The 228,496-nt window shown below is 61.3% G+C and carries 219 protein-coding genes and 8 pseudogenes (1 of these 227 cut by a window edge); 88 read left to right on the forward strand and 139 right to left on the reverse strand.

Translation table 11 applies throughout. The features are described 5' to 3' along the window. A partial coding sequence (locus tag XW59_RS17495; protein WP_137327053.1) for an autotransporter outer membrane beta-barrel domain-containing protein occupies positions 1 to 1,255 on the forward strand: 1,255 nt, incomplete at its 5' end. Between the two features lie 396 nt (positions 1,256 to 1,651). Here XW59_RS17495 and XW59_RS17500 read toward each other — a convergent pair. The 6 genes from XW59_RS17500 to XW59_RS17525 form a co-directional block, all read right to left on the reverse strand. After that, positions 1,652 to 2,413 (reverse strand): HipA domain-containing protein, encoded by a 762-nt coding sequence (locus XW59_RS17500; protein WP_281406238.1) that lies wholly within the window; start codon positions 2,411 to 2,413, stop codon positions 1,652 to 1,654. After that, positions 2,410 to 3,147 carry a response regulator transcription factor gene (locus XW59_RS17505; protein WP_170990172.1) on the reverse strand — a complete coding sequence of 246 codons (738 nt, stop codon included), beginning with the start codon at positions 3,145 to 3,147 and terminating at the stop codon, positions 2,410 to 2,412. The genes XW59_RS17500 and XW59_RS17505 overlap by 4 nt, the downstream gene beginning before the upstream one ends. Before the next feature lie 68 nt (positions 3,148 to 3,215). Next, the gene (locus XW59_RS17510; protein WP_047146691.1) at positions 3,216 to 3,992 is read right to left on the reverse strand and encodes an SDR family oxidoreductase; all 777 of its coding nucleotides are present in this window, start codon (positions 3,990 to 3,992) and stop codon (positions 3,216 to 3,218) included. After that, a complete protein-coding gene (locus tag XW59_RS17515; RefSeq protein ID WP_047146692.1) occupies positions 3,989 to 5,701 on the reverse strand; it encodes an acetolactate synthase catalytic subunit in 1,713 nt (570 codons plus the stop codon). Before XW59_RS17515 ends, XW59_RS17510 begins: the two co-directional genes overlap by 4 nt. A gap of 10 nt (positions 5,702 to 5,711) precedes the next feature. After that, a complete protein-coding gene (locus XW59_RS17520; RefSeq protein ID WP_047146898.1) occupies positions 5,712 to 7,055 on the reverse strand; it encodes an aspartate aminotransferase family protein in 1,344 nt (447 codons plus the stop codon). A 76-nt stretch (positions 7,056 to 7,131) separates the two neighbouring features. Continuing rightward, positions 7,132 to 7,836, reverse strand: a complete 705-nt coding sequence (locus XW59_RS17525) for a GntR family transcriptional regulator (RefSeq protein WP_047146693.1) — start codon at positions 7,834 to 7,836, stop codon at positions 7,132 to 7,134. 269 nt (positions 7,837 to 8,105) lie between these two features. On the opposite strand from XW59_RS17525, the gene XW59_RS17530 reads away from it, so the two are divergent. The 5 genes from XW59_RS17530 to XW59_RS17550 all read left to right on the forward strand — a co-directional run bounded on the left by XW59_RS17530 (position 8,106) and on the right by XW59_RS17550 (position 13,707). Beyond that, positions 8,106 to 9,215, forward strand: coding sequence for an ABC transporter ATP-binding protein (locus XW59_RS17530; RefSeq protein ID WP_047146694.1), 1,110 nt, complete (start codon positions 8,106 to 8,108; stop codon positions 9,213 to 9,215). Continuing rightward, a complete protein-coding gene (locus XW59_RS17535) occupies positions 9,212 to 10,123 on the forward strand; it encodes an ABC transporter permease (protein ID WP_047146695.1) in 912 nt (303 codons plus the stop codon). The genes XW59_RS17530 and XW59_RS17535 overlap by 4 nt, the downstream gene beginning before the upstream one ends. Then, positions 10,110 to 10,967: an ABC transporter permease gene (locus XW59_RS17540; protein WP_082137658.1), complete on the forward strand. Its 858-nt coding sequence runs from the start codon at positions 10,110 to 10,112 to the stop codon at positions 10,965 to 10,967. Before XW59_RS17535 ends, XW59_RS17540 begins: the two co-directional genes overlap by 14 nt. 143 nt (positions 10,968 to 11,110) lie before the next feature. Further along, entirely contained in the window at positions 11,111 to 12,106 is a 996-nt protein-coding gene (locus XW59_RS17545; protein WP_246666141.1) for an extracellular solute-binding protein, read from the forward strand. Positions 12,107 to 12,141: 35 nt separating this feature from the next. After that, positions 12,142 to 13,707 carry a M81 family metallopeptidase gene (locus tag XW59_RS17550; protein ID WP_170990173.1) on the forward strand — a complete coding sequence of 522 codons (1,566 nt, stop codon included), beginning with the start codon at positions 12,142 to 12,144 and terminating at the stop codon, positions 13,705 to 13,707. On the opposite strand, the gene XW59_RS17555 is transcribed toward XW59_RS17550, so the two are convergent. From XW59_RS17555 to XW59_RS17565, 3 genes are all read right to left on the reverse strand, one after another. Next, entirely contained in the window at positions 13,702 to 14,211 is a 510-nt protein-coding gene (locus XW59_RS17555) for a GNAT family N-acetyltransferase (protein WP_082137660.1), read from the reverse strand. The genes XW59_RS17550 and XW59_RS17555 overlap by 6 nt on opposite strands. Positions 14,212 to 14,246: 35 nt before the next feature. Continuing rightward, entirely contained in the window at positions 14,247 to 15,518 is a 1,272-nt protein-coding gene (locus tag XW59_RS17560; protein ID WP_047146900.1) for an aminotransferase class I/II-fold pyridoxal phosphate-dependent enzyme, read from the reverse strand. Positions 15,519 to 15,763: 245 nt separating this feature from the next. Next, complete coding sequence (locus tag XW59_RS17565) at positions 15,764 to 16,474, reverse strand: response regulator transcription factor (protein ID WP_047146699.1); 711 nt, start codon at positions 16,472 to 16,474, stop codon at positions 15,764 to 15,766. 322 nt (positions 16,475 to 16,796) lie between these two features. Between XW59_RS17565 and XW59_RS17570 the strand changes: the two genes are divergently transcribed. The 5 genes from XW59_RS17570 to XW59_RS17590 all read left to right on the forward strand — a co-directional run bounded on the left by XW59_RS17570 (position 16,797) and on the right by XW59_RS17590 (position 20,973). Beyond that, positions 16,797 to 17,717 carry a nucleotidyltransferase and HEPN domain-containing protein gene (locus XW59_RS17570; RefSeq protein ID WP_047146901.1) on the forward strand — a complete coding sequence of 307 codons (921 nt, stop codon included), beginning with the start codon at positions 16,797 to 16,799 and terminating at the stop codon, positions 17,715 to 17,717. A 628-nt stretch (positions 17,718 to 18,345) separates the two neighbouring features. Beyond that, positions 18,346 to 19,785 carry an FAD-binding oxidoreductase gene (locus XW59_RS17575; protein ID WP_047146902.1) on the forward strand — a complete coding sequence of 480 codons (1,440 nt, stop codon included), beginning with the start codon at positions 18,346 to 18,348 and terminating at the stop codon, positions 19,783 to 19,785. Positions 19,786 to 19,999: 214 nt separating this feature from the next. Beyond that, positions 20,000 to 20,233 (forward strand): hypothetical protein, encoded by a 234-nt coding sequence (locus XW59_RS17580; RefSeq protein WP_136068296.1) that lies wholly within the window; start codon positions 20,000 to 20,002, stop codon positions 20,231 to 20,233. A gap of 158 nt (positions 20,234 to 20,391) precedes the next feature. After that, positions 20,392 to 20,553, forward strand: coding sequence for a Thivi_2564 family membrane protein (locus tag XW59_RS17585; RefSeq protein WP_136068298.1), 162 nt, complete (start codon positions 20,392 to 20,394; stop codon positions 20,551 to 20,553). A 57-nt stretch (positions 20,554 to 20,610) separates the two neighbouring features. After that, on the forward strand, positions 20,611 to 20,973 hold the full coding sequence (locus tag XW59_RS17590) for a hypothetical protein (RefSeq protein ID WP_136068300.1): 363 nt from the start codon (positions 20,611 to 20,613) through the stop codon (positions 20,971 to 20,973). 175 nt (positions 20,974 to 21,148) lie between these two features. On the opposite strand, the gene XW59_RS17595 is transcribed toward XW59_RS17590, so the two are convergent. From XW59_RS17595 to XW59_RS29375, 22 genes and pseudogenes are all read right to left on the reverse strand, one after another. Beyond that, positions 21,149 to 21,907 (reverse strand): SDR family oxidoreductase, encoded by a 759-nt coding sequence (locus XW59_RS17595; RefSeq protein WP_047146701.1) that lies wholly within the window; start codon positions 21,905 to 21,907, stop codon positions 21,149 to 21,151. 9 nt (positions 21,908 to 21,916) lie between these two features. Next, complete coding sequence (locus XW59_RS17600) at positions 21,917 to 22,645, reverse strand: sulfite exporter TauE/SafE family protein (RefSeq protein ID WP_047146702.1); 729 nt, start codon at positions 22,643 to 22,645, stop codon at positions 21,917 to 21,919. Then, positions 22,642 to 23,625, reverse strand: a complete 984-nt coding sequence (locus tag XW59_RS17605) for an ABC transporter ATP-binding protein (protein WP_047146703.1) — start codon at positions 23,623 to 23,625, stop codon at positions 22,642 to 22,644. Before XW59_RS17605 ends, XW59_RS17600 begins: the two co-directional genes overlap by 4 nt. Next, positions 23,622 to 24,608, reverse strand: coding sequence for an ABC transporter ATP-binding protein (locus tag XW59_RS17610; protein WP_047146704.1), 987 nt, complete (start codon positions 24,606 to 24,608; stop codon positions 23,622 to 23,624). The genes XW59_RS17605 and XW59_RS17610 overlap by 4 nt, the downstream gene beginning before the upstream one ends. After that, complete coding sequence (locus XW59_RS17615; protein ID WP_047146705.1) at positions 24,605 to 25,561, reverse strand: ABC transporter permease; 957 nt, start codon at positions 25,559 to 25,561, stop codon at positions 24,605 to 24,607. Before XW59_RS17615 ends, XW59_RS17610 begins: the two co-directional genes overlap by 4 nt. Then, positions 25,561 to 26,481, reverse strand: coding sequence for an ABC transporter permease (locus XW59_RS17620; RefSeq protein WP_047146706.1), 921 nt, complete (start codon positions 26,479 to 26,481; stop codon positions 25,561 to 25,563). The genes XW59_RS17615 and XW59_RS17620 overlap by 1 nt, the downstream gene beginning before the upstream one ends. Before the next feature lie 76 nt (positions 26,482 to 26,557). Next, positions 26,558 to 28,045 (reverse strand): ABC transporter substrate-binding protein, encoded by a 1,488-nt coding sequence (locus tag XW59_RS17625; protein WP_047146707.1) that lies wholly within the window; start codon positions 28,043 to 28,045, stop codon positions 26,558 to 26,560. Between the two features lie 200 nt (positions 28,046 to 28,245). Then, on the reverse strand, positions 28,246 to 28,938 hold the full coding sequence (locus XW59_RS17630; protein WP_136068302.1) for an RES family NAD+ phosphorylase: 693 nt from the start codon (positions 28,936 to 28,938) through the stop codon (positions 28,246 to 28,248). Next, positions 28,935 to 29,345, reverse strand: coding sequence for an antitoxin Xre/MbcA/ParS toxin-binding domain-containing protein (locus XW59_RS17635; protein WP_047146903.1), 411 nt, complete (start codon positions 29,343 to 29,345; stop codon positions 28,935 to 28,937). Before XW59_RS17635 ends, XW59_RS17630 begins: the two co-directional genes overlap by 4 nt. A 177-nt stretch (positions 29,346 to 29,522) precedes the next feature. Next, on the reverse strand, positions 29,523 to 30,518 hold the full coding sequence (gene virB11 / locus XW59_RS17640) for a P-type DNA transfer ATPase VirB11 (RefSeq protein ID WP_047146709.1): 996 nt from the start codon (positions 30,516 to 30,518) through the stop codon (positions 29,523 to 29,525). A gap of 6 nt (positions 30,519 to 30,524) precedes the next feature. Then, entirely contained in the window at positions 30,525 to 31,688 is a 1,164-nt protein-coding gene (gene virB10, locus XW59_RS17645; protein ID WP_047146710.1) for a type IV secretion system protein VirB10, read from the reverse strand. A gap of 8 nt (positions 31,689 to 31,696) precedes the next feature. Next, positions 31,697 to 32,548, reverse strand: a complete 852-nt coding sequence (virB9, locus tag XW59_RS17650; protein WP_047146711.1) for a P-type conjugative transfer protein VirB9 — start codon at positions 32,546 to 32,548, stop codon at positions 31,697 to 31,699. Continuing rightward, positions 32,548 to 33,219: a virB8 family protein gene (locus XW59_RS17655; RefSeq protein WP_047146904.1), complete on the reverse strand. Its 672-nt coding sequence runs from the start codon at positions 33,217 to 33,219 to the stop codon at positions 32,548 to 32,550. The genes virB9 and XW59_RS17655 overlap by 1 nt, the downstream gene beginning before the upstream one ends. A gap of 154 nt (positions 33,220 to 33,373) precedes the next feature. Then, positions 33,374 to 33,481: pseudogene (locus XW59_RS29655) on the reverse strand (type IV secretion system protein VirB7); the annotation flags it as partial. 70 nt (positions 33,482 to 33,551) lie between these two features. Further along, positions 33,552 to 34,442: a type IV secretion system protein gene (locus XW59_RS17665; protein ID WP_047146905.1), complete on the reverse strand. Its 891-nt coding sequence runs from the start codon at positions 34,440 to 34,442 to the stop codon at positions 33,552 to 33,554. Between the two features lie 8 nt (positions 34,443 to 34,450). Next, entirely contained in the window at positions 34,451 to 34,687 is a 237-nt protein-coding gene (locus XW59_RS17670; RefSeq protein WP_047146712.1) for an EexN family lipoprotein, read from the reverse strand. Continuing rightward, positions 34,684 to 35,385, reverse strand: a complete 702-nt coding sequence (gene virB5 / locus XW59_RS17675) for a P-type DNA transfer protein VirB5 (RefSeq protein ID WP_047146713.1) — start codon at positions 35,383 to 35,385, stop codon at positions 34,684 to 34,686. The genes XW59_RS17670 and virB5 overlap by 4 nt, the downstream gene beginning before the upstream one ends. Next, positions 35,382 to 37,766, reverse strand: coding sequence for a VirB4 family type IV secretion system protein (locus tag XW59_RS17680; protein ID WP_047146714.1), 2,385 nt, complete (start codon positions 37,764 to 37,766; stop codon positions 35,382 to 35,384). Before XW59_RS17680 ends, virB5 begins: the two co-directional genes overlap by 4 nt. Continuing rightward, positions 37,741 to 38,079, reverse strand: a complete 339-nt coding sequence (locus XW59_RS17685) for a type IV secretion system protein VirB3 (protein ID WP_047146715.1) — start codon at positions 38,077 to 38,079, stop codon at positions 37,741 to 37,743. The genes XW59_RS17680 and XW59_RS17685 overlap by 26 nt, the downstream gene beginning before the upstream one ends. Continuing rightward, the gene (locus XW59_RS17690; protein ID WP_047146716.1) at positions 38,076 to 38,375 is read right to left on the reverse strand and encodes a TrbC/VirB2 family protein; all 300 of its coding nucleotides are present in this window, start codon (positions 38,373 to 38,375) and stop codon (positions 38,076 to 38,078) included. The genes XW59_RS17685 and XW59_RS17690 overlap by 4 nt, the downstream gene beginning before the upstream one ends. 16 nt (positions 38,376 to 38,391) lie before the next feature. Continuing rightward, on the reverse strand, positions 38,392 to 39,045 hold the full coding sequence (locus XW59_RS17695; protein WP_246666125.1) for a transglycosylase SLT domain-containing protein: 654 nt from the start codon (positions 39,043 to 39,045) through the stop codon (positions 38,392 to 38,394). Position 39,046: 1 nt separating this feature from the next. Continuing rightward, complete coding sequence (locus XW59_RS29375; RefSeq protein WP_170990171.1) at positions 39,047 to 39,457, reverse strand: hypothetical protein; 411 nt, start codon at positions 39,455 to 39,457, stop codon at positions 39,047 to 39,049. A 247-nt stretch (positions 39,458 to 39,704) separates the two neighbouring features. Between XW59_RS29375 and XW59_RS17700 the strand changes: the two genes are divergently transcribed. Continuing rightward, entirely contained in the window at positions 39,705 to 40,007 is a 303-nt protein-coding gene (locus XW59_RS17700; protein ID WP_246666126.1) for a MarR family transcriptional regulator, read from the forward strand. Positions 40,008 to 40,458: 451 nt separating this feature from the next. On the opposite strand, the gene XW59_RS17710 is transcribed toward XW59_RS17700, so the two are convergent. The 4 genes from XW59_RS17710 to XW59_RS17725 are packed head-to-tail and all read right to left on the reverse strand — an operon-like array spanning position 40,459 to position 45,621. Next, complete coding sequence (locus tag XW59_RS17710; protein ID WP_047146720.1) at positions 40,459 to 42,078, reverse strand: ABC transporter ATP-binding protein; 1,620 nt, start codon at positions 42,076 to 42,078, stop codon at positions 40,459 to 40,461. A gap of 2 nt (positions 42,079 to 42,080) precedes the next feature. Further along, positions 42,081 to 43,685: a gamma-glutamyltransferase gene (gene ggt / locus XW59_RS17715; RefSeq protein ID WP_047146721.1), complete on the reverse strand. Its 1,605-nt coding sequence runs from the start codon at positions 43,683 to 43,685 to the stop codon at positions 42,081 to 42,083. Next, positions 43,682 to 44,443 (reverse strand): glucosamine-6-phosphate deaminase, encoded by a 762-nt coding sequence (locus XW59_RS17720; RefSeq protein ID WP_052958228.1) that lies wholly within the window; start codon positions 44,441 to 44,443, stop codon positions 43,682 to 43,684. Before XW59_RS17720 ends, ggt begins: the two co-directional genes overlap by 4 nt. Beyond that, positions 44,440 to 45,621: an ROK family transcriptional regulator gene (locus tag XW59_RS17725; RefSeq protein WP_047146723.1), complete on the reverse strand. Its 1,182-nt coding sequence runs from the start codon at positions 45,619 to 45,621 to the stop codon at positions 44,440 to 44,442. Before XW59_RS17725 ends, XW59_RS17720 begins: the two co-directional genes overlap by 4 nt. Before the next feature lie 181 nt (positions 45,622 to 45,802). On the opposite strand from XW59_RS17725, the gene XW59_RS17730 reads away from it, so the two are divergent. From XW59_RS17730 to XW59_RS17740, 3 genes are all read left to right on the forward strand, one after another. Beyond that, positions 45,803 to 47,308, forward strand: coding sequence for an ABC transporter substrate-binding protein (locus XW59_RS17730; RefSeq protein ID WP_047146724.1), 1,506 nt, complete (start codon positions 45,803 to 45,805; stop codon positions 47,306 to 47,308). A 65-nt stretch (positions 47,309 to 47,373) separates the two neighbouring features. Further along, a complete protein-coding gene (locus XW59_RS17735) occupies positions 47,374 to 48,315 on the forward strand; it encodes an ABC transporter permease (RefSeq protein WP_047146906.1) in 942 nt (313 codons plus the stop codon). Next, on the forward strand, positions 48,312 to 49,181 hold the full coding sequence (locus XW59_RS17740; protein WP_047146725.1) for an ABC transporter permease: 870 nt from the start codon (positions 48,312 to 48,314) through the stop codon (positions 49,179 to 49,181). Before XW59_RS17735 ends, XW59_RS17740 begins: the two co-directional genes overlap by 4 nt. 61 nt (positions 49,182 to 49,242) lie before the next feature. Here the strand turns inward: XW59_RS17740 and XW59_RS17745 are convergent. Further along, a pseudogene (locus XW59_RS17745) lies at positions 49,243 to 49,368 on the reverse strand (IS5/IS1182 family transposase); the annotation flags it as partial. Positions 49,369 to 49,453: 85 nt separating this feature from the next. Further along, entirely contained in the window at positions 49,454 to 54,103 is a 4,650-nt protein-coding gene (traA, locus tag XW59_RS17750; RefSeq protein ID WP_047146907.1) for a Ti-type conjugative transfer relaxase TraA, read from the reverse strand. Positions 54,104 to 54,307: 204 nt separating this feature from the next. On the opposite strand from traA, the gene XW59_RS17755 reads away from it, so the two are divergent. The 3 genes from XW59_RS17755 to traG all read left to right on the forward strand — a co-directional run bounded on the left by XW59_RS17755 (position 54,308) and on the right by traG (position 56,725). Next, positions 54,308 to 54,532 carry a TraC family protein gene (locus tag XW59_RS17755; RefSeq protein ID WP_082137662.1) on the forward strand — a complete coding sequence of 75 codons (225 nt, stop codon included), beginning with the start codon at positions 54,308 to 54,310 and terminating at the stop codon, positions 54,530 to 54,532. A gap of 145 nt (positions 54,533 to 54,677) precedes the next feature. Next, a complete protein-coding gene (locus XW59_RS29660; RefSeq protein WP_246666143.1) occupies positions 54,678 to 54,815 on the forward strand; it encodes a hypothetical protein in 138 nt (45 codons plus the stop codon). After that, on the forward strand, positions 54,812 to 56,725 hold the full coding sequence (traG, locus tag XW59_RS17765; protein WP_137327054.1) for a Ti-type conjugative transfer system protein TraG: 1,914 nt from the start codon (positions 54,812 to 54,814) through the stop codon (positions 56,723 to 56,725). Before XW59_RS29660 ends, traG begins: the two co-directional genes overlap by 4 nt. Positions 56,726 to 56,806: 81 nt before the next feature. Here traG and XW59_RS17770 read toward each other — a convergent pair. Further along, a pseudogene (locus XW59_RS17770) lies at positions 56,807 to 57,156 on the reverse strand (DUF2493 domain-containing protein); the annotation flags it as partial. Continuing rightward, positions 57,150 to 57,476, reverse strand: a complete 327-nt coding sequence (locus XW59_RS29865) for a type II toxin-antitoxin system Phd/YefM family antitoxin (RefSeq protein WP_052958229.1) — start codon at positions 57,474 to 57,476, stop codon at positions 57,150 to 57,152. The gene XW59_RS29865 and the pseudogene XW59_RS17770, both read right to left, overlap by 7 nt. 191 nt (positions 57,477 to 57,667) lie before the next feature. On the opposite strand from XW59_RS29865, the gene XW59_RS17780 reads away from it, so the two are divergent. Together XW59_RS17780 and XW59_RS17785 are read left to right on the forward strand one after the other, a co-directional pair. Continuing rightward, positions 57,668 to 57,922 (forward strand): helix-turn-helix domain-containing protein, encoded by a 255-nt coding sequence (locus tag XW59_RS17780; RefSeq protein WP_047146728.1) that lies wholly within the window; start codon positions 57,668 to 57,670, stop codon positions 57,920 to 57,922. Continuing rightward, on the forward strand, positions 57,922 to 59,247 hold the full coding sequence (locus XW59_RS17785; RefSeq protein WP_047146729.1) for a type II toxin-antitoxin system HipA family toxin: 1,326 nt from the start codon (positions 57,922 to 57,924) through the stop codon (positions 59,245 to 59,247). The genes XW59_RS17780 and XW59_RS17785 overlap by 1 nt, the downstream gene beginning before the upstream one ends. 20 nt (positions 59,248 to 59,267) lie before the next feature. On the opposite strand, the gene XW59_RS17790 is transcribed toward XW59_RS17785, so the two are convergent. Continuing rightward, complete coding sequence (locus XW59_RS17790; RefSeq protein ID WP_206077721.1) at positions 59,268 to 59,393, reverse strand: SEC-C metal-binding domain-containing protein; 126 nt, start codon at positions 59,391 to 59,393, stop codon at positions 59,268 to 59,270. Between XW59_RS17790 and XW59_RS17795 the strand changes: the two genes are divergently transcribed. After that, on the forward strand, positions 59,393 to 59,857 hold the full coding sequence (locus XW59_RS17795; protein ID WP_136068306.1) for a hypothetical protein: 465 nt from the start codon (positions 59,393 to 59,395) through the stop codon (positions 59,855 to 59,857). The two genes, XW59_RS17790 and XW59_RS17795, sit on opposite strands and share 1 nt — an antisense overlap. Positions 59,858 to 59,930: 73 nt before the next feature. On the opposite strand, the gene XW59_RS17800 is transcribed toward XW59_RS17795, so the two are convergent. The 11 genes from XW59_RS17800 to XW59_RS17850 all read right to left on the reverse strand — a co-directional run bounded on the left by XW59_RS17800 (position 59,931) and on the right by XW59_RS17850 (position 72,314). After that, a complete protein-coding gene (locus XW59_RS17800; protein WP_136068308.1) occupies positions 59,931 to 60,350 on the reverse strand; it encodes a BRCT domain-containing protein in 420 nt (139 codons plus the stop codon). Between the two features lie 30 nt (positions 60,351 to 60,380). Beyond that, positions 60,381 to 61,826 (reverse strand): aldehyde dehydrogenase family protein, encoded by a 1,446-nt coding sequence (locus XW59_RS17805; protein WP_170990174.1) that lies wholly within the window; start codon positions 61,824 to 61,826, stop codon positions 60,381 to 60,383. Continuing rightward, positions 61,823 to 64,012: an FAD-dependent oxidoreductase gene (locus XW59_RS17810; RefSeq protein ID WP_082137665.1), complete on the reverse strand. Its 2,190-nt coding sequence runs from the start codon at positions 64,010 to 64,012 to the stop codon at positions 61,823 to 61,825. Before XW59_RS17810 ends, XW59_RS17805 begins: the two co-directional genes overlap by 4 nt. Further along, entirely contained in the window at positions 63,999 to 65,402 is a 1,404-nt protein-coding gene (locus XW59_RS17815; RefSeq protein WP_047146732.1) for an FAD-dependent oxidoreductase, read from the reverse strand. The genes XW59_RS17810 and XW59_RS17815 overlap by 14 nt, the downstream gene beginning before the upstream one ends. 30 nt (positions 65,403 to 65,432) lie before the next feature. Beyond that, positions 65,433 to 66,515 (reverse strand): ABC transporter ATP-binding protein, encoded by a 1,083-nt coding sequence (locus tag XW59_RS17820; RefSeq protein ID WP_047146733.1) that lies wholly within the window; start codon positions 66,513 to 66,515, stop codon positions 65,433 to 65,435. 3 nt (positions 66,516 to 66,518) lie between these two features. After that, on the reverse strand, positions 66,519 to 67,364 hold the full coding sequence (locus XW59_RS17825) for a carbohydrate ABC transporter permease (protein ID WP_052958231.1): 846 nt from the start codon (positions 67,362 to 67,364) through the stop codon (positions 66,519 to 66,521). Then, a complete protein-coding gene (locus XW59_RS17830; protein ID WP_082137666.1) occupies positions 67,361 to 68,230 on the reverse strand; it encodes a sugar ABC transporter permease in 870 nt (289 codons plus the stop codon). Before XW59_RS17830 ends, XW59_RS17825 begins: the two co-directional genes overlap by 4 nt. 60 nt (positions 68,231 to 68,290) lie before the next feature. After that, complete coding sequence (locus XW59_RS17835) at positions 68,291 to 69,589, reverse strand: sugar ABC transporter substrate-binding protein (RefSeq protein WP_047146735.1); 1,299 nt, start codon at positions 69,587 to 69,589, stop codon at positions 68,291 to 68,293. A 1-nt stretch (position 69,590) separates the two neighbouring features. Next, positions 69,591 to 70,337 carry a FadR/GntR family transcriptional regulator gene (locus tag XW59_RS17840; RefSeq protein WP_052958232.1) on the reverse strand — a complete coding sequence of 249 codons (747 nt, stop codon included), beginning with the start codon at positions 70,335 to 70,337 and terminating at the stop codon, positions 69,591 to 69,593. 481 nt (positions 70,338 to 70,818) lie between these two features. Then, positions 70,819 to 72,090, reverse strand: coding sequence for a type II toxin-antitoxin system HipA family toxin (locus tag XW59_RS17845; protein ID WP_047146736.1), 1,272 nt, complete (start codon positions 72,088 to 72,090; stop codon positions 70,819 to 70,821). Further along, positions 72,087 to 72,314 (reverse strand): helix-turn-helix domain-containing protein, encoded by a 228-nt coding sequence (locus XW59_RS17850; RefSeq protein WP_047146737.1) that lies wholly within the window; start codon positions 72,312 to 72,314, stop codon positions 72,087 to 72,089. The genes XW59_RS17845 and XW59_RS17850 overlap by 4 nt, the downstream gene beginning before the upstream one ends. A gap of 215 nt (positions 72,315 to 72,529) precedes the next feature. Here XW59_RS17850 and XW59_RS17855 point away from each other — a divergent pair, with 215 nt between their 5' ends. The 4 genes from XW59_RS17855 to XW59_RS17870 all read left to right on the forward strand — a co-directional run bounded on the left by XW59_RS17855 (position 72,530) and on the right by XW59_RS17870 (position 77,433). Continuing rightward, entirely contained in the window at positions 72,530 to 73,906 is a 1,377-nt protein-coding gene (locus XW59_RS17855) for an FAD-dependent oxidoreductase (protein WP_281406239.1), read from the forward strand. Positions 73,907 to 74,337: 431 nt separating this feature from the next. Continuing rightward, on the forward strand, positions 74,338 to 75,093 hold the full coding sequence (locus tag XW59_RS17860) for an SDR family oxidoreductase (RefSeq protein WP_047146739.1): 756 nt from the start codon (positions 74,338 to 74,340) through the stop codon (positions 75,091 to 75,093). 26 nt (positions 75,094 to 75,119) lie between these two features. Further along, positions 75,120 to 75,878 (forward strand): SDR family oxidoreductase, encoded by a 759-nt coding sequence (locus XW59_RS17865; RefSeq protein ID WP_047146912.1) that lies wholly within the window; start codon positions 75,120 to 75,122, stop codon positions 75,876 to 75,878. A gap of 10 nt (positions 75,879 to 75,888) precedes the next feature. Next, a complete protein-coding gene (locus tag XW59_RS17870) occupies positions 75,889 to 77,433 on the forward strand; it encodes an AMP-binding protein (protein WP_047146740.1) in 1,545 nt (514 codons plus the stop codon). A 37-nt stretch (positions 77,434 to 77,470) separates the two neighbouring features. Here the strand turns inward: XW59_RS17870 and XW59_RS17875 are convergent, their stop codons facing one another. The 8 genes from XW59_RS17875 to XW59_RS17910 form a co-directional block, all read right to left on the reverse strand. Continuing rightward, the gene (locus tag XW59_RS17875; protein ID WP_047146741.1) at positions 77,471 to 78,268 is read right to left on the reverse strand and encodes an SDR family oxidoreductase; all 798 of its coding nucleotides are present in this window, start codon (positions 78,266 to 78,268) and stop codon (positions 77,471 to 77,473) included. Then, a complete protein-coding gene (locus XW59_RS17880) occupies positions 78,265 to 79,020 on the reverse strand; it encodes an SDR family NAD(P)-dependent oxidoreductase (RefSeq protein WP_047146742.1) in 756 nt (251 codons plus the stop codon). Before XW59_RS17880 ends, XW59_RS17875 begins: the two co-directional genes overlap by 4 nt. Continuing rightward, on the reverse strand, positions 79,020 to 80,957 hold the full coding sequence (locus XW59_RS17885) for a branched-chain amino acid ABC transporter permease (protein WP_047146743.1): 1,938 nt from the start codon (positions 80,955 to 80,957) through the stop codon (positions 79,020 to 79,022). The genes XW59_RS17880 and XW59_RS17885 overlap by 1 nt, the downstream gene beginning before the upstream one ends. A 7-nt stretch (positions 80,958 to 80,964) precedes the next feature. Next, positions 80,965 to 81,672 carry an ABC transporter ATP-binding protein gene (locus XW59_RS17890; RefSeq protein ID WP_047146744.1) on the reverse strand — a complete coding sequence of 236 codons (708 nt, stop codon included), beginning with the start codon at positions 81,670 to 81,672 and terminating at the stop codon, positions 80,965 to 80,967. Continuing rightward, complete coding sequence (locus tag XW59_RS17895) at positions 81,669 to 82,430, reverse strand: ABC transporter ATP-binding protein (protein WP_047146745.1); 762 nt, start codon at positions 82,428 to 82,430, stop codon at positions 81,669 to 81,671. Before XW59_RS17895 ends, XW59_RS17890 begins: the two co-directional genes overlap by 4 nt. Beyond that, positions 82,427 to 82,705, reverse strand: coding sequence for a DUF1330 domain-containing protein (locus XW59_RS17900; protein ID WP_047146746.1), 279 nt, complete (start codon positions 82,703 to 82,705; stop codon positions 82,427 to 82,429). The genes XW59_RS17895 and XW59_RS17900 overlap by 4 nt, the downstream gene beginning before the upstream one ends. Positions 82,706 to 82,803: 98 nt before the next feature. Beyond that, positions 82,804 to 83,991, reverse strand: a complete 1,188-nt coding sequence (locus tag XW59_RS17905; protein WP_136068310.1) for an ABC transporter substrate-binding protein — start codon at positions 83,989 to 83,991, stop codon at positions 82,804 to 82,806. 134 nt (positions 83,992 to 84,125) lie between these two features. After that, on the reverse strand, positions 84,126 to 84,878 hold the full coding sequence (locus XW59_RS17910) for an SDR family oxidoreductase (RefSeq protein WP_170990176.1): 753 nt from the start codon (positions 84,876 to 84,878) through the stop codon (positions 84,126 to 84,128). Between the two features lie 115 nt (positions 84,879 to 84,993). On the opposite strand from XW59_RS17910, the gene XW59_RS17915 reads away from it, so the two are divergent. From XW59_RS17915 to XW59_RS17950, 8 genes are all read left to right on the forward strand, one after another. Continuing rightward, positions 84,994 to 85,899 carry an NAD-dependent epimerase/dehydratase family protein gene (locus XW59_RS17915; RefSeq protein WP_047146915.1) on the forward strand — a complete coding sequence of 302 codons (906 nt, stop codon included), beginning with the start codon at positions 84,994 to 84,996 and terminating at the stop codon, positions 85,897 to 85,899. A gap of 48 nt (positions 85,900 to 85,947) precedes the next feature. Continuing rightward, positions 85,948 to 86,655 carry a glutathione binding-like protein gene (locus XW59_RS17920; RefSeq protein ID WP_047146747.1) on the forward strand — a complete coding sequence of 236 codons (708 nt, stop codon included), beginning with the start codon at positions 85,948 to 85,950 and terminating at the stop codon, positions 86,653 to 86,655. A gap of 47 nt (positions 86,656 to 86,702) precedes the next feature. Next, on the forward strand, positions 86,703 to 87,770 hold the full coding sequence (locus XW59_RS17925) for an alkene reductase (RefSeq protein ID WP_047146748.1): 1,068 nt from the start codon (positions 86,703 to 86,705) through the stop codon (positions 87,768 to 87,770). 96 nt (positions 87,771 to 87,866) lie between these two features. Next, complete coding sequence (locus XW59_RS17930; protein WP_047146749.1) at positions 87,867 to 88,793, forward strand: LysR family transcriptional regulator; 927 nt, start codon at positions 87,867 to 87,869, stop codon at positions 88,791 to 88,793. A 109-nt stretch (positions 88,794 to 88,902) separates the two neighbouring features. Then, the gene (locus XW59_RS17935; RefSeq protein ID WP_052958236.1) at positions 88,903 to 90,174 is read left to right on the forward strand and encodes a Coenzyme F420 hydrogenase/dehydrogenase, beta subunit C-terminal domain; all 1,272 of its coding nucleotides are present in this window, start codon (positions 88,903 to 88,905) and stop codon (positions 90,172 to 90,174) included. Positions 90,175 to 90,202: 28 nt separating this feature from the next. After that, positions 90,203 to 91,423, forward strand: a complete 1,221-nt coding sequence (locus XW59_RS17940) for a PLP-dependent aminotransferase family protein (protein WP_136068312.1) — start codon at positions 90,203 to 90,205, stop codon at positions 91,421 to 91,423. Continuing rightward, a complete protein-coding gene (locus XW59_RS17945; protein WP_047146751.1) occupies positions 91,420 to 92,271 on the forward strand; it encodes an SMP-30/gluconolactonase/LRE family protein in 852 nt (283 codons plus the stop codon). The genes XW59_RS17940 and XW59_RS17945 overlap by 4 nt, the downstream gene beginning before the upstream one ends. A gap of 61 nt (positions 92,272 to 92,332) precedes the next feature. Further along, positions 92,333 to 92,668, forward strand: a complete 336-nt coding sequence (locus tag XW59_RS17950) for a RidA family protein (protein ID WP_052958237.1) — start codon at positions 92,333 to 92,335, stop codon at positions 92,666 to 92,668. A 14-nt stretch (positions 92,669 to 92,682) separates the two neighbouring features. Here the strand turns inward: XW59_RS17950 and XW59_RS17955 are convergent, their stop codons facing one another. After that, positions 92,683 to 93,612 carry a LysR family transcriptional regulator gene (locus tag XW59_RS17955; protein ID WP_136068314.1) on the reverse strand — a complete coding sequence of 310 codons (930 nt, stop codon included), beginning with the start codon at positions 93,610 to 93,612 and terminating at the stop codon, positions 92,683 to 92,685. A gap of 70 nt (positions 93,613 to 93,682) precedes the next feature. On the opposite strand from XW59_RS17955, the gene XW59_RS17960 reads away from it, so the two are divergent. From XW59_RS17960 to XW59_RS17970, 3 genes are read left to right on the forward strand one after another with little or no spacing between them, the layout of a single operon-like run. After that, positions 93,683 to 94,213 (forward strand): VOC family protein, encoded by a 531-nt coding sequence (locus tag XW59_RS17960; RefSeq protein WP_047146753.1) that lies wholly within the window; start codon positions 93,683 to 93,685, stop codon positions 94,211 to 94,213. A 19-nt stretch (positions 94,214 to 94,232) separates the two neighbouring features. Next, the gene (locus XW59_RS17965) at positions 94,233 to 95,594 is read left to right on the forward strand and encodes an LLM class flavin-dependent oxidoreductase (protein ID WP_047146754.1); all 1,362 of its coding nucleotides are present in this window, start codon (positions 94,233 to 94,235) and stop codon (positions 95,592 to 95,594) included. Beyond that, positions 95,591 to 96,091 carry a flavin reductase family protein gene (locus XW59_RS17970; RefSeq protein ID WP_052958239.1) on the forward strand — a complete coding sequence of 167 codons (501 nt, stop codon included), beginning with the start codon at positions 95,591 to 95,593 and terminating at the stop codon, positions 96,089 to 96,091. Before XW59_RS17965 ends, XW59_RS17970 begins: the two co-directional genes overlap by 4 nt. Before the next feature lie 4 nt (positions 96,092 to 96,095). Here the strand turns inward: XW59_RS17970 and XW59_RS17975 are convergent, their stop codons facing one another. The 8 genes from XW59_RS17975 to XW59_RS18010 are packed head-to-tail and all read right to left on the reverse strand — an operon-like array spanning position 96,096 to position 105,661. Further along, positions 96,096 to 97,682 carry a GMC family oxidoreductase N-terminal domain-containing protein gene (locus tag XW59_RS17975; protein ID WP_047146755.1) on the reverse strand — a complete coding sequence of 529 codons (1,587 nt, stop codon included), beginning with the start codon at positions 97,680 to 97,682 and terminating at the stop codon, positions 96,096 to 96,098. A 32-nt stretch (positions 97,683 to 97,714) separates the two neighbouring features. Then, entirely contained in the window at positions 97,715 to 98,497 is a 783-nt protein-coding gene (locus tag XW59_RS17980; RefSeq protein ID WP_047146756.1) for an SDR family oxidoreductase, read from the reverse strand. Position 98,498: 1 nt separating this feature from the next. Beyond that, on the reverse strand, positions 98,499 to 99,575 hold the full coding sequence (locus XW59_RS17985) for a phosphotransferase family protein (RefSeq protein ID WP_082137670.1): 1,077 nt from the start codon (positions 99,573 to 99,575) through the stop codon (positions 98,499 to 98,501). Between the two features lie 2 nt (positions 99,576 to 99,577). Beyond that, positions 99,578 to 100,786, reverse strand: a complete 1,209-nt coding sequence (locus XW59_RS17990; RefSeq protein WP_047146919.1) for an acyl-CoA dehydrogenase family protein — start codon at positions 100,784 to 100,786, stop codon at positions 99,578 to 99,580. Between the two features lie 39 nt (positions 100,787 to 100,825). Beyond that, positions 100,826 to 101,629, reverse strand: coding sequence for a ketoacid CoA transferase (locus XW59_RS17995; RefSeq protein WP_047146758.1), 804 nt, complete (start codon positions 101,627 to 101,629; stop codon positions 100,826 to 100,828). Between the two features lie 11 nt (positions 101,630 to 101,640). Beyond that, positions 101,641 to 102,519, reverse strand: a complete 879-nt coding sequence (locus tag XW59_RS18000) for a CoA-transferase (RefSeq protein WP_047146759.1) — start codon at positions 102,517 to 102,519, stop codon at positions 101,641 to 101,643. Positions 102,520 to 102,562: 43 nt separating this feature from the next. Continuing rightward, positions 102,563 to 104,653 carry a 3-hydroxyacyl-CoA dehydrogenase NAD-binding domain-containing protein gene (locus tag XW59_RS18005; RefSeq protein WP_047146760.1) on the reverse strand — a complete coding sequence of 697 codons (2,091 nt, stop codon included), beginning with the start codon at positions 104,651 to 104,653 and terminating at the stop codon, positions 102,563 to 102,565. An 18-nt stretch (positions 104,654 to 104,671) separates the two neighbouring features. After that, entirely contained in the window at positions 104,672 to 105,661 is a 990-nt protein-coding gene (locus XW59_RS18010) for an NADPH:quinone oxidoreductase family protein (RefSeq protein ID WP_047146761.1), read from the reverse strand. Positions 105,662 to 105,871: 210 nt separating this feature from the next. On the opposite strand from XW59_RS18010, the gene XW59_RS18015 reads away from it, so the two are divergent. The 4 genes from XW59_RS18015 (at position 105,872) to XW59_RS18030 (ending at position 109,149) form a co-directional block, all read left to right on the forward strand. Beyond that, the gene (locus XW59_RS18015) at positions 105,872 to 106,330 is read left to right on the forward strand and encodes a nuclear transport factor 2 family protein (protein WP_052958240.1); all 459 of its coding nucleotides are present in this window, start codon (positions 105,872 to 105,874) and stop codon (positions 106,328 to 106,330) included. Further along, positions 106,327 to 107,205 (forward strand): SDR family oxidoreductase, encoded by an 879-nt coding sequence (locus XW59_RS18020; RefSeq protein ID WP_170990177.1) that lies wholly within the window; start codon positions 106,327 to 106,329, stop codon positions 107,203 to 107,205. The genes XW59_RS18015 and XW59_RS18020 overlap by 4 nt, the downstream gene beginning before the upstream one ends. 136 nt (positions 107,206 to 107,341) lie before the next feature. Beyond that, entirely contained in the window at positions 107,342 to 108,544 is a 1,203-nt protein-coding gene (locus XW59_RS18025; RefSeq protein WP_047146762.1) for an acetyl-CoA C-acyltransferase, read from the forward strand. Beyond that, on the forward strand, positions 108,544 to 109,149 hold the full coding sequence (locus XW59_RS18030; protein ID WP_052958241.1) for a VOC family protein: 606 nt from the start codon (positions 108,544 to 108,546) through the stop codon (positions 109,147 to 109,149). Before XW59_RS18025 ends, XW59_RS18030 begins: the two co-directional genes overlap by 1 nt. Before the next feature lie 3 nt (positions 109,150 to 109,152). Here XW59_RS18030 and XW59_RS18035 read toward each other — a convergent pair whose 3' ends face one another. The 3 genes from XW59_RS18035 to XW59_RS18045 all read right to left on the reverse strand — a co-directional run bounded on the left by XW59_RS18035 (position 109,153) and on the right by XW59_RS18045 (position 111,398). Beyond that, positions 109,153 to 109,905, reverse strand: a complete 753-nt coding sequence (locus XW59_RS18035; protein WP_082137671.1) for a TetR/AcrR family transcriptional regulator — start codon at positions 109,903 to 109,905, stop codon at positions 109,153 to 109,155. A 111-nt stretch (positions 109,906 to 110,016) separates the two neighbouring features. After that, positions 110,017 to 110,892 carry an SDR family oxidoreductase gene (locus XW59_RS18040; protein ID WP_047146763.1) on the reverse strand — a complete coding sequence of 292 codons (876 nt, stop codon included), beginning with the start codon at positions 110,890 to 110,892 and terminating at the stop codon, positions 110,017 to 110,019. Next, a complete protein-coding gene (locus tag XW59_RS18045) occupies positions 110,889 to 111,398 on the reverse strand; it encodes a nuclear transport factor 2 family protein (RefSeq protein ID WP_047146764.1) in 510 nt (169 codons plus the stop codon). The genes XW59_RS18040 and XW59_RS18045 overlap by 4 nt, the downstream gene beginning before the upstream one ends. 116 nt (positions 111,399 to 111,514) lie before the next feature. Between XW59_RS18045 and XW59_RS18050 the strand changes: the two genes are divergently transcribed. The 10 genes from XW59_RS18050 (at position 111,515) to XW59_RS18095 (ending at position 119,561) form a co-directional block, all read left to right on the forward strand. After that, positions 111,515 to 111,928 carry a nuclear transport factor 2 family protein gene (locus XW59_RS18050; protein WP_047146765.1) on the forward strand — a complete coding sequence of 138 codons (414 nt, stop codon included), beginning with the start codon at positions 111,515 to 111,517 and terminating at the stop codon, positions 111,926 to 111,928. 113 nt (positions 111,929 to 112,041) lie between these two features. After that, on the forward strand, positions 112,042 to 113,172 hold the full coding sequence (locus XW59_RS18055; protein WP_047146924.1) for an acyl-CoA dehydrogenase family protein: 1,131 nt from the start codon (positions 112,042 to 112,044) through the stop codon (positions 113,170 to 113,172). Further along, complete coding sequence (locus XW59_RS18060; RefSeq protein WP_047146766.1) at positions 113,169 to 114,353, forward strand: acyl-CoA dehydrogenase family protein; 1,185 nt, start codon at positions 113,169 to 113,171, stop codon at positions 114,351 to 114,353. Before XW59_RS18055 ends, XW59_RS18060 begins: the two co-directional genes overlap by 4 nt. Before the next feature lie 10 nt (positions 114,354 to 114,363). Next, entirely contained in the window at positions 114,364 to 114,900 is a 537-nt protein-coding gene (locus tag XW59_RS18065; RefSeq protein WP_047146767.1) for a nuclear transport factor 2 family protein, read from the forward strand. 32 nt (positions 114,901 to 114,932) lie between these two features. Further along, positions 114,933 to 115,697, forward strand: a complete 765-nt coding sequence (locus XW59_RS18070) for an SDR family oxidoreductase (protein ID WP_047146768.1) — start codon at positions 114,933 to 114,935, stop codon at positions 115,695 to 115,697. Between the two features lie 94 nt (positions 115,698 to 115,791). Continuing rightward, the gene (locus tag XW59_RS18075) at positions 115,792 to 116,880 is read left to right on the forward strand and encodes a nitronate monooxygenase (RefSeq protein ID WP_047146769.1); all 1,089 of its coding nucleotides are present in this window, start codon (positions 115,792 to 115,794) and stop codon (positions 116,878 to 116,880) included. Continuing rightward, positions 116,877 to 117,656, forward strand: coding sequence for an enoyl-CoA hydratase family protein (locus XW59_RS18080; RefSeq protein WP_047146770.1), 780 nt, complete (start codon positions 116,877 to 116,879; stop codon positions 117,654 to 117,656). Before XW59_RS18075 ends, XW59_RS18080 begins: the two co-directional genes overlap by 4 nt. Before the next feature lie 2 nt (positions 117,657 to 117,658). Further along, positions 117,659 to 118,459 carry an SDR family oxidoreductase gene (locus XW59_RS18085; protein ID WP_047146771.1) on the forward strand — a complete coding sequence of 267 codons (801 nt, stop codon included), beginning with the start codon at positions 117,659 to 117,661 and terminating at the stop codon, positions 118,457 to 118,459. Between the two features lie 2 nt (positions 118,460 to 118,461). After that, entirely contained in the window at positions 118,462 to 118,920 is a 459-nt protein-coding gene (locus XW59_RS18090) for a MaoC family dehydratase (protein ID WP_082137673.1), read from the forward strand. 11 nt (positions 118,921 to 118,931) lie between these two features. Continuing rightward, on the forward strand, positions 118,932 to 119,561 hold the full coding sequence (locus XW59_RS18095; RefSeq protein ID WP_047146773.1) for a nuclear transport factor 2 family protein: 630 nt from the start codon (positions 118,932 to 118,934) through the stop codon (positions 119,559 to 119,561). Between the two features lie 40 nt (positions 119,562 to 119,601). Here XW59_RS18095 and XW59_RS18100 read toward each other — a convergent pair whose 3' ends face one another. The 3 genes from XW59_RS18100 to XW59_RS18110 form a co-directional block, all read right to left on the reverse strand. Further along, on the reverse strand, positions 119,602 to 120,618 hold the full coding sequence (locus tag XW59_RS18100; protein ID WP_246666127.1) for a helix-turn-helix transcriptional regulator: 1,017 nt from the start codon (positions 120,616 to 120,618) through the stop codon (positions 119,602 to 119,604). 293 nt (positions 120,619 to 120,911) lie between these two features. After that, positions 120,912 to 122,126 carry an ABC transporter substrate-binding protein gene (locus XW59_RS18105; RefSeq protein WP_047146774.1) on the reverse strand — a complete coding sequence of 405 codons (1,215 nt, stop codon included), beginning with the start codon at positions 122,124 to 122,126 and terminating at the stop codon, positions 120,912 to 120,914. Between the two features lie 113 nt (positions 122,127 to 122,239). Continuing rightward, entirely contained in the window at positions 122,240 to 123,040 is an 801-nt protein-coding gene (locus tag XW59_RS18110; RefSeq protein ID WP_246666128.1) for an SDR family oxidoreductase, read from the reverse strand. A gap of 186 nt (positions 123,041 to 123,226) precedes the next feature. Between XW59_RS18110 and XW59_RS18115 the strand changes: the two genes are divergently transcribed. After that, positions 123,227 to 124,813 carry a FadD3 family acyl-CoA ligase gene (locus XW59_RS18115; protein ID WP_137327056.1) on the forward strand — a complete coding sequence of 529 codons (1,587 nt, stop codon included), beginning with the start codon at positions 123,227 to 123,229 and terminating at the stop codon, positions 124,811 to 124,813. A 153-nt stretch (positions 124,814 to 124,966) separates the two neighbouring features. Here the strand turns inward: XW59_RS18115 and XW59_RS18120 are convergent, their stop codons facing one another. The 16 genes from XW59_RS18120 to XW59_RS18195 all read right to left on the reverse strand — a co-directional run bounded on the left by XW59_RS18120 (position 124,967) and on the right by XW59_RS18195 (position 141,915). After that, positions 124,967 to 125,875 carry an SDR family oxidoreductase gene (locus XW59_RS18120; RefSeq protein ID WP_047146777.1) on the reverse strand — a complete coding sequence of 303 codons (909 nt, stop codon included), beginning with the start codon at positions 125,873 to 125,875 and terminating at the stop codon, positions 124,967 to 124,969. 17 nt (positions 125,876 to 125,892) lie between these two features. Continuing rightward, the gene (locus XW59_RS18125; protein WP_047146778.1) at positions 125,893 to 126,495 is read right to left on the reverse strand and encodes a phenylacetic acid degradation protein PaaY; all 603 of its coding nucleotides are present in this window, start codon (positions 126,493 to 126,495) and stop codon (positions 125,893 to 125,895) included. A 4-nt stretch (positions 126,496 to 126,499) separates the two neighbouring features. Beyond that, complete coding sequence (locus XW59_RS18130; protein ID WP_047146779.1) at positions 126,500 to 127,651, reverse strand: acetyl-CoA C-acetyltransferase; 1,152 nt, start codon at positions 127,649 to 127,651, stop codon at positions 126,500 to 126,502. Then, a complete protein-coding gene (locus XW59_RS18135; protein ID WP_047146780.1) occupies positions 127,644 to 128,699 on the reverse strand; it encodes an acyl-CoA dehydrogenase family protein in 1,056 nt (351 codons plus the stop codon). Before XW59_RS18135 ends, XW59_RS18130 begins: the two co-directional genes overlap by 8 nt. A gap of 3 nt (positions 128,700 to 128,702) precedes the next feature. After that, complete coding sequence (locus XW59_RS18140; RefSeq protein ID WP_047146781.1) at positions 128,703 to 129,866, reverse strand: acyl-CoA dehydrogenase family protein; 1,164 nt, start codon at positions 129,864 to 129,866, stop codon at positions 128,703 to 128,705. A gap of 37 nt (positions 129,867 to 129,903) precedes the next feature. After that, complete coding sequence (locus XW59_RS18145; protein WP_047146782.1) at positions 129,904 to 130,800, reverse strand: enoyl-CoA hydratase; 897 nt, start codon at positions 130,798 to 130,800, stop codon at positions 129,904 to 129,906. 107 nt (positions 130,801 to 130,907) lie between these two features. After that, entirely contained in the window at positions 130,908 to 131,855 is a 948-nt protein-coding gene (locus XW59_RS18150; protein WP_047146783.1) for an aldo/keto reductase, read from the reverse strand. A 22-nt stretch (positions 131,856 to 131,877) separates the two neighbouring features. Continuing rightward, the gene (locus XW59_RS18155) at positions 131,878 to 133,482 is read right to left on the reverse strand and encodes a GMC family oxidoreductase N-terminal domain-containing protein (RefSeq protein ID WP_047146784.1); all 1,605 of its coding nucleotides are present in this window, start codon (positions 133,480 to 133,482) and stop codon (positions 131,878 to 131,880) included. After that, the gene (locus XW59_RS18160; RefSeq protein ID WP_047146785.1) at positions 133,479 to 133,973 is read right to left on the reverse strand and encodes a thioesterase family protein; all 495 of its coding nucleotides are present in this window, start codon (positions 133,971 to 133,973) and stop codon (positions 133,479 to 133,481) included. The genes XW59_RS18155 and XW59_RS18160 overlap by 4 nt, the downstream gene beginning before the upstream one ends. Positions 133,974 to 133,977: 4 nt before the next feature. Beyond that, positions 133,978 to 134,694 carry an ABC transporter ATP-binding protein gene (locus tag XW59_RS18165; protein ID WP_047146786.1) on the reverse strand — a complete coding sequence of 239 codons (717 nt, stop codon included), beginning with the start codon at positions 134,692 to 134,694 and terminating at the stop codon, positions 133,978 to 133,980. Next, positions 134,687 to 136,486, reverse strand: coding sequence for an ATP-binding cassette domain-containing protein (locus tag XW59_RS18170; protein ID WP_246666129.1), 1,800 nt, complete (start codon positions 136,484 to 136,486; stop codon positions 134,687 to 134,689). Before XW59_RS18170 ends, XW59_RS18165 begins: the two co-directional genes overlap by 8 nt. 1 nt (position 136,487) lies before the next feature. Beyond that, positions 136,488 to 137,366, reverse strand: coding sequence for a branched-chain amino acid ABC transporter permease (locus XW59_RS18175; protein ID WP_047146787.1), 879 nt, complete (start codon positions 137,364 to 137,366; stop codon positions 136,488 to 136,490). Between the two features lie 106 nt (positions 137,367 to 137,472). Continuing rightward, complete coding sequence (locus XW59_RS18180) at positions 137,473 to 138,327, reverse strand: sugar phosphate isomerase/epimerase (RefSeq protein WP_206077722.1); 855 nt, start codon at positions 138,325 to 138,327, stop codon at positions 137,473 to 137,475. Positions 138,328 to 138,356: 29 nt separating this feature from the next. Next, a complete protein-coding gene (locus XW59_RS18185; RefSeq protein WP_170990178.1) occupies positions 138,357 to 139,544 on the reverse strand; it encodes a multidrug effflux MFS transporter in 1,188 nt (395 codons plus the stop codon). 294 nt (positions 139,545 to 139,838) lie between these two features. Beyond that, positions 139,839 to 140,846 carry an SMP-30/gluconolactonase/LRE family protein gene (locus XW59_RS18190; RefSeq protein WP_082137675.1) on the reverse strand — a complete coding sequence of 336 codons (1,008 nt, stop codon included), beginning with the start codon at positions 140,844 to 140,846 and terminating at the stop codon, positions 139,839 to 139,841. A 157-nt stretch (positions 140,847 to 141,003) separates the two neighbouring features. Next, positions 141,004 to 141,915: a LysR family transcriptional regulator gene (locus tag XW59_RS18195; RefSeq protein WP_047146790.1), complete on the reverse strand. Its 912-nt coding sequence runs from the start codon at positions 141,913 to 141,915 to the stop codon at positions 141,004 to 141,006. 111 nt (positions 141,916 to 142,026) lie between these two features. On the opposite strand from XW59_RS18195, the gene XW59_RS18200 reads away from it, so the two are divergent. The 4 genes from XW59_RS18200 (at position 142,027) to XW59_RS18215 (ending at position 147,205) form a co-directional block, all read left to right on the forward strand. Continuing rightward, positions 142,027 to 143,181, forward strand: a complete 1,155-nt coding sequence (locus tag XW59_RS18200) for an acetyl-CoA C-acetyltransferase (protein WP_047146791.1) — start codon at positions 142,027 to 142,029, stop codon at positions 143,179 to 143,181. A 233-nt stretch (positions 143,182 to 143,414) separates the two neighbouring features. Next, positions 143,415 to 144,851: an NAD(P)/FAD-dependent oxidoreductase gene (locus XW59_RS18205; RefSeq protein ID WP_047146792.1), complete on the forward strand. Its 1,437-nt coding sequence runs from the start codon at positions 143,415 to 143,417 to the stop codon at positions 144,849 to 144,851. A gap of 82 nt (positions 144,852 to 144,933) precedes the next feature. Beyond that, positions 144,934 to 145,533, forward strand: coding sequence for a LysE family transporter (locus XW59_RS18210; protein WP_052958244.1), 600 nt, complete (start codon positions 144,934 to 144,936; stop codon positions 145,531 to 145,533). An 88-nt stretch (positions 145,534 to 145,621) separates the two neighbouring features. Further along, complete coding sequence (locus tag XW59_RS18215) at positions 145,622 to 147,205, forward strand: FadD3 family acyl-CoA ligase (RefSeq protein WP_047146793.1); 1,584 nt, start codon at positions 145,622 to 145,624, stop codon at positions 147,203 to 147,205. Here XW59_RS18215 and XW59_RS29665 read toward each other — a convergent pair. Next, on the reverse strand, positions 147,202 to 147,510 hold the full coding sequence (locus tag XW59_RS29665) for a hypothetical protein (protein ID WP_246666130.1): 309 nt from the start codon (positions 147,508 to 147,510) through the stop codon (positions 147,202 to 147,204). The two genes, XW59_RS18215 and XW59_RS29665, sit on opposite strands and share 4 nt — an antisense overlap. Positions 147,511 to 147,547: 37 nt before the next feature. On the opposite strand from XW59_RS29665, the gene XW59_RS29670 reads away from it, so the two are divergent. Next, entirely contained in the window at positions 147,548 to 147,670 is a 123-nt protein-coding gene (locus XW59_RS29670; RefSeq protein ID WP_246666131.1) for a transposase, read from the forward strand. A gap of 195 nt (positions 147,671 to 147,865) precedes the next feature. On the opposite strand, the gene XW59_RS18230 is transcribed toward XW59_RS29670, so the two are convergent. The 8 genes and pseudogenes from XW59_RS18230 to XW59_RS18260 form a co-directional block, all read right to left on the reverse strand. Continuing rightward, the gene (locus XW59_RS18230; protein WP_170990179.1) at positions 147,866 to 148,723 is read right to left on the reverse strand and encodes an amidohydrolase family protein; all 858 of its coding nucleotides are present in this window, start codon (positions 148,721 to 148,723) and stop codon (positions 147,866 to 147,868) included. Between the two features lie 10 nt (positions 148,724 to 148,733). Then, complete coding sequence (locus XW59_RS29870) at positions 148,734 to 149,729, reverse strand: branched-chain amino acid ABC transporter permease (RefSeq protein WP_348639324.1); 996 nt, start codon at positions 149,727 to 149,729, stop codon at positions 148,734 to 148,736. Positions 149,730 to 149,795: 66 nt separating this feature from the next. Continuing rightward, positions 149,796 to 150,701: pseudogene (locus XW59_RS29875) on the reverse strand (branched-chain amino acid ABC transporter permease); the annotation flags it as partial. Between the two features lie 3 nt (positions 150,702 to 150,704). Then, positions 150,705 to 151,418, reverse strand: coding sequence for an ABC transporter ATP-binding protein (locus XW59_RS18240; RefSeq protein WP_246666132.1), 714 nt, complete (start codon positions 151,416 to 151,418; stop codon positions 150,705 to 150,707). Further along, positions 151,411 to 152,217, reverse strand: coding sequence for an ABC transporter ATP-binding protein (locus XW59_RS18245; protein WP_047146798.1), 807 nt, complete (start codon positions 152,215 to 152,217; stop codon positions 151,411 to 151,413). Before XW59_RS18245 ends, XW59_RS18240 begins: the two co-directional genes overlap by 8 nt. Beyond that, positions 152,214 to 152,975, reverse strand: a complete 762-nt coding sequence (locus XW59_RS18250) for an SDR family oxidoreductase (RefSeq protein ID WP_047146799.1) — start codon at positions 152,973 to 152,975, stop codon at positions 152,214 to 152,216. The genes XW59_RS18245 and XW59_RS18250 overlap by 4 nt, the downstream gene beginning before the upstream one ends. 60 nt (positions 152,976 to 153,035) lie before the next feature. Continuing rightward, positions 153,036 to 154,235 (reverse strand): ABC transporter substrate-binding protein, encoded by a 1,200-nt coding sequence (locus XW59_RS18255; RefSeq protein WP_047146800.1) that lies wholly within the window; start codon positions 154,233 to 154,235, stop codon positions 153,036 to 153,038. A 62-nt stretch (positions 154,236 to 154,297) separates the two neighbouring features. Continuing rightward, positions 154,298 to 154,696 (reverse strand): cupin domain-containing protein, encoded by a 399-nt coding sequence (locus XW59_RS18260; RefSeq protein ID WP_052958245.1) that lies wholly within the window; start codon positions 154,694 to 154,696, stop codon positions 154,298 to 154,300. A 193-nt stretch (positions 154,697 to 154,889) separates the two neighbouring features. Here XW59_RS18260 and XW59_RS18265 point away from each other — a divergent pair, with 193 nt between their 5' ends. After that, positions 154,890 to 155,831, forward strand: a complete 942-nt coding sequence (locus XW59_RS18265; RefSeq protein ID WP_047146801.1) for a LysR family transcriptional regulator — start codon at positions 154,890 to 154,892, stop codon at positions 155,829 to 155,831. On the opposite strand, the gene XW59_RS18270 is transcribed toward XW59_RS18265, so the two are convergent. The 6 genes from XW59_RS18270 to XW59_RS18295 form a co-directional block, all read right to left on the reverse strand. Then, positions 155,810 to 156,877 (reverse strand): amidohydrolase family protein, encoded by a 1,068-nt coding sequence (locus XW59_RS18270; protein ID WP_047146802.1) that lies wholly within the window; start codon positions 156,875 to 156,877, stop codon positions 155,810 to 155,812. The genes XW59_RS18265 and XW59_RS18270 overlap by 22 nt on opposite strands. Then, the gene (locus XW59_RS18275; RefSeq protein ID WP_082137678.1) at positions 156,874 to 157,662 is read right to left on the reverse strand and encodes a hypothetical protein; all 789 of its coding nucleotides are present in this window, start codon (positions 157,660 to 157,662) and stop codon (positions 156,874 to 156,876) included. The genes XW59_RS18270 and XW59_RS18275 overlap by 4 nt, the downstream gene beginning before the upstream one ends. Positions 157,663 to 157,955: 293 nt before the next feature. Then, positions 157,956 to 159,368 carry an AMP-binding protein gene (locus XW59_RS18280; protein ID WP_047146803.1) on the reverse strand — a complete coding sequence of 471 codons (1,413 nt, stop codon included), beginning with the start codon at positions 159,366 to 159,368 and terminating at the stop codon, positions 157,956 to 157,958. A gap of 106 nt (positions 159,369 to 159,474) precedes the next feature. Continuing rightward, positions 159,475 to 161,202: an iron ABC transporter permease gene (locus XW59_RS18285; protein WP_052958247.1), complete on the reverse strand. Its 1,728-nt coding sequence runs from the start codon at positions 161,200 to 161,202 to the stop codon at positions 159,475 to 159,477. Then, positions 161,199 to 162,308, reverse strand: coding sequence for an ABC transporter ATP-binding protein (locus XW59_RS18290; RefSeq protein WP_047146804.1), 1,110 nt, complete (start codon positions 162,306 to 162,308; stop codon positions 161,199 to 161,201). Before XW59_RS18290 ends, XW59_RS18285 begins: the two co-directional genes overlap by 4 nt. A 53-nt stretch (positions 162,309 to 162,361) precedes the next feature. Then, complete coding sequence (locus XW59_RS18295) at positions 162,362 to 163,426, reverse strand: ABC transporter substrate-binding protein (RefSeq protein WP_170990180.1); 1,065 nt, start codon at positions 163,424 to 163,426, stop codon at positions 162,362 to 162,364. Between the two features lie 291 nt (positions 163,427 to 163,717). On the opposite strand from XW59_RS18295, the gene XW59_RS29515 reads away from it, so the two are divergent. Further along, positions 163,718 to 163,945, forward strand: a complete 228-nt coding sequence (locus XW59_RS29515) for a CopG family transcriptional regulator (protein ID WP_136068319.1) — start codon at positions 163,718 to 163,720, stop codon at positions 163,943 to 163,945. Then, entirely contained in the window at positions 163,942 to 164,379 is a 438-nt protein-coding gene (locus XW59_RS18305) for a TA system VapC family ribonuclease toxin (protein ID WP_136068321.1), read from the forward strand. Before XW59_RS29515 ends, XW59_RS18305 begins: the two co-directional genes overlap by 4 nt. 218 nt (positions 164,380 to 164,597) lie before the next feature. On the opposite strand, the gene XW59_RS29880 is transcribed toward XW59_RS18305, so the two are convergent. From XW59_RS29880 to XW59_RS18335, 5 genes are all read right to left on the reverse strand, one after another. Beyond that, complete coding sequence (locus XW59_RS29880; protein ID WP_047146806.1) at positions 164,598 to 164,864, reverse strand: hypothetical protein; 267 nt, start codon at positions 164,862 to 164,864, stop codon at positions 164,598 to 164,600. 447 nt (positions 164,865 to 165,311) lie between these two features. Next, positions 165,312 to 165,758, reverse strand: coding sequence for an SRPBCC domain-containing protein (locus XW59_RS18315; protein ID WP_047146807.1), 447 nt, complete (start codon positions 165,756 to 165,758; stop codon positions 165,312 to 165,314). Positions 165,759 to 165,924: 166 nt separating this feature from the next. Continuing rightward, positions 165,925 to 166,338, reverse strand: coding sequence for a GFA family protein (locus XW59_RS18320; RefSeq protein WP_047146808.1), 414 nt, complete (start codon positions 166,336 to 166,338; stop codon positions 165,925 to 165,927). Between the two features lie 38 nt (positions 166,339 to 166,376). Next, the gene (locus XW59_RS18325; protein ID WP_047146809.1) at positions 166,377 to 166,841 is read right to left on the reverse strand and encodes an SRPBCC family protein; all 465 of its coding nucleotides are present in this window, start codon (positions 166,839 to 166,841) and stop codon (positions 166,377 to 166,379) included. A gap of 226 nt (positions 166,842 to 167,067) precedes the next feature. Beyond that, entirely contained in the window at positions 167,068 to 167,562 is a 495-nt protein-coding gene (locus XW59_RS18335) for an anthrone oxygenase family protein (protein ID WP_047146810.1), read from the reverse strand. Positions 167,563 to 167,685: 123 nt separating this feature from the next. Here XW59_RS18335 and XW59_RS18340 point away from each other — a divergent pair, with 123 nt between their 5' ends. Together XW59_RS18340 and XW59_RS18345 are read left to right on the forward strand one after the other, a co-directional pair. Continuing rightward, the gene (locus XW59_RS18340; RefSeq protein WP_246666133.1) at positions 167,686 to 168,342 is read left to right on the forward strand and encodes a TetR family transcriptional regulator; all 657 of its coding nucleotides are present in this window, start codon (positions 167,686 to 167,688) and stop codon (positions 168,340 to 168,342) included. 263 nt (positions 168,343 to 168,605) lie between these two features. After that, positions 168,606 to 169,721, forward strand: coding sequence for an IS110 family transposase (locus XW59_RS18345; protein ID WP_047146812.1), 1,116 nt, complete (start codon positions 168,606 to 168,608; stop codon positions 169,719 to 169,721). A 531-nt stretch (positions 169,722 to 170,252) separates the two neighbouring features. Here XW59_RS18345 and XW59_RS18350 read toward each other — a convergent pair. Further along, the gene (locus XW59_RS18350; protein WP_136068323.1) at positions 170,253 to 171,065 is read right to left on the reverse strand and encodes a hypothetical protein; all 813 of its coding nucleotides are present in this window, start codon (positions 171,063 to 171,065) and stop codon (positions 170,253 to 170,255) included. A gap of 246 nt (positions 171,066 to 171,311) precedes the next feature. Between XW59_RS18350 and XW59_RS18355 the strand changes: the two genes are divergently transcribed. Beyond that, a complete protein-coding gene (locus tag XW59_RS18355; protein ID WP_052958248.1) occupies positions 171,312 to 172,028 on the forward strand; it encodes a hypothetical protein in 717 nt (238 codons plus the stop codon). 206 nt (positions 172,029 to 172,234) lie between these two features. On the opposite strand, the pseudogene XW59_RS18360 reads toward XW59_RS18355, so the two are convergent. After that, positions 172,235 to 172,420, reverse strand: a pseudogene (locus XW59_RS18360) (tyrosine-type recombinase/integrase); the annotation flags it as partial. 210 nt (positions 172,421 to 172,630) lie between these two features. Here XW59_RS18360 and XW59_RS18365 point away from each other — a divergent pair. After that, positions 172,631 to 173,104 carry a hypothetical protein gene (locus XW59_RS18365; RefSeq protein WP_047146815.1) on the forward strand — a complete coding sequence of 158 codons (474 nt, stop codon included), beginning with the start codon at positions 172,631 to 172,633 and terminating at the stop codon, positions 173,102 to 173,104. 284 nt (positions 173,105 to 173,388) lie between these two features. On the opposite strand, the gene XW59_RS18370 is transcribed toward XW59_RS18365, so the two are convergent. Together XW59_RS18370 and XW59_RS29680 are read right to left on the reverse strand one after the other, a co-directional pair. Continuing rightward, positions 173,389 to 174,330, reverse strand: a complete 942-nt coding sequence (locus XW59_RS18370) for a transposase (RefSeq protein ID WP_246666134.1) — start codon at positions 174,328 to 174,330, stop codon at positions 173,389 to 173,391. After that, the gene (locus XW59_RS29680) at positions 174,278 to 174,835 is read right to left on the reverse strand and encodes a transposase (protein ID WP_246666135.1); all 558 of its coding nucleotides are present in this window, start codon (positions 174,833 to 174,835) and stop codon (positions 174,278 to 174,280) included. The genes XW59_RS18370 and XW59_RS29680 overlap by 53 nt, the downstream gene beginning before the upstream one ends. Before the next feature lie 84 nt (positions 174,836 to 174,919). On the opposite strand from XW59_RS29680, the gene XW59_RS18375 reads away from it, so the two are divergent. The 3 genes from XW59_RS18375 (at position 174,920) to XW59_RS18385 (ending at position 177,294) form a co-directional block, all read left to right on the forward strand. Continuing rightward, the gene (locus tag XW59_RS18375; protein ID WP_206077723.1) at positions 174,920 to 175,336 is read left to right on the forward strand and encodes a Rap1a/Tai family immunity protein; all 417 of its coding nucleotides are present in this window, start codon (positions 174,920 to 174,922) and stop codon (positions 175,334 to 175,336) included. After that, positions 175,326 to 175,724 (forward strand): hypothetical protein, encoded by a 399-nt coding sequence (locus XW59_RS18380; RefSeq protein ID WP_047146816.1) that lies wholly within the window; start codon positions 175,326 to 175,328, stop codon positions 175,722 to 175,724. Before XW59_RS18375 ends, XW59_RS18380 begins: the two co-directional genes overlap by 11 nt. Positions 175,725 to 175,869: 145 nt before the next feature. Then, positions 175,870 to 177,294, forward strand: a complete 1,425-nt coding sequence (locus XW59_RS18385; protein ID WP_047146817.1) for a GAD-like domain-containing protein — start codon at positions 175,870 to 175,872, stop codon at positions 177,292 to 177,294. 308 nt (positions 177,295 to 177,602) lie between these two features. On the opposite strand, the pseudogene XW59_RS18390 reads toward XW59_RS18385, so the two are convergent. The 3 genes and pseudogenes from XW59_RS18390 to XW59_RS18400 form a co-directional block, all read right to left on the reverse strand. Further along, positions 177,603 to 178,457: pseudogene (locus XW59_RS18390) on the reverse strand (fumarylacetoacetate hydrolase family protein). 12 nt (positions 178,458 to 178,469) lie between these two features. Then, complete coding sequence (locus XW59_RS18395; protein WP_047146818.1) at positions 178,470 to 180,167, reverse strand: GMC family oxidoreductase N-terminal domain-containing protein; 1,698 nt, start codon at positions 180,165 to 180,167, stop codon at positions 178,470 to 178,472. Continuing rightward, a complete protein-coding gene (locus XW59_RS18400) occupies positions 180,164 to 181,381 on the reverse strand; it encodes an enolase C-terminal domain-like protein (protein WP_047146819.1) in 1,218 nt (405 codons plus the stop codon). Before XW59_RS18400 ends, XW59_RS18395 begins: the two co-directional genes overlap by 4 nt. A 97-nt stretch (positions 181,382 to 181,478) precedes the next feature. Here XW59_RS18400 and XW59_RS18405 point away from each other — a divergent pair, with 97 nt between their 5' ends. Genes XW59_RS18405 through XW59_RS18435 form a run of 7 tightly spaced genes read left to right on the forward strand, consistent with a single transcriptional unit; the run spans position 181,479 to position 187,527 of the window. Next, entirely contained in the window at positions 181,479 to 182,165 is a 687-nt protein-coding gene (locus XW59_RS18405) for an FCD domain-containing protein (RefSeq protein ID WP_047146820.1), read from the forward strand. A 32-nt stretch (positions 182,166 to 182,197) separates the two neighbouring features. Beyond that, positions 182,198 to 183,493 (forward strand): sugar ABC transporter substrate-binding protein, encoded by a 1,296-nt coding sequence (locus XW59_RS18410; RefSeq protein WP_082137682.1) that lies wholly within the window; start codon positions 182,198 to 182,200, stop codon positions 183,491 to 183,493. A 6-nt stretch (positions 183,494 to 183,499) separates the two neighbouring features. After that, entirely contained in the window at positions 183,500 to 184,417 is a 918-nt protein-coding gene (locus XW59_RS18415; protein WP_047146822.1) for a sugar ABC transporter permease, read from the forward strand. Next, the gene (locus tag XW59_RS18420; RefSeq protein WP_047146823.1) at positions 184,414 to 185,235 is read left to right on the forward strand and encodes a carbohydrate ABC transporter permease; all 822 of its coding nucleotides are present in this window, start codon (positions 184,414 to 184,416) and stop codon (positions 185,233 to 185,235) included. The genes XW59_RS18415 and XW59_RS18420 overlap by 4 nt, the downstream gene beginning before the upstream one ends. Before the next feature lie 4 nt (positions 185,236 to 185,239). Beyond that, a complete protein-coding gene (locus XW59_RS18425; RefSeq protein WP_047146824.1) occupies positions 185,240 to 186,352 on the forward strand; it encodes an ABC transporter ATP-binding protein in 1,113 nt (370 codons plus the stop codon). A 4-nt stretch (positions 186,353 to 186,356) separates the two neighbouring features. Next, positions 186,357 to 187,103 (forward strand): SDR family NAD(P)-dependent oxidoreductase, encoded by a 747-nt coding sequence (locus XW59_RS18430; RefSeq protein ID WP_047146825.1) that lies wholly within the window; start codon positions 186,357 to 186,359, stop codon positions 187,101 to 187,103. Between the two features lie 10 nt (positions 187,104 to 187,113). After that, positions 187,114 to 187,527 (forward strand): heme-binding protein, encoded by a 414-nt coding sequence (locus tag XW59_RS18435; protein ID WP_047146826.1) that lies wholly within the window; start codon positions 187,114 to 187,116, stop codon positions 187,525 to 187,527. Between the two features lie 311 nt (positions 187,528 to 187,838). On the opposite strand, the gene XW59_RS18440 is transcribed toward XW59_RS18435, so the two are convergent. From XW59_RS18440 to XW59_RS18465, 6 genes are all read right to left on the reverse strand, one after another. Next, positions 187,839 to 188,756, reverse strand: a complete 918-nt coding sequence (locus tag XW59_RS18440; RefSeq protein ID WP_047146827.1) for a nucleotidyl transferase AbiEii/AbiGii toxin family protein — start codon at positions 188,754 to 188,756, stop codon at positions 187,839 to 187,841. A 2-nt stretch (positions 188,757 to 188,758) separates the two neighbouring features. Then, positions 188,759 to 189,469, reverse strand: coding sequence for a type IV toxin-antitoxin system AbiEi family antitoxin domain-containing protein (locus XW59_RS18445; protein WP_047146828.1), 711 nt, complete (start codon positions 189,467 to 189,469; stop codon positions 188,759 to 188,761). A 439-nt stretch (positions 189,470 to 189,908) separates the two neighbouring features. Further along, on the reverse strand, positions 189,909 to 190,136 hold the full coding sequence (locus XW59_RS18450) for a hypothetical protein (RefSeq protein ID WP_136068325.1): 228 nt from the start codon (positions 190,134 to 190,136) through the stop codon (positions 189,909 to 189,911). A gap of 11 nt (positions 190,137 to 190,147) precedes the next feature. Next, positions 190,148 to 191,158, reverse strand: coding sequence for a GSU2403 family nucleotidyltransferase fold protein (locus tag XW59_RS18455; RefSeq protein ID WP_170990181.1), 1,011 nt, complete (start codon positions 191,156 to 191,158; stop codon positions 190,148 to 190,150). Positions 191,159 to 191,433: 275 nt separating this feature from the next. Further along, positions 191,434 to 191,712, reverse strand: coding sequence for an usg protein (locus XW59_RS18460; RefSeq protein WP_047146934.1), 279 nt, complete (start codon positions 191,710 to 191,712; stop codon positions 191,434 to 191,436). A 22-nt stretch (positions 191,713 to 191,734) separates the two neighbouring features. Further along, positions 191,735 to 192,079 carry a hypothetical protein gene (locus XW59_RS18465; protein ID WP_047146831.1) on the reverse strand — a complete coding sequence of 115 codons (345 nt, stop codon included), beginning with the start codon at positions 192,077 to 192,079 and terminating at the stop codon, positions 191,735 to 191,737. Between the two features lie 338 nt (positions 192,080 to 192,417). On the opposite strand from XW59_RS18465, the gene groES reads away from it, so the two are divergent. From groES to XW59_RS29380, 7 genes and pseudogenes are all read left to right on the forward strand, one after another. Continuing rightward, positions 192,418 to 192,732: a co-chaperone GroES gene (gene groES, locus XW59_RS18470; protein ID WP_047146935.1), complete on the forward strand. Its 315-nt coding sequence runs from the start codon at positions 192,418 to 192,420 to the stop codon at positions 192,730 to 192,732. Positions 192,733 to 192,791: 59 nt separating this feature from the next. Next, complete coding sequence (groL, locus tag XW59_RS18475; RefSeq protein ID WP_047146832.1) at positions 192,792 to 194,423, forward strand: chaperonin GroEL; 1,632 nt, start codon at positions 192,792 to 192,794, stop codon at positions 194,421 to 194,423. Between the two features lie 168 nt (positions 194,424 to 194,591). Beyond that, positions 194,592 to 194,717, forward strand: coding sequence for a hypothetical protein (locus XW59_RS29815; protein WP_281406236.1), 126 nt, complete (start codon positions 194,592 to 194,594; stop codon positions 194,715 to 194,717). A gap of 92 nt (positions 194,718 to 194,809) precedes the next feature. Continuing rightward, positions 194,810 to 195,208 (forward strand): helix-turn-helix transcriptional regulator, encoded by a 399-nt coding sequence (locus XW59_RS18485; RefSeq protein WP_136068327.1) that lies wholly within the window; start codon positions 194,810 to 194,812, stop codon positions 195,206 to 195,208. A gap of 73 nt (positions 195,209 to 195,281) precedes the next feature. After that, entirely contained in the window at positions 195,282 to 195,494 is a 213-nt protein-coding gene (locus XW59_RS29685) for a DUF982 domain-containing protein (protein WP_281406240.1), read from the forward strand. Positions 195,495 to 195,542: 48 nt separating this feature from the next. Continuing rightward, positions 195,543 to 197,436 (forward strand): annotated as a pseudogene (gene htpG / locus XW59_RS18495) (molecular chaperone HtpG). Between the two features lie 80 nt (positions 197,437 to 197,516). Beyond that, positions 197,517 to 197,663 (forward strand): hypothetical protein, encoded by a 147-nt coding sequence (locus XW59_RS29380; RefSeq protein ID WP_170990182.1) that lies wholly within the window; start codon positions 197,517 to 197,519, stop codon positions 197,661 to 197,663. Between the two features lie 6 nt (positions 197,664 to 197,669). On the opposite strand, the gene XW59_RS18500 is transcribed toward XW59_RS29380, so the two are convergent. Next, positions 197,670 to 197,927, reverse strand: coding sequence for a hypothetical protein (locus tag XW59_RS18500; protein ID WP_047146833.1), 258 nt, complete (start codon positions 197,925 to 197,927; stop codon positions 197,670 to 197,672). Between the two features lie 16 nt (positions 197,928 to 197,943). Next, positions 197,944 to 201,663 carry an SIR2 family protein gene (locus XW59_RS18505; protein ID WP_047146834.1) on the reverse strand — a complete coding sequence of 1,240 codons (3,720 nt, stop codon included), beginning with the start codon at positions 201,661 to 201,663 and terminating at the stop codon, positions 197,944 to 197,946. Between the two features lie 313 nt (positions 201,664 to 201,976). Here XW59_RS18505 and XW59_RS18510 point away from each other — a divergent pair, with 313 nt between their 5' ends. From XW59_RS18510 to XW59_RS18520, 3 genes and pseudogenes are all read left to right on the forward strand, one after another. Beyond that, positions 201,977 to 206,044: a hypothetical protein gene (locus XW59_RS18510; protein ID WP_047146835.1), complete on the forward strand. Its 4,068-nt coding sequence runs from the start codon at positions 201,977 to 201,979 to the stop codon at positions 206,042 to 206,044. Between the two features lie 202 nt (positions 206,045 to 206,246). After that, positions 206,247 to 206,900 (forward strand): annotated as a pseudogene (locus XW59_RS18515) (RtcB family protein); the annotation flags it as partial. 481 nt (positions 206,901 to 207,381) lie between these two features. Next, entirely contained in the window at positions 207,382 to 208,302 is a 921-nt protein-coding gene (locus tag XW59_RS18520; RefSeq protein ID WP_047146837.1) for a nucleotidyltransferase and HEPN domain-containing protein, read from the forward strand. 260 nt (positions 208,303 to 208,562) lie between these two features. Here the strand turns inward: XW59_RS18520 and XW59_RS18525 are convergent, their stop codons facing one another. Genes XW59_RS18525 through XW59_RS18565 form a run of 9 tightly spaced genes read right to left on the reverse strand, consistent with a single transcriptional unit; the run spans position 208,563 to position 217,239 of the window. Next, positions 208,563 to 209,693, reverse strand: a complete 1,131-nt coding sequence (locus XW59_RS18525) for a P1 family peptidase (RefSeq protein WP_052958250.1) — start codon at positions 209,691 to 209,693, stop codon at positions 208,563 to 208,565. Positions 209,694 to 209,744: 51 nt separating this feature from the next. After that, positions 209,745 to 211,121, reverse strand: coding sequence for an amidase (locus XW59_RS18530; RefSeq protein ID WP_082137684.1), 1,377 nt, complete (start codon positions 211,119 to 211,121; stop codon positions 209,745 to 209,747). A 10-nt stretch (positions 211,122 to 211,131) separates the two neighbouring features. Then, the gene (locus tag XW59_RS18535; protein ID WP_047146839.1) at positions 211,132 to 211,887 is read right to left on the reverse strand and encodes an SDR family oxidoreductase; all 756 of its coding nucleotides are present in this window, start codon (positions 211,885 to 211,887) and stop codon (positions 211,132 to 211,134) included. Positions 211,888 to 211,898: 11 nt separating this feature from the next. After that, entirely contained in the window at positions 211,899 to 212,645 is a 747-nt protein-coding gene (locus XW59_RS18540; protein ID WP_047146840.1) for an SDR family oxidoreductase, read from the reverse strand. Then, on the reverse strand, positions 212,642 to 213,463 hold the full coding sequence (locus XW59_RS18545) for a polysaccharide deacetylase (protein ID WP_047146938.1): 822 nt from the start codon (positions 213,461 to 213,463) through the stop codon (positions 212,642 to 212,644). The genes XW59_RS18540 and XW59_RS18545 overlap by 4 nt, the downstream gene beginning before the upstream one ends. A gap of 11 nt (positions 213,464 to 213,474) precedes the next feature. After that, the gene (locus tag XW59_RS18550; protein WP_047146841.1) at positions 213,475 to 214,263 is read right to left on the reverse strand and encodes an ABC transporter permease; all 789 of its coding nucleotides are present in this window, start codon (positions 214,261 to 214,263) and stop codon (positions 213,475 to 213,477) included. Beyond that, entirely contained in the window at positions 214,260 to 215,111 is an 852-nt protein-coding gene (locus tag XW59_RS18555; RefSeq protein ID WP_047146842.1) for an ABC transporter permease, read from the reverse strand. The genes XW59_RS18550 and XW59_RS18555 overlap by 4 nt, the downstream gene beginning before the upstream one ends. Continuing rightward, a complete protein-coding gene (locus XW59_RS18560; protein WP_047146843.1) occupies positions 215,108 to 216,178 on the reverse strand; it encodes an ABC transporter ATP-binding protein in 1,071 nt (356 codons plus the stop codon). The genes XW59_RS18555 and XW59_RS18560 overlap by 4 nt, the downstream gene beginning before the upstream one ends. A 47-nt stretch (positions 216,179 to 216,225) precedes the next feature. Next, on the reverse strand, positions 216,226 to 217,239 hold the full coding sequence (locus XW59_RS18565; RefSeq protein WP_246666136.1) for an ABC transporter substrate-binding protein: 1,014 nt from the start codon (positions 217,237 to 217,239) through the stop codon (positions 216,226 to 216,228). Positions 217,240 to 217,459: 220 nt separating this feature from the next. On the opposite strand from XW59_RS18565, the gene XW59_RS18570 reads away from it, so the two are divergent. Genes XW59_RS18570 through XW59_RS18580 form a run of 3 tightly spaced genes read left to right on the forward strand, consistent with a single transcriptional unit; the run spans position 217,460 to position 220,128 of the window. Further along, a complete protein-coding gene (locus XW59_RS18570; RefSeq protein WP_246666137.1) occupies positions 217,460 to 217,975 on the forward strand; it encodes a MarR family transcriptional regulator in 516 nt (171 codons plus the stop codon). A 27-nt stretch (positions 217,976 to 218,002) separates the two neighbouring features. Further along, entirely contained in the window at positions 218,003 to 219,187 is a 1,185-nt protein-coding gene (locus XW59_RS18575) for an alpha-hydroxy acid oxidase (RefSeq protein WP_047146845.1), read from the forward strand. Continuing rightward, positions 219,184 to 220,128: an aldo/keto reductase gene (locus XW59_RS18580; RefSeq protein ID WP_047146846.1), complete on the forward strand. Its 945-nt coding sequence runs from the start codon at positions 219,184 to 219,186 to the stop codon at positions 220,126 to 220,128. The genes XW59_RS18575 and XW59_RS18580 overlap by 4 nt, the downstream gene beginning before the upstream one ends. 228 nt (positions 220,129 to 220,356) lie before the next feature. Here the strand turns inward: XW59_RS18580 and XW59_RS18585 are convergent, their stop codons facing one another. From XW59_RS18585 to XW59_RS18600, 4 genes are read right to left on the reverse strand one after another with little or no spacing between them, the layout of a single operon-like run. Then, positions 220,357 to 221,055 carry an ABC transporter ATP-binding protein gene (locus XW59_RS18585; RefSeq protein ID WP_047146847.1) on the reverse strand — a complete coding sequence of 233 codons (699 nt, stop codon included), beginning with the start codon at positions 221,053 to 221,055 and terminating at the stop codon, positions 220,357 to 220,359. Then, positions 221,048 to 222,838, reverse strand: coding sequence for an ATP-binding cassette domain-containing protein (locus XW59_RS18590; RefSeq protein ID WP_052958251.1), 1,791 nt, complete (start codon positions 222,836 to 222,838; stop codon positions 221,048 to 221,050). The genes XW59_RS18585 and XW59_RS18590 overlap by 8 nt, the downstream gene beginning before the upstream one ends. Before the next feature lie 2 nt (positions 222,839 to 222,840). Beyond that, complete coding sequence (locus XW59_RS18595) at positions 222,841 to 223,725, reverse strand: branched-chain amino acid ABC transporter permease (RefSeq protein ID WP_047146849.1); 885 nt, start codon at positions 223,723 to 223,725, stop codon at positions 222,841 to 222,843. Between the two features lie 59 nt (positions 223,726 to 223,784). Then, on the reverse strand, positions 223,785 to 224,972 hold the full coding sequence (locus XW59_RS18600) for an ABC transporter substrate-binding protein (RefSeq protein WP_052958252.1): 1,188 nt from the start codon (positions 224,970 to 224,972) through the stop codon (positions 223,785 to 223,787). Positions 224,973 to 225,297: 325 nt separating this feature from the next. Here XW59_RS18600 and XW59_RS18605 point away from each other — a divergent pair, with 325 nt between their 5' ends. After that, complete coding sequence (locus XW59_RS18605; RefSeq protein WP_047146850.1) at positions 225,298 to 226,083, forward strand: IclR family transcriptional regulator; 786 nt, start codon at positions 225,298 to 225,300, stop codon at positions 226,081 to 226,083. 17 nt (positions 226,084 to 226,100) lie between these two features. Here XW59_RS18605 and XW59_RS18610 read toward each other — a convergent pair whose 3' ends face one another. Further along, a complete protein-coding gene (locus tag XW59_RS18610) occupies positions 226,101 to 227,405 on the reverse strand; it encodes an FAD-binding oxidoreductase (RefSeq protein WP_047146851.1) in 1,305 nt (434 codons plus the stop codon). Between the two features lie 151 nt (positions 227,406 to 227,556). Between XW59_RS18610 and XW59_RS18615 the strand changes: the two genes are divergently transcribed. Further along, positions 227,557 to 228,496: the 5' portion of an aspartate aminotransferase family protein gene (locus XW59_RS18615; protein WP_047146852.1), read on the forward strand. Its footprint extends 398 nt past the window's final position; only the first 940 of its 1,338 coding nucleotides appear in the window; its start codon is at positions 227,557 to 227,559; its stop codon lies off the right edge, out of view.

Consider the following 228,496-nt stretch of genomic DNA (forward strand, 5'->3'; position numbering starts at 1 on the left):
CGCGGTGCTACGTTTCACCCTTTCCAACGCGACCGGAACATCGGAGCCCGGCACGATCACCTTGACCATTATCGGGCGGCCGGACCCCTCGCAAGACCCGGAGGTGATCGGATTGCTGAGCGCACAGGCTGACGCAGCCAGACGCTTCGCTCGGGTACAGACGCGCAACTTCAATGATCGGCTCGAGCAGCTTCACGACGAAGGTGATCGCCGCAGGAACAGCATGAATGTACGCCTTGGCATCGTGCAGTCCGACCGAACCAGCCGTGCCGAGCGCGAGATCCAGCGCATGATAGAAGACGGGCACGGCGCCAATGCCGAAAACGTCGTTCAGGGGCTGCTCGCCTATGGACCCGAGGGCGCAACCGGCGCCAGAAGCTCTTCCGGGGACGAGAACGGCGCCCCTGCCACAACCTTCGCGTCACCCGATCTCGGCTCATTCGCGGTCTGGACCGGCGGCTTTGTCAATTTCGGCGAGCGCGAAAATGGTGGCCTCGACATCGACCATACGATGGTCGGATTGAGCGGTGGTGTGGACTACCGCTTCTCGGATAAGTTCGTGGCGGGCTTCGGAGCAGGCTACGGGCGCGATCGAAGTGATATCGGCGGGAACGGTACGGAAAGCCGTGCCAGCGCATATAGTGCCGCCATCTACGGCAGCTACAAGCCGTTCAGGAACGTCTTCATCGACGGTCTGATCGGCGGCAGCTGGCTCGACTTCGATTCCAACCGCTACATCACCTCCACGGGCGACTTCGCGAGCGGGACCCGCTCCGGACATCAGTTCTTTGGATCAGTGACGGCCGCGTACGACTACCGGGACGACACTTGGCTCATATCGCCGTACGGCCGCATCGAGTTTTCCCGCTCCTGGCTCGACGGCTTCACCGAAAAGGGCAGCGACAGCATGGCCCTGCGCTATGGCGACCAGACCGTCGACTCCGTGTCGGGCGTGCTCGGTCTGAGGGCCGAGTACACCTTCATGCTGGACTGGGGAACGCTCACTCCCGGCGCGAGATTCGAGTATACGCATGACTTCATCGGCTCAAGCCGCGCCCATCTTGGCTATGCCGATCTTGGCGGCCTGCCTTATGTCGTCGAGATCGAATCCGCGGAGCAGAACTACGCCACGCTTGGCCTGTCGCTCGACGCCACACTGCCGCAGGACTGGTCGCTGGGATTCGACTATCGCACGTCCCTGGGCCGCGATCAGCAGGATCACGCTATCGGATTGCGGGTCGGGAAAAAATTCTAGGATGAAACGGAATGCCGGCTGCGGCTTCGCCGCAGGTAACCCACCCTTAATTCACTGCCAGTCCTCAAGGTCTGCTTTGGGGGTGGTTTCCAGACCGTCTGCTTTAGATTAGCGAAATCGGACAGCAGACGAACCGGAAATCTATCTCGTTAGAAAGCTGCTCTGATCGCGTCAGCATTCTATGCCTCAAGGATGGCGAACTGCTCGGCGAGTGAAAGACGTGGATTATGCTCGGCAATGAACCGGTTACCCCGCCCTATGCTGAAAAGTCGCACTTCGGCGAGAACCTACACCGCAATCTCTGTCGGTATCGCATTTGGGAAAAGAAGAGCGACCTGGGTCCGTTCAAAGTCACGCCACATGTCGGAGTCGGACGGAATTTTCGGGTATCTAGCCTCATACACGCGCTTCTGCGACCAGTGCAAGCGTGTCGAGCCTTTGGATCAGTCGATGCGCTCGCGCGTCACCGAGAAGGTCTTTCACCGCCGGCGGCCATCGATCGCACGCGTGATTGACTACCGTCCGAACTTCCCGCTCGATCCAATCGGGATCGAGCCGCAGGAACTCGGCGACACGCCGGAAGCGTCGGAACGTAACGTTTGCGAAACTGTGGGTTCCGGCAAACCTCAGAGCGAGCGTGTCGCTCGGCGCGTAAAGGACAGTTGGCACGATGTCGTAGGCTGGCGAAAGCCGAATCTCGCCGGGCGCGGGGAAGATGAAGGACCAGTTCTTCAGGTGGTTGTCGCCATTGCCGATCAGCACATCGGCGATGATGCGTCGCATGCCTTCCAGAACGTCGGCCCTCCAGTCCGTGCTAAACCGGCGGATCATGTTCAGGATCGTCTCGTAGGTCGCCATCGTGTATTTACGCTCTCCCACGGCGCCGATGATCTGCCCCCCATCCTCGATGTGGATGCGCCTGCCGCCGCCCGGTCGGTCGAACCGGTCGACCACGAGCGCCATCGGTCCATCGCTGAGGAAAGCGTCGGGAATACCATCAATGGCGCTCGTTGAAATCAAGCGACACGGAGCCGTTTCGACACCGATCATGCGGCACAGCATCATCGCCGCGTGTTCCGCTTCCGGCAATCCCGGGTAAAGGGTGGGCGGAACCTTCATGATGCAACGGCCTTCCCCTGCAGGGGCAGGCGCCGTCAGCCTCTCTGAAAAACGTCTGAACCTGGATTCCTCGTGTTTTTATGCGGTTGTAATACGTAACCCACGAAACGCACTGTACGAATCATCTCGGATCCGGTGATGGCGTGGAGGCGTCTACGTAGTCTTGCGATATGAATATCGACCGTCCTTTGCTTGACGCATGCGGTGTCGCGCCACGCCGCGGCTATCAAGTGCTCACGACTGAGAATTCGATTGGGCGATTTCAGAAAACACGCCAGGAGCCGGAAACCAATTGGCGGCAGCCCAAAGTGACGGCCGTTGTAGCGAACACGTTGAGCCTCCAGATCCATCTCGAGGACGTGCTGACGTAGTGATTTGCCTTCAGCCAGAACGCCCAGTTCACCATCGGCCGAAGCACCATTTGGCTGATGGCGGAGAAACTGGAGCAATCTTGAGGGCGCCAGAGGTCTTAGCATTCCCTCATCAACACCGGCCTTGATCAGCTTCATGTATTGGGCATTACCATCGGAAGGAATGAGCGCGGCGACCGGTGTCGATTGTCCTCCAAGCTTGAGGCGTGCGCATATCAGGGAGGATTCGTTGTCAGGCGTGCAATCCAAGATCACGGCGTGAAGCCTGCCGACCTTTAAAAGGTGATCCAGGTCCTCGACGTCAACCAACAGGCGCAGATCGTATCCTTCAGCCTCAAGAATATGCCGTAGCAGAAGGTACAGTTCGGGATCGTTCGAGTTCAGCGCCACGAGAGATTTCATAACCATCCCCTGGTTTGGACATGGCTGCCGCGGTACGCAACTTGCCGATGTGCCATAGCTGATTCCTTCTAAGTCGGAGCGACCTCGCCGCCATTGACGTCGATCACCGCCCCATTGATGAAGCCTGCATTCTCAGACGCCAGAAATTCGATTACGGCCGCGACATCGTCTGGCTCGCCGAGACGGCCGATCGGAATTCTGCTCAACGCTTCCTGGTTGGCGGGAGCCTCATGCGAGCCTGTCATGCCGGTCAATATCCGCCCCGGCGCTACGAGATTGATCGTGATGCCACTCGGTGAATAGGGTTCGATCAAAGCCTTCGTCAGGCCAGCTAATGCCGCCTTGGATGCGACGTAACTCGCGCCCGCTATTTTTGGCCTGGTTCGCGCAGCCACGGAGCCGAGCAATATGATGCGGCCGAAACCGTTCTTCATCATCCCAGGACCGACCGCTTGGCAGCAGAGCATTGTGCCGGTTAAATTCACTGTCAGCACAGCGTTCCATTCATCCAGCGTGATCCCGGAGAATTCCACGGCGCCATTTGGCCCTTTCGGGGAAATCCCAGCGTTACAAACGAGGATGTCGGGTGTGCCCCATTCGCGCTCGACCTCCTCAAAGAAGGATCTTATAGCCGACACATCCGCAAGGTCGACGGTGCGAGCGAGCACGCATTGCGTTGGGTATTCGCTTTCGAGAACCTTGCAGGCGGTTGTCACGCTCTCCCGCCGCTGGCTGAAGATTGCGACCCGGTGTCCTGCATTTAAAAGGCGCTTGGCTGTCGCCAAGCCTATGCCGGTCGTTCCACCTGTTACGACGGCAACCCGTGTTTTATGTGTCTGCATCATGCCGCCTCGTCCAATTCGGCAAAGAGGGAAAGTGGGGGTCTCGCTTGGGGATCCGTCATGACCTCGATGAGAAAGGGCTTCTTGCTGCCTAACCCGTAACGCAATTGCGGCTTGAGCTGAGCAGGATCGGAAATGCGCACGGCCTCGCAGCCACACGCTCGCGCAATCATTGCGTGATCCACATCCCCCAGAGTGCATGCCGACGTGAATGCGCCGAATTTCACGGTCTCCGCATCCCGTTGAAAGCCGAGGATGCCGTTGTTCAGGACGATGATCGTGACGGGAAGGTTCGCGCGAACCATCGTCTCCAATTCGCTCCAGGAATGGGCGAAGCCGCCATCGCCGACGACAACCACGACAGGGTGCTCCGGCCGAGCGGCTTTTGCGCCCATCGCCAAGGGCACGCCCCAGCCCAGACCGGCAAGTCCGCGTGGTGTCAAGAATCGCATTCCTGGCGCAAAGGCGCGCAACTGGCCTACCACCCACATGGATGAGTAGCTCGCATCCGCCACGACAGTGGTTTGCGCCGTCATGCACGTCTGTAGATCAGCCATCACCTTTTCGGGACGAATTGGGATGGCCTCGGTCAAGGAGAATGCCTCTCTTTCATTTTCGAAGGCATCCCAGAAGGTTTTGATGCGCGATGCAACAGCCGTGCGTGACGCCCTTCGCGCAGAAAGGTCGAGTTGCCCAAGATGGTCGCACAGTGCGGCCAATGTTTCGGAAGCGTCCCCCACCAGCCGCAGGGCCTCATATGTGCGTCCGATTTCGACTGGATCGACGTCGATGTGTATTACCGTTGCACCCTTGGGTATCTGTTTCCAGCTGTCGGTACCGTTCTGGTTGGTTCTAGTTCCGATCAAAACCACCAAATCGGCCTCGCTCACCATGGCAACCGAATGGCATCCCAGCGAGCGCGGTCCAACCAGTGAGCCCAGCACGCCAGCCGATAGAGGATGATGTTCGTCTACGCTGCCCTTGCCCATATTGGTCGTGAAAACTGGAAGAGCGCATTCTTCCTGCAGTCGACGAAGTTGACCGGCCGCGCCACTGCCGTGAACGCCGCCGCCGGCGATAACGACGGGTGATTTCGCTGCGGCGATAATTTTTGCCGCACGAGCAATCTCTCTTTCAGCAGGTCGCACGCGATCCAGTGGCCATCGGCCAAGCGAAGCGGAACGGACGAAACCCGGCTCGGGGGCAGGCTCGCGCAGCAGATCGGCGGGCAAGATCAGAGCTGTTGGGCCTGGGCGCCCCGAACCGGCGATTGCGAAAGCAGCATCTATGTAATCATCGATGCGTTCTGCCACGACGACCTTGCGCGCCCACTTGGTGCAAGGCTGAAACAGGGCTAGATGATCGAATTCCTGGAAGGCGTTTCTGTCGGTCTGATCACGCTCGACGTCCTGGACAAGCGCGACTATTGGAACACTTGCCTTGAGAGCTTCCGCGAGCGGTGGCACCAGCAGCGTTGCCGCGGGTCCATTCTGGGCGGCAACGACGCCAATCTTTCCCGAGCGACGTGCATAGCCGTCCGCCATGGCGCCACCCATATTTTCCTGGCGATAGGCAATTTGCCGAATGCCGAGATCTTCTGCGGCCAGGATGATTGCCGATGGGAGGCTTTGAGCAAATATGTGGGTGACATCGTGACGCTGCAGCGCGCGGGCGATCCGTGCGGCTACTGTTTGTGTCGGCTCTATGGACATTTGTTCGCTCTCAATTCTTGGTGGCGTTTTCGGCGATGAAGTCTTCGAAACAGCCGACGATTTTGTCGACGTCCTCATCATCCATCGCCGTTGAGAGGCAGGCCGCCGCCCCGACGGGCAACAGAATTCCGTGATTAAGGAAATGCCTTGAGAGGCGGTTCATCACAGCCGTTTCCGAGGGGCTCATGAAAGCCTCCCTGAACTGCGAGGGAGGCGCGGATTTGGGATGGATCCTAAACAGAGACGCCGCTCCGGTGACGGAGAACGCGCACTCACTTTCATGGATGATGGCGGCAAGACCGCGCCTTACACGCTCGCCCATTGCCTCGAGCCGGGCGAATTCAGCTACGGTCATCGCGTTCATTGCTGCGTAGCCGGCAACCATGGAAACCGGGTTGGCGGAAAATGTGCCACCTTGCGGTAGTCTCGGCTTGATATCCGGTGCTCCGAAAACCCGCATGACCTCCTCGCGGCCTGCAATGGCGCCGATGGGAAATCCTCCCCCGATTATCTTGCCCAGCGCGATTAGATCCGGCACCAGGCCATAACGATCCACCGATCCGTGATAGCTCTGCCGGAAGTTGAGGACCTCATCGGCAAGAATCAAGATTCCGTATTTGCGCGCGCTCGACTGGAGCATCTCGATGAATTCTGGTGCGGGCGCCATCAGTCCCGCCCTGCTGGGCATTGGATCTATGACGATGCAGGAAAGTCTGTCGGCGGCCGTCGCGATGCGTCTTTCGGCGCCTTCAACGTCGTTGAAGCGCAAGACCGTCACGTCTCCGGCGACCGTTTCCGGCACCCCGTGGCAAAGCGGAACCGCCTCGGGGCACTCGTCGGGGCCCCAATTCGAAGGCGTGCCGCCCTGCCCTGTCTCGGCCCAGTCGTAAGCGCCGTGATAGGCACCTTCGATCCGCGCGATGCCCGGCTTTCCTGTGAATGCGCGCGCCGCCTTGATGGCGAACATCACTGCCTCTGTTCCGCTATTGACGAACCGTATTCTGTCCGCGCTCGGTATGCGGCCGAGCAGCAGGTCCGCTAGCGCTATTTCGTGCTCTGTCGGATTGGCGAAGCACGTGCCTCGTTCCAACTGGGAAGCGACGGCTTGCATGACAGGTGCGTAACGATGGCCATGAATTAGGGTGGTGTAGTTGTTATTCAGATCGAGTAGTCGCCGCCCGTCCGCGTCGATCAGGTACGCGCCTTCGCCACCGGATACGTAGAGGGGTGTTGGATCCCGCTCCACCGTTACGCGGGTTGTTCCATCGGGAAATACACGAAGCCCTGCCCTGAAGAGTTCTTCTGATCTCGATGAGCGCGCGCTTGAGGCCGGCGCGGGATCGCAATAACGCATTTGCTGCATCTCCTGTGATGAATGACAGAATGTTGCAACAAAAAATCATACATGCGACACTGGCGCAACAATTTTGTTAGAAGATGGCCTCATTCTCGGCGGAGCGTTCGCGGTTCGCCTTCTTCATCCGCCTGTAGCCATCGCGGATATCGCTTTCAATCGCCGCGCGAACCGCGGCGCCGTCTCGTTCCAAAAGCCCTTCGATCGCCGCCATGTGGTTGTGCACGCCGTATTTGGCCTCGGCGAACTCCGGATAAAGATCATTGAACGACGCCCCGATCCTGAGCCACAGGGTTTCGATCGTTGTGATGAGATGAGGCATTTGCGACAACCGATAGATCAGGAAATGGAACTCTTTGTTGCTCCACAGCGCATCGGCATAGCGCTTGGCATCGAGCGCGACATCGATCTGGCCCTGCATTTTCGTGAGCTTATCAATGTCGTCTTGCGTCACGTGCAAGACCGATCTTTCCGCGGCCAACCCCTCCAGCGCGAGGCGCATTAATGTAATCTCTTCAAGGGTTTGCTGGCTGATGAAGGGAACGATTACGGTTTTGGGCCCCGCATAGACCAACGCACCCTCGAAGGTGAGCCTGTTAATGGCATCCCGCGCGGGCGTGGAACTGACGCCAAGAGCATCCGCCAGAGCGCGAACGGTGAGCTTGCGGCCGGGCTCGAAGGCGCCACGTATCAGCCTTTCCTTGGTTTGCTGATAGACGACCTCGCCCAGCCTGACGGGCTGCCTGTCGTCAGTTTGCGCATCGTCGGCGTTATCGGCCATTTCTTTTCTCCTGTGCGTTGACATTATAACAATTTTGTTGCATCAAAAAATGGCAAATGAAGCCTTTGCGCGATTGTGTAACAACAACATAACACGACTGACATGAATCGTCGCGTAATCGATTTGAATGAATCGGGCTAGCCGAGCGTGTGTTTGGTGTTGGCTCGAGACCTTCCGCGTTCCCGCCGATCGGCGCGAATGAGTGGAACAACGCCGCCCGCGCGCCACGACCGCGAGACATCACAACGAGAATACAGAGGAGGAATGGTTTGATTGGACAGGTCCTTGCCCTGCAGAAACTCAGAAAACGCTACAATGATGCTGTCGCGGTCGACAATGTTTCACTTGAAATTCAGGCGGGGGAATTTGTTTCGATCCTGGGACCGTCCGGATCAGGGAAAACGACGCTATTGGCGATGATCGCCGGCTTCGAGCGTCCATGCGAAGGCAGCATATCGATCGGTGCTCGCGATGTGACAGCGCTCGCGCCAAATCACCGCAACATCGGCATGGTATTCCAGAAGTACGCGCTGTTTCCACATTTGACCGTGGGCCAGAACATTGCATTTCCCCTACAGATGCGCGGTCTGAAGCGGACATTGATCGCAGACCGCATCAAGCGCTCGCTGGAACTCGTTCAGCTCGGCGAATACGAGCGTCGATACCCTCACGAACTTTCCGGTGGACAGCAACAACGGGTTGCCGTTGCGCGCGCGACGGTTTTCGAGCCTCCAGTCCTTCTCATGGACGAGCCGCTTGGCGCGCTCGACAAGAAACTTCGCGAAACCATGCAGCTCGAGATTTCGAGGCTACAAAAGCGGCTTGGCGCCACAGTGGTTTATGTGACGCATGACCAGGACGAGGCCCTGACCATGTCCGATCGCGTTGCAGTCATGTCCAAGGGCAACCTGGTGCAGATCGGCGAGCCCGTGGAGCTTTACCAAAGGCCACAGTCGGCGTTTGTTGCCGATTTCATAGGCAAGATGAACTTTATCGACGTGGAGTATCTGGCCGACCGGCACGACGCGTGCACGGTGCGTTTAAACGAGACGGTCACGCTTTCCGTACCCCGCCTGGGAGCCAATGAGCGTGCCCGCGTCACGAAAGGTGATCTGGTGCGCCTCGCCGTCAGGCCTGAGCGATTGAGCATCGTAGAGACAGAGGCAACGGACACAATCCAAGGCATCGTTGAATCCAGCGTCTTCGTCGGTTCGTTTCAGCTTGTCTTGGTGAGGATTAACGCCAGGGGCAATCCCGTGATGCAAGTACAGGTTCCGATCTCCAGTAGCACACCCTTCGTCCGTGTCGGCGAAAACGTCGGAGTGGCTGCAAAAAAGGACGCCTTCCATGTCTTCGCGCCAGCGGCGACCCAGCCATGAGGAAATTGTCACCGATCGCCCGTGATGGTGTGCGCCGTCGCTTTCGACAGGCGTTTACCCAAACCTCGTTCCGGCATTATTCAACGGCACTATCGCTCTACCTGCTCGCCCCGTTGTTTGCGGTTCTTATCGCGGGATTCCTTTATCCGATCGGACATCTCGTCAAGTTGAGCCTGTTCAGCCCGGGTTTGGATTTCTCTGCCTACATACGTGTTTTTGAAACACCTCTCTACATGGCGGTGATGGCGCGTACTTTTCGGGTCGCCCTCGCGGTGACGGTGCTGAGCTTGCTTCTCGGATTTCCGGTCGCCTTTGCGATGGCCCGCCTAAAGGGACGTCTGGCGCTGGTCGCAGGCGCGGCGGTATTCGTCGCACTATGGTCGCCGGTTCTTGTCCGGTCGTACGCCTGGATCGTCCTGTTGCAGCGCAATGGAATGGTCAATCAGTTCCTGACCGAGACCGGCATCACCTCCGAACCATTGAGACTGATCTACAACGAGAGCGCCGTGATCCTCGCAATGACGCATGTCTTGATGCCTTTCATGATCCTGCCGATATTCGCAGCGCTGCGATCAGTTCCTGGAGAATACGCGCTCGCAGCAAGGAACCTCGGCGCAACCGCCACTCGGGCGTTTTTCCGTGTCACGCTACCATTGTCCCTACCCGGCGTGTTTGCGGGGTGCGTCATGTGCTTCATTCTCGCCCTCGGCTTTTACATCACTCCGGCCCTCATTGGCGGCCCGGGTACGTTGATGATGGCGACATTGATCGGCCAGCAGGCGACCGCGCTTCTCGACTGGCCGTTCGCGGCCGCCCTTTCGACGGTACTCCTCTGCCTGACGCTCTTTTTCGTCCTGGTCTTTCGCAAAGTGCTCTCGTTCAACAGGGGATTTCATGGTGTCGGCTGAATCAAACACGCTCGGTCGAGCGCAAGGCGGAGCTCCTATCGGATTTGCTCGATTGCCTGATCCCTACTGGCGCGCGCTTGTCACATTGCTCATCGGATCCGTGCTGGGAGCCATCTTCTTTTTTCTCGTCCTGCCGACACTGATCATAATTCCGATATCCCTCAACACCTCCAACTATATCGAGTTTCCGCCAAAAGCTTTGACGCTTCACTGGTACCGCGCGTATTTCAACGATCCCGACTGGATGGCCGCAACATTTTTCAGTCTCAAAATTGCGATGGCCACCACTGTTGCCGCCACCATCATCGGAACGATGACGGCTATCGCACTGGTTCGTGGCAATCTCCCCGGCAAATCGATCCTGCAGGCGCTGACGTTCAGCCCGATGATCGTCCCGCATATCGTGTTGGGCGTGGCACTTTACCTGGTCTTCGCGCCGCTGCGGCTTACGGGCAATTTTCTCGGCTTTCTGATCGCGCACACCGTGCTTGCGGTTCCTTATGTCGTCCTCACCGTCATGGCCGCATTGCAACGCTTCGATTTCACCATCGAACTGGCCGCGCTTAGTTGCGGCGCCAGTCGCCTGCGCAGCTTTTTCAGCGTGGTACTGCCCAACATCGCACCCTCGATTGCGATCGGTGCGGTGTTTGCCTTTCTGTCGTCGTTCGACGAAGCAACCGTTGCGTTCTTCATCTCCGATACCGGCGGCAAAACAATCAGCCGCAAGATGTTCGAGGACATCGACTTCAATCTCACTCCGGTGATTGCCGCGGTGTCCACCATCATGGTCGGCCTATCCGTGTTTCTCATGGCCATCATTCATCATGTGAAAGCGCGAACCTGACTGAAACGCCGCAGGTTTCCAATTCCACCAATCAGCAGCGAGGAGGATCATCAATGAACCTATGCGTCGAAAATCAAACGCGAAAGAAAGCCATTCTACTGGCCGTCTCATATGTCGCATTTTCCGGAGTGTTTGGAACCGTGATGGCGACAGCTGCCGAAAAGGTTGTGATCGCCACGACGGGTGGCGCGTACGAACGCGCACTTCGCGAAGCCTGGTTCGATCCCTTCTCCGAGCAGACTGGAATAGAAGTGGTGACGGTCGCCGGCACGAATGCCGAAATGCGCGCAAAGGCGGCCGCAATGGTCAGATCCGACAATGTGAGCTGGGATCTTTACCTGCAGGGAGACATTCAGGCGAGTTCTGACGAGCACGCGCAGTATGCACAGGATCTATCGGGATTTTGCGATGAGCAGTTTTCCAATAATGCTGATCTGACGGAGGATGCCTGCACAGCGGCCGGCGTGCGGCTTTTGTCCAATGCAACCCTGCTTGCTTACAGACAGGATGCGTTTGACGGGGCGGCTCCCGAGAGCTGGGCGGATATGTGGGATCTGGATCGTCTTCCGGGCGGACGCTCTTTTCCGAACTTCGACGATCCCTGGCGCGTCATGGCCGCCGCGCTCCTTGCGGATGGCGTCAGCCGCGAAGAGCTATTTCCCCTCGACATAGATCGCGCTTTGGCAAAGCTCGACAAAATCCGACCAGCCGTCTCTCTATGGTGGAAAAGCGGAGATCAAAGCATGCAAGGTTTCCGCCATGGCGAGTACACGATCGGACAAATCTGGCTCACCAGGGCCAAGGCCCTGAAAAGCGAAGGCCATCCGATCGCATGGACGCACAAGGCATCCTTTCTAGTCGGTGATCGCATCGCACTGATCAAGAATGCGTCGAACCAGGACAACGCACTACGCCTGTTGGAATACTGGCTGAATTCACCGCAGGCGCAGGCGCAAGTCTGTGACGTCCTTTCCTGTACTCCACCCAGCGAGGCGGCAATGTCGATGATGTCAGACGAGGCTCGAGACGACATGCCAAGCACCGAAGAGATCGAGAACCATGTCGTCGTCCCCGACGCCAAATGGATCAACGACAACGCCGCATTGATGCTGGAACGCTGGAACAGCTGGATTCAGTAGGCCGCAAAGTGACGTCATTGGCAGGGGATCAATCGATGAAGAACAAACGTGTACGCGTCATGGTCGCGCGTTTCTGGCATGAATCGAACGGGTTCAATCCCAAATCGACTTCGGCGGGTGATTTTCAGATCTGCGCGGGAAACAGCCTGGTGGAAATTGCTACGGCTTCGGGTTCGACGCTTGGCGGTATGATCACCGAATTTCAACGGTACGACGTGGATATAATTCCAAGCATTTCCGTGACCGCGCCTCCGAGCGGGCTTGTGGACCACGAATTTTTTGAATGGGTTAAGTCAAGGCTCATTTCAGACGCGCTGGAAAATAAGCCCGATGCCATCGCGCTGGAGCTTCATGGGGCGATGGGGACCACAAGACTTGCCGATGCCGAGGGTGATCTGCTGAAGGGCTTGCGCGAGGCGGTCGGCGAAGTCGTGCCGATCGGAATCGGCCTCGATCTGCATGCCCATCTCACCGATGCGATGATCGCCCCCGTCGATATATGCATCGCATGCAAGGAAAACCCGCACTCAGACGTCGTCGAGTGCGGGGAAAAGGTGGCGAGGTGTCTGCTGGCGGTACTTGGTGGCGAATTGCGGCCTGTCAACACGCTTGCGAAACTACCCATGATCCTGCCTGGCGCGGCCGAAACCGCCAACGGTCCGCTGCTTGAAATTCATGAGCATGCCCGCAATGCCGCACGCGCCGACAACTCGATTTGGGATATCTCGGTCTTTAACGTCTTTCGCTATGTCGATGATTTCGACATCGGTCAGGCGGTCATCGTCCTAACCAACGGCGATCAAGAGAGCGGGTTGGTCGCGGAAACCATCGTCAAGGACTTCTGGCTGAAGCGGGCACGCTTTCAGGATGAACTGGTGGAGATCGACGAAGCCTTGGCGCTGATGGCCGCCCGTCAATCGCGACGGCCATATGTATTGGCGGACATGGGAGATCGCGTGCTCGCTGGTGCACCCGGTGACAGCACTGCGATACTTGCCGCAGTTCTTAAACGCAGGGATGGTCTACGGGGTGCGCTTCCGGTGACCGACCCGGCCGGCGTCAAGAAGGCGTATGAGTGTGGACGAAACAGCGAAATCACTCTTGCGATCGGCGGTTCGATCACGCCCGGCTTTACGCCATTGTCCGTCACGGGACGGGTTGTACATTTGAGCGACGGCCAATTCGTCCTTGATGGTCCTTTTCAAGGCGGTGAGCCATGCTCCATGGGGCCAACGGCGGTGATTGAAGTCGACGGGCGGCTCTCGGTGATCCTGACAACGGGATCTGCTTTCAGCCATGATCCCGCGGTTTTCACTAGCCAAGGCATCGACATTGCTTCATTGGACTTCCTGGTCGTCAAGTCAGGCTATCATTTCAAACTGAACTTCGCTGAGCAGGCGACACCGCTTTTGGTTCGCAGTCCCGGAATCGGCTATTACACCAAGAGAACGCTCAGATACGAAAAGGCCCGATTCTGGCCCGAGCACGACATTGGCGAGCCGTCCGTCAAAGTAACGACCTATCGCGATCGACACACTCTTTCTCCGAGAGCTGACGCCAGCGGTGCTGTAGTGACGCTCGACTTAAGGGTGCCATCATGAGTTGTGATCCACCTCATAATATCGATAGTTCACGCCTCTGTGTTCCATCATTTTGTGATAAGTGAAGCCAAGCTTCTCGAGAACGCGCTGCGACTGATTGTTGGACGGACGAACCACGGCCACGAGCTTTTGAAGCTTGAGCCGCGAAAAGGCGTCCTCGATCACGGCGTCGGCGGCCTCCGAGGCCAAACCTCGTCCCGAAGACGTTTCTGAAAAGCAGTACCCCAGTTCCACATCCATCTTTCCAAAATCGCGCAGGCCACAACGACCTGCAAAGTGAAGATCTCCACTGGGTTGCTTTTCGTAGACGATGAAGAATCCAAAGCCGAACCGTTTCCATTCATCGAGGTAAAGAGCAAGGCGATCGTCGCTTTGCGAACGTGTCATGGTTTGCCCGCTGGCCGTGAGACGCACGACCAGCGGGTCACAATGAAGTCTGTATAGCGCGTTCGCATCAGAGGTGCGTACCTGCCGCAAGAACAGCCGTTCGGTCTCTATAAGCACCGGTGGTTTCCTTCAGCGCCCTTTCAGGCCGAGCATCACGAGTCTTGGGGTGACGGAACCAAACCGCCGCCCAGTATCATCCGTATCGACGCGCAGAGAGATTTGATTTCATCGACGGTGTGGCTCGCAGTCGGGCATATGCGCAGTCCCGATCGGCCTTTGGAGACCGTGGGAAAGAAGACCGCGGATACATAATGTCCATTGTCTAGAATTGCCTTGGCAGCGCCGATCGTCGTCAGTTCATCTCCAATCGTCACCATTCGAATAGGTAAGGATTTCTCGTGTTTTGTAGCGAGTAGTGAATCGAAAAGTTCAAGCCTGTCTTGCAAGAGCTTCTGGAGATCAGCGAGCTTCGAACTTCCATGCAATCGCGCCGAGGCCAGCGCCGCGCCGACCGCGGCCAGATTGGGGGAGGCTGAAAACGCATGAGCAACGGCGAAATTGCGAAACAGCTCTTCCTGATCGCGCGTGCCGAGCATGAGCATCCCTCCGGACGCCCCGAACCCTTTGCCGAGCGAGGCGGCAACGATGGTTCGTTCGCCTAAACGATCCGGCATTTTGGATCTCGCGAGGCCCTCTCCATGTTTGCCAAAGAGCGAAATGCCGTGCGCATCATCGATGTAAAGGAACAGGCCGTAACGCTCCTGCAGCGCCAGCAGATGTTCAATGGGGGCCGAGCCGCCCATGGAGTAAACGCCATCGCATATGTAGGCGACGTTCTCGCGGGTACGGCAAAGCTCTTCAAGCGCCGACATGTCGTTGTGTGGAATCGTCGCCACCTCCGTCTCGTCGGCGATGGTGGCCTTGTGAAAGGCGAGTGTCGCATGAGCGTGTCGATCGAAGACGATCAGCGGCTTTTTCTGGTTGGTTAGATGACCCGACGCCAGCAAGGGCAACGCTCCCATATTGGCTGCCAACACGCTGGAGTATGTGATCACGCGGGCCGAAAATAGCGAGGAAAGTGTTTCTTCCAGTTCGCCGATAAGATTGAAATTCAAACGCGTGCGCGCGCATGACCAATGTAGGGCGCGGTACTTTCTGACGGCTTCGATCGCGCCGTCGATGATTTCGGGGTGGTTGTCGAGACCAAGATAGGAGCAACGTACGAAATCGACGATACGGCGGCTGTGCTTTTGGCCCAATTCCAACTCTACGCTGCGGCCGGCGAGAGGTCGCGCGTAGATTGCCATCAAGCCCTCGAGCCGTGCGGTCGTGAAGTGTGGAGTCGCGTGGTTTATCAAACTGCGCGTGTTGCGTTTGTGATGTTTCAACTCAACATTCGCTTCGGCAAGGCGACGGTCAACCACGCATTCCTCCCACAGCTTTCCGACGGGCTGCACGACGGCCTGCCATCAAAGACAGGTTGGTGTGCCCGCCTGGGTCACTTTTGAATTGGAGGCATATAGTCTACGGGTTCTCGTAGAACTCCATAAACTGAGCGCAAATCTTTTGAGAATTTTATCGTGTTCGGAACCAATTATTATCGCCACTGTTGCTTACGGTTTGCACGGCGTCGCTCAAGACGTGTAATTTGAAGCTGAAACTAAATTTATTACGCTTCTGCGTTTGCGTCGAGAGCGTATCCTGCCGAGCGCACGGTACGAATCATATTCTTGCCAGTAGCCTTCACTAGCGCGTGGCGCAGCCGGCCTATATGGACATCAACCGTTCGAAGCTCCACGTGGATGTTGTCGGGCCAGGCCGTTTCGATGAGTTCGTCACGACCAAACACCTTGCCCGGGTCCAGCATCATCACGCATAGGAGCCGGAACTCCAATTGGCGCAAGGCGACCTCCTTGCCGTCGTATCGAACGCGATGCTTGCGTGGAAACAGTTCCAGCTTGTCGAACCTGAAAACGTCGTCGAGCATTTTCGAAACGGGAGAAGTGCCCTCACCAGGATACACAGCCATTCGAAGGTAGCTTAGAAGTTGCCCGGGATCGAAAGGCCGGACAAAACTCTGCGCAACCCCCGCCTTGAGGAGCTCCATGTGCTTGTCCGCCAGATCGCCCGGCAGGCTGGCGATGATGGGGATGTCTTCCGTGACAGCTTCGCCTTTCAAGCGTTTGCAGATGTCGGGAGCTTCTGGGAGGTCTGTGCCGCAATCGAGTATGATTGCGGCTGCGGCCTTCTCGGCCGCGAGCGCGATCACTTCGTCAGCGTCTTGCGCGAGTTCGACCTCGAAACCATCGGCCTTCAGGATATGACTGAAGACAAGGTAGGACCAAGCGTCCTGGGAGCATACGAAAATGAGCGGCTTCATCAAAATCCCTTGGTTCACTGGAAGAATTCATGAATCAAGACTATGATTTGATGCAACAAAATGATCAAATGGAAGGGAAGTAAGCCTTCATTGTCCTCACAATCGCGTTAGAATGCTATTTTTGAAGCGGTTTCCGGTTTAATGATCCCTTTGACGCAACATAATATGCAGCCGGAGGAGAATATTTGCGAATTGGAGAACCTCTTTTCGCTGCCTTCGATATTCCGTGCGAGCCGGATCGGTTTCTGCCGGGGTAGATTCAGGCGCAACCATAACTTATTGATTCGACAAAGCCCAAAGTCGCCGAGATGCTCGATCGATGATGAAATCCAGCCTTGATCATCTGCCGGAAAAGAAGCGGCGCGAGCTTGCCCGCATCGTCGAGATCTTCCTGGAGGAATTCGAAGACGCGCTCTCGGGCGGGTCGTCCGAGTTCAAGAAGAAGGGCAGGATCCTCAAAATCATTCTGTTCGGCTCCTATGCCCGCGGCGACTGGGTCGACGAACCGCACACGATGAAGGGTTATCGCTCCGACTATGACATCCTGATCATCGTCAACAACCGCAAGCTGACGGACTATGCCAGCTACTGGTACAAGGCCGCCGACCGGCTCTTGCACGACAAGGGCGTTTCGACCCAGGTCGGCTTTATCGTGCATTCGCGCCGTGAGGTGAACACCGCCCTCAGGCAGGGCCAGTATTTCTTCTCCGATATCCGCCGTCAGGGCATCGTGCTCTACGAACTCGACGACGAGCCCCTCGCCGAGCCAAAGCCGATGTCGGCAGTTGAGGAATACCAAAGCGCCAGACATCATTTTGATAATCGTTTTCACCATGCTACGGTTTTCGCTGACGTTGCACAGTTCTGCCTATCTAAACACGAGCTCAACCACGCGGCATTCGAGCTCCATCAGGCGATCGAGAGTGCGTATTCCACCGTGCTGCTCACCCTCACCAACTACAGTCCGGCCTCGCACAATCTGAATTTCCTGCGCACGCTTGCGGAAGGGCGCGATCGCCGGCTCGCGGAAGCTTGGCCGCGTGATCAGCAGCGCTATCGCGCCTGGTTCAACACGCTCAACGAGGCCTATGTGAAGGCACGCTATTCCGAGCACTATCAGATCAGCGAGGAAGCCCTGCAATGGCTCGGCGAGCGCACCGCCATCCTGCTCGGCCTCGTCGAGGAGGTCTGCAAGGAACGCCTCGATACGCTCTCAGCGGAAGCCGGGCAGCATAACGACTGACCCATCCGAAGAAGGACCGAGACAAGAGACGACCACTCTTTTAGACAGGCAAGCACCAGCGGCCAGGGACGACACGAAGATCACATGAGGCGCCCCGCCCTCATGTCGTGGCTCATTTTCGATGGGTTGAAACGTCCGGCCAAACAGTATCCGCCCCGCGTCGGACACTTGCGGGAGTATCTTGCATGCTTGCCATTCCCACCCGTCAGACCAACTCTGAAAACGCCGGCCCGATCGAAGCTGGTGAGACCGCGGCGCGTGCTCTTCACAGTGACAAGGCTGCCCTCGCCGCCGCATGGTGTGCCTTTTCCGCTCGCTGTGACGGCCGAAACGAGGATTATCGGTTCTGGCTAGCCGTCTTCATAAGGCTCGCACCACCTTCAAGAAGTGCCGAGTACCGGCAAAAGAATCATCCATTTTGACGTCTGTAGCGGTGGCTTTGCGGCGCGGCCGCCGGCAGCGGATGCAGTTCCGTATCGGCGGGACAGCTTCACCTAAAGGCTGCGTCTGCGGATCATGCGAATTGCTTATTCTGCAATCCTTCATTGGTTGCCAACGTGGCAGCACAAGCGCACGATTATTGCAGCAGGTAGCGGTGGGCAGACCCAGGCACCGGGAGGAACGGGTCATGCTAGACATAGATATTGCCAATCTCGACACTGGAACAACGACAATCAACGCTGACGAGATAGAGGCGCTCGCAGCGCGACTGCGGGGAAGCATCCTTGGCCCCGATGACGCTTTCTATGATGAGGCACGATCGGTCTGGAACGCCATGATCGATCGACGACCAGGCCTCATAATACGATGCGGCGGCACGTCTGATGTCGTTCATGCGATCCGCTTTGCACGGGAGCATAACCTGCTCATTTCCGCGCGCGGAGGCGGCCACAACATTGCTGGCAACGCGATCTGCGACGGTGGACTGGAAATTGACCTCTCTCAAATGAGATCGGTACGAGTTGACTCGTCGGTTCAGCGGGCATGGGTGGAACCAGGAGCGCTTCTGGTCGACGTCGACAAGGAAACACAGGCATTTACGCTGGCCGTGCCAACTGGAATCAACTCCACCACTGGTATCGCCGGTCTAACCCTTGGTGGAGGGTTCGGATGGTTGACGCGCAAGTACGGTTTGACACTCGACAATCTGATGTCCGCCGATGTGGTTACCGCAGATGGAGAACTACTGCGAACCAGCCTAACCGAAAACTCGGATCTCTTTTGGGCGATCCGCGGCGGTGGCGGCAATTTCGGCATTGTGACCGCCTTTGAGTTCCAGTTACATCAGGTCGGACCGCAGGTACTGTCAGGGCTCGTCGTTCATCCATTCGCCGACGCAGCAACTGTTCTGCAAGAGTATCGAAAAGTGCTTGAAACCGCACCGGACGAACTCACCTGTTGGGTGGTGATGCGGCAGGCTCCCCCTCTGCCCTTCCTTCCGGCCGAATGGCACGGCAAGGAAATCCTGGTTCTCGCAATCTGCTACTGCGGTGACCTCGACGAGGGGGAAAAGGCGATGGCGCATCTGCGCTCGATCGGCAATCCGATTGCCGACGTCGTCGCTCCAAACCCGTTCGTAGCTTGGCAGCAGGCTTTCGACCCGCTCCTGGCTCCTGGCGCTCGGAATTATTGGAAGAGCCATGATCTCACGGAGCTCTCCGACGGAGCGATCGGTATCCTGATCGATGCCATCGGCCGTCTACCGGGTCCGGAATGCGAGGTTTTCATCGGACATGTTGGTGGCGCCGCTGGCCGCATTGCAAACGACGCGACGGCGTTTCCGCAGCGTAGCTCACACTATGTCATGAACGTTCATGCCCGCTGGCGCGAAATACGGATGGATCCGAATTGCATAGGCTGGGCGCGCGGGCTGTTCGAGGCAATGGCCCCTCACGCTGCGGGAACGGCGTACATAAATTTCATGCCCGAGGATGAGATCGAGCGGGTAGAGGCAGCCTACGGTTCAAATTATCAGCGCCTTGTCGAGGTGAAGCGAAAATACGACCCGTTGAACCTGTTCAGAATGAACCAGAACATCAGGCCTGTTGCCGAGATCCGGGCGGCATAGCCATCCAGCAAATTGCCTCGATGGGCTCTTAACGAGTGGGAAGGCGCCCAGGTCTGGCTTCGTAGATTCATACGATAGAAAACCCTGCCGCTTTTTTGGGCGGCAGGGTGGACAATGGCAATTCGTTGAGCCTTACATTATAGGCGTTTGAGCATCTCGTTACCTAAGGTTTACAGCTCCAAGTTATTCGATCTCCAGAACTGGAGAGATGGTGATGATTTGGGCCGATGTATTTCCGAAGGACGAGTGGGCAGAAACGATGCGCTTGCTTAAGCGCATTCATATCAAGGCCCTGCGCTATGCGGTGTGGCTCTGGGTTGCCATTGAAGGTCAAAGAATTTTCGCAACTAACGAGTCGAAGAGGTCGCGCATTTGTCGCGGTTACGATCCTAGCTGGAGCCGGTATGCTGCTCGTAATGGCGCTGGATATGCCGATTTCCTAAAATAGTCTCATCATTGCAGTCGAATGGTTTGCTGCTTTAAAACACAGGTAAAAGCGACGGTTACACTTCCACCACCGCAAGCATCCTCCTCACCGGGGAACCGCACGTCGTTTACGGCCGTTATCCGGATTGTACTTCGACGATTTGCCTAGTGAGGAAAAGCATGAGCGTTCTAGTCAGTATCCTGATTACATTTCTCGTCGTTATCCTGGTGCTCTGGCTGGTCAACCGCCTTCCGCTCGACGGCCGCACCAAGCAGATTGCTCAGGTGGTCGTGATAATCATCGGCATCATTTCATTGCTCAGATACTTGGCGGTGTTTTAGCACCGGAACCAAAGCGGATTACCAGCAGTTCAACGTCCACATGGAAAGGATTGAATGATGGCCGACACGCCCGAAAACACACCTTCCAAGTCGACAGCAAACGACAGACCAAAGACCAGCCGGCAACGGCCCAAGGCAGCTCTGGAGAAGCAAGTCGCGCAGATGAAACGCGAAATCGCCAGCCTCAACAAGCAGTTGACGAAGCGGGCTGACGAGACGAATGGCTGGTATGACAGTGCCGTCAGCGGCTCGGCGAGAGCGACCAAGGAACTCCGCGCCCAGGCACAGACTATATCTGAAGCAGTCCGGGATAATCCAGGTACGGTTTCGTCGGCCATGTTTCTGGGTGGCGTCGTTGGCTTCATTCTCGGCTGTGTCTTCAGCCAGGCGACGTCGGACACGCATCGACGATGGCACTAGCCGAAAGCGCCATTCTCGGTAACCTGCCGAGACAACAAACTTGTTCGAAGATCGTCTTCAGGCTCGTGCAAGCTGCGGTGAAATTGACGCGATACTTATCGCGAACCCGGCACGCGGGTCCTGTCGATCTACTTTCGCGCGCTGCCGGAACCGAAACTGAAAGCCACATTGACGACTACGGCAGCAACAATCCGCCGTCCACATGCATGACCTGCCCGGTAATGTGACGCGCTCCAGGCGACAGCAGGAAGGCCACCAGATCCGCCACATCAATCGCCTCTCCGAGCCTGCCGTTGGGCGTCACCGCACGTGCACTTTCCATTGCCGCAGATGATGTGGCTGCATGGCCATCGGAATCCTTGCGGGTGAAGCCGGGAGCTACGCAGTTCACGGTCACACCATCGGGCGCGAGTTGGACGGCGAGCGATTTCGCCAACGCTTCCAACGCGGCCTTCGCGGCACCAGAGGCAGGAAAATGCATCCCGTTCGTTCCAAAGCCGTGGGCAACAAACGAACTGATTGCGATCACACGACCCTGTGCGGATGCCCGCAGGTTCGTCAACGCTGCGTCGACCAGCCGAAAGAAGGCCATAGGCATCATGGTGAACGCGGACTGCAGATCGTCATCCGTCATCTCGCCGAACACCGAGCGCTGCGCACGACCCGCATTCGAGACAATCTGGTCAAGTCCGCCGAAGGTGGTGCGAGCGGTATCGACGAGATGAAGAGCGACAGCGGGGTCGGACAGATCTCCGAGTTGCGTCGCTACCTCGGCCCCCTTGGTGCGCGCCTCAGCAGCAACCGCCTGAAGCCCTTCGGCATTGGTGCCGGTATGCAGCAAGAGCCGTGTATTCGGCGCTGCAATCCGCCGCGCAATGGCCGCACCGATTCCGCTGCCAGCTCCGGTGACGAGTATCGTAGGTCCTTGTGTCATTGTGTGGCCCTAAGCGAGGGAACGAAGAAGCAGGGCGAATGCCGAAGCCGTCGAGACGACCAGGACGACGACCTTCACCCGTCCCTTGTCGACGATCCGCCGGCCCCAGCCTGACAGCAAGAAGCCGAGAAAGGCGAAGGGGAGCATTGTTCCTGCAAGCAGGAGATCGGAAAATCGGAAACTGCCGGCGGCGGCGAGCGCAGCGATGGAAATGATGCCGCCAACGACGAAGAAGGCATTGAGTGTGGCCCGCATGCGCGCGCCTCCTGCGTTCTGATAAACCATGGCCATGGGCGGAGCTCCGATCGAGGTCAGCGTGCCCATGAAGCCCGACAAAGCCCCTGCAAGGAAGAGCGACCTTCGCGTCGTTTCAATTCTCAGCCCGAGAAGGCTCAGCACCACGGCGAAGAGCACGCCGAAACCGAAGGTCGCTGCAAAGGCCCCCGGGCTCAACAGGCTGACGCAGAATGCAGCGGCTCCTGCCGCCAACAGACGCCCGGTAAGGGAGAAAGCCAGATCCTGTCTATTGACATCACTCCACTCCCGCACCGCGCCGCCAGCGCTCACGGCTACCGCCATGGCCAGCATCGGGCCCGGCACGAAGGCTGGATCGATGACAGCCAGCATAGGCGCGGCAAGCATGCTGAATCCAAATCCAGTGGAACCCTGGATCGCACCGGCAACGACGAGCGCAACGGCTGCGGCTATCCCGTGAGGGCTCGGCAACAAATCAATCATGCGTCACGGTTCCAGCAAGCTGCAAAATGCTCCGCCGCCTTGCGCAAAAGGTGTGGAGCCTCGTTGCGACAGCGTTCTGTCGCAAGCGGGCAACGAGGATGGAAACGACAGCCACTTGGCGGATTGGCGATGTCGACCGCTTCCCCGGGATGGACGATGCGCCGGCGCACGCGCTGGAGTTTGGGGTTGGCGATCGGCACCGCGGAAAGCAGCGCTTCAGTATAGGGGTGGATCGGACGATTGTAGATCGCAGCCCGCGGCGCGATTTCGACGATCCGTCCTGCATACATGATTGCGACCCTATGTGAGATGTGTCGCACGATTGCCAGATCATGGGCGATGAAGAGATAGGAAATATCCAGATCGCGCTGCAAATCCTGCATCAGGTTGACGACTTGCGCGCGCACGGAAACATCGAGCGCGGAGACGGGTTCGTCGGCCACGATGAGGGAAGGCTTCAGCGCCAGCGCCCTGGCTATGCCGATCCGCTGGCGCTGACCACCGGAAAAGCTGTGCGGATAGCGATCGGCGGCATCGCGCGGCAATCCCACACGTTCCAGCAACTCGGCAACGACGACGCGGGTCTCTTCGGCCGAAGACGCAAGGCCGTGGACGATAAGCGGCTCCGCTATGATGTCGGCAACGGTCATGCGCGGATTGAGCGACGTATAGGGATCCTGAAGAACGATCTGCATTCGCGACCGCAGGCGCCGGAGACGCTCACCCTTGAGCCGCGTTATGTCTTCTCCGTCGAACACGATCGTGCCCTTCGCGGCGGAAATGCGTCGCAGCACCGCGCGACCGACGGTTGTCTTGCCCGAGCCGGATTCGCCGACGAGACCCAGGGTTTCTCCTGGTGCTATGTCAAAGCTGACATCGGCAACCGCATTGAGGCTGCGATGTTTTCGAAAAAGGGCTCCAGAAGAGAGCTGATAGTCGACGGCGAGGCCCGAGACCGAAAGCATTGGGGCCACAGTCATAGAGCCTCGCTCCATGCCGGCACGCCGGCTTTGCGGCATGCGACCATGCCCGTCTCGAAAATCCGCATCGCCTGAGGCGCCTCGCAACCCTTGTCGCCTATCGGGCAGCGCGGCAGGAAGGAGCAACCGGCAGGCGGCTGCAAAAGTCCCGGTGGCGCGCCTTCAATGGCCGTCAGCCGCTCCTCCTCGGCATCGAGACCAGGTGTCGAACGAATGAGCCCTTGCGTATAGGGATGCAACGGATTCTCGAATATGGCATCTACGAGCCCGGTTTCGACGATCTGCCCCGCATACATCACGGCAACACGATGACAGAGACCGGCGACGATGCCGAGGTCATGCGTTATCAGGACGATGGCAAGCCCCATTTTTTCCTGAAGTTCGGCCATCAGTTCCAGGATCTGGGCTTGGATCGTGACGTCCAGCGCTGTCGTCGGCTCGTCTGCTATCAGCAGCTTGGGCTCGCAAGCGATTCCCATCGCGATCATGACGCGCTGCCGCATTCCCCCGGAAAATTCATGCGGATACTGGTCCAGCCGCCGCTCTGCCCCGGAGATTCCGACAGATGAAAGCAGTTCCGCCGCACGTCGTCGTGCCGCGGGTCGGCTGAGCCCCAGATGAAGTTCGATCACTTCGGAAATCTGGCTACCCACCGTCATCAAAGGATTGAGCGAAGTCATCGGGTTCTGGAAAACCATGGTGATTTCCTTGCCCCAGACAGGGCGCGCATCGCGATCCGCATTTCGTCCCGCGAGTGGCCGCCCCTGCCAGCGAACCTCGCCTTCGGAGATTCGGCCAGGAACATCGATCAACCCCATCACCGCCTGAGCGGTGACGCTCTTGCCGGAACCGGATTCGCCCACGATGCCGAGCGTCTCACCCGGCGCGAGCGAAAGAGACACGCCGCGCAAGGCCTGAACAGTGCCCGCACGTGTGTCGAAACACACGTGCAGATTATCAATTTCGAGTAATGGAGAGGTCATGCGCTGGTTCTCCCCTGGGCACGACGACGCCTAACTGCCTCGGCACGGGCAAAGCGCTTCTCCCGCTCCTCCGGATCGGTCGTCACCCGCAGCCAGTTAGCGAACAGGTTTATCGACAACACGGTCGTGACAATGGCCAGGCCAGGAAAGGTGACCAGCCACCATGCGATAAAGAGATAGTCCCGACCCGAGGCAACATCGAGCCCCCATGACGTTGCTGGAGGCTGGACACCGAAGCCGAGAAACGACACCGCCGCTTCCGCCAGGACGATGTTGGTGAATTCCAGGATCGCGAGCGTCAACAAGGGAGAGACGAGGTTCGGCAGTATGTGTCGGAAGATCACTCGAGCCGGACGGCAACCAATTACTTCGGCAGCCTCGACATATGGCGCCTGCCGGGTCGATGAGACGATGCCGCGCACCAGCCGGGCATACACCATCCAGTTCGTAACCGAGAGGACGGCAACGAGCGTCCACACACCCGGTCCAAGGACTCCGACGACCAGAAGGATCAGCAGGATTCCCGGAAAGCTCACCTGGATGTCGACGAGGCGCATGAGTATCGAGTCGGTACGGCCACCCATGAAGCCGGCCCACAGACCGATGACCGTTCCAAGCGTGGCTGCGAGAAGGCAGGTGACGGCGCCGATCGTCAGCGTCGCCCTTGAGCCCCAGATGATGCGGGAAAGGACGTCGCGGCCGAGATTGTCGGTTCCGAGCAAATGGTCCCATGTACCTCGCGCCATCCAGACAGGAGGCCTCAACCGCGCTGCAATCGACTGGGCCGCTGGATCGTAGGGTGCGACCAGCGGTGCAAAAAGCGCGAGAAATATGACGAGCAGCATGAAGGCCAAGCCTATGGCAGCCGCCTTGTCATGCCAGAGCTCCGAAAACGGCACTCGCGATATGCGTGGGACGTTCGGTGCGGGAGAAGTGGGAACGGGAACCGTCATCAGTTCAGTTCAATCCTCGGATCCACCGCCTTGGAAAGAATGTCGAGCACGATACCGATCAGCACGATCAGGAACGCGATCACGAAGACGATGGCCTGCATGAGGAACAAGTCACCGCGCTGAATCGCCTGCACCGCGGTCAGGCCGAGTCCCGGCCAGGCGAAGACGGACTCCACGACAACGGTATAGCCGGAGAGCGTCGAGATGAGTTCCCATCCAGAGATGGACAGGAAGGGAACCAGTATGTTGCGCAAGGTGTGGACCCGCAGAATCCGGATGAGCCCTAGCCCCTTGGCGCGAGCGGTCTTGACGTATGGTTTGTTGAGCTCGTCGATCATCGCCGCCCGAACCATCATCGTGAAGCGCGCAAGGGGCGTCAAAGCAAGTGTCGCAGCGGGAAGAACAAGATGCGCTGCCGTTCCCATGCCGGAGGTCGGCAGCCATTTTAGCGTGACTGCGAAGATCATGATGGCGACGAGGCCGAGCCAGAACTGCGGCATGGCCAGCCCGAGCAGACCCACGGACATCGTCAGCCGGTCGACGAATCCGCCTGGCCGCAACGCGGCGATCGCGCCCAGCGGAATGGAAAGCACGACGGCCGTGCCAAGCCCCGCGCTGATCAGCAAGAGCGTGTTCGGAAGGCGCTCGAACACCACATCGATCGCTGGTCGCCGCTGCCACAGGCTGTCGCCGAAATCCATCGCGACGATGTCGCCGAGGAAACGCACGAACTGGGTAGCGATCGGTTGATCCAGTCCGATCTGTTGCGCAAAGGCGGCGCGCTGTGCCGCGCTCGCGCTGAGCGGCAACATCAGCGCGACCGGATCTCCGATCATCCGGGTCACGACGAAAACCGTCGTCGTCACGCCGATGACGACGAGAAAGCCTTGGACCAGGCGGCGAAGGACGAAATGGAGCATCTAGTGGCGCTTTTTTCTGGGCATTTCCCGTCGCAGAACCGTCCGCGGCGGGGTTGAAACCACCTCGCGACGCGGTCTATTCGATGACTTTCATCTCGCTGACCATCAGCTTTGCGTCGACGCGCGGCTGCCATTCCATGCGTTCGGACATGCCATAGATGTCCTGGAGATTGAACAACGGCACGGTGTAACTCAGATCGTGCCCCTTCTTTTGAATCTCATCATAGAGCGCCTTGCGCTTATCGACATCGGTCTCGATCCTGGCCGCGTCGATCATGCCGGCCATCTCCGCGTCGGAGTTGGAAGCCGCCGCTCCGTCCTTGTGATAGATGAAGGACATTTCACGGTCAGCATCGAGCAGCTCGTTGGAATTGGCGATGAAAATCGAATCGGGGCGCGGACCGTCACCCATCAGACTATCGAGATATTGCGAGAACTCCTGAATGTCGGTGGTCACGCTCAACCCAGTCTCCGCCCAATAGCCGGCAACCGCCTCGATCTGCTCGCGGTCTTTCAACCAGCGACCGGATTCTCCAACCACGACGAGCGGCTTGCCCTCGGCACCCGCCTCCTTGATCAGCGCGCGGGCCTTCTCGATATCGTAGGGATAGTGCTCTAGCTTCTCGTTGAAGCCGAAGGCGGCCGGATTAATGTGCGATCCCTTCGCTATGGTCGCATAGCCCATGAAAAGCCCTTCCATCATGGCCTGCCGGTCGATGGCGAGGTTAAGGGCCTCGCGCACCCTGGGATCTTTCGTGACCTCGTTGTCGGTGCCCAGGACGAAGACCGATGTTTCAAGCCCCGGGACGGCAGCGAATTTCGGCACGTTCGCCGTAAATTCCGGCAGGAGATTGGTGATGACATCGAACTCGCCTGACAGAAGGCCGGAAAGACGGGTGCCCGGCTCGGTCACGAAACGATAGGTGACATCGTCAACAGCCGGCTCGCCACCCCAATATTCCATATTGGCGACGAGTTTCAGATCCGTGCCTCTATTCCAACTGTCGAACTTATAGGGACCCGTTCCTACCGGCGCGCTAGCGAGATCGCCCTCCTTGGCATAGCCGGGCGCGATCATCTTCATCCAGTACATGCGAGAAGGCAGGATCGGATCCGGACCGGTCGTCAGCAAATTGACGGTGAGATCGTCGACCTTCTCAGCACCCTTGATCGTGTTGAAATAGGCCATCTGCTCCGAATTGTTCGCAGGATCGATGACCCGGGCAACGGAAGCCACCACGGCATCCGCATTGAACGGCTCCCCGTTGTGAAACTTGATGCCCTCGCGCAGCTTGAACTGCCAGGTCGTTGCATCGATCTGCTTCGGGGCTTCGGCCGCGAGACCCGGCACGAGCTCGCCTTCAGGCGTGCGCGCCATCAATGTCTCATAGATGTTGTCATTGACCTGCCGTTCGCCGCCATCGTCGCGAAGCTGCGGATCGAGCGTCGACGGCTCCGAGCCGATCGCAATCACGATGGACTGCGTCCATGCAGCCGAAGAGGCCAGGCTGGAGGCAATAAATACGGCAAGGCCGATGGTCAGCCTCTGCATAGTCCTTTTCATTCGGTTCCCCATTCTTGTTTTCAAATGTATCAGGCATCACGCAGATGCAGCCGCAAACTACCCATTGAAAAGGTAGATTGCCACTATCCGGTGATGAACTCGCATTGCATTTTCTATCAAAGCGCGTTCGTTCATACTTGATCACATCGATGCAGATTCAATCGAGGCATTCGACAAAGATAGAGTCGTGTCTATGCGGGTCACAGGGCGAAGATCACGCTGGTGCGGCAATTGCGTATCTTGTCGACACGCTCTCCATCCCAATGAAAGTCGAAATGATCCGCCTGAACCGGAACATCCATGAGATCAGGCCAGAAGATCGCTACACATTCGCCGTCCGGACTACGCACGCTGCGATAGACAATGCCGTTGGAGCCGCCGGATCGAAGGCTTTGACCCAAGGTCTGTGAAGCCCCATAATTGCCCGGGTCATGATAACGCTCATGTGGCCTCGCGTCATGCAGATCGAGATCGATCCGGTTGATCAGCATGCGGAACTGCGAGGTCCAGCCCGGCTCCTCATCGCTGTTCATCATCGCCGTTGCGTGGTGATGGGCGACTTCCCGAATGGCCACCTCCTCCCGGTCACCGGCACTGTAAACGCCGTAGGTGCCGTTGGTGAAACGTCCTGGTCGGTCGGTGCTGATATGGACAAACGGCGCCATGAGATAGCTGGCGCCAGGTCCGCTCACACGCCGTTCCGGCGGCACCAGATCGAGCCTGCCGATATGATCCCAAATACGCGGATTGGTCTTCGATTCCGCCGAGGCCAGCGCATCCCAGTCCCGGGGATCGGCGATGTCCTCGAAAAGGTCGATGGGCGGATGGATGGAACGGATAGTCCGGAAGGCTTTCGGCCAGTGTACGCGGACAACCGAGAGGCTACCGCTCACCAGCCGCCGCGCTCGGCATCGAGATAGGATCGCACTCGCGCCAATGAAAAGATATCCCCTTGCGCCATAGTCTCGACCGGGCTGCGGCCGCCAAAGCCTCGGTTCGGCTTCTTCACCCAGTCGTATCCTCGCTCAGGATCGGAAAAAAGATAGCGCAGCCCCTTATGGATGCCCATGAGCAGCGAAAGACGCGTAGTGAGATCACGATCGATGCGACCGGGTTCGCCGGCCTTCCATCGCGCATAGGTGCGCGCAGCGAGTCCCCCTAGGATTTCGCGAGCTTGTGCGTCGGACACATTCCATTTCTCAAAGAGTCTGATCACGGCCCGCGCCATCGCTTCCGCCTCCTCGGCAGTGATTTCCGGAACCTCTGGCGCAGCTTGAGTACGCGGAATTTCCTGCAGCATGACAATTTCCTTCGGCATAAAATAGGTTAATTTATGCCATATGGCAATAACGCTGCACCGAGATGGCAAGGCACCAGCATTCGGAGCGGATCGGTGCGGTACTGCGTGAACGGCGCAACATCGCTCGGCGTTCGCCGCCTAATCTGCGACGCATGACCTTGACCGAAGCGTATCTTGTCAGCCACGCACTTCTCGGTACCAAATTTCCGCGATCCTGAATGCCCCGCGCACCCGCCTGCATTGAACGACCACATCTATCGCGCTTTCGAGCAATCTTCGGATGTCGTCTCGAGCAAGTGCGCTGCCTCCCTCGGATTCCTTGACCAACAGCGTCAGTTGCTCAAATGCGAGGTTTGCTGAATCGGCGTGAACCGTCGTAATTGATCCTGGATGCCCGGAATTGACATTGCGGATATAGTAGAAAGCCGCGCCGTCGCGGAGCTCCTGCAGAAGAATACGATCAGGTCTCATACGCAGGCACGCTTCCAGGAGGTCTTTGACCCCTACTCTCGCAAGGCCCTGGTCTCCTTTTGAGTAGAAAAGACGCACGTGGTTCACATGCGGGATCACGAGCTCCGGGGTATCCTCGATCGTGATAATCCGCTCCTGCGGCGGAATATGCTGGATAAGGGCTTTCGAGAGCGTCGTCTTGCCCGAGCCGGTGGCGCCGGAGATGATGATGTTCTTGCGCGCCATCACCGCGGCTTCGAGAAAGAAGCGGTATCGACCGCTTTCATAAGTGTCCAGCAATGGGTCGTCTTGTTGGGTGACCTGCGCCGAGGAAATGACCTGATCGAACAATCCCTTCCTTTCCATTTCGTCCATCGTGAAGAAGGCCGACGATGGTTTTCGTATCGTGATGCTGATCGTTTGCGCACTCGTGGCGGGCGGCACGACGATCTGAATACGCTCTCCTGCCGGAAGCGTGGCGGAGAGCAAGGGTCGTGACTCGTTGATCCTCTGATTGGAAAAACTGGCGACCGTCCGGGCAAGCCGCATGAGTTTTTCGAAGGTGAGCTCCGGCTTTTGGTGTCGTGACCAGCCGTCAGCGCCTTCCGTCAGAACTTCTCCAGGTTTGTTGATGACGATCTCATAAAGGCTTGCGTCCTCCAGCAGATCGGCGAGAGGAAGCAGAAGCTGCCGAACGACACCGGCATCGGGATTTTCCGTCACGCCGTCCTACTTCCTGATCGGATCAGATCGCGGATGAAAATCTCCCTTCACGGCGCGATCGTAGATCATGTTCCGCGGTTCTCTCACCCGCAGTCCATAAACACCCGAAAAGTCCAGATCTCTGGCCACGAAGATCGATACGAGCGATCCCTGATGCTTTGTAAGTGTGGGAGGGATATTGATCGACTGCTCGACCGCGATCGCCGCGGCATCGTTACCTGCGTTCATTGATCGTTGTGCGGCCATGTCACTGCGCTGCAGTTCCTGGCTTGCCCATGCAGTGGTATCTGCAACCACCGACAGCAGTAACGCGCTGCCGAAGCGCTCCCACCAGTGCGTGTCGACATGGCCATCGAAACCTGCGCGCCCCAAGGCGTCAGTGGCGGGAGATGCCAAGGTGACGATTACTCCGGCTGGGGTCTTGGCACGATTCCACAGAACGAAAAGACGACTTTGCCCACGACGCAAACTCCCTCGATACTCTCCGACAAGTTGAGTGCCTTTCTCCATCAAGACGACGCGGCCATTGTCCGAGAGAACGTCGCGCGTGACGATGCAGCTGACGAAGCCTGGTTGATCCGACGAGAGTGCCGTTTCGAGCGCGCAGGGAATAGACGTTCCCATGGCAACGACGAAATTGCGATTGCCGAGGTGCGCCGCTTTCGAACCTGCCAGTGCCGTTGGTGTCAGCATTCCGTTGAACCGTTCATCCTCGCCTTCGACGCTGTCACCTGTCATTGTGTCGTCAAACGCGCTGAACTCCGGATTCGTCGACTGCTCCGCGGCAGCCGGCAGGCGATTTGGGGTTCCGGTTTCTCCCGCCTGAAACGCCATTACCGGTGCGCGCCGCGCAGCGTCGAGAAGCTCGTCGGCAAGTGACGCGTCCGCGGCGACCGGTGTAGGAAGTTCTATCTCCGGCAACGGTTCTTCAACCGGCATCGGTTCCTCCCTTGCTGGTTCGAATTGCGTGGTCTGTCTGATCGCGGTCGGCCTTTCCCGAGCACTTTCTTCATCCGGCTCGGATCGCATCGAACACATCGCAACGCCCATGAAGGCAATCATCGCGGCGACCACGACACCACGCTTCAGCAACTGATTGCCGCCACCCTTGCCAGATGCTGACGTTTCCGCACGCTCGCCGGGGATGATGATTTCAGACGTATCAGACATTAGGCCTCCTAGAGAGCGGGTCGGGGAGTCTTCAAAACACGTTCGACCGACGGAGAGGTGGTGGAGGTTCCAGGGTCGATGCCGATCGGTGAATAGGCCTCGTTGAAGATGCACAGTGTGTCGGCACCTCGCCTGAGTATGAATTTACGAGCAATGGCGTGAACGAGAACCAGGTCACCCTTGACCGTCTTCGGCACCAGGCTCTCGGTCCCGTCCGAATTCTCGATATAGATGGTCGGCATCTCGTGGTTGCCGCTGAACGCGAAGGTCGTCACCTTTCCGTTGTCGTAGACCGCCCTGGGCTCAATCGCCGCCGAGCCTTGTGCCGAATACCTCCAGTTTCGCGGTCCGTATTGCTCGTGATACCCCAGCACTTCATCGGCATAACCGGATTCAGCAGCGCGATCACGGGCTTCTCGCTCGCGCCGCAGCTGTTCGGCCTCGTCGGCGGGATAGCGATACTTGACATAGAAATAGGTGTCCTCGCCGACGGTGATGGCTCCCTCGCGCGCCACCAGCTCCATCTGATAGCTGCGTTTGGATCCGTCGCGCCGTGTCGTCACGACCGAAATGTTGGTGGTCGGCTGATTTTCACGCGGCTTGAGGAAAAGGATATGACCGGCCGGTGCCACTTCCCAGGCAACCGAATTGCCGAGCGCGACATGTGCAATCTCTTCATCGGGTGCAAACTCGATTTGAATCGAAGAGCGAAGCGTTCCGACGATACGAGTGACGTTGTAGGGCTGATAATTGATGAAGCGCACGCGATTGTCGCCTTGAGCGCCCGTCGGCACCTCCAGCGCCAGTGCAGGGCCTGACACCAGTGATGCCGCTATGGCCGCGAAAACTGTTCTACGCATCAATCGAAAGCCTCCGGATCGGCCCGATACTCGCTGACGATGAAGCCCAGCGGATTCACCAGCCGATCGCTCGCGGACATCGGGGCATTTGCATAGGAGTAGGTGATCGAAGCCACCCAATGGGTGGTAAGAACGTCGTCGCCGCGTGTGATGGTGCGTATATAGCGAACGGAAATGACGTTCGCGCTGATCAAGGATATGGATTTGATCGTGATTTTAGCCGATGCATTGCGTCCGTAGACGTTCTGCGGTGATTGCGGGTTGCTTCCGCGATATTGAGCGGCGAAACGTTGCTGCTCCGCAGGGTTTGACAGGAGCGACGCAATCTTGAAGTTTTCTTCCGCTTCCGACCAGACATAGCCTTCACGCGCACGCACGTAGCGGGCGGCGAAATACTTGGTTACGGCCTCTTCATATGTCCCTGCCGTCGACGTAAGTGCCGACACCACGTCAACGATCCCGGTGGAATTGTCGACACGTATGACGAAGGGTTCGACGGTTTTCAGCGGTGTCAATTGTGCCACGGCAAACACGGAAACAATTGCAAGGCCGCTCGCCACAGCGGCCGCGCACCATGCAAGACGCCGCGAACGCTCCGCTTCCACCAAGCGGTCCTGGTCGAAACGCCGCGCCTTGTCGAAATATTCCTTGAGATCGTCGGCCGTCACCACCATGCGCCTATCCTGTCTCGCAGTCGCGATATGAATCGGCATCGTCGGGTCGCAGGAGCGCGATCTGCTTTGTCTCGACACCTGCAGCTTTCGCGAAAGCGAGGGCAGGCATCATCGTGTCTGTTACAGCGGGCCGCGGGTACTCGAACGACAGGCTGGGTTCGTTCCATTCCCACATGGAGCGATTGAGCGGGCGTTTTGCATAGCCATCGCATTTGGGTGGGGGAGAGTTCAGCGATGCACAGCCTGCTGTCACACACATTAATCCAGCCAACAGAAAGGGACGTATGAAGTTCACGTTCTGGTACTCCCGATAGCGAAGACGGCTATGCTCAGCGACCGGCCAGTTTTCGCCAGCCGTGACCGATGCTCCTCACAATGGTGTTCTGGTGACCATCGCGCGAGGCGGTGTAGCCGTAATTGAGTGATGCCCCACCGGCGGCAAGCGCGGACGCGATACCCGGCAACTGATAGAAGACATAAAGCGACGCCAATCCCACCGCACCCACGGCGATCGGACGCATCAGCACGTCGCTGTATGTTTCAACCGTCGTGAACATCGTGGCGAAGCTCGAGACCAGCAGCGAACCGATCGCGACCACGAGCACCTGCAAGATCACGAAGTTGGCGAGTTGGGCAATCCACGCCTCGGTGAAGCGGCGGGTGCTTTGGAACATCGCCAGGGCGATGAAGATGGGTCCTATCGCAAGGACGATCGCGAGTGCCACCCGGGCGTAGAGCGAAACCACGTAACCGATGGAGGCGACGATGAAGGTCACGACCACGACGACGAGGCCGGCAATGCTCGTCAATGGATCGACCGGCCACGCCGCTTGCGCCCAAATATCGTTGGCCGCGCTCTGGCCCTTGTCCAGAAGGCTGTCGAAGGTCGTGGCGCTCGGCGCTCCTGCCGTGTTCAGCGCTTCTGACACTTCCCTCGGGAGAGCGTCGAAGAACACGCTTGTCACATAGGCCTGATACACGGCCGCATCCCTGACCAGCATCAGGATGATGGCCAGCTTTATCGCTCGAAACGCGAAATCCATGACCGGCTCCTGGACGGAGCCGCGCAGGACCAGAAAGCCGTACAAAATGACATAGAGCGTCAATGCCGCGCCCAGCGGACCTGTCACCCAGCTGCTGATGCCGCTCGTTCCTGAATCGATGAAGTCCTGGAGCGGAGCAGTAAACTGGCTGTCGAGGAATTCGAAGACGGTGTACATGAGCGGCATCAACCTCCCAACGCCTTCTTCATGCGCTGGAAGCGTGCCTTTCCTTCCGCCTCCTGTGCGTTGCGGCAGTTCGGCGTATGGCCAAGTTCTCCGGGGTTTTCGCGGCAACGCGCGATGTGATGCGCGCGCAAGACGTCATCGGCGACCAATTCGCTGACGGTCAATGTGCGTTCCCCCGGCTGCTCGGAACAGGCTGCCATTGCCGACAGGAGAATAAGAGCGATCAGGCACCTCATGGCGACAAGGCCGAGTTCATCTTGTCTATCCGCCTGCGCCAATCCTCCGCCTGGCGCTGTTGCTCGACCTGCAGCTGAGCCTGCTGGATCATGTGCAGGCCTTGCATGCGCAAGAAGTCTGTCTGCAAGAACGCACTTTCGGCCTGGATGCGCGCCTGAAGATCAGCGATATCCTTGGCCTCATGTGCGTTCGATATTTGCCGTCGCAACTGATCGATACCGTCGATGCGCTTCGTTGCGGCGTCATAGATCTGCTGCCCGAGGGCCAACTGCCCGGCATTGCGATTTTGCGCGCGCGCCAGCTCTTGCGTGTAAAAGTCGTTCGCCGAAATCCGATAGCTTGAGTTTCTCTCCAGAAACCTTGCAGCCGCGTCGCCGAAAATGTCCGCCCCGTCGCCGCCAATCAGGCTCTCGATTTCAGCAAAATCATCTGGAAGTGCATTGCGGATTGCAGGTTGATTTAAGACAGAAGCCACATCGGCCATATTCGTCACCTTGTTGAGCGAACCCAACAGTTGGTCAGCTTGTGCTATTTGCTGATTCAGGGCATCGAGCTGGGACTTCAGCTGAGTGATGCTTTCGATATGTTTTAGGATGGCGGCTTTATCAATGACGGGCATTCCCTGGGCGTCAGCGTCGCCGGTCGACAATAGGAAGGCCACAAAAGCAGCCGATAGAGCGGTTCGAGTTTGGGTCATTCAGCGCTCCTTTGCTTGTGATAGATCGGCAACCAGATTTCGGGATCATCACCGACCTGCGCCCTGATCGCGTCGGCGAGTTCGGTATTGAGTGTGCGCCCGGAAAGAATTGCGAGTTCGTCATCGAGCCCGTCGAGATTGAGTTCGGCGACGACGCTGTTGTGCCCCTGCTTTACGAGGAAGCGTCGGCTCTCGATGGAAAGCTCCCGCGAAATCAGCTCGAATTCGCGGCCCGTCAACTTGAAGCCGCCGACATAGTCCTCCTGGGCACCACGTGGATTTGGCATGAATATCTGGGTCGCGCACTGTTCGATGATCGTGTGCGCGATAGGAGATTTGATAGCGTCGCGAAGACTTTGGGTGGCAAACAGCATCAACCCGTTCTGCTTGCGGATCGTCTTGAGTTTGTTGTGCGCCAAATCCCGGAAATCATCATCATCAAGCGCCTTCCAGAACTCGTCGATGACGATGATGATCCGCCGGCCGTCGATCAGCTGCTCTATCCTATGAAAGAGATAGGCCATCATCGGTGCACGGATTTCCTCATTGTCGAGGAAGTCCGTCATGTCATAGCCGAGGATTTTTTCACCGATGCCAATGTCGTCGGTGTCGTTGTCGAAAACCCAACCAAGCGGACCTCCTTTTTCCCAGCGGTGCAGTCGCGCGGCGAGGCCTTCTGGATCGGTATTGTCGAGGAATGCGCGTAAAGCGCCGATGGTTCGGCGCTCGACGGGAAGATCAGCCAGGCCATCGATGCCTTGAGCAAGGTCGCGCGTTTCAGCAACTGTCAGTTCCCTGGATTGGGTGTCGATCAGCTTGGAGATCCAACGCGCCAGAAAGACCCTGTTATCCGGCGTAAATTCTAGCCCTTTCAAAGGTGCGCATCCGGTAGGCCGGCCGGTTGGCAAAGGCAGGTAGGTCCCCCCAACGGCGCGCACGAACAAATCTGCGCCCCTGTCTTTGTCGAAGAGAACCACATGCGCGCCGAACTTTTCGCATTGTGCCAAGATGAAGTTCAGCAGCGCGGTTTTACCCGATCCCGACGGGCCGCCGACGAATGTGTTTCCCAAATCGCCATGATGGAGATTGAGATAGAAAGGCGAACCGGAAGCCGTTTTGAGAAGTGCGACTGCCGGACCCCATTCATTTCCTTCTTGTTGGCCTGCCGGGTAAGAATGAAAGGCGGAAAGTCCCGCAAAATTTCTCGACGTGATGGCACCTGATCGAAGTCGATAACGGAAGTTTCCCGGCAGCTGCGCCCACCAGGCCGCCTCCAAACCGAGGTCCTCTCGGGCAACCAGCGCGCCACCGTTGGTAAGGTGCATGCGACACTTGGCCAGATTTTCCGTGAGTTCGCTCACTGTGTCGGCAAACACCGCCAACGTCAGATGATGATCGCCGATGGCAAAACGGTTCGATTCAAGCTCGTCCAATGCGCGATCGAGTTCCTCGATTTGCGAGCTTGCCTTGTCGCCGGCACTCACCATCTGGTTTTGCTTGCGCGCCATCACCTTTCTGGCGTCCGCTTTGGACAGAAACGAGAAACTCTGTGTCAGGATCAATTCGCAAGGGACGGTGAGCAGCCCATCGACCATGTCCGGACGTGTCCGCGCGGGATATTCCTTGAAGCCGAACATGCCGGCAAAGCGGCTTGCGCCTTCGTGCCGGACCTCAATGGTCTCTCGACCAACAATGATGCGATCCGAGTAGATCGCGGACGATATTCTGCCATGTGTCAGCGGTACCATCTCTCGACGTCCGCCGACCAGTTGATGCAGCACCTCGCTCGGCTCCGAAAAGATAAGGCCGTCCCGTTCCGCTAGCGACAGAACGCGAGGTCCGAAGCGTTTGAGCCCTGCTGAAACGTCAGCGACGGCATCTTGCAACCGCTTGAGGTCGTCGAGATCGAATTGGAAACGGGCCTTCCAAGGCTTGCGCAATCTCGATATGAAAGCGGCGAACCTCCCGGTAAGTTCGCTGTCGGGACTCCAGAGCAGACTAAGATAAAGATCATTGCGGAACAGGTCCGCACCGACCATTCGCGTGCGGTATGCCTCGTTCAATCCGCGCGAAAAGCCGCTTTGAAATTCGCCGCCCGGATATTCGTTCTCCCGCCGGCGAATGACATGCGCCCAAAGGGCCAGCCGCTCATCGGCGACATTGCGGTAAAGGGTGTTCAGGTCCCGGGTCAAGGCATTGAGGTCCAGCGGGTCCGCTGTCTCGAACGACACACCATCGAGCGCGATCATCGCCAGAAGGGCGCCCGAATCGAGCGCTATCGCCTTGTCGTCGACATGACGGACATAGGGGATAAAGGTTTCTGGTTCGAGCTCGCGTTTGCGAGCGCCCGCAATATCAAGCAAGTTCAAGATCCCTTTCATCGTAGCGCCGCACCAATTTGAGTGGGGTCAAGCTCGACCCGCCCCAAAAAAAGCCGTTTCGCGCCCGCCCTCGGGTTTCGACCCAACCAAGCAGAATTCGAAACATGTTGTGGTCGTGTTTAACGAGCGCCTTGAAGATGAAGTGGAACATTATGCCGACCAGCGCGTAAGCCACGGACCCCGCAGCGAGATAGAAGATCGTCGTACAGATCATGTTGATCCCCATGGCCTCCATGGTAACGCCGGCAACCATCGCTGGACGCGTGCAGGCGAGGAACAATATATCTTCGTCAAGTTCTGGGACCTTACTCACGTGCCACCGCCCGCAAGCCCGTTGACGACTTCGTGGGCACCGAAGGCAATACCGATACCCAGCACGCAGTATGCGGCCTTGCGCAGGTCCATGAACCCGAACATCCAGGTAATGCCAACGATGATGACGGCAATAATGGCAAGGAGGCGCGTGACGTTGCCTTGCAGCATGTCGACGATGTTCTGCAAAACATTTTCGACGCCAGACTGCGCGAAAGTCGGCTCGATCATTGCAAGCCAGAACACCGCTGCCATTGCCGTGGTGGCGGGCTGCCTGAAACGAGCTTCGCTGGTCATCCTTGGAACCCCCTTGCTAGTCCGAAAACACCAGAACGGAGGAGCCGCGGCCTGAACTGAAAACATCCCACGGACGACTTGACGCGGCTGGCGCCTGTCCAATCGCCTTTTCATCCGCGACATCAGCCGGGGCGGCTTTTTCCCGATCGTCGCTGCCCGATTTGTTCATGTGGGTTGGAGCGTCGATCGCGATATTGCCCAGCATGAAGCGCAAACGCGCGCGTTCGGCAGCTAGCTGCCTTTCGTAGCCGACAAGCTTTCCGATCAGAGCGTCCCCGCGCCCGTAATAGGCTCGAAGCATCAGGGTCTCGGCGTTCTTACCCGTGGCTCCTTGCCGGATAGCCTTCCGGTAATGCTCCACAAGCAGCGCCGCGGTCGCCTCAAGATTGGAGCAGGGATCGAAGGAATCCGCGATCGACATGCCAAGACGGACGAGATCTTTGGAACTGACACCACCAAGCCCCAGATCGATATCAAATCCGGTAGCGGCCAGCATCGAGGCCGTCTCGATCGCCTCAAACCTGGATTTGGGTTCTTCTTCCGGTAGTCGATGATCGGAATTAATCCTTATCGCCAACGACTGAAAATCGCTTTCCAGGCTCACGACAGCTGCCAGCGTCTCGACGGTGATTTGTGGCGCGCAGTGTTGTGCCAGATCGACGAAGTCCACCCTAGACTCCGCGGCTATGGCCGGCCTTTTCGACGCCGGCATCGATGCATCCTTGCTGAACCGGGATGTTTCGCCGTGCCACCACGATTTTTTCTTGGCTCAGCCACTCATCCAACCATGCTCCGCCCGCGACGTGTTTGTCGGTATGGCGTTTTCGTTCCTCACGGCACACGCGGCGACAAGTGCAATCGTTATTTGGGTCGGGTGATCCGCGAACGAAATCGGTATGACTGCCGAGTTCGACGAGCGGCAAAAAGTTCAGGCCGCTGTGATGATGGGATTTGTTTCGTATTGAGATGGAGCCGGCGCCGCCGGGTCTCGCGATCGAGCGGCTTGTCGAGCGGCAAAACTCCGGTAAGCGGCCGAAAAGCGCGCACTTTTGCGCTGCCTGGGGACGAAGCCCATGGTCCATAGCGCGGTTCTGATCATAATGATGCGCGCCCACTGAAGAAATTATATGTGCTGGAAAGCACAGTAAGGTCGCGGATGAAGATTGAACGAACCGGCATCTCGTCATACTCTTTCTCCCTCTTTCCGCCATTTAGAAATTTGCTCTCGTGGCGATATCAAAGATACGATATACTGAACGATAACGCATAGTAAAGAACATGCCAACCCCCCTGGATTCCCGCTGGCAAAACACCGTTTTTGCGACCCTCATGACGCGTGAGATCATGTCGAAGCCCCTACCCGGCGAGACACCGAATTCACGCTTGCGGCAACTCGGAATGATGAACCTGCTTTATAGTCTGCAAAAAGCGGATACCGCCCTGACGATCACAACGGTAACCGAATTGACCGGTATGACGCGGAAGGCAGCGCAGGAAACGCTAGATCCGCTTGTCGCTCGCGGCCTGCTTTTGGAATCGTGGGGACGTACTTCGCTAGGTCGAGGCAAGGCGCGCCAATATCAAATCGCGCCTGAGATCTTCGACAAGCTTCAAGGAGTGTACGGGGCTTGAACAAAGATGGGCAGCATCTCCATACTGCTCACACTCATTGAGTATCATTTCTCCGCAGCAGGCCTTCATCCTCGCTAGACTAGATCACGAAAGCTTGTTTGGGAAACACTCCGATGAGACCAGTTGCTGCGGTAGGAGCGCAATGACACGTTCACATGAGCGTTTTTCTCGCCACAGGTAAGCTATCCCGCTCGCGCTCGGACAAACAGAGGATTGATATTCTTCGGGCGCATGGGGTTGCCACGCTTCATTTTTCTGCGTCGTAGCCGAAGGCCGTCTGGATCGGCATGCTTAGAGTGCCACCACCGATACCCATCATGGCCGAGATGGCGGTAGCACGATGCCGAGACGACACCGAGCAAACTTGCGATGAAGCCACCCAGCGCACAAGCAAAGATCATGGCTGCTGCAAAGGGCGCGTAGTCGGTCATCAGTTCGGTAGGTATGCTAATTAGATATCCCGATAGAGACGGATGGCGCCGGGTATGGCGGAAAGCAGCGCGCGCGTATACTCGTGTTTCGGATTAGCGAACAACTCGACTGTTGATGCGATCTCCACGATCTCGCCACGACGCATCACGGCGAGGCGGTCACACACCTGTGTCGCTACATGCAGGTCGTGAGTGATGAACAGCATGGCAAGGTTCAGCCTGGTCTTCAGGTTCGCGAGCTGCTTTAGAACCTGCGCCTGAACGGTCACATCAAGAGCGGAAACCGCTTCGTCCGCGATCAGGACATCGGGGTCGAGTGCAAGAGCGCGTGCAATTCCGATACGCTGACGCTGGCCACCGGAAAATTCATGCGGCAGGCGGTCGACGGCATCGGACGATAGTCCGACCATGTCCATCAGTTCCCGCGCCCGCTTCAGCGCGTCACGTCGCGAAAGGCCGCGCGCCATGGGGCCATCGGCAATGGAAAGACCGACAGGCCGGCGCGGGTTCAGCGAAGCGAACGGATCCTGGAACACCATCTGGATGCGACTGCGGCCCTTGCGCAGTTCTTCGCCTGTCATGTCCGAGAAGGACACGCCGTCCAGTACGATGCTGCCGCTGTCCGGTTCGGTGATGCGGGTCACCAGCTTGGCGATGCTGGACTTGCCCGATCCCGACTCGCCGACAAGGCCCAGTGTCTCGCCGCGCGCGATCGAGAAGCTGACCCCATTGACGGCGACGACTTCGCGCACCGGCCCCATCATGCCTGCACGCGAACGGTAGGTCTTGCGCAGATCTGTCACCTGCAGGGCAGGTTTTCCGCCATCTTGGCTGCCGCCGCTCAGCGGTGTTCCCGTTGGCACGGCTGCGAGTAGCGCCTTGGTATATTCGTGTTTGGGGGAGCGCAGCACTTCGTCGACACTCCCCTGTTCCACCACCACGCCACACTTGAGCACGAGCACGCGATCGGCGATATCGGCGACCACGCTGAAATCGTGTGTGATGAACATCACGGCGGTTCCGCGTCGCCGCTGGATTTCGCGGATCAGCTTCAGTACCTGCGCCTGGGTGGTCACGTCCAGCGCCGTTGTCGGTTCGTCGGCTATGATGAGATCCGGTTCCAGCGCAAGCGCCATGGCGATCATCGCGCGCTGCCGCTGACCGCCGGACAGTTGATGCGGATAGGCCTCGAGAAGCTTTTCTGGGTCCGGCAGGCGTACTTCCTTTGCCAGTTCAAGCGCGCGGGCTCGCCGCTCCGCCGGTGTCAGCAGGTTGTGGGCTTCGAAGACTTCGGCAATCTGTTCGCCAACCCGCATCGACGGGTTGAGCGCGGTCATCGGCTCCTGAAAGATCATCGAGATGCGCGCGCCGCGTATCCCGCGCAATTGCGCCTGGCTGGCGGTCAACAAGTCGATGTCGCCATAGCTGACTCGCCCACTCTCGATGTGGATCACCTTCGACAGAAGGCCCATCAAAGCCTGTGCGCACAGCGATTTGCCGGAGCCGGACTCACCGACGATGCAGACGATTTCGTTCGCGTTGAGATCGAGGTTCATCTCCTTCAGCGCAAATTCTCGGTCTGCTCCTGCGGGCAGCCGCAAGCTCAGATTCTGGATAGATACGACTGTACGCTTGTCCATGGTCAATAACCCAGTGCAACCCCGTCTTTGCGATGGTCGGATGCGCCCCACAGAATGCCACGCTCACGGTCGATCCAGATCGCCTGGCAGCCGCCCAGCGGTTCATCCGCCCAGCGTGTCTTGTGCCCGCGCTTTTCCAGTTCGGCCTGCACGTCGGGGGAAATGGTCGGTTCCAGCGAAATGGCACCGTCGGTAAAGAACGAACGCGGCTGATCGCTTGCCATCTGCACGTCGAGGCCATGGTCGACGATCTGCGACAGAATATGGATGTGGCCAAGCGCCTGATACTGTCCGCCCATCACGCCGTAGGACATCACCGGTTTGCCATCGCGCAGCACCATTGCTGGAATGATCGTGTGAAACGGCAGCTTGCCGGGACCAATGGCGTTCGGATGTCCCGGCTTCAACGAGAAGCCAGAGCCACGGTTCTGCAGCAGCACACCCGCCTTCGGCGCATAGACGCCGCTTCCAAAGGCGAAGAAGATCGAGTTGATCAGGGAGATTGCGCTGCCATCGGCATCGACCACGGTCACGTAGACGGTGTCGCGGTGGACCGGCACGTCGAAATCCTCGGCCGCACTCGCTTTCGTCATGTCGATCTTGTTGCGCAGAGACTTGATGAAGGCGTCGGACAGCAACTCCTCGACGGAATGCTGCATATGCTGGGGGTCTGCAATGTAGAGGTCGCGCTGGCGATAGGCCGCCTTCGTTGCTTCTGCAAACAGGTGAATACGGTCGGCGTCGGAAAGTTCGTTCGAGGAGAGATCGAAGCCATCGAGAATGCGTGCCATGACAAGCGCAGCCAAGCCCTGGCCATTCGGCGGGCACTCGAGGATGTCGTAGCCGCGATACGAGGCCGAGATCGGCTTGGTCTCAAACGCCTTGTAGGACGCGAAATCCTCCAACGTGTGCAGGCCGCCAAAGCTCTGCAGCATCGAGACCATGTCTTGGGCCACCTCCCCCTCATAGAATGCCGTGCGGCCCTCCTTGGCGATGCGTTTCAGGGTTTCGCCAAGGGCTGGGTTGTCGAGCCGGTCGCCGATGGCTGGTGCCTTGTCGCCAGGCAGATACTGCTTCACCGAAGCAGGGTAGGGGCGCAGGCGGTCGGCGTATCGTGCCCAATCGAGCGCGACGCGTGGCGTGATGACGAAACTATTTCTCGTCGCGTCGATCGCCGGCTGAAGGATCGCTTCGAGGCCGATCTTGCCGTAGCGTTCGCTGAGCTGACACCAGGCATCCACCGCACCGGGGATCGTCACGGCGTGGACGGAACCGTCCGGGATCTTGTCGAGGCCCAGGCTTGCAAAATGGTTGAGTGTGGCTGCGGCAGGCGCCCGGCCCGAGCCGTTGATAGCGACCGGTGCGGCCCCGGCTTTCGCATAGAGCGCGAAACAGTCACCGCCGATGCCGGTCATGTGCGGGTCGATCACACCTTGCAACGCGACAGCGGCGATTGCTGCGTCGACTGCGTTCCCGCCTGCTTCAAGCACCTTCAGGCCCGCCATGGTCGCCTGTGGGTGCGAGGTGGCAATCATCGCGTTGCCAGCCAGCGCAACCGACTTGCCCGGCTTCATGAAATCCCGCTCGATGATAGTGTCGCTGATCATGATGGCTCCCCGAGGTGGGCGGCGGCTGCGCCGTCGCAGATCACGGTCACATGGTTGTGGAGTTGCAGATAGGACGCCGGGCAGTCGGAACTGACGGGACCGTGGAAGGCTCGCTTGAGAATGTCAGCCTTTCCATTGCCCGTTGCAAGCAGAACGATCCGTTGTGCTTCCAGAATGGTTGCGATTCCCATCGTTACCGCCTGCTCGGGTACTGGTGTTCCTGCCGGGAAGTCTCCTGCGTTTGCATTACGCGTAGACTCGGTTAGCGTCACGACATGGGTGCGACTGTTCCTGTCGGCGCCCGGCTCGTTAAACCCGATGTGTCCGTTGCGGCCAATGCCGAGCAATTGCAGACCGATCCCGCCGCTGTCGCCTATGCGCGCGTCGAACGCTTCCGGGTCTGTCTGCTCAGGAAAATGGAAACGCCCTTCCTCCATGTCGACGTGGTTGAAAAGATTGCGACGCATATAGCTGACGAAGTTGGACGGGTCATCCGATGCAAGACCGCAATACTCATCGAGATTGAAGCTGGTGCTGTTGGCAAACGATAGCTCGCCATCGCGATACCATTCCCGGAACCAGGCATAGACCGGTAGCATGGTGCGCCCGGTGGCCAGCCCCAGAGCCGGCTTGGCGGTTCGCGTGATATAGCGACGCAGTGTTGCCGCGGTTTCGCGCTCCGCCTGTGCCGAGGAATCGCAGCGGATGATTTCCATGACGCCGGTGTTTTCGGGCTTCCTTGCAAGTTGCGCTGTCATGGCCGTCCCATCTTCGAGGGCTCGGTGGTTAGCAGCATCTCACGCAGCAGATCGCGGCTCTGGCTGATTGTGCCCAGCAGGCCGGCACGACGACCCAGCGTGCTGACCACACATTCCGGCGGTGTTGGTGTGCAGAGCGGAATGAAATGTCGAACGCGTCCGACCAGTTCCTCGCGCTCACCGATGCTGCCGCCCATCACGATCCGTTGCGGATCGAGAATGGCGCAGATCGCCACGATGCCGACCGCAATCTGGCGCGCTACTTCGGTTAGCGTTGCACTGGCAATCTGGTCGCCGCGGTCGATAGCATCGAAAATGTCGCGAACGGTCAGCCCCCTCGAGCCGCCGGCACCCTCATAGCGGTCGCGAATGGCGATGCTGCCGACGCTGTGCTCCAGCGCTCCTGCGTGGAAATTGCGTGCATCGAACGGATCGCCACCAATCGGCAGCGTCGAGATTTCGCCCGCAGCCCCGCGTGAGCCTGAAAGCACGCGACCTTCATTGATAATGCCCATGCCGATGCCAGTGCCGATCGCGATGAAGACGAAGCAGGCGATGTTCTGCCCTTCGCCGCGCCACATTTCGCCTTTCGCGGCCATATTGACATCATTGTCGACACGCGCAGGAAATCCGAGCCGCCGCTGAAGATCGTCCTCGATAGCGTAGCCGTTCATCCCGGCAATATTGGGAACCATGAATAGTTGGCGGCGGGCCGGGTCAAACGCACCCGGAATTCCTACGGCACCGGCCGCTATGCGGTTCACAGGCTGGCCCACTTGTGCCGCCAGCGACCGGCAGCATTCGACGATCTGCTCGCCGAACGCTTCTGACCCTGCCTGGGTCGTTGGCTCCTCCATTTCGGCAAGCACAGTGCCCTTGGCGTCCGCAAGCGCAGCATGAACCTTGGTACCGCCGACATCGGCGCCGAACAGCAGCGCCCGGTTTGGCGACAGTTCATAGACGGCGGCGCTGCGGCCAACATTGCCGGAGGTCCGCCCAACCACCTCGATCCAACCATCATCTTCAAGATCGCGAAACACGTCCGACATCGTCTGCTTGGACAAGCCAGACAGGCGAGCGAGTTCCGCGCGTGACACCTGTTCATTGTCCATCGCAGCGAGAATGACCGCGCGCTGGATCTGTTGCCGGGAGGAGAAGGTCTGCGAGGCGAGGATCATATCAACCTGAAATTAGTTCGCGAAATGGACAAACTACCTGCTGAATGCGATCCGTCAACCGGAATTTTATACCAAAAGTAGACCGGAGCGGGTACTATAACGAATATTCGTCCATCAACTTTACAAATGCAGTTGGCTATGGTTCGCTAAGGAGATGGTCCAAAATGCAAGGGGAATGATAATGAAAACTGGGCGCAAGCTCTCAATCGTCGCGGCGGTGATGATGGTCGCCATGTCCTCGGCAAGCGCGGCAAGCTTGAAGATCGGCCTCCAGGATGATCCCGACGCGCTCGACCCGGCGCTGGGCGGCACCTATGCTGGGCGTATCGTGTTCGAGGCTCTGTGCGACAAGCTGGTCGACATCGACGGCGATTTGGAGATTGTACCCAAGCTCGCGACCGAATGGAGATGGAACGACGCTAGTACCGAACTGACGCTTAAGCTTCGTGAAGGCGTGGTTTATCATGACGGCACGGCGTTTGACGCAGAGTCGGTCAAGGCAAATATCGAGCGCATGCAGACGCTTGCCGAATCCAAGCGCAAGGGCGAGCTTTCCCCGATCAAAGAAGTGGAAGTCGTTGACGCGCATACCGTGATCTTCAAGCTCGACACGCCTTTTGCGCCACTTCTCTCAGTCCTAACGGACCGCGCTGGTATGATGGTGTCGACTGCTGCAGCGGCCGCCGCTGGCGACAACTTTGCCACCGCTCCTGTCTGCTCGGGACCGTTCAAGTTCGCTGATCGCAAGGCGCGTGACTCAATTTCGCTGGAGAAATTTGCCGATTACTGGAATGCCGACGCAATCGGCTATGACAGCATCGAGTATCTGATCTTGCCGGACTCGACCGTGCGCCTGTCGCGCCTGCAGGCGGGTGATCTCGACGTGGCCGAGCGCGTGGCACCGACCGACATCCAGACAGTCAAGGGCGACAACCGCCTTGCACTTCACGAGTCGCCGGGCCTCGGCATCTCGCATCTGTTCATCAACGTTCGTGCAGATTCCGGCAGCGCGCTCGCCGAGCATCCTGAACTGCGTCAGGCGCTCGAACTGTCGCTGGACCGTGCTGCAATCAACCAGGTTGCGTTCAACGGCGCCTTCACCGCTGACAACCAGATGCTGACGCCGCTGAGCGCATTCCACAGCAAGGACCGCCCGATGCCTGCCCGTGATGTCGCGAAGGCGAAGGAACTCATCGCCAGCACCGGCGTCGAGGCTCCCGCTATCGAGATCACCTACGAGAACTCGCTGACAGACGGACGTGTCGCCCAGATCATTCAGGCAATGGCTGGCGAAGCTGGCTTCAAGGTCGAGCTTCTGCCGCTCGAAACATCATCGGCAATCGAGCGTTATCTGGCCGGCAATTTCCAGCTTTATATCGGCAACTGGAGCGGCCGCGCCGATCCGGATCCGACACTGAACACCTTCTTCGGTTCCGCTGGTAGCCAGAACCTCAATGGCTATAGCAACCCGGAACTTGATGAGTTGCTGGACCAGGCGCGCCGCGAAGTTCGTCAGGAAGAGCGCGTCACGCTCTACAACAAGGTCACAGATATCCTGCTCAATGACCTGCCAACGGTCCCACTTTATCACCCGTCCTGGTTCTATGGCGCACAGGCGAGCATTGAAGGCATCAACATCTATCCAGATGGTCTTCTGCGTGTGACCGGCGTCAAGCCCGCGAACTGATATCCCACCCATGATAGGGCGGGCGCGTTGTCCGCCCGGTCATTCGGAAGGCTTTCGGCATGGCAATGCTCAACTTCATTTTCCGGCGCGTTCTTGCAGCAATCCCGACCCTGCTGATCCTGTCGGTCTTCGTTTTCCTGTTGTTGAAGCTGCTGCCAGGCGACCCAGCCCTGGCGCTCGCCGGTGAGGATCGCGACCCTGCGGTCATCGAAAACATCCGCGTCAAATACGGTCTCGATCAGCCGCTGCCGGTGCAATATCTCAAATGGCTCGGCGGCATCGTTCATGGTGATTTCGGCGTCTCGATCCGCACTAAGATGCCGATCGGAGAAATGCTTGCAGAACGTCTCCCTGTCACGCTCCAGCTTTCGTTACAGTCGATGCTGATCGCGATCATCATTGGCGTTCCGGCAGGTGTTTATGCCGCGATCCGGCGCGGCAGCTATGTCGACGTCGCAGTCACGACCGTCGGTCTTGCCGGTCTGTCCGTGCCAAGCTTCTGGCTTGGTATCATGTTGATCATGGTCTTTGCGGTCTCGCTCGGCTGGCTGCCCAGCGGCGGTTTCGTCAACTTCGCAGATGCGCCGCTCGAGAACCTTCGTTACACGCTGCTGCCCAGCCTCGTACTCGGCACGGCGGCAGCGGCCATCATCATGCGCCACACACGCAATTCGATGCTGTCTGTGCTTAAACAAGATTATGTTCGCACTGCCCGTGCGAAGGGCCTGAAGGAGCGCATCGTCATCGTTCGCCACGCGTTGCGCAACGGCCTCATTCCTGTCGTCACCACCGGAACGCTTCACCTCGGCGAGCTTCTGTCCGGAGCAGTGCTCACCGAGCAGGTCTTCGGCATCCCCGGTTTTGGCAAGATGATCGTCGATGGCGTCTTCAGTCGCGACTACGCGGTCGTGCAGGCGGTGATCCTGTGTTCTGCCGTGATCTTCCTGATCCTGAGCCTGCTTGCCGATATCATTTATGTGAAACTCAGCCCAAGGTTGCAGGCATGAGCACTATCCTCACCGCCCCGGCCAATACCGGCTCCCGCAACCGCAGTTTCCTGTTGCGTGTCCTGTCGCAGCGCAGTGCAGTCATCGGCCTTGCCATCGTTCTGTTCTTTGTCGCTCTGGCGGTATTCGCGCCATGGATCGCGCCTTACGATCCCATCGCCTCCGACTGGCTGAGCGTCAGGCAGGAGCCATCGGCGGTGCACTGGATGGGAACCGACGATCTCGGGCGTGATGTCCTCTCGCGCGTCATCTATGGCGCGCAGGCATCCCTGCTGGCTGGTGTTATTGCGGTCGGTATCGCCATTCTTGCCGGTCTGCCGCTCGGTCTCATCGCTGGCTATTTCGGCGGATGGATCGATACGATCATCTCGCGATGCACCGACGCGCTGCTGGCGTGCCCATTCCTGGTTCTGGCCATCGCGCTTGCCGCGTTTCTGGGTGCCAGCCTGCAGAACGCGATGATTGCCATCGGCATCTCGGCGATGCCGATCTTCATCCGCCTTGTCCGTGGTCAGGTGCTGTCGATCAAGAATGAGGATTTCGTCACCGCCGCACGCGGACAGGGCATGCGCGATCGTTCGATCATAGTCTCGCACATCCTTCCCAATGTGATTACGCCGGTCGTCGTTCAGGCAACCATCACCATGGCTGTTGCGATCCTTGCTGAAGCGAGCCTTGCATTTCTCGGCCTCGGTCAGCGTCCGCCCGCAGCCTCATGGGGCAGCATGCTCGATATCGCCCGCCAGTTCATGCTGGATGCGCCGTGGATGTCGATCTGGCCCGGCCTTGCGATCGTCACCATTGTTCTCGGCTTCAATTTGCTTGGTGACGGCCTCAATGACGCGCTGAACCAGAAAGACGACTGAAGGTTAGTATCGTCGGTTTGCCTTGGCCCGCGGGCCCGCTAAGAATCCGTACCGAAACTGCTCATGAGTTACGCGCGATACGTCTAATGAGAACCATCACGGTCGCAGCGTAGAGGAACGCGGTGGCGGACTCGATGGTCGCCTCGGCGTCCTTCTATAGCCGCCGGTTGCGGTTGATCCAGGCGAAGAGCGGATCGCGCGTAACGACAGAACATGCATGCACACAAAACGGCTGTTTTTGTTGGGCCATGCGTCTGCCGCGTTCTCCTTGTTTACCTGGTTACACTGTGCAACCGCGCACGCACTTTTATCTCACGCTCGACGATCATCTCCTGCGCGCTGTTGGCCCGAACGACCTGTTGCAACAGCTTGAAGCGTGGCAGTATAGTTTCGAACAGACCACGTTGCGCGGCCGGAATACGCCGGATGGCAGTCAGCTCGCCGGATGCGATCGCATCACGCCCGAAACGAGCGTCTAAAGCTTTGCTGACCGATTTGAACTCTGCCAGGACGTTCGGGTCGACATAGGTCATAGATTGCGTCAGCTTCCAGGAAGACTTTTCAACGGCGTCTGCTAGGCTTTTCAACACGGCTTCGGCTCGTGGCGAAAGCCCTGGGATTGGGATCAACATACACTTCCGATCCACCTCAACGATGTGCTTTTCAGCGTCAAGCAAACTGGTCCATGCATGACCGAGCGATCTGATACGGTCCACCGTGGTCTCGACTGTCACAATGGCCGCACGACGTTCGCGACCGGACGCATTTAGCCGATCAAGGATACGGCCGGACCCTCGCAAGGCCCCATAAGCTGACGGATCGTTGGCGACGGCGCGCGCGAGCCGCTCAGGCATCGCTCCTTTTCGAAGCAGATCTTCGATCATGGCAAGTGCTGCTGCGGGATCGCGCCACACCTTGGCCGCCGAGTCTGCCAACACCGAGCGTTCCTGCCTGTAGCGGGGAATGTCCGTTATCCGGGATCGCGCCTCTTCTTCAACCGAAACAGCAAAATGCTTTGCGGCGGCGATCATCGGAAGGACGAACCGACCGTCTTGTTTCGACATCTGTTGTGGATCACAGGTAGTTGGGGCAACCGACCGCGACGGATCACGCTTCTCGGCGAGGTATTGCTGGTAGCAAAAGCGGCGAACCGCCGCAAAGAGGTTCAACAGTTCTTCCCGGCGCTCGTCAGGCAAGCCCTCAGGCATTCGGTCATTCATGTGCTTCGCAGCGTACTCATCGGCCTTCGCCGTGAACGCACTCCAGCCAAATCGGGCCGTTAGCGCTTCGTCGACAGCCTTGAGTTCCTGCACCACCGAACGATCCGACGCGACAATAGCGAACGCGGCTTTGTAAGCGCCTTCGCCACCATTTTTTCGTACCCCCTCGATTTCTTTAAGTCGTGCGGAGACGTGTGCGGAGAAGGCCGGCACCGGCACCGCCATATGTAAGCGCCGATTACGTTCCCGCTTGATGTAGATGCCGGCATCGGCCTTGAAGCATTCGGCATGTGCTCGAAACAGCGGCACCAGTTCCGCAACCGCGGCAAGCGCGTTTGCCCTTTCGCGACGCGCGATCCAACCTTGCGTGATATGACCGCTGCCCTTGAGCGCTCCGAGTATTCCCGGGTCACGAATAATCTCCTTTTCGATCTCGCGCGGTTTGACGTTGAACCGCGAGGCACGTTCGGATACCCGCATCAATGCACAATCCGGGTCACGATAGATGCGTTCAAGCACTGGCCGGATGGCTTCCTCGCGCCGCTTCCATTTGCGCGAGCCCAGGTGCTCGACCCGCGCATCTTCTTCCAGCAGCCGCACGAAGACGGATTGTCCAGGAAGGAGATAATGAGCAGCGTCGAAAGCAGCCTCCACCTTGTTCGTGACCGTGGCCTTCTCGTCTTCGCCCCTGAAGGCGAGATCATTGTATTCGGCGCTCCGCTCCCGTTCGATCGCGAAGCCGAGAGCGATGTTGGCACGCTCCCAAAGTTCTGCAACACGGCGATGTTGCCGGCCGACCCATGAAAGTCGTTGTTCAATGGCAGCCTGGAGCTGGGCGGCCATTTCGGCAGCATGATCCATGCCCCTCAGGCGAGCAAAATCAATGACATGGGACCGATAAGCGTCCTCATTTTCGAAATCCAGCGTTGTGCTCTTTGCCCCCGATCTGGAGAGACTGCCGACCAACTGCCTGAACATATCCGGCCGGTGACCCTCACGCTCGAGCCTCGCAATACGTTCATTCGCGGTTTCGATCCGCTTGGCCGTCCAGATGTTGCGATTAACAGTGCGTTCTTCGAATTTCTTCTTTTTGGATTTCGGGTCAGACAGAGGGACGCGAACCGTTACCTTCTCGATGCCGTCCTTGCGCAAAACCACTGTGTCACCCTTCTCCGCACCGCCCTTTGAAATGGCCTCAGGCAAGCTGACACCCCAGACACGATGGATGGAACCGTCATCCATGCGAATGTCGGCATAGGGGCTTTCCTTCGCCTCTGTATCGTCACAGTAGGTGGCATTTCCCATTTCGATCAGTTCACCAGTGACGCCCGCCATGTGATCGACGCGCTGCGCTTTGCTCCATTTTGGCCACTGCGCGAAGTCCTCCCTCGCCATATATAGATCCGCCCGGTCGCGATGCCGTGACATGGCTACATAAGCAAGATGCCGATCCATCAATCCTGTCGCGAGGACAAACGTCCGGTCGACCGTTGTGCCCTGTGACTTGTGAACGGTCACGGCATAGCCGTGATCGACGTTGCGATAACTGTCTTCACTAAAGACGACATCGCAACCCGAATCCAAGCGTACAGACAGGAGCGGTTTGCCTTTGGCCGGACCTGTCGACATGACGGTTCCAAGCATGCCGTTTTTCACATATTGGAAAGCAAGATGTCGCACGCGCGGCTCTACGAAGCGCGCATTTTCCAGAAAGATCAGTCGGTCTCCCACCGCGAACGCACGTTGTCCGCGTTCCGTCTGAATCATGCGCTCCTTATCAAGCCTACCGCCTACAATCGCTTGGGACCGAATGCCTCGATTGAGCGCCCGGACATCGTCATTGGTTTGGGCCAGGATCAAAAGCTCGGACCCGGATAACATACGATTTTCAGATCGTGCTCGAGCGAACAGTTCCTCACAGGCTTTACCCCAATCGGTAACAATCCGCTCGATCGCGTCTTGCCGTTTATCGGTTTCAACGATCCGGCCCCGATGCGCATAGGCGTCAAGCGCTAGCTCGACCTCTCCGCGAGCAAACAAACGGGTTGCTTCGCGTGCCCAAAGATCCCTTTGCCGGCGCACGCCGGAAAGTTCGGCAAACCCGATCCGCTCGACGATCGCGCGAAAGGCCGCGCCCGCCTGGATTGGCTGGAGTTGCATGGCATCGCCCACGAGTACGACTTTCGCGCCGGCCGTCTCGACGAGTTTCAGGATGCGCGCTAGTTGCTCAGACGAAACCATGCCCGCTTCGTCCACTATGAACACGTCGCCACTTCGCAACCGGTCACGGCCATTCGACCATGCAAGTTCCCACGCCGCGAGCGTCCGCGATTGAATACCGGCGCTTTCTCGCAGACCCTCCGCGGCCTTACCCGACAAGGCGCCACCCAAGACACGACGTCCCCGCCTCTCAAATGCAAGCCGTGCCACGGCGAGCAATGTCGATTTTCCCGTTCCCGCGAGACCGACGATCGCGGCAATGGCGTTGTCGGCGGTAACGTAGTGGACCGCATCTACTTGCTCAGGTTCAAACCGGGACGGTCTTTCTGGATGGCGTGTTTCAACAGCGAGAATGGCGGTATCGACAACGTCCTGTGGCACGCCGTAGCCGGCACGCATGGCGAGCACCTGCGCCGATTTTGCCATTGCATGCTCGACCCGCAGCATGGCGCGGGTCGTAAATATAGCTGCCTCCGATACCTTACCCGTCTCCCGATCAACTTGCTGCGGTTTCAACGTCACCAAGTCGGGCGAGGCCAGGAGCCCGGCACGGATATTGGAAAAGATATCGGGATCATCGACATAGCGATGCAGTGCTTTGGCGATCTCGCGCTCGTCGAAAGTAGAATGCTCTCGGCTCAGCAGCTTCAGAAGAAGGCCAGGGTCGTCCGCCAGCCGATCCGCCGCTGCCTGTCTGCGGGCAAGCTTGGCAGGTGCGAAATATATATCGCGACCGCTTCGCCCCACTGCCATCCTGGCCCACCCACGATGCATCTGCGCAAATCCCTTAAGCCCTTGTTCTTCATAGGAACGCCCATCAAGGCGGATGTCGAAGCCAGCAAGCGCCAGATGCCGATTGGCAGTTTCGGCCCAAGCGATCTTCCAAGCCTTCATGGTTTCCTTGTTGCCTGCCCAGACCCGATAAAGGATCTTGCCCGTTGGCCGGTCGAGCGCGACGACCCGCAATGGCTCGCCGTCATCGCCAAGAACCGGCACCCTCTTCGGTCCAAAGCCATCGTCGGTCAGCGGCCGCAAGGTGGACATCAGATGGATATGCGGATTGCCGTCCTTGTCATGATAGACCCAGTCGGCGACCATTCCTTTTGCGGTAACGTGGTCATGAACGAATTCGCGGACGAGGGCGATGTTCTCCGCTTTCGATAGTTCTTCCGGCAATGCTAAGATCAACTCCCGGGCAAGCTGCGCGTCTGCCCTCTTTTCGAATGTATCGACGGCGTTCCAGAGCGCCTCACTAGCGCCCGCGACCGTTTCACCGTCGATCATGATGCGCAACCAAGCAGGGATCTCTGCAGGCACCGCCAGTTCCTCATGCACGAGCTCGGCCCTGCCACCCTCGTAGCGGAAACGGATGCCGGTCTGCTCCTCTTCCATCCTGGTCCGATGGCGATAGGCGGCGGCCGAGACGACGCTGCGCCCCGCTCCACGGCTGATCACCTTTGCCCGTACGAACATGATTGCCATACGATCTGATGCCTTTCTCAAGCACATCGCGCTCTCAAACCAATCGCCTGCCAAAGCCGACGCCATCATCCCCAGAAGTGTTCCTTAGGGCGCTAGCCGATAGGCGGGCGGGTGAACAACGCGAACCTAGCATCCTTTACTATTATTTTATAGCATGTATAATCGACGCGCTACCATCGAATGCATAGCTAGGGAGGAGGTGAGATGCGTTTTAAATCATCTATTTCTGAAATAGATGCACAGATTGATAAGCTGCGAGAGAAGCGTCGTAATCTCATAGTTAAAGCCAATGAGCGCTTCGCTCGCGCTGCGGCAAAGGCCGGCCTCGTCGAACTGGAAATTCCCGATAAAGAGTTGGACACGATCTTCGAGGAAGTCGCGGCGCGATTTCAAGAGGCGGGCACTAACTCTACTGGCACATCGTCTTAGGCGGCTTGATCAACAAATCGTTAGACTGGAACGTAGACGCCGGAAAGCTATGACAAATCACACTAGGAAAGATGCCGGCGACCGGTCTGCACTCGGAGGGCTGATCGTTAAGGCAGGCCTGGGAAATGCCGACCGCGCCTTTTTAATGGGTGTCCTTGTCGAGGCAGCGTCAATCACTCCGGGATCTGCGGAACATGATCGGCTTAAGGCAAAGGGCGTTTCGGCATTTTTAGCGGGCGCCAGAAAGGAGTTCGCGGCCCAATATAATAGAGACAGGCAATGACGGGACGAAAATCCAACCTGACACTGTTGTGGGCGTCGGTTCCGTTTTTCGTGACCCTCTCCACAATGCTGATTACATCATATCCATGGCAGACTATGGCAGTGATGCTGCCTTTGGAAAGCACCTATTGGTTCCTGCGTTCGGCACCGTTTCTCGATCTCGTGATTGGGCCGGGCGCCACTTTGATCATCGTCTACGTTCTTCCCTTGCATCGCCGCAGACCGGTAGCGCTGGTCGGGCTGATGTGTCTCCTTGGCGTAGCAGGGTATTACATCTCGCGTGAGTTTAACCGGTTGTCGCCATTCGTTGAGACCGGCGTCGTGGGCTGGGATGAGGCACTTTCTTATCTCGATCCGTTTGTCGTCGCGGGTGCAGTTGCGGGGTTTGGTCTCGTGGCGGTTTGCGTTCGGATCTCGGTCGTCGTCTCCGATCCGGTTAGAAGAGCGAAACGCGGTATTTTTGGAGACGCCGATTGGCTCAGTATGAACGCGGCCGGAAAGCTCTTTCCGCCGGATGGCGAGATCGTGGTGGGCGAACGGTACCGGGTCGATAGGGAGACCATTCGCGATATGCCGTTCGATCCGGGCAATCGCGAGACCTGGGGGCGCGGAGGAACCGCATCATTGCTCACCTACAATCAGGACTTCGATTCCACCCACATGCTGTTTTTCGCCGGCTCGGGAGGGTTCAAGACAACCAGCAATGTCGTGCCGACTGCTCTTCGCTACACCGGCCCCCTGATTTGTCTCGACCCTTCCGCGGAAGTGGCCCCGATGGTTGTCGAGCATCGGGTCCGCGAACTCGGTCGAGATTGCATGGTGCTGGATCCTTCAAACCCTGTCGCCGGGTTTAACGTGTTGGACTGGATCGAGACCTCTCGGCACATGGAAGAAGATATTGTCGCCGTCGCGCATATGCTGCTGTCGGAAAGTAGCCGGGTCGAATCGTCGACGGATGGTTATTTTCAGAATCAGGCTCACAATCTTCTAACGGGCTTGCTCGCGCATGTGGTGCTATCTCCAGAATATGAGGGGCGCCGTACTCTGCGTAGCTTGCGCCAAATCGTTTCCGAACCCGAGCCATCCGTATTGGCCATGATCCGGAATATTCAGGAGACGTCGGAATCCGGCTTCATTCGCGAAACGCTGGGCGTGTTCACGAATATGACCGAGCAAACGTTTTCTGGTGTCTATTCCACCGCATCGAAGGACACGCAATGGCTCTCGCTCGACAATTACGCAGCGCTTGTTTGCGGTCAGGCATTCAATTCCAGCGATATCGCGTTCGGCAGAAAGGACGTCTTTCTCAACATTCCAGCGACTATCCTTCGGTCCTATCCAGGCATAGGAAGGATGATTGTCGGATCGCTGATCAATGCGATGATTCAGCTTGACGGCATGTTCGAGCGCCGTGCGCTTTTTGTGCTCGATGAGGCGGACCTGCTTGGCCACATGCGCGTTCTGGAGGAAGCGCGTGATCGCGGGCGCAAATATGGCATCACGCTTATGCTGATGTATCAATCCGTTGGGCAACTTCAACGACATTTCGGCAAGGACGGCGCGACATCATGGATCGAAGGATGCGCGTTCGCCTCTTACGCCGCCATTAAGGCACTCGATACGGCACGGGCTGTATCGGCGCAATGCGGCGAGATGACAGTCGAGGTGGAAGGTCGCTCCCGCAATTTTGGCTGGAGCAATTCCGGAGGCGGAACCCGAAAGTCCACAAGCCTCAATCTGCAACGGCGTCCGTTGATCTTGGCTCACGAGATCACACAGTCAATGCGCAAGGACGAGCAGATCATCATTGTGCACGGACATGCCGCAATCCGCTGCGGTCGAGCGGTCTATTTCAGGAGAAAGGAGATGGAAGCGGCAGCCAACCCCAATCGCTTCGTAAAAGGTAAATAACCGGTCGTCGAAATCGACATGGGATCTGCTCCGGCTCGAGGCCAAGCTGCCACGACAAGCGAGGTGCGGCACCAGATGACTCGGCGAGCCGCCGTGCAAGAGACCATGTCGGGATACTTGGCATGAACCAGATCGAGCTTCGCCCAGATCAGCCGGTGATCGTTGAAGTCGGCGGCGCCCGTCAAGGCAACCTTCGGACCAACGGGCAACATCACTTCGGTCTCGGCTCGGCGTTTCGCGGCCAAAAGGTCGCAGCTGTCGATCATTGCAGCGGTCAGGTTGCAATGGTTGACCATCGAACCGGTGCGGGGTCGCCAGGCACTGCCGGTGTGATGCTCGAAAGCCTCGGCGGCGAGATCGCGGAAGAGTTCCATGCTGCCGCGCCGGACGAGATGAAACTGGGCACTCGTATGTTGTTGTAAAATTACATTATAAAAATTAAAGCCGGCAAACCCGCCGGCGCGGGATCACGAACCGAACACAGGAAGATCGGGGCCCGTGATCCCATGTCCCAGGCGGCTGCCGGTGGCGCACCCGCATTCCGAACAATTGGCATCGGCCCGCGGTGCTGAGAAGGACTGGGATCGGGCCCGGCTGTCGTATCGGGCAAAGTCAGTCGAGGCGCTGCCGTCAGGCCCATCATGACCACGACCGGGCGGTCGTGCTTTTCGATCTTCACCGGTTCCTGGCGGGCGGTGTCTATGAGAAGACCGAAGCCGTTTTTGGCCTCAGCCGCGGACATAGATTTCATCCCCAGGCTCCAGAATCCCCCATTCCGGACATAATGGCCAAATTGGACAGAGCGGGCAACCTAAGACCTCTGTATACGCGATCGCGTATAATAATCTTTTATACGGATTCGCGTATAATCATGTTTTAAACGCGAATGCGTATATTGCAATTTTATACGGAGTCACGTATATTCTTGAGTGGAGGTTCCCGATGAACGAACAGATCGCCCGCACGGAAAAACAGCTCGGCGCTATCCTGCGCCGCGCCCGCAAACAATACGGCTTAACGCAAGGCGCACTGGGTGAGCAAATCCATCTCCGCCAGGGGACGGTTTCGCGCCTTGAGGCCGGCGAGCCGGCCGTGCAGCTCCGCACCCTGATGGAAGCTCTGTCGGCTCTGCACCTTGAGCTTGTTGTACGGCCGCGTACCGAAGCGCGCGCTGCCGATATCGAGGACATTTTCTAGTGGCGAGAAGGAAAGCAAACGCGCCTCTGAATGTCTTCCTGAACGGCCGCCTTGTCGGGCTGCTGCGCCGGGAATCTACGGGCGCTATCGATTTCAGGTACGACAGCAGATGGCTGGACTGGGAGCACGGCTTTCCGGTCTCGCTGTCGCTGCCTTTGCGCGAGGACCGCTATATCGGTACGCCCGTCATTAACGTGTTTGACAACCTGCTGCCGGACAATGATCCCATCAGGAAGCGCGTAGCCGAACGTGTCGGTGCAGGCGGTACCGATGCCTACAGCCTGCTGACAGCCCTCGGCCATGACTGCGTCGGCGCGTTGCAATTTCTTCCCGAAGACGTTGATCCGGGACCGGCCGGGCGAGTCGATGGGAAACTCGTCTCCGACAGCGAAATCAGCGAGATCATCAATAACCTGGCCAGCGCCCCTCTCGGTGTCGGAGAAGACGAGGATTTTCGCATCTCGATCGCCGGCGCACAGGAGAAGACCGCATTGCTCCGCGTGGACGGCCAATGGTTCAAGCCCATCGGCACAACAGCGACCACTCACATCCTCAAACCACAGATCGGACAGCTGCCGAACGGGATCGATCTCTCGAACAGTGTCGAGAACGAGTATCTCTGCCTCAAGCTGCTGGAGGGTTTCGGGATCCCGGCAGCGAATGTGGAGATCGCTGATTTCGGAGAGCGCCGTACCCTGATCGTGGAGCGCTTCGACAGGCGGTGGGCAAGAGACGGCCGCCTTCTTCGGCTGCCGCAGGAAGACATCTGTCAGGCCCTTTCGGTACCGCCTACACGTAAATACCAGTCCGACGGCGGTCCAGGCATGCGCGAGATTATCCAACTCCTCAAGGGCAGTGACAGACCCGATGAAGATATAGGCACTTTCATGCGGGCATGTATCGTGTTCTGGATGCTCGGCGCAACGGACGGCCATGCCAAGAATTTCAGTGTCTTTCTCGATCCGGGCGGACGCTTTCGCATGACGCCTATGTATGACGTACTGACGGCGCAGCCGAGCCTTGATGCCGGCCAGATTCAACGCAAGAAATTCAAGCTGGCCATGTCCGTGGGCAAGAGCCGGCACTATCCGGTACTCGACATTATGCCTCGCCATTTCGTGCAAACGGCTGACATTGCCGGTGTCGGCAAACCCCTCATGCGCGCGATATTCGATGATCTGTCTGCGCATGCGCATAGCCAGGCCGACAATGTCATCAGCGCGCTGCCAGACAACTTCCCTGAGCCGCTGATAGACTCGGTCCGATCAGCGATCGAGGCGCGCGCTTCGATCCTTGCTGGCACGATGGATGCCACTCTGAATTAGCGCCGTTCGAGCGTGCGATGTCACAACATCCCGCAGCACTTTTTGTACTTGCTACCCGACCCGCAGAGGCACGGCTCATTCCGACCGACCTTTCGCCGGGGCTGGCGCGAGGGATTACCGGCCTTACAGGAATGGGCGGTACCCATTGCGGCGGCGCACCCACAGTGCGAATGCGCGCTATCAACCTGCTCTGATTACGCAGCTCTGCCTGACCTTCCTCACTCAGACCATCAGCGTAGGGAAGGAGCCGTGCCATTTCTTGCTCTGCGGCATCGAAGGCGCCGCAGTAAGCGAGAATGACAGCATACTGGCTGCGAACAGGAATGATGCGGTCGAGAATTTTGAGACGGAGAACGATGGGGATGATTGTTTCCATCACCTGCCGGGCACCTATGAAATCATTACGCTGGACGAAATCGTCGGCAAGGTCCTGACCGACGCGCACAAGGGAGTCGAACGCGTGCGCAATCTCGTAAAACTTCATGGCATGGATTCTGCCGAGAGGCGAAACCCTCCCCACCCGCTGCAAAGCCTGGGCATTCAGGTCAAGCGTGTCTGCCAGATGTTTGGCGTGATCAACAAAATCGGGAACTTCCCTGATCAGAGGTAGCAGGTCTGGGGCGTTGCGTCCCATAACATCGGCGGGCTCTATGCCAAGCAGATCATAATACTCCTTGATAAGCTCAGAGGTCTCGTCGATGGCGGGCTCGTAGATACCAAGCTTGAACAAAGCGAGAGCTGCATTGTACCGGAAAATACGCAAGTGTTGCGGCGTATCGGGCAGAAGCTCGATAACCTCCGCGATCAGCAAGGAATCGTATCGGCTGCCCTTTAGCTGCCAAACTCTCTGCCTTCAGGTGCTTCGAGCTCTTGGGCTTGCCGCCCGTCCTGAGAAGATCGTGATCGCCGACAACTAGGACAGTGGCGGCTTTGGTAACGCCTGGTTCGACGGCACCGCCCGCCATGTGAGCGAGATCAGCAGCGTCGCGGCGGGGTATCGACAAGCTCCCAATGAACACGACCGTCTCGCCGAGCAACGGACCGTCGAATCGCGGATCGACCGCAGGCGAGAAGCGCGAGAAGGTGTCGACAACGGTCTTCACTCAGACATGCAAAGCAACGTCCACATGCATTCACGCAGGCACAGACGAAATGTATATTGTTCGCGTCCGTGTGAAGAAAGAGGCGGCATGGCCGGATAGCTCCCGTGGTCCGTGGCTCGATTGCTTGATCCCGCCAAACGGCACGTGCGGCTCCGAGCCTGCCGTTGGAAGGTTCACCGTCACGATACCGGCTTCAATCTCTCGCTTGAACTTTTGCACGGCGTCAAGCGACTGCGTACAGATGCCGCCCGACAGGCCGTAGGGCGACCTGTTGGCGATCATAAGCGCGGCATCTAGGTTCGGCACGTCAATGGTTGCGAGAACAGGACCAAAAATCTCGTCGGTTGCAAGAGGGTCTTCCTGTTCGACACTCTCGAACAGATGCGGCACCACGAAATATCCGGCGCGAGAGGATCGGGGCGCCGGCCCTGTCGTCATGCGGTAGCCTACGGCCCTTGCCTGCTGCAGATAGGTCTCGACCTTGTCTCTTTGGGCAGCGCTGACCAACGGGCCGATGCGAACCTCGGGATCCAGTGGATCGCCGGTGGTGAAGCGTGCCACCTCCTCGCGCAGATGGTCGAGGAACGCGCCCCGAATACCTGGTGTCACCAGCACCATACTGGAAGCGGTGCAGCGTTGCCCTGTCCCGAGGAACGCGCTCTCGGCCGCTATCCGGGCCGCGAGCGCAGGATCCGCATCATCCAGAACGATCCAGGCATTCTTGCCTCCCAACTCGAGTTGCAGTTCGGCATCGGTCTCGGCGGCGGCACGGCGAATGCTGCGTCCCGTTTCCATGGAGCCGGTGAACGAGATGGCGTCTACACCTGGATGGCGTGCAAGCTCGCCGCCAAGTTGTCCGCCGCCGATAAGCAGTGTGAGGACGGATTCCGGCACGCCGGCATCGACGATGGCCTCGACGAGCAGGCTGGTCGAGATCGGCGTCACCTCGCTCGGCTTGAGAATGACGGAATTTCCATAAGCCAGCGCCGCAGCCATCTTTGTCGCTGGAATGGCCACGGGGAAATTCCATGGCGTGATGGCAAGAACGACGCCAACCGGCTCACGCACCACCTCGATCTCCGTGTTGACGCGGGTCGAGGGATAATGCTCGCCATGCATGCGCAGCACCTCACCGGCGAAATAGGCGAAGATGTCGGACGCGCGCTGGACCTCCCCCATCGCTTCAGGTAGCACCTTGCCCTGCTCGCGAGAAATGGAGCGGGCGATGGATTGAGAACGCTCCCCTATGCGACGTGACGCCGAGAACAGGATGTGGGAGCGTTGCATCAACGGCATTCGTCGCCAAAGATCGAACGCGGATCTGGCGTTCCAGACGGCTCGATCGGCCTCGGATGGTTCTGCGAACACGGCAGTCGCAACCGTCTCGGCAGTGTCGGCGGGATTGCGGATTTCGTGAACATGACCGTGTTCGAGCCATTCCCCAGCGATGCGGCTGCGAATGCGCGGTGCCGTCATAAAGCAGCTCCAAGGGATTGAGCGAGTTTGTCGGCATTTCGCAACGCCCATGCCCATATGGTGAGCGTGGGGTTGATCCCCGGACAGGTCGGGAAGGTCGCGCCAGAATAAACGTAGAGCCCCGGCGTATCGTGAACCTGCCAGTCTGGGTCTACAACGCTGCGTGCGGGATCCTCGCCGGCACGGGCCCCTCCAAGATCATGGCAGCATCCGACGCCTGTCTCGATGGGACCACGGCCAATGCGTTCCGCTCCCATTTCCAGCAGCAGCGTCTCCGCGCAGTCCTGCATGTGTTCGTAGAGCCTGCGGTCTGCCGCGCATAGATCCCAGACGACCCGGACAACAGGATCGCCCACGCCGGTGCGATCACGCCACCGGGGATCGAGCAGGAGGCGATTGGTGGAGAGCGGAAGCGCGTCGGCCTGAATCTTGATGGAGGCGCGCCGGTTCCAGCCGCGCAGATGTTGCTTGTAGCCCTCGCCCCAGCGTGGCGCATCGATCGGTGCTGGGTCGCCGGCGATCTGAAGCGGTAGAAGCTGGTTCTCGGTGCTCAGCGTTCCGCCGCCGAATATGCCGGACGCCTCGATGGCGCCCTCAGCCATCAGGTCTTCGACAATGACAGCCTGCCCCCCGGGACCGGTGTGCCGGTCGAAGACCCTATCGCTGAACTGCCCCACGACCTGCGGGAACATCTTGGACATGTAGCTCAGGCCAAGCTGGCCATGACTGTTTCCCAGGCCGCTGGGCCGGGCCGTGTCGCCCGAGAGCGCCAGAAGCCGCACGGTCTCGAACGTATAGGCCGCGATCAATGTTACCCGTGCATCCTGCTGTCGTTCGCGCCCATCCGAATCGAGATAGGTGACGCCACGCGCGCGTCCTGAAAGGTCTGTCACGATACGCAGGGCCCGACACATTGTTCTCAGGTCGAGATTACCCGTCTCCAGAGCCGTGGGGAGCAAGGTATCCATCGGGGTCCAGCGTTCCCTGATCTCGGCCCCGATGCCTTCATCCCATGGATCATAGGCCGGCGTGATGCCGTCGCGCGCCTCGCCTACCCGCCCGACAGGAATGGTGTATGGCCGATAACCGAGCCGTGTCGCTGCCACGCGGAGCGCCTCACCAACCCTGAACGGGCGCAATGGCTTGAATGGCAGAGGTCGAGAGTGAGGCGTGAACGGGCTGTGCTCGCCCGCGACGCCAATCGTCCATTCCAGCTCGCTGTAATATGGCTCCAGGTCCTCATATCGGATCGGCCAATCGACCAGGCTCGAGGCGTTGGGAAGTGCACCCGCAAGGCCGCGCCAGACGAGCGCCGAATGGTGCTGGAAATGATGCGGATGAAAGCGCCGGAATCTTGCGCCATAAAGCACCGACGAGCCGCCGACGCCATTGGCCATCCTGCCCAGCGAGAAGCTCAGGGCGCGATCTTCCGCATCGGAGACGTTCCGCACCCAACGCGGGACTTCTCCATTAAACTTCGGTCCGAGAGCAGCCCGGCCGTAGAATGCCTGGCCCAGTTCATCGGGACGGTATGTTTCGCCGGCGCGCCACGGCCCCGCTTCGAGCACGACCACCTTGAGCCCGCGATGGGCCAGCCGTGCAGCAACAACACTGCCCACGGCGCCGCCGCCGACAATAACGGCATCGACGTCCTTTGCCGGCGGACGCCTGCCAGCATCCGGATCGAACGCCGCAGGCAACGGGCTGGTGCTCCTACCCGGCCACTCTTTCAAGCCCTTCGGAGAGGCGTCATCGTGACCGAGGCCCCGGTGACCAAGGAATTTCCATCCCGACAGATCGCGGTTTCCGCCATAAGCGGGATCAGAAAACAGACCGCGCAGCAGGTCCCGGCGGAGCAATTCGAAGCAGCCGGCCGGGGCAGGATCGCCCCGCTCTAGCTCGCCGATCAGTTCGTCGAGCTGGCCATCTGCCAGCTCCGTAACGTCCTTCCCCCATTGCGACCGGGCTGAAGCTGCGAACCAGCCCAGCATCCGCCTGTAGGTAGGCAGGTTTTCCGATTCCGCGCCGGCAAGTGCTCCGTCGACATAGTCGCCCGCCCCCATCCCGGCAGCCGCATAGCCGTCGCCATCGTCGGGAAACATGCGGTCGAATATCGCTTCGAGCCGGGCAGCCTCCGCCTCGCTCAATGCAAGCCGGGCGCGGGCCGGCGTATCAGTGAGTACCATCCACGATGGCCCCTTGCTTCTTCAGTTCAGAGCGAAGCTGCCCGACATCGACAGAGCGGAGATCGCCGGGCTGGTTGCCGCGAAGGGTGAGCGCGGCGCCAAGGCCTGCGGCCTCGCCTTGCGCCATGCAGGGGCCCATGACGCGGGCTGACCCGTGCCCCTCGCGATCTGCCGACATGCAGCGACCCGCGACGTAAAGATTGCGGATGCCATTGGCCACGAGCATGTTGTAGGGCATGTCGTAGGATCCGCCATCCGCCACGGGGATGCGAACCTGCTTGGTGCCGTCCTGATGGATATCGATGTGATGGGAGCCCTTGCCGATGCCGTCGTCACGCTTGCGTGCATTCAGCACATCGTCCCCGGTCAACACGTAGTCGCCGACAACGCGGCGCGTTTCGCGAATACCGATACGATGGGAGAGGCCGGCAAAGTATGAGTTCTCGAAGCCCGGAATGTTCTTCTTCATGAAGGCGATGCTCCGCCATGCCTGGTCGGTGAGGTCGCTAAAGACCCGCGAAAGCGCGACGGCATCTGTAGCGTCGATATTGGCGACGCGGGTCGTGTTGACCGAAACCTCCTTCCGCTCCGACGACACGGGAATGATGCCGATCAGAGCGGTCTGCTGCAGTTCGCCACGCTCGATTCCGCCGGTGATCAAAGGACCGTTCGCCTTGAAGAACACCGCCGGCTGCCTCTGGTCATAGAGGTTCTGTGCACACTCCTTCGGCGTGAGCTCTGCGCCCATCCATTCGGACTCGCCAACCGCCAGATTTTCAGGGTGGTCGACGCAGAACTTCAGGAGGTCCATCGTCTCCACGCCGCCTATCCGGAACAGCATTGTGACCGGCTGGAATTCCCCCTTGTCGTTGGAGATCATCATCTGCGCGCCAGCCCGCAGCGCGATGTCTCCGTCGCCGGACGCATCGATATAGACCGGTGCCTCGACCAGCACGCGGCCGCGCTTGTTGATCACCACGACGCCCGTGATCTCGTCGCCACGGCGCACCACGTCCTCCGCGAACGAATACATCCAGACGTGGACACCGGCGCGGCGCACAACATTGGCAACGGCAAGCTTCATGATCTCGGGGTCGACGCAGACATACCAGATCAAACGCCAGTCCTTGACCGGGCCGATATACCCGCCGAGCCGTTTATGCTCGTCGAGAATTTCCTTTAGGACGCCGCCAACTATCCATTCCCCGCGCGCGTTGAGGGCGCCGTCGATGCACAGGCCGGTGATGAGTTCCCCGCCCAGCATCGAACCCGCTTCAACGAGCAAGGTCTTCATACCGGCTTTGGCGGCGCTGATCGCCGCAGCTATTCCGGCACATCCGCCACCGGTGACGACGACGTCATAGTTTTCTTGAATCAAGGTCTGAGCCATTCGTAACTCCTGAGGAATGGTGGGAGGAGATCAGGCGAGGGTTTGACCGCTCTCCTGATCGAAAAGGTGAATCTGGCGGGGATCGAAGCGGACGTTGACGGTCTCGCCGGTCACTACGGAGACTTCTCGCGGATCACAGCGCATACCGATCTCGTTGCCGCTGGCCAGCCGCAGGTAGACGAACAGCTCCGCCCCGGCGAGTTCAGTCAGTATGACCTCGGCACGCATGCCGTCGGTCGCCGATGACGCAATGGCGACTGCCTCCGGGCGAACCCCCAGCGTCACCTTCTGCCTGGCATTTTTGAGCTGCCTTTTGCCGAGCCTGAGCACCACCGGTCCGCTGCGGAAGGTCAGATCGCCATTTCCCTCCAGCATGCCGTCGAGAAAGTTTGTTTCGCGGTCGCCGACGAAATTCGCAACGAAGGTGTTAACCGGGTTGTCGTAGATCTCGCGCGGAGGCGCCACCTGCTGCAACCGCCCCTGTGCGAACACCGCGACGCGATCCGACAGCGTCATCGCCTCCGACTGGTCATGCGTGACATAGACGATGGTCGAGCCGAGCTGGCGGTGAAGTTCCTTGAGATCACGGCGCATCCGCACGCGCAGTCGCGCATCCAGATTCGACAGCGGCTCGTCGAGCAGGAAGACTCGGGGGTCGCGGACCATGGCGCGGCCGAGGGCAACGCGCTGCTGCTGGCCGCCCGATATCTCCTTCGGATAGCGCGCAAGCAGATTGCCGATGCCCAATGTCTCGGCCACGCGCTCGACGCTTCGTGAAATGACGTCCTTGTCCGGACGCGGCTTTCGCGCCTCAAGCGGGAACGCGATGTTCTCGGCAACGGTCATATGTGGGTAGAGGGCATAGTTCTGGAAGACCATCGCCAGATCACGCTGTTCCGGCGGCAGATGGGTGATCTCACGCTCGCCGATGTGAATGGTCCCCGAATTTGCGGAAATCAGCCCTGCCAGCAGGTTAAGCGTGGTCGACTTGCCCGAACCCGATGGCCCGAGCAGCGAGACGAATTCCCCGTCGCCAATCTCCAGGTCTAGATTGTCGAGTGCGGTGATCGCGCCATAGCGCTTTGAGACGTTCCTGAAAGTGACAGTGGACATGAATTAACCCTTCACCCCACCGCCGGTGAGACCGGAGATGAAGTAGCGCTGCAGGACGATGAAGATGACGATGATTGGGATGATGGAGATGACAGCTGCGGCCAGCAGCGGACCCCATTCGCGCCCATAGAAGCCAAGATAGAAATAGACCGCGACGGGGAAGGTGCGGACGCTCTCCGAGGACGTCATGGTGACGGCCACGACGAAGTCGTTCCACGCGAAGACCAGCACGAACAAGGCGGCGGCAACGAGCGCGGGCTTGGAGAGCGGCAGCACCACGCGTCGTAATGTGCCAAGCGCCGTGTAGCCATCTATGCGGGCAGCATGCTCGACCTCCACAGGCAGCGAGAGAAAATAGCCGTAGAGCATCCAGATGACGATCGGCAGCTGGTAGGCGGTGTAGAGGAGGATCAGGCCGACATGCGTGTTGATCAGGCCCACGACGCTGAGCAGCGTGAAGGTCGGAATCAGCAGCGAGGCGATGGGAATGCTCATCACACCGATGGTGAACACCATCAGCACCTTGCGACCCGGGAATTCGTAGCGTGCAATGGCGTAGGCGGCGATTGAGCCTATAGCCAGGGCGAAGACGATCGTGATGGCGGAGATGAGGGCGCTGTTTCCCAGGAAGAGCAGCCCTTTATCGCCGATCACGCGTTCATAGTGTTCAAGCGTGACATCCTGGGGAATAAAGCGCGGCGGCACCTCGAGAATCTGGTTAGTCGGCTTAAGAGAGGACAGAACGCCCCAGGCGATCGGCGCCAGTGCGAAGACGACGATGACGGCATTGACTACGGTTCGCAGGGCTGCGCGCCTGAGCGCATGACGCAGGTAGGGATTGTCGTTCATTGGATGTTGCCCGCCTTCTTGAAGAGACGCAGGAGAACGGCCACCAGCGCGATATTGACGATGAAGACCATGATCGCCAGCGCATTGGCTTGTCCGAGCACATTGTCGTTGAAGCCAAGGCGATACATCTTGAGGACGACGGTTTCCGTCGACGTTCCGGGACCGCCGCCGGTCAGGATCAGCGGATAGGTCAGTGTGTTCACGAGGTGGATGAAGAGCCGGATCACGGTGATGAAAATCGGCACCTGCAGCAGCGGCAGGGTGATCCGCCTAAATCGATACCAGGCGGAAGCGCCGTCCACGCGGGCCGCCAGCTGAAGATGGGCCGGAATGCTCTTCAGTCCGGCGAGCAGCATGATCATGGCGAAAGCGCTGTCCCGCCAGACCGCATTGTAGACGAGCGCGGCCATTGCCGTGTCGGGGTCAGCGAGAATGCTCACGTCGCCCATTCCCATGGGAGCGAGAACCAGATCCGAAAGGCCCGACTCTTTCGAGAACACCCATTTGAGGAGCATCGAGCCGACTAGCATTGCGATCATGTAGGGGATCAGCACCACGGCCTGCATGACGCCGTTCAGCCTGTTCGAGCGCTCCAGCCACATTGCCAGCCCGAAGCCGATGACGAAGGTCAGCACGAGCGAGATTACGGAGAATGTGACGGTGACGGCGAGGGCGTTGGCCACGCTTGGCGAGGTAAGCACGCGCCAGTAATTGTCGAAGCCCGTGAAGCCGCGGATCTGGAAGAACTGCACCCGGTTGACGCTGTACCAGAATCCGATGACCAAGGGGACGATGACAAAGCCAAGCTCGACGAGCACCGCCAGCCCGACCAACCGGTAAGGCGTGAATTTCTCTGAACTGAACATGATGGACCGTGATTTGTGCGGGGCGGAGACGACGCGAGCCGGCTCCGCCGAAAGCCTGTTCTACTGGCGCTCGTCGGTGGCCTGCTCGGCCTGACGCAAAGCGTCTTCAAGCGTTGCCTGGCCGAGGACGACCTGCTGTGTGGCAAGATTGAAGTCCGCCTGAGTGCGACCCCAGTTGCATTTGCCAGGCATCAGCACACCACTGCTGGCGAGAATCTCCGATGTGGCCCGGAGCCCCTGCCGGGCGGGTTCCGACATTTCGGGACGTTCGGCGACCGAGCGGTAGGTGGGTATCTGCTCGCCCGGCACATTCCAGAGCTTCGCGCCGTCCGGACCCGACATGTAGCTGATGAACTTCGCGGCGGCTTCCTGGTTGGGCGATTTTGACCACTGAACAGCCCACCATCCCACCAGCAAGGCTGGTCCCGGCTTGCCGGCAGTCATGCCCGGCACACGGGCGATAGCCAATTGGCTACCATCCCATCCGGCTGCCGTGCGTTGAATCTGCTCGTAGCGTGAATTCGCGATGATCATCATCGCATAACGGCCTGCCGCGAACTGATCGATGGCGTCGTCGGACGACATGGCCAGCGCCTCTCGCGGCGTCACCTTGTCCTTGTCGATCCAGTCAACCTGCATGGCGACGGCGGCGCGACCCGCATCATTGTCGAACGTCGCGTTGCAGCTGTCGTCGAAGATGCCGCCATTCCCGTCGACCGTCGCCAGAAATGCCGGCGTCACCGAAAAGCGTTCCTGGCTCAGACCAAGGCCGATGCCCCAGATGTCGTTCTGGCCGTCATTGTTTGTGTCCTTCGTCAACAGCTTTGCCGCTTTGGTGACGCCATCCCAGGTCGCGACGTCGGCCGCCGTCAGCCCGGCTGCGTCGAAAAGGTCCTTGCGGTACATCAGAACCCATGTCGACGGGAGCAGCGGCACCGCTCGGACCGCGTCTCCGTCCGTCACAGCACTGAAGCTGCTGTTCAGCAGAGAGTCCTGCTTCTGCTGATCCGACCAGCCATCGAGGACCAGCGGCTTCAGGTCCGCAGCGGCATCTGAATTCATGATGAAGCCGAGGTTCTCCGAATTCACCCAACCGATGTCGGGTGCGTTGCCGGCGTTCGATCCGAGTACGAATTTTTCGGCCAGCGTCGACCATACCTGTGGCTCGACCTTGATCCTAATATCGGGGTTTGCTGTCTCGAAGTCAGAGATAATCTGCTTCAACGCGGCATTGCGACCGCCCTTCGCATTGATGTCGAGGAACGTCCACATCGTCAGTGTCGTCTGCGCATATGCAGCGCTGCCTACCATCAGCGACGCGGCCAGCAGGCCGCCGCCCATCCTCAAGAACTTCTTCATCCTATTCCTCCCTTGATGTTTTGCCGGACTCCGGCGCAAGCCCAAAGTAGAGTGCACCCATCCGATCGAAATGCTCCGCCATGATCGCGGCGGCAGCCGCCGAATCGCGATCGCGGATCGCATCGATAAGCCGCTCGCGAAACTCTATGCCGAGCTGCCAGCTCTCGTTGTTGTCCACCTTCTGACGCAACGTGTCCCAAAGCTTTCCATCGCGGACGCGCCAGAGCTCCGCTACAGTGGATGCGAAGATCTGGTTCTGTGAAATGTTGGCCAGCGCCGTATGGAAATACTTGTGTTCTGGGGCAGGCGAGACATTTCGCGAGACGAGGCCCCTCATACGGACGAGGCATTGCTCAAGCTTGAGAATATCCTCATCGGAGGCGCGCTCTGCCGCCAGTTTTGCGCAGGCCAGTTCAATCGTCCGCCGTGCTTCGAACTGCTCAATCGGCCCCGGCCCAAGATCCCGTCCTTTGGAGAGCGGAATCATCCGCAGGCTGCTGGCATCGCCGCGCACGAAATTGCCGCCACCCTGCCGGCTTTCCACCAGCCCCATCACTTCCAGGGCGATCAGGGCTTCCCGGATCGATGGACGGCTGACCCCGATGATCTCGGCCAGTTCGCGTTCCGGAGGCAATGCGGAACCTGGAGGGAAGGTGCCGTCGAGAACAAGCTCGCGCACATGATCGGCAACCTGCTCGTATAGCCGCCTCGGGCGCACGACCTGCAGCTCAAGTTTTCCCTTGTGCATATGACCCTCCTGACGGGAGACTTATCATAATTGGACTTAGAGTCAATTGGCCTTACCAATTTACCAAAACCAATAAGACGAAAAGCTCGCTTTCGACGGGCGACGAGGACGTTTCAGCCGAAGTTTCTGCTGTTCTTGCCGATTGCCGAGGCACCCTTCACGGGCGACGGAAAGGAAGGAAGAGCTTAGAGCATCGGGCGAGAAGCATGAATCGAGGGTTCAGAGTTGGAGAAAGTCTGATTCTATGGCTGCAGGAGATACGAGCCATGGGAAAGCCGATTTTATCAGACTTGCGGGACCGGATTGTGCAAGGTGTTGAAACTGGTCAATCGCGGCGGGCGATGGCGGCTCGGTTCAAGGTCGCGCCCTCAACGACCGTTCGGCTTCATGCGCGCTATGCGGCCCGGCTTGTCTTCATTGACGAAACCGGCGTGAAGCCTTCTGACACCAGATTAGCGACCCCCAACCAACACATACGATTTCATTCATTCGTTCCCACAGCACTATCAGTTATCCGCAGCAAATGCGTAGCGCGCGTCTCAATGACGGCGCGTATCTCTTTAAGGATGACATGCGCGATGCCCTCGGCTTCCAGATCGCCGAGCAATCCATCCGCCTGCTTCCGTATCTGTCCCGCCAGATCAGCCATATCTTTCACAAGAAGCCGCTGCGCGCCCTTGGTGTCAGGGACGAGCGTCAGCCATTGCTTGAGGTGGATGGTGTCAGGAACGTTGCGCCCCCCGATCGCCATAGCGAGCTTCTTCGCAAGCCGCGGATAGGCGGCTGTACACACCACGTCATAGAGCGGCGCCAGGTCAGGCACGCGGTCCCGGTACAGCAGCGCATAGTTCTTGGCATGAGCGTCCGCGTTGCCAACGAGATAGTGGAAAATCAGCATCCGGATGAAGCCGAGGCGATCCGCTGCAGGGCGCGCGGTCGCGCTGTCGATGAGCCCGAGCGAAGCCGATACTCCCGGCCCGCCTTCGTCTTCATACTTGAGCTCCGGCGGCACGCTGAGCGCCTGACAGAAATCCTCCTGGTGTAGCCGCGTGATGGTGCCGTCCTTATGCAGGCTGCGGTCATAGCGCTCCACCAGGAGGAACGAAACCTCGCCCGCACGGCGCATCTCAACCTTCGGCACAGGCAGGCCAAGCCGCGCCGCCAGGCGCAGGCAGAACAGCTCGTTCTCGACGGTGCCCTCCAGCGCCTGGATGAACGGCTTGAGGATATGGGTGGTAGGTCGCCCGCCCTTGGCGAGGCCGATGTTTTGACCGTCAACACAGACCGCGAGTTTGTCCTGCGCGCCGGCAAGAGACAGGCGCACGCCCTCTTCCCCGCCAAGCAGCGGGCGGTCACGCAGCTTGGCGATGATCTCGGCAAGCCGCCCGGAACCCAATATTTCGACACCGTCTTCATCGGAAGGCGGGGCCTGTCCGGCGGGATAAAGCGACAAGGCGCCGGCACATTCGCCGCCGATCACTTCAAGCAGGCCAAAGGCGTTGCCGGATGAAATCCCGAGTGCCCCAGCAAGGCGCTGCCGCGCCCCTTCATCCGGCAATAGTCCCGAGAAGAAAGGCCGGACAGTTCGGTCGGCGAATGGCGCCTCCTGCAAAGACATGGAGAACGAGATTGCCCGCGCCTCCCGGCTTGCGAGATATCCGGCGTCATAGGTAAAGCTAAGAGCGCCGCCGTCATCCTGGCTGAGCGCGCCGGCCTTTGCTTCATTGAACCAGACGTCAAGAATATGCGTCACGGCTCACTCTCCCGCCGGCTGCGGACCGAGACGCTAAGCCCGAGGGATGCGGCCACCTGGAGGGCGCGTCCGATCTGGCAGCTCTCCTTCCCGGCTTCGAGCTCGCGCACGAAGCGTATGCCCACGCCGGTCAGCCCGGCGAGCTGCTCCTGGGTTAGTTTCTGTGCCTTCCGCTCCTCACGGATCAGAAGGCCAAGGCTTTTGGTATCTGTGATTGTTTGCATAAATCATCCCTATCGGGACGATTATAACAGCCTACCGGCAAAAATCCAGAAAAAGAACCGATCGGGATTATTTCAAGGAAAATGGCATGTGACAAACTATAAACATCCCGATCGGGATGATTGTTACGTTCGGGGACTGCGGGCTTGCACAAGCGATGAAAGTGGCTGATAGCTCATCCGGACGAGGCAGCCCGCCGCCGCCCTGCTAGCTTCCGCTGGGGAGTAGTACGACATGCGGAGGAATGATGGAAGCCAACGTCGTCGTCGTGGGTTCCGGCGCGGCTGGCCTGATGGCCGCTGTCGAGGCGGCAGATCAGGGTGCCACGGTCATCGTCCTTGAATCGGAACCGATGACGGGTGGCAGCACGCGCCTGTCCGGCGCCTATGTTGCCCTGTGCGAGACGCCGCTGCAGCCCGGCACGCGCGAAGAGCTCTACGAAGACCTCGTCCATTCGCACCACAACGACTGCCAGGAAGACCTCTCCCGCCTCTATGTCGACGAAGCCGCAGCCACCCACCGCAAGCTTGAGGATGTCGGCGTACGCTTCGTCCGGGCCTTCCGCTTCGCGCATATGAGCAGGCCGTGGGCGCACGAGCTTTCCGGCGACGAGATGTCCGGTGGCGCTGAAATCGTCACGCGGCTCGAAGCTGCCGCCCGCGCGCGTGGCGTGCGCATCGAAACCGACGCGCGTGTCCGGCGGCTGCTCATCGAGGCTGGTCGTGTCACCGGCGTCAACTTCGAACGCGACGACGAGACGCATCGGTGCATGGCAACGCGCGGGGTGGTACTGGCCACCGGTGGCTTCACCCGCAGCCGCGAGCTGATCCGAAATTTCGGTCGACCAGGCTCGGAAAGCATCCTTCCACTGACCGGGCAGGGATCGCGTGGTGACGGCCTGCTGATGGGCATGAGCGCCGGCGCCGGCATCTCCTACATGACCGTCGGCGTCGCACCCACCGCGCCCTCCGATCCCGAGACCGGAAAAGGCGCAATGGTTCTGTATGCTGGTGCCATCGCGCTCAACCGGGAAGGCAGACGCTTCTGCCGCGAAAGCGATCTCTACATTGACACCTGCTGGGCGCTGCTTTCTCAGCCCGACGCGGTATGCGTTCAGGTCTACGATAGCCGCATGAAGGCCAGTTACGCGCAGACGATGATGGGCAAGGTTCTGACGGGCTTTCGCGAGTTTGAGGCACCCACGCTGGAAGTGTTGGCGCGACAACTCGCAGCCGAGGGTTTCGATGCCTGCGGCATCGTCGCCGGCGTCGAGCGATACAACGTGCAGCTTGCAGGCAGCGGCGACACCGATTTCGGCCGAGCCCACGCGGTCGGCGATTCAGGTGTGCTGCTGCCGATTGCCGAAGCACCCTTCCATGCCGTTATCTGCCGCGCGGGCACCACTCACTTCAACGGCGGGCTGACGGTCGACACGAGCATGAATGTGCAGAACGTCTATGGCGACCCCATCGCCGGACTTTACGCGGCGGGCGAAGTCACGGGCGGCTTCCACGGCGCCGGCTACATGTCCGGCACCTTCGTCGGAATGGCGCTGATCTTTGGGCGCGTCGCGGGCCGTAGCGCAGCAGCCTGATCCGCTCGCCCCAGGTCAGGCCCATAGTGCTAATGGACGATACCGTCCGGCAGGCAGACCGCATGGAGGCAAGGATGAAATTCGCCCATATCGCCGGCGGCGCGGCAGCCGCCGTTCTCGTTTCAACGCTTACGCTGCAGGCTGCGACGCGCCACGAGGTGTGGAAGATCAGCGCCGATGTAACCAGCGCCAGCAGCTCATGGACGACGGCCTGGGCGTCACCAACCTCAATTTCTTCGGCAGCCTCACGAAGGAGAGGGCCAACACCATCGTGTGCACCGGCGAGATCGAGAAGAAGTGGTGACCACCGGCACCGTCGATTGCGGCGCCGGGCGCAATAGTCCCACGTCAATAATCCATCTGGACGAGGCGCATCGGCGCCGATCGGCAGATGCCCTTGCCGATTGGGCGCCAAAACGGGAGGAACCGACTTGGGAAGACTTACGGGCAAGACCGCTTACATCACCGGCGGCGCATCGGGCATCGGCCGGTCCGCAGCGCAGCTTTTTGCGCGCGAGGGCGCACGGCTCTGCGTGCTCGACCTTTCCGAGGATGCAGGCAACGTGTTGGTGGCCGACATCCGGCGGAATGGCGGTGACGCCGTCTTCGCGGTCGCCGACATCACCTCGGAAGATTCCGTCACCGCTGCGTTCGAGAAGGGACACGGAGCAGTAGGTTCCACCGACATCCTGCTCAACTGTGCAGGCGGCTCGTCGGTCCGCGACGGCAGCATCGTCGATGCCCCGATCGAAGAACTCTGGCGCGTCATGCAGCTCGACGTGCTCGGCACCATTCTGGCCTGTCGTGCCGTCATTCCGGCGATGGTCGAAAAGGGCGGCGGCTCGATCGTCAACATGTCATCCAGCGTCACCATGGCGAGCGTTCCGGGGATCGACTTCTACACCGCCGCCAAGGGCGCGGTCTCATCGCTCACCCGCACGCTTGCCGCGCAGCATGCCGCCTCGCGCATTCGCGTCAATGCGCTCGCTCCGGGCGTAACGATGACCGAGCGCGTGCTTCAGATCTCCGGCGGAGACGTCTCGCGCTTTCCGCTGTCACAGAAGCAGCGGTTGGGGCCGGCGCTGCCGGAACAGGTCGCAGCGGCCGCCCTGTTCCTCGCAAGTGACGATGCGGCAATGGTGACGGGTGTGATACTGCCTGTCGACGGCGGCGCGTCATCGTGGTGAACAGTGAACAGCAAGGGGAGAACATGATGGCAGGTCGGCTCGACGGCAAGGTAGCTTTCATCACGGGTGCCAGCCAAGGCATCGGAGAGACGACGGCGCGGCTCTTCGCGCGCGAAGGCGCCAGGGTGGTGCTGGCCGCGCGGCGGCGTGCCGAAAGCGAGAAGGTCGTTGCCGAGATCGAAAGCGCCGGCGGCACTGCCATATTCGTGCCGTGCGACGTCAGCGAGCCGGACAGCGTGGAGCAGGCTTTCGCGCAGGCCGACAGGGCTTGGGGACGCCTCGACGTGCTGTTCAACAATGCCGGCGGCTCCAGCCCTGACGACGGCCCGCTCACGAAGACGTCGCTAGACACCTTCTGGAAGACCTTGCGTCTCGATCTCTTCGGCACTTGGCTGTGCAGCCGCGCCGCCATCCCGCTGATGCAGAAATCCGGCGGCGGCTCGATCGTCAACAGCGCCTCGATCATGGGCGAGATGGGTGTGCCCAACCGCGATGCCTACACCGCGGCCAAGGGTGGCATCATTGCCCTGACGCGCTCGATGGCCGTGGAATTCGCGTCTGACGGCATCCGCGTCAACGTCGTCATCCCCGGCGCGGTGACCACGGAGCGCGTGCTCGAGTTCTTCGACCGCGAGCCGCATCTCAAGAAGCAGTTCGACGCCTACCTGCTTGGCATGGCCGAGCCCATCGATGTCGCGCAGGCGGTGCTCTTCCTAGCCTCCGACGAATCCCGTCGCACGACCGGGCAAAAGCTGCCCGTCGACAGCGGCATCCTCATCTCCTGAGTGGAACCGGATGGAAATCCTCAACCAGATCCTCGCACGCAACGTCCGCCTTCTGCCGGAGCGCCCCTTCATCATCACAGACAGCAAGACGCTCACCTATGCCGAGTTCGGTGAGCGCACGGCGCGGCTCGCCAACGTCCTCGCAGCGCGGGGCATCGGCAAGGGCGACAAGGTCGGTCTCTATCTGCCCTCGACGCCCCTGATGGCGGTGGCGTTCTGGGCCTGCCAGCGTCTGGGCGCGGTGCCCGCACCACTGAGTGCGATGTTCCGCCATGCGGAACTGCGCAAGATCGTGGCTCGCACCGGAATGAAGGCAGTGGTCGCGGACGGCACCACCTGGCCCTATTTTTCGGAGATCCACGACGAATTCCCCGCGCTCGAGACATGCCTTGTCGCCGGCGGCGGCGGCGGCGCCGGGGCTGACGACCTCGACACTCTGATCGCTGCCGCCGACGCACAGTTCGACAATGTCGCCTGCGAAGCCGACGAGATCGCATCGCTCTTCTTCACGTCGGGCACGACGGGAACGCCAAAAGGCACCGCGCAGTCGCATTATGGCCTGTCGTCCACCTTGCGCGACATGATGGTCTCGCACCGGACCCGGTTCGGCCATGAAATCTACCTGTGCGCCGTTCCGCTGTTCACCAATTTCGGCCTCACCGTGACCCTGAACCTGTGTCTCTACACCGGCGGCACGATCGTGCTGCACGAACGGTGGGACACGGAGCGCGTGATGGCCGACATCAGCCGCTACCGCGCGACATATTTCGGCGGCACGCCGACAATGTACGTCTACATGGTCAACGAGCATGACCCGAGCCGCCATGACCTGTCGTCGCTGCGCATCTGCACGACCGGCGGCTCCCCGGTCCCCCAGCCGGTCATCAAGCGATTCGAGGAACTGTCGGGCGTCAAGGTTGCGCAGGTCTACGGCGCAACCGAGACCTGCGGCCAGAACGTGATCGAGCCGACGCTTGGCCTGCGCAAGCCGGGCTCGGCCGGCCTACCGGTCGGCTCGTCCCGCATCTATATCGTCAACGACGACGACGTGGAACTTCCCGTCGGAGAGATCGGGGAGGTCATCATCGGTGGCGACTGTGTCGCACTCGGTTATTTGGGCGACGAAGAAGCCACCGCTCAGGCCTTCGGGCCACTGGGGTGGCGCTCCGGCGATCTCGGTTTCGTCGACAGCGATGGCTTCCTCTTCATCGTGGACCGCAAGAAGGACGTCATCATCACCGGCGGCCACAACATCTATCCGCTTGAGGTCGAGAGCGTCCTTTATCGCCATCCGGCAGTGGCCATGTGCGCGGTCGTCGGCGCGTCCGACGAGGAGAAGGGCGAGGTTCCGGTTGCCGTCGTCGTACTCGCTGACGGCGCCACTGCCACTGCGGAAGACCTACGTGGATGGTGCCGCGCAGAACTCGCCGCCTACAAGGCACCGCGCCGCGTCGAGCTTATCGACAACATGCCGGTTGAGGCCGCCAAGATCCGCAAGCGCGATCTGGTCGAGGCGCTGAAGGGCGAAGGTCTGGACAAGTACCGAAGGGCGTAGGCCACCTTCCCCGGGCACTAGGGCGAAGGCACGCGTCCTAATCCGTCGCGTGCCTGATCTTCACAACGTCGCCGGACGCGCCATAGGCACTCCAGCCGCCATCGACCGGCAGGACCACCCCGGTGACGTAGCTCGCCCAGTCGGAAAACAGGAAGACTGCGGCCTTGGCCATCTCTTCGGTTTCCGCCATCCGTGCCAAAGGCGTCCGGCGCTCGATAACACCGGGGTCGAACACCTTGCGTTCGAGCAGGTCCTTCACCATCGGCGTCTTGGTATAGGCAGGAGCTATCGCGTTGACGCGAATGCCATATTCGCCCCACTCGCAGGCAAGTGTCTTCGTCAGATGGCCTACGCCCGCCTTGGCGACGCCATAAGCCGAGCGGCCGGGAAAGGCGTCCAGTCCCACGATCGACGAGACGTTGACCATCGCACCGCTCCGCTGCTCTACCATCAGCCGGCCCGCCGCGCGAGAAATGAGGAGTGTGCCCCACAGGCTGACGTCGAAGACACGCCGCCAGTGTTTCGTCGATTGCTCGTGCAAGGGCACAAGATCGTCTCCGATACCGGCAGCGTTGAACACGAGGTCGATCCCGCCCAGGGCGTCAGAGGCTTCGGCGACCATGCGGTCGGCATCCGCCTCCACGGCAACGTCGCCTTGCACCGCGCCATGCGCACCCAGTTTGTCGCATGCCTGCTGAACCCTGTCCCCCGCCAGATCGCAGAGCACAACCCTTGCGTTGAGCTCAAGCAGCAGCCTTGCGGTCTCGGCCCCGATGCCGCTTGCGCCGCCTGTCACCAGCGCGCGTTGCCCCTTGAAATCGATCGGCGGTGTCATACGTCCGGATCCGCTCCATCATCTTCGTGGGGCTTGAAGTGGAAGTCCGGGCCCCACTGGTCGCGCGGACGCGCGTGTACCTGCCAGTAGGCATCCGCGACGCGGTCATGGTCGTAGGGCGTGTCCTTCGCCATCGTGCCGTGGATGGCGACGGTGGAAACCTGCACGCCATGAGGCGACAGTTCCTTGTAGAGCGAATGGCCAAGGCTGCGCAGCGCCGCCTTGCCAAGCGACGTGACACCCCATTCGATCCACGGGCCAAATGCCAGCACGCCACCGGTGAGCAGGATCGTCCCGCGGCCGCGTTCGATCATGCCGGGCGCGACTTCCCGCGCCAGATGATGCGCGCCCGCGACATTGGTGCGGAAGCTGTCCATCAGGTAATCGAAGTCGACAGGCTCGCCATGTGCCTTCCAGCCCGGCGCCGTCGCATATCGCGCCTCGCCGATGCCCGACGGCGTGACCAAGCGCGACGGCTCGATGATGGCGGCGTTGTAGATCGCTGCTTCTGCCTCGCCGTGCGTTTCTCGCAACTTTGCCACGACCCGCGAGATCGTGGCGGGGTCGCCCGCGTCGGCGACGACCCCCCTGGTATCCAGCCCTTCCGCATCGAGCTGCTTCTGGTACGCCGCGACGGCATCGGGGCGACGCGCCACGAAGGCGACGCTCATGCCGCCCTGTGCGAAGCGGCGGACCAGCGCTATGCCGAGGCCGGGACCGGCCCCCACGACCATCGCAAGCGGCTTGCCCATCAGTGCGAGCTCCTCTCGACAACGGGCGCGCCCCCACCGGCGGCGATGCGCTTGCGCTCCACGCGAGCGCTCAGCCAGTCCTCCAGCGTGCCGACGACACCCTTGCGCAGGAACAGCACGCACACCACGAAGGCTGCGCCCTGCACCACGATGACCCATGAGCCAAGCGTTGCGAGCTCCGTCTGGATCGTCACCACGATGATCGCGCCGACGATCGGGCCAAGCAGCGTGCCGACACCGCCGATAAGCGTCATCAGCAGGGCATCAGCCGACGTCTGGAAGTAGAGATCGGCCAGCGAGGCGATCTGAAAAACGATCGCCTTGGTGCCGCCCGCAAGCCCCGCCAGCATTGCCGAAAGCGTGAAGGCGATCAGCTTGAAACGGTCGGTCGAGTAACCCAGCGAAATCGCGCGTGGCTCGTTCTCCCGGATCGACTTCAGCACCTGCCCGAAGGGAGAATGCACGATCCGGTAGATCACCCCGAACCCGATCAGGAAGACTGCCAGCACGAAGAAGTACATGGCCATCGGGTCGTTCAGGTTGATGACACCGAAGACGTAGCCGCGCGGCACCGACTGGATGCCGTCCTCGCCGTGGGTCCAGGAGGCCTGGATGGCGTAGAAATAGACGAGCTGGGCCAGTGCCAGGGTGATCATCGCGAAGTAGAGACCCTGCCTGCGGATGGCCAGCCATCCGAAGATCGCTCCCAGCAGCGTCGCCATCGCCACGCCGGACAGGATCGCGAGCTCGGTCGGGAAGCCCCATGAAGCGGCCGTGAAGGCGGCCACATAGGCGGACGATCCGTAGAACGCCGCATGGCCGAAGGCGAGCAGCCCGACATAGCCGAAGATCAAGTTGTAGGCGCAGGCAAACAGAGCTAGGCAGAGGATCTTCATGCCGAAGACGGGATAGATGAAGAAGGGCACGATGGTGCCGCCGATAGCGAGGATCGCCATCCACAGCCGGCCGTTCTCCAGAATGCTGTCGGGCCGTGCCGTGGACATGTCGGCGGCGTGCGCGGCAACCGTTTCCCTGCCGAACAGGCCGGCAGGCCGGAAGATGAGCACCAGCACCATGATGACGAAGATCACGGTGGTCGAGGCCTGCGGCCAGAACACCTTCGTCAGTCCCTCGATCACGCCGAGCATCAGGCCCGTATAGATCGCGCCCGAGATCGACCCCATGCCGCCGATGACCACGACGGCAAAGATCGTGATGATGATGGAATGGCCCATCTGCGGGCTGACCTGATAGATCGGAGCGGCCATCACGCCCGCGAGACCCGCCAGTCCCACGCCGAAGGCGTAGGTCAGCATCAGCATGCGCGGCACGTTGATGCCGAAGGCGCGGACGAGATCGGGATTTTCGGTTGCGGCGCGCAGGTAAGCGCCAAGCCGGGTGCGTTCGATCGCATACCATGTGGCGACGCAGACGAGGATGCCTGCCACGATCACCCACAGCCGGTAGTACGGCATGAACATGAAGCCGAGATTCACGCCGCCTTTCAGGGCTTCGGGAATGTTGTACTGCTGTCCAGCCGCGCCATAGCGCACGTTGAACAGGCCTTCGATGAGCATTGCCAGCCCGACCGTCAGCAGCAGGCCGTAGGCGTGTTCGAGTTCATAGACCTTGCGGATGAACAGCCGCTCCATCAGCGCGCCGATCAGGGCCACGCCGAACGGCACCAGCACAAGCGCCCACCAATAGTTGAGCGAAGGCAGCCCGAGGCTGGGGAACAGGTCGGGCAGGTTGAGAAGATACCAAGCGCCGAAAGCGCCGAGCATGTACTGCGCGCCGTGCACGAAGTTGCCGATGCGCAGCATGCCGAAGATGATGGCCACGCCCAGGCTCATCATCGCGTAGAACACGCCGTTGATGAGCCCGATCAGCAATTGGCCGAACAGGAGCTGCGGGGAAATCCCGAGAAGTGTCATCATGGCGGGCTCACACTTTCAGATAGTTCTGGATGCGATCGAGGCTGCCTGCGACGTCTGCCGCCTCCAGCCTGTCGATCACCTGCCCATGCTCGACCACGTAGTGACGGTTGGCGAGCCTCGCGGCGAAGCGCACATTCTGCTCGACCAGCAGCACGGTGAAGCCGCGTTCCTTAAGCTTGCGGATCACCACGCCGATCTGCTGCACGATCACCGGGGCAAGGCCCTCGGTCGGCTCGTCCAGAAGCAGCAACGTTGCGCCAGTGCGCAGGATGCGCCCGATCGCCAGCATCTGCTGCTCGCCGCCGGAAAGTTTCGTACCCGGGCTCCTGCGACGCTCGGCAATGTTGGGGAACAGTTCGTAGATGTCGTCCAGCGCCATCCCGCCCTCCGCCACCACGGGCGGCAGCATCAGGTTCTCCTCCACCGTCAGGCTGGCGAAGATGCCGCGCTCCTCGGGGCAATAGGCGATGCCGCGCCGGGCGATATGCTCCGGCATGCGGTCGATGAGGTTCTCGCCGGCGAAGCTGATCTCGCCGCTGCGCTTGCGCAGCAGGCCCATGATCGCGCGCAGCGTCGTCGTCTTGCCCGCGCCGTTGCGGCCGAGCAGCGTGACAACCTCGCCCTTTCCTACCTCGAAAGCCATGTCGTGCAAGGCCTGGCTTTCGCCATACCATCCGCGCAGGTCGCGAACTTTAAGCAGGGTCCCGGCGCTCATTCTTCGCCTCCGATATAGGCTTCCACGACGCGGGAATCCGTCGACACTTCCGAATAGGGTCCTTCGGCCAGGATCTTGCCGCGCGCCAGCACGGTGATACGGTCGGCAAGCCGTGAGACCACCGAAAGGTTATGCTCGACCATCAGGATGGTTCGCCCTTTGGAGACGCTGCGGATCAGGTCGGCGATGCGCTCGACGTCCTCGCTTCCGAGGCCCGATGTCGGCTCGTCCAGAAGCAGCAATTCGGGTTCGAGCGCCAGCGTGGTTGCAAATTCGAGGACGCGCTTGCGCCCGTAGGGCAGGTCAGCCGCAGAACGGTCGCGCAGGGACAGCAAGCCAACCGTTTCCAGAAGCTCGTCCACCCGCTCGTCGAGAACCTTAAGGCTGCGTTCCGGACGCCAGAAATGAAATGACGTTCCCACGGGCCGCTGCAGCGCGATCCGCACGTTTTCGGCCACCGTCATGCGGGGGAAGATTGCCGATATCTGGAACGAGCGGACGATGCCGCGTCGGGCCACCCTAGCCGGGCTCTCGGCGGTGATGTCCACGCCGTTGAAGCGGATGGCGCCGTCACTGGGCTGAAGAACCTTGGTGATGAGATTGAAGCAGGTTGTCTTGCCCGCACCATTGGGTCCGATCAGCGCATGGATGGAGTGCCGCTTCACGTCGAGATCGACGCCATCCACGGCCGTAAAGCCGTAGAAGCGCTTGGTGAGGCCCCTGGCCTCGATGATGTTGTCGGAAACGTGCGTTGTCATAGGCTACTGCCCACCAGGACGCCGCGGCCGCGCGATGCCTTCTCGCGCAGCGGCAGCGTCGCCTTGTAGGCCTCCGAGTGATAGAAGTCGTGCGCGGCCTCGAAGCTGGGAAACTCGACGACCGAAAGGCCTTTCGGGTTCCATCCGCCTTCCAGCGGCTCGATCCGATCGCTTCGAACGATGAACCGTCCTCCGGCGGCCGCCATCAGGGGTCCCGCGACCTCCCGATACGCCGCCCAGGCTTCCTGGTCGGTGATCTCGAGTTCAAAAATCATGTAGCCACGCAAGTTTCTTCTCCGCAGCGAATGGAAAATGCGCGGAAGGTCCCCCGACTGTGGCATCAGGTGGCGACCTCCCGTGCAGGCAAGGCCTGTCAGAGTTTGCAGGCGCTGTCCGAGTAGGGCCGGAACGCCTTGTCGGCGGGCACCGTCGCAGCGAGCTTGAAGAAGTCGTCTTTCTCCTTGACGTCGTCCGGGCCGTTGACCTCGAGCAGGTACATGTCGTGGGCAAGGCGGCCGTTCGGGTACAGCGTGCCGTTGGAGACGAAGAAGTCGTCGAGCTCGATCTCGCGCATCGCCTTCAGGACTGCCGTGGACTCGTCCGTGCCGGCCTTCTCTACAGCCTTCAGATAGGCGGTGACTGCCGAGTAGGTGCCCGCTGCGATCCAGCCTGGCGCGTTGCCGGTGATCTCCATCATGCGGCGACCGAATTCTTCGGAGGTGGCGTCCTTCTTCCAGAACCACGGGGTCGAGGCGCGAACGCCCTTCAGTGCTTCCACGCCGATGGCGCGGGCATCAGACTGGTGAAGGAAGGTCACGGCGATGCTCTGGCCGGCAGCGATGATGCCGAATTCCTGCGCCTGTTTCATCGCGTTGACGAGCTCGGGGCCATTCAGGTTCATCACGATCGCCTGGGCGCCGGAGGCCTGTGCCTGCAGCAGATAGGACGAGAAGTCGGTCGTGCCGAGCGGCGCGCGCACCTTGCCCTTGATTTCGCCGCCGGCGTTGTTGACGGCGGTCTCGACCCACGATTCCTGGACCTTGCCGGCTTCGTAGTCGGGCGACAGGATGTAGAACGACTTGCCGCCTTCAGCGAGCAGCGCTTGGACCGTTGTGCCGACGGTTGAATAGGCGTCATATGCCCACGCCACGATGTGGCCGTTGCAGTCGGCTTCGGTCGGACGATCGGTCAGCGGCGAAACAAAGAGGCCGACCTTCTTCTGGTCGCCGATCAGCGTGTTGACGCCGAGCGAGACGGCCGAGTTGGCGACGTCGGCGATAGCATCGACGCCATCCCGCTCGAGCCATTGGCGAGCGAGCGCGAGGCCCACGTCCGGCTTGTTTTGATGGTCTGCCGAGAGAATTTCGATCGGATTGCCGAGAACCGAGCCTCCGAAATCCTTGACGGCGAGTTCGGCTGCGCGAACGACTTCAGTGCCACCGAGCGCCGAGAACGAGGTGCTTTGGTCGTTGAGCACGCCGATCTTGACGACGTTGTCCTGAGCATGCGAGGCCATGGTCGCGGCGACCAGCATGGTCGTCGCCAGCAGTAACTTCTTCATAATTCCTCCCTTCGGCGCACCTTGGCTCAGACGAGTTGTTGCGTCTTGTTGCGAGACCGTCCGCTGCGCGCCCTCCCCAAAATCTGCGAGCCCGTGCATGCAGAGACATCGTCCTAACAGACTACGCGCCCACATCAACCGACGTTCTGCGCACCGTCAGCGCTCACCAGACTGCCGGAAACGTATCGCGCATCCGGCGACAGTAGAAAAGCGATGACACCGGCTATGTCGTCCGGCTCCCCGCCTTCGGTCAGCCCGGCAAGCCGCGGCGAACGAACCAGCAGCGATGGATCCTGCCGTTCGAGCGGCGCAAGGCCGGCGCTGATTCCGGTCTTTACGCGCCCAGGCGCAACCGCATTGAAGCGCACGCCCGCAGGGGCAAATTCAACCGCCAGCGATTTGGCAAGCGCGACGATGCCCGCCTTGGCGGCGGCATAGTGGGCGGCATAGGCGATGCCGTGCGTCGCGGCCGTGCTGGCCAGAAGGACGGCGCTGCCCTGTGCTTCACGCAGTGCCGGCAGGGCCGCCTGCACGATACGGGCGACGCTTGTCAGGTTCACACCAATGACAGCGTCCCACTCTTCCCTTGCAATGTCTTCGAAATGGCCGCGGCGGTAGATGCCTGCGTTGCAGACCAGCATGTCGAGGCGTCCTTCGGCCGCCACCGCCTCGCGAGCCATGGCAGCAGACGCATCGCCGTTAGCAGCGTCGTAGACAAGAGCTGTCAGCGGTCCGATGTCGTCGGCGAGCCTCGCCAACCCATCCCGGTCGCGATCGGCCGCGACCACGCGAGCACCCTCGCCAGCCAGCCTGATGGCGGTTGCGCGGCCGATGCCGCCCGCCGTTCCGGTGACAAGAGCAACCTTGCCTGCGAACCGTCTGCCCATACGCTCCTCCATCGGCTCAGCACACTCATATTCACCGCTGCCTGCATCATTCGTTCGGACGATGCTGCTTTGGCGAGCCCGGGACAATGTGGCCTTTTACGCAGGAGCATTGCAGGTGAAGGTACTCATCATCGGCGGAACCGGCATGATCGGCGGCCATGCCGCCGTGCATCTCAAAAAGACCGGACATCAGGTGACGCTCGGCGCGCGCAAGCCGGCGCGCGAGGGCACGCCCATGGCCTCAATGCCGACGATCATCGGCGACTACTCGCAGCAGACCTTTACCGAGAAGGATCTCGAGCCGTTCGAGGCCATCGTGTTTGCCGCCGGTCAGGACATCCGCCACATGCCGTCGGGTACCAACGAGCATGAATTCTGGCGCGTGATGCAGATTGAGGGCGTGCCGGCCTTCGCCAGCCTCGCCAAGCGGGCCGGTGTGCGCAGGTTCGTGCAGCTCGGCAGCTACTATCATCAGGTGATGCCGCACCTCATCGACAAGGTGCCCTATGTCCGCGGTCGTGCGCTCGCCGACGAGGGTGCCCGCGCGCTCGCCGACGATAGCTTCAACGTCACCACGCTGAACCCGCCGTCGATCGTCGGCGCAATCCCCGGCATTCCGGCAAAGCGCTACGAGACCATCGCGGCATGGGGCAGGGGAAAGCGACCGGAAATCCCGGACTATGCCCCGGCCGGCGGAACCAACTACCTGTCGGTGCGCTCGCTCTCGCAGGCGATCGCCGGTGCGCTCGAGCGCGGCGAAACCGGCAAGGCCTATCTCATCGGCGATGCCAACCTCACCTTCCGTGACTTCTTCCAGAAGATCTTCGACGCGGTCGGCACCGATCGCCGGCTGGTGGAGGAGGACCGCGAGCACCCGTTGCTACCCGACGCCTTCATCGTCCCGGGCCGGGGTGTCGTCCTGTCCTATGAGCCCGATCCGGCCGAGACCGAGCTGCTCGGCTACCAGCGGGGCGACATCGACCGCGCGGTGGGCGAAGTCGTCGCAGCCGTCAGCAAGTGATGGCTGCCACGCGTCCCGGCCCGTCCTGAGCAGGAAGCAGAACCCCACATGATCGACCTTTACGCCTCCACGACACCTAACGTCCTCAAGGTGACGCTGATGCTCGAGGAGTGTGGGCTCGAATACCGGATGTTGCCCATGAATGTGTGGCGGGGCGAGCAGTTCGCGCCGGATTTCGTGGCGCTGAACCCGAATTCGAAGGTGCCGGTCATCGTCGACCATGACGGGCCGGTTACAGTCTTCGAATCCGTCGCCATCCTGTTCTATTTAGCGGAGAAGTGTGGGCACCTGCTGCCGGCATCCGGTCCAACGCGCTACGACATCATGCAATGGATGGTCTTTCAGGCTGCCAATCTCGGCCCGGCCAACGGCCAGTTCAACCACCTCATGCTGTTTGCGCCGCAGGATCAGGATTATGGGCGCGACCGCTACACCACCGAACTGCACCGGGTGTACGGGGTGATGGAAACCCGCCTGACCGAAAAGCCTTATCTCGGTGGCGACGAGTTCTCGATTGCCGATCTGGCCGCCTTTCCGTGGGTATGGTCGAACGCCAATCGCTGGGCGGAAAACTTTCCGTTCCTTGCGCGTGATGCGAGCCCCGGCATCGCCGACTGGTACGAACGCTGTGCCGCGCGGCCTGCGGTCCAGCGCGGGCTCACCGCGCATGGCACTCTCAAGCCCCTCGTCTCCACCTCTACGCCTGAGGACCTCGACCGCATGTTCGGCCGAGGTGCCTATGCCTGGCGGCCCTGACAGCGGACATGACAGCGGCCCACAACCCCCAGCCAGCGGAGTATTCCATGCAGGGCCTGTTCGACCCGGTGACCCTCGGCGCCTTTGAACTGCGCAACAGGATCGTGATGTCACCGATGACACGCAGCCGAGCGGGCGACGGCGACGCTCCCACCGACCTGCACGTCGAATACTACCGCCAGCGAGCGTCGGCCGGTCTCATCGTCACCGAGGGCATCCAGCCGAGCCCTGCTGGCAAGGGCTATTGCCGCACGCCGGGCTTCTATTCCGCCCACCAGACGGAAGGGTGGCGGCGCGTAGCGGAGGCCGTGCACGCTGAAGGCGGCCTCATCGTCGCCCAGTTGATGCATTGCGGCCGCGTCGCCTCGCGCATCAACAAGGACGATGATTCCGATGTCGTCGCCCCCTCGGCGATCCGCGCCGAAGCCAAGATATTCACCGATGTCAGCGGCCTCGTCCCGATGGAGATGCCCCGCGCGCTGGGCACCGGAGAAATTCCCCTCGTGGTGGAGGAGTACAGGCAGGCTGCCCTTAATGCGCGGGCGGCCGGCATGGACGGTGTGGAGCTGCACTCGTCCAGCGGCTACCTGCCCATGCAGTTCCTGTCGTCAAATTCGAACAGGCGCACCGATCGCTACGGCGGCAGCGCCGAAAACCGCATCCGCTTCGTCATGGAAACGCTGCAGGCGATGGGCGAGGCCATCGGCTTCGGCCGGGTCGGCCTGCGCCTGTGCCCGGGCCTCGACTACAACGACATGCACGACGAAAACCCCGTCGAGACGTATGGCCTGCTGATGCGCGAGGCCTCGCAGCTTGGTCTGGCCTATCTACATCTGGTGCGCCGCAGCGTCCAGCTGGTCGACAACTACGCGCTGACCAAGGCGAACTGGCACGGCAACCTCATCCTCAACAACGAACTCTCGCCTGAAACCGCAGCCGCCGCGATCAGCGACGGCTCGGCGGAAGCGGTGTCCTTCGGCCGGCCCTTCATCGGCAATCCCGATCTCGTCCACCGCATCCGCGATGGCATCGCACTCTCCGACTACGACCGCGCGCGCGTCTACACGCCCGGCTCACAGGGCTACACCGACTACCCGACGGCTTCCTCCGCCTAATTGGTTTGGACTACGCGGGACAACGACATCCGCCGATAGCCTGCTGGCGGACGTGCTGCGGCCGCACGCGGCGGCCGTGCCCCGACGGAGGATAAGATGCTGTTGCCCAATCTGTCCCGCATTGACCTGAACCTGCTTCATGTGTTCGTCGTCATTTATCAGGAGTCCAGCATCACGCGCGCCGCCGAGGCACTCAATCTGAGCCAGCCAGCGGTGAGCAACAGCGTTGCCCGGCTGCGCGATCTGTTGGGCGATCCGCTCTTCGTGCGCGCGGGCAACGGCGTCGCCCCCACGCCTCTGGCCCAGCGCCTGATCGTGCCGGTGCGTCAGGCACTGTCTACGCTGGAGCACGCCTTCGGTGAACACGAGACATTCGACCCCGCTACCTCGCAGCGCATCCTCCGCTTCAGCATGAGCGACTTCGCCGAGGCGGTCCTGCTGGCGCCGCTGATCGGCGAGATCAGCAGCGCAGGCTCGCCGATGGAGGTCGAGAACTTCTATGTTCCCGAGAGGGAACTGCATTCGCGGCTCGCTTCCGGCGAACTGGATTTCGCCATCGAGTTTCGCCCGCCATCCGAACCGAACCTGCGCCGTCTCCTTCTCATGGAGGACGAGTTCGTTTGCGTCATGCGACTCGGGCACCCGGCCCTTCAGGGCGACCTCACGCTCGACGCCTATCTGCGGCTGGAGCACCTGCACATCTTCAATCGGCCGCGCTTTTCCAACCTCGTCGACAGTGCGCTGGCCGCCACCAGGCAGCGCCGCAGGGTGTCCGCCCGCATCGAACACTGCCTTGGGGTGCGGTCGATTCTCGAGGTCAGCGACCTGTGCGTGACCATTCCGCGCGTCTTCGTCGAGCGCTTCCTCCCGCCAGACGCGTTCACAGTCCGGCCCATCCCTTTCGAGATGGGGCCCCTTGCGACATGGCTGTTCTGGCATCCGGCGACAGAACGCAGCCCCGCCCATTGCTGGGTCAAGGACGCCATCCAGCGTTTGACTGCCTCGCGTGATGAGCCCGCCTGACATCATTGATGAGCGTGATAACGCTTATTGAAAACGAGAATTTGCAAGCTAGCCGCCTCCCCTTCGATACTGAGTGAAGGCTTTCGGGTGATCCCGTATTGGGGGAGCGATGCGCGCCGGCAGTGTGAACGATATCGTTGCAAACGGGCTCTGCACCGGCTGCGGCGCATGCGAAAGCATCGCCGGGCGCGGTTCCATGCGGATGGGCCTGTCGCCCGAAGGCTTCATGCGTCCGCGGCTGGTCGGCCGTCTCGAGCGCGCCACCGAGGAAAGGGCGCTCGCCGTCTGCACCGGCCGCTCCATGCCGAGACCGCCGGCCGCCGAAGGCCCGGTTCATCGCATCTTCGGGCGCATCCTACACATGGGTCGCGGCCATGCCACAGATCCGACAATACGCTTCCGTGGCGCGACAGGCGGCGTGCTGACCGCGCTCGCCACCTTCCTGATCGAAAGTGGCCGCGTCGAAGGTGTCCTGCATGTCGGCACGACGCGCGAGGACCCGATGGCAACCGAACCGCGCCTCAGCTCGACGCGGGCAGAGGTGCTCGCCGCCAGCGGTTCGCGTTACGGGCCGGCCGCACCGCTCCGCATGGTGGGTGAACTGCTCGACGCGGGGCGGCTGTTCGCCTTCATCGGCAAGCCTTGCGATGTGGCGACCCTGCGCCGCATGGCCCTCACCGACCCCCGCATCGACAGGCAGGTCCCCTACATGCTGGCCATGTTCTGCGGCGGGTCGCCGAGCATCGATGCCACCCACAACGTGGTCCGCCGCTTCGGCGCGGAGCCATCGCAGGTAACCGCGTTCCGCTATCGCGGCCATGGCTGGCCCGGCCCCACCTTCGTGCGTACCGCCAACGGTCAGGAATTTCGGCAGACCTATGACGAAACCTGGTTCTCCGGCCTGCGCTACGAATTGATGTTCCGCTGCAAGGTCTGCACGGACGGCATCAGCGAACATGCCGACGTCGTCGCCGGCGATTGCTGGGTGATGGAAAACGGCAAGCCCACCCACCGCGAGGTCGGAGATGGATGGAACATCGAGATCGCCCGCACCCAGCGCGGCGCGGAGCTTCTGAAGGCCGCGATCACCGCCGGCTTTCTCCACGAAGAGCCGTTCTCGATCCCTGAACTGGAAGCGATGCATGACGACCATGGCCTGAAGAAACGGTCCGTGTTCTGGCGCCTTGCCGGCCTCGCGCTTACCGCGCGTCCGCGCCCGCGCCACTCCGGCCACAGGGTCGTGCGTGCGGGGCTCCTTGAGGCCAGCCCCCGTGAAGCATGGTCGGCATTCAGCGGGGTCGTTACCCGGCTGCTGAAAGGCCGAAATCACGAAAGCCCAATCACCGCGCCCGCACGCGCGGCAATCGAGAGCGGTGACTAAGAACCGCCACCAGAAGGAGGAAACCCCAGTGTCCATCGAAACGCTTCGCGCCAAGGCATCAAACACCGGTCCTGCACTGTTCTTCCCCGATCCGGAAGTTCCCGCGATCTACAATTTCGACCAGGGTCTGGCCGCGCCGGAAACCTATCCGGTCGCAGACCTCACCCGTCTTGCGCGCCAGGTGCTCAACGCTGCCGGCCCATCCGTGCTCGACTATTTCGACCCCGACGTCGGCTATGAGGAACTGATCTTCGGCTATCGCGGCCTGCGCGCCCGCATCGCCGAGCGCACCCGGCAGATGCAGGGCCGGGATTTCGGGCATGCCGGCGTCATCCTGACCTCGGGCTCGGTCCAGGGCCTCGCGCTCGCCATGGCCGGCTATGTCGATCCGGGCGACGTGGTTATCGCCGAAGCCTCGTCCTTCCCCTACGCGCTGCGCTACGCCACGATGCAGGGCGGCGAGGTCCGCACGCTCACGGTCGACGACAACGGCATGGTGGTCGAGGATCTGGAGGGGCTGATCGCCCAGGTGAAGGCTGAAGGCAAGCGGGTGAAGATGGTCTACACCATCCCCACCTTCCAGACGCCGACGGGTACCGAAATGTCGGTGCCGCGCCGCAAGATGCTGGTCGAGGCGGCAAAGAAGCACGATTTCATCATCATCGAGGATGCGGTCTATTCCGACCTCCGCTTCTCTGGCGAACCCTTGCCCTCGCTTCTCAGCCTCGATGACAGCGGACGCGTCATCCAGTGCGGGTCCTTCTCGAAGATGGTTGCGCCGGCCCTGCGCATGGGCTGGTTCATCGGCGATCTGAAGGCCATCGAGCCGCTGGCCGTCATGCGGCAGGACCTTGGCGTCGCGCAATGGATCGCGCGAGTCATGGCAGACTTCATGGACGAGGGCCTGCTCGAGCCGCACCTTGCCCGGGTTTGCCAGGTCTATGGCCACAAGGCCAACATTGCCGCAAAGGCGCTGCGCGAGCATTGCGGCGATTTCGTTCGTTTCCGCATGCCGCAGGGCTCGTTCTACATTTGGGTAGAGATCGACGATCGCGTCGACTGGGACACCGCAGCAGCCCGCGCGGCAAAGGAAGGCATCTTCTTCCGTCCGGGCGAGCGCTTCGCCGGCGTGCAGGACGACCGCAAGTTCCTGCGCCTTTCCTATGGCCATGTCAGCGAGAAGATCATCGCCGAAGGCATCGCGCGGCTCGGCGCCATCCTTCACGAATGTGTACGGAAGGCGGCATGATCGCGGTCCGCACCATCGCCTCGGGGTTTGCCTACCCCGAGGGACCGCGCTGGCATGAGGACCACCTCTGGTTCGCAGACCAGCACGACGAGACCGTTCACATCCTGTCGCCGGACGGCGCGCGCGTGGACAGTTTACATGTGGAGGGAGGCCCGTCCGGCATGGGCTGGCTTCCCGACGGCGACCTGCTTGTCGTGTCGATGGAAAACCATGCCGTGCTGCGCCGCAGCGGCTCAGGATTCACGGCCTATTGCGATCTCGGTTACATCCATCGCCACCTCACCAACGAGATGGTGGTGGACGCCACCGGCAGGGCCTATGTCGGTAATATCGGCTTCGACTTCGAGGCAGGCGATCCGGTCACGCCCACCATGCTGGTCATGGTGAACACGGACGGCAGGCCGCGGGTCGTGGCCGAAGATCTCGTCTGCCCGAACGGCACCGTCATCACGCCCGACGGCAAGACGCTCATCATCGCGGAATCGCTCGCCAACAGGCTCACCGCCTTCGACATCCTGAGCGATGGCGGCCTGTCGAACAGGCGCGTGTTCGCCGAAGTTCCGAGCCACATCCCCGACGGCATCTGCCTCGATGCGGAAGGAGGCGTCTGGGCAGCCTCCCCATTCACTAACTCGGTCATCCGGGTGCGCGAGGGCGGCGAGATCACCGATACGGTGACGATCGATGGCGCCGGCGCGTTTGCCTGCATGCTCGGCGGCTCCGATGGCCGCGACCTCTATGTCTGCGTTGCCAATCCCAGCATGCGGCCCGAGACGGTGCAGAAGCGTGGCGGCAGAATCGACGTGGCGCGGGTGTCCGTGCCGGCGGCGACCGGCGCGCGGCCGTGACGAAGGCCTGCACGTGATGGAACGTCATAACCTCAATCCCCCCGGAATGACTTTTGCGGGCATGAGCCAGGGTGTCGCCAGGGGTGGCCTGATCCACATCTCGGGTCAGGTCTCGCTGGACCAGGGCAAGGTCGTCGGCATCGGCGATGCCGTCGCGCAGGCGCGCCAGTGCTTTGTAAACATCGAGGAGGTGCTCAGGCTTGCTGGCGCAACGCTCGACGACGTCGTCGCTCTGCGCTGCTACCTCGTCGATGCCAGGCACTATGCCGACTATGCGTTGGTGAAGAATGCGCTCTTCGCCGACAATCCGCCCTGCGGCACCGCCGTTGTCGTCAAGGAGCTGCTGTCGCCCGATTTCCTTCTGGAAGTCGAGGCGGTCGCACAGCGCAGCCTCTAGCGTCCGCCCTGCAACTACAGGCTTTCCCGAGCCGTCATTTCGCGCATCGTCGTTGCAAAGTTCTGCAGCGACGGCGCGGCTGCGGCACGAGGCCAGACGAAGTCGAGTTCCAGTTCCGTATCGAGGCCCGCCACCGGTCGCAGCTCCACCCCATCGGTCAGCTGCGCGCCGATGGAAGCGTTGACGAACGCTACCCCCATTCCAGCCGCAACGAAGCTCATCTGCATGTGGTCGTTGCTCGCCTCCTGCACCACGCGCGGCACTAGCCCGAGCAGGCGGCACCGTGCCATCAGCCGCGTCTGCGGCAACCAGTAGGTGCTCATCGCCACCGAGACGAAAGGCTCAGCCACAAGCGCATCAACCGGCACGACATCCAGTTCGCACAGCGGATGCCCGCTCGGCAGCGCAATCCAGAACGGGTCACGCCCCACCGGCACATGGTCGAGCCAGTCATCCTGAGGCCGCTCGATCAGCACGCCCGCGTCGATTTTTCCATAGCGCAGGGCGGCAAGCTGCTCGATCGAGACCATCGACACGAAATCCAGCTGCACCTCCGGAAATCGTCGCGCGAACAGGGCAACGCACGCGGCTACGCGCCGGCTTCGCGTGCCTAGATCGTTCATCGCGATCGTCAGTCGGTCGATCTCGCCGCGCGCAGCCTTCCGCGCCCGTGTCGCTGCGCGCTCCATCAGGTCCAGCGAGCGGCGTGCTTCCTCGGCATAGACGCGACCGGCCTGCGTAAGCCGCACCCCGCTCGGCAATCGGTCGAACAGTTGCACCCCAAGCTGCGCCTCCAGTTCGCCGATCTGCTTCGACAGCGCCGACTGTGCGACATGGACCGCTTCAGCAGCCCTGCGAAAGTTCGCGTGCTCCGCCACCGCAAGGAAATACCGAACCTGCCTGAAATCCATCGCCGTAACCCGATCTCGTTTCGCGATCAGCAAGTGAAGACTCTCTATTGGATTTCCGCAAGCACTTCACGCACGTTCCACAAAAGTAAGACGAGGAACCCTGATGACCCAATCTCCGGGAGCGATCAATCAAATCGCATTCATGAGCCGCGACATCGCTGCATCGATTGACCATTTCGTCGACCGGCTCGGGATCGGCCCGTGGCTCATGATCGAAGGCGGTCGTTTTGCCGCAACCCGCTATCGCGGTGTCGCCTGCAATCCCACGCTCACCACGGCCTTCGCCAGTGCGCGAGGCATGGAGTTCGAGCTGATGCAGCTCGACAACGACGAGCCCTGTATGTGGCGTGATGCGCTCCAGAAGCCGTTCGCCCGCGAAGCGTTTCATCACTGGTGCCGCTGGCCCGACGACTACGATGCCGCACTTGCCGATGCGTTCTCTCAGGGCTACCGTGTCTATCAAGACGGCGCCACGACGCGCGGCCGCTTCGTCTATCTCGAAAATCCCCAGTCTCCCGACGACATCCTCGAACTGACCGAGCGCACGCCGCCGCGCCGCGACTTCCAGGAGCTTGTCGCCGCTGCCGGCCTTGCATGGGACGGATCGCAGCGGGTCGTCACGGACTGGGCCTGAGCACTCAAGGGAGAATTTCATGAAACAGATGGTGCTGAGCGCGCTGGATATGTCCTGCGTCGGCTTTCTGGCCCAGGGCGTGTGGTCGCACCCCAACGATCGCTCCACGCAACTCAACTCGCTGGCCTACTGGACAGACTATGCAAAGCTGTTGGAGCGCGGCCTGTTCGACATGCTGTTCATCGCCGACGCGATCGGCGTCTACGATGTCTATGGCGGCTCGAAGGATGCGGCCGTTCGCGGCGGCGTCCAGATGCCGATGAACGATCCGTGGGTCGCGATCTCGGGAATGGCGGCGGTAACGAGCCATCTCGGCTTCGGCATCACCGGCAACCTCATCTACGAACCGCCCTTCCTGTTCGCCCGACGCATGGCGACGCTCGACCACCTGACCGGCGGCCGCGTCGGCTGGAACATCGTCACCGGTATCCTGTCCAGCGGCGCGCGCGCCATGGGCCGCGCCTCGATCGTGCCGCATGACGAGCGCTACGACATGGCCGACGAATATCTCGAGCTGATGTACCGTCTGTGGGAAGGATCGTGGGACGAAGACGCCGTGCGGCTCGACGCCGATGCGCACATCTTCGCCGACCCCGCCAAGGTGCACGTCATCAGCCATGCGGGCAAATATTTCCGGATGGAGGGGATGCTGCCCTGCATGCCCTCGCCGCAGCGCACACCGCTCATCATGCAGGCGGGCGCATCGGGGCGGGGCAAACAGTTTGCCGCTGCCAACGCCGAATGCGTGTTTGTCAACGGCGTGTCGAAGGCCCAGGTCGCGGCCAGCGTGTCCGACATTCGCCGCCGCGCCGTCGAACAGGGCCGTGGCGCCGACAACGTCAAGATCCTTGCGGGCACCACCATCGTCGTTGCCCGCACCGAAGCAGAAGCAAAGGAAAAGGAGGCCGAGTACCGCAGATTCGCCGACCCTGAGGCAGTCCTTGCCCATGCCGCCGGCGGCATCGGCGTCGACCTGTCGAAATATCCGCTCGACGAGGTGCTGCGATACGAAGCAACCGACGCCAACCGCACGTCGATGGAGATGTACACGCGCAATCCCGCGCGCACCTATACCCCCCGCCAGATCGCCGAGGAGATGGCAATCTCGGCCCGCAACCTGCTCATCGTCGGAAGCGCCGAACAGGTAGCGGACGAACTCGCGAGCTGGATGGAAGAGACCGGCGTGGACGGCTTCAACATCGCGCGCCTCATCATGCCCGGCAGCCTGGAGGCCTTCATCGACCTAGTCGTTCCGCTGCTGCAGGAACGCGGTTTGCACAAGAGCGCCTATCGCGACGGCACGCTGCGCGAAAAACTCTTCGGCGCAGGCCCGCTGCTTCGGTCGCCCCACCCGGCTGCTGCGGCGAGGACGGTCGCATGAACGCGCACACGCCCATGCTTCGTCCCGACCCGACCAGTCTCAAGCAGAGCTTCGCGTTGTTCCCCAGCGGCGTGGTCATCGCCACCACGATCGATGCGCAGGGCGTCTCTCATGGTTTCACCGCCAGCACGTTCGTGCCCCTGTCGGTCGAGCCGCCGATGGTGCTTGTCTGCCTCAACCGGTCGGCACAATGCTACGACGCGTTCCTGACGTCCGAACGCTTCGCCGTCAGCGTGCTGCGTCCGGAGCATCAGGACATAGCCATGCGCTTCGCAACGCGTGGCGCTGACAAGTTCGCTGACCGTGCGTTTGACACCGGGGCGGGCACGCCACCCGTGCTTGACTGCGCGCTGGCGGCCTTCGAATGCAGCGTCGCAGACCGTCATCCCGGCGGCGACCACATCATCCTCACCGGGCTGGTCGAGCGCATGCGCCACACCACGCAGGGCGGCGCCATGGTGCATTTCGCCAGGTCGTTTCACGCCGTCGAAATCTGATCCGTCAGGTCTGGCGGCCAGCGAGCATCCGCCCGGCCGCCAGCCAGGCAAGGGCCACCACCGGCCCATTGGTGTTGCCTGAAACCGGCGACGGCATTACCGAGGCATCGATCACGCGCAGCCCCTCGATCCCGTGAACCTTCAGGTCGGCATCCACCACGGCCATTCCGTCGGTCCCCATCCGGCAGGTACCGACGGCGTGCAGGCCCGACACGAACCCTTTGGTGAAGGCGGCAAGCACCTCATCGTCCGAAGCGACATCCCTGCCCGGCCACGTCTCGTCGCCGATATGGGACGACAGCGGCGGCTGGGCGACAAAGCCGCGCAGCGCGCGTACCATGGCAACCGCCAGCTTCCGGTCGCCGTCCGTCGAAAGCCAGCGGGGCTGGATGCGCGGCATATCGGCGATGTCGCCGCTGCGGATGGCGACCGTACCGCGACTTTCCGGCCGCAGCGCATACCCGATGACGGTCAGCCCTGGCTCCGCCTCCAGCCGCAGCTTTCCCGCCGGCAGCCCCCGTTCGAAGCTGTAGGGCGACAGGGCAATCTGGATGTCGGGATAGGCCACCTTCGGCTCCGAGCGCACGAAGGCGCCCATCTCCGATGCGCCATAGCTCATCAGCCCTGTCCCGCCCAGCCAATAGCGCATCACTTCGAAAAGAAGGCGCGGCCCGCGCAGCCGCGCATTGTGACTGGCCGCCCCCTTCAGGCGATGCGGGAGCGCGATGACGAGATGTTCCGCCATGTTCTCCCCGACACCGGGGAGCTCCGAGATCACGGGCACGCCCGCCGCCTCGAGCACGGCCGAAGGTCCTACGCCCGAGATCTGCAAAAGCTGCGGGCTCTGCAGCGCGCCGCAGGAGAGGATCACTTCACCCGCACATGAAACGCGTGTCCGCCCGTCCTTGCGCCACTCCACGCCGACCGCGCGTCGTCGGTCGAAAAGGATGCGCGTCGCCATCGCCCCTGTTTCGATGACGAGGTTGGCGCGATCTCGCACCGGCGCGAGAAAGGCCCGCGCCGCGCTCATGCGCCGGCCATTTCTGCCAACGGTGTGCGAATAGGTTCCGACGGCCGCCTCGCCTCCGCCGTCGATCACGTCGCGGCGCGCGAGGCCGAGCGCGGCGCCGGCCTCCATCACCGCCGAATGAAGCGGGTCCGGCAGAGGTCGAACGCAGCGTTCGAGATGGCCGCTGCCGTCCGCATTCCGTTCGATAGCATTGAAAGCGCCGGCAAACTCGGCCGATCCCCAGCCATCGACGCCGAACTGCGACCAGGAATCATAGTCCTGGGCGGCTCCTTGGCAGTAGACCATACCGTTGATCGCACTGGAGCCGCCAAGGCCGCGACCACGTGCCCAGGTCTCCGGCTTTGGCCGGTTCTGCTCGGGCTCGACTGGAAAGGTCCATGCACGCTCGCGGTGCCGTGTCAGCATCAGCCAGCCGCGCGGCATGTCCGAGAACGGGTGGCTGCCTCCCGGTCCCGCTTCCAGCAGCAAGACCCGTATGCGCGGATCATCGCTTAGCCTTCGCGCCAGCACGCAGCCGGCCGAGCCTGCGCCAACGATCACATAGTCGAAAGTCTGTCCCATGCGGTGGGCCCCGACCCTTGGCGGCGACGGCCTCAGACGTGATAGCCGCCGTCGACATTGATAACCTGCCCGCTGACGAAGCGCCCGCGCCTGGAGGCGAGGTATGTGACCGCCTCGGCAACGTCCACCGGTTTGCCCCACATCTTCAGCGGCACGTTCGTCGCGGCCGCGTCGATGTATTTCTGGTCGATGTAGCCCGCCTCCATCAGCGCCGGATGCGATCCGGCATCGATGATGCCCAGCGCCACACCGTTGGCGCGCACGCCGTATCGGCCCTCTTCCTTGGCCACGGCCTTCATGATGCCGTTCACGCCCGACTTGGGAACGACGGACAAGCCATCGGCGGAGGCATAGCGGAACTGCGCGGAGCTCTGCACCGCCACCACCGACCCGCGCGCCTTGCGCAGATGCGGGATCGCGTAGTGAACCACGTTGAAGAAGCCCAGCGTATCCTGCAGCAGGTGCTTGCGCATCAGGGCTGGTTCCACCTTGCTCAGGTGGATCAGCGGAACCAGCGGCCCGGCTGCATAGACCAGCGTGTGGATGCCTCCCGCATGCTCCGCCACGTCGGCCACCAGCTTGGCGACCGCCTCCGGTACCTCGATGTTGATGCCGTAAATGGTCGCCTTGCGACCTTCGGCGCGAACGCCCTCGGCGGCCGCCTGCGCCTTCGCCTCTTTGCTGAAGTAGGTCAGGGCCACATCACAGCCGTCGCGTGCCAGCACGCGGCAGATTTCGGCGCCGACGCCGCCGCTGCCGCCGATCACAAGCACGCAGCCCTCTTCCGGATAAAGCCGTGTCGTTGCGTCCGTCATCTCACCCTCCCATCCTCATGGCATGTTCGGCATAGCGCCAGCCGAGTTCAGCCACGGGCCGTGCCAGTGCGCCGGCTTCGCGCGCATGCAGACTGGACGCCGTGCCGTCCACCACGCGCTTCATGATGCCTTGGCGGATGGCCGCGACGCGGAACAGGCAATAGGCGAGATAGGCATACCACTCGCGTTCCCCGACGCCTTCCTGCCCGGTCGCCCGCAGATACGCGTCGCGATAGCGCCGCTCGTCCGGAATGCCGGTGCCTACCAGATCGATGTCTGCCAGCCCGCGATAGGGACGTCCGGGAAAATGCCAGGTGAGCATGTGGTAGGCAAAATCGGCCATCGGGTCGCCGATGGTAGAAAGCTCCCAGTCCACCAAGGCCAGCACGCGCGGCTCGCTCGGGTGGAAGATCATGTTGTCTATTCGGTAGTCGCCGTGGATGAGCGACGTGCGCCGCTGCTCGGGAATGTTGTCCGGCAGCCAGGCAGTCAGCCCGTCCATCGCCTCGATCGTCTCCGTCTCGGAGGCACGGTACTGCTTGGTCCACCGCGCGACCTGGCGCGCCACATAGTCGGCGGGCCGGCCGAAATCCTCCAGCCCCACCGCGACATGATCCACGGAGTGAAGCGCTGCGATGACGCGGTTCATTTCGTCATAGATCGCGGCGCGTTCGGACGCCTGCATGTCCGGCAACCCCGGCTCCCAGAACGAGCGTCCGGCCACGTAGTCCATGATGTAAAACATGGACCCACCAACCGTGTCGTCGTCACACAGAAGCCTTGCGTGCGCCACCGGCACATCGCTTTCGCGCAGCGCCGAGATCACCCTGAATTCGCGGTCGACCGCATGCGCCGACGGCAGCAGCTTCCCGTCCGGCTTCTTGCGCAGCACCAGCCTGCGCTCGCCGTCGAAGGAAAGCACCATCGTCGGGTTGGACTGCCCGCCCCGGAATCGTTCGATTGTCATGTGCCCGCCGCAGTCCGGCAGGCGTTCCGCCAGCCACGCCTGCAGCCGCTCCGGAACGATCGGGCTGTTGGCCGCAAGCGGCTCGGTGCCGACGAAACGCGCAGCGTCCATGCTCACCGCGCCTCTGCGTATTTGGCAAGTTCGATCTTGCCGATCTGGTTACGATGCACTTCGTCGGGACCATCGGCAAAGCGGATCTTGCGGGCGTGGGCATAGTAGTTTGCCAGAACGAAGTCCTGCGACACGCCTGCGGCGCCATGTGCCTGGATCGCCCAGTCAATGACCCGGCAGGCCATGTTCGGCGCGGCAACCTTGATCATCGCGATCTCAGCCTTCGCTTCCTTGTTGCCCACCGTGTCCATCATATAGGCGGCCTTCAGCGTCAGCAGCCGCGCCTGGTCGATAAGGATGCGCGATTCCGCGATGCGCTCCAGCGTCACGCCCTGCTCGGCGATCGGCTTGCCGAAGGCGACACGCTTGGACACGCGCCGGCACATCAGCTCGAGGCAGCGTTCCGCCAACCCGATGAGGCGCATGCAGTGATGGATGCGGCCCGGTCCGAGACGCCCCTGCGCGATCTCGAAACCGCGTCCTTCGCCAAGCAGCATGTTCGTTGCCGGCACGCGGACGTTTTCGAACGTCATCTCCATGTGGCCGTGCGGCGCATCGTCATAACCGAACACCGTCATCGGCCGCAGAACCGTAATGCCCGGCGTATTCAGCGGCACGAGGATCATCGACTGCTGCTTGTGCCGGGGGGCCGAGGGATCGGTCTTCCCCATGAAGATAAGGAGTTCGCAGCGCGGATCGCCCACGCCCGAAATCCACCATTTCCGGCCGTTGATGACATAGTCGTCACCATCGCGAACAATGGAGCTCTGGATGTTCGTCGCGTCGCTCGACGCCACTTCCGGCTCCGTCATCGCAAAGGCCGAGCGAACCGAGCCGTCGAGCATGCCCGGCAGCCAGCGTTCCTTCTGCTGCGGCGTGCCGTAGCGCTCGATCGTCTCGATGTTGCCGGTGTCGGGCGCAGCGCAGTTGAAGATCTGTGCGGAGAAATGGACGCGCCCCATCACCTCGCACAGTGGCGCATACTGCGTGTTCGTCAGCCCGGCGCCGTGTTCGGATTCGGGAAGGAAGAGGTTCCACAGCCCCTCCTCCTTCGCCTTCTTTTTCAGTTCATCGAGGATCGCCGGGTTGCCCCAGCGATCGGCGGCGACCTGCCCGTAATAGAGCTTTTCATTCGGATAAACGTAGCGATCCATGAACGCGTTCAGCCGCGCCAGAAGATCCTTCGTCTTATCGTCATACTCGAAATTCATCGCCGCCTCTCTGCTGCCATTCATTCCATCCAGCGGCCGTCAGGCGGCGGCGCGAATCCCGGGCGGATTGCCCTTCAGGACGGTCGCGCGCACGTCGTGCGGGTCGAGCCGCCGGATGATGGCCAGCTGTTCCTCCGTCGGTGCCGCCGTCTCCTTGAGACCGGCCGCTTTCAGCAGCGGGAACCCGGTGTTGTCCTGCACTTGCTCGAACGTTACGCCCGGATGCAGCGAGAGCACCTGCGCCGCATGGTCCGGACCGTTGAAGTCGAAGACGCACAGATTGGTCACGACCAGGCCGATCTTGACCAGGTCGTCCGGTGAACCGGCCGGCCAGGTTTCCTTGCGGAAGCCGACGCTCGACACGACGTCCACTTCGCCTTCCACAAACGTGCGCTTGCTGTGGTTAGGCAGGAACATCGAGTTCTTGTGCGAGATGCTGTTGCCGGGGAACCCGCGCACGCCGAGCATCTGCACCTTAGGTTTCTGGAAGTCGGGTCCGAGCGCCGAGATGTTGCCCTGGGCCCAGCGGTCCACTTGGACCGGGGTAACCATGGCATGGCGCCGACCGGCCCAGACGCTGTCGAAGACGCGGTTATAGGGCATCCAGCCGGTGTATTTCGGCTTGAAGTCTCCGCGCGGCCCGAGAGGCGTTGGCTGTTCGACGATCATCGCCTCGCCGTCGGTCAGCAGCATGCCTTCGGCGAAGGTCAGCTTGGCAAGGCCCGCCGCCAGGCGTGGAAGCGGACCGATACCCGTGGCCAGAAGCTCGCCGTCATCCCGCCAGGTTTCCGCAGCCGCGGCAATGATCAGCTCCGCGAGGGTGAAGTCTGTCGCAATGGTCATGATACGTCCATTCAGAATGTTGGGATGGGCAGCGCGCGAATGGTTGCTTCGCCGCCAACGCTTTCAATGTAGGCGGCCTCGCCACCCGCAATGTGCTTGTCGTGATAGGCCTGCCAGCCACCTTCCTCGCCTGCCGTCGCAGCATAAGCCTTGAGGTGTGCGGCGTCCCAGCCATAACCATAGTGGGACGTGGTCGGGTGGGCGCCCAGCGGCGCTTCCACAACGCCCTTCACCAGATACGCCTCAAACAGGTTGGACTTCATGTCCTCCGGGTTTTCCGAGGCGATAATGTTCACCAGTTCTTCCGTGGTCACATAGACCCGGCCGGAGGCCTGTGCGAAAAGCTGATCGAAGAACGGATCGGGGCCGAAGCTCAGCGTGTTGCCGGCGCGATCCGCCTTGCCGACATGGATCAGCGCGGCGTCCAGCTTGATCGCCGGCATGGCGAGCAGTTCCTGGCCGTCCTCATAGGGCGACAACACAGTCTTGAACTCGGGGTTAGCTTGCATCACGGCAGAGCCGAGACCTACCCGCGTGACGGCGAAGGGCACGTTGTGTGCGGCGGCGCGGAGGCCGAGGAGCAGAAGGCCCTCGTCCAGTTCCGTGACCGTGATGGAACCTGCTTCGCGCGCCTTGCGGAAGTAGGGTTCGATTGGAATGAAGTCGAGTGACACGAAGCCGTAGATCAGCTTCTTCACCTTCCCGGAAGCGCACAGCATGCCGATTTCCGGCCCGCCATAGGCCACAATCGTAAGGTCCTTGAGGTCGGAGCGAATGATCTCGCGGATCAGTGCCATCGGCTTGCGCCGCGGCCCCCAGCCGCCTACCCCGATCGTCATGCCGTCGCGAAGCTCCGCGACAACCGCCTTGAGTGACATCTGCTTGTTCATGGCATCCCGTTTCGTTCTGCAGTCGGAATTGATCGTTGCGGCTTCAGTTGTGGAAGCCGCGGCCTTCGCTCGCCAGCCTCTCGATGAGAGCGGCGGGTTTGAAATATTCTTCGCCGACGATGCGGCTGTACTTGTCGAGCGCTTCCTTGACCCGGGCGATGCCCATCTGGTCGGCCCAGAACATCGGTCCGCCCATATGGGTCGGCCAGCCGAAGCCGCTCGTCCAGATGACGTCGATGTCGCTGGCGCGTGCCGCAGCGCCCTCGTCCAGGAGCTTGGCCGCCTCGTTGACCATCGCCAGCAGGCAGCGTTCGAGGATCTCCTCGTCGGTGATCTCGCGCGAACCGAACCCACGCTCGGTGCGATGCGCCGCCAGCAGCTCGCCCACCGCTGGGTCATGCTGCGGCTTGCGATCCTCGCCGTAGAGATAGTAGCCCGCACCCGTCTTCTGGCCCAGCCGTCCGGCAGCCGCCAGCTTGTCGACGATGTTGCAGGCCTGTTCGCGCGGGGTCATGCCGGCGATGCGCGCCTGGCGCGCGGCAGCCATTACGTCCATGCCGGCAAGGTCGGCGAGCGCAAAGGGGCCGATCGGAAAGCCGAACCCTGAAAGCACCTTGTCCACCTGCTGCGGCGTCGCGCCGTCCTCCAGCAGGAACTGCGCCTCGCGAGAGCGCTTCGATAGCATCCGGTTGGCGACAAAGCCCTCGGAGCGACCAACCATGACCGGCACCTTGCCGATCTTCTTGCCGAGCGCCGTGATGGTGGCCAGCACATTGGCGTCGGTGCGCGAGGCGCGCACGTTCTCCAGAAGCTTCATCATGTTGGCGGGGTTGAAGAAGTGCATGCCCGCCACGTTCTGCGGCTGTGCCGCCGAGGACGCCAGCGCCTCGATATCGAGGAAGGAAGTGTTGGTGGCAATGATCGCGTCGGGTTTCAACACGCCCGAGAGCCTGGCGAACACGTCCTTCTTAACGCTGAGGTTTTCCGTGACGGCTTCCACCACGAGGTCGACATCGGCCAGCCGCTCGTAGTCGGTCACGGTCTCGAGAAGCTTCATGCGCTCCTCAAGCTGCGCCTCCGTCATCGAGCCGCGCTTGATGCTGCCGCCATAGAGCTTGCGGATCGCCGCTTCGGCCTTGCCGAGGCTTTCCTCGCTGCGACCGAGCAGCACCACCGGCAGGGCGGCATCCATGAAGCACATGGCAATGCCGCGCCCCATGACGCCGGGTCCGATCACCGCAACCTTGCTGACTTTCCGCGGTTGCGTATCGGCCGGCACGCCGTCTATCTTGAGCGCTGCGCGCTCGGCTGCAAACAGGTGACGCAGCGCTTTCGACTGCGGCGAGGCGATCAACTCCCTGCAGGTGGCATATTCCTTTTCCACCGCCTCGGCGAACGGCGTGATCGTCATCATTTCGATCAGGTCGACGGCAATCTGCGGCGCCTTCAGGCCGCGATAGCGCTTTGCCAGCTCGGCGCGCCGGGTGGCGAGAAGCCCTTCGTCGAAGGCCGGCACTGGCAAATCGCTCGTGCGGCGCACTTCGCCCTTTTCCGCAATGCCTTGCGTGAAGGCGACTGCCCCGCTCCGCAGGTCGCCGGAAACGACTTCATCCACCAGCCCCTTGTCGCGCGCTGCCGCGGCTCCGATCTGGCCGCCTTCGGCGATCATCGTCAGCGCATCCGGCACGCCGATCAGACGCGGCAGGCGCACGATGCCGCCCGAGCCAGGAAGCAGGCCCAGCTTCACTTCCGGCAGGCCCATGCGGGCATCCTGCGAGGCGAGACGATAGGAGCAGGCGAGCGCAATCTCGAGCCCGCCGCCGAGCGCGGTTCCGTGCATGGCGGCAACCACCGGCTTCTCGCAGCGGTCGAGCCGATCGATCAGCGCTCCGAGGCGCGGCTCCTTCAGCGGTTGGCCGAATTCGCGGATGTCCGCACCGGCGATGAAGGTGCGTCCGGCGCACAGGATCACCAGCGCCTTTGCCTCTGCGTCGGCCTCGAACTGGTCGAGCGCCGAGACGAGCCCTGCCCTCACCGCATGCGACAGCGCATTGACCGGCGGGTTGTCGACAGTCGCGATCAGGACGGCTCCGTCTCTGTCCAGCGAGACGGCTTCATTCGTTATCATGTTCATCTTACTGCTCCGCATCACTCATCGCGCCGCGTCATCCATGACGAGCAGGACTTTTCCCTTGGCGGCGCGCTCCATCACCACGTCGAGCGCTTCGGCGAAGCGGTCGAGCGTGTAGCTGGTCGAAATGTGAGGCTGCAGGCTGCCTTGGGCGAACCAGCCGAAAAGCTCCGCCATGTTCGCGGCATGGCTCTCGGGATTGGCGCGGGCGAAAGCACCCCAGAACACGCCGATCAGCGCCGTCTGCTTGAGCAGCAGCAGGTTGAGCGGCAGTTTAGGGATGTCGCCGGCCGCAAAGCCGATCACCAGATGACGGCCGTTGACGGCAAGACTGCGCACGGCTGCCTCCGAGTGCGCACCGCCGACCGGGTCATAGACGACGTCCACACCCCTGCCACCGGTGAGATCCTTGCTCTGCTGGCGCAGGTCCCCGTCAGTATAGTTGATCGTCTCGTCCGCGCCGTAGGCCCGGCACAGATCCATCTTCTCCTGCGTGGAGACGGCCGCGATCACGCGCGCCCCCATGCGCTTGGCGATCTCGACCGCGGTGAGGCCGACGCCGCCAGCAGCGCCCAGCACCAATACGGTTTCGCCCGGCTGCAGCGCCGCGCGGTCCTTCAGCGCGTGGTGCGACGTGGCGTAGGTGATAAGGAAGCCCGCAGCCTGCTCAAAGCTCATGGCGTCTGGAATCGGGTAGACGCGGTCGGCTTCGGCGATGGCCTCCTCGGCATAGCCGCCGATACCGTTGAACGCGAGGACGCGCTGTCCGGGCTGCAGGGCTGTGACGCCTTCGCCGACTTGCATCACCACGCCGGCAACCTCGCTGCCGGGCGTGAAGGGAAGCTCTGGGCGCGTCTGGTACTTGCCCTCGACCATGAGCCCGTCGAAGAAGTTCAGGCCGCAAGCCTTCACCTTCACCAGCACCTGGCCTTTGCCAGGCGTTGGCGTCGGCACCTCTTCGAGGCGCAGGTTCGCCCGTGGCGAAAACTCCCTGCAGATAACGGCCTTCATTGTCTCGGTAACCACCCTGTCTGTTTCTCGTGGCGCGCCAGCCACGCCATGGCAGACACATGGGCGAGGGGCCGCTTCCTGCCATCGTCCAATGGGACTAACGAGCGGACATCTTCCCCAGCCCGCATTTCTAGTCTGTTCGGACCATAGAAAGGGCTCGCCGGGCCAATAGCATCGTGCGCATACGGGATCGGCGCATCGAGGCTTCACATGACATCGCGGGAACATCTTCTGGACGCCTTCGCGATGCGGCTGACGGCCGAGCGCTATGCCCAGGCGGTCGACGCGCATGATGCGAAGGCGTTTGCCGCGCAGTTCACTCGGGACGGAGTGCTCGAAGCACCGCGCGGCCGCTTCGAAGGGCGCGAGCAGCTGGCCGGCGTGCCTCCCATGATGAAGAAGCTCTACCTGCGGACCCATCACAGCGTGGTCGCCCTGGTGCCAATCATCGACGGCGATCGGGCCAGCGCCCGGACCTACACGCTTGCGCGCCACTACTACCGCGACGCCGAAGACGTCGAGCAATGCTACGAAATGACGGTGCGCTACGAGGACGAATTCGCCCGGATTTCCGGCGAATGGCTCATCGCAAGCCGCCGGCTGATCCTCGTCGGCGATGCCACCTACCCCACAGGCCGCCGTCACCAGGTGAGAAAGGACGCGTCATGAGCATTGAAACCGAACGATCCATCCTCGGGCTTGCCGGCAAGCTCGCCCTTGTCACCGGCGGCGGCGCAGGCATCGGGCGGGCAAGCGCCGAGCTTCTCGCCCAGGCCGGCATGAAGGTCGCTGTTGCCGAGATAGATCCAGCGCGCGCCGCCGAAGCGCGTGCCGCACTCGACGCGGCCGGTTGCGACAGCCTTGTCGTGGAGGCAGACGTACGCGAGGCAGACGACGTCGCGCGCTTGCTCGATGCCGTGTCCGTCCGTTTCGGCCGGCTCGACGTGCTCGTCAACAATGTCGGCGACTATCTCGGCTTCAAGGGCGGGTTCGTCGATTCGACCGAGGAGGAGTGGCAGGCGCTCTATGCGGTCAACCTCCTGCACATTTTTCGCGTCACCCGCGCGGCAATTCCCCTGATACGCAGCAGCGGCGACGGCGGCAGCATCATCAATCTCTCCACCATAGAGGCCTTCCGCGGCATCCCGCTGACCGTCGTCTACGCGGCGTTCAAGGCGGCAATCACCGGCTTCACCCAGAGCCTCGCGGTCGAGCTCGGCCAGTATGGTATCCGCGTCAACGCGGTCGCACCGGAGACCACCAACACGGCACAGATCGTGGCAACGTCCCGCGTGCCTGCCGAAAACCGCGAGAACCTGAAGCGCTGGTTCCCCATCGGCCGCTTCGGCGAGAGTTCGGATTCCGCCGGCGCAGTCCTGTACCTGGCGTCGGATCGGCTTTCCGGCTGGGTCAGCGGCTCCACAATCGTCGTGGATGGCGGTGCGCTGGCAGCCGGCGCATGGATGCGCATGCCCAACGACAACTGGACGCATCTGCCGATCATCGAAGCCGACGGCTACACGCCGCGGCCCCACGCCCGATAGGCGTCGCCTGTCCACAACGCGGGTTCCAGCCCAGCTGGAGTTCGGTAGTCTTTTCAGACGATGCCGGAGCACCGCCTCCGGCCCTACAGGCTGAAGTTCACGCGCTCTCCGCGCCGAGACAGAACTGGAGTAGCCCTTGCGCGAAGCCGTCATCGTTTCCGTCGCCCGCACCCCCATCGGAAAAGCCTTCCGGGGCGCTTTCAACGACACCGAAGCCCCATCAATGTCGGGCCACGTAGCGGCCGAGGCCGTTCGTCGTGCCGGCATCGACCCCGCATCCGTCGAAGACGTTGTCATGGGCTGCTCTGCTCAGCAGGGCACGCAGGGCTACAATATCGGCAGGCTCACCGCGGCTGCGGCAGGGTTACCGTCGTCGGTTGCCGGCATGTCGGTCGACCGCATGTGCTCGTCAGGCCTGATGGCGATTGCCATTGGTGCCCGCCAGATCGTGCTCGACGGCATGGAGACGGTGATTGCCGGCGGCGTGGAGTCGATCAGCCTCACCCAGAATAAGCACAAGAACACCTATCGCAACCGCTCGCCGGCGGTGCTCGACTCGTCGCCTCACATGTACATGACCATGATCGAGACGGCCGAAATCGTGGCGCGCAAATACGGCGTGACCCGCGAGGCGCAGGACGAGTTCTCGCTCACCAGCCAGCTGCGCACCGCAGCCGCGCAGGAAGCGGGCCGCTTCGCCGCCGAGCTCGCGCCAATGGCGACCCGCAAGGTCGTCGTCAACAAGGAGACGAACGAGACCAGCTACCAGGACGTGACGCTGACGCAGGATGAAGGCTTCCGCGCCGACACGACCTTGGAAGGTCTCGCCAAGCTCAAACCGGTCTTCGCGGATGGCGAAGTCATCAAGGTTGGCGAGCATGTCACCGCCGGCAACGCATCTCAGCTCTCCGATGGTGCGGCTGCATTGGTCCTCATGGAAGCGGCCGAGGCGAAGCGGCGCGGCCTCACCCCGCTCGGCGCCTTCCGGGGTATGGCGGTTGCCGGTTGCCCGCCGGAGGAAATGGGCATCGGCCCCGTTTTCGCGGTGCCGAAGCTGCTCGCCCAGCACGGCCTGAAGGTCGATGACATTGACCTTTGGGAACTGAACGAAGCCTTTGCCAGCCAGGCGCTCTACTGCCGCGACCTGCTCGGTATCGATCCCGACAAGATGAACGTCGACGGCGGGGCCATTGCGGTCGGCCATCCGTTCGGCATGACGGGTGCACGCACGGCTGCCCATATCCTGGCCGAAGGCAACCGCCGCAAGGCTCGCTACGGCGTCGTCACCATGTGCGTGGGCGGCGGCATGGGCGCTGCCGGCCTGTTCGAGATGTACTGATGGCCGCGCCGGACCTGCCCCGCATTGAAGGGCTCCGGCAAGCGGTCGGCCCCTACACTCAGCTCGGCTTCGTGGTGCGCGATCTCGATGCGGCCGTGCGCCACTGGGTCGAGGTCATGGGCGTCGGCCCCTTCCTGTTCCTGAACAAGGGCACCGGCAGGCCGCCGGCGCCGTCGCTGTTTCGCGGCGAACGCGTCGTAGTCGAAAACCGCATCGCGTTCGGCTTCATCGGTGACGTCCAGCTCGAACTCATCGAGCAGGTCAACGACGCCCCGTCTCCCTATCTGGAATTTTTGGCCGAAGGTCGTGAGGGTCTCCAGCATCTCGGCTACTGGGTCGACGACCACGCCTACGCCTGCGCCCAGGTCGAGGCGGCAGGCTATGTCATGGAATTCGAGATCCCGATTGCCGGACAGCCGGAATCGATCCTCTACTATCGCTCGCCGAACCATGTTGGCCCGATGATCGAGATCATTCCGACGCGTTGGCGCAAATCGCGGGCAGCCGTTCTCGAGCACGTGCGTGCTTGGAAAGGCGGCGATCCGCTCCTGCGCTACGAATCCTACGGAGACTTCCTGGCGGCGGCCAAGGTCGATTTCAGCTGATTTCTACTTGAGGGTACGTTCCAGGAGGTCGACCTTGTCGCGCAGGCCCTTCAGGGCGTCGCGCACTTCTGCATCCCGTGCGACCACGCCATCGCGCGCCGTCAGTCCGTGCAGCGCCATGTCGGCAATGATCTCGCCGATCTCAGCGGGGCTGCGCGGGCCGCTCGGCGAGTACCAGCGCGTCGTCCAGTTCGCCATGCCGATCACGGCGAACGCGGCCACTTTCGGGTCCACTTCCCGGAACTCGCCCGAAGCGATGCCGTCCGAAATGCAGCGGACATAGAAATCGTAGATGTCGCGACGACCCTGATTATAGAGCGGACCAAGCTCTTCGGGGATCTGTGCCTCCAGCCGCGCCAGCAGGATGAAGCGCGAGCCGGATGACAGGCGGCGCATGATCCCGTCCACCACGGCGCGGCGAAGGCGTTCGCCGGGCGTCAGCTCGGACTGCGTCATCAGGTCCTTGAGCTGGTGCGAGGGCGTTAGCGCCTCGGCTTCCACCAGCGCCGCAAGAATTTCTTCCTTGTTGCGGAAGTAATGGTAGACCGCCGAGCGCCCCAGCCCGATCGCGCGTGCAATGTCGTTGATGCTGGTCTGGGCATAGCCCTTGCTGTCGAAAAGCTGCGCCGCGATGTCGATGAGCTGCTCGCGCACCAGTTCCTTGCGCGGATTGGAGCCGCGCAGGTCCGTAACGTTCTGCATGCCAGCGCCCGCATCGTCCACCGAGGGCGTCGTTCCTTCTGCGGTTCGGGTCATTCGATTCACAAGCTGCCCTTCCGAGGCTATTTCGCGTGCTGATGACTGTAATGGCGCTGGGCCCTACTACGAACTGCCACACTCTTCCAGCCTTCACGCAACAAATTGACTCTATTGTTCAGAAGACATTGCGAGTCCCAACTTCTGCTGGGCTGTCTCCAGAGCATTCGCAAAGGCGTCTGCCACCTTTTCCATTGTCCAGTCATCCTCGATAACTGGAAAGGCTATCAGAGGATGCGTAACATACGAGAGCTGCCGGCCCGCAATGCGGACAACTTGTCCATTGATTGCTGCCGCCGCATCCGAGAGCAGGTAGCTCACCACCGGCGCGTTCACGTCTGCCGGCGGCAGCGACGCATAATGCACTTCGCGTCCCGCTGCCTGAAGCGACATCAGGTGCGCGTTCTGCCCTGCCATTGCCGTCTCGGCAAGCGGCGACAGCGCATTCATGCGGATGCCACTGCCGCGCAGCTCCATGGCCCAGCTGTAGGTCAGCGACGCAACCCCGCCCTTGCTGGCCGCGTACCCGCCGAGCGCGATGTCGCCGGCCTGCGAGCCCGACGCCACGTTGATGACGGAGCCGCCCTTGCCGATTTCGCGCAACCGCCGCACGGCTGCCTGCGCGCATGCCGCGGTACCCATGACGTTGATCTCCAGCATGCGCCGCAGATCGCTTTCTGTCACCTGGGCGAGCAGCGCCGGTCGCAGGATGCCCGCATTGTTGACCAGCCCGGTGATCGTGCCGAAGGCGTCGATGCATGCATCCACCAGCGTCTGTGCGAAGGACCAGGTCGAAACGTCACCGGCCAGGTCCGCAGCCTTCCCGCCGGACGCCACGATCGCGTCCACCGTGCCTGCCGCCGCAGCCGGATCGACATCGTTGACGAGGACAGCCGCTCCACGTGATGCGGCGTGCCGCGCATAGGCGGCGCCCAGACCGCCGCCCGCGCCGGTGATGACCACGGCCTTGCCTGCCAGTTCGTTCATGCCGGTATCTCCTGATCCGTGTGAAGCCCGCGCGCCAGAAGCTCCCGGCCGGCCGGCGAGCCATCCATCAGCCTGTTCGTGCGGGATGCGACCTTCCAGCCATCTCCTGCGCGTACCAGCTCCCAGCGATTGGCACTCACGCGTTCGACCTTCCAGCCATCGTCCGCATACAGGTAGACGCGCGAGTAGCCAGTGGCGACGGCGCGATCACCGTCGACCGACACCAGCGGCAGGCTCATCACGTGCGCACAGCCCTTGCGGACGTATTCCTGGTGGGAATCGAGATGGACGAGGCTGCCGACATTGCGCGCGCCTTCGAGCGGCGTGCCGCCAAAGTCATAGCCGCCGTCTGGCGCCCACAGGTCGGTCGTCGCATCCTCGTCGCAACTGTCGACCGCCGGCGAATAGCTGGCGAGCAGGCGATAGATCGCCACCTCGTCCTCCAGCCTGCACATCCGCGCTTCCAGCGCTGCCAGCCGATCTCCCGCTTGCTCTGTCTCTGCCATTTCGCCCCTCCTCCAGAAGGGCGATTATCGGGCCGGTGACAGATTCGCTCATCGTTCATTTGCAGGATGCCGCCCGGCAGAACGCCACTTTAGCTGGCCTTTCAACGGAGGTTCTCATGGACAAGGCAGTATCCCTGCGCATCGAGCATGAATGCGCGAAGCTGGTTCACCGGTTCTGCGTGCTGGTCGATGCCTATCGCCACGAGGAACTGGCCGCGCTTTGGGCGCACGATGCCGTGTGGGAAACATGGCGTGGACCTGTTCGCGGCCGCGACGAGATCCGCGTCTATCTGGAAGCCAAGGCGCGGACGGACGTCACCATCCACATCGCGCATAACGTCATCATCGACGTCGAGGACGAGCGCAACGCCAGCGGCACGGCCGTTTTCACCTATCACGGCACGAAGCGCGGCGATCCCGCATCGCTGACGCCGCGCGTCGTCGGACGCTATTTCGATCGTTTCGTGCTCACCGACGAAGGCTGGCGTTTTGCGCATCGCCGCACAGAGATGACCTTCACCGCATCCTGAATTGCTGGCATCTATCCCCCGTTCGGACGATGCTGGTCGCTGGCGGGGATGGCATCGCCGTCAGGGTGGCGACCGAACCGGCTGACCGATCAACGAACAGAATACCGGCAAGCATGGACCTTGTTCTCAGCGACGACCAGAAGATGATTCGCGAAGAGGCGACGCGCCTCCTGGCGGAACGAAGCACGTCGGAGCGGGTGCGGGAGGTCGTCGAAGCAGCGCAGGGCGTCGATGCCGAGCTGTGGGCAACCATCGCCGGCGAACTCGGCTGGTGCGCCATGGCGATTCCGGAAGCGTTTGGCGGCCTCGGCCTCGGCATGACGGAGCAGGTGCTGCTGATGGAGGCCGTGGGCCGGCGTCTCGCCGCCCTGCCGCTCTGGTCCACTTCCTGCATGGCTGCGCCCCTCATAGCCGCCGTCGGCGGCGACACCGCAAAGGCGGAGCTTCTGGGACGCATTGCCGGCGGGGAAGCCGCGACCGTGGCGTGGGACATCTTCGCCGTCGATCCTCTTGCGCACATCGGCTTCGACGCACGCGCCAGCGGCGACGGCTACGTAATCGAGGGCCGCGCGGCGCAGGTCTCCGACCTTCTTGCCGCCGCGATCGTTCTGGTGCCGGCGCAGCTGGATGGAGGGCTCGCCCTCTTCGCGCTGCCGGCTGGAACCGGAAACTCCGCCCTCCTGCCTACGCTCGATGGCACGCGTCAGATCGGAGAACTCACCCTCGATCCCGTCGCCCTCCCGGCCTCTGCCCGTGTTGACGCTGCCGGCTTCGACGCAGCCGATGCAGACGCGGCGATCGCGTCGGCCATGCTCGGCCTTGCCGCAGAACAGATCGGTGCGGCCTGCGGCGTCATGGACGTGACGCTCGACTACATCGCCTCGCGCGTGCAATTCGGCCGCACCATCGCATCCTTCCAGGCAATCAAGCACCGCTGCGCGCGGCTTGAGGTCGACTTCTCCGAAGCCCGCTCGCTCGTCTACGGAGCCGCCGCAGGTTTCGATGCGACATCGCCTGCAGAGCGCGGCATGGAGATTGCCGCCGCCCGCGCCCTTGCCGGCGACTTGCTCTATCGGGCGTCGGAAGAAGCGATCCAGCTTCACGGCGGCGTCGGCTTCACCTGGGAATACGACCCCCACCTCTATTTCAAACGCGCGCAGGCCGCGTCCTGCTTGCTGGGCGCTACACACGCCCATCTCGGGCTGATCGCCGATGCCCTGCTGGGTGCGGAGGAGGCCCGATGAGCGACCAAACCACCGACGAACTGCGCGCCGAAATCCGCGATTGGATGGCCTCCAACCTCACCGGGCGCTTCGAGGTGCTGCGGCATCGCGGCAACGCTGGCGATGGCGACGCCCTGCCCGACCTGCGCAAGGAGTGGGAGCGCGTCCTGGCCGGCAGCCGCTGGACCTGCCCCGGCTGGCCCCACGAATGGGGCGGTCGCGGGCTCTCCGTGGCCGAGCAGATCGTGTTTCAGGAAGAGTACAGCCGTGCCGGCGGGCCGGGCCGCATGGGCCATATCGGCGAGGGCCTGGTTGGCCCGACCCTCATCGCCTTCGGCACGCAGGAGCAGAAAGAGCGCTTCCTGCCGGGCATATGCTCCGGCACCGAATTCTGGTGCCAAGGCTATTCCGAACCCAGCGCCGGCTCCGACCTCGGCAACATCCGCACCCGCGCCCGGCAGGACCCTGCCACCGGCGACTGGCTGGTCAGTGGCCAGAAGGTATGGACCTCGCTCGCTCATTTGTCCGACTGGATTTTCGTGCTGGCCCGCTGCGAGGAAGGCTCGGTCGGCCGCAACGGCCTCATCTTCCTGCTGATGCAGCTCGACCAGCCCGGCATCGAGGTCCAGCCGATCCGCCAGATCGGTGGCGGAGCCGAATTCAATTCAGTTTTCTTCGATGGCGCGCGAGCCAGCGCCGCCAATGTCGTCGGCAAGCCGGGCGAAGGCTGGAAGGTCGCCATGGCGCTGCTCAGCTTCGAGCGCGGCATCTCCACGCTCGGGCAGCAGATGGGTTTCGCGCAGGAACTGGAACTGGTCTGCGAGATTGCGCGCGAGAACGGCGCGGCAAAGAGACCGGACCTACGTCAGCGGATTGCGCGCGCATGGACCGGGCTGCGCGCCATGCGGTATCTCGCCATGCGGGTTCTTTCCGACGATCCTTCCGGCGAAACGATGCGCGAAACGCTCGGCTACAAATACCATTGGTCGAACTGGCATCGCGACCTCGGCAAGCTCGCCATGGACGTGCTGGGCCGCGACGCGAACGTCATCTCCGACGACCCGCGCCACGAGCGGCTGCGGCAGCTCTTCCTGTTCAGCCGCTCTGACACGATTTACGGCGGCAGCAACGAGATCCAGCTCAACATTATCGCCGAACAGGGGCTCGGCATGCCGCGCGAGCCGCGCGGAAGCCTTTTCTGAAAGGACGCAGATGGGCATCCATGACGCAAGCATCGAAGACGTGATCGCCCGCGACAGTCTTCGCAGGCTTGTGACCGCCTATTCGCGCGCCGCCGACCGGCGCGACCTCGCGCTGCTGCGCAGCCTTTACCACGACGACGCCTTCGACCAGCACGGCTCGATGTTCGAGGGCGGAGCCGACGCCTATGTCGCCTTCGTCGAAAAGGCCATCGCGGCCTACGAAACGACCGTGCACTACGTCGTCAACATGAGCTTCGAGATCGACGGCGACGAGGCCGAAGGCGAGGTTCACAAGATCAACTATCACCGCACGCACGGGCCGGACGCCTACGAGATCATCACCGGCAGCCGTAGCCTGGACCGCTACGCGCGCCGCAACGGCGAGTGGCGTTTCCTGTCGCGCTCCATCACGCTCGACTGGGCGCGCCGGCAACCGGTCGATCCGTCGGCCTATGAAGACTTCGCTGCCGGCAGCCCGCACGGTAAGGCCGGGCCGGAGGACCTTTCCTATTCGCTGCTGACAAGATTTGTGCGCCATCCGGGTTGAACGGCATGGCGCATCAAGGGAGGAATGAGACAATGGTTTCCACGAAGCAGTTCGCCGGCAAGGTCGCCGTCGTCACTGGCGCGGGCAACGGCATCGGCCGCGCCTGCGCCATCGCATATGCCCAGGAAGGCGCCAATGTCGCCGTCTTCGATCGCGAGGGCGACGGGCTTGCCGAAACCGTTGCGCTGATCGAGGCCGAAGGCGTCAAGGCCGTCCCCTTCGTGGGCGACATGACGAAGCTCGAAGAGGTCGAAGCCGCCTTCGCAGCCGCCCGCAAGGAGCTCGGCCCGATCGACATGCTCCTCAACAATATCGGGCAGACCGCGCGCGAGAATTATTCCGAGTTCTGGCTGGCCAAGCCCGAGACCCTGCAGTTCGTCATCAACGTCTCGCTGATGACGACGCTCAACTGCTCGCGCCAGGTGGTCGAGGAGATGCGCGCACGCAAGTCCGGCAAGATCGTCTCGATCTCGTCCGACTCGGCCATGAACGGCGACATCGGCACGGTCGACTACGCATCCGCCAAGGCCGGCGTGCTCGGCTTCACCCGCGCCCTCGCCCGCGAGCTTGGGCCATCGAAGGTTAACGTCAACGCCGTCTGCCCCGGGCCGACCAATACCCGCGCCATGCAGCGCATTCCCAAGGACGCCTACGACCGCGCCAAGAACGCCATTCCGCTCGGCGAACTGTCGGAGCCGGAAGACATCGCCAACGCCGTCGTCTTCCTGTCGAGCGACAAGGCGCGCTTGATCACCGGGCAGACCCTGATGGTGAATGGCGGACGCGTCTTCTACTAAGGACTGGTGCTGGCGGCGCGTAGTTCATTGAGACGATGTTGCATCGCACCAACGGGCTCATCTGAACGCCTATGCCGTCGAAAAGGGAAAGAACATGGCAAGCAACCTGCACACGATCCTCTGTGACAAGCTCGGCTGCAAATATCCGGTGGTACAGACCGCGATGGGCTGGGTCGCCGATGCAAAACTGACGGCCGCAACATGCAACGCCGGTGGCTTCGGCTTCCTCGCCGGCGCCACCACCGAGCCCGGCGACGTGGAAAACCAGATCCTCAAGATCAAGAACCTCACCGACCGGCCGTTCGGCGTCAATTTCCACATGTTCCAGCCAAACGCGGAAGAACTTATCATTGCCGTCATCAAACATCGGGTTCGCGCCGTCAGCTACGGCCGCGGCCCGGACGCAAAGACCATCAAGCGCCTGCGCGACGCGGGCGTGGTCTGCATGCCCACGGTCGGTGCGCTGAAGCATGCGGTGAAGGCCGTGGAGCTGGGCGCCGATGTCGTCACCGTGCAGGGTGGCGAAGGCGGCGGCCACACCGGTGCCGTGCCGACATCCATCCTGCTGCCGCAAGTTCTGGATGCGGTCGACGTTCCGGTCGTTGCTGCAGGCGGCATGTTCGACGGGCGCGGCCTTGCCGCGGCGCTTGCCTACGGTGCGGCCGGCATCGCGATGGGCACCCGCTTCCTGATGACCAGCGATTCCCCGGTCCCGCGCTCGTCGCTCGACCGCTACATCGCGACCAAGGATCCTACCATCATACGCGTTACCACGGCCGTCGACGGCCTGCCGCAGCGCTTCGTCGAGAATGACAAGATCCGGCGCCTCGAGGCAATGTCGCTGCCGGCGCGCCTTGCCATGAGCGTCAAATACGCCCGCGAGTACGGCGCCGAGGCAGGGCTCGGCATGGTGGGCATGACAAAGCTCGGCTGGAGGGTGCTAACCAGCGGCGAAAACAGCTTCGCGCAGACGGTGATGGCGCCCAACCTGCCCGCCCTGGTGCAGCGCGGCATCGTCCGTGGCGACCCCGACAACGGCCTGCTTCCAAGCGGCCAGGCGGCCGCCATGATCGACCGGCTCGAGAGCTGCGAGGAACTGATTGCGCGCATCATGCGCGAGGCGAATGCGCGGCTCGACGCCCTCTCGGCGCTGGCGGCTGCCACACAGGAGAATGTTCGATGAGCAAACGGCAGTTCTGGAGCAAGGTCGAGGACGGCATCGCCGAACTGGTCATTGAAAGCCCGCCCGTCAACGCGCTCGATAGCGTCGGCTGGCGAACGCTCTCGCAGGAAATCGACGCGCTGCAGGCCAATCCCGACGTGCGCGTCATCGTCATGCGCGCCGAGGGCCGCGGCTTCTGCGCCGGCGTCGACATCAAGGAACTACAGGCGCATCCGGAGCGGATTCCCGAGGTGAACGCCGGCAACTGGGAAACCTTCCGCGCCATCCATCGCGGTCTCAAGCCGGTGATCGTGGCTGCGCACGGCTACATCCTCGGCGGTGGCATCGGCATCTGCGGCTCGGCCGACATCATCTTCTGCTCGCCGGACGCCACATTCGGGGTGCCCGAGGTGGACCGTGGCGCGCTTGGCGCCGGCGCCCATCTCCAGCGCCTGTTCCCGGTGCAGAAGGTTCGCCAGATGTATTTCACCGGCGAGCCGATCGACGCCGCCGAAGCGCACCGCCTCGGCGCGGTCGAGCGCGTCGTCCCGCGCGAGGAGCTGCGCGCGGCGGCAATGGAGGTTGCAGCCAAGATCGCGGCCAAGAGCGCGATCATGATCCGTCTCGCCAAGGAGGCGCTGAACGGTATCGAGGACGGTGACCTCGAACACAAGTATCGCTGGGAACAGGGCTTTACCGCGCAGGCCTATCTGACGGCCGAATCTCAGGAAGCCCGCGACGCCTTCGTCGCCAAGCGCGATGCCGATTTCGATAATTCCAAGTCCAGGCAGGATTGAACATGAGCGAGACCACCACCGTCGCTGTGCCGCCCTACGTGCAGGGACACGCACTTCTTAAAGGGCGTTCAGTGCTGATTACCGCGGCCGCCGGCGTCGGCATCGGCTTCGCCGCCGCGAAGCGTGCGATCGAGGAAGGCTGCCGCTCGATCATGATTTCCGACATCCACGAGCGCCGGCTCAACGAAGCGGCCGACAGGCTGCGCGAATTGGGCAGCGGCGCCGAGGTTCACGCGCAGATGTGCAACGTCACGCGCGAGGAAGAGGTACAGGCGCTGGTCGACGCGGCAGAGGAAAAGCTCGGCGGGATCGACGTGCTCATCAACAATGCCGGCATGGGCGGCTTCAAGAACGTGATCGAGATGACCGACGAGGAATGGGACCTCGTCCTCGACGTCACCCTCAACGGCACGATGCGCATGACCCGCGCCGCGCTGAAGAAGATGATCCCCCGCAAGAAGGGCACCATCATCAACAACGCGTCGGTGCTTGGCTGGCGCGCGCAGAAAGGCCAGTCGCACTACGCCGCCGCCAAGGCGGGCGTCATGGCTTTCACGCGCTGCAGCGCCGTCGAGGCGGCGGAGCACGGCATCCGCATCAACGCGGTTTCGCCGTCGATCGCGATGCACGAGTTTCTCAGGAAGGCCGCCGGCCCCGGCGAACTGGAAGCCCTCACGAAGCAGGAGGCCTTCGGCCGCGCGGCGGAAGTGTGGGAAGTCGCCAACGTGATGATGTTCCTCGCCAGTGACTACGCCGGCTACATGGTCGGCGAGATCATCTCGGTTTCCAGCCAGAGGGCGTGAGCGTGGGCATCGTCTTCTCATCCGTCCAGGAAGCCGTCGCTGCGCTCGGCAAGCCGCTCGGCCACAGCGACTGGCTCACCATCGAGCAGCCCCGCATCGACGAGTTCGCCCGCGCCACCGGCGATTTCCAGTGGATTCACGTCAACCCCGACAAGGCCCGTGACGGGCCTTTCGGCAGGACGGTCGCGCATGGCTACCTCACCTTCTCGCTCATCAACATGTTCCTTCCCGAGCTTTGGCGAGCGGAGGGCATGAAGATGGCCGTCAACTACGGCGCTGACCGGCTGCGCTTTCCGGCGCCGGTTCCGGTCGGCTCGCGCGTGCGCGCGGTCGGCGAACTGGTGAAGGCCGAGTCGATCGACGAGAACACGGTGCAGACCACCGTCCGCGTGACCATGGAACTCGAGGGTTCGCCCAAGCCCGGCTGTGTCGCAGACATCATGGGGCGCTACTACTTCTGAGAGGGGAAGCAATGGACGACGCGCAGGCAGAAATTCTCCGGCGACTCGATCGCCTGGAGTCGCGTGACGAAATCCGGCAGCTCATCTCGAAATATTCGATCGCGCTCGACATGCGCGACATGGATGCTCTCGCCGGCCTGTTCCTGCCCGACGTGAAGGTCGGCCCGGACAAGTCCGGCCGCGCGGCCTTGCGCGACTTCTTCGACGACACGATGCGAAAGCAGTTCGACGGCACATCGCATCATGTCGGCTCGACGGTGATCGAATTCATTGACAGCGAAAACGCGGTTGGCGTCGTCTATTCCAAGAACGAGCACGAGACCGGCGCGGAATGGGTCATCATGCAGATGATGTACTACGACCGCTACCGCCGTGTTGACGGCCGCTGGCATTTCGCCCGTCGCCAGCCGCTCTACTGGTATGCCACGGACCTCAACAAGCCGCCGATCGGGTCGCGCAAGATGCGCTGGCCGGGACGCGAGCCCTATGAGGGGGCGTTTCACGCGCTGTTCCCGTCATGGAAGGAATACTGGGATCGCGGCGGCCCGTCCGATGCGCCGGTCGCCGAACCCGCCCCTCTCGAGGAATTCATCGAGACAATGCGGCGCGGCAACGAGGTTCGCGGCAACCGAGTCCGCTGATTGCCCGCCCCGGGACGTGAGGCTCCGGGGCTCAAGCGGCTCATGCCACGTGCTGTTCCCTTTCGCCCAGCAGGGCCGCGCTGTTCAGCACCAAGCGAACGAGCTCGGTCTGCCGGGAAATCCCGCTCTTGGCAAAGATCGACCGCAGATGCGCGCGCGCCGTGTTGCGGCTGATGTCGAGCGACATGGCCGCATCCTCCAGCGACAGGCCCGAGGTAAGCCGGCGCGTCACTGCTGCTTCGGCCGGCGTGAGGTCGAAGATCTGGCGCACGAACTCGCTCTCGACCTCAGGCACCACGTCGCAGTCGCGAATGTAGACCACGGCACGGGGGCTCGCGCCGGGACGGCGACCGGCCATCGGACGAACCATCACGCCAAGCGTGCGCGCGCCCGATTCCTTGGTCAGCGACACGCCGCGCGAGACGCCGGGCTTGCAGCTGTCGGTGGCTTCACGAATGGCAGCCTGCAGCAGGCGGTCTTCTCCCGTGCTGGTTGCCCGCAGCTTGCCCAGCTGCGCCTGAATGCCGTCACGCGCGGCGAGGAAACGTTCGGCCAGCGCCGAGACGCTGCAAAGCCGGCCGCTCTGGTCGACCAGGATGACGCCGACATTCAGCTTGTCGAGGGCGTCGGAATAAAGGCTCTTCTCGACCGTGCTGCCGTCGAGGCGCGCCGCGAGGTCGAGGGAGCGTGCGATCTGTGCGACGAGCACGTCCGCCTCCGCGCTGTCGTCCTGGGTGAACGCGTCCCGGTCCGTGGTGCGGAACACGCGCAGCTCATAGGAGGCCGTGTCGCCGGCGTTGCTCACGGAGCGCACGCTGCGGAAAGCGGACTGCATGTCCGAAAGCGCATGGGGATCGAACGCCACGTCATCTGCCATGGAAACGAAGCGTTCTGCCTCCCGTCCCCGACGTTCGGTTTCCAGGAAGGCGACGTCGCCATCGAAATGGAGGCGCACGGCGTCGAGCGCAACCTCGACGGACGCGCCATCAACGAGCTTGGCGGAAAGCGTGTTGAGCAGCTGGCCGAAACTAATTGCTGATCTGGGATGAAAAGACATTACTCCTCCTCGCCCGCGTGCAAGACCCACGGGACTAAACGATGCTTCTTCTTTGGGATTGTGTATGCGGCTGAGGGGGCTTATGCCCTGGCGTCATCCGGCGGGTACGAACGGCGCTCAGGCAAATGCAATGGCGTCATCACAAAATCCTCCCTGTACCTCTCCCTGACAACCTGTCACTAATTCAACGGCATGTCAAACAATTCGTCACACCGTCGAAAACTTTGCAGTGCGTCAAAAAGAAACCCCGCCAAAGCGGGGTTTCCAGTCGTTCCAGATAGGGTTGGCCATGGTCAGGAAGCGCAGTCAACGCGCTCCACCAGACCGTCCTCGCGCAGGAGGTGTGGGTTCTTCGTCACCTTGATCGACTCCGGAGCCGGCAGGAAGTGGCTCTTGTCGCTGGCGGCGATCGCACCGATCTGCACCTGGATCTGGTCGGCGTTTTCCTCGATCCATTTGGCAACAGCCTCGCCGTCCGTCGTGCCGGCGCCGTTGACGGCCGCGGCCATGATGAGCGGCTGGATGTAGTACGGGTTGAGCGAAGGAGCGCCGCCCATGCGGTCGATGTTCGGCACCGTCGCTTCCGCGCGCTTCACGAACTTTGCGAAGGCGGATTCACCCACAGCATCGTCCGGGCAGTAGGTCATGCCGACGAACTGCGTGCTGTAGACGCCCTCGAAGGCATCTTCACCCAGGATCGCGGCATTGCCGACGGCGTAGTTCGACATGGTCTGGTTGGCCAGCACAGGCACGTCCCAGCCGATGTCGGCGCGATTCTCGAGCACCTTGCGCGAGTCGTCCCCGATCGAGTTGATCAGCAGGATCGCTTCGGCGCCGGCGCTGCGCATGGAGAAGAGCTGTGGCGTCATGTCTTCAGCGCGGAACGGGAATTCCTGCGTGATGACCGGCTCCACGCCCTTTTCCTTCATGTACTCGATGATTTCGCTGACAGCAGCCTTCGACATGCCGCCATTGTCCGAGATCAGGCCGATCTTGGTGGCACCGAGCACGTCGATCGCATAGTCGATGTTCGGCATCATCTGGTAGAGGCCGGTCACCGAGGTCGAGAAGTGGAAGGGCGCTGCCTGCGGCGTCAGTTCGATCGACGCAGCCGTCGAGATCTGCGCCACCTTCTTCTCGGTGGAAACGGAGGTGATCGGAATGGTTTCCTGGCTGGTGGCCGGGCCGACGAGCATCTCGACGCCGACATTGTCGATCAGACGGCGGGCTTCGCTGACGCCATGCGTCGGGTCGGTCGCGGTGTCACCCAGCACGAGTTCGACCTTCTTGCCCAGGATGCCGCCGGCCTCGTTGATCTCCTCAACAGCCAGCTTCCAGGCTTCCGTCGCCACGGCGCCGATGGACGCGCCGCCGCCGGTGATGGACATGACGCCGCCCATCTTGATCGTTTCCTGTGCCGATGCACCGGTAGCACCGAGGGCCAGAAGGGCCACCGACGCCAGCGCCAGCCGCCGCAATTGACGGGTACCGCTAGTATTCACAGTCATTAGAAGCTCCTCCGCTTGATAGACGACCGAAAGCTACGCGTATGCGTCTGCCTGCAGCATCATTCATTCAGACTAAGCACACGCGAAGTCCTGCGGAATACTGCTCCACCACGTCAGCCTTCGGCCTGCTGCACGTGCCGTTTCATGATGTCGAGGAAGAGCGGCGTCTCGCCTCCGCCATGGACTTCCAGCGATGCCCCGCTGACGAAGGCTGCCATCGGCGACGCCAAATAAAGTGCGGCTGCGGCAATGTCCTCGCCACGCCCCATCCGCTTTGCCGGCAGCGCTGCCGAAAGCTCGTCCTGGGCAGCCTGCGAGCCATAGCTCAGCTCGGTCTGCTCGGTCTGCATAAGCCCGGCAATGATGGCGTTGACGCGGATCTTCGGTCCCCATTCCTGCGCCAGGCTGCCGGTAAGATTGAGCAGGCCCGCCTTGGCCGCGCCGTAGGCTGCCGTCTGAGGTGCCGGACGCTGGCCCGCGACGCTGGCAATGTTGATGATCGAGCCGCCTTCCGGCAGCCCAGCCATCCAGCGGTGCACGGCCTGCGACAGATGCAGCGGCCCGGTCAGGTTGAGCGCAATGATCGCCTCGGAAAAGCGTGGCGACACCGTAGCCGCATCCACCGGCGGCGAACCACCGGCATTGTTCACCAGCACGTCGATGCGACCATGGGCGTTTCCAACCCCGTCCGCAAGGTTACGGCAGGATGTCGCGTCCCGCACGTCGCAGGCGTGGAAGCTCGCCTTGCGCGAACCGCTTTCCGGCAGGGTTTCCGGCTCCGAGCGCGCGCAGACCGCGACTTCCGCACCGGCATCGAGAAACGCCTGTGCGATATGCCGGCCAATGCCCTTGGTGCCGCCCGTCACTATGACGACGCGTCCGTCCATGGGAGGAAGAAAGTTATTGCTGCTCAATGCCTGCCCCGTTTCCGAACTCTCCTTGCCGGCCGAAAAACCGGGTCGTCTATCTCTACGGGAACTGTCCCGAGCACAACTCGTCTCTTCGGACGATGACCCGTGCAAGATCACGTTCTATCGGCTATCGCATAGCGACTGGGCAGTTTTGCTGCGGCAGCCGACGCCCATGCAGGCAGGAAAACTATGGCGATTGAAGGCTTGGACTCCGACTTCACCACGATACCGGCGCTGAGTGCCCGGGCCGCCGAACACTATGGCGACGCGCGCGCCATCGAGGACGGCGGCGTAAGTCTCACCTTCGTCGAACTCGACCAGTGGCGCAGGCGGCTGGCAAAATCGTTCATGGCCTCCGGCATCCGCAAGGGTGACAAGGTGATGATCTGGGGCCCGAATTCCTGGAAGTGGTTCGCTACGTCCCTCGGCCTCGTCAGCGCCGGCGCGATCCTCATCCCCTGCTCCACGCGCTTCAAGGGCGCAGAGGTCACCGAGCTCATCCGCCGCAGCGGCACCACCATGCTGATGGTCGTCGGCGAGTTTATCGGCCAATATTATCCAGACATGCTGGGCGCGGATGCCCGCGAGCTGTTGCGCGACATCGTCGTGTTCGACAGCGCGCGTGAAGGCGAGAGCACGTGGGAAGATTTCGTTTCGCGCAGCGCATCCGTCGACGACGCCGAACTCAACATGCGGGCGGCCAGCGTCGGCCCGGACGACCTCTGCGACATGCTCTTCACGTCCGGCACCACCGGCTATCCGAAGGGCGTGATGTACGCCCACCAGCAGTGCCTGCGCGCCATCGACGCCTGGGCCACGCGCGTCGGCATCCAGCGCGGCGACCGCATCCTCGTCATCCCGCCGTTGTTCCACGCTTTCGGCTACCGTTCGGGTGCCATCGTGTCGCTGATGCGCGGTGCCGTCCTCATGCCGCATCTGACCTACGACCCCGACGAGATTCTGCATCGCGTTCAGAACGAAAAGGTCAGCGTCATCCCCGGCCCGCCGGCGATCTTCCACGGCATGCTCCAGCACCCGGAACTGGCGAAATTCGACACGAGCAGCCTGCGGCTTGGCATCACCGGCGGGTCCGTGGTTCCCGCCACGCTCATCCGCCGCATGCGCTCCGAGCTTGGCTTTGCCGGCGTGGTAAACGGTTACGGACTTACCGAATGTGGCGGCTACGGAACCATGTGCCGCGCCGACGACAACGACGACGTGATCGCCAACACCTCGGGCAAGCCGTTCCCCGATACGGAAGTCCGCATCCTGGACGGAGAGGGCGCGTTCCTGCCTGACGGCACCCCCGGCGAGGTCGTCATCCGCGGCTACATCACCATGCAGGGCTATTTCAACGATCCTGAAGCGACGGCAAAGACCGTCGACAAGGACGGCTGGCTGCATACCGGCGACATCGGCTATTTCGACGAAAGCGGTAATCTGCGCATCGAAGATCGCGTCAAGGACATGTACATCACCGGCGGCTTCAACTGCTATCCGGCCGAGATCGAGCGCTTCATGAGCGCCCACCCCTCCATCGGCCAAATCGCCGTGATCGGCGTTCCCGACGACAGGCTCGGGGAGGTCGGCAAGGCATTCGTCGTGCTGCGCCCCGGCACAACAGCCACCGCGCAGGAACTGATCGCTTGGGCGCGCGCGAACATCGCCAACTTCAAGGTGCCGCGCTCCATCGAATTCCGTCAGTCGCTGCCCACCAGCCCGCAGGGCAAGGTGGTGAAGGACCAGCTCAGAACACCTGCCTCCCAGGGCGCATGACCGGCAGCCTGCCGCGAGAGCGACAGGCTGCCGGACGGCGAAGAACTCATTATTGGCGCGACGCGTGAAACCGGCCCGCTGCTCTTGCAGCGGCCGGCCTCATTCAACACGAAAATCTGATAGAAGTGGGCGACGCTGTCGCCCACAGGCCGGTCAGGCCGTTCCGTAGACGGGCTTCGGCGCCGGGCGTTCAGCCATCAGCTGTTCGATCCGTTCTCCGATCTCGGCCGCCTCGAAGCGCTCGCCCTTGTCGAACTCGGGTCCGTCGTTCCAGCCCAGGCAGATGCGGATCTTGCCGCCGATCAGTTCGAAGATCTGCCCGGTGACGTCTGCCGAACGCTCGCTGCATAGCCAGGCGACGAGCGGTCCGGTGTTCTCGGGCACGAAGATGTCGAACTCGCCTTCCTTCGCCTTCATCGCCTCTGCAAAGGCGGTCTCGGTCATGCGCGTGCGCGCATTCGGCGCAAGCCCGTTAGCGGTGATGCCATAGCGGGCCAGTTCTGCCGCTTGCACCAGCGTCAGCGTGGCGATGCCCGCCTTTGCGGCCGCATAGGCGCTCTGGCCGACACTGCCCTGAAGGCCGGCGCCCGAAGAAGTGTTGATGATGCGGGCGTCGACCTTATCTCCGGCCTTGTTGCGCGCGCGCCAGTAATCGACCGCGTGGCGGCTGATGCAGAAATGGCCGCGCAGATGCACGCGCAGCACGGCGTCCCACTCTTCCGGCGTGCACGACACGAACATGCGGTCACGAACGAAGCCGGCGTTGTTGACCACCGCATGCAGGTCGCCGAAGGTATCGATCGCGGCCTGCACCACGCGCTGCCCGGCGTCCCAGTCAGCCACGTCCTCATAGTTCGCCACGGCCTGACCACCCAGCGCCTTGATCTCGTCCACCACCTGCTGCGCCGGCGTCTCGGCCGTTGCGTCGCCATGCGTGCCGACGCCGAGGTCGTTGACCACCACCTTCGCGCCGTGCCGCGCCAGTTCCAGCGCGTAGGCCCTGCCCAGGCCCCGCCCGGCACCGGTGACGACAACAACGCGATCCTGACATATGCCAGCCATAGGGGGTTCTCCCATTTCTATTTCGTACTGGTCGACAGGCGCACCGCTTGCGCCGTCCCGGCGTTGCGCCGGCGGCCGGGTTCAGCCTCGGTGAGCGGTTCGCACTCCACCAGGCCTGCGATCGACCGATCGGCGAGGCGCTGGTATTCGCCGTCGCCGTCATTGCGCCAGCGGATTGCGCTCTCGGGCAGTTCCTTCACCACGCGGGCCGGGTTGCCGGCAATCAGGTGCTTCGCAGGCATGTCGGCGTCGTTCTTGACGAGGCTCAGAGCCGCCACCAGGCTGTCCTCGCCGATCACCGCGCCATCGAGGATGACGCTGTGCATGCCGATCAGCGCATTCTGGCCGACCTCGCAGCCGTGCAGGATGCTGCCATGACCCACCGTAGCACCACGCCTGACGATGCAATCGGAACCAGAGCCGGTGTGCAGGGTGCAGTTGTCCTGGACGCTGGAATCTCCCTCTACGGTGATCCGCCCGAAGTCGCCGCGCAGCGAGGCATTGGGTCCGATGTAGCACCGCGGCCCGATCGTCACGTCGCCGATCAGAACTGCCGTCGGATGCAGGTAGGTCGTCGGATGGACGACCGGCACGATGCCCTCGAACGCATAAACCGGCATTGGCCTACAGCCTTTCGATGATCGTTACGTTGGCTTGCCCGCCACCCTCGCACATGGTCTGCAGCGCATAGCGTCCGCCACGCCGCTCCAGCTCGTTGAGCATCGTGGTCATGATTCTCGCGCCCGTGGCTCCGATCGGGTGGCCAAGCGAGATCCCGCCGCCATTCACGTTCAGCTTCTCGTGCGGAATGCCGATTTCCTTCATCCATGCCATCGGCACGGAGGCGAAGGCCTCGTTGCACTCGAACAGGTCGATGTCGTCCACCGACAGGCCGGTCTTCTCCAGCGCGTAGCGGGTGGCCGGGATCGGAGCCGTCAGCATCCAGACAGGGTCGGCGGCGCGCACGGTCATGTAGTGGATGCGCGCGCGCGGTTTCAACTTGTGGTCCTTCACCGCCCGCTCCGAGGCGATCAGCAGTGCTGCGGCAGCGTCGCAGGTCTGGCTCGAAACCGCCGCCGTGATCCGTCCGCCTTTAACCAGCGGCTGAAGCTCGGCCATCTTCTCAAGCGTGGTTCCGCGACGCGGCGTCTCGTCTGTCGAAAGCTCGCCCACAGGCACGATCTCGTTGGCAAAATAGCCTGCATCCATCGCGTGCAAGGCGCGTTCGTGGCTGGCCAACGCGAAGCACTCCATCTCCTCACGCGAGCAGTCCCACTTTTCCGCGATCATCTCCGCCGAGCGGAACTGGCTCACCTCCTGGTCGTTGAAGCGGGCGAGCCAGCCGGGCGAGGTGCGGAACGGATCGGGGAAGCCGAACTGCTGGCCGACGATCATCGCGGCCGAAATCGGAATGGCGTTCATGTTCTGCAGGCCGCCGGCGACGACCAGGTCCTGCACGCCGCTCATCACGCCCATCGCCGCGAAATGGACGGCCTGCTGAGACGAGCCGCACTGCCGGTCCACCGTCACGCCGGGTACATGCTCGGGCAGTCCGGCCACCAGCCAGCAGGTGCGCGCAACGTCACCCGCCTGGCTGCCGATCGTTTCCGTGCAGCCATAAACGACGTCGTCCACCGCGGCCGGATCGACGTCGGTGCGTTCCATCAGCGCCGAGATCGGAATCGCGCCGAGATCGGCCGAATGCATGCCGGCAAGCGAACCCTTCTTGCGCCCGACGGGCGTCCGGATGGCGTCGACGATATAGGCCTCAGGCATGTTCTTGTTCCTTGCAGAAAGTGCTGTCAGGGCCGAGTTGCCCGCCAAGAACGCGCGCCGCGACACGCCCGCGATGAAGTGCCGGCGCGCCCCACCACGTATCGAGGGCGATGGCACGCTTGAGGAAGAAGTGGACGTCCACTTCCCACGAATACCCCATCGCGCCATGCACTTGGATCGCGGTGCGTGCGGCAAGGTCCGCCGCCTCGGCGGCGACGAGCTTGGCGTGCGAGATGCGGGCGCGCGAATAGAGATCGCGCTGTGGAAGCATGGCTGCGGCGGCATGAAGCACCGGCCGCGCGAACTCGATCTTCACCTGCACGGTGGCGAGGTGATGCTTGATTGCCTGATAGGAGCCGATCGGCTTGCCGAACTGCTGCCGCTCCTTGGCATAGTCGACGGCAAGGTCGACACAACGTTGGGCGATGCCGAGGAGTTGCGCGGCGGCAAACAGCGCGCCCTGGTCGAAGGCCTGCGCCAGAAGCGGGGCCGCCTCCCCGGCGGATGCGATCCTTGTCGCTTCGCTGGCTGCGAAGTCGACCGTGAAGAGCCTGCGGAACGGGTCGATGCTCGGCTGCCGGGTCAGGCTGGCTGAATCAGCTTCGATCAGGTGCAGCTCGCCGTCGCGCTCGACGACGATCGCACCGGCCGTGTCGGCATCCGCCACGAACGGGTTTGCGCCGTGGCCTACGGCAACCGTGATCTCCCCTTCAAGGGCGCGGGCAAGCAGGGGATGCGCGGGCGAGGCACCGGCCAGCAGCGGCAACGCCACACCGGCATTCTCGACCAGCGGTTCCGGCAGACCGGCATAGCCGCAGGCCTCCGCGCACTGCACGAAATCGACCGCACCCAGACCGAGACCGCCAGCGTGTTCCGGCACGAGAATGCCGGCCAGCCCCATCTCGACGATCTTGTCCCACCGGGCGTTGTCACGCGCCTCGCCCGCCTCCATCAGCCGGCGCAGGTCTGCGGGCTGGCAGAGGTCGGCGAGCAGGTCGCGCACGACCGAGGCGGTCATCTCCTGTTCTTCGGTAAAGCGGAAATCCATGTCTCAAGCCCGCGGCAGACCGAGCAGACGCTCGGCGATGATGTTGCGCTGGATCTCGTTGGAACCGGCATAGATCGGCCCCGCCAGCGAGAAGAAATAGCCGTCCAGCCATTTGCCGATGTCGCCGGCTGCCGGGGCGGACCGCAGCAGTTCCGCGCGCGCGCCGAGGATGGACAGCGCCGCCTTGTGCATCGAGATGTCCATCTCCGACCAGAAGATCTTGTTGGTGCTTGCTTCCGCGCCGATGTGGCCGCCGGCACGCAGCCGCGATGCGGTGCTGTAGATCGACAGTGCGTAGGCTTCCGTGTCCATCACACAGCGCATCACCGCATCGCGTACGCTCGGCTCCGCCTCGGCTTCATGCGCCTTGTAGAGCTCTACCAGCCTGCGCGCCGCCATCTGGAACCGGGCGGGCGAGCGCAGCATCAGGCCGCGTTCGAAGCCGGCGGTCGCCATGCAGATCGACCAACCTTCGCCTTCCGTGCCCAGCCGGTTGAATGCCGGCACGCGCACGTCCTCGAGGAAGATTTCCGCAAAGCCGGTTTCCCCGTCGATTTGCGGAATAGCCTGCACGCGCACGCCGGGCGCGTCGAGCTTGAAGAAGATCAGCGACAGCCCCTCGTGGCGCTGCGAGGCAGGATCGGTCCGGAACAGGCCGAAGGCCCAGTCGGCAAACACAGCGCGCGACGACCAGATCTTGTGACCCTTCAGCACATATTCGTCGCCGTCCAGCGTCGCGGTGGACTTGACCGCCGCCAGATCACTGCCTGCCTGCGGCTCCGACCAGGCCTGCGCCCAGATTTCGTCGCCAGAGGCCATCGCGGTCAGGAAGCGGGCCTTCTGCTCGTCGGTGCCGTATTCCATCAGCGTCGGCCCAAGCAGGAAAATGCCGTTCTGGTTGACGCGCAGCGGCGCGCCGGCACGGTAATATTCCTCCTCGAAGATCAGCCACTGGATGAGATCGAGCCCGCGGCCGCCATAGGTCTCGAGCCATGTCACCATGCCCCAGCGGCCCTTGCTCAGCGTGCGCTCCCATTCGCGGTGCGCCTCGAATCCTTCCTGGCTGGCGTCAAACGAAGGCAGCGGAGCCGAAGGCACATGCGCCTCCATCCAGGAACGTACCTCCTGACGGAAATGCTTTTGCTCGTCTGTATAGGTCAAGTCCACGCTAATACGATCCTGTCCGTGCGGGGCTGCGGGCCGTTCAGCTCGTGCCCGCCTGCTTCTTGTTTGCAGCCGCCATGCTCTTGGCGTCGAGGCCGCCGAGCCTGTCGCCGGTTACAAGGTCGTTCTGCGCATGCGCGAAGTGGTGCATGTGATAGTGCGCATCCATGGCGGCTCGCTTGCCGCGAAGGTCCTCGACATTGTTGATGGCCTGCTTGCCGAGCCACAGTCCGAGCCGCGGGAAGCCTGCGAGCTTGGTGGCCATGTCCCGGCCGGCCTGCTCCAATCCGTCGCGAGCGACAAGCTGGTTGACCATGCCGAAATGATGCGCGCGCTGCGCCGGCATGCGTTCGCCCAGCAGCAGGAATTCCTTGGCTGCGCGCGTCGGCAGCTCGAAGCCGTGCGCGAAATATTCCACGCCGGGAATGCCCATGCGGACAACCGGGTCCTGGAAGAACGCGTCTTCCGAGGCGATGATGAAGTCGCAGACCCATGCAAGCATCAGGCCGCCCGCCACGCACGCGCCCTGCACCAGCGCGATGGTCGGCTTGGGAATGTCGCGCCAGCGGCGGCACATGCCCAGATACACCTCGTGCTCGCGGGTATAGAGCATCTCTGCACCTGGCTTGTTGGTGTGATCAGCCCACATCAGACGGCGCTCGAAGCTTTTGTTGACGTCGCGGCCCGGCGTGCCGATGTCGTGGCCGGCAGAGAAATGCTTGCCCGCCCCGCGAAGGATGATGACCTTGATCTCGTCGTCATTGACGGCGCGCTGGAACGCGTCGTCGAGCGCGTAGGTCATCTGGGAATTCTGCGCGTTGTTGAAGGTGGGACGATTCATCGTCACCCAGGCGATTGCGCCTTCCGTCTCGTAGAGAACAGGGGTCTCGGTCTCGTAGGTGACATCCGTCTTCGGCGGTTCGATGAGGTCGCTCATGGTCTTCCCTTTCGCACTTGCAGCAATATTGACGCGCGCCCGCGCGGCAATCGTCCAAAGAGACTAAGGGCCGCCAACCCACCGTCGGCAAGCCCCTGTCTGCGGGATCAGGCCGAAAGAATCGTGTCCAGTTCTGCAAGCTCCTCTGCGGTCAGTTTCCACTCGCCCGCCTTCGCGTTCGCCGTCACCTGCTCCACGCGCGTGGCGCCAGCGATCACGCTGGTCACGATCGGCTGCGCCAGAAGCCACGAGAACGCCAGCTCCAGGATCGTCCGGCCGCGGGCCTCGGCAAAGGCGATCAGCTTTTCCACCGCCTCGAGGCGCTCATCCGTCACGCCGCTGGCGAAATAGGGCATGCTCATGCGCGTGCCTTCCGGCAGTTCCTGCCCCTTGCGGTACTTGCCGGTGAGCAGGCCGGAGGCGAGCGGGAAATAGGGCAGAAGCGTCATGCGGGTCGCCTCGAGTGCGGGAAACAGCGACTGCTCCGCATCACGGGAGAGAAGGTTGTACTCCACCTGCGTCGAAAGCAGCCGCTCCAGCCCTTGCGTGCGCGAGGTCCAGCTCGCGTCAACCAGCTGCCAGGCTGGCATGTTGGAGCAGCCGATGTAGCGCACCTTGCCCTGCCGCACGAGGTCGTCCAGCGCGCGCAGCGTCTCTTCGATCGGGGTGTCCGGGTCCGGAAAGTGATACTGGTAGAGATCGATCCAGTCGGTCTTCAGCCGGCGCAGGCTGTCTTCTACCGCCTTCATGATGTAGCCGCGCGACGCGTTGCGGCGCGTGCTCACCTCGCGGTTCATGGGCGAGGCGAATTTCGTGGCAAGCACGATGTCCTTGCGGCGCGGTCCCAGCACCTCGCCCAGCATCTCCTCGGAACCGCCGTCCACTCCATATGAATCGGACGTGTCGAACAGGGTGATCCCGGCATCTATCGCGGCGTGCACCACCTTCGACGTTCCTTCGGCGTCGAGTGACTTCACCATGCCGCCGAAATTGTTACAGCCGAGGCCGATGACAGAAACCTCAAGGCCCGATCGGCCCAGAAAGCGCGTCTCCATGAAACTCTCCTTTTTCAGAAATTCAAACTGCGCGGATCAGGTCGGCGGCCTTTTCCGCAATCATGATCGTGGGCGCGTAAGTATTGCCGTTGACCAGCACCGGCATGACGGAAGCATCGGCGACATGCAGGCGTGCGACGCCATTGACCCGAAGCTGCGGATCGACCACGGCGCGCGCGTCCGACCCCATCCGACAGGTGCCGGCGGCATGATAATGCGTCACGGCGGTTGCGCGGATATCGGCCTCGAACTCGGCCTGCGTGGTAGCCGACCCGGCCGGCTGCATCCGGCGGCCAAGCACCCGTCCGAGCGGACCGGCGCGGACGAGTTCCTGCACCCGTAGCGCGGCGCGCGCGACAATCCCGATGTCGCGCGGGTCGGAAAAGTAGTTGGGCAGGATCGCCGCATGCGCCAGCGGATCGCCCGATTTCAGCCGCACCTCGCCCCGGCTGAACGGCGAGCCTTGGTTCAGGAGAAGCGTGAAGCCATGCTCCTTCGGCAGGATGCCGAGCAGCCCCGGCTTGCGGCGGCTCACGATGGCCGGCGCCATGCTCACCTGCACTTCGCTCAGCGGATCACCGGCATCGGCATGGAAATAGCCCGAGGTGGGAAAGAGACCGCGCGAGAGAACACCGGTGCGGCTGAAAATGTACTGCAATCCTGCCCGCACCGCACCGAGCGGCCGTGCATGGGTGTAGGCGCTGACAGGAGCCGTGGTGGCATACATCAGCCGATACATGGGGTGGTTCTGCAGGTTGCTCCCGACCTCGGGGCTGTCGACGGCCACCTTGATACCCTGTTCGCGCAGGTGATCGGCATCGCCGACACCCGACAGCATCAGGAGATGGGGCGAATTGACCGCGCCGCCGCACAGAACCACGCCGCGTGAGGCCGCCAGTTGCCGCCGCTCCCCGTTCTGGACGAATTCGACGCCCCGCGCCTCGCCCGCGTCTATGACGACCCGTGTCACCGTCGCATGGGTCAGAAGCGTGATGTTGCCGCGCCGCATCGCGGGGCGCAGATAGGCCGCCGACGTGCTCGACCGTAGGCCCCTGCCGATGGTGAGATCGACATGGCCGAATGCTTCCGACGCTTCCGCGTTGAGATCATCAGTCAACGCAAAGCCCGACGCGGCGGCAGACTCCAGGAACATGTCGCAGACCGGAGCAGTGCCCTGCCCCCGGCTCACCTGCAACGGACCGCTGCCGCCGTGCAGTTCGCTTGCGCCGCGTTCGTTGGTTTCCGACTTGCGGAAGTAGGGCAGCACGTCGTCGTAGCCCCATCCCTTCGCGCCCTCGCGCTCCCAGCGGTCATAGTCGCTGCGATGGCCGCGCATGTACATCATGCCGTTGATCGAACCCGAGCCGCCGACCACCCGGCCCTGCGCCCAGTAAAGGCCGCGGCCTTCCAGCTGCGGCACCGGTTCGGTCTGGTACGACCAGTTGAAGCGCGGATCGGTTCCGGTGACCACATTCGCGCCGGGAATGCGCATGATCATCGCATCGTCGCCACCACCCGCTTCCAGCAGCGCGATGCGCAGGTCGCGGTTCTCGGCAAGCCGTGCGGCCACAACGCATCCGCCAGCACCCGCCCCGACAATCACATAATGGAATTCGCGCACCTTCATCCGCCGATCCTGCGTCCGTTCTCTCGTGAAAGCAGGCCGGCAGGTGACGCAAGTCCGGCATGTTCGGTTGCAAATTTTTCGAGCGGCTGCCGGACTTCCGCCAGCTCAACAGTCGCCGCCTTGCGCAGCGAAAGATCGACATGGACCGACACGACGTCGGCAAACGCTGCCCTGTAGCCGTCCCTCACATTCCAGAGTTCGTGGAAATGATGGATCTTGCGATAGTCGGTCCAGGCAACACGGCTGCGCACCTCGAGCGGATCGTCCAGCAGAAGTTCGCGCTCGTACCGGATCAGGCGCTCCAACCTGAAACACGAGAATTCTGTGCGGTTGATGTAGTCGTCTCCGACGCCAAACGCCGCGAAGAAATCCTTCTCCGCGATGTCGAAGACAAGATCGTAGGCCGACACGTTCATGTGCCGGTTGGCGTCGATCCACTCAGGCTTCACCGACACGCGAGTGCCAGTCCAGCCATCCGCCGTCATCTCCATGGCGCTATCCCGCCGCAGCGGTCTGTCTGGCTGATGAGGCAAGCCGTGCATCGAGTTCGGAAGCAGGGCAGGAGAACTTCACTTGTCCTCGCTCGATGATCATCGCGCGGTTCGCATAGGGCGCCGTCACCGACAGGTGCTGCTCGACCACGACGACAGCGGTGCCGCTCTCGGCCCATTTGCGCAGGAAGGCCAGAATGGACGGAAGCAACGCCTGCGCCAGACCCATCGACGGCTCATCGCACAGCAGCACCATCGGCTGCGCGATGAAGGCCTGTCCTAGCGCCAGCATCTGCTGCTGGCCGCCAGAAAGGTCTCGCGCATAGAGCTTCTGCTTCTCCTTCAGGATTGGGAAGACCGAGTAGATCTCCTCCACCGACTGCGCGAAGCCCGCACGGTCGTCGGAAGGACGCGCCGCGACGCCCATGCGCAGGTTGTCGTAGACGCTGAGTTCGGGGAACACCCGGTGGCCGTCGAGAACCAGCCGCAGACCTGATTTCGCCACCTGCTCCGGGGCCATGCCCTGCAGTGGCTTTCCGTCCAGCAGCACTTCGCCGGCCGTGGGCTTGTTGAAGCCCGCGATCGCCCGCATCAGCGTCGACTTGCCAGCGCCGTTCTCGCCGCCAATGAGCAGGATTTCCCCCGGCTTCACGTCCAGCGACACGCCCTCGATCACCGGGACAGCGCCGTATCCGGCATATAGATTCCTGACCTCAAGCACGGCGGCCTCCGATGAACATGTGCTGCACGGCGGGATCGGTGGCCATGCTGGCCGGGTCGCCCGAGGCGACTACCCTTCCCTGTTCCATCACGGTGATGCGGTCCGCGATCCCCCACACTAGGTCGAGATCGTGCTCAACGAGGATGATCGTCTTGTTCATGCGGCGCGACAGGAAGCGGATCAGCTTGGCGAAGTTCTCGCGCTCGCTGGAAGAAAGGCCCGCGGCAGGCTCGTCGAAGAGCACCACATCGGCCTCCTTGAGCACCGCACGCATCACCTCGACCAGACGGCGCTGGCCGTGCGAGAGCAGTTCGGCGCTGTCGTTCTCGAACTCCGCCTCCAGCTCGCCGGCAAGCCGTAGGATGCCGGCAGACGGCGCCTCGGTGCGTGCATCCATGCCAAGCTTCAGGTTTTCCCACAGCGAGAACTGCGGGAAGATGCGCGGCGTCTGGAAGGTACGTCCCAGCATCGTCGCGATGCGGTCCGCCGGAAGGCGGGTGCAGTCGCGCCTGTTGATCATGAACGACCCTTCGTTGAGGCGCGACAGACCGGACAGGACATTCAGCAGGCTGGTCTTGCCGGAGCCGTTGGCGCCGATGAGGCCGTGGATCTCGCCGTTGCGAACCTTGAGATCGACCTTGTCGACAGCCACGACCGCGCCGAACCGCTTGGTTCCGCCCTTGACCTCGACGACCACGTCGTCCGAGGGCTTGTGCTCCTGGGTTCCTTCGAGCCCTTCGAGGAAGGAGTCGACCCGGAAGGCTTGCTCGCCGCGGCCGGTGACGCCGCGCTTGACACGCCAGCGCTCGATCGAGCCGACGATGCCGTCGGGGAAGAGCATGATCGCTGCCAGCGTCAGCACGCCGTACATCAGCAGGCGGTATTCAACGAACTGCGCCAGCGCTATGTTCGGCAGGATGAAGACGATCCAGATGCCGATGACCGGACCAAGCATCTGCCCGCGTCCACCCACGACGACCGCGAAGAAGAACACGAACGACAGTTCAACATTGAAGCCCTGCGGGCTCACATAACCGGTGGCCGGCAGATAGAGGATGCCGCAGATGCCTGTGCCGATGGCCGCGATGATGAAGGCGGTGAAGCGCATCATGCCCGGCTTGATGCCCAGCGTGCGGGCTGCCTCGGGGCTCACGGCGGCGACGCGCATCTGTCGGCCGAGCCGCGAGCGGCGCAGACCATAGTGGGTCGCCAGAGTTGCCATCGGCCACAGCGTCACCAGAAGCGTCAGCGGCGAGAAGCCTAGGAACAGGTCGCCATGAATCCAGTCGAGCTTGATCGAAATGCCGTTGATGCCATTCGTCCACTTGTCGAGCGACATCAGCAGCTGCGGGAAGACGATCGCCGCTGAAAGCGTGACGAAGCCGAGGTGGAAATACTGCACTCGCAGAGCAGGCAGCGCGAACAGCAGGCCACCCAGGATCGCGGCTCCAAGACCGAGCAGCGCGGACACGCCGAATGACATGCCGTGCAGGCCAAAGGCGATGGCGGTCACATACGCGCCGATGCCCAGAAGCACGCCCTGGCCGAAGGACTTCTGTCCCGCGTCCACGAACAGGAAGTTCTGAAACACCGAAGCGGCAATGTAGATGTTGACCAGCTGGAACGTGTGAACCCAGTAAGTATTGCCGATCAGGGTCGGCCCCAGGCCCGTTATCGCGATCAGCGCGATACCGATCCAGAGCTGCGGCAGGTCGGAGTTGAAGCGCGGCTTCACGGCCCGCTCCTCCACTGCCATGCCGGCGCGCGCGGTCATCGTGTTCACCGTGTTCATGTTACACCTGCCTTGCCGAAGTGCGGCCGAACAGACCCTGAGGCCGGATCATCAGGATGGTCACCAGGATCAGCAGAGAAGCCATGTCCTGATAGGCACCGCCGATCTGGTACGCGGTCAGCATCATCACTACGCCGACCAGCGGGCCGCCGATGAGAGTTCCCAGATTGCTGCCCAGTCCGCCTACCACGACGGCCACGAACCCGTTGAGCACGTAGCGCAGGGCGGCGTCGGGACTGATGGAGATCACCGGTGCGACGAGAAAGCCTGCCGTGCCGACCAAAAGGCCGGAGATGGCGAAGGACACGAGTTGGAGACGACGGACCGGAAGCCCGGCGGCACGGGCCGCGTCAAAATCCTGCGAAAGCGCGCTGATCGCAAGGCCGACGAAGGTCCGCGTCATGAACAGCCGCAGCGCGATGTACCAGAAGATCAGCGCCCCGATTGCCAGCGCATAGGCGCCGGGCGTCCTGACGCCGAGGATGCGGAACGGCGGAACGACGCCCTGTACCGAATAGGCGAAAGGCCCCTGGGTGATGAGCATGAGCGCGCCCAGTATCACCGACACAGCCACGGTGGAGATGATCCACGAGTCCTGCTCGACCGAAGAGCGCAGCGGTATCAGCGTGATCCAGCCCTGGAAGGCCGAGAACAACGCGATCAGACCACCTGCAACCAGAAGCATGAGGACCCACCACCCCAGCCCCACGCCGTTGGCGAGGAAGAAGGCAAAGAAGCCACCCATGATGAGCAGGTTGCCCTGCGCGAAGTTCAGAATGCGGGTCGCGCCGAACGTGACGTTGAAACTCATCGCGATCAGGGCGAATATCGACCCGATCGCGATGCCCCGCACGACGATGATGAATACCTCGCTAAGCATGCTTCCTCCCGGTTGCGGGCCGGTCTTCCGCCATCGCCCATTTTGTTCCAATGGCTCTGCAGGCGGTCGCCTGCATCGGCTGAACAGACTATTGCTGTCAGCCGGCCTATGCCTCTTTTTTCTGTGCGAGGAGTTCCCTTACCCCCGCGATCGAGAAGCTCGCGGCCGTGGCCGCGTCCATCGCGGCCAGTTCCTGCGAAATGATTTCCACGCTCAGCGGCGCCGTCGTTCCCGTCGAGGCCACCGTGGCCAGGAAGGCCGCGAGGTCGAAGCTGCCCTTGCCGCATGCCCTGCGGTTCAGCGTGTCCTCTACCAGCGAACCGCGGATTTCCGCGTCCGCGTCGTTGATCTGCACGTCCAGGATGCGGTCGCCGGGGATGCGCCCGATCTCGGCGAGCGGCACTCCGCCACGAAACACATGCCAGCAATCGATCACCAGCCCTGCATTGGGGCAGTCGCCGATCATGTCCATCGCGGCATCCACGTCTGGCGCATCACTCCACGGCACGATCTCCAGCGCAACCGACAATCCGTGATCCATCGCTCGCGCCGTCAGTTCACGAAAACGTGCGCGCATCGTTTCGCGCGGCAGGTCTCTTCCTGCAAAATCCGATCCGACATTCAGCGTGTGCGCCCCAAACGCCTGCGCGGCCCGGTATGCGGTCGCCTCGTCATCGCGCGACTGTGCTCCCGCCTCGCCTTCCAGAAACCATTCGAGCAGGAACTCGACCGAATGGCATCTGAGGCCATGCCGTTCCAGAATTGCCACGAGGAAGGCGTCGTCATGCCCCTGCGCCCGCAGTGCGCGGTAGTCGCGCAGGTGCAGGCAGAGCCCGTCATAGTCGGCCTGCCTCAATGCCGTGGCGCGCGCCTCGAAGCCGTGCCTTGCCGGCACCGGCCCGCCGGGCATCACTCCGCTGATCGTGTGCGAACTGCATAGGATCGCCGGCTTCCAGACCATCGCTGCCTCCTGCTTGCGAGCCTGCACGGTCATGCGGCGTCAGGCGAATTGGCCTGCTGCTTCAACCACAGGCGATAAGAGATCGCGGCAAGTGCCGCCATGACAAGATTGACTGTCGCCAACCCCACAGCCGGGTTGCTGAAGGGCGTGATCGCGACCGAGGCCAGCAGTCCCATGCCCATCGTGGTGAACCCCGTCAGCGCCGATGCCGCCCCTGCCTTTTCGGGGAAGGAAACAAGGCTGGCCGTATGCATCCCCGGAAGCACGAAGGCGTTGGAAAACAGCATCATGGCCACGGGCACCGCGACGCCGGCAAGGCTCAGCGGGAAGATCGTCAGCGAGAGCGCGAGAGCGATGGTGCTGACCATAAGACCGCCGACGCCGAAGCGGGCCAGCCTGAAGGCGTCCCATCGGGGCGCGGCGAGCCGCAAGCCTAGCGCGCCCAGGACATAGCCCCCGGACACGCACAACATCACCACGCCGAACGCGGTGGCGCTGTAGCCCAATTGGCCGATGACGATGAAAGATAGCACCGTCGACTGTGCATAGAAGGTTGCGACCGCGCTGGCGACGGTCAGCATCGCCCAGACATAGTAGGGATGACGGACGATGCTCGCATAGTCGCGCATCACCCCGCCCATCCCTCCCGCATCGGCGCGCGGCGGTCGGGTCTCGTGCAGCAGAAGCTGGACCAGAAGCAGGCTGACGCCGCCCAGCAGCACCATCAGGATCAGCGGTGCACGCCAGCCGGCGACCAGCATAGACAGCCCGCCGATGGCCGGCGCGATGGCGGGTCCGACACCGAGCAGGATCGCCGACAGGTTGAGCACGCGCGCGGAAGCTTCGCCGACAAACAGATCGCGCACGATCGCGCGCCCGACGACCATCCCTGCCGCCGCGCCGATGCCCTGCATCAACCGGTACAGCGTGAACAGTTCGATGTTGAACGTGGTGACTGCGCCGATCGACCCGGCAAGATAGAGCGCCATGAAGGCCAGCGTCACCGGCTTGCGGCCGAACCGGTCGGCCAGCGGCCCGCTGACGAGCTGAGCGCCCGCGAAACCTGCAAAATACACCGAAAGGGTGAGCTTGACGGCGGCGTCGTTGGCCGCGAATGCCTCGCCCAGTTCTGGCATCGCCGGCGTATAGAGCGCGAGTGACAGCGGCCCCAGCCCGCCGACAAGTGCAGCCAGCCAAGATGTTCTGCGCTCGCTCATTGCGGGCTTCGGCATGGGTGTCATTCGGCGCTCACTCCGGCGGGAAGCACCGCCATCTCACGATCCCGACCAAGCGCCATCGTCTGTTGAGATTAGATCAAGTTGTGCGGAGCCTTCGGGCATCCGGCGCCGGTAACGCCGGATGCGGGTCGGCGAGATTATTGATGTGCGCCCGAGCGCCGTGACGTGTTTGAACAGGCCGGTCGGGATCGGCGCCGCCGGCTGGCCTCGTGTGTCGCGGGCTCAGAACCTGCCAGTCCCAGCCGGATCATTCCACGCGTGATGAAGAACGCCTCACCAAAGCTGGTCCGTGAGCTTTGCGCAGGCAATGGAATTGGCCTGGCTTGCCGGCAAATGCTTGAAGAAATTGAGGTTCGTCACGCAAATCTCGCCATTGCCGAAGGCTATGCTCGCGGGCGCACCCAATGGTGCTTGCAAGGGGTTACCCAGCTGCTGTCGCTTCTTTGCATCGGCGCTTACTTTCCAGACCTCGCTGCGCGTTGTCTCTGTCAGGTAGAAATTGCCCTTCTCGTCGACTTCCAGGCCATCCATGTTGTCATAGCCGAATGCCAGCATCTCGGCCTTGCCGGCCGTACCGTCGTCGTTGATGGGTACCTTGACCAACATCGGAATGCCGCCGGTTACCCCGAAAAGCGACTTGCCATCTGCGGCAAGCGCGATGCCGTTGACACCCACCGGATATCCACTGAGCGAACGATCGCCTGGGCTGAACAGCGGATCCTTCGACCAGATCTCTGCGCTTTTCTGACCGGGGTCGATCTTCCAGATCGCCTGGAGGCTGAGATCCGACAGATAGATATTTCCATCGGGCGCCACGACCGGATCGTCGGGAAAGCAGAAGGGATATCCATCCGCCCGGGTCACCACCGCTTCGACCTGGCCCGTCGAAATGGTCACCTTGTAGAGACCGGATTTCGTGACGGTGGCATCGCCACATCCCTCAACGGCAAGGTCGGCTTTTGCCGGCCACGGGAACCGCTTGGAGTATTCTGAGAACGCGACATAGAGATGGTCGTTGCCATCCCAATCGATTCCCACGGTGCTTCCCTTGGCGTCACCGATCACCGTTCGCAGATCGGCGATCTTGGTCGGCTTTCCATCATTGGAAACCTTCATGATCGCCGCGGAATGGAACAGGCTGACATAGAAGTTGCCATTTCCATCCCCGATGAGGCCTTCCGGCGCATCATCGAACTGGGCAAAAATGCGCCAGTCTGCTGCCATGGCCTGCGTGACAAGAGCCGATGCAAAAAATGTAATTAGCGCGCTAAGACGCAACATTACTCTCTCCCATAAGTGGATTACTGGCCCCGCTCAATATTGGATGAGCGACACTTTCCACCTGCATCGTCTGTTCGGACTAACGATGCGAGTTGGCTTTTTGAACTGGCTGCACCGGTCTCTGGCTGAATAATTTTCGTCTTCGTCGAACGTGTCCTTAGATCGTTTCGGCGAATTTCCAGCGCTCGTCCGCTGCCCTTTCCCTGGCAAAGACCAGTAGGTCTTCGGCAACCTGGCTGACGGCTGCGGAGTGGACGCGATAGCGGTTGACCGCCAGCGCCCATGTGACCTCGAACCCCTGGATGGCAGCCATGGAAACTTCGTCGTCGCGCCTGTGTTCGTAGATGGATGAGTAGGGCAGCATCGTGTAGCCAACGCCGGCGCGGGCAAGCTCGTAGCAAAGGGCCACGGATTCGACCTCGACCACGGTGCTGATCGACAGGTTTCCAGCGCCAAGTTTCTGCTCGAGATAGCGTCGGATCGGATTGCCTGTTTCCGGCAGCACCAGCTTGTGGCGGGCCACGAAATCTGGCGACACCAGGCCCGCAAGATCAAGGTCTTTGTTCGCCGCACCCACCAGCATCATCGGCTCGCGTATGAGCGGTGTCATGGTGAAACGCTGCGTTCTTGGCTGCAACGCCGTGATGGCCACGTCCAGAGTGCGCCTCTGCATCCACACTTCCAGCGCGTTGGATACGATCTCGGTGACCCTCAAAGTGTAGAGCGGATGCTCGCGAGCGACTTTCTCAAGGAATGGAATGGCCAGCAGGCGATTGAGCGACGACGGCAGCGCCAGAGATACCGAGGTAGAGCGCTCTTGGGCAATCTCCTCCTTCACGAGCATGACCTCGCGCAGCAGCTGCGGCGCCCGTCCCGCGAGCAGCAGGCCGGCTTCCGTCAGTTTTGTGCCGGTGGTGTCGCGTGAGAACAGAGGCGCGCCGATTTCTTCCTCGAGCAGCGCAATCTTTCGCGACAGCGAAGGTTGGGAAAGGTTCAGATCCGCTGCCGCGCGGTTCATGCTGCCGAATTCGGCAACGCGAAGAAAATATTCCAGAAGTCTGAGATCCATGCCGCACCGCTATTCAGAAAACGATGAACCGATATGACAATTATAGGAATAGTGAGGGATCAATCTTCGCGATAGCCTTCGCGCAACTTGATCCACAGGACCTGCCGTAAGATGCCTGAAGCCTACATCATTGACGCCGTCCGCACGCCAGTCGGGCGCAAGAAAGGCGCGTTGTCCCAGGTCCATCCGGCCGACCTAGGCGCTTATCCCATCAAAGAACTGATCAAGCGCACCGGTATCGATCCGGCGAGCGTCGACGATGTGATTTTCGGCTGCACCGAAACACTCGGGCCCCAGGCCGGCGACATTGCCCGCACATGCTGGCTCGTCGCCGGATTTCCAGACCAAGTGCCCGGCGTGACCGTGGACAGACAGTGCGGTTCGTCGCAGCAGGCCATCCATTTCGCGGCGCAGGCTGTGATGAGTGGAACCCAGGATCTAGTGGTTGCGGGCGGGGTCCAGAATCTGAACCTGATCCCGATGGGGGCTGCGATGTCGGTCGGGACGCAGTTCGGCTTTTCTGACCCGTTTGCCAGTTCGTCCGGCTGGAGCGCACGTTACGGCAGCGAGGAGGTCAGTCAATTCAGGGCCGCCGAGATGATCGCGCAAAGATGGGATTGTAGTCGCGAGGACATGGAGGTCTTCGCCCTTGAGAGCCACCGGCGAGCCATCGATGCCATCGATCGTAATCTCTACCAATCTGAGATCGTTCCTGTCGGAGATTTCCTGGTCGATGAAGCACCTCGGCGTGACACCAGCCTGGAAAAGATGGCCGCGCTGAAGCCCTTGCGTCCGGGAGGCCGGATACATGCCGGAGTCGCCAGCCAGAACACAGACGCAGCAGCATCCATACTGATCGCTTCCGAACAGGCAGTGAAGGACCACGGGCTAAGGCCCCGTGCCCGTATCCATCACATGTCGGTTCTCGGCGCCGATCCCGTATGGATGCTGACTGCACCCATTCCCGCCACGAGGCGTGCCCTCGCCAGGACCGGCTTGCGCATAGATGACATTGATCTGTTCGAATGCAACGAGGCCTTCGCATCCATTCCGATGGCCTGGATGCGCGAGCTCGGCGTCACGCATGACAAGGTCAATGTCAATGGCGGCGCGATAGCACTTGGCCATCCGCTTGGCGCGACCGGAGCACGCATCATGACGTCGATGCTGAACGAACTGGAACGACGCAACGGTAAGTTCGCCCTGCAAACAATGTGCGAGGGCGGAGGGCAGTCGAATGTAACGATTATAGAGAGATTGAACTAGTAAATTAATAATTTTCTTATTTTTATCCGATCTCAATCGGATCGGAAAGGTATTTATTTTACTTTAATTGGTAATTTCTACGTAATTTTAATATATCGTCCAAGTAGACGATGCAGTTAAGCTGTAAATCATCATTTTGATCAAGGGCATCCATACAAATCGAGGTCGATCAGGAGACTATTTGTACCTGCCCATATCCACATCTGGCCTCGTCAATCGCATAGGAGACCTTGATGATTTCAAAGACAACGGACGTGCTTGTCATCGGCGGCGGGCCAGCTGGCTCAACCGTCTCGACAATTCTCGCACGACAAGGAATCAAGACGACGGTTTTGGAGAGGGACGTCTTCCCCAGATACCACATTGGCGAATCCCTTCTTGCATCGCTGATGCCCATGCTGGACGCCATCGGCGCAAGCGAGAAGATGAAGAGACATGGGTTTGTCGAAAAGCCCGGCGGTTACTTCAACTGGGGCAACGAGAAATGGTCGTTTCGCTTCGACGAGATCGAAGGAGCACCAAAGCACTCATATCAGGTCAAGCGATCGGAATTCGACAAGTTGCTGCTCGACCATGCGGCGGAGAATGGCGCCGCCGTCCACCAGAATGTCAAGGTCAGCAGCATCCACTTCGAGAACGGTCGTGCGGTCTCGGCAAGCTACCTCGATCGCACCTCGGAAACCAAGGGCGACATTGCCTTCAAATACCTCGTTGATTGTTCGGGACGAAGCGGCGTGATCGCCAACGAATATGCCAAGGACCGGCATTTCCACAACGTCTTCAAGAACGTCGCCACATGGTCTTACTGGACGGGAACGAACCTCAATTATGATGCCCTCCCCGCTGGATCGACCCGTATCATCTCAGTCGAGGCAGGTTGGATCTGGTTCATCCCGCTCAATGACGGCACCGTCAGCGTCGGCACGGTCATAACCCGTGACCAACTGCGCAAGGAGCGTGAAGCAGGACGAGATGCCGAGCAGGTCTACGACCAACTGCTTGCCGACAATGACGAAGCCCGCATCATCCTGAAGGATGCCAAGCGCACCGACATCAAGATGGAGACAGACTACTCCTACACGTCGGAGCGTTTCACCGGTCCGGGCTATTTCATGTGCGGGGACGCTGCCTGTTTCCTCGATCCGTTGCTGTCCAGCGGCGTGCATCTTGCCATGGTGTCAGGTCTGGTTGCGGGAGCCTCGCTCGCCAGCATCCTCAAGGGCAAAGTCGACGAAGCGCGCGCGGTCAACTTCTTTGAGACGAGCTATCGGCAAGCCTATCTGCGCTTCCTGATGATGGTCTCGTCCTTCTATGACCTCAACCGGGGGCAGGCCGGGTATTTCTGGGAAGCCCAGCGGCTTACCTCGAAGGACTATACCGACCAGGACATGAAGAAGGCCTTTGTCAGCATCGTGTCGGGTGGTGCTGACTACAGTGAATTCAGGGATGGTCAGTATGGCGAGATCGTCGCCAAGAAAGTGGCCGAGAAAATCCGGCAGGGCGTCGACATGCGCCGTAACGCCGGACAGTTCGGTGATGAGACCAAGCGTGAGAACATGCAGTTCATGGATGCTCTCAATGGCCTGCAGTTCCTGCAGGCGAATGCTGCCATCGACGGGCTCTATGTAGTGACCCAGCCTGACGTCATGCTGGCTCAGACGGCCGCCTGACAAGAAGGTCGTGGGCCGGCCTTGTGCCCGGCCCACGACCAGAGCAACCCCGTAATGTCCGCTGGATTCGCGAGATTGGACGATGGAAAACTGGCTTGCATTTTCAGCGGCGGCAATAGCACTGCTCTTCGTTCCAGGCCCGACCAACACGCTGATCGCTACGAATGGCGCGCTTCTCGGCTGGAGAATGGCAAGTCGGTTTTTGCCAGCCGAGGTCACGGGCTATCTCGTGGGCATCACCGGTTGGGCACTCGGGCTTGCGATCGCCTCTCGCTACGTTCATTCGGCATCATCCGTGGCAGCTATTGCCGCCTCAGCCGCTCTCCTCTTTTCGGCCCGCAAACTTTGGACATGGAATGCCGGACGGCAGACCCGCGTTTCGTCGCGGGCCAGAGACGTTTTCGTCGTGACCTTGTCCAATCCCAAGGCGCTGCTGTTTGCATTGACGATCATGCCGCATCTGCGCCAAGGCGATTTCTTTGCGGCACTCCCCTATTTGCTTTGGCTGTCGCTGCTGATCCTCGCGATGGGATTCATCTGGACTATGATCGGGGCGGGTATCGCCCAACGGTTCCAACGCTTTGCCTCGTCGCACCTGTTTGCGCGGGTCGGTGCTGCCGTGCTGGTTTTCTTCGCGACTTCGTTGTTCGTGACGACCCTTTTACGAGCTTTCGAGCTGTGATCGCCCACTGATCTTCAGAGGATTTTTCAACCGCAACCGGTCGCCCAATCGAGGCGGCTGGGGCTTCTATCGTGCATGAGGCAGCCAAATGATCATCGAAGACGCCGATTGGGATTTCACGACGATACCTGCGCTTTGCGCGCGTGCGGCCGAGGTCTATGGCACGTACACGGCTGTCGAGGACGGCATCTCGCTGAATTTCATCGAGCTCGATGCCATTCGCAGGCGTGTCACCAAGGCGATGATCGCCGCTGGCATCCAGAAGGGCGACCGCGTCATGATCTGGGCGCCCAACAGCTGGAAATGGTTTGCGACGGCGCTTGGCCTGGTCAGTGCCGGCGCTGTTCTGATCCCGGCTAGCACCCGCTTCAAGGGCGCCGAGATGGCCGACCTCGTCGAGCGAAGCGGCACTTCGGTCCTGTTTTCGGTCGGTGACTTCCTGGGAACCTATTATCCCGATCAACTGCGGCCGCAGACGCGCGCACTGCTGCGCGAGGTGGTCGTCATCGGCGATCCCCGCAATGGCGATCGCGACTGGGACGGTTTCGTCGCTGCCGGCGACGCCATCAGCGATGCGCAACTGGCTGCGCGCGAGGCCTCGGTGGGGCCTGACGATCTGTGCGACATCCTCTTCACCTCGGGTACTACGGGCTATCCGAAGGGGGTGATGTATGCCCATCGCCAATGCCTCAGGGCGATCGACGCCTGGGCGACGCGCGTCGGCATTCGACAACACGATCGCATCCTCGTCATTCCGCCTCTCTTTCATGTCTTCGGTTATCGTGCCGGGGCCATGGCGGCCCTCATGCGAGGGGCAGTCTTCGTGCCCCATCTCGCCTTCGACAGCGGCAGAATCCTCGAGCGCGTCGCAGCAGCGAAGATCAGTGTCATCCCAGGCCCGCCCACGATTTTCCAGGCCATGCTCCAGCATCCGCAACTGGAAAGCTTCGACATCACCAGCTTGCGCCTGGCGATAACGGGAAGCACCACCATTCCGCCTATCCTGGTCCGCCGCATTCGATCCGACCTCAAAGTGCCGGGGGTGGTAACGGGCTATGGCCTGACCGAATGCGGCGGCTACGGCACCATGTGTCGGTCCGACGATCCCGATGAAGTCATCGCCAACACCGCGGGAAAGCCTTCACCAGGGGTCGCTGTCCGCATCATGGACGGCGGCGGCCGCTTCTTGTCTGAGGGCAAGCCGGGCGAAGTGGTCGTCCGCGGCTATATTGTCATGAAGGGCTATTTCAACGACCCCGAGGCGACGGCAAAGACCATCGATGCCCAGGGCTGGCTGCACACCGGCGATATCGGCTACATCGATGTCGACGGCAACCTGCGCATCGAGGATCGGCTCAAGGATATGTACATCACCGGAGGCTTCAACTGCTATCCGGCCGAGATCGAGCGCATCCTCAGTGAACATCCTGCCATCGGGATCGCTGCGGTCATCGGCGTACCCGACGAACGGCTGGGCGAGGTCGGCAAGGCCTATATCGTCTTGCGGCCGGGCACCAGTGCGACCGAGAAGGAGATCATCGACTGGTCACGCGTCAACATGGCCAACTACAAGTGCCCGCGCAGTGTCGAGATCCGCTCCTTCCTGCCCACGAGCGCGCAGGGCAAGGTGCAGAAGAACCTTTTGCGTGAGAACATCTTCCAGGGCACTTAACCGGATGGATGTTTATCTGTCTCCGCGCACAGAATGGGCGGCTCCCGGTCGCTCGGCGATCGCGCCGATACTATGAGCTGTAGACCGGTTTGGGCGCCGGACGCGCGACAACGAATTCCTTGATCGGTCGCCGAACTCAGCAGTTCCCCAGCGGCTGCCTTTGTCAAATTCAGGTCCATCGTTCCAGCCAACGCAACCCGGATCTTGCCGCCGATAAGCTTGAAGACCTGGCCGGTCACATCTTCGATTTCCGGAACGCGCAGCGGTTCATATTCAACAAGATCGGCAAGCGACCGATCAGCCAATCGCTGGTATTCGCCGTTACCGTTGTTGCGCCATATGATGGCTCCCGCCGCCGAGACATTTATAAAGGGCCGTAACTTCGCAGCTTGGCTGGGACTGACGCCTTTGCAGCGATCGACCGGAGACAGGCAGAAGCTCGCAACGGCATCAAAAGATGGGTGAGCGAACGCTGCTGGCTTCTAATTATCGGTGCGAGCGCCGTCATCAAAGAGGTGTCGCGCCGCGGAAAACCCAAGGGATCAGGTTCGCCCGCGGCGGGACGAGTTCGGCACGAATGGCTGAGCCGAACTCGCTGTTGGCGGTGGCGTCAGCGCCGCTTCGCCGACGGTTCGGCATGCAGCTTCCGGGCTGGCGCCGTCAGAGCCGGTAGATGCGCGTTGCATTGCCGCCGAAGAATAGTTGGCGTTCGTCTTCGCTGGCCGCCGCGAAAATCGTCACCATCGTCTCGTACCATCGCAGGAATCCGCCGCCGGAGATCTGTACAGGCGTGTCACTGCCGAACAGGATACGGCGCGGGCCAAATGCCTGGGCCAGAACCTCGACGATGGGCGACACGGTCTCGGTGTCCCAGCCTGCCGGGAGATGAACCGGCAGGCCCGAAACCTTGCAGACGACATGATCGCGCTCTGCCAAGGCCCGCATCGACCGCTTCCACAGTGCATGCGCCTCGTCTTCGAGCGGGGGATTGGCCATGTGATTGATCACCAACGGGATATCGGAACATCTGTCGGCCAGCGTGATAACATTCGAAAGGTCCGCCGGGCCGCAAGCGATGTCGAAGCACCAGTCATAATGCCTCAGCAGCTGGATACCTTCGATGAATGCCGGGCGGACGCAGAAGTCGGGATCGCTCTGGAAGGGTGCCCGCACCACACGACGAATACCCCGGATCAAATCTATCTGGGCCAAGCGATCCAACTCTTCGGCAACCGCGGCGCCACGTTCGATCCTGGCCTGGGCGACGATGCCGGCGATCTCAGGCAGGCCGGTCGCGAAGGACGCGAGCCATAGAGCTTCGTCGAAGGCCTGGTCGTCGCGTGCTGCCGCCTCGATCAGTATGACCTTCGCGACCTTCGCGTCGCCGATCTGGATACGGTAGTCGACATCGGTGAAGCGGCGATCGACATCGGGTCTTCGCGCCAGCCAGGGATAATGGAAGCGCCCCGGTTCCATGAAATGGGCGTGGGTCTCGACGATATCCTGCGGCGTGGTCACAAGCATTCTCCTATTCGCTGGCCGTGCCATTCGCGACAGGCGCTGCCTTTGCCGCCTTGCCGGCATTGGGTGGACGGGCAGCAAGAGCACTGAACCTCTGCAGCTTTCGCCACAGACCTGCCAACGCGCCGGCGATGCCTGAACGCAAGAACAAGATGCACAGGACGAAGATCGCGCCCTGGATGACGTGCACCCAGCTTCCATAGGACGCCAGATAGTCCTGGATCGTCACCAGCGCAGCAGCGCCTAGGATTGGCCCCAACAGCGTACCGATACCCCCGATCAGCACCATCAGCAGAACGTCGCCCGACGTCGTCCACGATACGTCCACCAGGGTCGCCATTTGGAAGACGATCGCCTTGGTACCGCCAGCCAGGCCGGAGATCGCGGCAGAGATGATGAAGGCGAGCAGTTTGAATTGACTGGTATTGTAGCCCAATGAGATCACCCGCGCCTCGTTCTCGCGGATCGCCTTCAGTATCTCACCGAAAGGCGAGTTGATCGTGCGATGGATGACGGCGAAACCCATGAGAAAGATCGCCAGCACGAAAGCGTAGAGAACCGGCGTGCTGGCGAGGTCGAACATGCCGAACAGCTTGCCGCGCGGCACAGCCTGAATCCCATCCTCACCATTCGTCCAAGGGGCTTGAACCGCGTAGAAATAGACGATCTGCGCAAGCGCGAGCGTGATCATTGCGAAGTACAGTCCCTGACGTCTTATCGCCAGGACGCCTATAACGGCGCCGAGCATCGTGGCAGCGCCCATTCCCGCCAGGATCGCGAGTTCGGGCGACAGCCCCCATTCCTTGGCGGCGTATGCGGTCACATAGGCAGCCGAACCGAAGAACGCGGCATGGCCAAAGCCGAGCAGGCCGACGAAGCCGAACAGCAGGTTATAGGCGCAGGCCAGCAACGCGAAGCACAACAGCTTCATCAAGAACAGCGGATAGACAACGAACGGCGCCACGATACCCGCCAGTGCCAACAGTGCAAGAAAACGGCCCATGCCCCAACAGGCGACGGAGTGGTGCAAACCAATCGAGACCGCACCTGCGCCCGCATGGACGACACCGGCATCCTTGCCGAACAACCCGGCAGGCCGCAGCAGCAGCACCAGCGCCATGATGACGAAAATCGTGGTGGCGGACGCTTCGGGATAGAAGGTCTTCGTCAACCCCTCGATCACACCGAGCATGAAACCGCTGACGATCGCACCGAGGATCGAACCCATGCCGCCAATCACCACGATCGCGAAGATCACGACGATTATGTTTTGCCCCATCTGTGGATTGAACTGGTAGATGGGAACCGCCAGCACACCGGCCAGCCCTGCAAGCGCTACGCCGAAACCATAGGTCAATGTCAGCAATCGGGGTACGTCGATGCCGAAGGCCTGGACCAGTACCGGGTTCTCCGTTGCCGCGCGCAGATGTGCGCCCAGCCGGGTGCGCTCGATCAACAGCCAGGTCCCGACGCAGATGACGAGGGATGCCCCGATGACCCACAGCCGGTAGAAGGGGAGATACACGAAGCCGAGCCGCATGCCGCCGCTCAGAAATGCCGGCGTCTCGTAAGATGCACCGGTCGAACCGAACATGATCCGGAACAGACCTTCGATGACCAGAGCGAGGCCAACGGTGAGCAACAGCCCGTATGCGTGGTCGAGCCGATAAGTGCGTCGGATGAACAAGCGCTCGAGGACCATGCCGCTCGAGCCGACGAGAAGCGGCACGATCAGGAGCGCCCAGCCATAGCCGATCGAAGGCAGCCCCAACCCGGGAAACAAAGCCGGTAGATTGAGAAGGAACCACGCACCGAACGCGCCCAGCATGTATTGGGCGCCGTGCACGAAATTGGCTATGCGCAACAGGCCGAAGATGACGGCGACGCCCAGCGACAAGGTCGCATAGAACGCGCCGTTGATCAGTCCGATCAGGACCTGCCCAACCAGAAGCGAGGTGGAAATACCGAGCTCCATATTTCATACACCCAAATAGGTTTCGATCTGGCCACGCCGGGTGGTCAGTTCACTGTTCGACAACATGTCGATGACTTTGCCGTGCTCGACCACGTAGTGGCGATCAGCCAGTTTCGAAGCGAAGCGAACGTTCTGTTCGACGAGCAGGATCGTGTAGTCGCGCTCGCGCAGCAATCTGAACATCCGCGAAATCTGTTGAACGATTGCCGGGGCCAGGCCCTCCGTCGGCTCGTCAAGCAGCAACAGCTTGGCGCCAGTGCGCAGGATACGAGCGATCGCCAGCATCTGCTGCTCGCCACCGGACAGCTTACTGGCCTGGGCGTGGCGCCGTTCGGCGAGGTTCGGGAAAAGAGTGAACAGCTCGGCCACGGCCATCCCGTTGCTCGATACTTTGACAGGGAGCATCAGGTTCTCTTCAACCGAGAGAGAAGCGAAAATACCGCGTTCCTCGGGGCAGTAGCCGATACCACGCCTGGCGATCTGGTTGGAACGCAAGGCGAGCAGATCCCTCCCGCCATGTTCGATCCTGCCCCTCACCTTGTCCAGCATGCCCATGATGGCGCGTAGCGTCGTGGTCTTGCCGGCACCGTTGCGCCCCACCAGTGTGGCGACCTCGCCCCGCGCGACGCGGAAGGTCATGCCGTGAAGGACGTGGCTCTCACCGTACCAGGCCTCCAGATCGCGTATGTCGAGTGCCGACGGAGTTGTATCAGTCATCATCGCCTCCGAGGTAGGCCTCGATGACAGCGGGCTGCGTGGCGACATGACGATAGGTGCCCTCGGCGATGACCTTACCGCGCGCCAGCACCGTGATCGTGTCGGAGAGCTTTTCGACGACCGACAGATTGTGCTCGACCAGCAGCGTAGTGCGGCCATGTGAGACCTGCTTCACGAGTGCCGAGATACGGTCGACATCCTCGCGACCGAGGCCCGCCATGGGTTCGTCGAGCAGCAGCAATGCTGGATCGAGCGCCAGTGTCGTGGCGAGCTCGAGAATGCGCTTGCGGCCATAGGACAATTCCCCCGCGAGACGGTCCGCCATGCCGGTAAGATTGACCCGCTCCAGCAATTCGTCCGCTCGCTCGTCCAGCCGTGCGAGCGAAGTTTTCGGGCGCCAGAACTGGAAGTGCGTGCCCAGTGGACGCTGCAAGGCAATCCGAACATTTTCGCGAACGCTCAGATGCGGAAAGATCGCCGATATCTGAAACGAACGTGCGATGCCTTTGCGAGCGATCGCGTAGGGCTTTTGCCGCGTGACGTCTTCGCCCTTGAACAGGATGGTGCCGCCGCTCGGCTCGATGAATTTGGTCAGCAGGTTGAAGACCGTGGTCTTGCCGGCTCCGTTCGGCCCGATCAACGCATGGATAGTGCCGGCCTTGATCGTGAGATCGATCCCGCTGACGGCGATGAAACCCCTGAACTCCTTGGTCAGCGCATGCGCCTCGAGCAGGTTCACGTCCGCGGCGATAGATCCGGCGGACCGCTTGCCGCCAGACGGCGTGGACGAGACGTTCATGACATGGTGACGCCGCTGTCGACCGGCAGGATATGGCCGGTGATCATCCGCGACTCCTCGCAGGCAAGAAACAACGCTGCATGGGCCACGTCGAGCGGCTCGAGGAAGCCGAGCAGATGGCGGTCGCCCAGGACCGCCGGGATTGCCCCCTCATCGATGCGCCTGACCAGCCGTTCGGTGCGGGTGATGCCGGGCGCTAGGGCATTCACGCGGATCCCGTGCGGCGCATAATGCACCGCCATCGATCGCGTTAGCGAGACGATAGCGCCCTTGGCGGAGACATAGCAGTCGGTGGCCGGCGCCGGCTTACCCATCAATGCGACGAGAGATGTCGTGTTGATGACCGAACCTCCGCCGGCCTTGATCAACTCGGGTATTCCGAAACGGCAGGTGAGGAAGGTGCCATAAAGATCGCGGTTGATGGCGTGCCAGAAAACGTCGAGATCGACTGCGGTGACCGGACCGTCCTTCGGACTGGTGCCTCCGACATTGTTGTAGAGCACGTCGAGGCGTCCGAATTCCGCGACCGCCGTGGCGACCGCCATACGAACGCTTTCGGGATCCGTAACATCGGTTTCCACGAAGGTTGCCCGGCCACCCTGCGCGGCAACGTGGCGAGCCGTCTCTCGGCCGGCCTCGACATCGATTTCGGCCACGACGACCGCGGCGCCTTCCCGGGAGAACAGCTCTGCCGTTTGACGGCCTATGCCGCTCCCGGCCCCGGTGATCAACGCTACCTTGTTTTCCAACCGTTCCAATGTGACCTCTTTGTCGCTGAGCCCTGCCCTGTGACAGTCGCCGGTTGCCGATCGTCACGACTATTTGAGGAGCGGACATTCGCTTTCGGCGACCGGTCGGAATGCCAGATCTCCCGGCACGGCGGCGACGATCTTATAAAGATCCCACTCGCCCTCGGATTCCTCAGGCGTCTTGACCTGCGCCAGATACATTTCCTTGATCAGGCGGCCGTCCTGGCGCAGCTTGCCGTCCTTGGCATAGACGTCGTTGACCGGCAGTTCCTTCATCTTGGCAACGACCGCAGCTCCGCTTTCGTCCGAGCCAAGTGCCTGGACGGCTTCCAGATAGTGTCTGGTCATCGAATAGGTGGCGACTTGCACGCGCGAGGGCATCTTCCCGCGAGCCTTCATGAAACGATCGGCGAAGGCACGGGTTTCGTCGCTCTGATCCCAATACCAGGCTTCAGTGAGATAAAGACCGCCCAGGACCTTGGTTCCGATCTTGTAGGCGTCGAGCAGTTCGACGCTGAGCCCGACAAGCTTCATCTGGTCGTTCAGCCCGAATTCAACCGCCTGGCGGACGGCATTCTGGAGATCCAGTCCGCCGGTGGCAAAGGCCAGCGTGTCGGCGCCCGAGCCTCCAGCTTGAAGCAGGAAGGATGAGAAGTCTGCGGTATTGAACGGGAAACGGATCGCTCCGATCCAGTTTGCACCGTTGGTCTTGGCGATGGCTGCGGCGTCACGTTCCATCGAGTGGCCGAGCGCGTAGTCGACGGTCAATGCGAACCAGTTCTTCAGTCCACGCTCGATCAGGGGACGGACGGCGACGGCCGCGAAAGAATATGTGTCGGGGGCGAACTGGACGCTATTGGGCGTGCAATCCTTGCCGGTGATGTCGGAGCTGACTGCTCCACTTAGGTAGACCCTGTCCGTATCGCGCGCCAGCGCCGCCATGGCGATCGCAATCGCCGAGTTGGGCGCATCGACAATGACATCGACCTTCTCCTGGTCGATCCAGCGACGCGCGATCGTCATCGAAACGTCAGGCTTGTTCTGAAAATCGGCACTGACGATCTCGATCGGCACCCCGTTGATGGTGCCACCGAATTCTTCGACGGCCATCTTGACCGCTTCCACGCTGCTTTGTCCGGAATTGTCGGCATAGACGCTGCTGAAGTCGGTCAGGACGCCCAGTTTGATGACGTCGCTGCTCATCGCGGCGGCGGCTGGCATCGACGTGCTCATCAGCAGGCCGGCGAGCCCCGATGACAATTTCCTCATGATCTTCCTCCCCGATAGTCTTCTGGTTTGATGGCGACGGCGCTCCTCCCGCGCCGCTGCAATCAGGTTTCGACTGTTTCGAACTGCCCGGGCATGCTGATGCACAACACTTCAAGATCGTCGGAATAGTCGAGGACTTCATGCTCGATCGATGGCGGCTGAAGCCAGCTGTCGTTGCGATGTACAGTGACTTCCCCCTGGCCCTCGATGCTCATGCGTTGCCATCCGTTGAGCACATAGAAGAACTGGAAATCGGCGTGATGCCGGTGTGCTCCGGGCAAGGTGTCGGGTTCGCACGGTCGCGCGGCGCGCACGACATGCGCGATGGCCATGCCGTTGGTGGCCTTGAGTACCCCGAGATCGCGTTTAAGCAGATAGGCACGCTCACTGGTCGGTCTGAATTCCGCTTCGTCGTAATGGCTGACGACGAAGTCCTGTTTCCTTCCTTCCATATTGCTCATACGGCGCTCGCTTCCTTGGCGGACGCCCAAAGCCACTGCCACGCCGAAGCGTTACCCTGGAACATATGCGCTCTCTCCATAGATTTTAGATGGCGGCACCCTACACGCCCCAGCGCCAGCCTATCCAATAGAGAGTTTCGTGGCGTACCATCTCGATTTTTGATATCTCTGGTCGCAGCTCGGGAGAAACGCCTTGGACCTGAAGCAACTGAGATACTTTGTGAGGGTCGCCGAACTGGCCAGTTTCACCCGCGCCGCTGCCGAGATCCATATCGCGCAATCGGCACTGAGCTATCATGTCGGCACGCTCGAGGCAGAGCTAGGCGTCAGTTTGCTTGACCGCCACAGCCGCGGCGTGACCCTCACGGAAGCGGGGCGTTCGGTGCTCGCCCATGCACATCGGGTCCTGCAGGAGGCCAACGACCTCAAGGCCGATGCCTTCTCGCACACACGGTTTCCATCGGGGCACATCATGTTCGCCGCGCCACCGTCCATCGCCCGGACGCTGGCGCCGCCCGTCATCGAGCGATTTCGCGCCGAACATCCTCAGGTCCGTCTGACAATGCGCGAGGAGACAATCAACGTCATCCATGGTTGGCTGCTGACGGAAGAGATCGACCTGGGAGTGGTGTTCGACCCGCCCACCCTTCCAACGGTCGAGCCCGAATTGCTGCTGGTCGACCAGTTGCATCTCGTCGGATCGAACCGGACCGCCCTTCCCGGGCATCTCTCCGTGTCGGAACTCGCAACCCTGCCGCTGGTGCTGACCACGACCTCCTACGGATGGCGCCGCCGGCTGGAACGCGCTCTCCAGGAGTACGATCTGAAGCCGACCATTCGCGCGGAGATCGATTCACTCTCGGTGATCAAAGAGCTGGTGATACGCGGGTTCGGCTACACTGTATTGCCGCAATCGGCCATTTCGCAGGAACTTCGCAACGGCGAGCTGCGGAGCTTGCCGATCGACGGGCTGAAGGTCGAAACCAGCCTGATGATGGTGCGCCTCAAGCGGCGGACGCTAACCTTGGCCGCAGAGACCCTCTGCGCCATGATCCGGGCCGAAGCATCGCGCTTGACCTCGATACCATCGGGCATCGCCTCGGTGGAAATGTCTCAGCCTGCGGCGATGCCATAGACCTGTGCAGCCGTGCCGGACAACAGGAACCGTCGTTCCTCCTTGCCGTAACCCGCGCATAGCTTCTTGAAGGCGTTCCACAATACCACATAGCCGACCATGGACTTGTCGACCGGAAAATTGCTTTCGAACATGCATCTATCTGGCCCGAAAGCCTGAATGCTGGTTTCGACGTAAGGACGCCAGGCCCGCACCAATTCGTCGGAGGATGGCGGGCGCGGTCTGCGATCGAACTCGAAGCCGGCATAGCGCATTGCGAGGCCACCCAGTTTCACGACGACGTTCGGCACGCTGGCCAGTTCCGCGACCTTCGCGGCCCAAGCCGGAAACAACTCATCACGCCGGCCGTAATACGGCCCTACCCCAAGCGGACCCGCCGTGTGATTTATGACGAAGCGCACCGAAGGAAATGCGCGCGCCAAGGCTGCAGCCTCGTCCATCTGATGATAGAACGACCAGACGTCGACTGAGAGACCCAACCTTCCCACACATGCGATCGCGTCACGAGTTTCGGCCCTCGTCATTATCCCCGCTGGCGTCGCCAGGATGTTAACATCGGGTGAAGCGTCCCATGCGGTTCGACCGCGCACGCCCTTCAACCGGCTGCCCGAGGCAGCCAGTTGAGCCTCCAGCACCGGCTCGACCCAATGGCCGAGCGTGTAGTCGATCGAGCCGACAATCGCCGCGCAGGCGCGCGTGTCGCCGTGGCGTCTCTTTTCACATTGGACAGCGATGGCGGTGGCGAATTCGACTTCGCCGACACGACGAAACGCTTCCGGCCCAGACGCCCTGTACATGGCACCGCACTCGACGAACACCGTAGCGGCGACGGCATGGCCCGTGTCCGTGTCGGCGAGCAGTTCATCCAAGAGGTAGCGCCTTTCCGGTGGATCCCACAAATGGTGATGTGCGTCGATGACAGGAAGATCGGGCTCGACAACAGCCTCCCTGCCGAGTGTCAGCCACTGCGGACGTGCAGCAAGGTGCGCCGCTTGCACCGCCGGGTCCGACTGCTCGTTCCTGCGACCCGTATCCGAGGTGGTCATCGAACGCGCTGTCCGGCACAGGGGCCTGGCGCATCGTCAAAGGCGCCGTCGATAATCACGCCGTTGCGCTCGGCCACAGCCCTGTGCACCGAATCCATGCCGAGAACCGGCGTGTCGGGTGGCAATTCCTCAAGGCGCCGACTGATGGTTTCGGGCGAAAATTCCGGATGACCGGCGGCGCCTATGGCTAGGGCAATTTCGCCGACCCAATGACGAGGAACGACGACCAGCCCCTCGGCATCGCCGATGACGACGTCCCCTGGGCACACCACCGCGCCACCGCAGGCGACCGGCACATTGACCTCCCCGAAACCGGATGCGGTGCTGCCGGATCGGGGCGTGAAGCCGCGCGCCATGACCGGCAGGCCGAGTTGGCGAAACTCGCCGACGTCGCGGATCACGCCGTCAACGACCAACCCCGAAACGCCACGCTTTACCATGTGCATGGCGATGACGCCGCCGAGCACGGCACGGGACGTCTCTCCATGCGCATTGGCGACAATGACATCGCCAGGCTTGGCGACTGAAATAGCGGCGCGCAGCAGCAGCCCGTCGCCCGGTGTCAGATCGACGGTGATCGCCGAACCGAAGATGCGGCCCATCGGGGTGTACAAGGCATGAATGCCCCCATCGACAACGCCCCTGCCGCGCGTGACGTCGGACACGTCGCTGCTGCTGGCACTGGAAAGGGCTGCCAACTCAGCCTGCGACGCCCGATGGATTTGCTCGTAGATACGCAGGCCCAATACGCAGCCACCACGTAACGTCGAATTCACTTGCGCCATATCTTGATCCCTTAACGGAGGATGCGGCCAGCTGGCAAGCAGGTGCGATCGAGGCTGGTATCGGTCAGCTATCTCTACGGCACGAATGACAGCCAGCGCTACATCGCATTGGTGAAGTTGAAACCTTCGTGAACGTCATCGATCGGTTGCCTGTTTGCGGTCTCGGCCCTCAAAAATGCAGATGACTGGTTCTCAGTGACGGCGATGCGGTTGGAGTTTGGCGACGTCCCTGGATCATAATGTAACGATCCGCACATCAATATGGATTGGATGATCGAGCCGACAACCACTCTTTAATGCCTCAGGTCGAGCAGCCGGCGCACCTTGTCCTTACCCAAACGCGTGAATTCCGCCAGAGCCCCAGGATCGACAATCTCCACGTCCACCTTTACTCCGAGATCCTTATAGAGAGCCTGGCGCATCGCGGCCTCGAGGGCCACTGAATCAACGTCCCGCGACTTCCTTTCGATCCGCACGATCATTTCTTCACGGCGGGCCAGCCCTTCGCCCACATAATGGACCACGCAAATATACTCGCCAGACGTATGATCGTCCTTGGTAATGGCATTCTGGCATGCGAGCGGATAGACATTGGTGCCGCGCAGCTTGACCATCTCGTCCGCCCGACCGAGGAATGTCGACAGCTTGCGCGAGACGATGCCGGACTCAGACTCCTCGCGATCGCTCATGATCATGAGGTCCCGCAGGTCGTATCTGATGATGGGCGGAACCGACCGATGAAGGCTCGTCGCAACCAGATTGCCACGCTGCCCATAGGGCAAAGGCAGTCCCGTGTCCGTATCGACGATCTGCACATAGCATGTGTCTTCGTTGATGTGCTTGCCTTTGCGTTCACGTCCTTCAAACGCGATCAGGCCGATCTCGTGGGTTCCGTAATTGTCGTAGACCGGACAACCCCATGCTGCCTCCAGCTTCGCGCGGAAATGCCCGTCGACGTCGGGGCCGAGAAAAGAGAACATGAAGCGCGTCTTCAACTGATGGAGATCGAAGCCGTTCTCTTCCGCCACCTGAGCGAGTCGCCCGATGTATTCGCCCCGCGCGAACCACCAGTCGATGCCCCACTCGCGCGCATATTCCAGCTTGCGCATGCTGGGCGTCACGACGCCGCTGCCGGTCGTCACCGGCACACACCCCATCCAATGGAAAAGCGCATTGAAGGCGTTCCAGCCCGCATTCGCAAGCGAGTTCGTATAGGTCAGTTGCACGACGTCGCCCGGCCGCGCGCCCTGCTCGAAGTAGGCCCGCGCCATCTGGACGCCCTGAACTTCCCATGCAATCGGATCGAAAAGGGTGGGGCGCGGCATTCCAGTGGTGCCGCCGCTGGTTTGGATTTTCAGCGGCATCGTGCCAAACGCGGAGCGGTCGAAGCGATAATGGTCGCCAAAGGGGGGCGACGATTGAAGCGCCTCCTTCAGATCATCACTGTTGAAGATCGGGATACGGTCTATGTGTTCCAGCCGCGTGACGTCTCCCCTGTCCAGACCCGCCGCGCTCCAGCGCCGCTTATAGAACGGGACGTCCCAGGCTTCGGCCACGCGATCGAGGAAACGACGCTCCTGCAACGCATGCATCGCGTCTGCGGAAAGGCGGCCGACCGTCGTGTGGAAGTGGGGCGGTGGTGGATAATCCGCAATGAATTTGTCCCAGTCCAGCGACTTGCAGTAGTAGGGGATGCTGAAGGTCATCGATCTTCCAGTTGATTTTTCGGTGGGCGACCAACACCCTCCTCAAAAGACTTTCTTTCGGCATAAAACGTCCGAAAGGACTAAGGCTGAAATGACGAGCGCCACATCAACCGCGCGATGAAGCTCGGCCGATCCACACCTGCACGGGAACGACCACGCACAGCAGCGCTACGACGAGCAGCATCGACAGCGCCGCTGCGCCAGGAAGGTCAGGTACGTCCCAAAGAGTCCACGTTACCGTCGAGATAACCATGTTGCGATTGGTCATGAGAAGCAGCGGAATGGTGAGATCTCGGGCACTGTGCGCCAGCACCCATACCCATCCGTTCAGCACCTGCGGCCAGACGAGGGGGATCACGATGCGCAGGAGCGTCGTCCACCAGCCCGCCCCGCTTACCATCGCCGCATCGGACAGCTCCCTGTGCAACTGGACGAATGCGCTCGACATGGTTCGCGTCGCGAACGCCAAGTATATGGTGATGTGTCCGACGATGAGGATGGCTACCGACCCATAAAGAGGCGTCCGCAAGTAGAGAAGAAGTATGGCCATCGCCATGACGATGGGCGGGATGGCCATCGGCGAGAACGAGAGCATGTCGAGCGCGCGTGACATCCAGCCGGTTCCGCGGGCGGAGAGCCATGCGACGATACAGGCGAGCGCCATCGTGGCCAGGCTGCTGGCCAGCACAAGCACTACCGTGTTGACGATCGCCTCCTGCACAGCCGTCCTGCCGATCACCTGCGTGTAGGTCGACAGAGAAAAGCGAGACAAGGCGGCAACGGAGGGGGGCTCGTAGAAACTCAGAAAGCTCGTCCAGGCCAGGATCAGCAGCGGCATGACCATAATGAACATCAGCAAGAACGCACTCGCCGCTGCCGGCCACCTCCATGAGCCGAGTCGCGCCATTCGAGGTCGGAACGCCTTGCCAGTGACCACCTTGTATCTTTCGCCCGCGCCGACGACCCTGAAGTAGAGCAGCATCAGCATCAACGCGATCGCCAGCAGGAGAATGCCGAAGGCTGCGGACAGGCCATAATTAGGCACGCCGACATCCGGTGACGACAGCAGGTAAATGCGTGTGCTCAGCACCGGGATTCGAGCTGTCAGGCCGACGATGAGAGGAAGCTCGAATGTTTGCACCACAGCGATGAAGACATAGATCGCTACCGATAACAGGCCCGGCATCAGCAACGGTATGAGGATGCGGCGCGTGACCGACATCCGCGTTCCGCCATGCACATAGCCGGCGCTTTCCAATTGGCTGTCCATATTGCGGAACAGTCCGCCGATCATGACGAAGGCCGTAGGTGTCACACTGACGCCCGTTATGAAAACCAGCGCCCACATCGAATAGATGGTGAGCGGTCCGGGCTTGCCGGCGAATTGGGTCCAGATGCCGTTGAGCACACCGCTGCCGGGGTTCAGGAGCAGTATCCATCCGAACCCCAGGATGATCGGTGGCACTGCCATCCAGGTGAACATCGCCACCCGTATCGCGATGCGTCCCGGCATATCGGTGCGTTCCACGAGCCAGGCCAGCCAGATCGCGAAGAGAAGGCCAAGCGCGATGCTGCCGGATGCGTAGATCGCGGTGTTGAGCAGCAGCGAGGGGACTTCCGGATCGCTGAGGATCTGGACGAAATTCTGGCCGGTAAAGGTCCAACTGTCGAACGGAAAACTGTCCGGCGGAAGAAATGCGGTGCGCAGCAGGATCAACAACGGGCCGATGATCAAGGCAGCCAGCCCGACGAGCGCCAGTGCCTGCGGCAGCGTTGACGGACCTGTTCGAAGCGCCGGTCGTCGGCCGATGCCTTGTTCGCGCAACTCGGTCATACCCGATCCCGCGCCACGACGACGCAGCGCTGGTAAGGAATACTCAGACTGATCCTGCTGCCTACGGATATCGTGTCATAAGGACCGGCTACAATCCGCAGGATAACGCCGGCAATGGCCACATCGAGCTCGACATGGTCGCCGAGGAAGCTACGCGACACCACGTGCCCCTCGAATCGGTTCTCGGCGTCGACACCGCCCAGGACGAATGCCTGCGGTCGAATGATGCATAGGACCTCGTCGCCGAGCGAAACGTTGGGATTCGCGACCGCCACGAGCTCGCCCATGGGAGCTGCCAACCGCTGAAGTGTCCTGCCGTTGCTCGTTTCCGTTCCGGTGACTTTCACCTCGACCGTATTGCTGCGGCCGATGAAGTTCGCGACGAACGCATTGCGCGGCGAGAAATAGATCTGTTCGGGCTGTCCGATCTGCATGATCCGACCCTGATCGATGATCGCGATACGGTCGGCCATGCCCATGGCTTCCACCTGATCATGGGTGACGAAGATCGTCGTGATGCCAAGCTCCTTTACCATCGCCCGCAGTTCCTCGCGCATCGCGTCGCGCAGGCGTGCGTCGAGATTACTGAGCGGTTCGTCGAGAAGCAGCAACCGAGGTTCGTGAACGATGGCGCGCGCGATTGCGACACGCTGCTGCTGTCCTCCGCTCAGATGCGGTGCCGGCCGGTTCGCGAAAGCTGCGAGCTTTACCCGCTCGAGCGCCGCCATGACTCGCCGCCTCAGTTCCTCCCCCGAGGCGCGCTTGCGCCCGTGCCTCAGCGGGAAAGCGACGTTGTCGAAGACCGTCATATGCGGCCAGATGGCATAGGACTGGAAGACCATGCCGAGATGACGCTGGGCGGCCGGTATGAACTGGCCGGCCACCGCATCAAACACGGTCTTGTCGCCGATGACGATGTCTCCGCTGGTCGGCATCTCGAGACCAGCGATCGACTGCAAAATGGTGGTCTTGCCGCAGCCGCTCGGGCCGAGTAACGCAAAGAACTCTCCTTGCTCGACCTTGAGATCGACGCCTCGCAGCGCATCGACGGGTTGTGCCCCGCCGCGCGCCGGATAGACCTTCGTCAGGTTTTTGATCGATAGCATGGCTTATAGGGAGCGGCTGTCTTTGCCGGCCTGCGCAACTGCGAACGCGCCGGTCAATTGCCGGCACCAGTCAGCAGTTTCGTCAGCTCGGCGCGGAGCTTTTCCTGCGCCTTAATCTCGCTCATCGAGACGGGCATCGCGATCTTTGCGCCCGCTTTGGCCTGAGCGTCGGAAACGAGTTGGGCGATCTCCGAGCCTTCGTTGCTGAGGCGTGGTATGGCTTCGAACTGCTCCGCGACCTTATAACCTTCACTGGCAAGCCAGGCGGTGAAGAGCTTTGCGGCATTGGGATGCGGCGCATTCTCTGGCACGTAGATATAGCCTTGATAGACCATGATATAGTCGTCGAAGAGCTTGAAACCGACCGGCTGTCCCTTTTTTTCGGCAGCGACAGCGGCATGGTAGGTGATGATGCCGAGCGGCGCTTGGCCCACGGACAATGCCTGCATCACGACCGGGCTGCCCCGCTGCAAGATCGGCATGTTTTCAACCAGCTGTTTCGCATAGTCGAGCATGGCGTCCTGGCCGATGACATAGGCAATCGTCGGCAAAGGATTGAGAAAAAAGGCGTTGAGCGCGAGCTTTCCATTCCACTTGGCATCCGCCAGTTGCATCGTCGTCGTCGGCACTTCTTCAGCTTTGATGAGGTTCGTATTCCATCCGACGCCATAGACAGCATCCAAGAGATTGAATGTCGTGCCGCGCAGGTCGGGGATGACCTCATCGACAGCTTTTGCGAGTTCGGGCAGTTCCTTGCCGAACACCTCGACCCAAGGATAGGGCTTCAGAAGATCTCGGCTCCGCAACGCCTCCACGTCCTCCGCGCTTCCAAGGCCAACGAGGTCGACCGAGCCCGCGCCGCCACTCGCCTCGGTGATGATGCGGGCATTCGTCTGCGGAGCTCCCTGCGGCGTCCACTCGAGCTTCACCGAGAGGCCAAACCGTTCGTTGAAGGCCTTTTCGAGCGCCGCATGCGTTTCCGGAGCGCTGGGATTTGTGATCCGGACGATGACGCTGCCTTCCTCCCGAGCCTTTTCGAGTACAGCCTGAAAGTCGTCGGCGGCACACGCGCCGAAGGGCACCAGGGTAAAAATGCATGCAGCTAGAAATCGGTTCATCATTGGTCCTCCCGAGACCGGCCAGCATGGTTCGTCTCGCTGCACGCACATCGTCCGAACGGACAATTCGAGCGCGGTATAGGCGGGATAGCCAATGTTAAACGTGTTCGCTGCGGTCGTCCGCTTCCAGAACGTGGCAAATTTGCCTCTCAAAGCCTCGTTGTCCACCCAATGCTGCCGAGCGGAAAGCGGAATACATCTACACCGCACCTGCCACGCATACATCCTTGAAAGAAGAGGACATCCGCGCTATCTGATGCGTGATGATTGATGTGCTTCTGAGGGCATACAATGAGAACGACCCTGGCGATTGATGATGATGTTTTGATTGCGGCCAAAGCCATGGCCCGTCAGCAGGATCGAAGTCTCGGGGATGTAATCTCCGAGTTGGCGCGGCGGGCTTTGCGTCGACCGCAGATCGGTGGCGAGCGCAACGGCATTCCGTTGCTGTCCCCACATCCCGATAGTGCGCCGGTCACATTGGAAATCGTCAATGAATTGCGCGATGAACTTCCGTGACCTATCTGCTTGACGTCAATGTGCTGATCGCGCTGATGGATCCGGCCCATATTGCCCACGATGACGCCCATCGCTGGTTCGAATCGACGGGGCAAACGTCTTGGGCAACCTGTCCTATTACCGAGAATGGAGTCATGCGGATTGTCGGCAATCCAAAATACCCAAACTCTCCTGGCGCCCCTGCCCTCGTTGCAAACATCGTCAGCAGATTGCGGGCGCTTCCGGGACACCGGTTTTGGTCCGATGATGTGAGCCTCGCCGGCTCCAAGGACGTTGATCCTGCAAGGATCCTAACCTCTGCGCAGGTGACCGATACTTATCTGCTTGCGCTTGCCAAATGTCACGGAGGCCAACTCGCAACCTTTGACCGCAAATTATCGTCCGCAGCGATAAAGGACGGTAAGGCCGTGCTCCATCTGATCCCAAGCAGATAATCTCCCGACGCGATACACTCAAGAGGGCACCGTAGAGTTAACCGAAGAGTGGGAATTTCTGCGATCAAGAGTGCCATATTGTGCTTTAGAGGGTTGCGCGGCAAGGAATCGATCGCTGGCGGTGCCACCGCTTTTGGTAGGCCGCCATGTCGCGGGACCGCTGATTCTTCGGAGTACTTCCTGTGACTTTGATCGTTATTTGGCACTGATTATCAGCGCTAAGTGGCACCGATCACAAGGATGGATCGCGCCGCTTCCACCACCTCATCGGCGATCGCCTTGAGCCCGTTGATGCGCAAGATGCGCTCGATCTGGACGAACAGCCGAAGAACGAGGCGGAAGTTGCCACCGGTGATCCGGACGATCGTGGCGACGGCCTGGGTGTCCGTGAGCCCGACGAGGATGGTCCCGGGGTCGCCGATGTCGATCACCGAACCGACACCCGAGAGGTCCATCTCGCGGGCCAGATGCCGGCCGAAGATCACCCCGCCCGGCGCGAGCTTGCGGCTGAAAGCCGCCGCGGCCTCGGCAAAGTCGTGCAGCGCAGCCAGCCGGTTCTGCCGCAGCGACTCCGCGGTCAGCAGGTCAGCCCCCCATAGCTCGCGCAGGAGCGTATGATCGCCGCCACGATAGGCCGGCTTCGACGCGTCGAGGAGACCGATGCTGGCGAGCGCTCAGAGGAGCCGCAACAGGTGATCTGGCTCGACCTTGAGCGGGGCGCAAGGCTGTCGGCGGTCAGCGTGCCGCCACCGATCCGGGCGAAGATGCCAAGGTCGAGCCCGGCGCGAAGCGCCAAGGTGGGGACACCGCAACGATCAGTTTGTCGATCCGATCAGAAACCACCATGTTACATCCCCTTCCACGATCCAGGCCTCGCTGCGTTGCACCGGATGACGGCCGTTCGCGATGCCGCCGGAACGGCCGTTCGAAAATCAGTCCGCGTCGAGACTGATGCGATAGTCATTGGGAGCAGGGTCTCCCTTCCCCGTTTCCAGCAGCGCCTTGAGGCTCATCAGGTAGGTCGCCCATTTGGTGCTGCAGTGGTGCATGAACTCGACCGGTTCAGTCCATCCCTGGTGCTTGAAGAGAACGGTCGTTCCCTCACCTTGGGGTTTGAGGTCCCAAATAACCTTGGTGCCGATCCATTCCTTCGGACCGTCCACGACTTGCCAGACGACGCGCCTGCCGGGATCGAGCTCGAGCACCTTCATGTCGAAGAAGCCGAGGTCACCGAACTGGAAGTGGATCACACCGCCGATTTCCGGCGTGCCGGACGTGTCGTCCGTCCACCATGCGCTGAGGCGGTTGATCTGGGTGACCGCCTCGAACACGCCCTGCGGAGAGGCGCCGATGCCCATGCGGTGTAGAATGTCTACCATTGGAAAGTTCCTTTCTAAGTTGGAGGCCGCCCGGGGTGAAGAAGTCAATTTTCGGGGCGAGGACGCGACGTTGGTCTGGCCCGCGTAAAGATTTGCCGCAGCCGCCGGACCATTCGGACGCCGTGGACCGGAGCGCGTCCGGATTTGCACCGTCACTTTGACCGAGCTAGCCGGGCATACGCTCGAACTTCGGCAGCGCCGGATCCATCGTGTCCCAGGCGTTGGCGCGCATGCCATAAGTGACGACTTGCGGTTCAAACTGGCCGGGATCGTCCAGACTGCCCGCGTGAACGGCGATGAGGTCGGGCATCGCCGTAAACGTGAGATAGATCGGCGTTCCACATGCCGGACAGAAGGCATGTACCTTGTCATTGCCGCTGTCACCCGCGACGCGCCAGGTCTTCGCTTCGCCCGTGATCTTCATCTCCGCCCGTTGCGCGAAGGTCAGGTAAGAGCCGTGCCCGGTCCCGCTTCGCGTTTGGCAATCGCGGCACTGGCAATGGTTCTGGAAGACGGGATCGCTGTTCGTGGCATAGCGCACTGCGCCACACGCACAGCCGCCTGCATACGACTTTGCCATTGCTCTTCTCCTGATTGTATTGTCCCGAACGGGACGGATTAGGCCACTTTCGGCTTCGGAGACTGGTCAATGCCGGAGCCCGTCTCCAGGAAGGACTTCAGGCTGGAAAGCACGAGCGGCCAGCCTTTGCTGATGCCCTTCGCCATCCCGCTGCCAGCTTCGAGATCGTCATGGGTGACCGTCAGCTTGACCATCTCCTCGTATTCCTCGATCTCGAAGGTAACGCGGCTGTGGCTCGCCGGATCGGCTGCCTTCGAGGCGGCCGCCCATGTGACGACGAGGCGGGTCGGCCGCGAGACCTCGACCACCTTGCCGACGAGCTCGACGGTCCGCTCTTCATTGGCGCGTACGTGCTGCCATTGCGAACCGGGCTTCCAGTCCGAAACGTTCTCGTGGCCCCAGTATCGTCGTGCGATGTCGGGTTTGGTGATGGCCTCGAAGACCTTTTCAGGTGTCGAAGCTATATAAGTCACATAGACAAAGCTGGTCGTTTCTCTGGTCATCGTCACTCTCCTTCGAGTTCCTTCTTCAGATCGTGCAGCGGGCTGAGCCGCTGGTGTTCGAACTTGCGCATCCACCGCTCGATCGCATCGCGCTCTTTTTCCAGTTTGCTACACTTAGATTCACCGGCCAGGCGTCGTTCACCGTTCCGGTAGCAGTCCGTGTGAGCCTAGGGTTGGATACCGAATGGTGAGAGTTACAAATCTGACGGGATTTCGAGAATTCGCGTCAGGCTCCGTTGTAGCGCAACAGAACGACGGTTAGCGCGATTGCTGAAACCAGCGCAGCGGCTGTCCGAACATGGTTCCAGAAGGTCCAATCGTTGAGGATACGGACCCACAGATCAGCCTGTTGTTGCGATCCCTGATCAGCTGCAGCAAGAGCGTCGTTCAGTGGCACGTTGACGGCGAATGTTACCCCCGCGCAAAGAACAAGATAGGTCAATGCCGCAAGAAGGATCAGTTTTCCGTCAAAGTTGTCCCACCAGACATACGAGCCGAAAGCGAGCAGTAGCGATGCCGCAGCTGTTCCCATGAAGAGGACCATAAAGCCCGGATTGTAGACGGTAATGTTGACCGCGTTCATAACCGCCATCCCGCTTTCCGCCGGTACACGGCCGAAGGCTGGCATAACGAAAGATGAGAACGCAAAGAATATCCCGGCGACGACGCCACTTCCGATCGCTGCTACGAAAGTGAGAGGGATGAGCGGGCGTTCAAGCATAGTAGCCTCTGCGGGTGAATTGACACGAACCTTCGACTAGGATTTTGCACTGATCCGAGTATAACATGACAACCCCTCACTTTTTAAAAGTGATAAACACTCACATTAAGGGAGTCAAGCCCGGTGGCAAAAGGACAATCGACAGGCGCGAGCGCGGTGGCGTCTGAAGGTGCGACGGATGGCTCTCTGCCCCGACGCCAGCCAGTGCAGAAACGCAGCCGGGAGCGCTTGAAAAAGATCCTCGACGTTGCCGCCGCACGGATCGCGCGGAATGGCAGCGACCAACTCAGAATGAGTGATGTGGCAGAGGGCGCGGGAGTATCGATAGGCTCGCTCTACCAGTACTTCCCCGACAAAAGTGCGATCGTGCGCGCGCTCGCTGAACACTACAATGCCCAGAGCCGCCAATGTATCGAAGAGGCACTTCGAGATGTAGCAACGCCGGCCCAGTTGGAAGCGGCCTACATCGACCTGCTTGATCAGTACTTTGCGATGGTCCGCGACGAACCCGTAATACGCGACATCTGGTCGGCTACGCAGACCGACAAGCAGTTAATGAGCCTGGAGTTGACGGAAAGCCGTCTTTGCGCGGCATTGCTTGCTGATGCCATGGCGCGAGCGCACGGACAAAGCGCGAAGAAATATGAGTCGACGGCCTTCATGATCTGGCAACTGGGAGAAGCCGTGGTACGCCTTGCAACCTCCGTCGATGGGAGCGAATCAAAAGCAATTCTTGAGGGCTTCAAGAGAATGACGGCCCGCGAAATTCTGCAGATGTGAAAGTCGCCTGAAGATGAACGATCTACAGCCACGGTTCCACAACAAGCGCCGAAGGCCCGGATTGGGCTCACACAGCTCGTTCATCGAGCTAAACGTCCGCTTTTTGTGGGCTGACTGCCGAAAGCAAACCGACCGCTCCCCATCCCATTGTAGCCGTTCGCTCGCATCCTAATTTTAGAGACCCTATGATGGTCACTTGCCTCGCGCCAGGCGGGGCTTCTGGATGTTGTGCATTGAGACATGTGCAACGGAAGGAAGAGACTATGACCATTTCGACGAAATTCATTGGCCTTGATGTGCATCGGGAGACGATATCGATTGCCGTCGCCGAGGACGGTGGAGACCGTGAAATCCGGTTCTTTGGGACCGTCGCCAATGACTGCGAGGTGTTGCGCAAGGCGCTGGCGAGCATCGGCAAGGACGGCGCGCCGCTGAAGGTCTGCTACGAGGCCGGCCCATGCGGGTTCGTGATCTATCGTTTTCTGAAGAGCCTCGGGATCGACTGCGTCGTGATCTCGCCGTCCTCGATGCCGCGTCGGCCGAATGATCGTGTAAAAACCGACCGCCGCGATGCGCAGACGCTGGCCCGGCTGTTGCGCGCCAGTGAACGCACCGCCGTCTGGGTGCCGGACGAGGCACATGAGGCGATCCGCGACGTGGTGCGGGCGCGCCGGCAGGCGAAGCAGGATCTTGTCTCGGCGAAGAACACGCTGAAGAGCTTCCTGCTGCGGCACGACCGTCGGTATCCGGGAAAGGCCATATGGGGCCGGATGCACTGGCGCTGGCTCTCGGACCAGCGCTTTGCTTTTGCCCACCAGCAGTTCGTCTATGAGGAATACAAGCGCCGCATCCATGAACTGGAGGAGCGCTGCGTGCGGCTGGAGCAGGTTCTGGAGCAAGCCGTTCTGGATTGGCCGCTGGCTCCGGTCGTCACCGCACTTCAGGCACTGCGGGGGATCAGGTTCATCGCGGCCATCACCCTCGTCGCGGAGATCGGCGATCTGCATCGCTTCGACAGCCCGAAAAAGCTGATGGCCTGGCTGGGCCTCGTGCCGGCCGAGCATTCGAGCGGAACGCGGACCAGGCGCGGCGAACTCACCCGGACAGGCAACGCCGCCGCCCGCGCCATGCTGATCGAATCCGCATGGCAATACCGCTATCCTGCGCGGGAGGGGCGAGCGCTGCGGGAGCGCAATGCCGGACTGCCCGATCACATCCGGGCCATCGTCTGGAAGGCGCAGACCCGCCTGTGCGCGAAGTTCCGTCGTCTGGCCGGAACCGGCAAGCATGCGGCGAAGATCGTGGCGGCGGTCGCACGCGAGCTGGCGGGCTTTATCTGGGACATTGCCCGACATACGCCGGTCTCAAGGCTGGCCTGACACGCACTTTAACCGCTCACGGACGACGGAAAGGAGAACATCGGATCGTTGAAATTCCGACCTGGCTGGCGTGCTGCGCGCCCTGATTGACGCGGACAATCCTCGATATAGCCCTGGGGCAGTGTCTTACGACGCCCGATTTAGAGCCGGAGGAAGGTCACGACGGAAAAGGGTCGTGCGGTAGCCAATCCGCGGATGAGAGTTTGATCAATCGTCGTCACAAACAGACGCGTGCAGCACACCCGCCAGGCCGTTCAATCGCTATCTTGCATCGGACTTCGTGCCGGTGTCACAATAGACATGCGCTCATCCAGACGTGACCATCATGAGAGGGCTATAGCGTAAACGTAATTCTCGGTTTCGTCGGCTTCGGCCCGCCATTTCCCTGCCGATTGCTCTTAAGAATACGATATTGCCACCGTTTACGGCATCGCTACCAAGCGACGCCGGGAACCGCCGATTCTGGGCAAGCCAAACCAGACGCCTGACCACCAGGATGGACCACCGGAAAGCTGTCGTCCTGACCCACGGTTACTTCCCAAGACGACCGTCGATATAGAGACGGCGGTGAATCTCCGAATCCCGCGGCAACTCCCGTCCGGAGCGTTCGATCAACAGCTTTATCGCGACGGCATTGTCGCCAAGGTCTCCGTAATAGGCTCTCGCCGGAGCCGCCGCGCCCAAATCGGTCGCGGTCTTCAGACGCCTGTTTGCCCATTGGAGAATTCTATCCGCCTGATCGTCGGTTATGTCGTCGTAAAACCCTCGTTCTGCCAGACGGTGAATGTAGGGCGTCGCGATCTTGCCGCTGTAGATTGCGAGGTCCATCAGCCACGGATTCCCCGCATAGTTTAGCGACCACGGGTCGGCGCCGGCGTCGAGCAGCATCTCGAAGCCCATCAGATTGCCGTCGAGCGTTGCGCCCAACGGAGGAGAAGCGTTTTCCGGTGGATAGTGGTTCGGGTCGCCGCCATGCTTCAGATAGAGCGATAGTGCTTCGTTGGAGTAGGTGCTGTCGTACCGGTCCTCAGCCTCGATCCAGGGCCCACGATCAGTCAGAAGCCGGTAGAAGAATGTCCAGCGAACGGCCCGCGAAGACGAACTGTCCGGATCGATCAGGGCATGCGGATCGGCGCCCGCTTCGAGCAGTGCGTCGATGGCCTTCAGGTTCCGGTATCGAAGAGCTGCGGTGAGGAGAGTCTCGCCGATGCGAGGCCGATTGGGATAGGAGCGGTCGATCTCCGGACCCAGCGCTCGCAAAGCATCCACGTCCGGTGCTTCGCCGGCGGCTATGCGCAGCGCCATTTCCCGAAGCGACGCCGGCGCAAGAGCGAAATCGAGCATTGCCATCTCGTGCCGGTCTTGTTCTTCGGTCGGCTGCGAATTCGAGGACGGCTGGATAGACACCAGGAGCGAAGCGGCGACAAGAGCGACGGCCACGACATGAAAGACAAGCCGATACCGTCGATAGATGCTGATTATGAACTCGGGTATCATCGTCCTTATCGTATAAGGCCACCAACACATGCAGTCGAGCATCATGCTTCCGTCAGAATTCGCTGTTCCAATCGGCGAAACGAGGACCTCTTGATGCAGCGCAGGGATTTCATGATCGCCGGAGGCGTTCTTATCGCGGGCGCTACGACATCCTTGGCCAATCAGCTTCACTATCCAGCGCCGCAAGGGCCGGCTGGTGCACCGTTTGCCGATGTGAATCTCAAGCTCGCCGTTCTGTCTGCACTCGATGAACAGGGCACCATCGCACTGGGCGAGCCGCCGAAACTTGCCGAGCATCTACTGGGGCGCAGTTTCGATGTCGCAACGGAGGGGTACAGGTTGGTCCCTGAAGTGCTCGACTATCTGGCGCGCTACCCGCTCGATTCGCAGAAGTTGGCAACGCTCGAAACCCTCAACCTCGATGGCGGGAGCACGATCTACCATCACATTTGGCACTTCTGGCATGGGGAGGACGACACTTTCGAGGTCGCCAGTCTCGGCGGGATCGAAAACTGCGCCAATCTGCGTGAACTCGGCGTCGCCGGCATACTATCGCCGGTCGATATCGGCTTGCTGACACCGCTGCGTCAACTGAGCGACCTGTATATCGGCACCGGCGTTTCCAATATCGCCGCATTGCGTGACCTGCCTGCGCTCGCAAGCGTGCGCATTCTCAATGACGACATCTATGCCGAGGTGATGACGCTGGGTCATCCCACGCGACAGTTGATGGACGAGCTCAAGCGGGCCGGTATTACGGTTTGGGTTCATTGGGTCAGTCACTACGATCAACCGCCCGCCTTCGAATAATTTACCGCCCTTCATGCCTCAAAGGGCTGGTGCAAAAGCAAACACCTGCTTCTGCCTGGAAGCACCATCTTACAGCAGCGTCCGCATTTCTTACACAGGGTTCAGAAAGCCGACTGTCCGGATTCCACCCCACGATGGCCAAAGCAGCCTGTTAGAAGTCGTGCCGTGAGCGGCCATCCGCGCTCAGTCCGGACGGCCGCTATGCGTCAGATCTCGGTTCTCTCGGCGAGGAGGAGCGCGTCCTCCACGTCGACACCAAGATAGCGCACGGTGTTCTCGATCTTCGAGTGACCGAGCAGGATCTGGATAGCGCGGATGTTTCCCGTCGCCCTGTAGATCATCGATGCCTTCGTGCGTCGGAGCGAGTGGGTGCCGTACTCTTCTGGACGCAGAAGCGGACATTCGGTGACTAAATGGGGTCATCCTTGACGATCAGGGGGAGCGCTTAAAGGCGGTTATCGGGTGTTCGCCGTCAGAAGGAATCGACAGCCGGTCATTCCCGTTTTCTGCGCCCGGCTCTTGCGAAGCCGCTCTCATCAAGCCGTAATAGGTCTTCCAGATACAAGGGACTTGGTTGGCCCGTTGCCGTTGGAGGAGGAGAGATGCAGTTCTTGTCACCACAGGGTTGGGCGACCTTCGCCTGGCAGGCTGATTATGGCCAGTTCTACTTGATAGATCCTGAAGCGCCTGCCTTCGAGGCTCCAACCGAGATCACGCCCGAAATGGAACGGCGGAGTTTCTTTGCCACGCCCACCGGACTTGTCGTCTATACCGGAGACTGTCTTCAGCAGCACATCCGCATCAGGATCTATGACACCGAGCCCGTTCGGTCCGAGGTCGAGGAGATGAGCGGGAACCCCTGGACGCGGGTTGAAACCACGGACGCCCACTTTCCTTCGCGCAAATTCGCACTCTCGAGTCCGTCGATGCCCGATCCCCTGCCGGCAGGTCCGTTGTTTCTCCTTGAAGCCGAACGCATATCAGTCCGTATTCAGTGGATGGAGTTCCAAGGCAGCCGGGACGACAGCGTTCCGGTCGAGCCGGACGTGATTGAGCTCACCCTTTGGCCGAGATGACTGATCTCGAACGAGCGCCTGATTTCGACATCAAGAACGGTCTTTTTCACTATGAATGACGTCCCTTAAGGTGGACGCTATAATGGCTGAAGTTGTCGCATGTTTTGGGGCAGACCGTCCGAGAACTCTATGGGCGATAGAGGGTAGCTCGTTTTCAGCTTGAACGGCGGTGTTTTTCCCAGTTTCCAGAGTTTTCCGTTTGCTGCGAGTATTGGGAGCGCTGATTATTGATCGGAGGTAGTGACGCCCGCTTTGGAACCAGGAACAACGCAAAACAAGGCGTTTTATGCTCGCAACGCTGCGATCAAGCCGGGAACGCCGATCAGAGTGATGGCCCGCCTGATGTTGTAGGCGAGCGCGGTCAGGCTGAACTCCCCTCGCACGTTGTCGAGCCGGCGCATCAGGAATGCGCCCTGGTTCATCCACTGTTTGATGGTGCCGAAGGGATGCTCGACGCTCTCGCGCCGCCGGTCGAGGATGTCCGGCCGTGTGGCAAGCCGCGCCGCCATGCGATCAAGAATCGCTTCGTTCTCAAGGCGGGTGATGCTGCGATAAGACTTGGCGGTGCAACGCGGCCGCAAGGCGCAGCTTTTGCAGACCTTTCGATCGCAGTACATCACTTTCACGTTCTCACGAGACTTGCCGTAATAGCGCGGTGGCAACTCCTGGCCAGCCGGGCAGACGTAGGCATTCTTGTCGGCGTCGTAGCTGAAGTCCTCTTTCAGAAAGAGGCCATCCCGCGCCACCGGGCTACGGATCGGCTTGGGGACATAGGCGGTAAGGCCTGCTTTCTCGCAGGCCTCGATGTCCTCGATCTTGAAGTAGCCGCGGTCGGCGACTGCCGCAATCCGCTCGACGCCGAGCGTCTCCATCGCCGCCGCAGTCGTCGGCGCTAGCAGCCCCATGTCGAGCACCTGTTTGCTCACCTCCTGTTCGGCGATCAGCTTGTGCTTCGTGTCCACGGCGAGCTGGACGTTGTAGCCGACGCCGACCTTCGTCATGCGCGCCATGGCGCGGGCGTCGGGATCGGTAAACGAGATCTGGTCTTCGCCGGTGCGGTCCAGTTCACCCAGAAGCGCCTTGTGGCGGTTCCGCTTGCCCTTGATCGCCGCGATCTTCTCCGCAAGGTCGCTGCCACGACCGCCAGGGCCAGCGCCGTAGCCGGCCTTGTCCTCATCGGCATCGCTTTCGTCGAGCCGCTTCATGTAATCGGCCAGCTTTCTCATCCGCTTCACGGATGAACTTCGAAAGCGACCGGCGCGTGAAGTTGCGATCCTTGTTGTTGACCGCTTTGATCCGCGTGCCATCGACAGCGAGAAGTTCCCGGCCGAACAGATCAAGCTGGCGGCACAGAATGACGAACTCGCGGAACACCTGCCGGAACGCGGAACGGTTCACCTGTCGAAAATCCGCGATGGTGCGGAAATCCGGTTTCAGGTGCCGCAGCAGCCAGATGATCTCGATATTGCGATGCGTTTCGGCTTCCAGCGGCCGGCTCGAATGCACCCGGTTGAGATAACCGTAAACGTACAACTTGAGCAGATCGGCAGGATCAAAACCCGGACGTCCCGTCTCCTTTGCGGTTACCCGCACGAAGCCCGCCGCCGCAAGATCGAGGCCGTCAACGAAGGCCTCGATGAAGCGGACAGGGTTGTTCGATCCCACGTAATCGTCAACAGCTTCCGGCAGAAGCAGCAATTGCGAACGGTCTGTTCCTGAAAGATGCGCCATGGCAAAATCTGCCACGGCAGCCTAACCTTCGGAATCCCCGGATTCGCGAGGAGGAGAACGATAATCCAACTTCGACAGTATATTTTGGCTGCTCTGCTGTCCGCACTCCCGACCATGAGTATTGTGCGGGCCGCACCCGCTGACACCGAAACGCGCAACTGGATATTCAGCGGATTTGAATTGATCGAAGAGCTGCAAGGCCAGACAGGCGATGGAAAGCCAAAGGATGAGCCTGGCCGCATCCTGTTGAGCGCTCGTGCGAATTCCTACATCGCCGGGGTCGCCGACATCACCAGCGGCACACGATGGTGCGGAGCCGGCAGGGCTCTTCCCCACGAGCTTGCAGACAAAGTCTACACTTACTCTCGCACGCTCGGACCGGAGCGCCTGAAAGAGAATGCGTCAATGCTGGTAACGGAGGCGCTGGCGGCTGCGTTTCCTTGTCGTGCACCCACTGCTGTCGATCCCTTCCAGCCGCGAGGGGCAGACAATGAGTTTTGACGAGATGTTCCGTGCCTACCGGCTGGAGGGCCGCACGCTGGTCGCGCTTTTCGAAAAGCGCGATGTCATCACGCTCCGTTTTGATCTCTACCACAGCGACGACCCGGAACGCTGCCGGGACGGGATGGAGTATCTCCTCGACGTCGCGGTCCACCGCGAGCAGTTTCGAATAGCTGATGGTGCAAGGGAGCGCCTGCGCGAAACTTTCTCGGCCGACATTCTCCGGGCGGAACTTGCCGACGATGAACTTCGCCTGGTCGCCGATTGCTCCTTCTACGCCGCAAAGGATCGCGGCGTCGTTGAGATTGCCCTCACGGGCAGTGTGGTTGCGCTCAAGGAGCACTCTCCAACCAAATGGCCCCGGGCGCCAGGAACAGCCAGACGATGAACTGTTCGCGGGAGAAGCCGCCGCTCGCGTGAAGTAGCAAAAACTGCTCTTTATGAAGCCCTCAAATTGGAAAAGACGGAAAACGCTTGTCAATCCGCAGGGCATCCAAGAGTTAATTATCTTTTCTTCTTACTGGGATACTTGCATGGTCTTTTTTCGCCGCCTCGCTCTTGATCGCTTCGTGAAGACGCATCCGCCCTCGCGGCAGGTTTCGCGGGCTTCCGCTGAGCTTATCGCAGCCTATGACGGTCGGCTTCCCGCAAGCCTTCTCGAACTCTGGCGTCGCAAGGGACTCGGCTTCTATGGCGAGCTGCAGCTGGCCCTGATCGACCCTCGGCCATGGCAAGCCGTGCTCGACCGCTGGATTGTCTCGCCACCCGACGCGGTGACCCGCATCCCCATCGCGACGACACCGTTCGGCATGCTCTTCTACTACCGCAAGCTGACCGAGACGGACGAGGACGTGGCCTATATCGATCCCATCTCGAATGAGACGAGGGACCTGGCCTGGAGCCTCGACGACTTCTTCAACAAGACTCTTTGTGATCACGACTTTATCGAGGCGTTCGTTTCGCCGGCACTGGTGGAAGCCGCATGCAAAGAGTGTGGCCTGCTCGCGACCGGCGAAGTCTACGAAATCGACCAAATGCTGTTTTCCATGCAGATGCTGCGGGTCGCGAAGGTCGATGCGCTCGACCTGCATCGCCGCCTTCGCGATGCCGTCGACCCGCCTGAGCCGAAAGCCGACAAGCCAACCACCGTGGCCGACGCGCTGCCGGCCGCGCATCGCTCCACGTTCGAGGACATCGCTACGGGGCAAGGTCTCGCGGGCCTATACCTGTCTTCCTACATCGACTGGCATCGGCTGTTGGCGCTGCAACCGAACGGCCAGTACCGTCTTCTGTTCTGGCGCATCCACCACAAGACGTTCGAGCGCATCGAGGTGCGTGCTTATAGCGGCTCCTACGAGGTCTCGCGCAGCGCCGAGGGCGACGAGACGATCAGGCTCGACATCGCCCTCACGAAGGATTCATCAGGCAGCGACGCCAGCGATGAGAGGCTGGTCGCCATGCAGTCGGACGCGGCGACGTTCCTGCTACGTGCACGAGAATTGAAGGACATGGCAACCGCGATCGGTGGCCGCGACCTCATGGGGCGAAGCGAGTATTATTTTCGCCAGGTAACGCTGGATAAGGCGTTCCAAGCGGAACCCAGCGGCGGCCGCAAGGCACTCCCCTTCGCGGATCTGCCGAAAGCGTTGCAGGCGTTGATCCACGTCAAACCCCTCGTCACCACGATCTCTCATGTGGCGGAACCGAACCCCGATGACGAAGAGGATGGCGAAGGTACCGTCATGTGCACGCTCGACCTCGGCGAGAAGGACGGATTGCGCATGAACATGCCGCTCTATTCGCCCCGGGACACCGGGCGCCAGCTCAGGGGATGGGTTTGGGATATGGCACCGCATGCATGCGAGGCTGGCGTCGAATACCGGCGCGGCACGGACGGCTCCATCGAGCATGGTCCCGTCGTCGGTGACGTGTTGACTACCCGCGCTCCGAATAGTTGACCCGTGCCAAGATTCACTTTGCAGCTTGATCACTCTATGTTCTCAAATGTCGGACGATTCCATTCGTGTCGTGACGCCGAGATGTCACTATGGTCATTCTTGTATGCCACTGACCTTCTCGCGCAATTGCGAAGGCTCCCAAAAGGAGAAAATCAACCTTTGAATGCGTACGACATGGAGATGCTGCACCGTCGGGTAGAGAAGGCCCCCGATTGTCAGGGCTGGATGTTCGGATTCAATCCTCCGTTTTCCTGAACATAACCGCGGACTGCTTCAGTGGGAGGATCAGCGCCGCAAACGGCCGCAGCTTAGAACTCAGTCCACCATCCGGCGCGCACCATCTGGCGTTGCCGGCCCAGTCCCGTTATGGCCGTTCCATCATGTCACCCGGCTTCAGAAAGCGCGCTGGCTTGTACCCCATGCCCACGCCCGGTAGCGTACCGGTGGTGATCACATCGCCAGGCATGAGGCGCATGAACTGCGAGACGTAATGGACGATGTATGGAATTCGCAAAATCATCGTTCGGGTTGATCCCTGCTGCATAGGCTCGCCGTTAACTCGAAGGACCATGAGCAGAGCATCAGCGTCGACCTCCTCCGTGGTGACCAGCCATGGACCGAGTGGCCCAAAGGTCGGAGCACTCTTGCCCTTCATCCAGTTGCCGCCGCGCTCCAACTGCCAGGCACGCTCCGACACGTCGTTGCAGATGCAATAACCTGCGACATGGCTTAGCGCCTTGTCCTCGGAAACGTTCGACGCCTCGGTGCCGATGACAATGGCCAGTTCGATCTCCCAGTCGGTCTTTTCCGATCCGCGTGGAATAATCACGTCATCGTTCGGTCCCACGATGCAGGACGGGGCCTTGTTGAACAGTACGGGCTCGGACGGAACGGCCATGCCACTTTCCGCAGCGTGGTCGGCATAGTTCAGACCGACAGCGATGAGGTTCCCCACCCGCCCGACACAGGCTCCGAGCCTCGTATCAGCGTCGACTGGCTCGTAGTGTGGTCGGGTCGAGTGCTGCGATCCGCGCCAGGCTTTCGGGGTTGAGGGTACTGCCGTCGATATCGGTAATATGACCCGAAAGATCGCGAATCGTACCAGAATCATCCAGAAGTGCGGGCTTTTCCTGCCCCACGGGGCCAAAGCGGAGAAGCTTCATATCGTTTCTTTCCTATGTGCGGGAACAGATCAGACCATCCGCCAGTTTCTCGGCCAGCATGATCGTGGGCAGGTTGGTATTGGCGCGGGGCACGCAGGGCATGACCGAGGCGTCGACGACATGCAGTCCCTCGATTCCGTGGACTGCTCCGTCCTGCGCCGAAACCACCGCGCCGGCATCGTCGGCGCGGCCCATGCGGCAAGTGCCTGAAGGGTGATAGCCGCCGATCGTATGCTTGCGGATCATTGCTTCCATCGCTTCATCGTCGCGGAGCGCCGTCAGGATGTCGTCGCCGCTCGCGAACAGCCGGTCGATCAGCACCTTGCGGAGGGGCGCTGGACCTTCCGTCAACAGAGCAGGCCCCAGCGTTACCAGCCAGTTGCGCAGATTGACCCCGCCGACGAGCCTCGCCATGGCACCATGGGTGGCGGCAAAGGGGTCGCTGCAAACCTTGCCCATTTCGGCGCTGGCATAGAGCGACCACATGCGCCGAACGGCCAGCTTCATCCGCGCCATGTCGCGGCTGTCGGACAGCATTTGGAATGCGATCTCGGGTCGCGTTGCCGGATCGGCCGGGTTTAGCTTTACCCAACCGGTGGAATAGGGCTTGTTGATCCAGCTGAACAGCGAGCCGATCCGCCGGCCGATCGGATGCCAGGCGGATTTCGACACGACCACCATGAACATATCGCCATGCCCGCATCCCTCGATCTCCGAGGAGTAGCGCCAGGCCGCCTGCACATGCCGCCGCGGGGTCTTGCCCAAACGAGATCCGCGCCGAATCCACGAGGACATGGCGATGGACGGATGCTCGTTCAGATTCCGTCCGACGCCGGGCAGGTGATGGAGAACCTCGACCCCGGCCAGCTTCAGATGGTCCGCATCGCCGATGCCTGCGCGCATCAGCATGACAGGGCTTTCCAACGCTCCTGCCGAAAGGATGATGCGGCGGGCGAGGATCCGCTCCTGCCCGATCTGCACACCGATGGCTCGGCGGTCCTCCATCAGCAGATGGCTCACCCGCGCTCCCGAGCGAATGGTCAGGTTCGGGCGGCGGCGGGTCTCGACGTCCAGATAGCCCATCGCAGCAGAACTGCGGGCACGCCGATCCGTCGTCAGCGACATGGGAAACCAGCCGTCCTCGAAGACGGCGTTCTGGTCACCGATATTGCGGTAGCCCTCCACCTGTAGCGCCCGCATGGTCGCACGCGTGAAGCCCGGCCATTCCTCGGGCATCACCCGGCTGACCGAGATCGGGCCGGCGTCGCCATGCAGCGGCCCCTGATAGTCCATGTCGGTTTCGAGCTTGCGGAAATAGGGCAGGACGCATTGCCAATCCCAGCCTTCAGCCCCCACGGCATCCCATTCGTCGTAATCGGCAGGCAGGCCGCGGTTGCCGATCTCGCCGTTCATGCTGGAGCCGCCGCCGACGACGCACGGCTGAATGTAAGGCTTCGGCGGCGGGCGGCGCGACTCGTCGTGCGAAACCGGCATCAGCCACGCGTTCAGGTCGCGCCGCTGATAACCGGGGTTGAAGGCCGCGCGATAAGGATACACATCGCGAATCTCTTCCGGCTCAAGCCCAGGCTGGAAGTCCGGACCCGCTTCGATCAGCAGCACCCGGCTCGCTCCCGAGGCGGACAGGCGATGGGCCAGCACGCAGCCGGCCGGGCCCCCGCCGACGATGATCTGATCATAGGCGGCCGTCATTTCGCCGCCCCGTCCGTCTTCAGTGTGAATTCCTGATAGGCGGTGCGGTTGGCGAGGATATAGTTCCAATCGTAATCCACGCCGAGGCCGGGGCCATCAGGAACCGGCATGCATCCGTCGTCACCGATGTCCTCCAGCGCGTCGCTGTAGCCGGAGCCGAAGACGGGTGGCGTTGGATTGGCCACGCCAGGAGCCACCAGTGACAGTTCGTACCAGTTGGAATTGCGCATCGCGGCCATGCAGTGGCGTTGCGCCGGGCCGGCGGCGTGGATCTCGCAATCAAGGCCGAAAGCCTCAGCCAGATGCGCCGTCTTCATCGTGCCGGTGATACCCATGTCATAGTCGGGATCGACGCGCAGGTAGTCGGTGGCGCGTTCATGCAGCCAGGCTGCCTTGCTTTCCAGCCCGCGCACATGCTCGGTCAGCATCAAGGGGGTGTGAATGTTCTCCTTCAGCTGGCGCGCGGCATGGGGCGACCAGCCGGCATCCATGAAGGGATCCTCATACCAGACATAACCGCCCTCGTCGCAGGCCTTGCCGACATAGATGGCATCGGTGAGCGTGCGCAGTTCGCTTGCGGCATCATACATCAGATCCATCCGGCCGCCGACGCGCTTGGCGCACAGCAGCAGGTTTGCCGCCTCCTCGCGCGGATCACCCTCCCCCCAGCCGTGAATCTTGTAACCGCGATAGCCGAGCGCCAAGCACTCCTCGGCGAAATCGGCATAGGCCTCGATGCTGTCGAGGATTCCGTCGCGGCCGCCGTTCAGGGTGCTGGCATAGGTGGGCAGCCGCTGGCGATAGCCGCCCAGAAGGCGCCAGACGGGGCGCTTGACCGCTTTGCCGACCAAGTCCCACAACGCGATGTCCAGGGCGGAATGGCCGATCGCCATATAGTGGCGATGGGCCCGTTTCAGTTTGTTGTAGATCGCCTCCCGCTCTTCGGCATCCTCGCCGAGGATAAGGCCGGCCGCCGCCTTCACCTGGCCGACCATGGCGCCGTTCTTGCCGCTGTGGACGCTGCAATACTCGCCCTGGCGACCGTCTTCGGTTTCGATCTTCACGGCAAAAGCCGAAAGTCGCGATTTCGCACCCTTCATGACGCAGCGATTGCCGCTGCCGTCCACCCCGAGCCCATCAACCGTGTAGCCGAACTCATGTATTTCGATCCGCGAGATCCGTGCTTCCGGTCTGGCGCCTATCAATCTTTTCATGGCGATCCCTAACAATTTCCGCTTGCAATCCAAAAATCTGTCCTACAGAATATGATTAATCATACTGATTATGGGTCGTCAACGGGAATTGAGCGGAATGATAGGGACCGACGAAAGCCGTGCGGAAACCGCCTACAGGCAGATTGCGGGCTATATCGATGGGGTCGAGGATGGCGCACGCCTGCCGCCGGAATCGGATTTCGCCGAAATGTTCGGCCTATCGCGCGCCAGCATCCGCGAAGCCCTGGCGCGACTGCGGGCCGAGGGCGTGGTGCGCTCGCGCAAGGGGTCGGGGACTTATGCCATGCGCAACGTCGCTCCCGAAATGGTGCGGCTTTCGGTGATTTCCTCGGCGCGTGAACTGGCGGAATGGCATGAGGTGCGTCTCGCCCTTGAAAGCGAGGTCGCCGCGCTGGCCGCCGATCGACGTAGCGAAGAGGATCTCGCTTGCCTCAAGGCGGCGCAGGAGCGGTTGATGATCAGCCTCCTGACCGGGCGAGGCGAGCGTGAGGATGTCGCCTTCCATGCCGCGTTGGCAGTCTGCGCGCACAATTCCAAACTGTCGGACGCCCTTGGCCGCCTGACCTCTCACATCTTCAACTGGGGCAACTTGTCCGCGCAACGCTCGGTTCTGACCATGGCCGAACGACGCGAACTGATCGCCCTGGAGCATGGTGCGATTGTAGCCGCTGTTGCGGCGCGTGACAGCGATCGCGCCCGGGCCGAGATGCGGCGCCACCTGCTTGCCGGCCGAACCAGGGTTCTGAGTGACCTGCAAGTGTGAGGAATCACATCAAATGAGGAGGAGTTTGTCTCATGAAATCAAAGACCTTTGACAGAAGGACAGTCCTGCGCGCCTGCGCAGCAGGGCTGGCGTTTGCCGGGCTGCCCCGGTTGGCATCGTCGCAGGCTCTTTCGGGAACAGTCCGGATATGGACCTTCCTGGGTGCCGATGGTCAGTCCCCTCGCGAGGTGGTGCTGCGCGAGATCATCGAACGCTTCACCAGGAACCATCCCGACGTCGATGTCGTAGTGGAGGCCCAACCCTTCCAGGAGCTCGAGGTCAAATTCGTCGCCGCCTCGGCACAAAACCGCGCGCCGGATGTGATCTGGATGCGCGACACCTTCCTCGGTCTTGTCCAGCAGCGCGGCGCGCTGGCGAACCTGGACGATCTGCTGTCGGCGGAATTCAAGACGAACGTGCTGCCGGATCTCTACCCGGTTTTTGCCGAGAAATCGGTTTTCGATGGTAAGCGCAGCTCGCTTCCGCTCTGGCCGAGCCCGGCTCAGGCCATCTTCTATCGGAAGGATGCGTTGGCCGAGCTCGGGTTGGAAGCGCCACCGCTGACCTGGGATGAATTCATCCCAGTCGCGGGCAGGCTGACCAAGGGCGATCGGTTAGGTTTCGGCCTGCCGACAAACGACAACAGTGTCTCCGCTTTCATCAACATCCTTTCGGGTTTCGGGCCCTCGATCTTCGACGCGACAACCGGTCAGTTCGACGTCGCGGGCGCCGAGGCCAAGGAGGTCGGAAATGTTGTCAGACAGCTTGTCGCGAATGGCGCGCTGTCATCCACCCTCCTGAACGCCATGGGCGACGACATCCAGGATCAATTCGCATCGGGACGTTTTGCGATCGTGCAGGCCTTCGCACCACGCTTCCAGCAGTACAAGCAGATCGCGGCCGCCTATGACGGCAACGATCTCGCTGTATCGGCCTGGCCGGGATTCGGCGACAGGCCTCCGGCCGTGCTGCTCGGTCCCTACTGGACCGTCGGCGTTTCGGCCAAGTCCGCCAATCCGGCGCTGGCAACGGCCTTCGTCGAGAGCCTCTACAGCCGGGAGGCCTCGATGAGTTGGGCAAAGACCGCCGGATTGGTCCCGGACCGGATGTCAGCGCTCAAGGATCCCTATTTCGGCACACCCGAGGCAGCTGACATCCACAACTTCACCGAGTTGCTGTCAGCTCCCGGCGTGATGACGTTCCCGCAGCGCATGCCCGACATCACCAAGGTTTTCCCAGTGATGAACACCGCACTGCAAGAGCTGATCGGCACGGATGAAAGCGTGGATGCCATTCTTGACCGCGCGAAATCGACGTTGGGTTGGTGAAAAGGCATGCAGCACCCTCCCCTTGCATCGCAGCACAGCCTTGATGTGCTCGCGCGGCGGGCCAGGCTTGTGGGCTCCTCTCTCGTGGGGCCCGCGCTGCTGCTGGTCGTTGCCATCAACATTCTTCCCGCCATCTATGGCTTCTATCTGAGCCTGCATGAGGTCTTCTTCTTCGGAAACGAGGGCTTTGCCGGGCTGAAGAACTATACCGAACTCTTGCGCGACTCCTTTGCCTGGCAGGCGATCGGTCGCTCGCTTCTGTTCACCTTCGCCTCGCTGGCCATCGCCGTGCCGCTGGCCCTGCTGGCAGCGATGGGAGTCCGGCGCCTGGGGCGTTGGGGCAGCGTTCTTCTGACGGTGCTGCTCGTGCCCTGGGCTATGAGCCCGATCGTGGTGGCGCTGCTTTGGAAGTGGATACTCGTGCCATCGCCCGGCGGGCTGGTGGGAGCCATCTTCACCGCCTTCGGCATGCCGCCTCAGGACCTGTTGACCGATCCGGTACTGGCCATGCCTACGTTGATCATCGTTGCCGTCTGGCGAAACTTTGCCTTTGCCACGATCATCCTGATCGGCGGTCTGGGGCAGATTCCGCGGGACCTCTACAAGGCAGCTTCGGTCGACGGGTTGGACGCCTGGGAGAGCTTTTGCAAGATCACCCTGCCACTCTTGGCACCATCGTTGCTGATCGTCATCTCGATGCTGACCATCAGTTATTTCAACGAGGTCCAGCTGATCATCGGCCTGACCGGCGGTGGCCCGATCCGGCAAACCAGCACACTGGCCTATTCGCTTTACCACACCGGTTTCGTCGAGCTGAACCAGGGCAAAGGCAACGCGATCGCCGTGATCATGTTCCTGATCAACATGGGATTGATCGCCGTCTATATCCGCATCCTGGGCAAGCAGGCGGGAGCCGCCGCATGAAGATCCTGTCGCGAACCTTGCTGCTTCTGGCCTGTCTGCTTGCCGCGATCGTAGCGCTCGGGCCGATCCTCTGGGCGGTCTCGACCTCGTTCAAGTCGACCAATCGGATCTTCGCCGTCCCGCCCGAGATCGTGCCGCAGATCCCGACCACCCAGCACTATTCGAAGCTTGCGGCAGAGGGCGTGCAATGGGCCTTTCTGAACAGCACAGGATATGCGGTGCTCGCGGTGCTGATCGCGCTGATCCTCGGGTCGATCGCGGGATACGCACTGACGCGCTATCCGGTGGCGGGCAAGCCGGCAATCCTGCTGGTCTTCCTCGGTGCCATGGCGGTACCCGGTTTTGCCGTGCTGCTGCCCACCCAGATGCTAGCAACCGGCCTTGGCTTGTACAACACTTGGGCGATCCTGCCGATCATCTATGCCGGTCATATCCTGCCTTTCGCGGTCTGGGTGACACGGTCGCATTTCGCGACCATCCCACGCGAGCTGGAACAGGCCGCCGAGATCGACGGCTATTCCCGCGCCGAGGCCGTGTGGAAGATCGTGCTGCCGGGGGCGAAGCCCGCATTGCTCGCCGCCGCAACTTTCGGCTTCCTGCATTGCTGGAACGATTATGTCACCGGATCGACCATGGTGGATTCCCCCAATCTGCGCACGCTTCAAGTCGCGCTGATCTTCTTCCAGGGCTTCCACGGTCGCGACTGGGGAGCGCTGATGGCGGGCGTCGTCATCGCAACCATCCCGCCGGTGCTGATCTTCCTTCTGTTCCGAAAGTTCCTGATCGGCGGCTTCGCTGACGGATCAATCAAAGGCTGAGTTAATGACCCAACCAAAGCCCAACCCGGCGCAGTCGGTGCGCCTCATGAATGTCGGCAAAAACTACGGTGCGGTCTGCGCAGTCTCCGGCATCGATATCTCGATCGAACCGGGGCAGTTCGTCACGCTGCTAGGCCCCTCGGGCTGCGGCAAGAGCACGACGCTTAACATGATCGCCGGTCTCGAGATGCCCTCCGAGGGCCGGATCATGATCGGCGACCGCGACGTGACCGCGGTGAAGCCGGCTGACCGCGACATCGCCATGGTCTTTCAGTCCTATGCGCTCTACCCGCACATGACGCTTTACGAGAACATCGCTTTTCCGATGCGATCCCGCCGACGCCGCACCCCCGAGCCCGAGGTCAATCGCAAGGTTCTCTCGGCCGCGAAGATGCTGGGGCTTGAGAGCATGCTCGACCGTTTCCCGCGCCAGATCTCGGGTGGTCAGCGTCAGCGCGTGGCGCTGGGCCGCGCCATGGTGCGGACGCCGACGGTCTATCTGCTGGATGAACCGCTTTCCAATCTCGACCAACAACTGCGCGTGCAGATGCGCTCCGAGCTGAAAGACATACACCAGCGGCTCGGGGCGACCATGCTCTATGTCACCCATGACCAGAGCGAGGCGATGACCCTGTCGGATCTGGTCGTGGTCATGTCGAACGGGCGGATTGAACAGGTCGGCAGCCCGCGCGAACTTTACAACAATCCTGCCAATCTCTTCGTCGCCCGATTTCTGGGCGAACCCGGGATGAACATCCTGGATGGCGTCGTCGAAAACGGGAGGCTGCGCGGCGCCGACTTCGATTTCGCCCTGCCGGAAGTCGCGGCCAATGCCGGAGACAGGATTTCGGCCGGCATCCGGCCCGAGGACCTGCAACGCGATCCGCGGGACAATCCCGCCATCCGGGGCATCGTGCGGACCGTGGAATATCTGGGCTCGCGCAGCCTGGTGCGGGTCGGCGTCGGTGAACGGACGATCACTGCCTTCCTGCCACCATCCGACGACATTCCCGCCGGTGCAAAGATCGGTCTGTCCCCGAGCGACCCCGACAAGATGCGTTTCTTCCAGACCGACAGCGGCGGCTCGCTGCACCACCCCCAGAAGACTTCAGGTTGAGAGAATGAACAGGATTTCACTGGACGATCAGGTTGCCGTTGTTACCGGCGGTGCGCAGGGCATCGGGCTGGCGATCGCCGGACGGCTCGTAGCCTCGGGCGCTAAAGTCAGCCTCTGGGACCGTGACCTCGAAGCGCTGGACAAGGCTCTCGGCCTGCTTGGCCCCATGGCCTCCGCCAGGCAGGTCGACATCACGGATCTGGCCGGGCTCAGCCGAGCCCATGCGGAAGTCGAAGCCGGGGTCGGCCCGATCTCGATCCTGGTCAATTCGGCGGGGATCGCCGGCAGCAATTCCCCGCTCGATGCCTATGATCCCGACGAATGGCGCCGGGTGATCGAGATCAACCTGAACGGCACGTTCTACGTCAACAAGGTGATCGTGCCCGGCATGAGGGCACGCAACTATGGCCGGATCGTCAACATAGCCTCGGTCGCGGGCAAGGAGGGCAATCCGAATCTGGCCGCCTATTCGGCCGCCAAGGCGGGAGTGATTGGCCTGACGAAGTCCCTCGGCAAGGAACTGGCCGGCCATGACATCGCAGTCAATGCGATCACCCCCGCGACGGCCAGGACCCGTATCCTCGAGACTCTGAAGGAGGAGTTCATCGAATACATGTTGTCGCGCATTCCGCGCCGCCGCTTCCTCGAGGTCGACGAGGCGGCCGCGATGGTGGCTTGGCTCGTCAGCCGGGAAAACAGCTTCACCACCGCCTCGGTGTTCGACCTGTCCGGCGGCCGTTGCACCTATTGAGGAGGCGAGCATGGAACTGGAACGGGCACAGGGATTGATCTCGGCGGTCTTTGCCGCCGGAAAGGTCCGGGCCACCAGGCCCCTTGCCGCCGTGGTCGTCGATGCAGGGGGCCATGTCGTGGCCTCGGCCCGTCAGGACGGCGCGACGATCGCACGGCACGATTTTGCGTTGGCCAAAGCCTGGTCCTCCATCGCCCTTGGCCTCGACACGCGCGAATTGGCCCAGCGAGCCGAGACCAATCCGGCGTTCTTCTCTGCGGCCTGTACCCTGTTTTCGGGCCGGCTGCTCCCGACCCCAGGGGGGATCGTACTTCGCGATGGAGACATAATCCTGGGCGCCCTCGGTGTGTCGGGGAACACAGGCGAAGCCGACGATGCCTGCGCCGAGGCCGCAGTGCGGGATGTCATGGCACTCCCGACGTGAAAGGGACGCTGTGCGAAGCCGGTATGTCCGACGAATGCCCAGCCGGCGCCGCGCGACTTACTTTTTTGGGGATCGCCAGTGATTGCGGTAGCCGACACGGTCGAACTGGCCGAGCTTTCTCATATCGATGTGGACATCTCCGCGGGATGGTCATGTTCCTAGAGCCTGAACCGGTCGGCCGGCCGATGTGCTAGCCGGTTCAGCGCTGACGGCGCAAGGCTACGATATGCTATCCGAAAGCAGACCGTCACCGACGGCCCCAAAACAGATCATGCGACAAGCATGCCTTACACTGACCGGTTCTCTTGTCCTCACATCTTCAATTTCTCTTCCAATCTTGCCAGCAGGTCGGCGTGTTTGCGCGGGTTGGACTGCTTCAGTTTGCGAATGTTCTCAAGCTTCCATTTCACGGCGGGCATATGCTGCAGTGAGGGAAACGGCAGGAGGCTCCAGTCGGGTTCTCCAGCTTTCAGGCCGATGAGAAAATCCCGCTCCGTGCGTGTTAGGCTTTTGGGCAACTCCTCGAACAGCCAGATGCGGGTTTCCTCAAGTGCTTCCAGGCCGACTTCATCCCGCGTCATGCCGACAAAGTCATTGCGATAGGCGGCTTCGAGCGGTTGCGGGTTCGGCGTCAGGATTTCGTTGATAGGTCGATTGTGGGCAGCGACATAGGCGACGAATGTCTGGCGTATGTCGGTGGTCAGCCCTTCGTTCCACCGTAGCAGCAGGCAATCGAACCAGTCGCGCGGGTGCTGGCGGTCCATCGCGGCGACAAGTTTGCTGCCATAGAGTTCCGCAGGCGCCAGGATCGGTAGCCTGAGGGTGCGCTTGAATTCATCCGCCGCCGATGCGCAGAGTTCGGCCGAGCGCACGGGCAGCAGTGTACCACGGCCGACCGGGTTGACCTCAACCTTGACCTCGGAAAGGCCCCGGCGCACAAAGAGCTTGATATCGCCGGTGCCAGTCGATGCTTGCCGCCTGACTGCAAGTCCGCGCCGCTCCAACTCGGTCGCTGCCCGATCCAGTTCTTGGGATATGGCGCTGAGGACTTCCTCGCGCGGTCGATCGCCATGAATGTAGACCACGTCGATATCAACCGAGAGCCGGGGCATGTCGCGGTGAAAAAGATTGATGGCTGTGCCGCCCTTCATGGCGAAATTCCCACCCCGGAAAATGAGCGGCGCGACATCGAGCAGAAGCTGCACGGTATCGAAATAGCGTTTGTCCACGGTCAGGTCCTGATCGTGCCGGTTGCGTGGCGGCGTACATAGGGCGTGGCCGATCCAGTGTGGATCCGGGTCATGTCGAGTTCCTCCATGATGGGGAGGGAAACTTGTTTGGCGAGGTTCAGGAAAAGCCGCACCGCCTTGACGCTGCGACAATTCTCCAGAAGCGGTTGCATCAGCGTCGCGCGCAGGCCGAACAGGCTTTCGACGAGGTGGGTGGCCTCCTCCAGCGTTTGATGTTGCGGAACTCCCCACAGCATTTCCAGCACGGCGCGTTCGGGTTCGGCAACCCGCAGACTCGCCATGTCGCGCCACGGCGCAACGCCCTGGTCATCATCGTCAAAAAGGCGACGCTTCCGCACTGTGAGCGGAAAATGCGCCTGCATCCATTCAGGCAAACGGAACGGGCTTTGCGCGAAAAGTTCGGTATCGGGACGATGGGAAAGATTGTGCTGGTAGCCGTGCCAAGCCAACGCAGTCCTGCCGCCGATATGGAAAGTGCCCGGCAGGGCCGCCAGGGAAAGGAGCAGTTCCGGTTCATCTCCGGTGCGCAGGAACCAGCCGTGCCCGAGCCTGACGAGCCAACCCGCCTGAACGTAATGATAGGCCAGTTGCGCTGACACGCCCTGCTCGGCGAGCCAGGCCGCTGTCAGCGGCTGGCCCGGCCGGGCATGCGTCAGAACCTGTTTCAAAAGACCGTACTTTTCTAAAGCCATGCTATATATTTGGGCTGAAGTGCCACACTGTCAATACGGCCAGTTTTAGAAATACATATCTTTATAAAGCTCTGCTTTATAATTTGCCATACTAGTGCATAAGGGTCATAAGCGTTCAGTTAGGATTGGGCGATTCCGTTTCGGCTTTCGACCCCGCGCGGTAAGCATGACTACACCGCCAGAAGCCGCGAGAACAATCGGAGCCTGTAGCGTATTTCTGGTAGGGGTGGGGATTGACGGTAGCGGTCCTAAGACTCGATAACCTAACGTTGTATCTCCTACGCTGGAACGCGCCAGAGCGACATCATCCCCTCGGCCGAGTTGATCGACCGCTACTTCAGCAGATGGACCCGCAAGTGGGTGCCATGCGCCTGAAGTCGGTCGTTCCGATCGCTCATGGTGCCTCCGGAAGCGGACGCTTTGCATTGGATTTTCAACGTCAGCAATGCGAGATAAGGCAGTCACGTGATGTTTTGATCAGGGTCGCCCAGCGAAACCCCGTGGTCGATCCCATCCAGTATCGGTGCAAGTGAAGTGAGACCCATCTCGTCGATGCCATTGCCGCTTGGGAAACGTAAACGACCACGATCGGCGCCAACACCAGCATCATGACGATCATCATGATGTCGATCATCGCTATCGGTCTGATCGTGCCGATCATCGCCACGACGCTCGCCACTAAATACTGTTGAGGGTGTTCATTGTGTCCCGCATCCGCTTCAACGAGTTCGCTATGTGTTCGCGCCAGCGGGGGCCGACGTCCATTGCGGTTTCATAGGCTCGGCGCAGATCGTCCGGCCGGTCCTCGGCCATCGCCTCGACCAGAAACGCCGCCTGCTCGCGGTCCTTCGACGCTTTCAGGCTGCCCGCTCCATCACGCCGCCGATCAGCGATAATTAGCTTATGGATCGCGTACCTCTCGGGGCGAGGCACCTGTACCAGAACGCCGGATCTGTAGATGGCCGCCGCGTGGATCGGTTCGGCGATCAGGAAATTCAGGTAGTTCAGTGCCTGCGCGTTGACGCCGAGTGCGGGTAGGTCGCGGATGGTTTCCTCACCGAATGCGGGGGTGAGGAACTCAACCAACTGGCCACTGCCGCCCTGCGCCCAGCGCCATGTGCGCCCCCGGTCGAGTTCCGGTAGGGGATCGAACTTCAGCGCCGAGAACGTCTCGGCCAGGCCCGGGGCGACCTGATCCTCTAGAGCAACGCTGAGCTTTTCGAATTGGGCGATGTCAATGTCGCCGGTGTTTGCCATTCCGCCCAAGGGCAACCGAATACCAAGCTCACCTTCATATAGGCGAAATGCATTCGTCCCAACGATGGTGCCGCCCAGCCGAAACGTCCCTGCGTCCGCCATGGCGGATAAGATGGAACCGGTCGCCCGGTCCGTCGGTGTCATGCCCTCCGCCCGCAGCAGACGGACCAGCCGTGACCGCTCAGCCTGCCGTTCCTTCGCTGTCATGTGCAGTGCCTCGATACGGTCGATGCGCTCGCGCGTTTCGTCACTGTCTTCGCCAATGTAGAAGAAGCGCATCTCTGATCCGACGCGGCGTGCGGCATACCAATAGGCCTTGTCGCCGCGTCGTTTTAGGGTCGGTTTGCCCTCGGCACCGGACACTGCATCGTCCTTCAAGAGCCGGACCAGATCGGTATACGCGCTCATCGCGATGCTGCTGAGTGGAGTCATGCCTATCACTTTCAGTTTTTGCTTGGCACAAATATGCCTATCAAAAGCTCAAATTGCTAGGCATTTCTGGAAAAAGAAGTTGGCAGTATAGACGCGGCGGATTGATTTTTATCCCTGAGCCACCTTTCAACAACCGCTTTAGGCTCATCGAAACCGACTTTCGCCACAGGTAGCTTGGTCGGCTGCGCGCCCTCATTCCCGCCATTGCCGCTTTATTGCCGGTGCACAAAAGCGGACATTAGGTGATGCCGCCTTCGCGTCGCGCTCCGTTACTGTCAGTGGATCGAAATGATACCGTCGACGGCGCGCCACTCCGATGGTTTGATCAGCCGATGGTGTGCGACGCGGACCGAATGCAGCGGACCTTCCAACTCGCGTCCCCAATAGTCGAGAAAACCCTTCAACTCAGGAAACTCAGGCGCGAGGTCGTAGTCCTGCCAGACATAGAGCTGCAGCAGGCTCGGGTGATCCGGAAGATGGTAGTGGATCTCGGCAGTGGTCAGGCCGTAGCCGTCCATCTGCAGGCGGAATTCCCTGCTGACCGATGTCACCATGCTTGTCTCCTTTTGCGAACCTTCAGGCATCCAGCCTGTCGAAGCTGTCGCGAAGCTCACCCGATCCGGACCGGCGCGTTGATGCATCGCTGTCGAGCTGCCGCAGCGCATCCATGATCTGGTCGAAGGAGATCGGTTGTTCAGTACCTGCCGGCTGGCGTAGCGCCGGCATCGATTCCACAGCGCAGGCGTCCGAAGCCCAGGACGCCAGGATTGCGCGTTTTTCCTGAAGGTCGAGCATGGCGTCGCTCAGCACGTCATGGGGATGCTTGAAGTGCTTCGCCGGAGCAAGCAGGCGGTCGAGCGAAAGGTCGGATGTTTCGGGGGCAAGAGAGGGAATGATCGGCGAGAGCGTCTGTCGGTTCATCGATGTCCTCCGTCTGCAAAAATTCCTCGGATTGCATTCAGGTTCCGGCTGCGCAGGTACGAGCTAGGTGCGGATAATTTTGTTCGGCTATTCGAAAAATTCAAGCGCGAAAATCCTGCGATCAAACGAAATAGCTGCATGATAACAGCCTGTTGGCACTCCTATGCGGTGAGTGCTAAAATTTTTGCTTCGACCTCTTGAAACGGAAAAATCGCGAAACTAGCTCGATATACGCGCGCGAAGCCTGGCGAAGGGTCGCGGCGCTCCGCACCGGTCCGACAGTGCCGGTCCGGTGCGGAGGAACCTCAAAAATCTGTTTGTCCTTGAAGGAGAACGACATGGCGTTCCGTCCATTACATGACCGTATCCTGGTCCGCCGCATTGAAGCCGACGAGAAGACGGCCGGCGGCATCATCATCCCCGACACCGCCAAGGAAAAGCCGCAGGAAGGCGAAGTCATTGCCGTCGGCCCCGGCGCGCGCAACGAAGCCGGCCAGCTTCAGCCGCTCGACGTCAAGGTCGGCGACCGCATCCTGTTCGGCAAATGGTCCGGCACCGAGATCAAGCTCGACGGCGAGGACCTCATCATCATGAAGGAAAGCGACGTGATGGGCGTGATCGAGCAGACCGCCACGCTGAAGAAGGCCGCCTGACGGTTTCTTCGAACGTCAACCAGTCAATGAAAGCTGCCTAGATTTGAAGGAGTGATCCAATGGCTGCCAAGGAAGTAAAGTTCCACACAGAGGCCCGCGAGAAGATGCTGCGCGGCGTTGATATCCTAGCTAATGCGGTAAAGGTGACGCTCGGTCCCAAGGGCCGCAATGTCGTGATCGACAAGTCGTTCGGCGCGCCGCGCATTACAAAGGACGGCGTGACAGTGGCGAAGGAAATCGAGCTTGAGGACAAGTTCGAGAACATGGGCGCGCAGATGGTGCGCGAGGTCGCGTCGAAGACCAACGACCTTGCCGGCGATGGCACCACGACCGCGACCGTTCTCGCCCAGGCGATCGTCAAGGAGGGCGCCAAGGCTGTCGCCTCCGGTATGAACCCGATGGATTTGAAGCGCGGCATCGACAAGGCGGTGGATGCGGTCGTGGCAGAGCTGAAAACCAACGCGCGCAAGGTGACCAAGAACGACGAGATCGCACAGGTCGGTACCATCTCGGCCAATGGTGATGCCGAGATCGGGCGTTTCCTGGCCGAGGCGATGCAGAAGGTCGGCAATGAGGGCGTCATCACCGTCGAGGAGGCCAAGACTGCCGAGACAGAACTCGAAGTCGTCGAGGGCATGCAGTTCGACCGCGGCTATCTCAGCCCATACTTCATCACCAATCAAGACAAGATGCGCGTCGAGCTGGATGAGCCCTATGTGCTGATCCATGAGAAGAAGCTTTCCAACCTCCAGGCGCTGCTTCCCGTTCTGGAAGCCGTGGTTCAGTCCGGCAAGCCGCTGCTGATCATCGCCGAGGATGTCGAGGGCGAGGCACTGGCCACGCTGGTCGTCAACAAGCTGCGCGGCGGCCTCAAGGTCGCGGCCGTCAAGGCTCCTGGCTTCGGCGATCGCCGCAAGGCCATGCTGGAGGACATCGCCATTCTCACCGGCGGTACGGCCATCTCGGAAGACCTTGGCATCAAGCTGGAAAACGTGACGCTGCAGATGCTCGGCCGCGCCAAGAAGGTGGTGATCGAGAAGGAGAACACCACGATTGTCGACGGTGTCGGCAAGAAGGAGGAGATCCAGGGCCGTGTCGCCCAGATCAAGGCGCAGATCGAGGAGACCACCTCCGACTACGACCGCGAGAAGCTGCAGGAGCGGCTGGCCAAGCTCGCCGGCGGCGTTGCCGTCATCCGCGTTGGCGGTTCGACCGAGGTTGAGGTCAAGGAGCGCAAGGACCGCGTCGACGACGCGCTGCATGCAACCCGTGCCGCTGTCGAGGAAGGCGTGCTGCCGGGCGGCGGCGTTGCCCTGCTTCGTGCAGCGAAGGCCCTCGATGCGGTGCAGACCGACAATGCCGATCAGAAGACCGGCGTCGAGATTGTGCGCCGCGCCATCGAAACGCCGGTGCGCCAGATCGCCGAGAATGCCGGTGCGGAAGGCTCAATCATCGTCGGCAAGCTGCGCGAGAAGAGCGAATTCGGCTGGGGCTGGAACGCCCAGACCAACGAGTTCGGAGATCTCTTTAAGCAGGGTGTAATTGATCCGGCCAAGGTGGTGCGCACAGCGCTTCAGGATGCCGCCTCCGTTGCCGGCCTGCTGGTCACCACCGAGGCGATGGTGGCCGAGAAGCCGAAGAAGGAAGCGCCGGTTCCCGTGATGCCGGGCGGTGGCGGAATGGACTTCTGAGGTCTCGATGAAGCTGCCCGCTCCCGGACCGGGAGCGGGCGACTATCAGACCGACTTCGGAGGGCCCCATGAACATAATGACAGGTATTGGAAACGTTCCGTCTCCGACACACGCGGCAAGTGAGTTTGGCCCACGAAACGGAGTGCAGGAGCGCGCTGAAGCCGCTGTTGGACGGCTTGCTTGATATGGCCGAATCTGCCGGTTGGAGCCGCCGCACCGCCGCTTCGACGCTGATGTTCCTCGCCGCGCAGCACGTGTCGGCATCGTCGACATCCGTGGGCAGCGGATCGTGAATCGCAGGCCTCGCTTCCGGGCGGGGTCTTTCCGGTCTTGAGAATGGGTGGAAGCTCGCGCGAGCTCCACCGGACCGCAAGGGAGGTTCGACATGATTTCAGGACGATTGCGTGAATGTCTAAAGACTCTGAGATGGAGCGCGGCAGACCTCGCCGAACAGCTCGGGAGTTCCGAAAGCGAGGTGACCACCTGGCTTGATGGACGGGACGTCGCGCCGATTGCGGTTGCTGCTTGGCTGGAAGCTCTGGTCAAAGCCTACAAGGCTTTGCCGCCGCCGAGCCTGAGGAAGGCCGAATCCACCCCGGTCAACGAACCGATCAAGGTGACAGATGTCGATATCGTCACACGTACAATCACGCACCCAGGGCTGGACGGCGTCATGATGCAGTCTGCCTATCCACGCCGCATCGCCAGCACGACCGGCGCACGCCCAGCGCTGATACCGGGACTACGAAAGGGAGTTTTGAACCATGCAACACATCCGCTTTGAGAAACCGGTCACGGTCTTGGTCGGCATGGGCTTGCCCGTCCGGATCGAGACTGTGATGTAAGCATATGCCCTGCTGCAGGACTGGCCTGCGGGGAACCACAACAGCACTCAAGCCATCGCTCTCAATGCCTGCAAGGCAGGCATTGCCGGCCAGATTGATCCGGAGACGGTCCGATCGACGTTCGTCGCCTTTGCCCGCCGCAACGACATACTCGTTCCGAATATGGATTTGCTCACGTCTGTGGTATCGACCGAAAACCCTTCCATGATGGGTTTCAGGGCCTGAAAGACAGGACTAACCGCGGCTTGCACACGGACCGCAGGGGACTTCGAGATGACGACAGATACCAAGGCGACGGAAACCAGAACGTTCGAGGCGGACGTTTCACGGCTGCTCCACATGATGGTGCATTCGGTCTATTCCGATCGTGACGTCTTTCTGCGCGAATTGATCTCCAATGCGGCCGATGCCTGCGAGAAGCTTCGTTATGAATCGATCAGCCGTCCCGAACTGCTTGGTGACGATCCGAAACCGCGCATCACCATCGCCGCCGATCCCGACAAAAAGCAGCTTGTCGTGGAGGACAACGGCATCGGCATGAGCCGCGACGAAATGGCGGAGGCGCTGGGCACCATCGCTCGCTCGGGCACGCGCGCCTTCATGGAGCGCATCGAAGCCGGTAAAGCGAGCGAAGAAACGTAGCTGATCGGCCAGTTCGGCGTCGGTTTTTACTCCGCCTTCATGGTGGCTGCCAGAGTGGACGTGATCAGTCGACAGGCGGGCAGCAAGGAAGCCTGGCGCTGGTCCTCCGACGGCAAGGGTTCCTTCGAGATAAGTCCGATCACGCTTAACGAGGCACCACAGCGCGGCACCCGCGTCGTGCTCCATCTCATGGAAGACGCCACCTCCTACACGGAATCCTATCAGCTCGAACGACTGGTGAAGTCACAGTCCGGCCACGTGTCAGTGCCGATCTCGCTCATCGAGAAGCCCGGTGCCGACGCACGCGATATCGCAGATGGCACTGCTCTGTGGGTTAAGCCGAAGAGCGAGATCAAGCCCGAGGATTATACGGATTTCTATCGCGGTATTGCCGGCCAGTATGACGAGCCGGCGGCGACGATCCATTTCCGCGCAGAAGGCCGGCAGGAATACAGCGTTCTGGCCTTCGTGCCTGGTTCGCGACCGTTCGATCTTTTCGATCAGGACCGCAAGGGGTGGATGAAGCTTTACGTGCGGCGCGTCTTCATCACCGACGATGCCGACCTCCTGCCGCGCTATCTGCGTTTCATCCGCGGGCTGGTCGACTCTGCCGACCTGCCGCTCAATGTGTCGCGTGAGATGATCCAGGAGAGCCCGCTGCTGGCGGCGATCCGAAAGGGCGTGACCAACCGTATCCTCGGTGATCTCACCAAGCTGGGCCAAGAACGACGCGCAAGCCTATGCCAAGATCTGGGAGAATTTCGGAGTTGTCCTCAAGGAAGGGCTCTACGAGGACTACGAACGTCGCGAGCAGCTGTTCAAGCTGGCCCGTTTCCGCTCCACGGCCTCTGGCGAGGAACTGCGCAGCCTTTCAGACTACGTATCATCGATGAAGGAGGGACAGAAGGCGATCTTCTTCATGGCCGGCGACGATCACGCGCGGCTCGAAACTTCGCCCCAGCTCGAGGGCTTCAAGGCGCGCGGCATCGAAGTCCTGTTGCTGACCGATCCGGTCGACAGCTTCTGGACGACGGTCGCGCCGGAATTCGAAGGAAAGCCGTTCAAGTCGGTAACGCAAGGCACGGCGGACCTCTCGGACATCCCGCTGCTCGACGGCTCGGCAAAGCCCGACGCCGAAACGTCATCGCAGATCGCCACGTTCCTGGCCTTCGTTAAGACAGCGCTTGGCGATGCTGTATCCGACGTGAAGGCCTCCGACCGCCTGACCGAGAGCGCGGTCTGCCTTGTCGCCCCGGAGCATGGTCCCGATCGGCAGTTCGAGCGTCTGCTCAATGCCGCAGGTCGTCTCGACAAGGCCGCCAAGCCTGTTCTGGAAATCAACCCACAACACGAGCGCGTCGTAGCGTTAGCGAAGCTCGGAAAGGACGAACGGGCCTTCAGGGAGGATGTGGCGCATCTCCTCTATGACGAGGCGCGCGTGCTCGACGGCGACAAGCCTGCGGATGCCAAGGCATTCTCGGAACGTCTCGCACGGCTGATCGCTCGGGGACTGCCTGTAGATTGATCAAGGCAGGTTGACGAGACCCTAACAGCTATTTTCGGGACGGCGTCAACTTCTGCAAAGGGTGGAGGCGACATCGAGGAATGGCGAAGGTCGATGCGAAGCAACTCACCGGGTACAACGTTGCGATGGACCGCTTTGCGCCCTCATTCCTGCCGTTCGGAGCAATGTCGCTCTTTCCTGAAAGCTGTCGTCAGCCGCACATCGCGTTGGGGTCTGAGCCCATTTGAGTCTCTTCAAAAGGGGCAAGGCTTTGCCGGCATCCACTGCTCCTCCTCGAAGTTGAACATCAGCTTACGCTCGCCGTCCTTAAGCAACACGCCATCCATGGGCTCCATGCCGCCGGCCGTCGCCATGGTGACCTGGCGGGCAGCGCCGAGCGTGTATGTGCCGGGCTCGAATGGCCACCGGTCGCGGTCTCTATCCACAGCTGGTAATTCATCGGGTGCATTCTCGTCTATCGAAGGGGTGGCCGGTACGAACCAGGACGTCATCGGGAATCGGACTTGATCAAAAGTCGCGCTCGGCCGCGCGTCGGGACAACTCGTCCAACTCGGGGCCCTGGGCGGCGCCGGTGGTGACAATGGCGTCCACCAGCCTCTTGCCCTCATACGGCCAGTCCCCGCGCTCCGAGGGCAACAGCCTTTGCAGTGCCGTCACCAACGCGGCGATTCCAACAACATCGAGATCGGCGACCTCGCAGTCGAGGTGCAGGTCGTGCCCGATCGACAGAGGCACCAGGCCCGGCATCACGGCTTGCATGACTGCCGCGAATTGCTGAGGGACGGACGACGCGAAGCGAACAAGCGCTGACGACATCTGCGGCTTCCTCATGGTCCGCTGCTTGGGCCACACCTTGGTGATGAAGGGCATGACGAGCGCCCGCCATCGATCGTTGTCCTCTGCCCAATCGCTCACGAAACGAAGCATCGTGCGACGCACGTCGTCTCCACCGAGCACCAGTGCATCGCGCAGTTCGGCGTCGAACACGATCTGCTGCGGTCCTTCGGATGCCCACGCGCTCAAGAGGTAGCCGATGAGGTTGCTCTCTTCCCTGCCGCCACGCCCCACTCGGGCGAGCATCGGAGCCTTGAGCTGGGCAACGAGATCCGGAGGAGGCACCCTGCCCATCCTGGCAAAGCCGGACCAGAATGCATCGGCATCTGGGCCACCTACGATTGCTTTGGCCAAGACGCGGTCCTCGGTCCACACGGGCTCATGGAACTGGAACCATGGAGTTCGCTGAGCGACCAGGTGAAGGGCATGTCGGGCGTGGTCGCCGGGCAAGGCCAAGACCTTGTCCAGGCGTTCGATCCATGCCGCAGGTACAGCGTGGCTGCCGTCGGGGAGCGGCAGCTCGAGCAGCGCAAGCACCAGCCTTCCGATAACGGAATTCAGGGACTCGAAGGACCAGTCGCGCCCAAGCTTCTGCTTGTAACCGGAGGGATGCAGGGCGGCAGCGGCAACAACGAGATCCCATATCGCGTCGAACTCGCCGCCCCCGCCGTTCTCGAACCTCAGGCCGCGCTCGGTCAACCATTCCACGAGCGGATACCAGAGCTTGGCGATCTCGTCCGATGGAAGAATGCTGACCAATCTCACCACCACCGCATCGAGCCGCGCCGAGGTCTTCCGCTTGGCGGTCGTCCTCAAGAACGTCGACCAATAGTGCCAGGCCGTCTCGACGCCGCGCCGCATGGCACTGTGGAGCGCCAGGACCGCATGCGCCGGCCTTTTCATGACGTAGCCTGCGAACGGGTCGTGCTCCTTGAAGTCCCGGAAGCCTTCCTCCGGCACCTCGATGGGCAGCAGCTTATTGACGGGGACGTCGAGAATGCTTGCTGGATCGGTGTCGGTCGTTATCGACCGGACCTTCCCAACCTGTGGCTGAGCTGTGTGATCGGCCCATCGCTCTTGCCACGACGGAGCGGCTTCGAGCAAACGGGCCCGCTCCTTCGCGACGTCGAAGCCGAATGCGATGCCCTGTCTGGTGAACCAATGGATCGCGTTCAACCTGTGAACCGCGGCTCGCTCGTCCGCCTCTGTCGGCGTATGGTCGGCCAGGTAGGGGATTGGCGACCTGAGTATCCTCGCTTCGATCGCCCGCCGCCCGGCATCGGGCAGGTCGGCCCAGCGGTCCCGGATCGCGAACAGGAGGTCGCGCTCATGGCGGTAGGACCAGAAGGCCTCGTCGTCTATGCCCGTAAACAAGGCTTGGGCTTGATCGATCGTCGTGAGCGACGGGCGACCGGTCGCCCATATCCGAAGGCGTTCGAAGACGAGGCCATCCTGCCCATTCCAAGCTTGGACCTCCTGGGCAGCAGCGGCGGGATTCGCGCCCTCCAAGGCTTCGACCAGATGGGTGAACTTGACGAGGGGACCCGTCAGACCGTATCCGCCGCCCAAACGTTCGCCATCATCGGGACGCGTGGTGTCGATGCTGAGCCATGCACCGATGTCGGTCTCCAACTGCTCGGCTTCGACCAGAAGTCCACGCCACAACGACACCGCCAATGGGAGGTAGGCTTCGTCGAACTTGAAGTCCTGCTGGAGATCCGGGTACTCGACATCCAAGTCCATGAACTCGGTCGGGTCAGCATCGACCGTCATTGGTGGGGCGACGCGGAACATTCTTTCGACCTTGACCCGGGGCCTGGCTAGTTCGATCGCCTCGCGGACCAAAGGAGCGGTCCAGCCACCAGCAGCTCTGTGAGCTATCTCGATCGAAGCTTGGGTCGCCTCCACCGGAGGCCTGCGCCATTGAGCGATAAGGTACCGCCAGTAGGGAAGCAGCACGCTGCCGCTATCCCTCAGACGATAACGAAGCTCATGCTCCAGTTGCTGGATCAACTGCGGATGCGCGGATCGCTGGCCGGCCGCCCACCAGAGCGTAGGCGCCTCGTCCATCCGCCGCACGACGAACAGCATCAGCCTCCATGTGCGCGGAAGCGGCGACGATTCGCCGAAGATGCTTCCGACATTCTTGACGGTTGCCGATTTCACGTCGCGCGGCGTCGGTTCGAACGCGCTCCACGCGCCAGACGGAACCTTTCGCCGCTCGAAATGATCGTCCGGATCGACGGGTGGAGGCGCCTCGTCGCGATCGAGGCCGAGATGTTGGAACGGGTCGAACTCATCGCTGGTCGGGTCTCGCCGTTTGACCGGCGCAGGATCGAGGTAGCGAACTTGCGGGTCGAGCACGTACAGCCAAGTGGAAGGCATGGGAGGATCGCTGGCGATCACCCTGTTCATCCCGACCAGGGTCGAGGCCAGGTGCGCGATGCGCCCCCTGAAGATCGGTGAACTTGTTGATGGGCCGGCGCTGGCTTGCGCGACCGTGCGCTGGAACCAGGCATCCGGATCGGCTGCTCGCTCTGACCACGCCATGAGCGTGTCCCAGAGATTGGCGTAGTCGTTGCCGAACGCCATCGGCACGACGCCCTTCTGCATCCACTGCTCGTTCGCGTGCTGTTCGTCGCCATGCTGGAAGGCATAGATGTTCTCGACGGGGGATTGTTCCTCGCGAAGGGCCTCGAGGAGGTACTGGACCGGAGGGTCATCCGCCGAATACCCCACGAACACGATCTTGAACCGGTCCATCAGGCGGCGGATGTAATGCGTGGCCCATCCATCCGAGAGATAGGCCCTGCCGAACTCGCTGCTGGAAAGGACGACAGGTTCGGACATCGCATCATAGTCTTCGTCCACCCGTCCGTGGATGTGAATGATGCCCTCGAAGTCGGCCGGTCGCTCCGGAACCGGGAGATTGTCAGGACCCCAGCTCGTCAGCCCGGGATCACACGCTTCGAACAGTCGGTCGAAGTTCGTGGTGACCAGTCTGGGACGCCCATCTGATCCCCTGGAGAGGTCGATGAGCGCCTTGTGGCCATGCAGCTCCACATTGCCCTGCGGCTTCAGTACCCGCGCCACCGAGTCGCGCACGTCCTGGGGGTCGAACTCCAGATCGAGCAAGGTGAACATGCGGTCGACCGGGACGAATGGCTTCTCCCCGGAAGGGAGTTTTGTGTTGGCCGCGGCGTGCAGGCGCCGAGCCGGGCTTCCCGTCAATGAGCCAAGGTCATCGATCACGTCCCCAGCCAACTTCAGAAAATCCGAAAGACCGGCAAAAGCGAGGGACACCCCCGCACCGCAGAAGAACAGCACTCTTCCTTCGTCCCGAGCCACCAGGAGGTCATCAGGAATATCGGGGCCGTTCTCAGTGAATTTCACAAAGCTTTCTCCTGATGGTCGCAATGCCCAATCGCGGATGGAAGACTGATATCAGAACGCGCCGATCGAGATGAAGCAAGGCCGCCGGTTATGGGAGGCGGCCTGATTCTTAGCGTCGAAGGGAGCGTGGCGTGGCAAACAAGCGCCTCCATCTCGGCCATTCAGACATACGGAGCTCTTACTAAATGCAGACTTGCTCCAGAGCGACGGATGTGAGCTAGGCTGGTTGAGCTCAGCAACCATATTTGCGCTACGCTGGGGCGGATATCATAGTGATTCTTCGCCGAATCCCTTCTGCAAGCGAATAGCACGAATGCAAAGACCAAAGGCACCCAAAGGTAACGAGGCGCGCGAAGCAATCGATTCCCTTGGTGGTTACGTCTATCAATTGTATCAGTCGGCCCTCGCGTGGATGGACTTGAACAATGATGAGTTCCTATTCTTAGAAGTGGCTGAGGACTATACGGTTGTCGCGCGAGACGCCTTGCAGGGAACTCAAGTCAAGAGGACTTCTGGCGCTGTCACCATAAACTCAGCGGATATCATCGCATCAATCGACAGCTTCGTGGAATTGCAAACCCGCAACCCGCAACTCGAAGTCCACCTTAGGCATATTACGACCTCGTCGATCGGCCGTGAGCGCTCAGCACGCGCTAGATTGGGTGACACGCCGACACTTAATTCTTGGCGCAACGTGGCCCGCTTTGGCGAGGTTACCCCACTGCGAGACATACTCCTGTCGTCTGGCATTTCAGACCAAGCGAAACAATACATCTCGGCCCTCAACGATGATGGCTTTAGGGAGCGATTTCTCAGAAGAATTCACTTCGACTGCGGAGCTTTAGAAGCCGGCCTCCTCAGGCGACAGCTCGAAACAAAGGTGATTAAGGCGCTGCGGGAGCGTGGTGGTACAACCTCTCAGGCGAAACAGTGCCTCAACTCGCTCCTCATCTTTCTTCTGAAGAAGACCATTGAGCCTAAGCGCGACGAGCGAGCCGTCAACAAGGGTGACTTGGAATCCCTTTTTGAGAGCGCAACACATGTCAACATCAACCGCGCTCAACTAGAGGCACAAACTGACCTAGTGAACAGGGCACTATCGGCGGTCATTCCAAAGGCGACCGATCTCATATCATCGGTGCAGCTTCCTCGGTCTGTCGGCGAGGTTCAGCTTCCCCCCGCTTTTGCTCCGAGAACCGCGCATATTGATAGGATCATATCTTGTCTCTCAGCGATTGGTGTTGCTTGGGTTTATGGCGCGGCGGGAGTAGGCAAAACATTTGCAGCCAAGCTCGCTGTTCGGCAGGTTGGCGGGAGTTGGTCGCTAGTCAACTATCGGGGCCTTGCGAGCGACCAAGCTGGCCAACTGCTTTCGCAGCTTGCCGACCACGTTAGCGGTGAAAAGTCCATCCGTGGCATTCTCCTCGATGACTTGGAATGCACGCTTGAACCATCTGCGGTAGACGCTCTTCTTCTGTTATTATCCACCTGCAAGCGCCAAGACATTCTTGTGCTGGCGACAGCTCCTCGCCCGCTTCAAAGCGACGTTGCTTTTGGTGCAGGACTGTCGACGGCGATAGAGACAAAATTCGATGATTTTGATGAAGGAGACATCGCGCACATCCTTAGATCGTTAGGCGTGGACGACCAAAACTGGGCGAAATACATCCGCATTATTTCTGGTGGAGGGCACCCACAGCTCGTAGTAGCGGCGATCCAATCGATGCAAATATCAGGTTGGAATGTTGAGGAGTTCAAAACATTGAACTCTCTATTCGTCGGCAATCCAGAAGTAAAACAAGTGCGGGCTCAAACCCGGGCACGATTGCTAAGAGAGCTGCCAGAAGGTAGCCGACGCCTGCTTGAGCGCCTTTCCGTCACATCCTTCGCATTCAGACGAGCGCTAGCCGTGGATTTGGCTCGCATGACGCCACCAATATCGGACGGAGGCATTCTCTTCGAGCAGTTGATCGGCACTTGGGTAGATCAGCTAAATGGAGAGCGCTTTTCTTTGTCGCCTCTCCTGTCTGATTTTGCGGTAAACACCTTGACTACCGGCGAAGTCAAAACAATTCATTTCAATATTGCGGATTCGCTTGTACGAAATCAGCGTATCGATCCATTTGAGGGCGACTCTGCACTGCTGTCTGCCTGGATTGGCGGCAATACCGAAGTCTTGCTGAGACTGTGCCTCTCTCTCCTAGGCTCCAACAACCGCGACCTTGAGTTAATAAGCCCCCACTTTCAGTTCCTCCGCATGTTGAGGACGGACCAGGCGGCATATCCCGACGACGAGAATGTCAGTCAGATCATCCGTGGAGCCCAACTTCTCATTCTTGCGCATTCAGACGAAGGAGCAAGCAAGTTCCTCGTAGCCGTCGAATGCTTCGAAAGGGAGTGCGCCTCTACCAGACAGGCAGGCAAACCGGACTTGTCGCTAGTGGTCTACGCAAAGATGTTGCTGTCGACGCCGCCTTTCGGTGCAATCCCGCAGTTCTGGCGAGCTGTCGAAAAGTTTGATGAATTTTTCAGCGCACCGGACGGAAGCATACCCGAGGAGCTACTGGCTGGGTTCAGCGAGCTAACTGATGTCCCGACAACCGTAGGGTTTATGTTCCTTAATCAAATTCGCCAAACCCGAAAAATTCAAGAGCTCCTCCCAGCTTTTGAATTTCTCAATAGGTGCGACGCCGGTCTGCGCAGCCGCATATTTCGCACTCTCGACGACCCCAACAGGATCGTTGACGCCGATATGTATGTTAGCGGCGCTTGGCTTGCGGAACACGCCGCTGGGACAATGAACCCGGAGAAGCACGTTGAAATCTTTCGGCAGCTAGAAGAACTTGCGATTGGATGGGCTCGACAAGACCTCGCCGTTGCATGTTGCAAATATCAAGCAATCATTGCCGATGAGTACGGCAACGACAAGGAATCAGCGCTTTCCATTCTCGAAAAAGGCCTTGATAGATATGGCGCAACGAATTCCGAGTTGGTGAGAGCCAAAGCGAAAGTCTTCTATAGAGCTGAGAACCATCAAGCCAGCTTGGAGTTGGCGGCGGATCTCATTGAGGGTGATGCTAACCTAAGCTATGTCGAGAAAGCCTTCCTAGGCAGAGATGCAGCGATCAGCGCAGAAAAACAAGGCGAATTCCAAAGGGCCCGCCGATACTATCTATTTGGCGCGGAGGCAGCGAAGTGCAGTGAGCTTCCCGATATGCGGCCCATGCACCTAGGCTTGCGCGCTGATGCTGCCCTCGCAGCTTGGCATGATGGAGATCGACCCACCTGCTTAGTGGATCTAGTAGACATACTTGTCGAACTCGAAGAACTGGACCCTAAGAGTTCGCTGCGCGCATCGCACTGCCACGCCGTCACTAGGCACATCCTACTTTGGCTGGATCAAGAATCTTCTGGCGAAAATCGAATTATCGCCGACGGTACGCGCGCTCAGATTTACCCTGGAGCAGTAAGTAATCCAGAGCCGCATTCTGAGATCGGGGAACGCTTCCTGCCCATTATGGAAGTATCTTGGTATATGCTCGCGAAAATCGAATGCCAATGCCTCCTGGACCTGGGCATAGCGGACAATCTCGACGCCCATCTGAAGGGTGGCCCTGTCTACATTGGCCAGAGTTTGCTGATGTATGCTCGACTTGAGAAGGCGATACGTACGGCAAATATAGACCTGTTTGCCAGTGAACTAGAAAATCTTGTTGCTTTTAGTGTCTTCCTTGCAAGTGATCCCAGCAACCGCAGCAAGTGCGGCCTGGAAACGCCCACGTATGGCAAAATTCCTCGACCGAGCAGCGAGGAGATTTCGGGCCAGACAGATATGGCAGAACGTCAAGTCCTCACCTTCGCGATCCAATGTTTGTTTCAGGCTGACGCGACGGTTCTTGATTCTCTATGTGAATTGCAAAACGACCAGAACGGTTTTGCTGTTAGAGCGGAATTTTCGAAGGCGCTTTCCGGTAGCGGGGAGCGCACAGATTTTAACCTAGCGCTTGCGGCCATCCTCCATCAGCTTGGAAGCGATATAAAGGGAACCGACCTGCTGACACCGATCCAAGTTTTCGATCTGTCGATGAAGGTGCTGCAACTTGCCAAGGTGGCGGTGTCGGGAGACACTGCGAGATCGCGGCTCTACGAATGGCTTTCGAAGAAGTGGGTTTTCATTTGGTCACAACAGAGGTTCTTGCTCAAGAACTCCGCGTTACACGAAAACGCGATCATGAATGCGTTCTCTGCCGGTCGCGGTCTGAACAATGAGATTGTGACCATTCTCGAAGCAATATTGCCTACCCTCGGTATTTCGAATGAGCAGGAAATGAGGGGCCACTTGGCGGAACTTCGGGACAGCGGACAACTTCGAATGTCTTAATAGGAGTTGGGTCCAATCGCAGTAGTTCGAGTCTGCTTCTGTGGTTTCGCAACTGAAAGCAGACAGTCCGCTTCCGGCCCCATACCAGACCCGGTGATACGGCAATTCCACCAGAAATCAGGACGATAGCTCTTCGAGTTTGCCGCGAAGTGCAGGCTTTATAAGCTCCTCGATGTCATCAAGGCGCATGCCGCTGTCGGCTAAGCGGCTCTCGCCTGCGACGCTTCCGCAGAACGCCTGGCTTCCCGCCGACACACGAGAAGCCGATAGTTATTGGGACGCGCTGCAGACGATCCGCGCCTGGACGAATGCGAACCATGAGTTGATCCACGACCTCGCGGCAGAGCGTCTATCCGCCAAGGTGGGCGACCGGTTCTGGAACGAGCACAACTTCGTCTTCCGGCGTCCGGACGGGCTGTTCTACCACGGTAAGGGAGCGACGCCCGCCTTCGACAATTGGGCGAACGACGCAACCGACCTGACGCTCATTCCGCTCAATATGGCGGAGCCGGTGCTGATCACGCGTGGCAAGGATGCGGCGCACGGGCTGGGCTTCTCGCCGCACGGTGCGGGGCGCAACTTCTCGCGCACCCAGCACAAAAGGCTGCAGGGAGACCGGAGTGTCGAGGAGATCTTTGCCGAGGAGGTGAAGGGTATCGATGCGCGCTTCTTCTCGGGCGTTGTTGATATCTCGGAGCTTCCGAGCGCCTACAAGAACGCCGACGCCGGTCGCTGCCAGATCGAGCATTACGGTTTGGCCGAAATCGTCGACGAGGTGCTGCCCTACGGCTACATCATGGCGGGCGACTGGGAAGCGAATGCGCCGTGGAGGAAGAAGCGCCAGGCTCGCAATTAACGGCATTCCTGTCGACGGCCATGATGCCGTCGACGGGAATGGGGCCGCAAACGGACCGGCGGCTTCTCGAAAGCGAGGCCAAAAAGCAGACATTTGTTTGCGTTCGAAACGGACAGTAGGATTGAATGTAGCCTGGCTCTCCGGACGTGAGGCCTTGCTTTGGTGGTGGAGTCCCGAAAGCGCGACCAAAACGGTGCGCCGCGCCTTATGTCGGCGGCAGGTCTTGGACTTCCATTATGCACCGTGTCTCCAGGTCCGCGATGTGCCTTTGCAGCTCTTCGGGCAGCGGTTTGTCGGGCTCCGGCAGGTTCAGGAGGTGCCGCCAATGGGTGTCGATGCCCTGCTGTGAACGAAACCGATGACGGGATTTGCTTGCTGGGCTCGAAAAGCGGCGTGAATCAAGAGTTTCGCACAGCAAGGTTGGCCGTGCGGCACCCTGATGTTAGGGTGCGGGCCGAATTTGGGGACGCACCGGGCCTTGATGAAATCCAGCCTTGATCATCTGCCTGACAGGAAGCGGCGCGAGCTTGCCCGCATCGTCGAGATCTTCCTGGAGGAATTCGAAGACGGGCTCTCGGGCGGGTCGTCCGAGTTCAAGAAGAAGGGCAGGATCTTGAAGATCATCCTGTTCGGCTCCTATGCCCGCGGCGACTGGGTCGACGAACCGCACACGATGAAGGGCTATCGCTCCGACTATGACATCCTGATCATCGTCAACAACCGCAAGCTGACGGACTATGCCAGCTACTGGTACAAGGCCGCCGACCGGCTCCTGCACGACAAGGGCGTTTCGACCCAGGTCGGCTTCATCGTGCATTCGCGCCGCGAGGTGAACACCGCCCTCAGGCAGGGCCAGTATTTCTTCTCCGACATCCGCCGCCAGGGCATCGTGCTCTACGAACTCGACGACGAGCCCCTCGCCGAGCCAAAACTACTCAACGCGATTGATGCGCTGCGTGCGGCTGAGAGGCACTTCCAAAGCAGGCTTCCGTTTGCCTCGTATCATCTTAAGCTTTTTGGAATAGCCACCGCCGACAAGCAGCTAAATCATGCAGCTTTTCAGTTGCATCAAGCGATTGAGCAAGCCTACTCGACGGTCCTATTGACGCTAACCAATTACGGGCCACCGTCCCATAACCTGACCTTTCTCAGAACGCTGGCAGAGGATCAGGATCGCCGTCTGACAGAAGCCTGGCCGCGTGATCAGCAGCGCTATCGCGCCTGGTTCAACACGCTCAACGAGGCCTATGTGAAGGCACGCTATTCCGAGCACTATCAGATCAGCGAGGAAGCGCTGCAATGGCTCGGCGAGCGCACCACCATTCTGCTCACCCTCGTCGAGGAGGTCTGCAAGGAACGCCTCGATACGCTCTCAGCGGAAGCCGGGCAGCATAACGACTGACCCATTCGAAGAAGGACCGAGACAAGAGACGACCACTCTTTTAGACAGGCAAGCACCAGCGGCCGGGGACGACACGAAGATCACATGAGGCGCCATCCCCTTGCGACGTGGCTCATCCGCAATGAGTTGGAACGTCCCGCCGACAGTTTCGCCTCCGCGTCAGGACGTGATCTATTGGGGCTCGGCTCCCAACGGAACGGAAGGTGAAGACCCCGCGCGGCAGCATTCCGCGCGCGGGTAAGTGCATGACCGTCGACGATTTATTGGCTACCGCAAGCTCCGGGGAAGCGGACGCAATAGGTCTCGCCCAGATCCGGATCGGCGTTGAGCACTGCGTGGGTGATCGCACGCGCGTAAACATCCGCGGCGACCGAAAGGATATCGCGAAACTGCGCCGCCTCGACGAAGTTCGATTGCGCGACCGTGGACGGATCGTCGCCTAGCGTCACGGAAAACACGGTGTCGCCGTCACTGGTCGAGTGCGCCGGACGGATGGCGCGGGCCATGCCGTCATTGGCGACGATGGCGAGCCGTTCGGTCTGGCCGGCCGTCAGCGGCGCGCTCGTGGCGATCACGCCGATCGTGGTGTTCTCGCCGGGACGGATCAGTTCCATGTCCTTGGGCGAGGTCGAACAGCCCTGCGGCGGCACCTTGATGTCGCCGAACTCGTCATCGAGTTCCAGCCACAGCGTGTAGAGCTCGCAATTGGCGTTGACGTTGTAGACCCGGCCAGCCGGGTTGACGACCACCAGCGCACCGACCACCGTACCATCCGCCATCACGGCGCTGGCGGTTCCCAGTCCACTCTTCATGCCGGCCGCGCGCGCGCCGGTGCCCGCTCCGACACTGCCCTGTTCGACCGGGCCTTCCTTGGCATTGCTGGCCGCGACATAGCCGTCCCCGCATGGCTTGTCGCCCCGCCCAGGAGGAGCATCGACATCACCTCGGTCGAGATCGAAGATGATCGCGCCGGGAACATGGGCGCGGCCGCCATAGGTCCAGCCCTTCTCGTCGAGGAACTTGACCACGCCGCAAGCGGTGTCGAGCCCGTAGATGCTACCACCGCTCAGCGTCAGACCATGCATGACGACACGCTGGGCGTCCTGATGCTGCGCGGTCAAAAGCGCGCCGAGACGCGTGCCGGGCGCACCGCCGCTCGGCGACATGCCCATCAGCGCGCCTTCGGGAAATATCAGCGCGGTGGTGCCGGTCTGTGCGTCCTTGCGGGTGCTGTGGCCGACGAGAATCCCCGGCACGTCGGTGATGGCGTTGTTGGGCCCGGTGCGCAGGTCCACCACCGGAATGGGCGCCTGGGCCTGGGCCAACCCGATTCCTCCCAGCAGCAGGACGTTGGCGACGAGCGCCGACTTGAGGGTATTTTTAAACGACATTCCGGTCCTCCTTTTGTCGTTGAAAACCCGTCGGCGAAGAGCTCGCCGGAGCTATGCGAACAGCGCTTCGGCCTCCTTCGCCACCTGCAACAGAGCATGGTCGCGATACCAGGGCGCACACAGATGCAGTCCGAGCGGCAGGCCGGCAGCCGTCTTGCCGCAGGGAATGGTGATGGCTGGATGTCCGGACAGATTGTGCGGGAAGGTGAATGGGTACCACGCCCCGCGAATCGTTCCGCAATTGACGCCGTCGATCTCGATATCGCCGGTCGGGTCGACGTCGATCGGCAGAGGCGGCGCGGTCAGTGTCGGCGACACCAGAATGTCGAACCGCTCGAATAGCGCCTGAAATTCTCGGAACAGCCGCGTGCGCTCGGAGATGGCGTTGGAAAGCTCCACGGCGGAATGGCGGTTTCCGAGATCGATGGTGTCGATCAGCGTCTGGCCGGCAAGATCCTCGCGACCCTTGAGCGCGGGGCCGGTGCGAGCGGCAAGGCCGACCCGCAGGATGGTCAGGAATACCGGCTCGTACGACTTGAAATCGATGAACGCTTCCTCGACGATCGCCCCGGCATCTTCCAGCTTCTTCACCGCTGCTGCCGTGATCGCTGCTGTCTCGCGCTCGACGCGGGCGCCGCCCTCGGCGATGTAGCCGACGCGCAGGCCGGCAAGCGACGCACCTCCCTCGTGCAGCAGTTTTTCCGCTTGCCCGTAAGTGTCATGGAAGTCCGGACCGCTGATCTCGCCGAACAGCAGCATGACGTCGTCCACCGTGCGCGCCATCGGGCCGACATAGGAGTTAGCCCCAAACAGATCAGGCAGTTGCAGGTGGGGAATCGTGCCGAGCGACGGCTTGAAACCGACAACGCCGCAGCAGGCGGCCGGAATACGACTCGATCCGCCGCCATCGGTACCAAGCGAAACCGGCCCCATGCCGGTGGCGACCGCGACCGCCGAGCCGGAGCTGGACGCACCGGGCGTTACCGCCGCGTCGATCGGATTAAGCGTGCGGCCGAACAGCGGCGAGGTCGCCGCCTGCAAATGGCCGAATTCCGGCGTCGTCGTCTTGCCGACAAGGATCGCACCCGCTGCCTTCGAGCGCGCCACGGAGACGGCATCGGCCGTGGGTACATTCTTTTCGAACAGCCGCGAGCCCATCGTCGTGCGAACGCCGGCGGTGTTGAGCAGATCCTTGACCGAATACGGAACTCCATGCAGCGGCGCCAACGGCGCACCGCTGATCACCTTTTCCTCCGCCAGCCGCGCCTGCGCGCGCGCTTCTTCATGCGTCACCGTGATGAAGGCATTCAGGTCCTTGCGTTCTTCGATGCGCTGAAGGACGGCATCGATCAGTTCCACCGGCGAAACCGTTCTTGCTCGGATTGCGGCGGCCATTTCCACAGCGGACATGTCGGCGAGTTCTGACACGGGTATTCTCCTAGATCATCCAGCGCCCGCCATCGATCAGCAGGCTCTGGCCGGTGATGAAACGCGCCTCGTCGCTGGCAAGAAACGCGACGGCGGCGGCGACGTCCTCCGGCTCACCAACGATGCCGGCGGGCGTATTGGCCTTGATACGGTCGATGACGTCCTTCGGCATGGCATCGTGCGCGCTGGTGCGGATCGCACCGGGCGCGACCGCATTGACCGTCACGCCGAACGGCGCGAGCTCGCGCGCCAGCGAGCGGGTAAAGCCGATCACGCCCATCTTGGCGGAAGCGTAATCGACCAGCCCCGCATCACCGACAAAGGCGGCATCGCTCGACATGTTGATGATGCGTCCGCCACGTTCGCGCATGGCCGGCGCGACGAGACGCGACATGCGCATGGTGCTGAACAGCGAGATTTCGAGCACGAAGCGCCAGACCTCTTCGCTGGATTCGTGGAACTGCGCGCTACGCGCCCGGCCGCTCTGGCCGACATTGTTGACGAGCACGTCCACCGGGCCAAGCTCGCCCGTCACCCGCGCGTGAAAGGATTCGAGCGTCGCGAGATCGGTGCAGTCGCCCTCGACGGCCAACAGCCGCACGGCTCTGTCCGTGGCAAGCTCTGCCTTCAGCGGACTGGCATCCAGGTCGAGCACGGCGACCCTGGCGCCTTCCGCAAGCAGTCGGCCGGCAATTCCCGCGCCTATCCCGCCGCCGCCTCCGGTCACGATGGCGACCTTGTCTTTGAAGCGGGTGGGCATCTGCATGTCCGCGATCCTCAGTGAAAAGTTCGGCCGCCGTCGACCGCGAGCGCCACGCCGGTGACATAGGAAGCCTCGGCGCTCGACAGGAAGGCGATGCCGGCGGCGATCTCGTCAGGGTCGGCGATGCGGGCGAGCGCATAACGGGCGCGCACGGCGTCAAGCTGCGCCCTGCCCGTCTCGCCCTCGGCGATGGAGGAACGGAACAGCGGCGTCTCGACGGCACCCGGACAAACGACGTTGACGCGGATGCCGGCCGCGGCCAACTCCATTGCCAGCGACTTGGAAAACATCTGCAATCCCGCCTTGGAGGCGGAATAGGCGCTGCGGAACATCAGCGGCTGAAGACCCGCACCTGACGAGACGTTGACGATCGTACCGCCGCCGGCCGCCTTCAGGAACGGCACCGCTGTCCTGCAGACCTTCATCGGCCCGGTGAGGTTGACGGCGATCAACCTCTCCCATGCCGCGTCTGTCATGTCTTCGAGGCTGGACTGGAGATCGACGCCGGCCGAATTCACGATGCCATCGAGCCCACCCATCCTTGCCGCGGCCTCAGCCACCATCTTCTCGACCGACGCCGTATCGGTCACATCGGCCTTGAGCGCGACAAACCCGTGCTCCAGTTCCGCAAGCGCCGCCTCGTCCATGTCCAGGCACGCAACCTGCGCGCCGGCGGCAAGGAAGCGCAGGGCGGCGGCCTTGCCGATGCCCCTGGCGCCGCCGGTAACGAGCATGCGGCGGCCGGAGAAGGCGGCTGTCACGCCGTTGCTCCCGTCAGGCCCGGACGCATGTCCTCGACCATCTCGTCGCAGCGCCCCATCCAAATGTCGCCATGCTCCAGCGCGTGCCTAATGAGTCCCTCGAGAACGCCGATGCGCGACGGCTGGCCGATCATCTCGGGGTGCATGCCAACCATCATCATGCGCTTTTCGGCATAGAGCACGTCGAATTCAGCCTTCCACGCTTCCAGGACGGATGAAGGCGCCTGCATCGTCCGACCCGGCAGAACGATCGAGTATTGGAAGAACGGCGCGTCATCGAGCACCCATCGGAACGGCAGCTCGACAAGCTTGGTCTGCTTGCCGTCGACCGTATGCAGATAGGGCGAGTCGTCGTCGAAGAAGTTGGAAGAATAATCGAACCCGTAGTCCAGCATCAGTTGCATGGAAATGTCGCTGAGCTCCGCAGCGGGCGAGCGCCAGCCGCGCGGGGCCCGGCCCGAAACGCGCTTGATCGTCTCGAAGCCCCTCTCCATCTCCTCACGCTCCTGATCGTGGGTGAGGTTAAGGATCCAGGAGTGAGTGTAGCTGTGATGGGCCAGTTCGTGCCCCGCTTCGAGGACGCGCTCCACCAGTTCTGGCCGCTGGTCTATAATGAGACCCGGGATAAAAAACGTCGTCTTCAGCCCGTACTTGGCGAGCAGGTTGAGCACACGGTCGGTCCCGACCTTCCAGCCATAGGCGCCCTGCGACATCAGGATCGGACGCTTGGCGTAGTTCGGGTCGCGTGCCGTCCACATCGTTTCCGCGTCGAGATCGAAGGTAAGAAAGAGGGGAAAACCCTTGGTCGTGAGATGCATGTCGATATCCGTCAAACGAAGCGGTGGAAGCCGGTCCAGCGTTCGGCGGCGAGCAAAACCGCCGCCGTCGCGATGATGAGGAGCGTGGACACGGCGGCAACGCTCGGGTTCACGCCCATTTCCACTGAGGTGAAGATGAGGATCGGCAAGGTGGTGTCGCGCGGCCCGGCCAGGAAGATCGTCACGGGAACGTTTTCCATCGAGGTGACGAAGGAAAACAGTGCTCCTGCGACCAGCCCTGGCTTGATCAGCGGCAAGGTGACGAGGCGAAACGTGGTGAACCCGTTAGCGCCCAGCACGCGCGCAGCCTCTTCCACTGCAAGGTCTATTCCCGACAGGCTCGCCAGAGCCGAGCGTACGATATAGGGCACGGTTATGACGACATGCGCGATCAGCAGCACGAAAAAACTGCCCCGCATCCCCACCAGCGTGAAATATTGCAGCAACGCCACGCCGATCACCACCGAGGGAATGATCAGCGGCGCCATCAGCAGCGAGGTCAGCGCCTCGGAGCCGGGCATCATCTTGCGGAAGATGGCATAGGAGGCGGCCACGCCCAGTACCAGCGAGATCACGGTCGAGCCGACCGCGAGGATCAGGCTGTTCTTGATCGCATCGATATAGGTGCGGTCGGTCAGCACCGCTTCGAACCACTTCAGCGTCCAGCCCTGCGGTGGGATCGTCAGATAGGACGTCTCGCTGAACGAGGCGAGCATCACCACGATCACCGGGATCTGCAGGAACAGGATCACCAGCAGCGCAAGAGAGGAAACGGCAAGGCCGGGGCGTTGCTCGTTCATGCCAGCCCCGCCCAGCGTTTGGTCATCCGGCTTGAGATCCAGATGATCAGGATCGTGGAAATGGCCAGCGCGAAGGACAGCGCCGAGCCGCTCGGCCAGTCGAGAAGCTGCATGTATTCGTCGTAGATCAGGGTCGCCATGACCTGATAGGTCGGGCCGCCCAGCATGCGCGGCGTCACCAGCGCGCTGATGGTGAGCACGAAGACGAGGATAGAGCCGGCGATGATGCCGGGCGCGGTCAACGGCAGCGTCACCGCGCGGAACACGTGAAGACGCGACGAACCGAGCGTAGAGGCGGCCGCCTCTACGTCGCGCGGCACGTTCTGCAACGCCGCCACCAGCATAAGCACCATGAACGGCAGGTAGATGTGGGTAAGGCCGATCATCAGCCCGGTCAGATTGAACATCAGTCGCAGCGGGCGCTCGATCAGGCCGAGATCGATCAGCAGGTTGTTGATCACGCCGCGATTGGTGAGCAGCACGATCCAGCCGAACGAACGCACCACGAGGTTCAGCATGAGCGGGAAGATGACGAGAAGCGTCAGAGGCAAGCGCCAGCGCGGGTTGCCGCGCACGATCAGATAGGCCACCGGATAGCCGAGGATAAGGCAGCACAACGTCACCGCCGCTCCCAGCCCAATGGTACGCAGCACGACCTCGCGGTAGAATTCGTCGGCAAATATGCGCACATAGTTCTGCACCGTCCAGGCGTCCGTCGCGATGCCTTGGCCGGGCCGGTATTCCTGAAAGCTCGTCGGCACCAGCAGCAGCAGCGGCACGACGAAAGCCGCCAGCAGTACGAACAGGAGCGGCGACAGAAGCAAGGCCCCGGTGCGCAGCGATTTCATGCGCCGGGCCCGCTTCCGAGAATGATGATGTCTTGAGGACGGATGGTGAGAAAGACCTCGTCGCCCTGCGCGAGGTTTGCACCCTCGCCCGAGGACGCCATTTCCACCACGACCTCGAAGCGCTCGCCGAGGCGAACGACGTATTGCACCTGCGCGCCGGAAAACGAGCGCAGGACGATGGTGCCTGGAACGCTGGCCCCGTCGTCGCTTGCCGAGGCGGAGAGTGTCACGGCCTCCTGACGGATGAATATGTCGACGGGCGCCCCCTCGCCCAGCGCCGCGGCCCCGGTCGACTGCAGGACGAGCCCGTCGCCCAGATCGACTGCGCCATCCTTCACCGTACCGGCGAGATGGTTGGGCTTGCCGATGAAACTCGCCACGAAGGACGTTGCCGGCCGGTGGTAGATCTCCTCCGGCGCAGCGAATTGCTGGATGACGCCGTCATGCATGACGCAGACACGGTCCGACAGCGAGAGCGCCTCGGCCTGATCATGGGTCACGAAAAGCGTGGTGATCTTGAGCTCGCGCTGGAGTCGCTTCAATTCGATCTGCATCTCGTCGCGAAGCTTGGCGTCGAGATTGGAAAGCGGTTCGTCGAAAAGCAGGACACTGGGACGCGGCGCGATGGCGCGCGCCATTGCGACGCGCTGCTGTTGTCCGCCCGAAAGCTGACGCGGATAGCGCTCGCCGTAGCCGTCAAGCCGCACCATGGACAGCGCCTCATTGACCCGTGCAACGAGTCCATCGCCGCTCTCGCCCTTGCGCCGCAGGCCGAAAGCCACGTTCTCGAACACCGTCATGTGCGGAAAGAGTGCATAGGACTGGAAGACCAGCCCGACATTGCGCTTGTTGGGCGGCAGGCGCGTGATGTCGCGCCCGCCGACCGTTATCGTGCCGTCGCTCGGCTCGATAAGCCCTGCAACCATGCGAAGGATGGTCGTCTTTCCGCAGCCGGACGGACCGAGCAGGGAAACGAACTCGCCTTCGGCGATCTCCAGTGAGACGTTCTTGACCACCGATACGGTGCCATACCGCTTCACAAGATGTCGCAGCGAAAGATTGCTCAATGGTGCCTCACAGACTGCAGGTGCTTGCCGAATGTCGGGTAACGGGCCTAGCGCAGGACTTCCCGCTGCCAGCGGCGCGTCCACTCGGGAAGACGGGTCGCCATGTCGTTCGGATCGAGGAACAGCATCTTTTCCAGCGCTTCGCCGACTGGGACGATGGCAGACACCTCGTCTGAGAGCGTTACGTTCTTGTTGACCGAACCGATGAACTGGCGCTCGGAAAAGCACTTCTGGTTCTCGGCATCCAGAACGGTATCGATGAACTTGTGCGCCAGTTCTTCCTGTCCGATTCCCTTGGGGATCGACACCGTGGGACGGATGCCTACAGCGCCTTCCTTCGGGTAGGCCGCGGCAAGCGGTAGTCCATTGCCGGCCGCAACGCCTGCGCGGTCGGGATACCAGACGGCGATGTCGATTTCGCCGCGCTCGAACAGCGCAACCACCTGATCCGCCTGCGAGTAGAGAAGCGCAGAAGATTTCGCCAGCGGCTTCACCTTCTCGATGCCGGGCGTGATGTCGTCCAGGGTGCCGCCCTCCATCTGGTTGAGCGCGGCAAGGAACTGCCATCCGCTGGTGCCGGACACGTCGCCGATGGTCACGCGGCCTTCGTATTTCGGATCGAAAAGATCGTTCCAGGAGGTCGGCGGGGTCGTCACCGTCTCCTTGTTGTAGATGATGGTGGTCGCACCCAGCATGGCGGCCACATAGGCGTCGTCGGCAGCCCACGCACCGTCGATGATCTCGGGCGCGTTGCTCAGTTGGGCGCGATTCAGCGTCACCAACAAACCCTCATTGGCCATTTGGACGGCAAAGGCATCGTCGGCAAATACGACGTCCATGTCGGATTGCCCGGCAGTGGCGCGCACGGCAGCGGCGTGCTGTGACGAGCTCCCGAGCTTGGTTATCACAGTCGCTCCGGTCGCAGCCTCGAACGGCTCGATGTAGCAGGCGGTGACATTGTCGGCGAACGAACCGCCAAAGCTGCCGAGCACGAGTTCCTGCGCGCTGGCGGAGTGAGATGACGCGACGATACCCGCAAGCGCGGTCGCAGCGGCGAGCAAGGAATGCGATTTCATGTGCTAGCTCCCATTAATAGATGCCGGGTCCCTTCCCCTCGCGCATCGGTCGAAACGCTAACACTGGTGATATTATCTTTCAAGAAAGATATTTTGAAGGTAATTTATCTTTCTAAGCGCCTTGCCCGCGCGGCATGGGGCGGCTAACCAGAGTCTTCGATGCGACAAGGCTCGGAAACTCCACGATGCTGGAAGGAGCAGACGCTTGAGCAACCCCGAAATCCGCTATTGGGAGCTCGACCGCGTCGGGCGCGGCATGGCGAGTTGGCGTCGCGAACGACCCGATATCGATTGCAACGGCAAGGCCGTGGTCGGGCGTATCCTGCATCTGCACGATATTATCCTGCGCGCCGTGGACCGCACTCTTGCCGTCCACGGCCTAAAGTATCCGACCTATGCGGTACTCGCGACCATCCGGGTTTCCGGTGAGCCATACCGTATGTCGCCCGGCGAGCTTCTCTCCAGCCTGCTCCTTTCGTCCGGTGGACTGTCCAACCTGCTGCGGCGAATGGAGAAGGACGGCTTCATAAGGCGGACCGCCGACAAGCGCGACGGCCGAGGTGTCATCGTCGAACTCACCGAAAAAGGCATCGCCGCCGCCGACGCCAGCATGGCCGACCATGCCGCCATAGAGCGTCAGCTTTGCGAATGTCTGACGCCCGACCTGCACGAAACGATCGCCCGAGGTCTCGGCCTCATGATCACGGTCGCGGAGCGCTGACGGCGGATCTGGAGGAACCCAACGGAAATGGCCAGCGTGAAGAACGCCGTCAATGTCGACGATGTCCGGCGAGCTGCCAGAAGCTATCTTCCCGGCTTCCTCTATGATTTCATCGAAGGCGGCGTCGATGGAGAGGAAGGGCTTTCCCGCAACACAGCCGCCTTCTCGAAATTCTCCCTCGTGCCGAGATATCTGGTCGATGTGGCGCAACGCAGCACGCGCACGGAGCTGTTTGGCAGGCACTATGCCATGCCCTTCGGCATCTCGCCCACCGGACCTGCTCCATTGTTTCGTCCGCATGCCGACCTTCTGCTGGCAAAGGCAGCCAGATCGGCGGGCATCCCCTTTATCCTTTCAGGCGCTGCCGGTGCGTCCCTCGAAGAGGTCAAGGCGACAGCGCCCGACAATACCTGGTTTCAGCTCTATACGGCGCGTGATCGCAACATTTCCCACGATCAGATCCGTCGCGCGACGCATGCAGGCATGGATGTGCTCGTCGTCACCGTCGATACGCCCGTCACTCCCAAGCGGGAACGGCATCTGCGCAATCGCATCAGTGTTCCCTTCCGGCTTTCTCCGTCGACAGCCCTGCGCATGGCGCGCGAGATCGTCATGCATCCGGCATGGTTTGCCCGCTTCTTTGCAAGTGGCGGCATGCCTGCGATGGCCAACTGGTCGCCTTACGCAGAAAAACGCGCCACCGCGGCACAAACAGCCTCTTTCTTCTTCGATCAGGCCTTTGTTCCCGGTTATGTCGGCACCCCAACCTGGCAGGATCTGGAGACCTACCGCCGACTTTGGAACGGAACACTCGTCGTGAAAGGATTTCTCCATCCCCAAGACGTCGTTCGAGCGGCCGATCTTGGCTGCGACGGAGTGATCGTCTCCAATCATGGCGGCAAGGCGCTGGACCGTGCGCCGTCCAGCCTGGACGCGCTGCCGGCGATCAGGGCGGCAATCGGCGAGCGCATGACCGTCATGCTTGACAGCGGCATACGGCGAGGTTCGGATGCCGTCATCGCTTTGTGTCTAGGCGCGGATTTCGTCTTCGCCGGGCGACCGACGCTTTACGGTGTAGCGGCCGGCGGCGAGGAAGGCGCCCGCAAGGTGCTTTCCATCATCGCCACGGAGATCGATCTGGTGATGGCGATGCTCGGCTGCACGTCGACACGCGATTTGAACGAAACCCTTCTCACGAGGAATGCCCCATGAAGATGCGCCAGCTTGGACAATCGCAGATAGAAATCCCGCCGGTGGTCTTCGGCGGCAACGTGTTCGGCTGGACGGTCGACGAGACGGCCTCGTTCCGCCTGCTCGACGAACTCATCGATGTCGGGTTGAACGCCATCGACACCGCCGATGTCTATTCCGCCTGGGTGCCCGGACATACCGGCGGCGAGTCGGAAACGATTCTCGGAAAGTGGATGCGGGCGCGGAACAATCGCGATCGCGTCACCATCGCCACCAAGGTCGGCATGGCGATGGGAACGAACAAGGGCCTGTCCGCCAACTGGATCGCCGAGGCGGTCGAGGCCTCGTTGAGGCGGCTCCAGACCGATTGTATCGATCTCTATCAGGCCCATGTCGACGACACGGAGGTGCCGCTGGAGGAAACGCTTGGCGCATTCTCGAGGCTGATCGAGGCTGGCAAGGTTCGCGCGATCGGGTGTTCCAACTACACCGCTGAAAGATTGCAGGCCGCACTCGATATCAGCCGGCGGCACGGCCTGCCGCGCTACGAAAGCGTCCAGCCGCAGTACAACCTCATCCATCGAAACGAGTTCGAAGGCAACCTCGCGGAGCTGTGCGCCCACGAGACGATCGGCTCCATCAGCTTCTTTGGACTTGCAGCCGGGTTTCTCAGTGGCAAGTACCGCACCTCGGCCGATTTGAAGAAGAGCAGCCGGGGCAACCGTGTTGCCGGCATGATGAACGAGCGCAATCTAGCCATTCTCGACGTTCTGATCGATGTTGCCCGTGCAGAGCACGCCACCCCAAGTTCAGTCGCCACCGCCTGGCTGATTTCTCGACCACATCTGACGGCTCCGATCGTCAGTGCGACCAGTTCCGCGCAGCTGCAGGAGATCGTCGGAGCGGTTTCGCTTGAATTGAGCCCTGAGAGCTTGCGGGCGCTGGAAGCGGTTTCAGCGTGAATTGAACCGGTACCGGGCGTACTATCTCAGCCTTCGCGAGATGGAACCAAGCGCGGCATTCACGTCGACCAGTCAATCGCTGGGCCGTGCGCTTCTCACCGCTGTTGCTTGACGGCTTCAACCATCGCAAGGCAATGGTATGCCTATAATCCGGCACCATGGCTCGCCGAGCAATTTGAAATCTTCACAGCCTGAATATACCCGTATCTGATCAATTCGTTCGTGCCGCTAGCCGTCCATATAGAGGCGCTCGATCGCATCCCCGTCGGCCAGTTCGGCGGCCGGACCATTCAGAATGATCTCACCGCCCCGCAGGACATAGACGCTGTCCGCGTAGCGAAGCGCGATGTCTATGCGCTGTTCCACCAGCAGCACCGCGGTGCCGAGGCGTGTCCACCTTCTTAGGAAATCGAGAATGGTGGGAATGAGCATCTCGGCAATGCCCAGCGACGGCTCATCGACTAAGAGAATTTCCGGCCGCGCGACGAAGGCCTGTGCGAGCGCAAGCATCTGCTGCTGACCGCCGCTCAGGCTCGATGCCCGATGGTCGAGCTTCTCATGCAGGATCGGAAACACCTCGTAGATTTCCTTGAGGTGCTTTTCGGTCTCCGCCGCATCGCCGCGAGTGCCGAGGCGGATGTTCTCGCGCACGGTCAGGCGCGGAAACACGCGGTGACCATCGAGGATCAGCCGCAGGCCGTTCGCCACCATCTTTTCCGGGGCCAAGCCGGTGATGTTGCGGCCATTGGCCATCACCGTACCGACGGTGGGCTTGTTGAAGCCTGCCAGCGTACGCAGGAGCGTCGATTTGCCGGCCCCGTTTGGGCCGAGCACGAGCGTCACCTCGCCTGCCGGCGCGATCAGGTTGATGTCACGCAGGATCGGCACCTTGCCATAGCCTGCCTCCAGGTTTTTGACCTCAAGCATCGCGACCTCCGGTGAACAGTGCACGAACCTTCGGGTTGGATTTGATGTTCTCCGGCAGGCCGGAGGCGGCAATCGTTCCCGTCTCCATCACCGTGATCTCGTCGGCAACGTTCCACACCATGCTCAGGTCGTGTTCGACCAACAGGATCGTCTTGCCGAGCCTGTCTCGGAAGTGCACCAGCAGCCGGGAGAGCTCCGTCCGCTCTTCCGTCGAAAGGCCGCCGGCGGGTTCGTCGAGCAGGATCAGCGGCGCATCGGATTCCATCACCCGCAGGATTTCCAGAAGACGCCGCTGGCCGTGCGGCAGGAGCGAAGGGTCCTGATCCCGCCATTTCGCGGCGAACACCTCGAGCTTAGAAGAGCGGCCTGCATCGCCGCCGCGGCCGTAGCCCTCGCGGCCGATCTGCACGTTCTCCCAGATCGACAGGCGGTCGAATATGCGCGGCGTCTGGAAGGTGCGGCCGAGCCCCATGCGGGTGCGCCGCCATGGCGCCAGCCCGGTTACCACGCGGCCAAACAGCTTCACAGTGCCACTGTCTAGCGTCATGAACCCGGAAATCGTGTTCAGCATGCTGGTCTTGCCGGATCCATTCGGCCCGACGAGTCCGTGGATCGTACCCTCCTTCACTGTCAGCGATGCCCCACCGAGCGCGACGGCATTGCCAAACGACTTGCGCGCCTCTTGCACCGAGATCAACACGGCGCCGTTCGGTTCCGCACGATCGTCGGCTTGCACATCCTTGCCATCGTGGTCGAACGCGTCGTTGAGCGAGATCGCCACCTTGCTGGCGCCTCCGCGTCGAGCCGCGATGAAGCTGGAGACGGTACCCACCACGCCGTCGGGAAATGCCAGCATCACCACCAGTGCCACCGCGCCGTAGATGAGCAGGCGATAGTGGGAGAAGTCGGCCAGCAGCACGTTGGGAACGAGATAGAGCAGCCAGACGCCGATCAGCGGCCCCAGCAGCTTGCCCTGCCCGCCCACAATCACGGCGAGGAAGAAGAAGATCGAGAAGTCGACGCGAAACGCCGTCGGTCCAACGAAGCCCACCAGCGGCACATAGAGCACGCCGGCCACGGCTGTGCCGAACGCTGCAATCAGGAACGCAATCGAGCGGATCGTGCCGGGATGGATGCCAAGCGCCTGCGCCGCCTCGGGACTATTGGAGACAATGATCATCCTGCGTCCGAGGACGGTGTGCGGCAGGATGCCATGGAAGATCAGCGCGGCGGCCATAGCTAGGATCGCCAGCAATGACAACGGCGTGATCGTGCCGTAGAGCGGCGTCGACAGTGACATCACGAAGGCCGGAACACCGTTCACGCCGCCGGTGATGCTGTCGAGCGCGATCAACAGTTGCGGAAACACCAGCGCAGCGCTCAGCGTCACGAAGCCGAGATAGTAGCCCTGAACGCGCAAGGCAGGTGCCGCGAAAAGACCGCCGAGCACGAGACCGGCTATCAGACCGCCGATTGCCGAGAACCAGAAGGGCTGGCCGTGAAGGCCAATCATCACGGCCGTCGTCACCGCGGCGATGCCGAAGATAGCGCCCTGGCCGAACGACATCTGCCCGGCTTCCGACACGAGCATGTTCTGCATCACGGCAACGATGATGTAGAGCGTCACCAGCGTGAAGGTGTAGCTCCAATACTGGTTGCCCAGCGCGCCGGGAACCAGAATGGACGCCGCGATGGCAAGAATGCCGATCCAGACCATCGACGGCAGGCGGAGGCCTTGCACCGGCGACCGGTCAGCGGACGCGAGTTGGGAATTCTGGGACATGGTCAGACTTTCCGGGAGGCTGCGAGGCCGAAGATGCCTTCGGGCCGGAACATCAGGACGGCGATCAGCAGGCCCATGGTAACGGTATCCTGATAGATGCCGCCGAAGCGATAGGCCGCGAACATGGACAGCACGCCGACCAACGACCCGCCGACGACCGCGCCGAGGTTGCTGCCGAGGCCGCCGATGACGAGCGCGGTGAAGCCGCTCAGCAGATATCCGATGCCGGTTTCAGCGGAGATGTTGATGACCGGCGCTCCCACAAAGCCGGTGGTGCCGAGAACGAGTCCGGAGATGCCGAAAGCGTAGAGCTGGATGCGCCGCACGGGAATGCCCGCCGCCTTACCGGCGTCGAGGTCCTGCGCGACCGCGCTCATGGCAAGGCCCGCACGGGTATTCTTGTGGAACCAGCCGATCATCACGAACCAGAAGGCGGCAAGACCGATCAGTAGGAAATAGGCGGACGGCGTGCTCAACCCGAACACCGATACCGGCGGCAGCAGCGGCGGCACGCGGAACGCGAGCGAACCGCCATAAAGATGGATGCAGGCCGACACGATGACGGAGACCGCCATCGTGGTAATCAGCCAGGAATGCTGCTCGACCGACGACTTCAGCGGAAACAGCGTCAGCACGCCCTGCAACAGCACGAAGACGAAGAGGAAGGCGACGATGGCAAGTGCGACGAGAGCCCAGCCGACAAATCCCGGCGTTGCGGGCAGGAAGAGGAAAGCAAGCACGCCGGCAAGGATCATCAGGGTCCCGTTCGCGAAATTCAGGATTCCGCTCGAGTTGACCACGATGTTGAAGCTCATCCCGATCAGCGCATAGATCGCGCCTTGGCCCAATCCGCGGACCAGGATGAGAGCCAGCTCGTCAATGCTCATCGATCGATTCCCCTGAAAAAGAGCCGCCGCTGCGCAAATGCAGCGGCGGCATACAACACTCAGCAGCCAGCGCGTTCCTGGATGCCGTATTCATCGATGGTCGCAGGCTTGACGATTGCAAGCGCATCCAGACCGATCAGGAAGTGCGAGCCAGCGCCGACCGCAAGGCCGGAGTTGACGCCATCGAACGACTGGATGTTTTCCTCAATCCATTTGGCCACGGCCGGACCGGACGTGTCCCCGCCATTGCCCTCAACGGCAGTCTTCAGGATGAAGACGGAGTCATAAAACAGCGCCAGGAAGTTCATCGGGTAGCGGGCCGCCGAATCTGGCTTGTAGGCGCGGACTGCTTCAACCAGATCAATCGCACGCTGCGGCTTGCCGTCGGCCTTACAGTAGGTGAACCCGGCGTAGTTGAGCGCGATGACGTTGTTGAACAGGTCCGCACCGCCGGCTGCCAGCGCCTGCGTGGCCAGAGATACGCCGTAGCTGCCGGAAATGTTCACGTCCCAGTTCAGCTGCGCGCGGCTCAGTAGGACATTGGCGGTATCGTCACCGGTCGAAGTGAATAGCAAGATGGCGTCCGGCTCGCCAGAGCGCAGCGCCAGCAGTTGCGGCGTCAGATCCTGGGAGTTGTAGTTGTATTCCTGAATGCCAGTCAGGGCGATGTTTTTTTCCTCGAGCACCTTCTGGATCTCAGCGACAGCCGTCTTTGCCTGAGCGCCATTGTCGGAGAAGATCGCCACCTTCTTGGCGTCGAACTCGGCGATGGCGTTCTCCACCATCGCACGCGCCTGCGTCTCCGCGTTCGGCAGCATGCTGAAGGAATAGGGGCCGACCGCCGGGGTGAACGTCGAGGAACCGGAAACGTTGATCGACGGGATCTGGCCCGCGCTCAGCAGCGGCAGAACCGCCAGCGTCACTTGGCTGTAGGTCGGTCCGACGGCCATGTCGATGCCGACCTGATGCACAAGGCGGTTCGCCTCGCCGACGCCGATGGTCGGGTCGGTCTGGTAGTCCGCGACTGTCAGCTGTACCTGCCGGCCGGCGATGCCGCCCGCTTCGTTGATCTGCTTCACCGCCAGTTCGACGGCAACCAGCGACGCCTCGCCCAACGCGCCAGCACCGGTGACAGGCACGAACGCCCCGAGCTTGATGGGCTCGCCATCGTCGGCGAATGCCGGCATGACGCTAGTCATGACGCCGCCCACAAGCAGCGATGCGAGAATACGACGTGTCAGTTTCATTTGATGCCTCACCATTAAAGTCGACGACAATCCGTGCCCTGAACCGAGACCGCGTCGATAGCCTCGCGAGGGTGAACCCCATTTCGGAGCCGGAAATCAATGCGCAGCCCGCTAGCGCCGATTGCTCCCGCTGATTGTTTGTATGAGCCGTTTTCCGGAACATATTTTCATTTTCCGGTCTTATATTCGACGCAGAGCTGCGGAGTCAATCGCCTTGGCGGTTGCGAAAGAAAGACAGCGTGAAAGTTGACCTCTTCCCGCAAATACGGTCTAGAAAGACGTCCCGAACCGTGCCCGTCATCAATCCCAGAAGGACCCGCAGGCTGTGACGCCTACCCGACACACAGAACCGAAATCCGGACCCCTGGAGCGTTACATCACGATCCTCGAAGCCGTCGTCAGCACGCCCGACGGGCTGACCACACGAGAGATCGAAACCATGCTCGACCTGCCGAAAACCACCGTCAATCGACTGCTTTCGGCGCTGGTCGCTAGCGATCTCGTAGAGCAGGGCAGGCGCCGCGGCTCCTTCACGCTTGGGCACAGGCTGTCCCAGATCCTGCAATCGGACACCGCCTGGATCGAGCTTGCCAGCAAGCGCCTACTGAAAAACCTCGCCGAGGAAAGCGGCGAGACCTGCTTCATCGCTCGCCTTTACGGTGCGACAATCCATTCGATCGTGATGGAGTCGCCGGACGCGAGCGTGGGCGTTTACGTCACACCCGGCCACGTGCTGCCACCACATGCGGCCGCGACGGGCAAGCTTCTGACCGCGATGCAGGAGCCCAATCTCCGCGAAGCGATCCTGCAAACCGAGCTTAATCGCCTCACCCCACGCACGATACTCAACCGCGACGTCCTCGAAGAGGAATATCGGAAGATCCGCGAACAGGGTTATGCGGTCGAAAACGGCGAGCATGTGCGCGGCCTGTTCACCATCGCCTACCCGATCATTCTGGTGAGCGGACAGCCGCCGATCTACGCGCTCGGTATGACCGGCCCGGCCGAGCGCATTGGCAGCCAGCACCTGTCCGAACTTCTTGCCAAACTGGAGCGGACAGCCAGCGAATTCGCCAATGTCTTCGCGCCGAATTGGAAAAAGAGAGGCTGACGCCGTCATCTGCCGCGTCAGCCCCGCCTCGCCAGCCGCCTGTCGTGCCAGTCGAAATACCGCATCACCAGGCCAAGGAACCAGGGAGTGCCGGTATAGAATGGCATCGTAGGGAAATTCCGGGCCTCGAAGACGCTATCAAGACCGGCACCGGTCGCGATACTGTTTGCGATCCGCGCGCCAAACCGCGTGCCCATGGTGACGCCGGCGAAATTATATCCCATTGCGTAGTAGACGTTCCCGCGACGTCCGACATGCGGCATCAGGTCGAACGTGCCTGCGCAATAGCCGTCCCAAGCATGGCTGAGCTTCAGATTGCAGGCTTGGGGAAGCACGCGGTCGATGATCGATTTCATGCGCACCGTGATCTCTTCTGGCCCTTTGAGTGGAGCGGCGGTCGCGCCGCCGAACAGGATACGCCGGGAATCCGGCGCCGGGCGGAAGAAGTCGATATTGGTATTCGAATCGATGATCGTGCGGCCATGCGGGATCAGCCTATCCAGCAACTCCTGCGGCATCTCCTCCGTCGCGGCCATGTAGGCACGGAACGGAACGACCCGCCGCCGGAACCATCCGAGCTTCGAAACATAGCCGTTGGTCGCGACCACCACCTTGCCGGCGTAAACGGTGCCCCTGTCGGTCCGCACCTCGCATCTTCCATCCGACAGTTCCTGCAGGTTCTCGACCTCCGTTCGCCCGAACACGCTGACGCCCGCTTCGACCGCCCTGTCCAGCAATCCCTTGTGGTAAAGGCCGGGATGCAACGAGCCACTGTCGGGAACAATGGCCCCGCCGGAATAGATGTCGGTCTCAAGGCCTTGCGCGGTGGCAGTCGGCGCCAGCATGCGGTGCTCGAAGCCCATGTCCGCCTGTAGGATCGCCAGATCCTTTGCCAGCGCATTGTAATGGCCGCGCGACGTCGCGCCGATGAAGCGCCCCGGCCGCACCGCGTAACAATCGATGCCCTCGCGGGCAATCAGGTCAAAGGTGAAGGCGTAAGCATCGTGGAGTTCGCGATAGATCGTAAGAGCCTTGTCCCTGCCTTTCGAGGCGACGAGTTCCGAATAGGATTTCTTCAGCACACGCCCGACAAAACCGGCATTGCGCCGGGAGGCTCCTGCCCCCGGATCCTGCCTGTCGAGTACCGCGACGCTGCGGCCTGCCCGAGCCAGATGCAGCGCCGCGCTGATGCCGGTGAAACCACTTCCCACCACGACCACGTCATAGGCGGCCTTCATTCCGCCCGCTGTAAACGGCATCGGCGCCGCGGCGTCCCACCAATAGGGCTGAAACTTGAAGTCGGAAGTCGTGATGTCACGCATGGTTTGCCGATCTGAATGAAGAAACAAACGGGGATCCGACCAATAAAAACCGTTTTTCGGATCAAAATCTCATTTACCGGTACATACTTCGCTTGTATGATCGCGTCAATCGCATCGAAATCACGAACGCGATCCATCTTGGGAGACCCCGATGAGCTACGTGCTCCACCGATCCAGCCACGCCGTTCCCGCCACTGTCGTTGAAGGACGCGGCTGCTGGCTCAAAGATGCGGAAGGAAATGCCTATCTCGATGCGTCTGGCGGCGCGGCCGTATCGTGCATCGGACATGGCGACACCCGCGTCGTGGACGCCATCGTGCGCCAGGCCGGCAAGGTCGAGTATGCGCACAACTCATTCTTTACCAGCAAGCCGGCCGAACAGCTCGCCGAGTTACTCATCTCGCGTTCCCCTGCCGAACTGACGAAGGTCTATTTCGTCGCCGACGGGTCGGAGGCGGTAGAAACCGCCTTGAAACTCGCCCGACAATATTATGTCGAACGCGGCGAGAGCGGCCGGCGCATCGCGATATCACGTCGCCAGAGCTATCACGGCAACACGCTCGGCGCGCTCGCGATCGGCGGCAACATGGCGCGCCGCGTCGACTATGCCCCTCTCCTGATGGAGGTTGAGCATGTTTCCCCCTGTTTCGACTATCGGGAAAGGCTCCCTGCCGAAACGCCGGCCGACTATGTTGCGCGCCTTGCGGCAGAACTCGAGGAGACCATCGCCCGCGTCGGCGCGCAGTCTGTCCTCTGCTTTGTCGCCGAAACCGTCGTCGGCGCAACGGCTGGCGCGGTGCCGCCGACGGCTGGATATTTCCGCAAGATCCGCGAAATCTGCGATCGTCACGGCATCCTATTGATCCTCGACGAGGTCATGTGCGGCACCGGCCGCACCGGCACCTTCCATGCCTTCGAGCAGGAAGGCATCGTTCCCGACATCCTGACCAACGCCAAGGGACTCGGCGGCGGCTATATGCCGATCGGCGCCGTGTATCTCAGCAGCCGGATCGATGAAACGATCACCAACGGTTCCGGCGCCTTCAAGCACGGTCACACTTATAACGGCCACGCTATTGCCTGCGCAGCCG

The organism is Aquamicrobium sp. LC103 (assembly GCF_001014615.2).
GTDB lineage: Bacteria > Pseudomonadota > Alphaproteobacteria > Rhizobiales > Rhizobiaceae > LBCQ02.

Bases quoted from the DNA above. Each gene is read 5' to 3' on its own strand.
- XW59_RS18600 (WP_052958252.1), bottom strand. From the start codon at position 224,972: ATGAAACTGACACGTCGTATTCTCGCATCGCTGCTTGTGGGCGGCGTC.
- XW59_RS18245 (WP_047146798.1), bottom strand. From the start codon at position 152,217: ATGAACGTCTCGTCCACGCCGTCTGGCGGCAAGCGGTCCGCCGGATCT.
- XW59_RS18125 (WP_047146778.1), bottom strand. From the start codon at position 126,495: ATGCCGGTTTATGCGTTCGAGGGCATCGTGCCGGTCGTCCATCCGACG.
- XW59_RS18335 (WP_047146810.1), bottom strand. From the start codon at position 167,562: ATGCTTGAACGCCCGCTCATCCCTCTCACTTTCGTAGCAGCGATCGGA.
- XW59_RS18595 (WP_047146849.1), bottom strand. From the start codon at position 223,725: ATGAGCATTGACGAGCTGGCTCTCATCCTGGTCCGCGGATTGGGCCAA.
- XW59_RS18270 (WP_047146802.1), bottom strand. From the start codon at position 156,877: ATGACCACCTCGGATACGGGTCGCAGGAACGAGCAGTCGGACCCGGCG.
- XW59_RS18175 (WP_047146787.1), bottom strand. From the start codon at position 137,366: ATGCTTAGCGAGGTATTCATCATCGTCGTGCGGGGCATCGCGATCGGG.
- XW59_RS17865 (WP_047146912.1), top strand. From the start codon at position 75,120: ATGGCAGGTCGGCTCGACGGCAAGGTAGCTTTCATCACGGGTGCCAGC.
- virB9 (WP_047146711.1), bottom strand. From the start codon at position 32,548: ATGCGTAGAACAGTTTTCGCGGCCATAGCGGCATCACTGGTGTCAGGC.
- XW59_RS18205 (WP_047146792.1), top strand. From the start codon at position 143,415: ATGATTTCAAAGACAACGGACGTGCTTGTCATCGGCGGCGGGCCAGCT.
- XW59_RS17990 (WP_047146919.1), bottom strand. From the start codon at position 100,786: ATGAATTTCGAGTATGACGATAAGACGAAGGATCTTCTGGCGCGGCTG.
- XW59_RS18415 (WP_047146822.1), top strand. From the start codon at position 183,500: ATGCAGCACCCTCCCCTTGCATCGCAGCACAGCCTTGATGTGCTCGCG.
- XW59_RS17590 (WP_136068300.1), top strand. From the start codon at position 20,611: ATGGCCGACACGCCCGAAAACACACCTTCCAAGTCGACAGCAAACGAC.
- XW59_RS17515 (WP_047146692.1), bottom strand. From the start codon at position 5,701: ATGTCCATAGAGCCGACACAAACAGTAGCCGCACGGATCGCCCGCGCG.
- XW59_RS17605 (WP_047146703.1), bottom strand. From the start codon at position 23,625: ATGACTGTGGCCCCAATGCTTTCGGTCTCGGGCCTCGCCGTCGACTAT.
- XW59_RS29680 (WP_246666135.1), bottom strand. From the start codon at position 174,835: ATGGCGCATCTTTCAGGAACAGACCGTTCGCAATTGCTGCTTCTGCCG.
- XW59_RS17960 (WP_047146753.1), top strand. From the start codon at position 93,683: ATGACCCAATCTCCGGGAGCGATCAATCAAATCGCATTCATGAGCCGC.
- XW59_RS18520 (WP_047146837.1), top strand. From the start codon at position 207,382: ATGAAATCCAGCCTTGATCATCTGCCTGACAGGAAGCGGCGCGAGCTT.
- XW59_RS18405 (WP_047146820.1), top strand. From the start codon at position 181,479: ATGATAGGGACCGACGAAAGCCGTGCGGAAACCGCCTACAGGCAGATT.
- XW59_RS17585 (WP_136068298.1), top strand. From the start codon at position 20,392: ATGAGCGTTCTAGTCAGTATCCTGATTACATTTCTCGTCGTTATCCTG.
- XW59_RS18385 (WP_047146817.1), top strand. From the start codon at position 175,870: ATGGTCTTTTTTCGCCGCCTCGCTCTTGATCGCTTCGTGAAGACGCAT.
- XW59_RS17870 (WP_047146740.1), top strand. From the start codon at position 75,889: ATGGAAATCCTCAACCAGATCCTCGCACGCAACGTCCGCCTTCTGCCG.
- XW59_RS18080 (WP_047146770.1), top strand. From the start codon at position 116,877: ATGAGCAAACGGCAGTTCTGGAGCAAGGTCGAGGACGGCATCGCCGAA.
- XW59_RS18275 (WP_082137678.1), bottom strand. From the start codon at position 157,662: ATGGCGCAAGTGAATTCGACGTTACGTGGTGGCTGCGTATTGGGCCTG.
- XW59_RS17735 (WP_047146906.1), top strand. From the start codon at position 47,374: ATGCTCAACTTCATTTTCCGGCGCGTTCTTGCAGCAATCCCGACCCTG.
- XW59_RS18355 (WP_052958248.1), top strand. From the start codon at position 171,312: ATGCAGCGCAGGGATTTCATGATCGCCGGAGGCGTTCTTATCGCGGGC.
- XW59_RS18065 (WP_047146767.1), top strand. From the start codon at position 114,364: ATGGGCATCCATGACGCAAGCATCGAAGACGTGATCGCCCGCGACAGT.
- XW59_RS18535 (WP_047146839.1), bottom strand. From the start codon at position 211,887: ATGCAGATGCCCACCCGCTTCAAAGACAAGGTCGCCATCGTGACCGGA.
- XW59_RS17700 (WP_246666126.1), top strand. From the start codon at position 39,705: ATGACGCGTGAGATCATGTCGAAGCCCCTACCCGGCGAGACACCGAAT.
- XW59_RS18195 (WP_047146790.1), bottom strand. From the start codon at position 141,915: ATGGATCTCAGACTTCTGGAATATTTTCTTCGCGTTGCCGAATTCGGC.
- XW59_RS18395 (WP_047146818.1), bottom strand. From the start codon at position 180,167: ATGACGGCCGCCTATGATCAGATCATCGTCGGCGGGGGCCCGGCCGGC.
- XW59_RS17820 (WP_047146733.1), bottom strand. From the start codon at position 66,515: ATGTCCACTGTCACTTTCAGGAACGTCTCAAAGCGCTATGGCGCGATC.
- XW59_RS17670 (WP_047146712.1), bottom strand. From the start codon at position 34,687: ATGAGGTGCCTGATCGCTCTTATTCTCCTGTCGGCAATGGCAGCCTGT.
- XW59_RS18055 (WP_047146924.1), top strand. From the start codon at position 112,042: ATGGACCTTGTTCTCAGCGACGACCAGAAGATGATTCGCGAAGAGGCG.
- XW59_RS18040 (WP_047146763.1), bottom strand. From the start codon at position 110,892: ATGAACGAACTGGCAGGCAAGGCCGTGGTCATCACCGGCGCGGGCGGC.
- XW59_RS18290 (WP_047146804.1), bottom strand. From the start codon at position 162,308: ATGCTATCGATCAAAAACCTGACGAAGGTCTATCCGGCGCGCGGCGGG.
- XW59_RS17790 (WP_206077721.1), bottom strand. From the start codon at position 59,393: ATGGGTACCGCCCATTCCTGTAAGGCCGGTAATCCCTCGCGCCAGCCC.
- XW59_RS29660 (WP_246666143.1), top strand. From the start codon at position 54,678: ATGGGTGTCCTTGTCGAGGCAGCGTCAATCACTCCGGGATCTGCGGAA.
- XW59_RS17615 (WP_047146705.1), bottom strand. From the start codon at position 25,561: ATGACGGTTCCCGTTCCCACTTCTCCCGCACCGAACGTCCCACGCATA.
- XW59_RS18255 (WP_047146800.1), bottom strand. From the start codon at position 154,235: ATGAGGAAATTGTCATCGGGGCTCGCCGGCCTGCTGATGAGCACGTCG.
- XW59_RS18320 (WP_047146808.1), bottom strand. From the start codon at position 166,338: ATGGCAAAGTCGTATGCAGGCGGCTGTGCGTGTGGCGCAGTGCGCTAT.
- XW59_RS17755 (WP_082137662.1), top strand. From the start codon at position 54,308: ATGCGTTTTAAATCATCTATTTCTGAAATAGATGCACAGATTGATAAG.
- XW59_RS18500 (WP_047146833.1), bottom strand. From the start codon at position 197,927: ATGACGTCCTGGTTCGTACCGGCCACCCCTTCGATAGACGAGAATGCA.
- XW59_RS17975 (WP_047146755.1), bottom strand. From the start codon at position 97,682: ATGGGACAGACTTTCGACTATGTGATCGTTGGCGCAGGCTCGGCCGGC.
- XW59_RS17950 (WP_052958237.1), top strand. From the start codon at position 92,333: ATGAGCCAGGGTGTCGCCAGGGGTGGCCTGATCCACATCTCGGGTCAG.
- XW59_RS18135 (WP_047146780.1), bottom strand. From the start codon at position 128,699: ATGGATTTCCGCTTTACCGAAGAACAGGAGATGACCGCCTCGGTCGTG.
- XW59_RS29515 (WP_136068319.1), top strand. From the start codon at position 163,718: ATGAGAACGACCCTGGCGATTGATGATGATGTTTTGATTGCGGCCAAA.
- XW59_RS17840 (WP_052958232.1), bottom strand. From the start codon at position 70,337: ATGCACAAGGGAAAACTTGAGCTGCAGGTCGTGCGCCCGAGGCGGCTA.
- XW59_RS17810 (WP_082137665.1), bottom strand. From the start codon at position 64,012: ATGGTACTCACTGATACGCCGGCCCGCGCCCGGCTTGCATTGAGCGAG.
- XW59_RS17900 (WP_047146746.1), bottom strand. From the start codon at position 82,705: ATGATTTTTGAACTCGAGATCACCGACCAGGAAGCCTGGGCGGCGTAT.
- virB5 (WP_047146713.1), bottom strand. From the start codon at position 35,385: ATGACCCAAACTCGAACCGCTCTATCGGCTGCTTTTGTGGCCTTCCTA.
- XW59_RS17850 (WP_047146737.1), bottom strand. From the start codon at position 72,314: ATGCAAACAATCACAGATACCAAAAGCCTTGGCCTTCTGATCCGTGAG.
- XW59_RS17910 (WP_170990176.1), bottom strand. From the start codon at position 84,878: ATGGGCAGACGGTTCGCAGGCAAGGTTGCTCTTGTCACCGGAACGGCG.
- XW59_RS17945 (WP_047146751.1), top strand. From the start codon at position 91,420: ATGATCGCGGTCCGCACCATCGCCTCGGGGTTTGCCTACCCCGAGGGA.
- XW59_RS17935 (WP_052958236.1), top strand. From the start codon at position 88,903: ATGCGCGCCGGCAGTGTGAACGATATCGTTGCAAACGGGCTCTGCACC.
- XW59_RS18240 (WP_246666132.1), bottom strand. From the start codon at position 151,418: ATGACTGATACAACTCCGTCGGCACTCGACATACGCGATCTGGAGGCC.
- XW59_RS17980 (WP_047146756.1), bottom strand. From the start codon at position 98,497: ATGACGGACGCAACGACACGGCTTTATCCGGAAGAGGGCTGCGTGCTT.
- XW59_RS18010 (WP_047146761.1), bottom strand. From the start codon at position 105,661: ATGAAGGCCGTTATCTGCAGGGAGTTTTCGCCACGGGCGAACCTGCGC.
- XW59_RS17545 (WP_246666141.1), top strand. From the start codon at position 11,111: ATGGCGACAGCTGCCGAAAAGGTTGTGATCGCCACGACGGGTGGCGCG.
- XW59_RS18020 (WP_170990177.1), top strand. From the start codon at position 106,327: ATGAGCATTGAAACCGAACGATCCATCCTCGGGCTTGCCGGCAAGCTC.
- XW59_RS17595 (WP_047146701.1), bottom strand. From the start codon at position 21,907: ATGACACAAGGACCTACGATACTCGTCACCGGAGCTGGCAGCGGAATC.
- XW59_RS18030 (WP_052958241.1), top strand. From the start codon at position 108,544: ATGGCCGCGCCGGACCTGCCCCGCATTGAAGGGCTCCGGCAAGCGGTC.
- ggt (WP_047146721.1), bottom strand. From the start codon at position 43,685: ATGATCAGCGACACTATCATCGAGCGGGATTTCATGAAGCCGGGCAAG.
- XW59_RS18160 (WP_047146785.1), bottom strand. From the start codon at position 133,973: ATGGAGATGACGGCGGATGGCTGGACTGGCACTCGCGTGTCGGTGAAG.
- XW59_RS17880 (WP_047146742.1), bottom strand. From the start codon at position 79,020: ATGGGCAAGCCGCTTGCGATGGTCGTGGGGGCCGGTCCCGGCCTCGGC.
- XW59_RS17815 (WP_047146732.1), bottom strand. From the start codon at position 65,402: ATGGCTCAGACCTTGATTCAAGAAAACTATGACGTCGTCGTCACCGGT.
- XW59_RS18215 (WP_047146793.1), top strand. From the start codon at position 145,622: ATGATCATCGAAGACGCCGATTGGGATTTCACGACGATACCTGCGCTT.
- XW59_RS17875 (WP_047146741.1), bottom strand. From the start codon at position 78,268: ATGACACCGCCGATCGATTTCAAGGGGCAACGCGCGCTGGTGACAGGC.
- XW59_RS18410 (WP_082137682.1), top strand. From the start codon at position 182,198: ATGAAATCAAAGACCTTTGACAGAAGGACAGTCCTGCGCGCCTGCGCA.
- XW59_RS17725 (WP_047146723.1), bottom strand. From the start codon at position 45,621: ATGATCCTCGCCTCGCAGACCTTCTCCTCCCGGCAACAGATCCAGCGC.
- XW59_RS18285 (WP_052958247.1), bottom strand. From the start codon at position 161,202: ATGACCGAGTTGCGCGAACAAGGCATCGGCCGACGACCGGCGCTTCGA.
- XW59_RS17740 (WP_047146725.1), top strand. From the start codon at position 48,312: ATGAGCACTATCCTCACCGCCCCGGCCAATACCGGCTCCCGCAACCGC.
- XW59_RS17905 (WP_136068310.1), bottom strand. From the start codon at position 83,991: ATGAAGAAGTTACTGCTGGCGACGACCATGCTGGTCGCCGCGACCATG.
- XW59_RS18295 (WP_170990180.1), bottom strand. From the start codon at position 163,426: ATGAACCGATTTCTAGCTGCATGCATTTTTACCCTGGTGCCCTTCGGC.
- XW59_RS18115 (WP_137327056.1), top strand. From the start codon at position 123,227: ATGGCGATTGAAGGCTTGGACTCCGACTTCACCACGATACCGGCGCTG.
- XW59_RS17680 (WP_047146714.1), bottom strand. From the start codon at position 37,766: ATGAAAGGGATCTTGAACTTGCTTGATATTGCGGGCGCTCGCAAACGC.
- traG (WP_137327054.1), top strand. From the start codon at position 54,812: ATGACGGGACGAAAATCCAACCTGACACTGTTGTGGGCGTCGGTTCCG.
- XW59_RS18325 (WP_047146809.1), bottom strand. From the start codon at position 166,841: ATGACCAGAGAAACGACCAGCTTTGTCTATGTGACTTATATAGCTTCG.
- XW59_RS17730 (WP_047146724.1), top strand. From the start codon at position 45,803: ATGAAAACTGGGCGCAAGCTCTCAATCGTCGCGGCGGTGATGATGGTC.
- XW59_RS18370 (WP_246666134.1), bottom strand. From the start codon at position 174,330: ATGAGAAAGCTGGCCGATTACATGAAGCGGCTCGACGAAAGCGATGCC.
- XW59_RS17720 (WP_052958228.1), bottom strand. From the start codon at position 44,443: ATGACAGCGCAACTTGCAAGGAAGCCCGAAAACACCGGCGTCATGGAA.
- XW59_RS18575 (WP_047146845.1), top strand. From the start codon at position 218,003: ATGGCCAGCGTGAAGAACGCCGTCAATGTCGACGATGTCCGGCGAGCT.
- XW59_RS17665 (WP_047146905.1), bottom strand. From the start codon at position 34,442: ATGTACACCGTCTTCGAATTCCTCGACAGCCAGTTTACTGCTCCGCTC.
- XW59_RS18005 (WP_047146760.1), bottom strand. From the start codon at position 104,653: ATGAACATGATAACGAATGAAGCCGTCTCGCTGGACAGAGACGGAGCC.
- XW59_RS18380 (WP_047146816.1), top strand. From the start codon at position 175,326: ATGAGTTTTGACGAGATGTTCCGTGCCTACCGGCTGGAGGGCCGCACG.
- XW59_RS18585 (WP_047146847.1), bottom strand. From the start codon at position 221,055: ATGCTTGAGGTCAAAAACCTGGAGGCAGGCTATGGCAAGGTGCCGATC.
- XW59_RS17805 (WP_170990174.1), bottom strand. From the start codon at position 61,826: ATGACGGCACCGCGCATTCGCAGCCGCATCGCTGGGGAATGGCTCGAA.
- XW59_RS29670 (WP_246666131.1), top strand. From the start codon at position 147,548: ATGGCTCCCGCCGCCGAGACATTTATAAAGGGCCGTAACTTCGCAGCT.
- XW59_RS18365 (WP_047146815.1), top strand. From the start codon at position 172,631: ATGCAGTTCTTGTCACCACAGGGTTGGGCGACCTTCGCCTGGCAGGCT.
- XW59_RS17610 (WP_047146704.1), bottom strand. From the start codon at position 24,608: ATGACCTCTCCATTACTCGAAATTGATAATCTGCACGTGTGTTTCGAC.
- XW59_RS18035 (WP_082137671.1), bottom strand. From the start codon at position 109,905: ATGACCCGAACCGCAGAAGGAACGACGCCCTCGGTGGACGATGCGGGC.
- XW59_RS18105 (WP_047146774.1), bottom strand. From the start codon at position 122,126: ATGACTGTGAATACTAGCGGTACCCGTCAATTGCGGCGGCTGGCGCTG.
- XW59_RS18315 (WP_047146807.1), bottom strand. From the start codon at position 165,758: ATGGTAGACATTCTACACCGCATGGGCATCGGCGCCTCTCCGCAGGGC.
- XW59_RS18095 (WP_047146773.1), top strand. From the start codon at position 118,932: ATGGACGACGCGCAGGCAGAAATTCTCCGGCGACTCGATCGCCTGGAG.
- XW59_RS17510 (WP_047146691.1), bottom strand. From the start codon at position 3,992: ATGATGCAGACACATAAAACACGGGTTGCCGTCGTAACAGGTGGAACG.
- XW59_RS17620 (WP_047146706.1), bottom strand. From the start codon at position 26,481: ATGCTCCATTTCGTCCTTCGCCGCCTGGTCCAAGGCTTTCTCGTCGTC.
- XW59_RS18185 (WP_170990178.1), bottom strand. From the start codon at position 139,544: ATGAGCGAGCGCAGAACATCTTGGCTGGCTGCACTTGTCGGCGGGCTG.
- XW59_RS17965 (WP_047146754.1), top strand. From the start codon at position 94,233: ATGAAACAGATGGTGCTGAGCGCGCTGGATATGTCCTGCGTCGGCTTT.
- XW59_RS17625 (WP_047146707.1), bottom strand. From the start codon at position 28,045: ATGAAAAGGACTATGCAGAGGCTGACCATCGGCCTTGCCGTATTTATT.
- XW59_RS17835 (WP_047146735.1), bottom strand. From the start codon at position 69,589: ATGAAGAAGTTCTTGAGGATGGGCGGCGGCCTGCTGGCCGCGTCGCTG.
- XW59_RS17970 (WP_052958239.1), top strand. From the start codon at position 95,591: ATGAACGCGCACACGCCCATGCTTCGTCCCGACCCGACCAGTCTCAAG.
- XW59_RS18170 (WP_246666129.1), bottom strand. From the start codon at position 136,486: ATGAACACGGTGAACACGATGACCGCGCGCGCCGGCATGGCAGTGGAG.
- XW59_RS17985 (WP_082137670.1), bottom strand. From the start codon at position 99,575: ATGGACGCTGCGCGTTTCGTCGGCACCGAGCCGCTTGCGGCCAACAGC.
- XW59_RS18435 (WP_047146826.1), top strand. From the start codon at position 187,114: ATGGAACTGGAACGGGCACAGGGATTGATCTCGGCGGTCTTTGCCGCC.
- XW59_RS18150 (WP_047146783.1), bottom strand. From the start codon at position 131,855: ATGGAGACGCGCTTTCTGGGCCGATCGGGCCTTGAGGTTTCTGTCATC.
- XW59_RS17600 (WP_047146702.1), bottom strand. From the start codon at position 22,645: ATGATTGATTTGTTGCCGAGCCCTCACGGGATAGCCGCAGCCGTTGCG.
- XW59_RS17575 (WP_047146902.1), top strand. From the start codon at position 18,346: ATGCTAGACATAGATATTGCCAATCTCGACACTGGAACAACGACAATC.
- XW59_RS18260 (WP_052958245.1), bottom strand. From the start codon at position 154,696: ATGAGCAATATGGAAGGAAGGAAACAGGACTTCGTCGTCAGCCATTAC.
- XW59_RS29380 (WP_170990182.1), top strand. From the start codon at position 197,517: ATGGCGAAGGTCGATGCGAAGCAACTCACCGGGTACAACGTTGCGATG.
- XW59_RS18485 (WP_136068327.1), top strand. From the start codon at position 194,810: ATGATTTCAGGACGATTGCGTGAATGTCTAAAGACTCTGAGATGGAGC.
- XW59_RS18200 (WP_047146791.1), top strand. From the start codon at position 142,027: ATGCCTGAAGCCTACATCATTGACGCCGTCCGCACGCCAGTCGGGCGC.
- XW59_RS18280 (WP_047146803.1), bottom strand. From the start codon at position 159,368: ATGACCTTCAGCATCCCCTACTACTGCAAGTCGCTGGACTGGGACAAA.
- XW59_RS18550 (WP_047146841.1), bottom strand. From the start codon at position 214,263: ATGAACGAGCAACGCCCCGGCCTTGCCGTTTCCTCTCTTGCGCTGCTG.
- XW59_RS17505 (WP_170990172.1), bottom strand. From the start codon at position 3,147: ATGAAATCTCTCGTGGCGCTGAACTCGAACGATCCCGAACTGTACCTT.
- XW59_RS17995 (WP_047146758.1), bottom strand. From the start codon at position 101,629: ATGACCATTGCGACAGACTTCACCCTCGCGGAGCTGATCATTGCCGCG.
- XW59_RS17570 (WP_047146901.1), top strand. From the start codon at position 16,797: ATGAAATCCAGCCTTGATCATCTGCCGGAAAAGAAGCGGCGCGAGCTT.
- XW59_RS18100 (WP_246666127.1), bottom strand. From the start codon at position 120,618: ATGTCTTTTCATCCCAGATCAGCAATTAGTTTCGGCCAGCTGCTCAAC.
- XW59_RS17825 (WP_052958231.1), bottom strand. From the start codon at position 67,364: ATGAACGACAATCCCTACCTGCGTCATGCGCTCAGGCGCGCAGCCCTG.
- XW59_RS17690 (WP_047146716.1), bottom strand. From the start codon at position 38,375: ATGACCAGCGAAGCTCGTTTCAGGCAGCCCGCCACCACGGCAATGGCA.
- XW59_RS18580 (WP_047146846.1), top strand. From the start codon at position 219,184: ATGAAGATGCGCCAGCTTGGACAATCGCAGATAGAAATCCCGCCGGTG.
- XW59_RS18045 (WP_047146764.1), bottom strand. From the start codon at position 111,398: ATGGCAGAGACAGAGCAAGCGGGAGATCGGCTGGCAGCGCTGGAAGCG.
- XW59_RS18070 (WP_047146768.1), top strand. From the start codon at position 114,933: ATGGTTTCCACGAAGCAGTTCGCCGGCAAGGTCGCCGTCGTCACTGGC.
- XW59_RS18400 (WP_047146819.1), bottom strand. From the start codon at position 181,381: ATGAAAAGATTGATAGGCGCCAGACCGGAAGCACGGATCTCGCGGATC.
- XW59_RS18190 (WP_082137675.1), bottom strand. From the start codon at position 140,846: ATGTTGCGTCTTAGCGCGCTAATTACATTTTTTGCATCGGCTCTTGTC.
- XW59_RS18210 (WP_052958244.1), top strand. From the start codon at position 144,934: ATGGAAAACTGGCTTGCATTTTCAGCGGCGGCAATAGCACTGCTCTTC.
- XW59_RS17635 (WP_047146903.1), bottom strand. From the start codon at position 29,345: ATGCTGCAGGAAATTCCGCGTACTCAAGCTGCGCCAGAGGTTCCGGAA.
- XW59_RS18460 (WP_047146934.1), bottom strand. From the start codon at position 191,712: ATGGTGACATCGGTCAGCAGGGAATTCCGCCTGCAGATGGACGGCTAC.
- XW59_RS17525 (WP_047146693.1), bottom strand. From the start codon at position 7,836: ATGGCCGATAACGCCGACGATGCGCAAACTGACGACAGGCAGCCCGTC.
- XW59_RS17540 (WP_082137658.1), top strand. From the start codon at position 10,110: ATGGTGTCGGCTGAATCAAACACGCTCGGTCGAGCGCAAGGCGGAGCT.
- XW59_RS17535 (WP_047146695.1), top strand. From the start codon at position 9,212: ATGAGGAAATTGTCACCGATCGCCCGTGATGGTGTGCGCCGTCGCTTT.
- XW59_RS17920 (WP_047146747.1), top strand. From the start codon at position 85,948: ATGATCGACCTTTACGCCTCCACGACACCTAACGTCCTCAAGGTGACG.
- XW59_RS29870 (WP_348639324.1), bottom strand. From the start codon at position 149,729: ATGGGCCGTTTTCTTGCACTGTTGGCACTGGCGGGTATCGTGGCGCCG.
- XW59_RS17565 (WP_047146699.1), bottom strand. From the start codon at position 16,474: ATGAAGCCGCTCATTTTCGTATGCTCCCAGGACGCTTGGTCCTACCTT.
- XW59_RS18610 (WP_047146851.1), bottom strand. From the start codon at position 227,405: ATGCGTGACATCACGACTTCCGACTTCAAGTTTCAGCCCTATTGGTGG.
- XW59_RS18445 (WP_047146828.1), bottom strand. From the start codon at position 189,469: ATGGCTTTAGAAAAGTACGGTCTTTTGAAACAGGTTCTGACGCATGCC.
- XW59_RS29375 (WP_170990171.1), bottom strand. From the start codon at position 39,457: ATGGACCATGGGCTTCGTCCCCAGGCAGCGCAAAAGTGCGCGCTTTTC.
- XW59_RS18075 (WP_047146769.1), top strand. From the start codon at position 115,792: ATGGCAAGCAACCTGCACACGATCCTCTGTGACAAGCTCGGCTGCAAA.
- XW59_RS18555 (WP_047146842.1), bottom strand. From the start codon at position 215,111: ATGAAATCGCTGCGCACCGGGGCCTTGCTTCTGTCGCCGCTCCTGTTC.
- XW59_RS17830 (WP_082137666.1), bottom strand. From the start codon at position 68,230: ATGTTCAGTTCAGAGAAATTCACGCCTTACCGGTTGGTCGGGCTGGCG.
- XW59_RS18545 (WP_047146938.1), bottom strand. From the start codon at position 213,463: ATGCATCTCACGACCAAGGGTTTTCCCCTCTTTCTTACCTTCGATCTC.
- XW59_RS18050 (WP_047146765.1), top strand. From the start codon at position 111,515: ATGGACAAGGCAGTATCCCTGCGCATCGAGCATGAATGCGCGAAGCTG.
- XW59_RS18130 (WP_047146779.1), bottom strand. From the start codon at position 127,651: ATGCCTGAGGCCTATATCGTCGACGCCATCCGGACGCCCGTCGGGCGC.
- XW59_RS17895 (WP_047146745.1), bottom strand. From the start codon at position 82,430: ATGACAACGCACGTTTCCGACAACATCATCGAGGCCAGGGGCCTCACC.
- traA (WP_047146907.1), bottom strand. From the start codon at position 54,103: ATGGCAATCATGTTCGTACGGGCAAAGGTGATCAGCCGTGGAGCGGGG.
- groES (WP_047146935.1), top strand. From the start codon at position 192,418: ATGGCGTTCCGTCCATTACATGACCGTATCCTGGTCCGCCGCATTGAA.
- XW59_RS18525 (WP_052958250.1), bottom strand. From the start codon at position 209,693: ATGTCGTTTAAAAATACCCTCAAGTCGGCGCTCGTCGCCAACGTCCTG.
- XW59_RS17925 (WP_047146748.1), top strand. From the start codon at position 86,703: ATGCAGGGCCTGTTCGACCCGGTGACCCTCGGCGCCTTTGAACTGCGC.
- XW59_RS18000 (WP_047146759.1), bottom strand. From the start codon at position 102,519: ATGAACAAGCAGATGTCACTCAAGGCGGTTGTCGCGGAGCTTCGCGAC.
- XW59_RS29865 (WP_052958229.1), bottom strand. From the start codon at position 57,476: ATGAAATCTATGTCCGCGGCTGAGGCCAAAAACGGCTTCGGTCTTCTC.
- XW59_RS18590 (WP_052958251.1), bottom strand. From the start codon at position 222,838: ATGTCCCAGAATTCCCAACTCGCGTCCGCTGACCGGTCGCCGGTGCAA.
- XW59_RS17890 (WP_047146744.1), bottom strand. From the start codon at position 81,672: ATGAGCGCCGGGACCCTGCTTAAAGTTCGCGACCTGCGCGGATGGTAT.
- XW59_RS18085 (WP_047146771.1), top strand. From the start codon at position 117,659: ATGAGCGAGACCACCACCGTCGCTGTGCCGCCCTACGTGCAGGGACAC.
- XW59_RS18425 (WP_047146824.1), top strand. From the start codon at position 185,240: ATGACCCAACCAAAGCCCAACCCGGCGCAGTCGGTGCGCCTCATGAAT.
- XW59_RS17520 (WP_047146898.1), bottom strand. From the start codon at position 7,055: ATGCGTTATTGCGATCCCGCGCCGGCCTCAAGCGCGCGCTCATCGAGA.
- XW59_RS18455 (WP_170990181.1), bottom strand. From the start codon at position 191,158: ATGACTCCACTCAGCAGCATCGCGATGAGCGCGTATACCGATCTGGTC.
- XW59_RS17580 (WP_136068296.1), top strand. From the start codon at position 20,000: ATGATTTGGGCCGATGTATTTCCGAAGGACGAGTGGGCAGAAACGATG.
- XW59_RS18155 (WP_047146784.1), bottom strand. From the start codon at position 133,482: ATGAAGGTGCGCGAATTCCATTATGTGATTGTCGGGGCGGGTGCTGGC.
- XW59_RS18350 (WP_136068323.1), bottom strand. From the start codon at position 171,065: ATGCTCGATTTCGCTCTTGCGCCGGCGTCGCTTCGGGAAATGGCGCTG.
- XW59_RS18060 (WP_047146766.1), top strand. From the start codon at position 113,169: ATGAGCGACCAAACCACCGACGAACTGCGCGCCGAAATCCGCGATTGG.
- XW59_RS18430 (WP_047146825.1), top strand. From the start codon at position 186,357: ATGAACAGGATTTCACTGGACGATCAGGTTGCCGTTGTTACCGGCGGT.
- XW59_RS17930 (WP_047146749.1), top strand. From the start codon at position 87,867: ATGCTGTTGCCCAATCTGTCCCGCATTGACCTGAACCTGCTTCATGTG.
- virB10 (WP_047146710.1), bottom strand. From the start codon at position 31,688: ATGTCTGATACGTCTGAAATCATCATCCCCGGCGAGCGTGCGGAAACG.
- groL (WP_047146832.1), top strand. From the start codon at position 192,792: ATGGCTGCCAAGGAAGTAAAGTTCCACACAGAGGCCCGCGAGAAGATG.
- XW59_RS18345 (WP_047146812.1), top strand. From the start codon at position 168,606: ATGACCATTTCGACGAAATTCATTGGCCTTGATGTGCATCGGGAGACG.
- XW59_RS17885 (WP_047146743.1), bottom strand. From the start codon at position 80,957: ATGATGACACTTCTCGGGATTTCCCCGCAGCTCCTGTTCGGCCAATTG.
- XW59_RS17780 (WP_047146728.1), top strand. From the start codon at position 57,668: ATGAACGAACAGATCGCCCGCACGGAAAAACAGCTCGGCGCTATCCTG.
- XW59_RS18465 (WP_047146831.1), bottom strand. From the start codon at position 192,079: ATGAACCGACAGACGCTCTCGCCGATCATTCCCTCTCTTGCCCCCGAA.
- XW59_RS18120 (WP_047146777.1), bottom strand. From the start codon at position 125,875: ATGGCTGGCATATGTCAGGATCGCGTTGTTGTCGTCACCGGTGCCGGG.
- XW59_RS18145 (WP_047146782.1), bottom strand. From the start codon at position 130,800: ATGAGCGACCTCATCGAACCGCCGAAGACGGATGTCACCTACGAGACC.
- XW59_RS18015 (WP_052958240.1), top strand. From the start codon at position 105,872: ATGACATCGCGGGAACATCTTCTGGACGCCTTCGCGATGCGGCTGACG.
- XW59_RS18510 (WP_047146835.1), top strand. From the start codon at position 201,977: ATGCAAAGACCAAAGGCACCCAAAGGTAACGAGGCGCGCGAAGCAATC.
- XW59_RS18420 (WP_047146823.1), top strand. From the start codon at position 184,414: ATGAAGATCCTGTCGCGAACCTTGCTGCTTCTGGCCTGTCTGCTTGCC.
- XW59_RS18180 (WP_206077722.1), bottom strand. From the start codon at position 138,327: ATGGTCTGGAAGCCGGCGATCCTATGCAGTTCGCACACGATCAGCGGA.
- XW59_RS17550 (WP_170990173.1), top strand. From the start codon at position 12,142: ATGAAGAACAAACGTGTACGCGTCATGGTCGCGCGTTTCTGGCATGAA.
- XW59_RS17710 (WP_047146720.1), bottom strand. From the start codon at position 42,078: ATGGACAAGCGTACAGTCGTATCTATCCAGAATCTGAGCTTGCGGCTG.